General features: G+C 73.5%; 195 protein-coding genes (1 of these 195 running past the window's edge). 89 read left to right on the forward strand and 106 right to left on the reverse strand.

What is annotated here, in order from left to right:
• The 7 genes from ACFW47_RS22780 to ACFW47_RS22810 form a co-directional block, all read left to right on the forward strand.
• Positions 1 to 407 carry the 3' portion of an ABC transporter substrate-binding protein gene (locus ACFW47_RS22780; protein WP_386306852.1) on the forward strand. The gene continues 925 nt to the left of window position 1, outside the view, so the window shows 407 of its 1,332 coding nt (coding positions 926-1,332); its start codon lies beyond the left edge, outside the window; it ends in the stop codon at positions 405 to 407.
• A gap of 25 nt (positions 408 to 432) precedes the next feature.
• Positions 433 to 1,422 (forward strand): carbohydrate ABC transporter permease, encoded by a 990-nt coding sequence (locus ACFW47_RS22785; RefSeq protein WP_386277333.1) that lies wholly within the window; start codon positions 433 to 435, stop codon positions 1,420 to 1,422.
• A complete protein-coding gene (locus tag ACFW47_RS22790; protein WP_386277335.1) occupies positions 1,419 to 2,282 on the forward strand; it encodes a carbohydrate ABC transporter permease in 864 nt (287 codons plus the stop codon). Before ACFW47_RS22785 ends, ACFW47_RS22790 begins: the two co-directional genes overlap by 4 nt.
• Positions 2,279 to 3,310 carry a hydroxyacid dehydrogenase gene (locus tag ACFW47_RS22795; RefSeq protein ID WP_386277337.1) on the forward strand — a complete coding sequence of 344 codons (1,032 nt, stop codon included), beginning with the start codon at positions 2,279 to 2,281 and terminating at the stop codon, positions 3,308 to 3,310. Before ACFW47_RS22790 ends, ACFW47_RS22795 begins: the two co-directional genes overlap by 4 nt.
• The gene (locus tag ACFW47_RS22800) at positions 3,307 to 5,208 is read left to right on the forward strand and encodes a DUF2264 domain-containing protein (protein WP_386306854.1); all 1,902 of its coding nucleotides are present in this window, start codon (positions 3,307 to 3,309) and stop codon (positions 5,206 to 5,208) included. Before ACFW47_RS22795 ends, ACFW47_RS22800 begins: the two co-directional genes overlap by 4 nt.
• 138 nt (positions 5,209 to 5,346) lie before the next feature.
• On the forward strand, positions 5,347 to 5,574 hold the full coding sequence (locus ACFW47_RS22805) for a hypothetical protein (protein WP_386277341.1): 228 nt from the start codon (positions 5,347 to 5,349) through the stop codon (positions 5,572 to 5,574).
• Between the two features lie 136 nt (positions 5,575 to 5,710).
• Positions 5,711 to 7,990 (forward strand): catalase, encoded by a 2,280-nt coding sequence (locus ACFW47_RS22810; protein WP_386277343.1) that lies wholly within the window; start codon positions 5,711 to 5,713, stop codon positions 7,988 to 7,990.
• A 54-nt stretch (positions 7,991 to 8,044) separates the two neighbouring features.
• Here ACFW47_RS22810 and ACFW47_RS22815 read toward each other — a convergent pair whose 3' ends face one another.
• Together ACFW47_RS22815 and ACFW47_RS22820 are read right to left on the reverse strand one after the other, a co-directional pair.
• The gene (locus ACFW47_RS22815; RefSeq protein ID WP_386277345.1) at positions 8,045 to 8,926 is read right to left on the reverse strand and encodes a YegS/Rv2252/BmrU family lipid kinase; all 882 of its coding nucleotides are present in this window, start codon (positions 8,924 to 8,926) and stop codon (positions 8,045 to 8,047) included.
• 41 nt (positions 8,927 to 8,967) lie between these two features.
• Positions 8,968 to 10,605: an FAD-binding oxidoreductase gene (locus tag ACFW47_RS22820; protein ID WP_386306856.1), complete on the reverse strand. Its 1,638-nt coding sequence runs from the start codon at positions 10,603 to 10,605 to the stop codon at positions 8,968 to 8,970.
• A gap of 70 nt (positions 10,606 to 10,675) precedes the next feature.
• On the opposite strand from ACFW47_RS22820, the gene ACFW47_RS22825 reads away from it, so the two are divergent.
• Together ACFW47_RS22825 and ACFW47_RS22830 are read left to right on the forward strand one after the other, a co-directional pair.
• Positions 10,676 to 11,305, forward strand: a complete 630-nt coding sequence (locus tag ACFW47_RS22825) for a TetR/AcrR family transcriptional regulator (RefSeq protein ID WP_386277350.1) — start codon at positions 10,676 to 10,678, stop codon at positions 11,303 to 11,305.
• A complete protein-coding gene (locus ACFW47_RS22830; protein WP_386277352.1) occupies positions 11,302 to 12,888 on the forward strand; it encodes a glycerol-3-phosphate dehydrogenase/oxidase in 1,587 nt (528 codons plus the stop codon). The genes ACFW47_RS22825 and ACFW47_RS22830 overlap by 4 nt, the downstream gene beginning before the upstream one ends.
• A gap of 177 nt (positions 12,889 to 13,065) precedes the next feature.
• Here ACFW47_RS22830 and ACFW47_RS22835 read toward each other — a convergent pair whose 3' ends face one another.
• The gene (locus tag ACFW47_RS22835; RefSeq protein WP_386278569.1) at positions 13,066 to 13,344 is read right to left on the reverse strand and encodes a hypothetical protein; all 279 of its coding nucleotides are present in this window, start codon (positions 13,342 to 13,344) and stop codon (positions 13,066 to 13,068) included.
• A 162-nt stretch (positions 13,345 to 13,506) separates the two neighbouring features.
• Here ACFW47_RS22835 and ACFW47_RS22840 point away from each other — a divergent pair, with 162 nt between their 5' ends.
• Positions 13,507 to 13,872 carry an STAS domain-containing protein gene (locus ACFW47_RS22840; RefSeq protein ID WP_386277355.1) on the forward strand — a complete coding sequence of 122 codons (366 nt, stop codon included), beginning with the start codon at positions 13,507 to 13,509 and terminating at the stop codon, positions 13,870 to 13,872.
• 18 nt (positions 13,873 to 13,890) lie between these two features.
• Here ACFW47_RS22840 and ACFW47_RS22845 read toward each other — a convergent pair whose 3' ends face one another.
• Together ACFW47_RS22845 and ACFW47_RS22850 are read right to left on the reverse strand one after the other, a co-directional pair.
• Positions 13,891 to 14,319 carry an ATP-binding protein gene (locus tag ACFW47_RS22845; protein WP_386306858.1) on the reverse strand — a complete coding sequence of 143 codons (429 nt, stop codon included), beginning with the start codon at positions 14,317 to 14,319 and terminating at the stop codon, positions 13,891 to 13,893.
• A gap of 260 nt (positions 14,320 to 14,579) precedes the next feature.
• Entirely contained in the window at positions 14,580 to 15,950 is a 1,371-nt protein-coding gene (locus ACFW47_RS22850) for an endo-1,4-beta-xylanase (protein WP_386306859.1), read from the reverse strand.
• 237 nt (positions 15,951 to 16,187) lie between these two features.
• On the opposite strand from ACFW47_RS22850, the gene ACFW47_RS22855 reads away from it, so the two are divergent.
• Positions 16,188 to 18,743, forward strand: coding sequence for a SpoIIE family protein phosphatase (locus ACFW47_RS22855; protein WP_386306860.1), 2,556 nt, complete (start codon positions 16,188 to 16,190; stop codon positions 18,741 to 18,743).
• Positions 18,744 to 18,831: 88 nt separating this feature from the next.
• The gene (locus ACFW47_RS22860) at positions 18,832 to 21,582 is read left to right on the forward strand and encodes a SpoIIE family protein phosphatase (protein WP_386306861.1); all 2,751 of its coding nucleotides are present in this window, start codon (positions 18,832 to 18,834) and stop codon (positions 21,580 to 21,582) included.
• Positions 21,583 to 21,768: 186 nt separating this feature from the next.
• Here ACFW47_RS22860 and ACFW47_RS22865 read toward each other — a convergent pair whose 3' ends face one another.
• The gene (locus tag ACFW47_RS22865) at positions 21,769 to 21,942 is read right to left on the reverse strand and encodes a CsbD family protein (RefSeq protein WP_386277369.1); all 174 of its coding nucleotides are present in this window, start codon (positions 21,940 to 21,942) and stop codon (positions 21,769 to 21,771) included.
• Between the two features lie 155 nt (positions 21,943 to 22,097).
• Between ACFW47_RS22865 and ACFW47_RS22870 the strand changes: the two genes are divergently transcribed.
• Positions 22,098 to 22,244 carry a hypothetical protein gene (locus ACFW47_RS22870; protein WP_386277372.1) on the forward strand — a complete coding sequence of 49 codons (147 nt, stop codon included), beginning with the start codon at positions 22,098 to 22,100 and terminating at the stop codon, positions 22,242 to 22,244.
• 24 nt (positions 22,245 to 22,268) lie between these two features.
• On the opposite strand, the gene ACFW47_RS22875 is transcribed toward ACFW47_RS22870, so the two are convergent.
• Complete coding sequence (locus ACFW47_RS22875) at positions 22,269 to 23,795, reverse strand: MFS transporter (protein WP_386306862.1); 1,527 nt, start codon at positions 23,793 to 23,795, stop codon at positions 22,269 to 22,271.
• Positions 23,796 to 23,960: 165 nt separating this feature from the next.
• Here ACFW47_RS22875 and ACFW47_RS22880 point away from each other — a divergent pair, with 165 nt between their 5' ends.
• Positions 23,961 to 25,325, forward strand: a complete 1,365-nt coding sequence (locus ACFW47_RS22880; RefSeq protein ID WP_386277376.1) for an FAD-dependent oxidoreductase — start codon at positions 23,961 to 23,963, stop codon at positions 25,323 to 25,325.
• Positions 25,326 to 25,417: 92 nt separating this feature from the next.
• Here ACFW47_RS22880 and ACFW47_RS22885 read toward each other — a convergent pair whose 3' ends face one another.
• The 4 genes from ACFW47_RS22885 to ACFW47_RS22900 are packed head-to-tail and all read right to left on the reverse strand — an operon-like array spanning position 25,418 to position 27,591.
• Positions 25,418 to 25,792: a hypothetical protein gene (locus ACFW47_RS22885; RefSeq protein ID WP_386277378.1), complete on the reverse strand. Its 375-nt coding sequence runs from the start codon at positions 25,790 to 25,792 to the stop codon at positions 25,418 to 25,420.
• Positions 25,793 to 25,844: 52 nt separating this feature from the next.
• On the reverse strand, positions 25,845 to 26,369 hold the full coding sequence (locus ACFW47_RS22890; RefSeq protein ID WP_386277380.1) for a roadblock/LC7 domain-containing protein: 525 nt from the start codon (positions 26,367 to 26,369) through the stop codon (positions 25,845 to 25,847).
• A 38-nt stretch (positions 26,370 to 26,407) separates the two neighbouring features.
• The gene (locus ACFW47_RS22895; RefSeq protein WP_386306864.1) at positions 26,408 to 27,184 is read right to left on the reverse strand and encodes a hypothetical protein; all 777 of its coding nucleotides are present in this window, start codon (positions 27,182 to 27,184) and stop codon (positions 26,408 to 26,410) included.
• 14 nt (positions 27,185 to 27,198) lie between these two features.
• Positions 27,199 to 27,591 carry a hypothetical protein gene (locus ACFW47_RS22900; protein WP_386277384.1) on the reverse strand — a complete coding sequence of 131 codons (393 nt, stop codon included), beginning with the start codon at positions 27,589 to 27,591 and terminating at the stop codon, positions 27,199 to 27,201.
• A 348-nt stretch (positions 27,592 to 27,939) separates the two neighbouring features.
• Here ACFW47_RS22900 and ACFW47_RS22905 point away from each other — a divergent pair, with 348 nt between their 5' ends.
• Positions 27,940 to 29,016 carry a YihY/virulence factor BrkB family protein gene (locus ACFW47_RS22905; protein WP_386277386.1) on the forward strand — a complete coding sequence of 359 codons (1,077 nt, stop codon included), beginning with the start codon at positions 27,940 to 27,942 and terminating at the stop codon, positions 29,014 to 29,016.
• Positions 29,017 to 29,054: 38 nt separating this feature from the next.
• Positions 29,055 to 29,378: a hypothetical protein gene (locus tag ACFW47_RS22910; protein ID WP_386306865.1), complete on the forward strand. Its 324-nt coding sequence runs from the start codon at positions 29,055 to 29,057 to the stop codon at positions 29,376 to 29,378.
• A 21-nt stretch (positions 29,379 to 29,399) separates the two neighbouring features.
• On the opposite strand, the gene ACFW47_RS22915 is transcribed toward ACFW47_RS22910, so the two are convergent.
• Positions 29,400 to 30,194: an SDR family NAD(P)-dependent oxidoreductase gene (locus ACFW47_RS22915; RefSeq protein ID WP_386278571.1), complete on the reverse strand. Its 795-nt coding sequence runs from the start codon at positions 30,192 to 30,194 to the stop codon at positions 29,400 to 29,402.
• A 194-nt stretch (positions 30,195 to 30,388) separates the two neighbouring features.
• Here ACFW47_RS22915 and ACFW47_RS22920 point away from each other — a divergent pair, with 194 nt between their 5' ends.
• The 4 genes from ACFW47_RS22920 to ACFW47_RS22935 all read left to right on the forward strand — a co-directional run bounded on the left by ACFW47_RS22920 (position 30,389) and on the right by ACFW47_RS22935 (position 35,330).
• Positions 30,389 to 31,534 (forward strand): hypothetical protein, encoded by a 1,146-nt coding sequence (locus ACFW47_RS22920; RefSeq protein ID WP_386306867.1) that lies wholly within the window; start codon positions 30,389 to 30,391, stop codon positions 31,532 to 31,534.
• An 87-nt stretch (positions 31,535 to 31,621) separates the two neighbouring features.
• On the forward strand, positions 31,622 to 32,182 hold the full coding sequence (locus ACFW47_RS22925) for a (2Fe-2S)-binding protein (protein ID WP_386278573.1): 561 nt from the start codon (positions 31,622 to 31,624) through the stop codon (positions 32,180 to 32,182).
• Entirely contained in the window at positions 32,183 to 33,175 is a 993-nt protein-coding gene (locus tag ACFW47_RS22930) for an FAD binding domain-containing protein (protein WP_386306869.1), read from the forward strand.
• A gap of 25 nt (positions 33,176 to 33,200) precedes the next feature.
• Entirely contained in the window at positions 33,201 to 35,330 is a 2,130-nt protein-coding gene (locus tag ACFW47_RS22935) for a xanthine dehydrogenase family protein molybdopterin-binding subunit (protein ID WP_386306871.1), read from the forward strand.
• A 103-nt stretch (positions 35,331 to 35,433) separates the two neighbouring features.
• Here the strand turns inward: ACFW47_RS22935 and ACFW47_RS22940 are convergent, their stop codons facing one another.
• On the reverse strand, positions 35,434 to 36,975 hold the full coding sequence (locus ACFW47_RS22940; RefSeq protein WP_386277397.1) for a hypothetical protein: 1,542 nt from the start codon (positions 36,973 to 36,975) through the stop codon (positions 35,434 to 35,436).
• Positions 36,976 to 37,182: 207 nt separating this feature from the next.
• Between ACFW47_RS22940 and ACFW47_RS22945 the strand changes: the two genes are divergently transcribed.
• From ACFW47_RS22945 to tgmB, 3 genes are all read left to right on the forward strand, one after another.
• On the forward strand, positions 37,183 to 37,506 hold the full coding sequence (locus ACFW47_RS22945; RefSeq protein ID WP_386306873.1) for a DUF1232 domain-containing protein: 324 nt from the start codon (positions 37,183 to 37,185) through the stop codon (positions 37,504 to 37,506).
• A gap of 119 nt (positions 37,507 to 37,625) precedes the next feature.
• A complete protein-coding gene (tgmA, locus tag ACFW47_RS22950) occupies positions 37,626 to 37,817 on the forward strand; it encodes a putative ATP-grasp-modified RiPP (protein WP_386277401.1) in 192 nt (63 codons plus the stop codon).
• A 16-nt stretch (positions 37,818 to 37,833) separates the two neighbouring features.
• Positions 37,834 to 38,823, forward strand: coding sequence for an ATP-grasp ribosomal peptide maturase (gene tgmB / locus ACFW47_RS22955; RefSeq protein WP_386277403.1), 990 nt, complete (start codon positions 37,834 to 37,836; stop codon positions 38,821 to 38,823).
• Between the two features lie 22 nt (positions 38,824 to 38,845).
• Here tgmB and ACFW47_RS22960 read toward each other — a convergent pair whose 3' ends face one another.
• Both ACFW47_RS22960 and ACFW47_RS22965 read right to left on the reverse strand, forming a co-directional pair.
• Entirely contained in the window at positions 38,846 to 39,061 is a 216-nt protein-coding gene (locus ACFW47_RS22960; RefSeq protein ID WP_386277405.1) for a hypothetical protein, read from the reverse strand.
• A gap of 106 nt (positions 39,062 to 39,167) precedes the next feature.
• Positions 39,168 to 39,686, reverse strand: a complete 519-nt coding sequence (locus ACFW47_RS22965) for a hypothetical protein (protein WP_386306875.1) — start codon at positions 39,684 to 39,686, stop codon at positions 39,168 to 39,170.
• A gap of 204 nt (positions 39,687 to 39,890) precedes the next feature.
• Between ACFW47_RS22965 and ACFW47_RS22970 the strand changes: the two genes are divergently transcribed.
• Positions 39,891 to 40,859 (forward strand): GlxA family transcriptional regulator, encoded by a 969-nt coding sequence (locus tag ACFW47_RS22970; RefSeq protein WP_386306877.1) that lies wholly within the window; start codon positions 39,891 to 39,893, stop codon positions 40,857 to 40,859.
• A 68-nt stretch (positions 40,860 to 40,927) separates the two neighbouring features.
• Here ACFW47_RS22970 and ACFW47_RS22975 read toward each other — a convergent pair whose 3' ends face one another.
• The 4 genes from ACFW47_RS22975 to ACFW47_RS22990 form a co-directional block, all read right to left on the reverse strand.
• Positions 40,928 to 41,191, reverse strand: a complete 264-nt coding sequence (locus ACFW47_RS22975) for a DUF5133 domain-containing protein (RefSeq protein WP_386277411.1) — start codon at positions 41,189 to 41,191, stop codon at positions 40,928 to 40,930.
• A 186-nt stretch (positions 41,192 to 41,377) separates the two neighbouring features.
• A complete protein-coding gene (locus ACFW47_RS22980) occupies positions 41,378 to 43,147 on the reverse strand; it encodes an ABC transporter ATP-binding protein (RefSeq protein WP_386306878.1) in 1,770 nt (589 codons plus the stop codon).
• Between the two features lie 181 nt (positions 43,148 to 43,328).
• A complete protein-coding gene (locus ACFW47_RS22985) occupies positions 43,329 to 43,877 on the reverse strand; it encodes a hypothetical protein (protein WP_386277416.1) in 549 nt (182 codons plus the stop codon).
• 27 nt (positions 43,878 to 43,904) lie between these two features.
• On the reverse strand, positions 43,905 to 44,483 hold the full coding sequence (locus tag ACFW47_RS22990) for an ATP-binding protein (RefSeq protein WP_386277418.1): 579 nt from the start codon (positions 44,481 to 44,483) through the stop codon (positions 43,905 to 43,907).
• Between the two features lie 181 nt (positions 44,484 to 44,664).
• Here ACFW47_RS22990 and ACFW47_RS22995 point away from each other — a divergent pair, with 181 nt between their 5' ends.
• Together ACFW47_RS22995 and ACFW47_RS23000 are read left to right on the forward strand one after the other, a co-directional pair.
• Entirely contained in the window at positions 44,665 to 44,892 is a 228-nt protein-coding gene (locus ACFW47_RS22995; RefSeq protein WP_031015816.1) for a DUF397 domain-containing protein, read from the forward strand.
• 153 nt (positions 44,893 to 45,045) lie between these two features.
• A complete protein-coding gene (locus ACFW47_RS23000; protein WP_386277420.1) occupies positions 45,046 to 45,969 on the forward strand; it encodes a helix-turn-helix domain-containing protein in 924 nt (307 codons plus the stop codon).
• A gap of 82 nt (positions 45,970 to 46,051) precedes the next feature.
• On the opposite strand, the gene ACFW47_RS23005 is transcribed toward ACFW47_RS23000, so the two are convergent.
• The 9 genes from ACFW47_RS23005 to ACFW47_RS23045 all read right to left on the reverse strand — a co-directional run bounded on the left by ACFW47_RS23005 (position 46,052) and on the right by ACFW47_RS23045 (position 58,281).
• Positions 46,052 to 46,870 carry an SAM-dependent methyltransferase gene (locus ACFW47_RS23005; protein ID WP_386277421.1) on the reverse strand — a complete coding sequence of 273 codons (819 nt, stop codon included), beginning with the start codon at positions 46,868 to 46,870 and terminating at the stop codon, positions 46,052 to 46,054.
• Between the two features lie 147 nt (positions 46,871 to 47,017).
• Positions 47,018 to 48,298, reverse strand: a complete 1,281-nt coding sequence (locus ACFW47_RS23010; protein ID WP_386306879.1) for an ABC transporter substrate-binding protein — start codon at positions 48,296 to 48,298, stop codon at positions 47,018 to 47,020.
• On the reverse strand, positions 48,295 to 49,413 hold the full coding sequence (locus ACFW47_RS23015; protein ID WP_386307077.1) for a branched-chain amino acid ABC transporter permease: 1,119 nt from the start codon (positions 49,411 to 49,413) through the stop codon (positions 48,295 to 48,297). The genes ACFW47_RS23010 and ACFW47_RS23015 overlap by 4 nt, the downstream gene beginning before the upstream one ends.
• 79 nt (positions 49,414 to 49,492) lie before the next feature.
• Positions 49,493 to 50,392, reverse strand: coding sequence for a branched-chain amino acid ABC transporter permease (locus ACFW47_RS23020; RefSeq protein ID WP_386277425.1), 900 nt, complete (start codon positions 50,390 to 50,392; stop codon positions 49,493 to 49,495).
• Positions 50,389 to 51,189, reverse strand: a complete 801-nt coding sequence (locus ACFW47_RS23025; protein ID WP_386306880.1) for an ABC transporter ATP-binding protein — start codon at positions 51,187 to 51,189, stop codon at positions 50,389 to 50,391. Before ACFW47_RS23025 ends, ACFW47_RS23020 begins: the two co-directional genes overlap by 4 nt.
• Positions 51,186 to 52,004: an ABC transporter ATP-binding protein gene (locus tag ACFW47_RS23030; protein ID WP_386277429.1), complete on the reverse strand. Its 819-nt coding sequence runs from the start codon at positions 52,002 to 52,004 to the stop codon at positions 51,186 to 51,188. Before ACFW47_RS23030 ends, ACFW47_RS23025 begins: the two co-directional genes overlap by 4 nt.
• A gap of 966 nt (positions 52,005 to 52,970) precedes the next feature.
• A complete protein-coding gene (locus ACFW47_RS23035; RefSeq protein WP_386306881.1) occupies positions 52,971 to 54,254 on the reverse strand; it encodes a PucR family transcriptional regulator in 1,284 nt (427 codons plus the stop codon).
• A gap of 118 nt (positions 54,255 to 54,372) precedes the next feature.
• Positions 54,373 to 57,138, reverse strand: a complete 2,766-nt coding sequence (locus ACFW47_RS23040; RefSeq protein ID WP_386306883.1) for a LuxR C-terminal-related transcriptional regulator — start codon at positions 57,136 to 57,138, stop codon at positions 54,373 to 54,375.
• 219 nt (positions 57,139 to 57,357) lie between these two features.
• A complete protein-coding gene (locus ACFW47_RS23045; protein ID WP_386277435.1) occupies positions 57,358 to 58,281 on the reverse strand; it encodes an alpha/beta hydrolase in 924 nt (307 codons plus the stop codon).
• A 376-nt stretch (positions 58,282 to 58,657) separates the two neighbouring features.
• On the opposite strand from ACFW47_RS23045, the gene ACFW47_RS23050 reads away from it, so the two are divergent.
• Positions 58,658 to 59,542, forward strand: coding sequence for a Gfo/Idh/MocA family protein (locus ACFW47_RS23050; protein ID WP_386277437.1), 885 nt, complete (start codon positions 58,658 to 58,660; stop codon positions 59,540 to 59,542).
• A 7-nt stretch (positions 59,543 to 59,549) separates the two neighbouring features.
• Here ACFW47_RS23050 and ACFW47_RS23055 read toward each other — a convergent pair whose 3' ends face one another.
• A complete protein-coding gene (locus tag ACFW47_RS23055; RefSeq protein ID WP_386277439.1) occupies positions 59,550 to 59,936 on the reverse strand; it encodes a hypothetical protein in 387 nt (128 codons plus the stop codon).
• A gap of 50 nt (positions 59,937 to 59,986) precedes the next feature.
• A complete protein-coding gene (locus ACFW47_RS23060) occupies positions 59,987 to 60,913 on the reverse strand; it encodes a GNAT family N-acetyltransferase (protein ID WP_386306884.1) in 927 nt (308 codons plus the stop codon).
• Positions 60,914 to 61,317: 404 nt separating this feature from the next.
• On the opposite strand from ACFW47_RS23060, the gene ACFW47_RS23065 reads away from it, so the two are divergent.
• The 3 genes from ACFW47_RS23065 (at position 61,318) to ACFW47_RS23075 (ending at position 64,049) form a co-directional block, all read left to right on the forward strand.
• Complete coding sequence (locus ACFW47_RS23065; RefSeq protein WP_386306885.1) at positions 61,318 to 62,532, forward strand: glycoside hydrolase family 64 protein; 1,215 nt, start codon at positions 61,318 to 61,320, stop codon at positions 62,530 to 62,532.
• A 58-nt stretch (positions 62,533 to 62,590) separates the two neighbouring features.
• Positions 62,591 to 63,700, forward strand: coding sequence for a PP2C family protein-serine/threonine phosphatase (locus ACFW47_RS23070; protein ID WP_386306886.1), 1,110 nt, complete (start codon positions 62,591 to 62,593; stop codon positions 63,698 to 63,700).
• Between the two features lie 127 nt (positions 63,701 to 63,827).
• On the forward strand, positions 63,828 to 64,049 hold the full coding sequence (locus ACFW47_RS23075; protein ID WP_386277447.1) for a hypothetical protein: 222 nt from the start codon (positions 63,828 to 63,830) through the stop codon (positions 64,047 to 64,049).
• 90 nt (positions 64,050 to 64,139) lie between these two features.
• On the opposite strand, the gene ACFW47_RS23080 is transcribed toward ACFW47_RS23075, so the two are convergent.
• From ACFW47_RS23080 to ACFW47_RS23095, 4 genes are all read right to left on the reverse strand, one after another.
• Positions 64,140 to 64,643: a DUF5709 domain-containing protein gene (locus ACFW47_RS23080; protein WP_386277449.1), complete on the reverse strand. Its 504-nt coding sequence runs from the start codon at positions 64,641 to 64,643 to the stop codon at positions 64,140 to 64,142.
• Between the two features lie 97 nt (positions 64,644 to 64,740).
• The gene (locus tag ACFW47_RS23085) at positions 64,741 to 66,219 is read right to left on the reverse strand and encodes a hypothetical protein (RefSeq protein ID WP_386306888.1); all 1,479 of its coding nucleotides are present in this window, start codon (positions 66,217 to 66,219) and stop codon (positions 64,741 to 64,743) included.
• Between the two features lie 181 nt (positions 66,220 to 66,400).
• Entirely contained in the window at positions 66,401 to 68,755 is a 2,355-nt protein-coding gene (locus tag ACFW47_RS23090; RefSeq protein WP_386277453.1) for a glycoside hydrolase family 65 protein, read from the reverse strand.
• Positions 68,752 to 69,492: a beta-phosphoglucomutase family hydrolase gene (locus ACFW47_RS23095; RefSeq protein WP_386277455.1), complete on the reverse strand. Its 741-nt coding sequence runs from the start codon at positions 69,490 to 69,492 to the stop codon at positions 68,752 to 68,754. The genes ACFW47_RS23090 and ACFW47_RS23095 overlap by 4 nt, the downstream gene beginning before the upstream one ends.
• Before the next feature lie 54 nt (positions 69,493 to 69,546).
• Here ACFW47_RS23095 and ACFW47_RS23100 point away from each other — a divergent pair, with 54 nt between their 5' ends.
• Positions 69,547 to 70,221 (forward strand): nucleoside/nucleotide kinase family protein, encoded by a 675-nt coding sequence (locus ACFW47_RS23100; protein ID WP_386277457.1) that lies wholly within the window; start codon positions 69,547 to 69,549, stop codon positions 70,219 to 70,221.
• Here the strand turns inward: ACFW47_RS23100 and ACFW47_RS23105 are convergent.
• Together ACFW47_RS23105 and ACFW47_RS23110 are read right to left on the reverse strand one after the other, a co-directional pair.
• Positions 70,216 to 70,641, reverse strand: coding sequence for a DUF3662 domain-containing protein (locus tag ACFW47_RS23105; protein ID WP_386277459.1), 426 nt, complete (start codon positions 70,639 to 70,641; stop codon positions 70,216 to 70,218). The two genes, ACFW47_RS23100 and ACFW47_RS23105, sit on opposite strands and share 6 nt — an antisense overlap.
• Before the next feature lie 15 nt (positions 70,642 to 70,656).
• Complete coding sequence (locus tag ACFW47_RS23110; protein ID WP_386277461.1) at positions 70,657 to 70,821, reverse strand: hypothetical protein; 165 nt, start codon at positions 70,819 to 70,821, stop codon at positions 70,657 to 70,659.
• A gap of 146 nt (positions 70,822 to 70,967) precedes the next feature.
• On the opposite strand from ACFW47_RS23110, the gene ACFW47_RS23115 reads away from it, so the two are divergent.
• Positions 70,968 to 71,885 (forward strand): MurR/RpiR family transcriptional regulator, encoded by a 918-nt coding sequence (locus ACFW47_RS23115; protein ID WP_386277463.1) that lies wholly within the window; start codon positions 70,968 to 70,970, stop codon positions 71,883 to 71,885.
• A 327-nt stretch (positions 71,886 to 72,212) separates the two neighbouring features.
• Complete coding sequence (locus ACFW47_RS23120) at positions 72,213 to 72,593, forward strand: hypothetical protein (RefSeq protein ID WP_386277465.1); 381 nt, start codon at positions 72,213 to 72,215, stop codon at positions 72,591 to 72,593.
• A gap of 24 nt (positions 72,594 to 72,617) precedes the next feature.
• On the opposite strand, the gene ACFW47_RS23125 is transcribed toward ACFW47_RS23120, so the two are convergent.
• Entirely contained in the window at positions 72,618 to 73,106 is a 489-nt protein-coding gene (locus tag ACFW47_RS23125; RefSeq protein WP_386306889.1) for a flavin reductase family protein, read from the reverse strand.
• Between the two features lie 11 nt (positions 73,107 to 73,117).
• Entirely contained in the window at positions 73,118 to 73,957 is an 840-nt protein-coding gene (locus tag ACFW47_RS23130) for a hypothetical protein (RefSeq protein WP_386277469.1), read from the reverse strand.
• Positions 73,958 to 74,106: 149 nt separating this feature from the next.
• On the opposite strand from ACFW47_RS23130, the gene ACFW47_RS23135 reads away from it, so the two are divergent.
• Both ACFW47_RS23135 and ACFW47_RS23140 read left to right on the forward strand, forming a co-directional pair.
• On the forward strand, positions 74,107 to 74,859 hold the full coding sequence (locus tag ACFW47_RS23135) for a TetR family transcriptional regulator (RefSeq protein ID WP_386277471.1): 753 nt from the start codon (positions 74,107 to 74,109) through the stop codon (positions 74,857 to 74,859).
• A 172-nt stretch (positions 74,860 to 75,031) separates the two neighbouring features.
• Positions 75,032 to 75,445, forward strand: a complete 414-nt coding sequence (locus ACFW47_RS23140) for a Zn-ribbon domain-containing OB-fold protein (RefSeq protein ID WP_386277473.1) — start codon at positions 75,032 to 75,034, stop codon at positions 75,443 to 75,445.
• 19 nt (positions 75,446 to 75,464) lie between these two features.
• On the opposite strand, the gene ACFW47_RS23145 is transcribed toward ACFW47_RS23140, so the two are convergent.
• Together ACFW47_RS23145 and ACFW47_RS23150 are read right to left on the reverse strand one after the other, a co-directional pair.
• Entirely contained in the window at positions 75,465 to 75,851 is a 387-nt protein-coding gene (locus tag ACFW47_RS23145; protein ID WP_386277475.1) for a PPOX class F420-dependent oxidoreductase, read from the reverse strand.
• 50 nt (positions 75,852 to 75,901) lie between these two features.
• Positions 75,902 to 77,089, reverse strand: coding sequence for a MalY/PatB family protein (locus ACFW47_RS23150; RefSeq protein ID WP_386306892.1), 1,188 nt, complete (start codon positions 77,087 to 77,089; stop codon positions 75,902 to 75,904).
• Between the two features lie 180 nt (positions 77,090 to 77,269).
• On the opposite strand from ACFW47_RS23150, the gene ACFW47_RS23155 reads away from it, so the two are divergent.
• Entirely contained in the window at positions 77,270 to 78,619 is a 1,350-nt protein-coding gene (locus ACFW47_RS23155) for a S1 family peptidase (protein ID WP_386306894.1), read from the forward strand.
• Positions 78,620 to 78,695: 76 nt separating this feature from the next.
• Here ACFW47_RS23155 and ACFW47_RS23160 read toward each other — a convergent pair whose 3' ends face one another.
• From ACFW47_RS23160 to ACFW47_RS23170, 3 genes are all read right to left on the reverse strand, one after another.
• On the reverse strand, positions 78,696 to 78,875 hold the full coding sequence (locus tag ACFW47_RS23160; RefSeq protein ID WP_386277481.1) for a hypothetical protein: 180 nt from the start codon (positions 78,873 to 78,875) through the stop codon (positions 78,696 to 78,698).
• A gap of 172 nt (positions 78,876 to 79,047) precedes the next feature.
• The gene (locus tag ACFW47_RS23165) at positions 79,048 to 79,743 is read right to left on the reverse strand and encodes a L,D-transpeptidase family protein (RefSeq protein WP_386306895.1); all 696 of its coding nucleotides are present in this window, start codon (positions 79,741 to 79,743) and stop codon (positions 79,048 to 79,050) included.
• A gap of 163 nt (positions 79,744 to 79,906) precedes the next feature.
• The gene (locus ACFW47_RS23170) at positions 79,907 to 80,707 is read right to left on the reverse strand and encodes an SDR family NAD(P)-dependent oxidoreductase (RefSeq protein ID WP_386277486.1); all 801 of its coding nucleotides are present in this window, start codon (positions 80,705 to 80,707) and stop codon (positions 79,907 to 79,909) included.
• A 51-nt stretch (positions 80,708 to 80,758) separates the two neighbouring features.
• Between ACFW47_RS23170 and ACFW47_RS23175 the strand changes: the two genes are divergently transcribed.
• Positions 80,759 to 81,298 (forward strand): hypothetical protein, encoded by a 540-nt coding sequence (locus ACFW47_RS23175; protein WP_386277488.1) that lies wholly within the window; start codon positions 80,759 to 80,761, stop codon positions 81,296 to 81,298.
• Here the strand turns inward: ACFW47_RS23175 and ACFW47_RS23180 are convergent.
• From ACFW47_RS23180 to ACFW47_RS23190, 3 genes are all read right to left on the reverse strand, one after another.
• The gene (locus tag ACFW47_RS23180) at positions 81,282 to 82,208 is read right to left on the reverse strand and encodes an SDR family oxidoreductase (RefSeq protein ID WP_386277490.1); all 927 of its coding nucleotides are present in this window, start codon (positions 82,206 to 82,208) and stop codon (positions 81,282 to 81,284) included. The two genes, ACFW47_RS23175 and ACFW47_RS23180, sit on opposite strands and share 17 nt — an antisense overlap.
• Positions 82,209 to 82,324: 116 nt before the next feature.
• Positions 82,325 to 82,954 (reverse strand): MBL fold metallo-hydrolase, encoded by a 630-nt coding sequence (locus ACFW47_RS23185; protein ID WP_382714352.1) that lies wholly within the window; start codon positions 82,952 to 82,954, stop codon positions 82,325 to 82,327.
• A complete protein-coding gene (locus ACFW47_RS23190; RefSeq protein ID WP_386277492.1) occupies positions 82,954 to 84,042 on the reverse strand; it encodes an S-(hydroxymethyl)mycothiol dehydrogenase in 1,089 nt (362 codons plus the stop codon). The genes ACFW47_RS23185 and ACFW47_RS23190 overlap by 1 nt, the downstream gene beginning before the upstream one ends.
• Positions 84,043 to 84,142: 100 nt before the next feature.
• Between ACFW47_RS23190 and ACFW47_RS23195 the strand changes: the two genes are divergently transcribed.
• Positions 84,143 to 85,927, forward strand: coding sequence for an ABC transporter ATP-binding protein (locus ACFW47_RS23195; protein ID WP_386277494.1), 1,785 nt, complete (start codon positions 84,143 to 84,145; stop codon positions 85,925 to 85,927).
• Between the two features lie 72 nt (positions 85,928 to 85,999).
• Here the strand turns inward: ACFW47_RS23195 and ACFW47_RS23200 are convergent, their stop codons facing one another.
• Complete coding sequence (locus tag ACFW47_RS23200; RefSeq protein ID WP_073728692.1) at positions 86,000 to 86,284, reverse strand: hypothetical protein; 285 nt, start codon at positions 86,282 to 86,284, stop codon at positions 86,000 to 86,002.
• Positions 86,285 to 86,452: 168 nt separating this feature from the next.
• Here ACFW47_RS23200 and ACFW47_RS23205 point away from each other — a divergent pair, with 168 nt between their 5' ends.
• A complete protein-coding gene (locus ACFW47_RS23205; RefSeq protein WP_386277496.1) occupies positions 86,453 to 86,818 on the forward strand; it encodes a nuclear transport factor 2 family protein in 366 nt (121 codons plus the stop codon).
• Between the two features lie 22 nt (positions 86,819 to 86,840).
• On the opposite strand, the gene ACFW47_RS23210 is transcribed toward ACFW47_RS23205, so the two are convergent.
• Positions 86,841 to 87,503, reverse strand: a complete 663-nt coding sequence (locus ACFW47_RS23210; RefSeq protein ID WP_386277498.1) for a TetR/AcrR family transcriptional regulator — start codon at positions 87,501 to 87,503, stop codon at positions 86,841 to 86,843.
• Positions 87,504 to 87,687: 184 nt separating this feature from the next.
• On the opposite strand from ACFW47_RS23210, the gene ACFW47_RS23215 reads away from it, so the two are divergent.
• A complete protein-coding gene (locus ACFW47_RS23215; RefSeq protein ID WP_386306896.1) occupies positions 87,688 to 88,947 on the forward strand; it encodes a YncE family protein in 1,260 nt (419 codons plus the stop codon).
• 9 nt (positions 88,948 to 88,956) lie between these two features.
• Here ACFW47_RS23215 and ACFW47_RS23220 read toward each other — a convergent pair whose 3' ends face one another.
• The 6 genes from ACFW47_RS23220 to ACFW47_RS23245 all read right to left on the reverse strand — a co-directional run bounded on the left by ACFW47_RS23220 (position 88,957) and on the right by ACFW47_RS23245 (position 95,458).
• Positions 88,957 to 89,457: a metallophosphoesterase family protein gene (locus ACFW47_RS23220; protein WP_386277502.1), complete on the reverse strand. Its 501-nt coding sequence runs from the start codon at positions 89,455 to 89,457 to the stop codon at positions 88,957 to 88,959.
• A 9-nt stretch (positions 89,458 to 89,466) separates the two neighbouring features.
• Entirely contained in the window at positions 89,467 to 90,444 is a 978-nt protein-coding gene (gene rfbB / locus ACFW47_RS23225) for a dTDP-glucose 4,6-dehydratase (protein WP_386277504.1), read from the reverse strand.
• A gap of 177 nt (positions 90,445 to 90,621) precedes the next feature.
• Entirely contained in the window at positions 90,622 to 90,801 is a 180-nt protein-coding gene (locus tag ACFW47_RS23230; protein ID WP_386277506.1) for a hypothetical protein, read from the reverse strand.
• A gap of 91 nt (positions 90,802 to 90,892) precedes the next feature.
• Positions 90,893 to 91,312, reverse strand: a complete 420-nt coding sequence (locus tag ACFW47_RS23235; RefSeq protein WP_386306898.1) for a CBS domain-containing protein — start codon at positions 91,310 to 91,312, stop codon at positions 90,893 to 90,895.
• A 70-nt stretch (positions 91,313 to 91,382) separates the two neighbouring features.
• Positions 91,383 to 93,872: a SpoIIE family protein phosphatase gene (locus ACFW47_RS23240; protein ID WP_386306900.1), complete on the reverse strand. Its 2,490-nt coding sequence runs from the start codon at positions 93,870 to 93,872 to the stop codon at positions 91,383 to 91,385.
• Between the two features lie 245 nt (positions 93,873 to 94,117).
• Positions 94,118 to 95,458: a S1 family peptidase gene (locus ACFW47_RS23245; RefSeq protein ID WP_386306902.1), complete on the reverse strand. Its 1,341-nt coding sequence runs from the start codon at positions 95,456 to 95,458 to the stop codon at positions 94,118 to 94,120.
• Positions 95,459 to 96,040: 582 nt separating this feature from the next.
• On the opposite strand from ACFW47_RS23245, the gene ACFW47_RS23250 reads away from it, so the two are divergent.
• From ACFW47_RS23250 to ACFW47_RS23290, 9 genes are all read left to right on the forward strand, one after another.
• Positions 96,041 to 96,256: a type A2 lantipeptide gene (locus ACFW47_RS23250; RefSeq protein ID WP_386277513.1), complete on the forward strand. Its 216-nt coding sequence runs from the start codon at positions 96,041 to 96,043 to the stop codon at positions 96,254 to 96,256.
• A gap of 98 nt (positions 96,257 to 96,354) precedes the next feature.
• The gene (locus ACFW47_RS23255; RefSeq protein ID WP_386277515.1) at positions 96,355 to 97,161 is read left to right on the forward strand and encodes an HlyD family efflux transporter periplasmic adaptor subunit; all 807 of its coding nucleotides are present in this window, start codon (positions 96,355 to 96,357) and stop codon (positions 97,159 to 97,161) included.
• 68 nt (positions 97,162 to 97,229) lie between these two features.
• Positions 97,230 to 99,398 (forward strand): NHLP family bacteriocin export ABC transporter peptidase/permease/ATPase subunit, encoded by a 2,169-nt coding sequence (locus ACFW47_RS23260; protein WP_386278577.1) that lies wholly within the window; start codon positions 97,230 to 97,232, stop codon positions 99,396 to 99,398.
• Position 99,399: 1 nt separating this feature from the next.
• Positions 99,400 to 102,222 (forward strand): NHLP bacteriocin export ABC transporter permease/ATPase subunit, encoded by a 2,823-nt coding sequence (locus tag ACFW47_RS23265; RefSeq protein ID WP_386306903.1) that lies wholly within the window; start codon positions 99,400 to 99,402, stop codon positions 102,220 to 102,222.
• Positions 102,223 to 102,297: 75 nt separating this feature from the next.
• A complete protein-coding gene (locus ACFW47_RS23270) occupies positions 102,298 to 103,308 on the forward strand; it encodes a Ppx/GppA family phosphatase (RefSeq protein ID WP_386277519.1) in 1,011 nt (336 codons plus the stop codon).
• Positions 103,309 to 103,363: 55 nt separating this feature from the next.
• Positions 103,364 to 103,543 (forward strand): hypothetical protein, encoded by a 180-nt coding sequence (locus tag ACFW47_RS23275; protein ID WP_386306904.1) that lies wholly within the window; start codon positions 103,364 to 103,366, stop codon positions 103,541 to 103,543.
• Between the two features lie 60 nt (positions 103,544 to 103,603).
• Complete coding sequence (locus ACFW47_RS23280; protein WP_386277523.1) at positions 103,604 to 104,635, forward strand: iron-containing redox enzyme family protein; 1,032 nt, start codon at positions 103,604 to 103,606, stop codon at positions 104,633 to 104,635.
• 30 nt (positions 104,636 to 104,665) lie between these two features.
• Positions 104,666 to 105,310 (forward strand): HemK2/MTQ2 family protein methyltransferase, encoded by a 645-nt coding sequence (locus ACFW47_RS23285; protein WP_386277525.1) that lies wholly within the window; start codon positions 104,666 to 104,668, stop codon positions 105,308 to 105,310.
• Positions 105,291 to 105,542 (forward strand): CDGSH iron-sulfur domain-containing protein, encoded by a 252-nt coding sequence (locus ACFW47_RS23290; protein ID WP_386277527.1) that lies wholly within the window; start codon positions 105,291 to 105,293, stop codon positions 105,540 to 105,542. Before ACFW47_RS23285 ends, ACFW47_RS23290 begins: the two co-directional genes overlap by 20 nt.
• Before the next feature lie 155 nt (positions 105,543 to 105,697).
• On the opposite strand, the gene ACFW47_RS23295 is transcribed toward ACFW47_RS23290, so the two are convergent.
• Positions 105,698 to 106,132, reverse strand: a complete 435-nt coding sequence (locus ACFW47_RS23295) for a protease inhibitor (protein WP_386306906.1) — start codon at positions 106,130 to 106,132, stop codon at positions 105,698 to 105,700.
• Between the two features lie 361 nt (positions 106,133 to 106,493).
• Here ACFW47_RS23295 and ACFW47_RS23300 point away from each other — a divergent pair, with 361 nt between their 5' ends.
• A complete protein-coding gene (locus tag ACFW47_RS23300; RefSeq protein ID WP_386277531.1) occupies positions 106,494 to 107,663 on the forward strand; it encodes a lactate 2-monooxygenase in 1,170 nt (389 codons plus the stop codon).
• 464 nt (positions 107,664 to 108,127) lie between these two features.
• On the opposite strand, the gene ACFW47_RS23305 is transcribed toward ACFW47_RS23300, so the two are convergent.
• From ACFW47_RS23305 to ACFW47_RS23325, 5 genes are all read right to left on the reverse strand, one after another.
• Positions 108,128 to 109,732, reverse strand: a complete 1,605-nt coding sequence (locus tag ACFW47_RS23305; RefSeq protein ID WP_386306908.1) for an RICIN domain-containing protein — start codon at positions 109,730 to 109,732, stop codon at positions 108,128 to 108,130.
• A gap of 319 nt (positions 109,733 to 110,051) precedes the next feature.
• Entirely contained in the window at positions 110,052 to 110,429 is a 378-nt protein-coding gene (locus ACFW47_RS23310) for a toxin Doc (RefSeq protein WP_386306910.1), read from the reverse strand.
• A 3-nt stretch (positions 110,430 to 110,432) separates the two neighbouring features.
• Positions 110,433 to 110,681 carry a hypothetical protein gene (locus tag ACFW47_RS23315; RefSeq protein WP_030975726.1) on the reverse strand — a complete coding sequence of 83 codons (249 nt, stop codon included), beginning with the start codon at positions 110,679 to 110,681 and terminating at the stop codon, positions 110,433 to 110,435.
• Positions 110,682 to 110,779: 98 nt separating this feature from the next.
• Positions 110,780 to 113,023 (reverse strand): glycoside hydrolase family 9 protein, encoded by a 2,244-nt coding sequence (locus ACFW47_RS23320; protein WP_386306911.1) that lies wholly within the window; start codon positions 113,021 to 113,023, stop codon positions 110,780 to 110,782.
• 179 nt (positions 113,024 to 113,202) lie between these two features.
• Positions 113,203 to 116,289 carry a glycoside hydrolase family 2 TIM barrel-domain containing protein gene (locus ACFW47_RS23325; RefSeq protein WP_386306912.1) on the reverse strand — a complete coding sequence of 1,029 codons (3,087 nt, stop codon included), beginning with the start codon at positions 116,287 to 116,289 and terminating at the stop codon, positions 113,203 to 113,205.
• 276 nt (positions 116,290 to 116,565) lie between these two features.
• Here ACFW47_RS23325 and ACFW47_RS23330 point away from each other — a divergent pair, with 276 nt between their 5' ends.
• Positions 116,566 to 118,944: a SpoIIE family protein phosphatase gene (locus ACFW47_RS23330; protein WP_386277542.1), complete on the forward strand. Its 2,379-nt coding sequence runs from the start codon at positions 116,566 to 116,568 to the stop codon at positions 118,942 to 118,944.
• A gap of 148 nt (positions 118,945 to 119,092) precedes the next feature.
• A complete protein-coding gene (locus tag ACFW47_RS23335; protein ID WP_386277544.1) occupies positions 119,093 to 119,752 on the forward strand; it encodes a DUF4232 domain-containing protein in 660 nt (219 codons plus the stop codon).
• A 34-nt stretch (positions 119,753 to 119,786) separates the two neighbouring features.
• Here ACFW47_RS23335 and ACFW47_RS23340 read toward each other — a convergent pair whose 3' ends face one another.
• From ACFW47_RS23340 to ACFW47_RS23355, 4 genes are all read right to left on the reverse strand, one after another.
• Positions 119,787 to 120,755 carry an aldo/keto reductase gene (locus ACFW47_RS23340; RefSeq protein WP_386277546.1) on the reverse strand — a complete coding sequence of 323 codons (969 nt, stop codon included), beginning with the start codon at positions 120,753 to 120,755 and terminating at the stop codon, positions 119,787 to 119,789.
• A 78-nt stretch (positions 120,756 to 120,833) separates the two neighbouring features.
• Entirely contained in the window at positions 120,834 to 121,403 is a 570-nt protein-coding gene (locus tag ACFW47_RS23345) for a flavoprotein (protein WP_386278579.1), read from the reverse strand.
• A 67-nt stretch (positions 121,404 to 121,470) separates the two neighbouring features.
• The gene (locus ACFW47_RS23350; RefSeq protein ID WP_386277548.1) at positions 121,471 to 121,671 is read right to left on the reverse strand and encodes a ferredoxin; all 201 of its coding nucleotides are present in this window, start codon (positions 121,669 to 121,671) and stop codon (positions 121,471 to 121,473) included.
• Positions 121,672 to 121,685: 14 nt separating this feature from the next.
• Positions 121,686 to 122,906 carry a cytochrome P450 gene (locus ACFW47_RS23355; protein ID WP_386277550.1) on the reverse strand — a complete coding sequence of 407 codons (1,221 nt, stop codon included), beginning with the start codon at positions 122,904 to 122,906 and terminating at the stop codon, positions 121,686 to 121,688.
• A gap of 349 nt (positions 122,907 to 123,255) precedes the next feature.
• Here ACFW47_RS23355 and ACFW47_RS23360 point away from each other — a divergent pair, with 349 nt between their 5' ends.
• Positions 123,256 to 123,705 (forward strand): nitroreductase family deazaflavin-dependent oxidoreductase, encoded by a 450-nt coding sequence (locus tag ACFW47_RS23360; protein ID WP_386277552.1) that lies wholly within the window; start codon positions 123,256 to 123,258, stop codon positions 123,703 to 123,705.
• Positions 123,706 to 123,769: 64 nt separating this feature from the next.
• On the opposite strand, the gene ACFW47_RS23365 is transcribed toward ACFW47_RS23360, so the two are convergent.
• Complete coding sequence (locus tag ACFW47_RS23365) at positions 123,770 to 124,690, reverse strand: cation diffusion facilitator family transporter (protein ID WP_386278581.1); 921 nt, start codon at positions 124,688 to 124,690, stop codon at positions 123,770 to 123,772.
• Between the two features lie 206 nt (positions 124,691 to 124,896).
• On the opposite strand from ACFW47_RS23365, the gene ACFW47_RS23370 reads away from it, so the two are divergent.
• Positions 124,897 to 125,922, forward strand: coding sequence for a glutathione S-transferase family protein (locus ACFW47_RS23370; protein WP_386277554.1), 1,026 nt, complete (start codon positions 124,897 to 124,899; stop codon positions 125,920 to 125,922).
• Positions 125,923 to 125,961: 39 nt separating this feature from the next.
• Complete coding sequence (locus ACFW47_RS23375; protein ID WP_382714266.1) at positions 125,962 to 126,294, forward strand: DUF4235 domain-containing protein; 333 nt, start codon at positions 125,962 to 125,964, stop codon at positions 126,292 to 126,294.
• 48 nt (positions 126,295 to 126,342) lie between these two features.
• On the opposite strand, the gene ACFW47_RS23380 is transcribed toward ACFW47_RS23375, so the two are convergent.
• Positions 126,343 to 126,735 carry a VOC family protein gene (locus ACFW47_RS23380; protein WP_386277557.1) on the reverse strand — a complete coding sequence of 131 codons (393 nt, stop codon included), beginning with the start codon at positions 126,733 to 126,735 and terminating at the stop codon, positions 126,343 to 126,345.
• Between the two features lie 78 nt (positions 126,736 to 126,813).
• Positions 126,814 to 127,278 (reverse strand): pyridoxamine 5'-phosphate oxidase family protein, encoded by a 465-nt coding sequence (locus ACFW47_RS23385; RefSeq protein WP_386277559.1) that lies wholly within the window; start codon positions 127,276 to 127,278, stop codon positions 126,814 to 126,816.
• 238 nt (positions 127,279 to 127,516) lie between these two features.
• On the opposite strand from ACFW47_RS23385, the gene ACFW47_RS23390 reads away from it, so the two are divergent.
• Positions 127,517 to 128,548, forward strand: coding sequence for a 7-epi-alpha-eudesmol synthase (locus tag ACFW47_RS23390; protein WP_386277561.1), 1,032 nt, complete (start codon positions 127,517 to 127,519; stop codon positions 128,546 to 128,548).
• A gap of 73 nt (positions 128,549 to 128,621) precedes the next feature.
• On the opposite strand, the gene ACFW47_RS23395 is transcribed toward ACFW47_RS23390, so the two are convergent.
• From ACFW47_RS23395 to ACFW47_RS23415, 5 genes are read right to left on the reverse strand one after another with little or no spacing between them, the layout of a single operon-like run.
• Positions 128,622 to 129,869, reverse strand: a complete 1,248-nt coding sequence (locus ACFW47_RS23395; RefSeq protein ID WP_386277564.1) for a cytochrome P450 — start codon at positions 129,867 to 129,869, stop codon at positions 128,622 to 128,624.
• Entirely contained in the window at positions 129,866 to 130,477 is a 612-nt protein-coding gene (locus tag ACFW47_RS23400) for an ATP/GTP-binding protein (RefSeq protein ID WP_386277566.1), read from the reverse strand. The genes ACFW47_RS23395 and ACFW47_RS23400 overlap by 4 nt, the downstream gene beginning before the upstream one ends.
• Positions 130,458 to 130,829 (reverse strand): DUF742 domain-containing protein, encoded by a 372-nt coding sequence (locus ACFW47_RS23405; protein WP_073728636.1) that lies wholly within the window; start codon positions 130,827 to 130,829, stop codon positions 130,458 to 130,460. The genes ACFW47_RS23400 and ACFW47_RS23405 overlap by 20 nt, the downstream gene beginning before the upstream one ends.
• Positions 130,826 to 131,236, reverse strand: coding sequence for a roadblock/LC7 domain-containing protein (locus ACFW47_RS23410; protein ID WP_019327713.1), 411 nt, complete (start codon positions 131,234 to 131,236; stop codon positions 130,826 to 130,828). The genes ACFW47_RS23405 and ACFW47_RS23410 overlap by 4 nt, the downstream gene beginning before the upstream one ends.
• 5 nt (positions 131,237 to 131,241) lie before the next feature.
• A complete protein-coding gene (locus ACFW47_RS23415) occupies positions 131,242 to 133,029 on the reverse strand; it encodes an ATP-binding protein (protein WP_386277570.1) in 1,788 nt (595 codons plus the stop codon).
• A 445-nt stretch (positions 133,030 to 133,474) separates the two neighbouring features.
• Here ACFW47_RS23415 and ACFW47_RS23420 point away from each other — a divergent pair, with 445 nt between their 5' ends.
• Positions 133,475 to 134,416, forward strand: a complete 942-nt coding sequence (locus ACFW47_RS23420; protein WP_386277572.1) for an NADP-dependent oxidoreductase — start codon at positions 133,475 to 133,477, stop codon at positions 134,414 to 134,416.
• A 129-nt stretch (positions 134,417 to 134,545) separates the two neighbouring features.
• The gene (locus tag ACFW47_RS23425; protein ID WP_386277574.1) at positions 134,546 to 134,932 is read left to right on the forward strand and encodes an anti-sigma factor antagonist; all 387 of its coding nucleotides are present in this window, start codon (positions 134,546 to 134,548) and stop codon (positions 134,930 to 134,932) included.
• Here ACFW47_RS23425 and ACFW47_RS23430 read toward each other — a convergent pair.
• Positions 134,898 to 135,851, reverse strand: coding sequence for a ribose-phosphate diphosphokinase (locus ACFW47_RS23430; RefSeq protein WP_386306914.1), 954 nt, complete (start codon positions 135,849 to 135,851; stop codon positions 134,898 to 134,900). The genes ACFW47_RS23425 and ACFW47_RS23430 overlap by 35 nt on opposite strands.
• A gap of 191 nt (positions 135,852 to 136,042) precedes the next feature.
• Between ACFW47_RS23430 and otr(A) the strand changes: the two genes are divergently transcribed.
• The 4 genes from otr(A) (at position 136,043) to ACFW47_RS23450 (ending at position 140,695) form a co-directional block, all read left to right on the forward strand.
• Entirely contained in the window at positions 136,043 to 137,929 is a 1,887-nt protein-coding gene (otr(A), locus tag ACFW47_RS23435) for a tetracycline resistance ribosomal protection protein Otr(A) (protein ID WP_386277578.1), read from the forward strand.
• Between the two features lie 100 nt (positions 137,930 to 138,029).
• Entirely contained in the window at positions 138,030 to 138,692 is a 663-nt protein-coding gene (locus ACFW47_RS23440) for a DUF4230 domain-containing protein (RefSeq protein WP_386306915.1), read from the forward strand.
• 85 nt (positions 138,693 to 138,777) lie between these two features.
• Positions 138,778 to 139,320 (forward strand): VanZ family protein, encoded by a 543-nt coding sequence (locus ACFW47_RS23445; protein WP_386277582.1) that lies wholly within the window; start codon positions 138,778 to 138,780, stop codon positions 139,318 to 139,320.
• 133 nt (positions 139,321 to 139,453) lie between these two features.
• Positions 139,454 to 140,695, forward strand: a complete 1,242-nt coding sequence (locus ACFW47_RS23450; RefSeq protein ID WP_386277584.1) for a ricin-type beta-trefoil lectin domain protein — start codon at positions 139,454 to 139,456, stop codon at positions 140,693 to 140,695.
• 10 nt (positions 140,696 to 140,705) lie between these two features.
• Here ACFW47_RS23450 and ACFW47_RS23455 read toward each other — a convergent pair whose 3' ends face one another.
• Positions 140,706 to 140,942, reverse strand: coding sequence for a hypothetical protein (locus ACFW47_RS23455; protein ID WP_073728622.1), 237 nt, complete (start codon positions 140,940 to 140,942; stop codon positions 140,706 to 140,708).
• Between the two features lie 37 nt (positions 140,943 to 140,979).
• Positions 140,980 to 141,789 (reverse strand): SDR family oxidoreductase, encoded by an 810-nt coding sequence (locus ACFW47_RS23460; RefSeq protein WP_386277587.1) that lies wholly within the window; start codon positions 141,787 to 141,789, stop codon positions 140,980 to 140,982.
• A gap of 174 nt (positions 141,790 to 141,963) precedes the next feature.
• Between ACFW47_RS23460 and ACFW47_RS23465 the strand changes: the two genes are divergently transcribed.
• The 4 genes from ACFW47_RS23465 (at position 141,964) to ACFW47_RS23480 (ending at position 146,280) form a co-directional block, all read left to right on the forward strand.
• Positions 141,964 to 142,995: a PHP domain-containing protein gene (locus ACFW47_RS23465; protein ID WP_386307079.1), complete on the forward strand. Its 1,032-nt coding sequence runs from the start codon at positions 141,964 to 141,966 to the stop codon at positions 142,993 to 142,995.
• Positions 142,996 to 143,040: 45 nt separating this feature from the next.
• Entirely contained in the window at positions 143,041 to 143,697 is a 657-nt protein-coding gene (locus tag ACFW47_RS23470) for an HAD family hydrolase (protein ID WP_386277589.1), read from the forward strand.
• Positions 143,698 to 143,758: 61 nt separating this feature from the next.
• Positions 143,759 to 144,952: an aromatic acid exporter family protein gene (locus ACFW47_RS23475; protein ID WP_386277591.1), complete on the forward strand. Its 1,194-nt coding sequence runs from the start codon at positions 143,759 to 143,761 to the stop codon at positions 144,950 to 144,952.
• Positions 144,953 to 145,248: 296 nt separating this feature from the next.
• The gene (locus ACFW47_RS23480; RefSeq protein ID WP_386306917.1) at positions 145,249 to 146,280 is read left to right on the forward strand and encodes an SDR family oxidoreductase; all 1,032 of its coding nucleotides are present in this window, start codon (positions 145,249 to 145,251) and stop codon (positions 146,278 to 146,280) included.
• 42 nt (positions 146,281 to 146,322) lie between these two features.
• Here ACFW47_RS23480 and ACFW47_RS23485 read toward each other — a convergent pair whose 3' ends face one another.
• Positions 146,323 to 146,610 (reverse strand): hypothetical protein, encoded by a 288-nt coding sequence (locus tag ACFW47_RS23485; protein WP_386277595.1) that lies wholly within the window; start codon positions 146,608 to 146,610, stop codon positions 146,323 to 146,325.
• Between the two features lie 203 nt (positions 146,611 to 146,813).
• Here ACFW47_RS23485 and ACFW47_RS23490 point away from each other — a divergent pair, with 203 nt between their 5' ends.
• Both ACFW47_RS23490 and ACFW47_RS23495 read left to right on the forward strand, forming a co-directional pair.
• Complete coding sequence (locus ACFW47_RS23490) at positions 146,814 to 147,308, forward strand: FBP domain-containing protein (protein ID WP_386306919.1); 495 nt, start codon at positions 146,814 to 146,816, stop codon at positions 147,306 to 147,308.
• Positions 147,309 to 147,422: 114 nt separating this feature from the next.
• Entirely contained in the window at positions 147,423 to 148,679 is a 1,257-nt protein-coding gene (locus ACFW47_RS23495) for an aromatic acid exporter family protein (RefSeq protein WP_386277599.1), read from the forward strand.
• A 26-nt stretch (positions 148,680 to 148,705) separates the two neighbouring features.
• On the opposite strand, the gene ACFW47_RS23500 is transcribed toward ACFW47_RS23495, so the two are convergent.
• Both ACFW47_RS23500 and ACFW47_RS23505 read right to left on the reverse strand, forming a co-directional pair.
• Complete coding sequence (locus ACFW47_RS23500; RefSeq protein ID WP_386306921.1) at positions 148,706 to 149,431, reverse strand: DUF2470 domain-containing protein; 726 nt, start codon at positions 149,429 to 149,431, stop codon at positions 148,706 to 148,708.
• 103 nt (positions 149,432 to 149,534) lie between these two features.
• A complete protein-coding gene (locus ACFW47_RS23505; RefSeq protein ID WP_386306922.1) occupies positions 149,535 to 150,143 on the reverse strand; it encodes a TetR/AcrR family transcriptional regulator in 609 nt (202 codons plus the stop codon).
• Positions 150,144 to 150,264: 121 nt separating this feature from the next.
• Here ACFW47_RS23505 and ACFW47_RS23510 point away from each other — a divergent pair, with 121 nt between their 5' ends.
• Entirely contained in the window at positions 150,265 to 151,812 is a 1,548-nt protein-coding gene (locus tag ACFW47_RS23510) for a cytochrome P450 (protein ID WP_386277605.1), read from the forward strand.
• Here the strand turns inward: ACFW47_RS23510 and ACFW47_RS23515 are convergent.
• From ACFW47_RS23515 to ACFW47_RS23560, 10 genes are all read right to left on the reverse strand, one after another.
• The gene (locus ACFW47_RS23515; RefSeq protein ID WP_386306923.1) at positions 151,774 to 152,604 is read right to left on the reverse strand and encodes a pentapeptide repeat-containing protein; all 831 of its coding nucleotides are present in this window, start codon (positions 152,602 to 152,604) and stop codon (positions 151,774 to 151,776) included. The two genes, ACFW47_RS23510 and ACFW47_RS23515, sit on opposite strands and share 39 nt — an antisense overlap.
• 158 nt (positions 152,605 to 152,762) lie before the next feature.
• The gene (sigJ, locus tag ACFW47_RS23520; RefSeq protein WP_386306924.1) at positions 152,763 to 153,704 is read right to left on the reverse strand and encodes an RNA polymerase sigma factor SigJ; all 942 of its coding nucleotides are present in this window, start codon (positions 153,702 to 153,704) and stop codon (positions 152,763 to 152,765) included.
• Positions 153,705 to 153,707: 3 nt separating this feature from the next.
• Positions 153,708 to 154,451 (reverse strand): PIG-L deacetylase family protein, encoded by a 744-nt coding sequence (locus ACFW47_RS23525; RefSeq protein WP_386277611.1) that lies wholly within the window; start codon positions 154,449 to 154,451, stop codon positions 153,708 to 153,710.
• A 57-nt stretch (positions 154,452 to 154,508) separates the two neighbouring features.
• Complete coding sequence (locus ACFW47_RS23530) at positions 154,509 to 155,813, reverse strand: alpha/beta fold hydrolase (protein ID WP_386277613.1); 1,305 nt, start codon at positions 155,811 to 155,813, stop codon at positions 154,509 to 154,511.
• 141 nt (positions 155,814 to 155,954) lie between these two features.
• On the reverse strand, positions 155,955 to 156,980 hold the full coding sequence (locus ACFW47_RS23535) for a LacI family DNA-binding transcriptional regulator (RefSeq protein WP_386277615.1): 1,026 nt from the start codon (positions 156,978 to 156,980) through the stop codon (positions 155,955 to 155,957).
• Positions 156,981 to 157,116: 136 nt separating this feature from the next.
• Entirely contained in the window at positions 157,117 to 157,437 is a 321-nt protein-coding gene (locus ACFW47_RS23540) for an L-rhamnose mutarotase (RefSeq protein ID WP_386277617.1), read from the reverse strand.
• A 49-nt stretch (positions 157,438 to 157,486) separates the two neighbouring features.
• Entirely contained in the window at positions 157,487 to 158,569 is a 1,083-nt protein-coding gene (gene rhaS, locus ACFW47_RS23545) for a rhamnose ABC transporter substrate-binding protein (protein WP_386277619.1), read from the reverse strand.
• A gap of 23 nt (positions 158,570 to 158,592) precedes the next feature.
• Positions 158,593 to 159,606 carry an ABC transporter permease gene (locus ACFW47_RS23550; RefSeq protein ID WP_386306927.1) on the reverse strand — a complete coding sequence of 338 codons (1,014 nt, stop codon included), beginning with the start codon at positions 159,604 to 159,606 and terminating at the stop codon, positions 158,593 to 158,595.
• Positions 159,599 to 160,639: an ABC transporter permease gene (locus ACFW47_RS23555; protein ID WP_386306929.1), complete on the reverse strand. Its 1,041-nt coding sequence runs from the start codon at positions 160,637 to 160,639 to the stop codon at positions 159,599 to 159,601. Before ACFW47_RS23555 ends, ACFW47_RS23550 begins: the two co-directional genes overlap by 8 nt.
• The gene (locus ACFW47_RS23560; protein ID WP_386306930.1) at positions 160,636 to 162,153 is read right to left on the reverse strand and encodes a sugar ABC transporter ATP-binding protein; all 1,518 of its coding nucleotides are present in this window, start codon (positions 162,151 to 162,153) and stop codon (positions 160,636 to 160,638) included. Before ACFW47_RS23560 ends, ACFW47_RS23555 begins: the two co-directional genes overlap by 4 nt.
• Before the next feature lie 287 nt (positions 162,154 to 162,440).
• Between ACFW47_RS23560 and rhaI the strand changes: the two genes are divergently transcribed.
• The 8 genes from rhaI to ACFW47_RS23600 all read left to right on the forward strand — a co-directional run bounded on the left by rhaI (position 162,441) and on the right by ACFW47_RS23600 (position 172,429).
• Positions 162,441 to 163,601: an L-rhamnose isomerase gene (gene rhaI, locus ACFW47_RS23565; protein ID WP_386277627.1), complete on the forward strand. Its 1,161-nt coding sequence runs from the start codon at positions 162,441 to 162,443 to the stop codon at positions 163,599 to 163,601.
• A 111-nt stretch (positions 163,602 to 163,712) separates the two neighbouring features.
• Entirely contained in the window at positions 163,713 to 165,752 is a 2,040-nt protein-coding gene (locus ACFW47_RS23570) for a bifunctional aldolase/short-chain dehydrogenase (RefSeq protein WP_386306931.1), read from the forward strand.
• Positions 165,749 to 167,203 carry a rhamnulokinase family protein gene (locus ACFW47_RS23575; protein WP_386277631.1) on the forward strand — a complete coding sequence of 485 codons (1,455 nt, stop codon included), beginning with the start codon at positions 165,749 to 165,751 and terminating at the stop codon, positions 167,201 to 167,203. The genes ACFW47_RS23570 and ACFW47_RS23575 overlap by 4 nt, the downstream gene beginning before the upstream one ends.
• 112 nt (positions 167,204 to 167,315) lie before the next feature.
• On the forward strand, positions 167,316 to 168,071 hold the full coding sequence (locus tag ACFW47_RS23580) for a (Fe-S)-binding protein (RefSeq protein WP_386277633.1): 756 nt from the start codon (positions 167,316 to 167,318) through the stop codon (positions 168,069 to 168,071).
• Entirely contained in the window at positions 168,068 to 169,546 is a 1,479-nt protein-coding gene (locus ACFW47_RS23585; RefSeq protein WP_386306932.1) for a LutB/LldF family L-lactate oxidation iron-sulfur protein, read from the forward strand. Before ACFW47_RS23580 ends, ACFW47_RS23585 begins: the two co-directional genes overlap by 4 nt.
• Positions 169,543 to 170,175 carry a lactate utilization protein C gene (locus ACFW47_RS23590; protein WP_386277638.1) on the forward strand — a complete coding sequence of 211 codons (633 nt, stop codon included), beginning with the start codon at positions 169,543 to 169,545 and terminating at the stop codon, positions 170,173 to 170,175. Before ACFW47_RS23585 ends, ACFW47_RS23590 begins: the two co-directional genes overlap by 4 nt.
• Positions 170,176 to 170,329: 154 nt before the next feature.
• Positions 170,330 to 171,115 (forward strand): ABC transporter ATP-binding protein, encoded by a 786-nt coding sequence (locus ACFW47_RS23595; RefSeq protein ID WP_386277640.1) that lies wholly within the window; start codon positions 170,330 to 170,332, stop codon positions 171,113 to 171,115.
• Positions 171,116 to 171,118: 3 nt separating this feature from the next.
• Positions 171,119 to 172,429 (forward strand): FtsX-like permease family protein, encoded by a 1,311-nt coding sequence (locus ACFW47_RS23600; RefSeq protein WP_386306934.1) that lies wholly within the window; start codon positions 171,119 to 171,121, stop codon positions 172,427 to 172,429.
• Between the two features lie 59 nt (positions 172,430 to 172,488).
• On the opposite strand, the gene ACFW47_RS23605 is transcribed toward ACFW47_RS23600, so the two are convergent.
• Positions 172,489 to 172,848, reverse strand: coding sequence for a cupin domain-containing protein (locus ACFW47_RS23605; RefSeq protein WP_217249045.1), 360 nt, complete (start codon positions 172,846 to 172,848; stop codon positions 172,489 to 172,491).
• A gap of 124 nt (positions 172,849 to 172,972) precedes the next feature.
• On the opposite strand from ACFW47_RS23605, the gene ACFW47_RS23610 reads away from it, so the two are divergent.
• The 4 genes from ACFW47_RS23610 to ACFW47_RS23625 all read left to right on the forward strand — a co-directional run bounded on the left by ACFW47_RS23610 (position 172,973) and on the right by ACFW47_RS23625 (position 176,149).
• The gene (locus ACFW47_RS23610) at positions 172,973 to 173,449 is read left to right on the forward strand and encodes a GntR family transcriptional regulator (protein ID WP_386277645.1); all 477 of its coding nucleotides are present in this window, start codon (positions 172,973 to 172,975) and stop codon (positions 173,447 to 173,449) included.
• Complete coding sequence (locus ACFW47_RS23615) at positions 173,446 to 174,333, forward strand: ATP-binding cassette domain-containing protein (protein WP_386306935.1); 888 nt, start codon at positions 173,446 to 173,448, stop codon at positions 174,331 to 174,333. The genes ACFW47_RS23610 and ACFW47_RS23615 overlap by 4 nt, the downstream gene beginning before the upstream one ends.
• Entirely contained in the window at positions 174,330 to 175,286 is a 957-nt protein-coding gene (locus tag ACFW47_RS23620) for a transporter (protein WP_386306937.1), read from the forward strand. Before ACFW47_RS23615 ends, ACFW47_RS23620 begins: the two co-directional genes overlap by 4 nt.
• A 62-nt stretch (positions 175,287 to 175,348) precedes the next feature.
• A complete protein-coding gene (locus tag ACFW47_RS23625; RefSeq protein WP_383275932.1) occupies positions 175,349 to 176,149 on the forward strand; it encodes a class I SAM-dependent methyltransferase in 801 nt (266 codons plus the stop codon).
• A gap of 21 nt (positions 176,150 to 176,170) precedes the next feature.
• Here ACFW47_RS23625 and ACFW47_RS23630 read toward each other — a convergent pair whose 3' ends face one another.
• Positions 176,171 to 176,476, reverse strand: coding sequence for a hypothetical protein (locus tag ACFW47_RS23630; RefSeq protein WP_386306938.1), 306 nt, complete (start codon positions 176,474 to 176,476; stop codon positions 176,171 to 176,173).
• A gap of 196 nt (positions 176,477 to 176,672) precedes the next feature.
• Between ACFW47_RS23630 and ACFW47_RS23635 the strand changes: the two genes are divergently transcribed.
• Together ACFW47_RS23635 and ACFW47_RS23640 are read left to right on the forward strand one after the other, a co-directional pair.
• A complete protein-coding gene (locus tag ACFW47_RS23635; protein ID WP_386277654.1) occupies positions 176,673 to 178,334 on the forward strand; it encodes an alkaline phosphatase D family protein in 1,662 nt (553 codons plus the stop codon).
• 205 nt (positions 178,335 to 178,539) lie between these two features.
• Complete coding sequence (locus ACFW47_RS23640) at positions 178,540 to 179,913, forward strand: alpha-lytic protease prodomain-containing protein (RefSeq protein WP_386306939.1); 1,374 nt, start codon at positions 178,540 to 178,542, stop codon at positions 179,911 to 179,913.
• Positions 179,914 to 179,980: 67 nt separating this feature from the next.
• Here the strand turns inward: ACFW47_RS23640 and ACFW47_RS23645 are convergent, their stop codons facing one another.
• The 6 genes from ACFW47_RS23645 to ACFW47_RS23670 form a co-directional block, all read right to left on the reverse strand.
• The gene (locus ACFW47_RS23645) at positions 179,981 to 181,072 is read right to left on the reverse strand and encodes a serine hydrolase domain-containing protein (protein WP_386306940.1); all 1,092 of its coding nucleotides are present in this window, start codon (positions 181,070 to 181,072) and stop codon (positions 179,981 to 179,983) included.
• Entirely contained in the window at positions 181,069 to 181,989 is a 921-nt protein-coding gene (locus ACFW47_RS23650) for a DUF6895 family protein (protein ID WP_386277661.1), read from the reverse strand. Before ACFW47_RS23650 ends, ACFW47_RS23645 begins: the two co-directional genes overlap by 4 nt.
• Entirely contained in the window at positions 181,986 to 182,927 is a 942-nt protein-coding gene (locus tag ACFW47_RS23655; protein WP_386306941.1) for a DUF6895 family protein, read from the reverse strand. Before ACFW47_RS23655 ends, ACFW47_RS23650 begins: the two co-directional genes overlap by 4 nt.
• Positions 182,924 to 183,631 (reverse strand): hypothetical protein, encoded by a 708-nt coding sequence (locus ACFW47_RS23660; protein ID WP_386277665.1) that lies wholly within the window; start codon positions 183,629 to 183,631, stop codon positions 182,924 to 182,926. Before ACFW47_RS23660 ends, ACFW47_RS23655 begins: the two co-directional genes overlap by 4 nt.
• 21 nt (positions 183,632 to 183,652) lie before the next feature.
• Positions 183,653 to 183,838 carry a hypothetical protein gene (locus tag ACFW47_RS23665; RefSeq protein ID WP_272588904.1) on the reverse strand — a complete coding sequence of 62 codons (186 nt, stop codon included), beginning with the start codon at positions 183,836 to 183,838 and terminating at the stop codon, positions 183,653 to 183,655.
• A 131-nt stretch (positions 183,839 to 183,969) separates the two neighbouring features.
• Complete coding sequence (locus ACFW47_RS23670) at positions 183,970 to 185,436, reverse strand: aminotransferase class I/II-fold pyridoxal phosphate-dependent enzyme (protein ID WP_386277668.1); 1,467 nt, start codon at positions 185,434 to 185,436, stop codon at positions 183,970 to 183,972.
• Positions 185,437 to 185,610: 174 nt separating this feature from the next.
• Between ACFW47_RS23670 and ACFW47_RS23675 the strand changes: the two genes are divergently transcribed.
• Complete coding sequence (locus ACFW47_RS23675) at positions 185,611 to 186,801, forward strand: amidohydrolase (RefSeq protein WP_386277670.1); 1,191 nt, start codon at positions 185,611 to 185,613, stop codon at positions 186,799 to 186,801.
• Between the two features lie 484 nt (positions 186,802 to 187,285).
• On the opposite strand, the gene ACFW47_RS23680 is transcribed toward ACFW47_RS23675, so the two are convergent.
• The gene (locus tag ACFW47_RS23680; protein WP_386306942.1) at positions 187,286 to 187,921 is read right to left on the reverse strand and encodes a class I SAM-dependent methyltransferase; all 636 of its coding nucleotides are present in this window, start codon (positions 187,919 to 187,921) and stop codon (positions 187,286 to 187,288) included.
• Between the two features lie 131 nt (positions 187,922 to 188,052).
• The gene (locus tag ACFW47_RS23685) at positions 188,053 to 189,054 is read right to left on the reverse strand and encodes a mechanosensitive ion channel family protein (protein WP_386277674.1); all 1,002 of its coding nucleotides are present in this window, start codon (positions 189,052 to 189,054) and stop codon (positions 188,053 to 188,055) included.
• A 213-nt stretch (positions 189,055 to 189,267) separates the two neighbouring features.
• Here ACFW47_RS23685 and ACFW47_RS23690 point away from each other — a divergent pair, with 213 nt between their 5' ends.
• Positions 189,268 to 189,492, forward strand: a complete 225-nt coding sequence (locus ACFW47_RS23690; protein WP_386277676.1) for a hypothetical protein — start codon at positions 189,268 to 189,270, stop codon at positions 189,490 to 189,492.
• A 122-nt stretch (positions 189,493 to 189,614) separates the two neighbouring features.
• Positions 189,615 to 190,040: a TIGR03618 family F420-dependent PPOX class oxidoreductase gene (locus ACFW47_RS23695; protein ID WP_386306943.1), complete on the forward strand. Its 426-nt coding sequence runs from the start codon at positions 189,615 to 189,617 to the stop codon at positions 190,038 to 190,040.
• A gap of 15 nt (positions 190,041 to 190,055) precedes the next feature.
• Here ACFW47_RS23695 and ACFW47_RS23700 read toward each other — a convergent pair whose 3' ends face one another.
• The 5 genes from ACFW47_RS23700 to ACFW47_RS23720 all read right to left on the reverse strand — a co-directional run bounded on the left by ACFW47_RS23700 (position 190,056) and on the right by ACFW47_RS23720 (position 193,908).
• A complete protein-coding gene (locus tag ACFW47_RS23700; protein WP_386277680.1) occupies positions 190,056 to 192,149 on the reverse strand; it encodes an MMPL family transporter in 2,094 nt (697 codons plus the stop codon).
• A 155-nt stretch (positions 192,150 to 192,304) separates the two neighbouring features.
• Positions 192,305 to 192,811 carry a MarR family winged helix-turn-helix transcriptional regulator gene (locus ACFW47_RS23705; RefSeq protein WP_386306944.1) on the reverse strand — a complete coding sequence of 169 codons (507 nt, stop codon included), beginning with the start codon at positions 192,809 to 192,811 and terminating at the stop codon, positions 192,305 to 192,307.
• Positions 192,812 to 192,863: 52 nt separating this feature from the next.
• Complete coding sequence (locus ACFW47_RS23710) at positions 192,864 to 193,319, reverse strand: hypothetical protein (RefSeq protein ID WP_386277684.1); 456 nt, start codon at positions 193,317 to 193,319, stop codon at positions 192,864 to 192,866.
• Between the two features lie 20 nt (positions 193,320 to 193,339).
• Positions 193,340 to 193,672, reverse strand: coding sequence for a DUF3140 domain-containing protein (locus tag ACFW47_RS23715; RefSeq protein ID WP_386277686.1), 333 nt, complete (start codon positions 193,670 to 193,672; stop codon positions 193,340 to 193,342).
• A 5-nt stretch (positions 193,673 to 193,677) separates the two neighbouring features.
• Complete coding sequence (locus ACFW47_RS23720) at positions 193,678 to 193,908, reverse strand: DUF2945 domain-containing protein (protein ID WP_386277688.1); 231 nt, start codon at positions 193,906 to 193,908, stop codon at positions 193,678 to 193,680.
• 239 nt (positions 193,909 to 194,147) lie between these two features.
• On the opposite strand from ACFW47_RS23720, the gene ACFW47_RS23725 reads away from it, so the two are divergent.
• The gene (locus tag ACFW47_RS23725; RefSeq protein WP_386306946.1) at positions 194,148 to 194,948 is read left to right on the forward strand and encodes a thioesterase family protein; all 801 of its coding nucleotides are present in this window, start codon (positions 194,148 to 194,150) and stop codon (positions 194,946 to 194,948) included.
• Between the two features lie 61 nt (positions 194,949 to 195,009).
• Here the strand turns inward: ACFW47_RS23725 and ACFW47_RS23730 are convergent, their stop codons facing one another.
• Positions 195,010 to 196,011 (reverse strand): NADPH:quinone reductase, encoded by a 1,002-nt coding sequence (locus tag ACFW47_RS23730; protein WP_386306948.1) that lies wholly within the window; start codon positions 196,009 to 196,011, stop codon positions 195,010 to 195,012.
• Entirely contained in the window at positions 196,008 to 196,559 is a 552-nt protein-coding gene (locus tag ACFW47_RS23735; RefSeq protein ID WP_386306950.1) for a DUF2269 domain-containing protein, read from the reverse strand. The genes ACFW47_RS23730 and ACFW47_RS23735 overlap by 4 nt, the downstream gene beginning before the upstream one ends.
• 459 nt (positions 196,560 to 197,018) lie before the next feature.
• Between ACFW47_RS23735 and ACFW47_RS23740 the strand changes: the two genes are divergently transcribed.
• Positions 197,019 to 197,678 carry a hypothetical protein gene (locus tag ACFW47_RS23740; protein ID WP_386277696.1) on the forward strand — a complete coding sequence of 220 codons (660 nt, stop codon included), beginning with the start codon at positions 197,019 to 197,021 and terminating at the stop codon, positions 197,676 to 197,678.
• A gap of 66 nt (positions 197,679 to 197,744) precedes the next feature.
• Here the strand turns inward: ACFW47_RS23740 and ACFW47_RS23745 are convergent, their stop codons facing one another.
• Positions 197,745 to 198,194 (reverse strand): DUF523 domain-containing protein, encoded by a 450-nt coding sequence (locus ACFW47_RS23745; protein ID WP_386306952.1) that lies wholly within the window; start codon positions 198,192 to 198,194, stop codon positions 197,745 to 197,747.
• A 258-nt stretch (positions 198,195 to 198,452) separates the two neighbouring features.
• Between ACFW47_RS23745 and ACFW47_RS23750 the strand changes: the two genes are divergently transcribed.
• Positions 198,453 to 198,800, forward strand: coding sequence for a tetratricopeptide repeat protein (locus ACFW47_RS23750; protein WP_217248996.1), 348 nt, complete (start codon positions 198,453 to 198,455; stop codon positions 198,798 to 198,800).
• Positions 198,801 to 198,853: the final 53 nt, after the last annotated feature.

Here is a 198,853-nt window from a genome sequence, read left to right on the forward strand (position 1 = left end):
GCTCCACCTTCGCCGTCACCGAGGACAGCGAACACCCCGAGGCTGCCATGGAGTTCATCGAGTGGCAGGTCTCCCACCCCGACGCACTGCGGGCCCGGCTGTCCAGCGGCACCAGCAGCCAGTACCCGGCCGCCCCCGGCCTGGTCTCCGTGGGCCGCGACGCCTTCGACCGGTCCTACTACGGCGGTCAGGACATCTACACCCTGTTCGAGCGGGAGGCCGAGAAGATCGGCGAGCAGTGGCTGTGGGGGCCGCGGATGAGCGCCACCCAGAAGGTCATGCAGGACTCCTTCGCCCGCGTCAGCGGCGGCCAGGGGTCCCTCGTCGAGTCGTTGCGCGCCGCCCAGGAGGGCACCATGCCCGACCTCAAGGCCCTCGGCCTGTCCACCACCCAGCACAGCACCTGAGCCGACGAAAGGCAGGTGACACCCCATGACCACGACCACCCGCACCCGGGTGCCGGCCGGCGCCTCCCCCGCCAGTGCCCCGGCGCCCTCCGCGTCCGGGCTGCGCGCCCGCAGAGCGGCCAAGCGCCGTCAGCTGACCGCGGCCGGCGTCCTGATGACGCCGTTCTTCGCCCTGCTGGTCACCGTCTTCCTGATTCCCGTCGGCACGGCCGTCTACCTGAGCTTCTTCAGCGACGACCAGCCCGGCCTCGGCTTCGGCCCCGAACGCACGATCTTCGTGGGGCTGCGCTCCTACGCGGCCGTGCTCACCGACCCGACCTTCCTCGGCGGACTCGGCACGGTCGCCCTGTACTGCCTGATCTACATCCCGCTCATGGTCGTCGGCGCGCTCGCACTCGCCCTGCTGCTGGACTCCGGCGTGGTCCGGCTGCGGGCCTTCGCCCAGCTCGGCCTGTTCCTGCCGCACGCCGTGCCCGGCATCATCGCGGCGCTGATCTGGCTGTACCTGTACACGCCCGGCATCAGCCCGGTGATCGAGCTCTTCGCCAAGGGCGACATCACCGTCGACTTCCTCGGCGTGCACACCGTGATCCCGTCCATCGTGAACATCGCGCTGTGGAGCAACCTCGGCTACAACATGGTGGTCTTCTACGCAGCGTTGCAGGCCGTGCCGCGCGAGGTGATCGAGGCTTCCGTGGTGGACGGCGCGGGGCCGGTGCGCACCGCGCTCCAGGTGAAGACGCCGCTGGTGCGCGCCTCGATCGTGATGGTCTCGATCTTCACGCTCATCTGGGCGCTCCAGCTCTTCACCGAGCCGATGCTGCTCAGCCAGTCCTCCCCGATGATCAGCTCCCGGTTCTCGCCCAGCATGTACATCTACGACGCGGCCTTCACCCGCAACAACTACAGCCTCGCGGCGGCCGCCTCGGTGGTCCTGCTCGTCTGCACCATCGCCCTGTCCTACGGCGTCACCCGCTTCACCAGCCGCGCCGACCTCACGGAGGAGGCCCGATGAGCGCCACCGACAGCTCTCTGCTCCGCCCGAGACTGCTGGGCCGCGCGACGGTCAACGTGGTCGTGGGTGTCTCCGTCCTCTACACCCTGCTGCCGGTGCTGTGGCTGGTGCTCGCCTCCACCAAGACCCGGGACGCGCTCTTCAGCAGCGACCTGCTGTCCCTGAGCGACTTCTCCTTCCTGCAGAACATGCGGGACCTGTTCGCCATGGACGGCGGGCTGTACGGCCGCTGGTACGTCAACAGCCTGCTCTACGCGGTGGTGGGCGCGGCCGTCGGCGCGCTGGTGAGCGTGGCCTGCGGCTACGCCTTCGACAAGTACGGCTTCCGGCACAAGGAGAAACTGTTCGGCCTGGTTCTCGCGGCGGTCATGGTGCCGCAGACGGTGCTCGCGCTGCCGCTGTACCTGATGGCGTCGGAGGCCGGCCTGGTCAACACCTTCTGGGCGGTCTTCATCCCGGTGCTGTTCAACCCGTTCGGCGTCTACCTCGGCCGCATCTTCGCGCGGGGCTACGTGCCCGACGAGGTGCTGGAGGCGGCACGCGTGGACGGGGCGGGCGAGCTGACCACGTACGCCCGGGTGGCGCTCAGGATGCTCGGCCCCGGTCTGATCACCGTCTTCCTCTTCCAGCTGACCGCGATCTGGAACAACTTCTTCCTGCCCATGGTGATGCTGTCCGACCAGGACCTGTATCCCGTCAGTCTCGGCCTGTACCAGTGGAACAGCGCGGCGTCCGTGTCGCCGGAGTACTACCCCGTGGTGATCATGGGCTCACTGCTCGCCGTACTGCCTCTCATCCTCGCCTTCGTCCTGCTCCAGCGCTTCTGGCGGAGCGGGCTGACCGCCGGAGCCGTCAAGTGACCCTGCACTCTCCCGGCCCCGGTTTCCGGCCCCGTGCCGCCGTGGCCATGTCCCGGGACGCCGCCTCGGCGGTCCTCGACCCGCAGTCCCTCGCCGCCTTCCGCCGGGTCTGCGACCTCGCGCCGTTCCCGGTGCTGGACGACCTGTCCACGCCGCGGGCCGCCGCCGTGCTGGCCGACGTGGACCTGCTGGTCACCGGCTGGGGCTGTCCGCGGCTGGACGAGGACGTGCTGCGGGCCGCGCCGCGGCTGCGGGCCGTGGTGCACACGGCGGGCAGCGTCCGCGGACACGTCACCGACGCGTGCTGGGAGCGGGGGATCGAAGTCTCCTCGGCCGCCGCCGCCAACGCGCTGCCGGTGGCCGAGTACACGCTCTCCATGATCCTGCTCACCGGCAAGCGGGTGCTGGAGCGGGCCCGCGACTACCGGGTGTCCCGGGAGCGCGGCAACTGGCTGCGCACCCCGCGCGGCGTCGGCAACTACCGCCGTACGGTCGGCATCCTGTCGGCCTCGCTGATCGGCCGCCGCGTCGTGGAGCTGCTGCGCCCGCACGACGTGGACGTCCTCCTGCACGACCCGTACGTCGGCGCCGCGGACGCCGCCCGGCTCGGCGTCGAACTGGTGACACTGCCCGAGCTGTTCGCGCGCTGCGACACCGTCAGCGTCCACACGCCGCTGCTGCCCACCACCCGGGGCCTGGTCGGCCGCTCCCTGATCGACGCGATGCGGCCCGACGCGGTGCTGATCAACACCTCCCGGGGCGCGGTCGTCGACCAGGAAGCGCTCACCGACGCCGTCCTGGCGGGCCGTATCCGGGCGGTGCTGGACGTCACCGATCCCGAGGTGCTGCCCACCGGCCATCCGCTGTGGGAGTGCGACAACGCGCTGATCACCCCGCACCTCGCCGGCTCCGAGGGCAACGAGTGGCGCCGCCTGGCCGACCTCGCCCTCGCCGAGACGACCCGGTGGGCGTCGGGTTCCGGCTTCCTCCATCCCGTACGACGCGAAAGGCTGGCGTTCCTGGCATGAGCATCCCGTTCGAACTGCCCACCGAGGACCGTGCGCCGAGCCCGTACACCGGGTACACCCGGGCTCACTGGGAAGCCGTCGCGGACGGGCTGCTGTGGGCCGCGTGGCGCTGGAGCACCCCCGGCCGCGCCCTGCTGGACCTGCCGGGGCGGCCCTCGCGCTCGGGCGTGCGCTCCGACGGGCTGGAGGGTTTCGCCCGGACCTTCCTGGCGGCCGCCTTCCGGGTCGCCGGCGCCGACGGCGACGACCCGCACGGCTGGCTGGACCGCTGCGCGAGCGGCCTCGACTCGGGCACCCGCACGCCCGGCCGCGAGGACACCGAGTCCTGGCCGCTGATCCTCGACCACGACGTGCAGGGCCAGCCGATGGTCGAGTCCGCGTCGGTCGCGCTCGGGCTGCGGCTGACCGCGCCCTGGCTGTGGAAGAACCTCGACGCCGGGGTGCGGGACCGGGTGGAGGAGTGGCTGCGCGGGGCGCTGCGGCACGTGCCTGCGCCGAACAACTGGTACCTGTTCCCGTACACGGTGGCCGGGTTCCTGGAGTCGGTCGGCCGCGGGGACCGCGAGACGGCGGCGGCCCGGCAGCGGGCGCTGGAGCTGATGGAGGGCTGGTACCGGGGCGGAGGCTGGTACGCGGACGGCGACGGACGCGCCTTCGACCACTACAACGGCTGGGCGCTGCACCTGTACCCGGTGCTCGACGCCCATCTGGCCGGCGACACCGGGCCGGTCGCCGCCCGGTACGGGGCACGGCTGCGCACGCACCTCGACGGCTACGCGCTGATGTTCGGCGGCGACGGGGCACCGCTGCACTACGGCCGTTCGCTCGCCTACCGGTTCGCGGCCTCCGCGGCCGTGGGGCTGGGCGCGGTCACCGGGCACACGCCGCTGGCACCGGGCGCCTCGCGGCGGCTGGTGAGCGGCAATCTGCGGTACTTCCTGGAGCGCGGCGCGCTGACCGACGACGGGCTGCTGAGCCTCGGCTGGCACGGCCCCCACGAGGCCACCCTCCAGCCGTACTCGGGGCCGGCCTCCCCGTACTGGGCGTCGAAGGCGTTCGTGTCGCTCCTGGCCCCCGCCGACCACCCGCTGTGGACGGCCACCGAGGAGGCGGCCCCGGTGGAGGAGGCGGACCGCGTGCTCGCCCTGCCGGCACCCGGGCTGCTGCTCCAGGCGACGCGCGCCGACGGGATCGTACGGCTGCACAACCACGGCAGCGACCACGTCCGGCCGCACGAGGGCGAGGTGGCCGCCGAGGACGACCCGCACTACGGCCGGCATGCCTACTCGACCCGGACCGGCCCCACCGCCGTCGCGAACGTCGCGGACAACCACCTCTCGGTCCAGGTGAACGGCCGCGGCAGTGTGCGGCGCCGTGTCCACCCGCTCGGCGCGGGGCAGGGCGAGGGCTGGGGCTGGGCGGCGTCCTGGCACCGGCCGGTGTTCGCCGGCGGCCCCCCGATGGTGCCGGGGCTGCGGGTGGAGAGCGTGACCGTGGCCAAGGGGCCGTACGAGCTGAGGGTGCACCGGGTGACCGGGGCGCCGCCCGGCGCTCGCCTCACGCACACCGGGTGGGCCACCGGCCCCGAGGAGCCCCTGGTCTCGGCACTGCACGGACTGCACGGCTGGAATCCCGGCCCCGAGACCGTCCGCGCCCCGCAGGGCACCGCGTACACGCAGTGGGCCGAGCTGCCCCGGTTGTCCGGCGAGTCCGGCGGCGGCACCTCGCTGCACGTCTGCCTGGCCGCGCTCACCGGCGAACCGGGGCCCGGCCCGCTGGCGGACGCCGTCACGGAGGTCGTGCCCGGCGAGCGGGAGGTCGAGGTGGTCTGGGCGGACGGCGGCGGGCGCACCCGCGTCTCGTTCGAGCCGGTGCGGGTGACGCACACTCCTGCCTGACACCGACTCCGGACCCAGGTGCACACGGGCCCCGGCCGGCGCGGCCGGTCGGGGCCCTCCCTCGTGCGCGCGTCTGAAGTGGCGGACCGCACCGCGCCCGGTGACGCTGGTACGGACCGTCGAGAAGGAGCCCCACTGATGCGCAAGTCCCTGTGGGCCGTGGTCGCGGCCCTGACCGTGCCGGTGCTCTGCGCGGCTCCCGCCGCGGCCTCCGGTTCCCCCGACGCGCACCTCCCGGCGGACGTGACGGCGACCGAGTGCATCCAGGGCGGCGGGCTGATCGTCGTCTCGGTCGACCAGTCGGGGACGGGATCCTTCACGAAACGCTGTCAGGGCGGCGTGCACGACGGGGAGTCCGTCACCTGAGACGACCGCGTCCGTTCCCCCGCGCCCATGCCTTGAGTCCCGCTCGCTGGGTACGCGGTCACGGCCCACCACGGCAGTCGGTACCCGAACACGACCGGCCGCGTGCAGCGGCCCGCCCAGAACGGAGAAGAGGCTGATGAGCGAGGCCAACCCCCTCAAGCGGGTAGCCCACAAGGTCACCGAGAGCCTGCAGGGCGACGGTGGCGGACCGGCGGACGGCGTCCCCGGCAAACCCGGGTCCGAGTCGCCGCCCGTCGCCGAACCCACCGAGCCCCGGGAGCCGCTGCCCCCGAAGCCGGACCAGAGCGGCCCGGACACCGTCTCGCCCACCGGCCAGCCCACCGGCGCCGACCAGGCCCGCGTCGCGCAGTCCGGCGCCTACCTGACGAACGCTCAGGGCACTCGGCTGTACGACACCGACCACTCGCTGAAGGCGGGTCCGCGCGGCCCCGTGCTGCTGCAGGACCACCATCTGCGCGAGAAGGTCATGCACTTCGACCACGAGCGCATCCCGGAGCGCGTGGTGCACGCTCGCGGCGCCGGCGCGCACGGTGTCTTCCAGAGCTACGGCACGGCTGCCTCCGTGACGAAGGCCGGGTTCCTCGCGGCGGACGTGGAGACGCCGGTGTTCACGCGGTTCTCCACGGTGGTCGGCTCGCGGGGGTCGTCGGACACCGTGCGGGACACCCGCGGGTTCGCGACGAAGTTCTACACCAGTGAGGGCGTCTTCGACCTGGTCGGGAACAACATTCCGGTCTTCTTCATCCAGGACGCCGTGAAGTTCCCGGACGTGGTGCACGCCGCGAAGCCGCACCCGGACCGGGAGATCCCGCAGGCGCAGAGCGCGCACGACACCTTCTGGGACTTCGTCTCGCTGCACACCGAGGCGACCCACCACACCATCTTCTTCATGGGCGACCGCGGCATCCCGCGCTCCTACCGGATGATGGAGGGCTTCGGCGTCCACACCTTCCGGCTGGTCAACGCCGCGGGTGAGACGACGCTGGTGAAGTTCCACTGGAAGCCGAAGCTGGGCGTGCACTCCCTGGTGTGGGACGAGGCGCAGCTCATCAACGGCGTCGACCCGGACTTCCACCGCCGGGACCTGGCGGACGCGATCGAGGCGGGCGCGTACCCGCAGTGGGAGCTGGGCATCCAGACCTTCCCCGACAACCCGGAGCAGACCTTCGAGGGCATCGACCTGCTGGACCCGACCAACATCGTGCCCGAGGAGCTGGCACCGGTGCAGCCGGTGGGGCTGCTGACGCTGAACCGCAACCCGTCCAACTTCTTCGCCGAGACCGAGCAGGTCGCCTTCCACGTCGGCCACCTGGTCCCCGGCATCGACATCACCGACGACCCGCTGCTCGCGGGGCGGCTGTTCTCGTACCTGGACACGCAGATCACGCGTCTGGGCGGCCCCAACTTCCCGCAGCTGCCGATCAACCGGCCGCAGGCGCCGGTCAACGACATGCTGCGCGACGGCATGCACCAGACGGCGGTGCACCGCGGGGTGGCGCCCTACCGGCCCAACTCCCTGGACGGCGGCTGCCCGTTCACGGCCGGCGCCGCCGAGGGCGCGTACATCGAGGCGCCGGTGCGGGTCCCGGAGGCGACCAAGGTGCGCGAGGCGCCGGAGTCGTTCGCGGACCACTTCAGCCAGCCCCGGCGCTTCTGGCTGAGCATGAGCCCGGTGGAGCGCGAGCACATCATCGGCGCCTACACCTTCGAGCTGGGCAAGTGCTACGAGCAGGCCGTCCGGGAGCGGACGCTCCAGGTGCTGGCCAACATCGACCCGGAGCTGTGCGCGGGTGTCGCCGAGGGACTCGGCCTCCCCGCCCCGCAGCCGACCGTCCCGCTGGCCGACGTCGAGCCGAGCCCGGCGCTGTCGCAGGTCGGGCGGACCTGGCCCACCGACGGCCGGGTCGTCGGCATCGTCACGGGCGGGGGCGACCTGGAGGGCGTGAACGCCGTGCGGCAGGCGGTGCTGAACGCGGGGATGGTACCGCTGGTGGTGGCGCCGAACGGGGGCACCCTCGGCTCGGGCGACGCCGCGGTGACCGTCCAGCGCAGCTACGTCACCGCGCGCTCCGTCGAGTTCGACGCCGTACTGCTGGCGGGGGCGCCGGACATGGGCAGCGACGCGTACACCCCGCGCGACTACAAGTCCGGGCCGGCGCCCGCACGGCCGGCGACGACCGACCCGCGGGTGAGCCTGCTGGTGTCGGAGGCGTTCCGGCACGGCAAGGCGATCGGCGTCTGGGCGGGCGGCGAGGTCGCGCTGGAGGCGTCGGGGGTCCCGGTCGACGCGCCCGGTGTGATCGTCGCCGACTCCGGCACGGCGGCCCTGGAACAGGTCACCGAACTGCTGGGCTCGCACCGCGTCTGGGAACGGTTCACCACCCCCCGGGGCTGAGAGCCGCACCCGCCGGGCCGGTCACCGTCTGCGGTGGCCGGCCCGGCGGCGTGCTCAGCACAGGACGCGCAGCGCGCCGGGCAGCACCCTGGCCGTGACCGGGACGACGGCCTCGACCTCGCCGTCGGCGCCGTACGGTACGGCCCGGTCGGCCTCGATGCGTACCTCCTTCCCGCGCAGGACGCGGACCTGGGGGCGGCGGACGTGGGCGCCCGATGCGAGCTCGTTCATGAGGGCGAAGAACAGCAGCCGGGGCGCCTGGTGGATCATCACGACGTCCAGCAGGCCGTCGTCGACCCGGGCGGACGGCGCTATGCGCCGGTTGAAGCCGTAGAAGCCGGAGTTGGCGGCCACCGTGGTGTAGCCGGTGAAGACGTGTTCCTCGCCGTCGACGGTGACGCGGTAGCGGGTGGCACGCCAGCCCGTGACGGCGCGCAGGGCGCCCGCGTAGTAGGAGGCGGCACCGCGCAGCAGGCGCGTCTCGTTGGCGTGGCGGTTGGCGAGCGCGTCGACACCGGCGTAGACGCTGCCGAGCACGACGGTGCGGTCGTGGACGGCGGAGGTGACCTCGATGGTGTCGACGGGGCGCGGCTCGCCCCGCAGCAGCACCTCGGCGAGGGCGGCGGGCCCGGTGGGCAGGCCCAGGGCGCGCGCGAAGTCGTTGCCCCGGCCGGCCGGGACGAGTCCCAGCGTCGCCCCGGTGCCGCTGAGGGCGCCGCCGATCCCGCCCGCCATGCCGTCACCGCCGACGGCGAGCACCACCCGGCCGCGCTCCCCGGCCCGCCGGGCGATCTCCCGGGCGTGGCCGAGGCTGCGGCTGTACTCGGTCTCCAGCCCGGCGCCCGCCTCCCGCAGCAGCCGGGCCACCCCGAGCAGCGCGGCGGCCGAGGTGGCGCCGCCCGCGGTGGGGTTGACGACGGCGGTGAACTGTCGCATCGATGTGCCTCCGGGCTGGGGGGTGGTGCCGGACGGTTGTCTCACGGGTTGGGGTGTGCCGGGCGGCCTGGTCCGTCCCCGGGCAGCAGGACGCCGGGGCTGAGCACGCCGGCCGGGTCCAGGCTCCGCTTGACGGCGCTCAGGGCCGCCAAGCCGAGGGGCCCGGCCTCCCGGACGTACCAGTCACGGTGGTCGGTGCCCACGCCGTGGTGGTGGGTGATGGTGCCGCCCGCCGCGAGGATCGCCTCGTTGGCGGCGTGCTTGGCCCGCGTCCAGTGCGCCACGGCGTCCTCGCCCTGGGCGGAGACGACGGTGAAGTACAGCGAGGCGCCGTTCTCGTAGACGTGCGAGATGTGGCACATGACCAGCGGCGGGGTGCCTGCCTCGGTGAGGGTGCCGGTGAGCGCGTCGCGGACGGCGGTGTACAGGGCGGGGATCCGGGACCAGTAGGTCGCGGTCTCCAGGGTCTCGGCGAGCGCCCCGGCGTCGAGCAGCGAGTCGCGCAGGTACGGCGCCGAGTAGCGGCCGTGGGCCCAGCGCTGCCCCGGCTCGTCCCCGGCGAAGGTGCCGCCGCACTCGCGCAGGACCGCGGCGGCGCCCTCGCGGCGGTGCGCGGCGTCCTCCTCGGTGCCCTCGAAGCCGACGACGGCCAGGCAGCCGGCGTCCTGCCGGTCGAGGGACGCGCCGATGGCGTCGGGCTGGGCGAGGCCGATCAGGGTCTCGGTCTCGTCGGACAGCCGCAGCACCGTGGGACGGGGACCGTCCTGGGCGAGGCGGCGCAGCGCGGTGGCGCCCGCGTCGAAGGAGGCGAAGCGCCAGCCCTCGTAGCGGCGGACCTCCGGCAGGGGCCGTATGCGCACGGTGACCGAGGTGATGACGCCGAAGGCTCCCTCGGAGCCCAGGACCAGCTGGCGCAGGTCGGGTCCGGCGGCGGAGCGCGGGGCGCGGCCGGTGTCGAGGGTGCCCTCGGGGGTGGCGAGGGTGAGGCCGAGGACCATCTCGTCGAAGCGTCCGTAGCCGGCGGAGGCCTGTCCGCTGGAGCGGGTCGCGGCGAAGCCGCCGATGGTGGCCCACTCGTAGGACTGGGGGAAGTGGCCGAGGGTGTAGCCCCGTGCGGCGAGCAGAGCCTCGGCCTCGGGGGCGCGCAGGCCGGGTTGCAGGGTGGCGGTGCGGGAGACCTCGTCGAGGTCGAGCAGGCGGTCCATGTGCCGCAGGTCGAGGGCGACGAAGCCGGCGCGTCCGGACCGGCCCTCGGGTGCGAGGCCGCCGACGACGGAGGTGCCGCCGCCGAAGGGGACGAGGGCCAGGCCGTGCCGGGCGCAGACGTCGAGTACGGCGAGCACCTCGTCGTGACTGTCGGGGAGGACGACCGCGGCGGGGGTGTCGGTGGTGTCGCCGGTCCGCATCCGCAGCAGGTCGGGGGTGGACTTGCCGCGGGTGTGGCGGACGCGGGTCTCGGCGTCGGTGCGCACCCGGTCGGGGCGGTCGCCGACGGCGGTCTCCAGGGCGCGGCGGGCGGCTTCGTCCAGCGGCGACGCGGGTACACCGATCCCTTCCAGCGGGACGGGGGCGGTGTCGCGGGGCTTCACGCCGAGCAGTTCGCGCAGCACCCCGGTCACCGTGCCGGGCAGCGGCGTCGCCCTGGCCGGGTCGCCCCAGCCGTTCCACAGCATGTCCATTGCCTGTCGTCCTCACGGTCGGTTCGGGGGATGCGGTCTGCGCGGCCCCTGGGGCGTTACACTGTTACACATGACGCCCAACCGTCACAACGGCCCGGACCGCAGCCCGGACCGACCGAACGCCTCGGACAACGACACCGTGCTGGACGCCGTGCGCGACTGCGTGCTGGCCGTCGGGGTCCGCCGCACGACGATGACCGACGTGGCCCGCCGCGCCGGCGTCTCCCGGATGACGCTGTACCGGCGCTGGCCGGACGTGCGGACCCTGGTCGGCGACCTGATGACCCGCGAGTGGATCGCGGTGGCCACCGGCGCCATTCCCGAGCCCCGGCCGGGCCTGGACACCCGCCCGCGCATCGTCGAGGGGCTGGTCACCGGGGTGGAGGCGTTCCGCGCGCATCCGCTCTTCCGCAAGATCGTCGACGTCGATCCCGAGCTGCTGCTGCCCTACGTCCTCGACCGGCGCGGGGCGAGCCAGGAGGCACTGCTGGAGCTGCTGGCCGGCGGGCTGGCCGAGGGCCACGCCGACGGGTCGGTGCGCCCGGCCCACACCGGACGGCAGGCGCGGTCCGTCCTGCTGGTCGTCCAGTCGTTCGCCCTGTCGCTGCGCACCATGACCGACGAGGACGACGCCGAGCTGACCCCCGCGGCCTTCCTGGGGGAACTGCGCACCATCCTGGAGAGGACCCTCGCCCCATGAGCCCGACCAGCAGCAGCCCCGCCGCCGGGGCCTCCCTGTCCGCCGCGCGGCGCTCGCGCGAGCTCACCGAGGCGGTGGGCGGTGCCGTCGTGGACGTCCTGGTCGTCGGGCTCGGCGCGACGGGCGCCGGCGTCGCGCTGGACGCGGCGGCCCGGGGCCTGAGCGTGGTCGCCGTGGACGCCCACGACCTGGCCTTCGGCACCTCCCGCTGGAGCTCCAAGCTGATCCACGGCGGCCTGCGCTACCTCGCCTCCGCGCAGCTGGACGTGGCCCACGAGAGCGCGGTCGAGCGCGGGGTGCTCATGGAACGCACGGCGCCCCACCTGGTGCACGCCCAGCCGTTCGTGCTGCCGCTCACGCCGCTGGTCTCGCGGGGGCAGGCGGCGCTGGCGTGGGCCGGGTTCCGGGCCGGCGACACGCTGCGGCTGGCGGCGCGCACCGCGCGGGCCACGCTGCCCGCGCCGCGCCGGCTGTCCGCCGTGGAGACCCGCCACCTGGCCCCCGCCCTGCGCTCCGACCGGCTGCGCGGTGGGCTGCTGTCGTGGGACGGCCGGCTCACGGACGACGCCCGCCTGGTGGCCGCGCTCGCCCGGACCGCCGCCGCGCGCGGCGCCCGGGTGCTGACCCGGGTGCGGGCGCTGGAGCTGACCGCGTCCGGCGCCCGGATGCGCGACGAGACCACCGGGGAGGAGGGCGAGATCCGCGCCCGCGCGGTCATCAACGCCTCCGGGGTGTGGGCCGGTGACCTCGTGGACGGCATCCGGGTCCGCCCCTCCCGCGGCACCCACCTGGTCCTGCGCTCCGACCGGCTCGGCCCGCTGCCCGCCGGACTGCACGTGCCGGTTCCCGGGGAGACCAACCGCTTCGTCCTGGTGCTGCCCCAGGGCGACGGGCGGGTCTACGTCGGTCTGACCGACGAGCCCGTGGAGGGCGAGGTACCGGACGTTCCCGAGGTGCCCGAGACCGACGTGGGCTTCCTGCTGGACGTGCTCGGTTCCGTGCTGGACGCGCCGGTGCGCCGCGAGGACGTGGTGGGCGCATTCGCGGGCCTGCGCCCCCTGCTGGACACGGGGCCCGCCGACGGGTCCGGCGGCGGTCCCCGCACGGCGGACGTCTCCCGTCGGCACGCGGTGCTCACCTCGCCGGAGGGCGTGGTCACCGTGGTCGGCGGCAAGCTCACCACGTACCGGCGCATGGCCGAGGACGCCGTGGATGCCGCCGTCGCCGCCCGCCGGCTCGGCGCGGGCCCGTCCCCCACCGCCGCGCTGCCGCTGGTCGGCGCCGCCGCACCGCACGCCCTGGCCGCGCTGCGGGCACCGCGCCGTCTGGTCCGCCGCTACGGCACGGAGGCGCCGGCCGTCCACGCCCTCGCCGCCCGCGACCCCCGGCTCGGCGAGCGGATTCTGCCGGACCACCCCGTCACGGGCGCCGAACTCCTGTGGGCCCTGCGTCACGAGGGAGCCCTCGACGAGTCCGACCTCCTCGACCGCCGCACCCGCATCGGCCTGGTGCCCGAGGACCGGGCTGCGGCACTGGACGCCGTACGCGGTCTGCTGGACGAGGCCGTGGCCGGGCGGGTGTGACACCGGCCGGCACCGACGGGCTCGCACGACGCGCCGCTCCAGGCCCCCGCTCCGAGCGCCGGCGCCCCCCGGAGCGGGGAACCCGTGTTCCGGGGCAGGAGAAAGCCCCGCGCCCTGGAATCCGCCCTCGGGTGCGGGGCTTGCCGATGTCCGGATGTGCCGGACCGCCCCCTTCGGTCAGGAGCCCTGGCCCCCGTCCTGGACGGCCTTGCGGACCTTCGCCTCGATCTTGTGGCGGGACTGACCACCCTCCTTCACGTACTCGGTCATCGCGGTCTGCGCGTCCCGGTCGAGGTCGCGCCAGGCCCGTACGGCGGTCTCGTAGGTGTTCGACTGCCGCGGGGTCCACTGATGCTGTGTGGGAGGCCCGTACGAGTCCCGCAGCGTCTCGACCCGGTGGCGGGCCTGGTCCGCCGCACGACGCTTGTGCACGAGCTCCTCGAATGTATGAGCCACCACACCTCGACCGTAGTCAGAGGAGCCCCTTCGCGCGCGCCGAGCCCGGTCCGCCGGGCCCCGGGCGGCCCGCGGTGTGCACAAGTGGCCCACGACTGCCCCGAAGGGCCTTAACATCAAGCCACCGACGACGGGCCGGGCATATGCGGGAGATGAGGGAACGTGGCGGACATCGAGGGAGCGGCAGTACCCGAGCGGCTGCTGATCACCCGTACCACCACGGGCGACGGCGTCAGCGTCGTCACCCTCGCCGGGGAGGTCGACCTTGACGGCAGCAGTCAGCTCCGCGACGTGCTGCTGTCCTGCGTCCAGACGGCGCCGGGCACGGTGGTCGACTTCGCGGAGGTGGCCTTCCTCGACTCCAGCGGCATCAACGTGCTCATCGCCGCCCACCAGGCCGCCGAGTCCCGCGGCGTCTGGTTCCGGATCGCCGCGCCCCGGCACGCCGTCGAGCGCGTACTGCGGCTCGTGGGCGTCGACAGCCTCATCGCCTGCTTCCCGACGGTCGAACGGGCCCTGGCCGCCTGAGTCGCCGTCCGTGCGGCGTCAGCGCAGCGGCAGGCGGGCGTAGACCGTCTTGCCCGTCGCGTGCGGCTTGGTGATGACCTCGTCGCACAGGCGGGTCACGATCTCCAGCCCGTGCCGGCCGACCCGCAGGGGATCGCGGGGCAGGAACGTGGGGAACTCCTCCCCCGTGTCCGACACGGCGATCTCCACACCGTCGTCCACCAGGGTCAGCTCCAGTCGGCAGGGGCCGGGCGCGTGCCGGAGCGCGTTCGTCACCAGTTCGCTGGCGACCAGGCGGGCAGCGTCCAGGAAGCCGTCGGCCAGGTCCACGCCCCGCTCCCCGAGCCGGTCGACGAAGCCGTGCACGACGTCCCGGGAGGCCGGGATCATCGCGGATCCGCCCCTGAACTCCACCACCGAGGACACGGCCGAGGCGTCCGCGGCATCGGGTCTGTGCGCCGGAGTCATACAGAGCCTCACCGTCCGGTCCGGGGCCGGGTAGGGAAAGCGAGGGCCCCGGCTCCTCACGATACGCACCGGGACCGTCACCACAGTCTCTTTGCCCCAACTTCCGCCGGACGCGCCGTTTTTCGGACAGCCCTGGGCCGAGTGCGCCGGAAAGGACGCCGTCCCGGTCGGTCCCGGGCACCGGACGGCAGCCGTGGCGAGGCACACCGGGCCGCCGCCCCCGGAGGTGCCCTGGGCGGCGGCCCGGTGCGCCGGACGGGTCAGGAGGCGGTGCAGCCGCCCACCACGGGGGCGGCGTCGCTGCCGTTCTTCGTCACCGTGAAGCCGAAACTGGTCGACGCCCCGGCCGCCAGGGTGCCGTTCCAGCTCGGCCGCGCGGTCATGACGTCGCCGTTCCAGGACGGTGCGGCGTTCCAGGTGGCCTCGACCCGCTGCGGCGCGGGGAAGGTGACGGTCGCCGCCCAGGAGCCGATCGGCTCACTGCCCGCGGTGACGGTGACCTGGCCGTTGTAGCCGCTGCTCCAGTCCGCGGTCCGGGTGTAGGTGGCGGTGCAGGTCGCGGTTCCGTCGCCCGGGCCGCCGCCGTCGTCACCGCCGCCGGTGCCGCCGAGGGCGGTCAGTACGGCGTCGTACGCGGGCTTCGCCTCGTAGTTCCCGTCGAACAGCAGCGGGGTGCCGCCGCTGCGCCACGAGTACTTGTCGGTGACGCCCCACACGGTGATGCCGGTGCAGCGGTCCACGGAGAGGCAGGCCTCGACCACACGGGCGTAGCCGTCGGCCTGGGCGGCGCCGGAGCCCTCGATGTCCAGCTCGGTGATCTGCACGTCGACGCCGAGGTCGGCGAAGCGCTGGAGGTTGGCCCGGAGGTCGGCCGGGACCGGGGAATTGCTGTTGAAGTGGCCCTGGAAGCCGACGCAGTCGATGGGCACGCCGCGGGACTTGAAGTCCTTGACCATGTTGTAGACGGCCGTGCTCTTCGCGTTGACCCCGTCGGTGTTGTAGTCGTTGTAGCAGAGCTTCGCGGCGGGATCGGCGGCACGGGCGGTGCGGAACGCCTCCTCGATGTAGCCGTCACCCAGCTTGTCCTGGAAGGGCGAGCTGCGCCGGGCGCCGCTGCCGCCGTCCTGGAACGCCTCGTTGACGACGTCCCAGCTGTGGATCTGGCCCTTGTAGTGGCCCATGACGCGGTTGATGTGGTTGTTCATGGCGGCGCGCAGGTCTGCCGCGCCCAGGCCGCCCACCCAGGAGGGCAGTTGGGAGTGCCAGACGAGGGTGTGGCCGCGGACGTCCATGCCCTGTGCCCGGGCGTGGTCGACGACCCGGTCGGCGGCCGAGAAGGTGAAGGTGCCGCGGGTGGGCTCGGTGGCGTCCCACTTCATCTCGTTCTCGGGCGTCGCCGAGTTGAACTCGCGGTTCAGGGTGGAGACGTAGTCGGCCTCGCCGAGGTGGCTCGCCGCGACGGCGGTGCCGAAGTAGCGGCCCTGGGCCGCCGCCGCGGCGCCGAGCGTGTCGGCGGCGGCGGGCCCGGTGGGCGCAGCGGCTTCGGCGGAGTGGGCAGCGGCGGTCAGCGCGGCGGCGGCGACGAGCCCGGCGGTGGCCGCTCTGGACAGACGTAGCAGAGTCATGCGCATGTCATTCCGTTCCTCGTATCGGTGTGCGGGAGCCGTTCGGGGCCGTCCCGGGAGAACCGGAACTCCGAAAGTTTCGGAATGCTTTCCGAATGTCGCGGAGGAGGTTACGGACTCCCGTCCCCGCGGTCAACGCCCCGTCGCGGTCACTCGTGCGGCCCCATCGCGTGCGCGATGCCGGTGGAGTGGCGCATCCTTGCTGTGCCGCCCGCGTGACGGCGCACGGACGAGGTGGGGCCGATGAGTGCAGGCGCCGAGGACGCAGGCCGGATGCCGGTAAGGCCGACGGCGCTGTTCGTCGACGCCTGTGCGCAGGCGATCAGTGCGGCCGGCGGCTACGCGGGCGGGATCTACCTGCCCTCCCGCACACCCGGGCTGCTGCGGCTCGCCGTCCTCGCCGGGCTGCCCGGACCGCTGTTCCGTCCCTGGTGGCGGCTGCACGCCGACAGCGCGTTCCCGGTGGCCGACGCCTACCGGCTCGGCACCCGCGTGGTGCTGCCCAACGCGACCGAGACCATGCGCCGTTACCCGCAGTTCGCAGCCGGTCTGCCGTTCCCCTTCGGGTCCCTGTACGTGCCCGTCGCCGGTGCCGCGCGGACGTACGGCGTCCTGACCGTCCTGCGGCCCTCGGCCTCCGACACCGCCGAGGTGCTCGATGGCCTGAACCGGATGGAAGAGGCGGCGCGGGAACTCGGCGTGCTGCTGGACCGGTCGGCCCGGGAACAGGACGCGCCGCCCGTGCTCTGGGACGGCGAACCGCTGTGCCTGCGACCGCCACCGTCTGCACGGCACCCGCAGCACGCCGGAAGTTTCGCCTGGAACCCCGAATCCGGCGCCGTCACCGTGGACGAACCGCTGTGCGCACTGCTCGGCCTGGCCGAAGACACCCGGGACCCGGTCGTCACACTCGACGCGCTCACCGGCGCGCTGACGCCCGACGACGGGCACCGGATCGCCGCGGCGCTGCGGCAGACAGCCGCCGGCCTGCCGCCCCCGCTGCCTCTGTACGCGCGTGCCGCGGACGGCACACTGCGCCTGGTGGAACTGTGGAGACCACAGGCGGCTCCCCACGCCGGCGGCCCGGTGCGGGGCGTCGTACGCGAGCCGTCCTGCGGCAGCGTCGCGGACGCCGCGGCCGACCTGCTGCCGGACGGCGTGTTCTGTGTGGACCGGCTGGGCACCGTCGTCTACGCCAATCCGCGCGCCGCCCGGCTGCTGGGCCTGCCCCGGGCCCGGCTGCTGGGCCACTCCCTGTGGGAGGCCGTGCCCTGGCTCGACCAGGCCGCCTACGAGGACCATCTGCGCGGCGCCCTGCTCTCCCCGGACCCGGTCCACTTCCACGTCCGGCGCCCGCCCGACGACAGCCGCCGGGCCACCCCGCAGCCCTACGAGGGCGACTGGCTCGCGGTCTCCGTGCATCCCGGGCGGGACCTGCTGACCGGAACACTCCGCCCGGCCAACCGGGTGGCCGACGCGTCCGCCGGCCTCACGCCCGAGCACGGACCGGCGCAGGCGGCATCCGGGGCCCAGGACCCCGGACCCACCGCCGTCGCCACCACGCCGCCCGTGTACCGGCCCATCGTCCTGGCCGTGGCCCTGACCGAGGCGGTCACGGCACGCCAGGTGGCCGCGGTGGTCGTACGGGAACTGCTGCCCGCGTTCGGCGGCCGTCGGCTCGCCATCTACCTGCTCCAGGAGCGGCACCTCTACCTGGCGTGGGAGACGGGCTTCCCGCCCGGCTTCCTCGCCCCCTTCGAGGGGGTGGCGCTGGACGCCCGGCTGCCCGGGGTCGAGACGCTGACCAGCGGCCGCCCACTCTTCTTCGACTCGATGCAGGCCCTGGCCGCCGCCTACCCGGGCATCCCGCTGGACGCCACGGAGGGCGCCCGCGCCTTCCTCCCGCTGATCGCCTCCGGCCGCCCGGTCGGCTCCTGCATCCTGGGCTTCGACCGCGCCCGGAGCTTCGGCACCGAGGAGCGCTCCGTGCTCACCGCCCTCGCCGGGGTGATCGCCCAGGCGATGGAGAAGGCCAGGCGCTACGAGTCCGAGACCGCGCTCGCCCGCGGCCTGCAGCGGGCGCTGCTGCCCCGCCGGCTCCCGGCGCACCCGCTGCTGGAGACCGCCGGGCGCTACCTGCCCGGCACCCAGGGCATGGAGGTGGGCGGTGACTGGTACGACGTGGTCGCCTCGGGCGACGGCATGGCGCTGGTCATCGGCGACGTGCAGGGGCACGGCGTGCAGGCGGCGGCCACCATGGGACAACTGCGCAGCGCCGTGCGCGCCTTCGCCCTCGGGGACCGTGCGCCCGACGAGGTGCTCGGCGGCGTCAACCACCTGCTGACCGACCTGGACCCGGGCCTGTTCGCGAGCTGCTGCTACATCCGGCTGGACCCGGCCACCGGACGGGCCTGCGCGGCCCGCGCGGGCCACCCGCCCCCGCTGCTGCGCCACCCGGACGGACGCACCGAGCCCGTGGACCTGCCCGGCGGGATGGTGCTCGGGGTGGACCCCGGCGCGCCGTATCCGCTGACCGAGTTCCGGGTCGAGCCCGGCGCCGTCCTCGCCCTGTACACCGACGGGCTGGTGGAGCGGCCCGGCGCCGACATCGACGACGGCATCACCGCCCTCGGGCAGGCCCTGGCCAGGGAGGGCGCGCTTGCGGCGGGGGCGGACGGCCGCTCGCTCGCGGGCGTCGCCGACCGGCTCACCCGCACCGCGCGCCGCACCGAGGACCGCCCCGACGACATCGCCCTGCTGCTCGCCACCCGCCACTCGCGGCACCGGGGTCCCGGGTGAGCGCGGGCCCGGACCTGCCCGTGCCGGGCGGCTTCGCCGCCGGGAGCGCCCCTCGCCTCCTCGGGCCCGGCAGTGTAGACATGGGCACATGGTCCGACTGATGGGTCGATCGGGAGAGCGGTCACCCCGTCGTCCCAGCGGTTCGCTCGCCCGGGTCCGGCGAGACGCGGACCGGTCACGACGAGGGGCGGGCGCGGGGCGGCGAGGACGCGCGGCGGCGCTGCGCTCCGCGCTGTCCGGGCGCAGCGTCGCAGGCCAGGTCTTCGCCATGAACGTGTTCATCGTGCTGCTGCTCGTGGTGGCTGCGGCGGTGGCGCTGGTGCTCCAGGTGCGGCACGACAGCGAGGTGGAGGCCCGCAACCGGTCCGTCGCCGTGGCCGCGACGTTCGCCAACTCCCCCGGCATCCGCGAGGCCCTGCGCGGCCCCGACCCCACGGCCGTGCTCCAGCCCCGGGCCGAGGCGGCGCGCAGGGCCACGGGCGTGGACTTCATCGTCGTCATGAACACCGACGGCATCCGCTACACCCATCCCAAGCCCGACCGCATCGGCAAGGAGTTCGTGGGCACCATCGCCCCAGCGCTGAACGGGGAGACGGTGACCGAGCAGGTCGACGGGACCATCGGCCCGCTCGTGCAGGCCGTCGTGCCCGTCGAGGCGCCGGACGGCGAGGTGGTGGGCCTCGTGTCGGCCGGCATCACCACGGAGAACGTGGGCGGTGCCGCCGACCGGCAGCTGCCGCTGGTGCTGATCGTGGCGGGCGTCGGCCTGGCCCTGGCGACGGCGGGCACCGCGCTGGTCAGCCGGCGGCTGCTGCGGCAGACGCACGGCCTGGGGCCGCACGAGATGACCCGGATGTACGAACACCACGACGCGGTCCTGCACAGCGTCCGGGAGGGCGTGCTCATCGTCGGCCCCGACGGCCGGCTGCTGCTCGCCAACGACGAGGGGCAGCGCCTGCTCGACCTGCCCGCCGACGCCGAGGGACGGCAGGTCGGCGAACTCGGCCTCCCGGACGGCACCGCGGAGCTGCTGGCCTCCGGCCGCGTCGCCACCGACGAGGTGCACCTGGTCAGGGACCGGCTGCTGGCGGTCAACCAGCGCCCCACGGACATCCGCGGCGGCCCCGCCGGAAGCGTCACCACGCTCCGGGACTCGACGGAGCTGCGGGCGCTGTCCGGACGGGCCGAAACCGCCCGCGAACGCCTGGACATCCTGTACGCCGCCGGTGTGGGCATCGGCACCAGCCTGGACGTCACCCGCACCGCCGAGGAACTGGCGGAGCTGGCCGTGCCCCGGTTCGCGGACTACGTCAGCGTGGACCTGTACGACGCCGTGCTGGCCGGCGGTCAGCCGGGGAGCGCGACCCCGCTGAGCCGCGCCGCGCTCAGCGGCATCCGCGAGGAGGTCCCGCTCTACCCGGTGGGCCGGCAACTCCGCTTCGTGTCCTCCTCCCCGCAGGGCCGCTCCCTGGAGACGGGCCGCCCTGTGCTCGAACCGCGGCTGGACGAGGCCCCGGGCTGGCAGGCGCAGGACCTGGAGCGCTCCGCACAGGTGGTGGAGTACGGCGTCCACTCGCTGATCACCGTGCCGCTGCGGGCGGGCACGCTGGTGCTCGGGGTGGTCAGCTTCTGGCGTTCGGAGAAACCCGAGCCGTTCGACGAGGACGAGCTGACGCTCGCCGAGGAACTGGTCGCGCGGGCCGCGGTCTCCATCGACAACGCGCGCCGCTACACCCGCGAGCACAGCATGGCGGTCACCCTCCAGCGCAGTCTGCTGCCGCGCCGGATGCCCGAGCAGAACGCCCTGGAGATCGCCTACCGGTACCTGCCCGCGCAGGCCGGGGTCGGCGGCGACTGGTTCGACGTGCTGCCGCTGTCGGGGGCGCGGGTGGCCCTCGTGGTGGGTGACGTCGTCGGCCACGGACTGCACGCGGCGGCCACCATGGGGCGGCTGCGGACGGCGGTGCACAACTTCACGTCGCTCGACCTGCCGCCCGACGAACTGCTCGGCCTCCTCGACGAGCTGGTCGGCCGCATCGACCAGGACGAGGCGGCCGACGACACCGCCCCGGTCACCGGCGCCACCTGCCTCTACGCCATCTACGACCCCGTCTCCCGTGTCTGTGTGCTGGCCCGGGCGGGTCATCCGCCGCCGGCACTGATCCGGCCCGACGGCACCGTGGAGTTCCCGGAGGTGCCCGCCGGACCGCCGCTGGGCCTGGGCGGCCTGCCGTTCGAGACGACCGAGCTGCACCTGGCGGAGGGGAGCCGGCTGGTGCTCTACACCGACGGGCTCGTCGAGACCCGGGAACACGACATCGACGTCGGCCTGGAACATCTGCGCCGGGCGCTGGAGACGGCCGGTCAGTCGCCGGAGGAGACCTGCCGGACCGTCCTCGACGCCCGGCTCCCGGACCGGCCGGGCGACGACATCGCCCTGCTCGTCGCCCGCACCCACGCGCTCGGCCCCGACCGGGTCGCCGAATGGCAGGTCCCGAACGACCCGGCCGCGGTCGGTGAGATCCGCTCCCAGGTCACCCGGCGGCTGGCCGAGTGGGGGCTGGACGAGCTGGCGTTCACGACCGAGCTGATCCTCAGCGAACTGGTCACCAACGCGATCCGCTACGGCGGGGAGACCGTCCAGGTCCGGGTGGTGCGGGACCGGAGCCTGATCTGCGAGGTGTTCGACAGCAGCAGCACCTCGCCGCACCTGCGGTACGCCGCCATGACGGACGAGGGCGGGCGCGGTCTCTTCCTCGTCGCGCAGCTCGCCGAGCGCTGGGGCACGCGCTACACGCCGGCCGGCAAGATCATCTGGGCGGAGCAGCCGGTGCCCTGACGGGGCGCCGGCGCCCGCGTCCGCAACGGTTACACGGACGGTGGGTGCCCAGCGCGTCGACGGGAACGCCTGCCACATCGGCCGACGCTGCCGCCGGGCCGTTCCGCCGCCGCGCACGACGCGGGCCGCGGAACCGGTGGTGTGCCGGATTCCGCGGCCCGCGTACGTCCGTCGTGGGTTCCGGCGTCAGTGCCGGAACGCGTCCTTGCCCTTCTCCTTGGCCTGCCGGGCGTCGCCCTTGGACTGCTCGGCGCGGCCCTCCGCCGTCAAACGCTCGTTGCCGACGGCCCGGCCGGCCGCTTCCTTGGCCTTCCCCTTGGCCTGTTCCGTCTTGGCCTTGGACTTCTGGTTGCCGGCCACAGTGCCTCACCTCTCGGCGTTCGCTTGCGATGTGCTGTCCCTGCGGGTCGCCCGGCGCGGCCGGATCAAACCCGGCGGCGGCCCGCGGGGTGACCGGGCGACCGCGGGGTAGGCGGTCCGGCAGGAAAGACCCGTCGTCGACTCGGAGGAACGTCATGGCCGGAGTACTGGACCGGATCAAGCAGTTCGCGCGCAGCCCGCAGGGCCGCCGGGCGACGGAGCAGGTGCGCAGGGCCGCGGCGGATCCGCGTCGCCGTGCCCAGGCCCAGCAGATGCTGCGGAAGTTCGGCAAGCGGCGCTGAGCGGCCCTCCACCGGGGCGGCGCTTCAGCCCTGGCCCGCGTGGGTGTGACTGTGGGACCGCTCGGGCGGGCGGCGTCCGGCGCGGCCCGCGCGGTCCCGCCGCCAGTCGAGGACCGCTACGGTCAGCGCGCACAGCATGACGGCGACACCGGAGCCGACCGACAGAGCCACCGCGTCGTGGTAGTCGTCGTGGGTGGCGTTCAGCGTCAGGTGGAACAGTCCCGGCAGCGCGGCGGTGCCGACGGCGCCGCCCAGTCGCTGGCCCGTCTGCAGGGCACCCCCGGCGGCGCCCGCCATCCGCACCGGGACGTCCCGCAGCGTCATGGTGATGTTCGGGGAGATCACACAGCCGCTGCCCAGGCCGCCGACCAGCAGGGCCGGGGCCGCGAACCACACCGCCCGGTCGGAGGGCGCGAGCCACAGCACGACGGCGGTGGTGCCGAGTCCCGCCATGACGGCCACCAGTCCCCAGACCGTCAGCAGCCGCCCCAGCCGCTCGACCAGCCGGCCCGCCACGGCCGCAGCGGTGGCGGAACCCACGGCGAACGGGGTCACCGCCAGGCCGGACATGAGCGGCGAGTAGCCGAGGCCGTTCTGGAAGAAGAGCGCGAAGACCAGCCACACGCCGCTGAACCCGACGAAGTACAGGGCGGCCAGGCCCGCGCCGGTGGCGTAGCCGCGGGTCTCGGTGAGCAGGCCGGGATCGAGCAGCGGTTCCCCGTCGCGGTGGGCCACCCGCCGTTCCCAGCGCGCGAAGGCGGCCAGCAGGACCAGCCCCGCCGGGAACAGCCACCACACCCTGCCGATCCCGCCGCCCTCGGCGAGCACCAGCGGCAGCATCAGGGCCAGGATGCCGGCGCCCAGGAGCAGGACTCCCACGGGGTCCAGCCGACCCCGGCCGCCAGGGGCGACCCGGGGCAGGAGGCGGAGGCCGAGCACGAAGGCGAGGGCGCCGACCGGCACGTTGACGTAGAAGATCCAGCGCCAGCCCCCGGGGCCCGCCAGCGCCAGGATCAGTCCGCCGACGACCGGCCCCACCGCGCTGGAGACGCCGACGGTGGCGCCGAAGAGGCCGAAGGCGCGGCCGCGCTCCGCGCCGCGGAAAAGTTGCTGGATGAGTGCCGAGTTCTGCGGCGCGAGGCTGCCCGCGGCGACCCCCTGGGCGAGCCGCGCGACGACCAGGAGTTCGATGCCGGGCGCGGCCCCGGCCGCGGCGCTGAAGGCGACGAAGGCGGCCAGCGCGACGAGGAAGACGCGGCGCCTGCCGAACGTGTCGCCCACCCGGCCGGCGGTGACCAGTGTCAGGGCGAACGCGAGGGCGTAGCCGGACACGACCCACTGCACCGACGCCGCCGAGGCGTGCAGTTCCCGTTGCATGGACGGCAGGGCGACCGCGACGATCGTGACGTCCAGCAGGGTCATGAAACCGGCGACCAGCGTCACCCACAGGGCCCGCCACCGGTTCGGATCCGGGTCGTCGTCCGGACGGTGCACCGGGGGCTCCCCTCGTGAGGTGGACGCGATCGCCTGCCTCACGCCTGCGTCACCCATGACCGGGGGTTCAAACCCGGACCGGAGCCCGGGGCAAAGCCGGACCACGACTTCCCATAAGATCGCCTTATGGGCTCATAGACCGGACCCGCGTACCGACTTAGGCTTGCCTTAGCTTAGGCTTCCCCAAGAGTCGATCTGTCACCGCTCGAAGGGAACCTGAACATGCCCCGCCCTCTGCGGGTAGCCATCGTCGGATCCGGCCCGGCCGGGATCTACGCCGCCGACGCCCTGCTCAAGTCCGAGGTGGCCGCCGACCCCGGTGTGTCCATCGACATCTTCGAGCGCATGCCCGCCCCGTTCGGACTGATCCGGTACGGCGTCGCCCCCGACCACCCGCGGATCAAGGGCATCATCACGGCCCTGCACCAGGTGCTCGACAAGCCGCAGATCCGTCTCTTCGGCAACGTCGACTACCCGGCCGACATCAGCCTGGACGACCTGCGCGCCTTCTACGACGGCGTGATCTTCGCCACGGGCGCCACCGCCGACCGGGCACTGCCGATCCCCGGCATCGACCTCGACGGTTCCTACGGGGCCGCCGAGTTCGTCGCCTGGTACGACGGCCACCCCGACTTCCCGCGCACCTGGCCGCTGGAGGCGGAGAAGGTCGCCGTCCTCGGTGTCGGCAACGTGGCCCTCGACATCGCGCGCGTCCTCGCCAAGACGGCCGACGAGCTGCTGCCGACCGAGATCCCGCCGAACGTCTACGAGGGCCTGAAGGCCAACAAGGCGCTCGAGGTCCACGTCTTCGGCCGCCGCGGGCCGGCGCAGGCGAAGTTCAGCCCGATGGAGCTGCGCGAGCTGGACCACTCCCCCAACATCGAGGTCATCGTCGACCCCGAGGACATCGACTACGACGACGGCTCGATCGCCACCCGGCGCGGCAACAAGCAGGCCGACATGGTCGCCAAGACCCTGGAGAACTGGGCGATCCGCGACGTCGGCGACCGGCCGCACAAGCTGTTCCTGCACTTCTTCGAGTCGCCCTCGGAGATCCTGGGCGAGGACGGCAAGGTCGTCGGTCTGCGTACCGAGCGCACCGCGCTGGACGGCACCGGCAACGTCAAGGGCACCGGCGAGTTCAAGGACTGGGACGTCCAGGCCGTCTACCGGGCCGTGGGCTACCTCTCCGACCAGCTGCCCAAGCTCCCCTGGGACATCGACTCGGGCACGGTCCCGGACGAGGGCGGACGCGTCATCCAGGAGTCCGGCGAGCACCTCCGGTCGACGTACGTCACCGGCTGGATCCGGCGCGGCCCGGTCGGCCTGATCGGCCACACCAAGGGCGACGCCAACGAGACGGTCGCCAACCTGCTGGCGGACTACGCGGACGGCCGGCTGCAGACGCCCGCCTCGCCGGAGCCGGAGGCCGTGGACGCCTTCCTCGCCGAGCGGAACGTCCGCTTCACCACCTGGGACGGCTGGTACAAGCTCGACGCCGCGGAGAAGGCGCTGGGCGAGCCGCAGGGCCGCGAGCGCGTGAAGCTCGTCGAGCGTGAGGACATGCTCCGGGAGAGCGGCGCCTGAGCCGTCCGGGAGTGCGCGGGCGTGGGCCCGGGACGAGCGAGCGCTCCCGTCCCGGGCCCACGCGCGTCGGTCCGGGACGGGAGCACTCGGGCTCAGACCTCCAGTTCGCCCTCGATCCGGCGCAGCTGGTGGCGGGCCATCGCCAGGTTGGCGCGGCTCGCGTCGAGCACCAGGTAGAGGAACAGCCCGTTGCCGCCGCGGCCCTTGAGTAGGCGGATCAGGTGGTACTGGCTGTTCAGGGTGATCAGGATGTCCTCGATCTCCTCCTTCAGACCGAGCAGTTCCATGGTGCGGAGCTTGGCGCGCACGACGTCGGTGTTGCCGGCGGCGGCCACCTCCAGGTTGAACTCCTTGGTGCCGCCCAGGGTGCCGAGGGCCATGCCGCTGGTGTAGTCGACGAGGGCGGCGGCCGACGCGCCGTCGATGGCGCTGAGGCATTCCTTGAGCGAGGTCTCCAGGTTGGCCATGCGTGATTCCTTTCCGGACGTGATCGGTGCGTGATCGGGCGTGATCGGTTGATCAGTTCGGCCGGCGGTGGCCGCCGGCCTGCGGGCTGGGTCGGTGTGCGGGTCGCTGCGGGGTGCGTACCGGCAGGGTCCCGATGGGGCGGTCCGTCTCCGCGGCCGCCGGGGTGACGCGCTCGGCGGGCGCGGTGCGGGCGCTGTCCTGACCGATGCGGTCGGCGACCAGCTCCCCGATCCGCGCGCCGCTGCGCCGGCCCTCCAGGTGCAGCCGGCCCACGTTCACCCGGCCGTCGGCGAGCAGGGTGAGGACGGCGGCCGGACCGGCGGCGTAGGTGGCGACGTAGCCGTCCGCCCCGCGCAGCAGCAGTTCGCGGAAGCCGCCGCGTGCGGTGGCCTCGGCCATGCGGTGCGCGACGCCGAGGGCGGCGGCGGTGAGCGCGGCGAGGCCCTCGGGTTCGGTGTCCGGCGCGTCGTGGGCCAGGACGAGGCCGTCGACGGTGGCCGCGAGCGATCCGGTCAGCTGGGGCACGCGGCCCCGCAGACGGTGCAGTTCGTCCAGCACGTCGCTCTCGACGGCCATGAGCAGTCTCCTTTCGGCACGCTGACGGCGCGCGCGGATCACAGGGCCTCCAGGGCGTCTCGGAGCCGTCGCAGCAGGGCGGTGTCCGGGTCGTCCCACACGACCCCGCCCGGGTCGGCCGACGGGGAGGACGGTGCGGGTGCGGGCGGCGCGGGCGCGACGAGGCCGGCGGCGGCCAGGCGGCGCAGTTCGACGAGGGTGTGGTAGGTGCGGCAGGCGAGCGCCGAGGCGATCTCGGCGGCGGTGCGGACCCCGTCGACCTGCGTCAGGGCCCGGCTGCGCCGCACCGGCAGAGCCGCGGCGCGGGCGTCCGACACCCGGGTGAGGGGGGCGGTGTCGATGGCGGCGTCCGGCCAGATGCGGTCCAGCAGGGCGCGTCGGCGGCCGGTCTCGCGGACCACGGCGTCCACGGGCACGGACCGGACCGCGCCGAGCCAGTGCACGGCGCCGGGACGGAAGCGGTGGGCGCGCGTGTCGTGGGCGAGGACGAAGTAGGCGGCGTCGAAGAGCGCGCCCAGGTGGCAGACCTCCAGCGCCCCGGCGGCGAGCCGGCCGCTGTCCACGAGCCGGCGTCCGACCCGGTGCTGGGATCCGCCCCGGTCGACCGCGTCCCACCAGCCGTCCGGCGCGACGGCGCCACTGCGGGTGAGCAGCGCCCCGAGGTCCGGGGTGAAGGCGGACTCCACCTGCACGACGCGGCCCGCCGACAGGTAGACGATGCCCCGCTCGCCGGAGAGGGCACCGGTCGCGCCCTCGGCCGCGAGCGCCCGCAGCGCCGCCGACGTCGTCTCGTGCGCGGTCCACGCGGTCGTCACCCCGGTCACCCTCGTCACCCGAGCACCAGACGATCCGCCATCTCGGCCAGCCGGATGCGGGCCAGGGCGAGGTTTCCGTCGCCCCGGTCCAGCCACAGGTGGAGGAAGACGGTGCTGTCGAAGGGCGTGCTGACGAACCGGAGCAGGTGGTAGGAGTCGGCGGTGGTGGCGATGAGGTCCTCGACCGCCGGTTCCTTGTCCGGCCCGGCGCCGCCGGCGCCCAGGGAACCGTGCTCCGCGACGTGCCGGGCCAGCTCGGCCGTCTCCGCCGCGGTCGCCTCCCAGTCACCGCCCGGCGCGTCGCCGACGGCACCCAGAGCCAGTCCGCTGATCCAGTCCACCAGCGACGCGCCCCGCACACCGGGCAGCCGCATGGCTTCCACCAGACTCTCGTCGATTCCGGGCACGCCGGATCCCCTCCCCTGCACGGCCGTACCGCGAACGTGACGCCGAGACTACGGAAAGTGCACGCATCTGGTGAGCGCTTTGGCATTTTCCAGGGGAACGTGCGCGGGCTGCGGCATACTGCGGTATTTCGGCCGTGCGGCGGCCCGGTGGACGGGAGTGGTGCGGGCAGGCCCGCCCCGGTGCGGATGGTGGGCGGGCCTGTCCGCGAGGGCCATTGTGAGGACGGCACGCCGTGGCGGACCACGGGTGAACGGGGCCGGCCTCGGGTGCGGCCCGCGCGCCCGGCACGTTTCCCTCACACGGGTGGTCGAGTGCTTGGGTACGGCATGGCGGGCAACCCGGGGGCCATGGACCGACCTCACCTCCCCCGTCGCGGGGCGCATGCCAACGACGACACGGCGGACGCGGACCGCTCGCCGGACCGGACGGAGTCCGAGGACTACGGTCCGGACGCCGCCACCGAGCGTGCCGCGCCCGATTCCCCCACCGGACTGCCGAAACGCTCGTGGTCCGCGCTGCTGCGGCGCGTCGTGTCCGAGTTCAAGGACGACGAGCTGACCGACCGCGCCGCCGCCCTCACCTACTACGGGATCCTTTCGCTCTTCCCGGCCCTGCTGGTGCTGGTCTCCCTGCTCGGGATCGCCGGGCAGTCGGCCACCCAGGAGGTTCTGGACAACATCCAGAAGCTCGCGCCCGGCGCCGCGCGGGACGTCATCACCAACGCGGTGGAACAGCTGCAGGCCAAGGCCGGTCTGGGTTCGGTGCTGGCGGTGGTCGGCCTGGTCGGTGCGATCTGGTCGGCGTCCGGCTACGTGGCCGCGTTCATCCGCGCCGCGAACGCGGTGTACGACGTGCCCGAGGGGCGCCCCGTGTGGAAGGTGCTGCCGCTGCGGGTGGCGCTGACCGTGGTGCTGCTGGTGCTCGCCGTGATCAGCGCGCTCATCGTCGTCTTCACCGGCAGCCTGGCCCAGCAGGCGGGCACCGCGCTCGGTGTCGGCGACACCGCGATGACGGTGTGGACGTACGCCAAGTGGCCCGTGCTCGTCGTGCTCGTCACCTCGATGATCGCGATCCTGTACTGGGCGACCCCCAACGCGCGGGTCAGGGGCTTCAAGTGGATCACGCCGGGGAGCCTGCTGGCCCTGCTGATCTGGCTGGTGGCCTCCGTGGGCTTCGCCTTCTACGTGGCGAACTTCGGCTCGTACAACAAGACGTACGGCACCCTGGCGGGCGTCATCATCTTCCTGGTGTGGCTGTGGGTGACGAACCTGGCCATCCTCTTCGGCCTGGAGTTCGACGCCGAGCTGGCGAGGCAACGGGTGATCGACGGCGGCCATCCGCCGGACGAGGAGCCGTACGTCGAGCCGCGCGACACGCGGGCCTGGAACGAGGCCGACCGACGGCGCGCGGCGCCGGACGAGTGACGCCACATGGCCCGTCCCGGCAGGGGTACGCGGACGCCATGACTGACGGCAGGACACCAGAAGACCAGGACGCGGCCCGGGCCGCCGAGCGGGAGGAGAAGGAGCGCGCCGAGGCCCGCCCCTTCGACTACCGGTACCCGGAACGGCACGCCAACGTGCGCGCCACCCGGCACATCAGCCGCGAGGAGGCCGACGCGGACAGCGTCCCGGGCGTGCCCGGCGGCTACGGCACCACCGGCGGCGGACAGCCCGGCGGCCGGAGCACACCCGTGCCGGGCGGGGAGCAGCCCGACGAGTCCGGCGTCACGGAGACCGCCGGCGGACGCGAGCCCCGCCCGGACGAGGAGGACGGCGAGCGCTAGGGGGCCTCCCGCACGCCGCCCCTACGGCAGGATCGAATCGACGTATCCGCCGTCGACGCGGACGGCCGCCCCCGTGGTGGCGGAGGCCTGGGGAGAGCTCAGGTACACCACCAGGTTGGCGATCTCCTCGGGCTCGATCAGCCGCTGGAGCAGCGACTGCGGGCGGTGTTCACGCATGAAGGCCCGCTGGGCCTCGTCCCAGGGGAGGTCCCGGTCGACGAGCTGGTAGACGAAGTCCTCCACGCCTTCGGTGCGGGTCGGCCCCGCGATGACGGAGTTGACGGTGACGCCGCTGCCGGCCGCCTCCTTGGCGAAGCCGCGGCTCACCGCGAGGAGGGCCGTCTTCGAGACCCCGTAGTGGATCATCTCGGCCGGGATCACGACGGCCGAGTCACTCGCGATGTACAGCACCCGGCCCCAGCCCCGTTCCCTCATCCGGGGGAGATGGGCGCGCGTCAGCCTGACGCCCGCGAGGACGTTGATCTCGAAGTAGCGGCGCCACTCGGCGTCGCTGATCTCCAGCGCGGGCGCGGCGCCGAAGACGCCGAGGTTGTTCACGAGGATGTCCACGTCGGGCAGCGTCTCAAGGGCCAGCTCCGCGCCCTCCTCGGTGCCCAGATCGGCCACCACCGGCACGAACGCGCCGTCCGGCACCTCGGCCCGCAGTCGACCGAGGCCCTCCTCCAGGCGGCCGGCGTCGCGCCCGTTGACGCCCACCGTGGCACCGGCACCGGCCAGGCCGGCGGCGATCGCCGCGCCGATGCCCTGCGAGGAGCCCGTCACCAGTGCGGTCCGCCCGCCGAGGTCGAGGTTCATCAGATCGCTCCCTGTCATGCCGTACGGTCGGTCCTCGTGCTCCTGCCCACCCTCGCGCACGGCGCACCCGGGACCCCGCCGGCGCCGCCGCGCGCCGCGCCCCGCCCCGCCCGGTCGGCGGACCCCGAGTGCTCTCGGCTGACCTGCGGCGACGATACTTGCCTCTGTCCGTGCCCCTGCTTCCCGATGGACTCATGCCGACCTCTTCCGCCGCCCGCCCCTCGACTCCGCCCACGCTGTGGTCCGCCCGCGGCCGCCACGTCGGATCCGCGGCGGAGGACACCGTCCGGGACCACCTCCAGCGGCTGAAGGACGGCCATGCCGTCGACGACTTCCTGGAGCTGCCCGACGAGCCCCCGGAGCAGACCGGTGTCCGGGTCTTCGAGGCCCGCTGGAAGGCCCCGGGACCGGTCACCGTGCGGGCCAGACTGATCCTCGCGCCCCCTTCGGCGGGCGGTCAGGAGTGGACGCTGCTGGCGGAGGCCGAGGCGGCCTGGGACAACGCCTGGCCCTCCCCCACCACCGTGTTCTGGCCCGACGACCCGGACGTCACCTGGGACCGGGACATCGCCACGGGGCTGCGGCTGCGGGGCATCAACACCCTCCCGGAAGACGACAAGGCGGTACGCCGGCTGCTCAAGGAGGCCGGGCGCAGTCCGTGGAACATCCACGTCGTCGTGCACGAGGCGATGACCCCGGACCACCGGGGCCGGGTGCCGCTGGCGGACCGGCTGCCGCCCGGCCTGCGGCACCGCGTGGTCGAGCACCGCGCCGCGCCCCAGCAGCTGCGGGTGGTGAACTGGGCGCTGGAGGACTTCGGCGTCCAGGTGCCGCGCGGCGGTGCCGCGGTGCTGCCCGGCACCCCGGCCCCGGACGGCTACGAGGCCGGTGACTTCTCCGTGCGCACCGTGTTCCTGGACGGCTCCGAGCCGGCCGGCCTGATCGCCGCGGTGACGTCGTTCGACGCACTGGCGCGGCCGCTGACGGCCGACGCGGAGGACGCCCTCACCGCGCTGCGGGAGGACTGGCGGCTGCTGACCATGGCCGAGGAACTGGAGCGCGAGCGCAAGCTGGTGGCCATGTACGCCGAGGCCCTGGAGGCCATGACGCGGTCCCGGGACCTCTACAAGGAGGCGGCCGAGAGCGCGGCCGAGGCCCTGGCCGCCTACCGGGAGTCCGCCGGAGCCCTCCCGGCCGGGCCGTCGCCGTCCGAGGCGCCGGCGTCCCCGTTCCGAGGGCTGGCCCGCACGCTGGAACGGTTCCGGGGCACCGGCCGGGCACCGCGTCCCGCGCCCGGCCCGGACGGCGCGAAGGACGCCCCGGGCGACTCCGGTGGCTGACTGAGGGCACCCTCACGTGTCAGGCGGCGGGAGGTGGATACGCGGACCGCACAGCTGTACGGCCCGTCCCGGAAGGTCATCGACGCCATGGACAGCCAGCACGAGGGCACCGCCCCCGCCTCCCCGCCCCCGACGTCCCGGTCGGACACCACGCTCCGCGTCAACGGCAAACCGCACACCCTTACCGTGGACCACCGCCGCGTCCTGCTGGACCTGCTGCGGGAGGACCTCGGGCTGGCGGGTGCCAAGAAGGGCTGCGACCACGGTCAGTGCGGCGCCTGCACGGTCCTGGTGGACGGGCGGCGTGTCAACAGCTGCCTGCTGTTCGCCGTCGCCCTGGACGGCTGCGAGATCACCACGGTCGAGGGCCTCGCCGGGGACGGCGAGGCCCTGCACCCCGTGCAGCGGGCGTTCCTGGAACGCGACGCCTTCCAGTGCGGGTACTGCACGCCGGGGCAGATCTGCTCCGCGGTGGGCGTGCTCGCCGAGGCCGCGGCCGGGCACCCGTCCCACGTCACCGACCCGCGGGCCCCCTCCGGCGGACCCGTCCCGCTGGGCCGCGAGGAGATCCGCGAGCGGCTGAGCGGCAACATCTGCCGGTGCGGGGCCTACCCGCGCATCGCCGACGCGGTCGAGGACGTGATCTGAGTGCAGCCCTTCGCCTACGTACGGGCAGGCAGCGTCGAGGAGGCCACCGACGCGTTCGCCGCCCACCCCGGCGCCCGCTACCTCGGCGGCGGCACCAACCTCGTCGACCTGATGAAACTCGGCGTGGAGACGCCCGCCGCCCTCGTCGACGTCACCCGGCTGCCGCTGGACACGGTGGAGGAGCTGCCCGACGGTTCGCTGCGGGCCGGGGCCATGGTGCGCAACAGCGACCTCGCGGCCCATCCGGCCGTCCGCGACCGCTACCCCGCGCTGTCCCAGGCGCTGCTGGCGGGCGCCTCGGGACAGTTGCGCAACGCCGCCACCACGGGCGGCAACCTGCTGCAGCGCACCCGCTGTCCCTACTTCCAGGACCTGTCCAAGCCCTGCAACAAGCGGGAGCCCGGCACGGGTTGCGGCGCCCTTCAGGGCGTGCACCGGGACCACGCGGTGCTCGGCCACTCCGAGCAGTGCATCGCCACCCACCCCTCGGACATGGCGGTGGCGCTCGCCGCCCTCGGCGCCCGGGTGGAGCTGCACGGTCCCGAGGGCACCCGGAGCGTGCCCGCCGCCGACTTCCACCGCCTGCCCGGCATGCACCCCGAGCGGGACACGGAAATCCGCCCCGGCGAGCTGATCACCGGCGTGGTCCTGCCCGCCGCCACCGCCGGGCTGCCCTCGGCGTACCGCAAGGCCCGCGACCGGGCGTCGTACGCCTTCGCCCTGGCCTCGGTCGCCGTCGTGCTGCACATGGCGGACGGAGTGGTGGACCGCGCCGGGATCGCCTTCGGCGCGCTGGCGCACCGGCCCTGGCGTGCGCGGCGGGCCGAGGACGCGCTGGTGGGCGCGGCGCCCACCACGGCGGCCTTCGAGCACGCCGTCGACCTGGAACTGGCCGCCGCCGAACCGCTGCGGGACAACGCCTACAAGGTGCCGCTGGCCCGCCGGCTGGCCCTGGACGTACTGGGCCGGCTCGCGCCGCCCGCCACCACCTGAACCGGCGTCCACGAGGAGGACCCCCATGACCGGCACCGAAACCGTCCTGGGCGCTCCCGCCGAGCGCCGGGAGGGGCGGGAGAAGGTCACCGGCACCGCCCGCTACGCCGCCGAGTACGCCGTCCCCGGCCGGACACAGGCCTGGCCGGTGCCGGCCGCCGTGGCGCGGGGGCGGGTGACCGGCGTCGACACCGCGCCCGCACTCGCGCTGCCCGGCGTGCTCGCGGTGCTCACGCACGAGAACGCGCCCCGGCTCGCCGATCCGGAGGACCCCACCCTGGCCGTGCTGCAGGACCCGCACGTCCCGCACCGGGGCTGGTTCGTGGGTCTGGTGGTCGGCGAGACGCTGGAAGCGGCACGGGCCGGCGCCGCGGCCGTGCGGGTCACGTACGAGGCGGAGGAGCACGACGTGACGCTCACCTCCGGCCATCCGGAGGCGTACGTCCCCGACTCGGCCAACGGCGGGTTCCCGGCCGTCACCGAACACGGGGACGCCGGGGCCGCGTTCGCGTCGTCGGAGACCCGGCTGGACGTCGAGTACCGGATACCGCCGCTGCACAACCACCCGATGGAGCCGCACACCAGTACCGCGTGGTGGGAGGAAGGCCGGCTGACGGTGCACTCCTCCAGCCAGGGCACCACCGCCGTGCGCGCGGAACTGGCCCGGATGTTCGAGCTGCCCGGGGACCGGGTCACGGTCCTCGCCGAGCACGTGGGCGGCGGCTTCGGGTCCAAGGGCACGCCCCGCCCCGACGTGGTGCTGGCCGCGATGGCGGCGCGGGTGACCGGACGGCCGGTCACCGTGGCACTGCCGCGCCGCTACCTGCCGGCCGTCGTCGGACACCGCGCGCCGACCCTGCACCGGCTGCGGCTCGGCGCCGGCGCCGACGGCCGGCTCACCTCCCTGACGCACGAGGTGACGACGCACACCTCCCGGGTGAAGGAGTTCGTGGAGCAGGCGGCCGTCCCCGCCCGGGTCATGTACGCCGCGCCCGCCCTGCGCACCGCGCACCGCGTCGCGCGGCTGGACGTGCCCACACCGTCCTGGATGCGCGCCCCCGGCGAGTGCCCCGGCATGTACGCGCTCGAGTCCGCGATGGACGAACTGGCCACCGAGCTCGGCATCGACCCGGTGGAGCTGCGGATCCGCAACGAGCCGGAGACCGAGCCGGACAGCGGCAAGCCCTTCAGCAGCCGGAACCTGGTGGCGTGTCTGCGCGAGGGCGCCCGCCGCTTCGGCTGGCAAGGCCGTGATCCGCGCCCGGGTTCCCGAGCTGCCGGGACGCTGCTGATCGGCAGCGGGGTGGCGGCGGCCACGTACCCGGTGCTGGTGTCGCCGTGCACGGCCTCGGCGCGGGCGCTGCCGGACGGCGGCTTCCTGGTCCGGGTCAACGCCACCGACATCGGCACGGGCGCCCGTACGGTCTGCGCGCAGATCGCGGCCGACGCCCTCGGCGTGCCCCTGGACCGGGTGCGCATCGACGTCGCCGACAGCGGTATCGGGTTCGCGCCGATGGCCGGCGGCTCCTCCGGGACCGCCTCCTGGGGGTGGGCCGTGCACGAGGCGTGCGTCCGGCTGACCGGGCGGCTCGCCGGGCACTCGGGGCCGCTGCCCGACGAAGGGGTCACCGCCGACGCCGACACCTCCGGCACCGCGGACGCCGAGAGCCCGTACGCGCGGCACGCGTTCGGCGCGCACTTCGCCGAGGTCACCGTGGACACGGTCACCGGCGAGGTGCGGGTGACGCGGATGCTGGGGGTGTTCGCGGCGGGGCGCATCCTCAACGCCCGCACCGCCCGCTCCCAGTTCGTCGGCGGCATGACGATGGGGCTGGGCATGGCGCTGACCGAGGACAGCACGGTGGACCCGGCGTTCGGCGACTTCACCGAGTCCGACCTGGCCTCCTACCACGTGCCCGCGCACGCCGACGTGGCGGACGTGCAGGCGTACTGGGTCGACGAGGAGGACGCCCACCTCAATCCGATGGGCAGCAAGGGGATCGGTGAGATCGGCATCGTCGGCTCGGCGGCGGCCGTCGGCAACGCCGTCCACCATGCCACCGGCATCCGCTTCCGGGAACTCCCCCTCACTCCGCACCGGGTGCTCACCGCCCTGCTCGAACACGAGCACCCCGCGGGCACGCTGGGCGTGTGAGCGCACGGCCCGTGGTCCGCGCCGGGTGCCGGCGCGGACCACGGGTGGGTGCGGGGTGTGGTTGAGCGGTCGTGCCGCGGTGGGGGGGCCGGTGGCCGTCCGGTCAGTCCGCGAGCCGGCTCGCCCGGGGCATCGTTCCGGCCGGCCGGCGCCTGGCGGGCGCCTGCGAGGCCACCCGCGCGCACAGGGCGGTCAGCGCGACCAGTGACGCGAGTACGGCGGCCGCGACGGCGATCCAGGTGGGCGCCAGGGTGAGGTCCACGGACCGGGACACCCGCGACGAGGGAGTGGCGCTGCCGTAGAGCTTGGCCGCCGCCAGCGCCGCCGGTGCGACGACCGCCGCGGCGAGCAGCGGCACGGCGGGCCGCACGGTCAGCAGCAGCGCCAGCAGCAGGCAGAGCGCGGACAGGCCGAGGGCTACTCCGTAGGCGCGTGCCGAGGCGTCGTTCTGGTGGAGCGGGAAGTAGGCCACGCCGCAACCGGCGAGGACGGTGACGGTGAGCCACACGGGCCAGGCGGGGCCCCGGTCGGCCCGGCGGGCGGCACGGTAGCGCCGGGCGGCTTCCTCGCCGTGGTTCCGGTCCCGGCCGCGGTCGCCTTCGTGGTCGCGGGCGGGGCGTGCCTCCTCGTGGCCGCGTCCGCGGCGGGCGGTCCGGCGGCGTTCGCGGCCCCGGCGGTCCCCCGCCGCGAACACACCGGCCAGTCCGGCCGGGCGGGCGGGCGGTTCCTCGTCCTCGCGGTGACCGTCGCCGTCGCCGTCCAGGGCCGCACGCAGGTGCCGCGCGTCGGGCCGGTCCGGGCGTACCCGTCCGTCCTCGGCAAGGCGGCCGATGAGCTGCACCAGTTCCTCGACGGGACGGCCGGTGGCGGCGGCCCGAACGGCCTCCTGGCCGCAGTGCGGTTCCAGGGGCGTGCGGTGGAGCAGCTCCATCAGCCGGGTCACGTCCTCCACCGAGCGGCACTCCGCCGCGGCCCGGATCGCCTCGTCCGCGCTGTCCGAGTTGCGCGGGGGCCGCGTCAGCAGGCCGACCAGCCGGGTGACGTCCTCCACCGAGCGGTTCACGCCGACCGCGCGGAGCGCGTCGATCGTGGCCTGCGCGTACTGGGGGGATCCCTCCAGCATCGTGATGAGGTCGACGACCTCCTCCAGCGGCCGGTCGGCCACGGCGGCGCGCACCAGGTCGCCGACGGGGTCGCCGTACTCGCGCACCGCCTCGCCGCGCACCGCGTCGTCGTGGGCGGTGAAGTCCTGGTCGAACACTTCCCGGTCGAGTACGTCGGGGTCGAAGGCGTCCTGATCGAAGGGGGCATGCGGGGAGTGGGCCTGAGGGGAGGGCCGGTCGGCGGCCAGCTCCTCGGTGCGGTCGTCCCCGGGTTGCGCGGCGGCCTCCTCGCGCGCCGGGTCTCGGGGAGCGGGCTGCGGGACGGGCTCCTGGGGGGCGAAGTCGGGCTCCCGGTGGGCCGGTTCCCCGGGGGCGGGCGAGCGGGCGGCCGAGGGGCGGCCGGCCGGTGTCCCGGCCCCGGGACGCGTGCCCGGCGCGCGCACCGGGTGCGTGCCGGTGGCCGTGGTCGTCTCCCCGGTGGGCAGGTCCACGGCGGATATGGCGTACTCGGGCGAACGGGGTGAGGAAGATCCGGTGGTCATGATCTCTCCGTGTGGTGGGGGTTGCGGCCGCCCTGCGTCCCCGACATGCGACACGCGCTGTGTGCTGACCATTACTAAGCACGTCCACCGCGGCGTGCCACCGGAGTGGGCCACAGGGATGAGAGACCGGTCGCCGGGGACTTGCCGGCCTCCCGAACGGGCATCCGAAAGGCATGGCGCCTGCCGCACACCATGAGGAGGGGCGGGGTGGACACGACCACAGTGGTGATCATCGCGGCGGTGACGCTCGCGGTGGCGGTTCTCGCGACGGCGGTGGCCGTGCTGGTGCGGTTGGTGCGCACCCGCCGGGAGCTGGAACGGGCGGGGCTGCCCACCGGTCCGCGGTGGGTCTTCTGGGGCGCCGTCCTCTACTTGGTACTGCCGGCGGACCTGCTGCCCGACCCGGTCTACCTGGACGACGTCGGTGTGCTGCTCCTCGCGCTGCGCTCCGTGCGCGGCCCTCTCGGCGGCCGGCGGGGCGCCGCGGACCGGCGGCGGGACGCCGGTCCGCGCGGTGACTACGCAGCGTAAGGAAACCAATCACCCGTTCGATTCGTATAAGTCTCTGGAAGCCGAAGGAAGTCGGCGGACCAGGCGACGCCGTGACCGGGCCGTCGTCTGATCGGCGCAGCACCGACTAGGGAGAGACGATGCAACCGTTCGCGCTCAACTACGCACGGCCCGCGGTGGAGTTGGAAGCCACGGCTCCCTACGTCTACGACTCCGGGCTGCAGTTGAACGTGCTCCTGGACGGGCGGGTGGCCGCCGGTGACCACGCGCTGCTGAGAGAGCTCGGGACCACGACCTCCACCGCGGGGTCGAAGACCCACTTCGACGACTGAACACGGGCCGTCGCACATGACCGTTCTGATCCTGACCCGTGAAGAGGACGTCACCGCGGACATGGTGGTCGTCCACCTGAACGCGTCGGGAGTGCCGGTGGTCCGCCTGGACCCCGCCGATCTCACCGGTTCCGTCGCTCTCTCCGGCGAGTTCGTGCACGGCTCCTTCCGGGGTCATCTGTCCTCGGGGGGACGGCTGGTGAGCATCGGCGGGCTGCGGTCCGTCTGGGTGCGCAGGCCCGGAGGTGCGGCCGCGGGCGCCGCGGAGCCCTCCGCGTGGCTGACCGAGGAGTCCGGGCAGGCGCTGTACGGCTTGCTCCGTGACTGCGGGGCACGCTGGATGAACGATCCGGACGCCGCGCACCGGGCCCGGTACAAGCCCTGGCAGCTGCGCCTGGCCCAGCGGTGCGGGCTGCCGGTGCCGGCGACCCTGATCACGACGTTTCCGCGCGCCGCGCGCGAGTTCGCCGAGCGCTATCCGGACCTGGTGGTCAAGCCCGTCTCGGGCGCGCACCCGCAGGACCCGCCCCTGGCGGTGCCGACCAGCAGGGTTCCGCCCGAGGCCGACTTCTCCGCGGTCGCCCACGGCCCGACACTGCTGCAACGCCGGGTCGCCAAGCGCGCCGACATCCGGCTCACCGCCGTCGGCGGGGAGCTGCTGGCCGCGCGAAAGGCGTCCCTCGCGTGCCCGGAGCCGGAGGAGGTCGTCGACGTCCGCTTCACGACGTCCCGCGAGCCGTGGCGGCCCGCCGAGGTGCCGCCGCGCGTCGCCGAGACCGTCCTCGCCTATCTCCGTGCGGCGCGGCTCGCCTACGGCGCCTTCGACTTCGCCGAGGACGGCGACGGCACCTGGTGGTTCCTGGAGTGCAACCAGTCGGGGCAGTTCGGCTTCGTCGAGGTGGACACGGGTCAGCCGATCGCCCGCACCATCGCCGAGTGGCTGGCCCGCCCCGCCTCCGGGGAGCCGGTGGACGCGGACGGTCCGGGCACCGCGGCCGTCGGGTGAGGTACCGGCGCGCGGCGGCCCGTCAGTGCGGGCGGGGGCCGGGCAGCAGGGCGGTGCGCTGCCAGCCGGCGCCCGGGGACGGCTGCCGTTCGGCGCCGGGCAGGTGACCGGGCGTCCGCAACGGGCGCATGACCACCTCCAGCTCCCTGCTCACACGCTCGGCATCCCGTCGCACCTGCTCGGGGACGTCACCGCGTTCGGCGACGAGTCGGTCGTAGATGGGGGAATCCTGGAACACCCGTCAACGTGCCTTTCGTGTCGTCCGCCCCCGTACGGAGGCGCGACTGAGCAGTCTAGGCGTCCGTCCACCCGGTGGTGGGCACATGTCCGAAGGTGACGGCCGGTCAGGCGCCGGTCGTGGAACCCGGCCGGACGATCATGAGCACGGTCACGGTGGCCCACAGCAGGTTGAACAGACCGGTGAACATCGCCAGCCGGGCCGTCCTGGCGCGCTCGACGGGCCGCCGGCCGGTCAGGTCCTCCAGCAGTTCCTCCTGCCGCGGCAGGACGAGGGCGAGCAGGATGCCCGCCGCGGCCGCGGTCAGGACGATGGACGCGACGAGCCACGCGTCCCCCAGCACACCCATCGCCAAAGCGGTGGCGAGACCGAGGAGCGGTACCGCGACGCCGAGACCGGCGTAGACCCGGCAGATGCGGTGCAGCAGCCGGACGGTGCCCACCTCGGCGGCGCCGGTGGCGTCCCCGGCACCGGTCACGGTCTCTTCTCCGCCTCCGCCTCCGCCCACGGGCAGGGCCACCGCCACCCGGCGGACGGCCGGGGGGAACATGCTGGCCGCGACGGTGACGGGGCCGACGGCGAGGATGGCGGCCAGGACGTGGAGGGACAGCAGGAACTTGGTCATCGGTCGGGGCTCCGGGAGGCGGGAGGGTCGGTGCGGTGGGAGCCACGTTAGGAAGCCGGTGCGTGATCGCACAGAGGCTGGAACGACAGTCTTCAACGGGTTCTCGCCAACGCTCCCACCAGGTACCGTCCGCAGCACCGGTCGATGTCGCGGTACGGCGCACGCCCTTCTGTGCCCGGCGGAATCCCGCCTATCGTGGCGTCCATGCACTCCGTGGCGATCCTGGTCCTCGACGACGTGGTGCCGTTCGACATGGCGGCGCCCATGCAGGCCTTCGAGTGGACGCGACTGCCCGACGGGCGCGCCCCGTACCGGGTGCGGCTGTGCGCCGAGTCGCCCGAGGTGCGCACGCACGGGCTCGGCCTCCGCATCGACCAGGGCCTTCAGGCGTTGGAGTCGGCCGACACGATCATCGTGCCGGGCCGCTCCGATGAGTCCGGACCGCCCTCCGAACGCGTCCTGGCGGCGCTGCGGCGGGCGGCCGGTTCCGGTACGCGGATCGCCTCCGTGTGCGTGGGCGCCTTCGTCCTCGCCGAGGCAGGGCTGCTGGACGGTCTGCGGGCCACCACGCACTGGATCGCCGCGGCGGAACTGGCCCGCCGCCACCCGCGCGTCACGGTCGAACCGGACGTGCTCTACGTCGACAACGGACAGATCCTCACCTCGGCGGGCGCCGCCGCCGGTCTCGACATGTGCCTGCACATGATCCGCCGGGACCTGGGGTCGGCGGTCGCCGCGCACGCCGCCCGGATGTGCGTGGTTCCGCTGGAACGGGAGGGCGGACAGGCCCAGTTCATCGTGCACGAGTTCCCGCCCGTGCCGCGGGGTTCGGATCTGGAGCCACTGCTGGAATGGATCGAGGACAACCTGGCCGGGGAGGTCACCCTCGCGGCGATGGCGGCGCGCTCGGGCATGAGCGAGCGCACCTTCAGCCGCCGCTTCCGCGAACAGACCGGCACCACGCCCCTGCAGTGGCTGCTGCGAGCGCGGGTGCGACGCGCCCAGTACCTGCTGGAGAACGGTGACCACTCGATCGAACGGATCGCGCGGCAGGCCGGGTTCGGCTCCCCGACGGCCTTCCGGGAGCGGTTCCGGCGGGTGGTCGGGACGACACCCCATGCCTATCGCGCCGCGTTCCACGGGAAGTCCGCCGCCCCGGCACGGCGTGCGTAGGGCCCGTCTCGGGGATCAGGCCGGCGTACACGGCCTGATCCCCGAGACGGGCCCGGGTACGGCGTTTCTCACACGGCCAGCGACAGGCCGCTCTCCCCGTCCGGGTCCGCCGCACGGGCCGTGTCGGCCGCCCGCCCCCTGGCGAGCAGCAGCGCGTCGGCCTTGGCCACCGCGTCGTGGATACCGGTGGTGGCCATCATCACGCAGAGCGTGTAGCTGACGTCCGCCAGCTCGCGCGCCGCCGCCGGGCTCTGCCTCTCCGCCTGAGCGATCCGCAGTGACGCGTACCGCGTCAGCAACTCCCTGACGACCTTCGGGTCCGGTTCGAGCACGAAGCGCCCCTCTCTCGATTTGCGCTCCGTATGCCCGAACCCGGACGAAGCATTCACACCATGCCCGCCACCACACGCAAATGTCGAAATTCCATCGCTCACTGTCCGGCATTCGTCGAACTGAGGCAGATTCTCGACCGAAAGGGACCAGAACGGCTTCGTGTACGACCGGACGGCGGGTCGTGGTCAGGCGACCTGACCGCTGTGCAGCGCCGTGTACGCCCCTTGCCTGCCGAGCAGTTCCTCGTGGGTGCCGGTCTCCAGGATCCTGCCCTCGCCCATCACCACGATCCGGTCCGCGCCGCGGACGGTGGACAGCCGGTGCGCGACGACGAAAGTGGTCCGGCCGCGCAGCAGCCGGGCCAGCGCCTGCTGGACGAGGGCTTCGGAACGCGTGTCGAGCGCCGAGGTGGCCTCGTCCAGGATGAGCACCCTGGGGTCCCGGATCAGGGCGCGGGCGATGGCCAGTCGCTGACGCTGACCGCCGGACAGCCGCGCGCCGTGCTCCCCGACCAGGGTGTCGAGGCCCTGGGGCAGCCGGTCGACGAACTCCAGCGCGTTCGCGTCGCGCAGCGCCCCGCGCACCTCCTCCTCGTCGGCGTCGTCCATGCCGTAGGCGACGTTCTCCCGGATCGTGCCGTCGAAGAGGATCGACTCCTGCGGTACCACCGAGACGAACCGCCGGTAGGTGCGCAGGTCGAGGGTGTTCATGTCGGCGCCGTCCAGCAGCAGCCGGCCGGACGTGGGCCGCAGGAAGCCTATGACGAGGTTGAGCACCGTGGACTTGCCGGCCCCGGACGCGCCCACCAGCGCGATGGTCTCGCCCGGTTCCACCGTGAGCGTGAAGTCGCTCACCGCGGGCCGCCCGTCACCTTCGAACGCATGCCCGACGGACTCGAAGGTGACGCCTCCGCGCAGCGAGGTGAGCTCCGCCTTGCCCTCGTTGTCCTCGAGTTCGGGGGCCTGGAGCACCTCGCCGACCGAACGGACGGACTCCAGGCCCTTGGTGATGACCGGGGCCAGTCCCGCCAACGTTGTCGTGGAGTTGGTGAGGGTGGTGAGGAAGGCGCTGAGCATCACGACGTCACCGGCGGTGACGCCCCAGACGCCGTGGTACGAGATGAGCGCGGCGCCCGCGAGTACCAGCACGCCGACCGCGTTGAGCACGACCCAGGACAGCGAGCCGAAACGGCCGTTGACCAGGTCCAGGCGCATGCCGGAGGTCAGCAGGCGGTCCAGGGTGCCGTCCATACGGCGCAGCGCCTTGCGCTCCAGGCCGTGGGCGCGGGTGACCGGGATCAGCCGGGTCATCTCCGTGACCCGGGAGGAGAGGGCCTCGACCTCGTGGCGGAAGTGTTCGTTGTGGGTGCGCAGCCGGGCTCTCAGCCGCGCCACCAGGAGGGAGGCGGCGGGGACGACGACCAGGAAGACGGGCAGGAACTCCGGGGTGCGGACCGCGATGATGACGAGGCCGCCGGCGAGGACGGTGAACGCGCCGAGTCCCGTCTCGGCGGTCTGCTGGACCATCTGCTCGACCGTCTCGACGTCCCGGACGACCTTGGCCTGCAGCACGCCGGCGCTGACGCGCGAGTGGTAGCCGATGGAGAGCTGCTGCATGCGGGTGCACAGCGCGGAGCGCAGGGCGGTGCCCATGCGGCGCACGCTGCCGTACAGGAGACGGACGTACAGCAGGTGCAGCGGATAGTTGACGACCAGGATGAACATGATGATCCCGGTGCTGGTCCACAGGTCGCCGATCGGGCCGTGCTGGACGACGGTGTCGATGATCGACGCGGTGATGAGGGGCAGCAGCCAGACCGGGCTGTGTTTGACGGTGAAGACCACGACCGCGCCGGCCAGCCGGTGGCGGTCGGCGCGGAACAGGTAGACGAGCGTGCGTATCGGGTGTTCGCCCCGGTAGCGGTGGTCGAGCGGCATTTCGGGCGGCGACGCCATCGGCGAGGTCCTCCTGGTGACCGAGGGGGGCAAGCGCTTTCTTCCGCGCGCTTTCCTACCCCGTCGGCGAGCAGTAAGCCACCTTGTCCCGCGGGTCGGCACACCGGCACGCCGGTCGTCGTCGCGTCCGTCGCGCGCCGGAGGGAGACCCGCGCCTTCTCCCCCGCGGAGGGCGCGGGCCTCAGTCTCCGAGCGTGCGGGCGAGTTCGGTGGTGGCCCGCGTGATCTCGCTGTCGTCGTCGGCGAGCAGCCGCTCCAGCTCGTCCCGCCGGGCCCGGACGGCCTGCCGTGCCGCGCGCTCCCACGCCACCGGGTTCTCCCGGTGGTTGAGCAGCTTGGGATAGACGGTGGCGGTGGTCTCCCACTGCCGTGCGTCGGCGATGTTCTTCAGCAGCTGGATGATCTGGGGTCGGCAGTTCACCTGAGGCCGCTGGGCGAGCTCCCAGAGGAAGGGGACGGTCGCCGCGGTCGCCTGCTCGACGACGAAGCCGTACTGGCAGATGCGTTTCCGCAGATCGGCGAGGGCGGCCCGGGCGGTCTCCGGGTCACCCACGGCGACCTTGCGCAGCAGGCGCGGAATGGCCGCGGCCGAACCGCTGGAGTCCTGGATGTCGCTCCAGGGCACCCCGTCCAGCCCCGCGAGGGGGGCGGCGGCCCGGGGCAGGCCGGGCGGCCGCGTCTGACGGTCGGTGCTCCGGATGCTCGGCTCGGGTGTCGGAGCGCTGCGCATGGTGTGGGGCCCTCCGCGGCAGTCGGGTCAGGTGAGGTGACGGGTTGACAGGGTCGCCCAGACGGTCTTGCCCGCCGGCGGCCTCGGGGTCCAGCCCCAGTCGTCGGCGAGGGCGTCGACGATGCACAGGCCGCGTCCGTGCTCGCGCAGTGCGGAGCCGTCGGACGGGGTGCGCACGGGTTCGTTGTCGCCCGGGTCGGAGACGGTCAGCATCAGGTGACCGGGAGCCAGGGCGAGTCCCAGCCTGATCTCCGGCGCACCGGCCGGGGCGGACGGCATCGCGTGGGCCACGGCGTTGGACACGAGCTCCGTGATCACGAGGACGGCGTCGTCGGCGTGCCGGTCCAGGGACCAGCCGCTGAGCGTCTCCCGGGTGAAGACCCGGGCGCGGGCGAAGCCCTCAGCGCTGCACGCGATCCGCAGCACCGCGGCATCCGGGCGGCCGTCCCGCACGCGCGACTTGGCGTCCGGGGCGGCGAACGGCCACGGATCCCGGCCGGCGGCCGGCCGCGCCGTGTGCGGGAGCCCGCCGAACCGGCTCGCCGCGCCTGCCCCCGACACGGGTTCGCCGGACGGCCGGAGCCTTAAATGCGCAGGTGACGACACGGCATCTCCCTGATGCGACGTCAGAATCGAGCGTCCACCGGGGGGTTGACGCCACGGCTATTATCCACGCTGACAGCGCTCGCGTGCAATTGCACGGGAAATTGCGCGAAAAAAATCGGATGGGGGTCGCACGGGGGCCGAGGAGGCCCGGTCCGCTCCCCCGAACGGCAAGGAGACCGCGGTGCCACCAGTGCGCAACGGAGTGCAGGCCAGCTCGTTGGAAGCCTGCTGGAAGAAGAGTCGGCACAGCAACGCCGAGGGCAACTGCGTCGAGGTCGCCCTGGTGGACGGCGGCATCGCGATGCGCAACTCCCGCGATCCCGACGGCCCCGCGCTCGTCTACACCCCCGCCGAGGTCGCCGCCTTCCTGGCCGGGGCGAAGGAGGGCGAGTTCGACCACCTGCTGTGAGGCGGGGCCGCGATCACGGCGACGCGTGCCCCGGGGGCGGGTGCTTCCACCCAAGCGGAGGCCAACTACCCGATTTCCACGGGCGGATGCGGTAGGCATAGGCGGGATGAGATAGTGTGGTTTCTCAAGTCTGCCGGTCTGCTGGGAGTCAGGATGTCCGCCGCCGCGTCGCCTCGCATCTCCCGTCTCGAACCCTATCTGGACCGGGCCGAACCGGCTCCCACTCTGCTGAAGATGCTCGTCGGCGTGCAGCTGGCGGGCTTCCGTGAGGACGCCGGCCTCTCGCAGGAGCAGGCGGCACGCGAGCTGGGTTTCAGCGCGGCGAAGCTCTCGCGCATCGAGTCGGGCAAGGGCCGCAGGCCCCCGGCGGAGAAAGACGTCCGCGCGCTGCTGGACCGGTACGGCACCGACGCCTACGAGGCCTCGGTCCTGCTGAAACTGCTCCAGCGCGCCGGTGAGCCGGGCTGGTGGCAGCGGTACGACAAGCGCCTGATGCCCGAGTGGTTCGACCGTCTGGTCGGCCTCCAGGAGGCCGCGGCGACCATCCGGACCTTCGAGATCCAGTACGTCCCCGGTCTGCTCCAGACCGCGGCCTACACCCGGGCCGTGGTGGAGCGGGGCCTGCCCAACGCGCCCGCGGGCGAGGTCCGGCGCCGGGTGGAGCTGCGCATGCGCCGCGCGGAGCTGCTGCACCGCGCCGACGCGCCGCAGCTGTGGGCGATCGTCGACGAGTCCGTGCTGCTGCGGGTGCTGGGCAGCCGCGAGGTCATGCGCGAGCAGTTGGAGCACCTCGTCAAGATGGCGGCGGAGCCCCAGGTGACGCTGCAGATCGTGCCGCTGGACGTGACGAACGCTTCGGCGCCCGCGATCCCGGTCACCTATCTGCGCTTCGGCGGCACCGACCTGCCCGACGTGGTGTACCTGGAGCACATCCGGAGCGCCAACTTCCTTGAGGACCAGGACGAGACCGAGGAGTACCGGGTCGCGCTGGACCGGCTGGCCGACGAGGCGCTGACCCCGCGCGAGTCACTCGAGCTGCTGCGCTCGACGATCGCGCAGCGCTATCCCGGGAAGTAGCCGACACGGCAGTCGGAGGTGACGGCCGCGGCGGGCAGCAGGGCCGCACGCCCGCGCGCACGGCCCTCTCGCACGTCCGCCGCTAGCGGAGGCGGCCGAGTCCGCCGAACTCGATCCACTCGTCGGTGATCTGGCGGGGGGCCACGTCGGTGTCCGGACGCCAGGTGGAGACCTCCACCAGGCCCGGCTCCAGGATGTCCATGCCTTCGAAGAGCGCCTCGACGTCCTTCGGCTCGCGGACCCGGCCCCAGTGGCCCTGCGTCGCCTGGTCCATGAAGTCCGTGACGAACTTCCGCACTTCGGCGTCCTCGCTGACCAGCTGGCAGATCACCGCGTAGCTCCCGGGCACGAGCCGTTCGGTGACGCGGCGGACGACCGCCATCGGGCCGTCGGTGTCACTGTCCGGGATGCAGTGGAAGACCGAGTTGAACAGCACGGCGACCGGCTGCGAGAAGTCGATCAGGCGCTGGGTGTCCGGGTGGGAGAAGATCTCCTCGGTCGAGCGCATGTCGGCGTGGATGACGGCGGTCCGGTCGTTCTGGTCCAGCAGCGCGCGGCCGTGGACCAGCACCATCGGGTCGTTGTCGACGTAGACGACGCGGCACTCGGGGTCGACGCGCTGGGCGACCTGGTGCACGTTGTCCTGCGTGGGCAGGCCGGAACCGTGGTCCAGGAACTGGCGGATGCCGTAGTCCTCGGCGAGGGTCCTGACGACCCGCTGCAGGAAGCGCCGGTTGTTCAGGGCCAGCCGCCGCGTGCTGGGGACGACCTTGTCGAGTTCACCGACCGCCGCACGGTCGGCCGCGTAGTTGTCCTTGCCGCCCAGATAGTAGTCGTACATGCGTGCGGCCGTGGGCACGTTGGCGTCGATCTCCGTGGACAGCTGCTTGTCGGCTTGCATCGTTCCCCCAGCTCCGTACGGGCGCCAACTGGATTGGCATGACAGAGAGTACATCCTAAGGACCCGGTGGTCAGGGAAACCAGTGGGTGGACCGAGTGGCCGCCAAAGCCCGTTTTGGGCACGCGAGTTGGCGGCCACTCAATCCGGTCAGCCGCGGGCGGCCAGGTACGCGTCGACGCCGGGTGCCTTGTGGGCGTCCTCCACGCCGACCAGGCCGCCGACCGCCTTGGCGTCGGGCTTGAGCACGTAGGTGGACCGGCTGGCCGGCTCGGTCACGAAGGTGAAGTTCTGCGGGGTGCCGAGGCCGGTGTCTGCGTTCTTCTGCGAGCGGTGCGCCTTCACCACGGCCTCGCGGGTCAGGCTGCCGCCCTCACAGGCCTTCTTCAGGCCGGCGCCGATCAGCTGGGCGGCGTTGTACCCGGAGAGCACGCCGGAGTCGACCGGCTCGCCGGGGTACTTCTCGGTGTAGGAGGCGACCATTTTCTTGACGCCCGGCAGGTCGGAGCTGACCGCGGGTGCGGCGCTGACGACGTGGACCATGGCCTCCAGGGCCGGCGCCGCGGGGGTCTTCATCAGCTGCGGGGAGTATCCGGGGGCGCTGGAGACGATCGGCACCTTCAGGCCCCGGGCGGCGGCGACCCCGGCGAGGGAGGCGGTCTGCGCGGGGCCCGCGCTGATCAGGACGGCCTTCACGCCGGCGTTGCTCAGCGCGGAGACCTGCGCGGTCAGGTCGGTGTCCGTCGCCTTGATCTTCTGGCCGACCACCTTCATCCCGGCCTGCTCGGCGGCCCATTCGGAGCCTTCCAGCGCGTTGGTGCCGTAGTCGCCCTCGAAGTACACGTGGCCGATCGTGTCGCCCTTGGCGATCTTCTTGGTACGGGTCAGGAAGTCGACGGCCGCGATCATGTCGAGGTCGTAGGTGGTACCGAGGACCTGGACGGCGTCCTTGCCGAGCAGGGAGGCGGCCCAGGCCTGCGGGAAGGTCAGCATGCCGTCCCGCTCGATGTCGTCCAGCAGCGCCGCGACCACCGGTGAGCCGATGACCTGGGGCAGGGCCACCACGTCCGGGGAGATGTCGGCGTAGGCGGTCACCGCCTTCTGCACGTCGTAGCCGTGGTCCTTGACGACGATCTCGACCTTGCGTCCGCAGATGCCGCCCGCCGCGTTGGTCTCGTCGGCCCACATCTGCTGGGCCTGCACGATGGACTTGCCGAGGGTGGCGTAGGGGCCGGTGAGGTCGGTCAGCGCGCCCAGCCTGATGCCCTTCTCGCTGACTCCGGGACCGGCCTTGACGCCGTCGGCGGCGTCGTCGGTGCTCCCTCCCTCCGCCTTGGAGCTGCATGCGGTGCCCGCGAGCAGCACGGCGGCCAGTGCCGCGGCCAGGGCGGCGGTCCGGGTGGTGCGGGGCCTTGGGTGCGTGACGTTCACGGGGTGTGCTCCTTGGCTCGTGCGGTGGTTGCGGAGGTGGCTGAGGCCGGGGTGGTCGCGGCGTTTCCGGTGGTTTCCGAGGTGGCGGAGGAGGGACCGGACGGTCGGCGGCGCAGACGGGCACGGGTCCGCCGGGCCAGTCCGTGCAGGCCGTCGGGGGCGTAGAGCAGGATGACGACGATCGCGGCGCCGTACAGGTAGCGGGCGGCCTCGGTCGGGCCGATCGAGCCGTCGCCGGAGCCCGGCGTCGCCACCAGCGGCAACTGGTCGGCGTAGCGCGTCATCAGCAGCGGCAGGGCGGTGACGAAGACGGCTCCGGCGGTCGCTCCGGCCACGGAGCCGAGACCGCCGATGACGATCATGGCCAGGTAGTCGACGGAGAGGAGGAGCGAGAAGTAGTCGGGCACGACACGGCGGAAGGAGAGCGCGAGCAGGACGCCGGCGAGGCCCGCGTACATCGAGGAGACGACGAACGCCGCCGAGCGGTACCGCGCCACCGGCACGCCCATCACGGACGCCGCCGTCTCGCTGTCGCGCAGCGCGGACAGGGCGCGTCCCGGCCGCCCGCGCAGCACTCCGCGCGCGGTGAACCAGGTGAGGGCGAACAGGGCGAGGCCCAGGTACCAGAGTCGTTCCTCGGCACCGAACGGCACACCCAGGACAGTCAGTTCGGGGCCGGTCTCGGCGAAGCTGAAGCCGCCGATCTCCAGCGGCGGCACCGAGCGGCCGTTGAAGCCGCCGGTGACGGAGTCCGCGGTGAGCAGGACGTGGTGGCCGAGGAAGACCAGGGCGAGGGTGGCCACGCCGAGGTAGACGCCCTTGACCCGGCCGGCGACGGGGCTGAACAGGCCGCCCGCGGCCCCGGCGAGCAGCACGGCGAGGACGGCGGCGAGGACGGGCGGCAGTCCCGGTCCGGGCTCGCCCGCCAGCCATACGTAGCCGTAGGCGCCGACGGCGAGGAAGAAGGCGTGGCCGAGGGAGAGCTGGCCCGCGGTGCCGCTGAGCAGGCTGAGCCCGACGGCGCCGATGGCCGCGGCCATGGAGAACAGGCCGATGCGCAGCCAGAAGGCGTCGAGGTAGAAGGGCAGGGCGCACAGCAGGAGCGCGACGAGCAGGAGCCTGCCGGGATTGAGGAGGCGGCTGCCCCCCGGGGCGTGACGCGGCTTGCGGAGGCCGGACCCGGACTTGCGGGGATCAGACACGAGCCGCTCCCTTCGCCGCGAAGAGTCCGGCGGGTCGCACCAGGAGGACCAGCACCATGACGGCGTACGGGGCGACGTCCCCGAAGCCCTCACCGAGGACGTGCAGGTCGGACTGGTAGCCGGCGACGAAGGCCTCGGTCAGCCCGATCAGCATGCTGCCGACCAGGGCGCCGACCGGGGAGGCCATGCCGCCGAGGATGGCGGCCGGGAAGGCCTTGAGGGCGATCTGCCCGGTGGTGCGTTCCAGCCCCGGCGCCGGGAAGGCGACCAGGAAGACCGCGGCGAGCGCGGCGAGTCCGCCGGCCAGGCACCAGGCGGCGGTGCGTACGCGGGTCAGCCGTACGCCCATGAGGGCGGCGGCCTCGCGGTCCTCGGCCGCCGCGCGCAGCGACAGGCCCCAGGGTGTGAACCGGAACAGGGCGAAGGCGCCGCCGATGGCCGCGGCCGACACCAGGATCGCGGCGATGCGGCTGTCGGCGACGGTCACCGGGCCCAGGTCGGTCACCGCGTTGCCCCACGGGTCGCCGAGCGGCAGCAGGTCGCCGCCGATCCGCCGGGCCAGGTCGGTCACCAGGATGATGTCGATGCCGATGGTGACGATGGTCTGCACGTGGGCGGCGTGCGGGTCGGTGCCGCCGACCCGCTGCAGCACCAGCCGGTCCAGCGCGCCCGCCACGGCCGCCGTCACGACGACGGCGAGGGCCAGCGCCCCGGCGAAACCGAGGTCGTCGTGGAGGACGGCGACGAGGTAGCCGCCGAGCAGCAGGAGCGAGCCGTGAGTGAAGCTCAGGACGCCACAGGCCTTGAAGATGGTGACGAAGCCGAGGGCGATCAGGGCGTAGACGGAGCCCAGCGCCAGGCCGTTGAGCAGGGCGTCGAGGAAGCCGGTCATGCCGCGTCCTCCCCGGTGGCACCGGTACCGAGGTAGGCGCGCAGCACCTCGGGGTCGCGCCGGACCTCGTCGGGGGTGCCGTGGGCGATGGCCTTGCCGAAGTCGAGGACGGTGACCTCGTCGGCGAGCCGCATGACCAGACCCATGTCGTGCTCGACCAGCACGAGGGACAGGCCGAGTTCGGCACGGATCTCCCGGACGACCTCGGTCATCCGGACACGTTCGGCGGCGTTCATACCGGCCACCGGTTCGTCGAGCAGCAGTACACGGGGCTCCAGACAGAGGGCACGGGCGAGTTCGACCCGCTTGCGGTCGCCGTACGAGAGCAGGGCGACGGGTGAGTCGAAGTGGGCGCCGAGGCCGGTGAGTTCGGCGATCTCGCGGGCCTTGGCGAGGTGGGCGCGCTGTTCGCGCACGGCGCTGGGCAGGCGCAGGGCGCTGGCGGCGAAGCCGGCACGGGAGAGGGCGTGGCGGCCGAGCATCAGGTTGTCGGCGACGGTGCCCTGGGTGGTGACGATGTTCTGGAAGGTACGGGCCACCCCGAGGGCGGCGATCCTGTGCGGGGCGAGCCGGGTCAGCTCCGCGTCGCCGAGGCGAACGGTGCCGGCGCTGGGCCGGTACAGACCCGACAGGACGTTGAAGCAGGTGGACTTGCCCGCGCCGTTGGGACCGATGACGGCGTGCACCGTGCCGGGGGCGACGGTGAAGGAGACGTCGTCGAGGGCGACGAGACCGGCGAAGCGCACAGTCACGTCGCGGACCTCGAGCGCCGGGGGCGCGGCGGTGCGGGAGGTCACGCGGCCCCCTTGCCGTCGGTGTCCGCGGCGGCCCCGGTGGCCTCGGTGGTCTCTGTGTCCTCACCCAGGTAGAGGCGGCGTACGGCGTCCGTCCGGGCGAGTTCGGCGGCGGGGCCGGACAGCCGGACCTCACCGACCTCCAGGACGTGGGCGTGCTCGGCGAGGGACAGCGCCATGCCGGCGTTCTGTTCGACGAGGAGTACGGCGGTGCCCTGGGCGTTGATCTCGCGGACCACCTCGGCGATGCGGTCCACCATCAGCGGGGCGAGGCCGAGGGAGGGCTCGTCCAGCAGGAGCATGCGGGGCGCGGCCATCAGGGCGCGGCCGATGGCCAGCATCTGCTGCTCCCCGCCGGACAGCAGGCCGGCGGCCTGGCGGGTGCGCTCGGCGAGCCGCGGGAAGAGGGTGAAGACCCGCTCCCGGGCTTCGCGGACCTGGGCCGGGGCGCGCCGGTTGAGGCCGAGTCCCCCGGCCCGCAGGTTCTCGTCGACGCTGAGTCCGGCGAACACCCGCCTGCCCTCGGGCACCTGGACGACTCCGGCGCGTACGGCGGCGACCGGGTCCCGGCCGTCCAGGACCGTGTCACCGTAGCGGACGCGGCCGGCCGTGATCGCGCCGCGGTGCAGGCGCAGGGTGCCCGACACGGCCCGCAGCAGCGTCGTCTTGCCGGCGCCGTTCGCGCCGAGCAGTGCGACGACACCGCCGTGCGGGACGGTCAGGGACACGGAACGGAGGGCGGACAGGGCGCGCCCGTACGTCACGTCGAGACTCTCGACGTGCAGCGCGGGCTCGCCGTCCGGTGGTGCTGCGGGCATCACGGCTCCTTGGGACCGTGCCGGGGCCGGCACGGTGACGGGTGAAGGGGGAGCTCACGACAGCACGGGCCCGGGTGCCCGTACAGGGGTCACCGGCCGGGTCGCTGCGGCGTCCCAGTCCTGGGGTGGAGAGTCTGTGCGGCTGCCCAGGGCGGGGTGGCACTGGTGGTGGCGGGGGCGCCGGGCTCCCCAGGGTCCGGCGGCCTGCGCGAGGTGGCGTGGCGCGCTGCCGCCGGGGCGGGCGCATGGGCGAGGTGGGTGCCGCGTCGCTCCCGCCGGGCGCGTTGCGGCTCCGCGCCGACGACCTGTCGTGGGACCGGCGGCCATCCCGCCTCGGCCGACGCCGACAGCGGCCCGCCCGCGCCCGCGGCCCGGCGCGGTGGCCCGGGCCGCGGCGCGGTGCCGGGCCGGGCGTGCGGGTCAGGCGGTTCCGGGCCGGGTCGAACCGGGGGCGCGCCGGGCCAGGCCGAGCCGGGCCGGACCGGGTCAGGCCACCCCGGGCGGACGCCCCGGACCAGACCGGACAGAACCGCCCCTCACCGTGCCAGGCCGCACCACCCGCACCTCACCGCACCGAGTCAGGCCGACCCCGGCAGAACCGCCCCGGACCAGACCGGCAGACCAGGCCGGCCGGAACCGCACCGCGCCGTGCCAGACCGCACCACCCGCACCTGACCGCACCGGGCCAGCCGGCGGAAGCGCGCCGGGCCGGACCGAGCCGCGCCGAATCATGCCGGGCCGTGGTCAGACCGGAGCAGGCCGAACCGGGCCGGACCGGACCGGACCGGGGAGGGCGGAGTCCGGGCAGGACAGGGCCGTGGCCGAACCGGGCCGGACTGTGTCAGGCCGTGGCCGGACCCGGCCGTGCCGGGCCGCGCGGGCAGGCTCGGCAGGGCAGCGCAGGGCCGTGTCGCGCCGGGTCCTGGTCGGCAGTGTGTGGCGGTCCGCGCGGTGCTCGTGCCTTCCTCAGTCGCGCAGGACCCGCCGGGCGGTCAGCGCCAGACTGATCTCCACCACGTCGGCCGGGCGGGCCAGTGAGCGGCCGGTGAGTTGCTCGCAGCGGCGGAGGCGGTTGAGGACCGTGTTGCGGTGGCAGTAGAGGCGTTCGCCGGCCCGTTGTGCGGAGCCGTCGCAGTCGAGCCAGGTGGTGAGGGTGTCCAGCAGCACCTCGCGGTCGGCGGGTTCCAGCCGCAGCAGCGGACCGAGCACCCGCTCGGCGAGGGCGCCGCCGAGTTCGGGGCTGGAGGCGACGAGGGCGGCGGGGAGGTGGTCGGCCAGCCTCACCGTGCCGCCGGTCTGCGGGCATATCTCCAGGGCGGTGTCCGCGAACCTGCGGGCGTCTCCGACCGAGGCCAGCCCGTCGACGGCGCTGCCGATGCCGATCCGGACGCCGAGGACCGGGGCGCACGGCCCGCCCTCGGGCGCCGGCGGTTCCGGGAACCCTTCGTCGCCCGTGTCGGCCAGGACGATGCCGTAGTCGACGTCCGCCCCCGTGTGCCAGTGGACGCGGACGCCCGGGGGTACGGCGGCGCGGGCGGCGTCGGACCGGGCGGGGTGCGCGCCGGTGACGGCGACGACGACGTACCGGCCGTGTTCCGGCAGGCCCAGGGCCTGGGCGGCCTCGGGCAGGTCGGCGATGCGGCTGGTGCCGTCGAGCAGGCCCGCCGCCAGCACCCGGGCCCGGTTCTCACGGAGCCGGCCGATCCGCCACTCGGTCTGCCGGTAGGCGTCGGCGACGAGGGTGCAGTGCTCGTCGACGAAGTTCCAGACGTCGGCGGCCACGTGGACGAGGAGGCGCACGTCCTCGGGCGCGGTGCGGGAGGTCTCCTCGACCAGCCGCTGCCAGACCAGCGAGCCGCCGAGGCGGAAGGCGTGCAGCAGGGCGTCGAGCGGGAGGCCCTGCTCGGCGCGGGTGGCGCCGATCCGCCAGGTGCAGCGGTGGGCCGCGTCCCGGGAGCCGCGGGGGTCCAGCAGTGAGGCCACGCTGTGCCGCAGGGAGCGGTGGGCCTCCTGCCAGGTGGCCGTGGGGTCCTTGGTGAGGGCCGCGCGGTACGCCGGTTCCTGCTCCCGCAGCAGGGCGACCAGCCGGTCGGTCAGGTCGGGCAGGTCGTCGAGCAGGGCGCGGGCGGCCCGGTGCAGGACCCGCAGCGCGTCGGCGTCCATCAAGGACGCGACGCTCGGTGTCCGCGGGCGTGGAACGGGCGTCAGTCCGGTGCGGATCGCTGCTCGTGACCGTACGGCGTGCTGCATCGCGGTCCTCCCCCAGGCCAGGGCTTGCGGAGGTGCCCCGCGGCGGGCCGTCCGCCCGTGCCGGGCATGCCCCCTGACTCGTCCTGCCCCGAAGGATGGCATACCGTCCGGTCGGTCCCTAGGGTTGTGCACCGGTCTTTTCAGACCTTCCGGCCGCCTGCGCCTGCTCGGCGTGCTCCACCATGCGGGCCAGTTCCAGGCGGGACCGTACGCCGAGCGCGGCGAAGACCTTGCGGAGGTGGTAGTCGACGGTGCGGGTGCTCACCGCGAGGGTGAGCGCGACCTCCCGGTTGGTGGCGCCCTCGGCGACGTGCCGGGCGATGCGCAGTTGCTGCGGCGTCAGGCGGGTCAGCGGTCCGGCCTCCCGGGCCCGCGGCGCGGCCCCGAGCGCCCGCAGTTCCGCGCGGGCCTGTGCCGCCCAGACCCCCGCGCCGCACCGGTCGAAGCCGGCGAGCGCGGTGCCGAGACGGCCACGTGCCTCGCGGGGTCTGCGCCGCCGGCGCAGCCACTTGCCGTACAGCAGCGCGGTGCGGGCCCGCTCGAAGTCGCCGCCCGCCTCTTCGTGCCGGGCGAGGGCGCGCCGGTAGAGGTCGTCGGCGCGTTCCGGCGGGGCCAGCAGGGCGTGGCAGCGGGCCAGTTGTGCGGCGGCCTGCGGATCGGCGCCGAACGCCGCCCAGCCGGCGAAGTCCGTGAGCACCTCGTGGGTGTCCTCGGGACGTCCGGCGAGGGCCGCGGCCTCCACGAAGCACGGCACGGCGAGCCGCCACACCGCGAAGTGCCCGCGTCCGGGCCCGGGCAGGACCAGGAGCCCGAGCCGGTCGGCCGCGTCGTGGGGCCGACCCCGGCCCAGGTCGGCGCGGGCCGCTGCCCACTCCGCGAGGGTGGCCGCCTGGGCCAGCCCGTGGCGCCGGGCCGTGGCCAGCGCGGCCGTCACGTACCGGGCCACCGCCTCCGGCTCCTCCTCGATCGACGCCGCCAGCGCCAGTACGGCCTGGTGGTGGGCCGCGGTGTTGCGCTGGCCGACGCGCAGCGCGGTGCGCAGTCCCTCCTCCGCGTGGGCGCGGGCCTGGGGATGCCGGCCGGCGCGCAGTTCGGCGTAGGCGAGGTACTCCAGCGCCTGCGGCACCAGCGCGGCCGACCCGGACTGCCGGGCCGCGGCCAGCGCCCGCGCGCCCGCCCGGCGGGCGGCGTCCACGTTCCCGAGCAGCAGGGCGGCGGAGGCGGCCCGCAACAGCCGCTCGGGCCGGACGTCGGTCCGGGCCCGCTCCACCACCTGCCCGAGTGCCGGGGCGGCCCGGTCGAGCCGTCCTTCGAGCAGTGCCCGCATGCCGGCGCGGTGATCGCGCACGGGGTCGGGTGCCGGTACCCCCACCTGCGGCCCACCGGACCCGGCCCCGGCGCTCGGTACCGGGGCGTCGACCGGGACCGCCGGCGGGTCGGGCGCCAGTGCGGCCAGGCAGGACGGCAGGTCGCCCGCCGCCCAGGCCGCGTCGGCGGCGGCCAGCGCGGCGGAGGCGGCGTCGGCGGGGGCGGCGTCGGCCAGCAGGGCCGCGGCCAGCAGCAAGGACTGGTGGGCGTCGTCTACGGGGCCGTCCCGGAGTTCCGCCAGGCCCCGCACCAGCTCGGCCCGCCCTCGTACCGCGGCCGGGGCGGCGCAGCCGCGGGCCGCCGCGAGCAGGGGACGCGCGCGGGCGGGGCGGCCGGCGAGCAGGGCCTGTTCGGCGGCGGCCGTGTACCGCTCCGCCCGGACCGGCGGAGCGGCCGTCAGTTCGGCGGCGCGGGCGTACGCCGCGTCGCGCAGCTCGTGGGAGGCCGGCTCCGATCCGTCGGCGGCGGCCACCGCCAGCCGTTCCGCGAGCCGCGCCGCCGGCCCCGGACCGGACAGTGACCAGGAGCGGTGCAGCAGCGCCGGCAGCCGGTGGCCGCCGGTCTCCAGTACGTCGGCCAGCGCCCGGTGCGCGGCCCGGCGCCGCTCCGGCGCGGCGGTGGCGTGGACGGCCCGGCGCAGGAGCGGGCTGTGGAAGCGGAGCCGGTCGCCGGCCCCGGCGAGGGGTTCGGGAAGGGGGTCCGCGGTGGGGGCGGGTGCGGAGGCGGGGCGCAGGCGTCGCAGGGCGTCCAGGACCAGGCCGGTGTCGGCGTCCGGTCCGTCCGACGCCCGTACGGCCGCCGCCACCGTCAGCAGCAGGTCGCGGACGGCCGGGGACTGGCCGGACAGTGCCGGGCCGGCCACCGCCGCCAGTGTCCCGGCGTCGGCGAGCGGGTGGGGCAGCGGCCGGAGCCCGCGCAGTTCGGCGGGCGAGAGCCGGCGGACGAGCGCGAGGAGCAGGGCCGGGTTGCCCTCCGCCTCGGCCAGCAGTTGCTCGCGGACGGCCGGGGCGGTGGAGCCGTCGGTCACGTCGTCGAGCAGGGCGTCGGCGTGCGACGGCGCGAGCGGGTCGAGGCGGACGACGGGGAGGCGGGCGTACTCCGGGCCGACGGCACGGTGTCCGGCGACGGAGAGGAACAGCGCGACGCGTCCCGCGGTGTGCAGGCGCTCGGCCGCCTGGCCGAGGGCGGCTCGGGCCGGCGCGTCCCACAGGTCCGCGTCGTCGGCGCAGACGAGGAGCGGCGCCTCGCCGGCCGCCGCCCGCAGGGTGCCGAGCAGTTCCCCGGCGGTGGCGGGCGCGCCCCGGTCCGCACCGGGGCCGAGGTGCAGTACGGGGCCGGCCCGGAAGGAACGGGCGGCCCACTGGAGGAGGGTGGTCCGGCCGAGCCCGGGTTCGCCGGTCACGACGAGGTGGCCGCTGTGGGTGCGCACCCCGTCCAGCAGGGCCCGCACCGCCTCCCGCTGCGCGCTCCGGCCGTGGATCCGCACGGCCGTACGTACGGTCGTCAATCCGGTCATCCACGGGAGGTTACGCGTGCGTAACCTGACGCGGAAGCCATCGGTCCGCCGCGGCCCGCCGGGGTGTCGGCCGTGTCACCTGCGGTTGTGCGGCGTACGACCGTGACGGGCACTGTGCCGCTGCCCAGGCGTCACGGCCGCGGGCCGTGCGGCGGCACAGCGGGCCGGCGACGGCCGCGACGTGCGTGCGACCGCCGCCGGCCGGTGCCGGGAGGGACGTCAGGAGCCGTGCGGGCAGTTGCCCCGGTACTCCTCGATGGTCAGGCTCGGCCGGGGCAGCGGGCACAGGAACTGCTCGTAGCGGGTGTCGTTGTCGATGAACCGCTTGAGCCAGGAGATGCTGTACTTCGCGATCGTCGTGTTCGACGTGTTCGGCGAGAAGTGGCTCGCGTTGTTCAGCTCCAGGTAGGCACGGTCCGTTCGGGACGGCAGGCTGGAGTAGAACGGTTCGGAGTGCGAGGAGACGGGCGCGATCGTGTCGCCGTCGGCCCCCACGATCAGGGTCGGGGTGCTGACCTCCGGCCAGCTCTTGTCCAGGTTCCAGGGGGTGAGCGGGATCGCCGCCTGGAGCGAGGGACGGGACTTGGCGGCCTCCAGTGAGCCTCCGCCGCCCATGGAGTGGCCCATCACGCCGAGCCGGCTGCTGTCGATCCGTCCGCGGACGGAGCTGCGCTCGGTCAGGTAGTCCAGGGCGGCCAGCAACTGGCGGCCGCGGGAGTCGGGCTGGTCCAGCGTGGTGTTGGTGTCGATGGTGAAGACCACGAAGCCCTGGGAGGCCAGCCGCGGACCGAGCCAGGCGATGGACGACTGGTACGCGGTGAAGCCGGGCGAGATGACGACGGCGCCGAAGGTGCCGTCGCTGGTGCTGGTCGGGTAGTAGATGGTGCCGCCGCCGAAGCCGGTGACCCCGAACGAGGAGACGGTGGTGTCGGCCACGGAGTACGGGCCGCGCAGGGCCTCGATGCTGGACTCGGTGGGCGCCGGGCCGCGCTCGTACGGGTTGTCGGCGACGGCCTGGGCGCCGGGACCGGTGAGGGTGGTGAGCGCTACCGCTGCGGCCACGGCGGCCGTGACACCGGCGAGCCGCCGCCGGGTCCCGCGGAACGCCCGACGCGCGGCGTGGGTGTGGGGGTTCTGCTGCACGGGGAGTGGTCCTCTCTGTCGTGGCGAGGGGCCCGGCCGGTGGTCGCACACGACCCGGGACACGTGGGGTCGCGTCCCGGGACATCCACCGCCGGACGTCGCCGATGAGCTGGCGGTGCCACTGTCGGGGCGGGGGGCGGCCGGGGGGATCGGCACAATCACCGGTCTCCTGCGGCGGGTTCGGCTGCGGGAGCGGGGCGCGGAGCCGAGGACGGGAACGGATCTCCCGTTTCCGCCGTCTCCGGAGCATCCGTGGTCTTGCCCGGACACCCGGTCGGTGTGGCACGCTCGGCGTCGGCCGGGCGGTCGTGCGCCGGCCGGTGAGGAACGTCAGCCGTGCCCGGTGTCGGGTCCGGCACGGTGGAGAGGCGACGGCATGCGGATCGGACTGCTCGGCACCGGGCCCTGGGCGGACATGGCGCACGCCCCCGCGCTGGGTCTGCACGACGGCCTGGACTTCGTGGGGGTGTGGGGCCGCCGTCCCGAGGCCGCCGGGGAGTTGGCGCGGCGGCACGGCACCAGCGCCTACGACGACCTCGACGCCCTGCTCGCGGACGTGGACGCCGTCGCGGTCGCGCTGCCCCCGGCGGTGCAGGCCGACATGGCGGTGCGTGCGGCGCGCGCCGGCTGCCATCTGCTGCTCGACAAGCCGCTCGCGGCGACCGTGGCGCAAGGGCGTGCGGTGGTCGAGGCGGCCGGTGAGGCGGGCGTCGCCTCGGTGGTCTTCTTCACCGCCCGGTTCCAGTCCGAGACCGAGGCGTGGATCACCGAACAGGGCGCCGGGGGCGACTGGTTCACCGGGCGGGCGCAGTGGCTCGGCGCGGTGTTCGGCGGGGACAGCCCGTTCGCCGGCTCACCGTGGCGGCGGGAGAAGGGCGCCCTGTGGGACGTGGGACCGCACGCGCTGTCCGTGCTGCTGCCGGTCCTGGGTGACGTCCGGCGCGTGTCGGCCGCGGCTCCTGGGCCGGGGGACACCGTCCATCTGGTCCTCGACCACTCCGGCGGCGCGTCCAGCACGCTCACGCTCAGCCTGACGGCACCGCCGGCGGCGGCGGGCGCGGCGGTGGAACTGCGCGGCCGGACGGGGGTGACGCTGCTGCCCGAGGCAACGGAGGGGCCGGTGCCCGCGCTGCTGCGGGCGGTGGACGCGCTTCTCGCCTCCGCCGGTGGCGGGGGCCCGCACCCGTGCGACGCCTCGTTCGGCCTGCGGGTCACCGAGATCCTCGCCGAGGCGGAAGCCCTGCTGGACGGGCGTCGGTGAACCGGGGTCAGCCGCCCGTCCCCTCCTCCGCGAACGGTTCGTCGCTCCACCTGAACCAGGCCCGCTCCCCCCGGATGTGCAGCAGGAACTCGGCGACCGGGCCGTCGGGGGAGATGAGCCGCACCCCCCGCTCGATCTCGGCGTAGACCGCCTCCCATTCGTCCCAGTGCCCGGCGTCGTCCCGCTCCGCGAGCGCGAGTTCGCGCGCGAAGAGGTCCTCGACGCCGCCGAACGCGGGGCCCGCCCGGAACCGGCCCGAAAGCCAGGGGAAGTCGGCGTCGTCGATCAGGATCTCGCCGATGACCGCACCGTCGCCCCCGCCCTCCCCGCCCGCTCTCCCCTCCCCGGCGTCCGGAGCCCCGCGCACGTACCAGGTCTCGCCCTCGAACCCCACGTCCGTCCTTCCGCCGCCCGCCGTCGCCCGCCGGCGCCCAACCCTGTGGATCACTCTGCCGGCCGGCATGCCACCCGGTGGCGGCCGTCCGCCGGAGGACGGAAGTTGATCCGTTCCCGTACGACCGGGTATCCCGCCCTGACGAAACTGGCGGCCATCGGATGGTTCCCCCGGTCGGTCGCGGCGGAGACGAAGTCCGCGCCCCGTTCCACGAGGAAGCGGGTGCACTCGGCCAGCAGGTCGTACGCGTAGCCGTGTCCGCGGTGTTCGGGCAGGACACCGACGAAGCCGATGCAGGGACCGGAGGGATTGTGCGCGGGGATGTGGATGCCGGCCAGTTCACCTGTCGGGGTACGGGCGACCTGCCACCACTCCCGCGGCGACGGGCACCAGTGGAAGAAGTCGAGGTCCGACTGGGCGGCCCGGTCGAGTCCGCCCTCCTCGATGTCCGTCAAGGCGTGGGCGTCCAGGGTGACGGAGTGGATGCGGCGCAGCGCGCCGAAGAACACCGCGTCGTCCGGGTCGGGGCGGAAGTCCAGCCGCCCGGGCCGCCCGGGGAGGCCGCACTCCGGCGTCCACCGGTACAGGAAACGTTCGGCCAGGAGGCCGTACCCGGCTCCCCGGGCGGCGGCGAAGCGCGCCTCGGTGGCGGCGCGCAGGGCCGGGACCTCCCGCCAGTCGCCGGGCGGGTTCAGTTCGAGTTCGACCTGCCAGGGCGCGCTGCGCAGGAGTTCCGCTCCCGCCTGCTCCTCGCCCTCCAGCACGTCGAACCAGTTGACGTTGAGGGGTTCGGGGTCGTCGGGACCACCCCACCAGGCGCCGCGGGCGACGACGACCCCGTCGCGCAGCGCGACCCGCTTCCACTCGGGGCGGTGGCGGGTGAGCCGGTTGGCCCCACGGGTGTCCAGCGGGTCGGGCATGGTGCCGAAGAGACGGGCGTCGTTCGCGTCGAGCGCGCGGATGACCAGATCGGTCACGGATTCCTCCGGGATGCGTCATGCGTGGTGCGCTCCCGGTCAGCCGAGGCACGCCGGGACTACGGGGAGGGAGCGCGGATTCTCGGTGAACTGCACGGTTCTGCCCTCCTTCCGCCGGTCTCGGGCGTGGCTCCCGCACTGTAGAGGACACCCAGCGGGCGGCACCACCGGTTTTCGAGTACGGATTAAACGGGCCTTAAACGCCGCTTAAGCGTCACCCGTCCCGCGTGAGAAGTCCCTAGTCCCCGGGGGTGCAACAAGATTGGGGCGGCCGGAGGCGGTTGGCCGGGTCATGCGTTCTGCGTACCATCGGCGCACGGCGTGAGAGCGCTCTCACCATTTGGCGCCCTCAGGATTCCGCCCGCGCTTCTGTCATGTCCCGAACATTCTGGAGACCCCCCCACATGACTCCCCGTCACCAGCGCCCGCTCGGCCGCCGCAAGCTCCTCGCCGCCCTCGGCGGCGCGGCCGTCGCCGCCCCCGTCGCCGCCGCCGTCGCCCCGCACGCCCTCGCCGGCGTCGGCGCGGACGGCGACCCGGCCGCACCCCGGACCGAGGCCGCGGGCGCACTGCCGCTGACGCTCGTCAACCGCACCGGCTCGTTCGGCAACGCGGACGTGCACGTCTACATCGTCGGCAACCAGGACGGCACTCAGGTGCGCGTCACCCCCGACGGCACCGTCGCGCCCGTGGCGCTGTCGGACAACGGGGCCGACGGCTACACCGACTACGCGATCAGCCTCGCCGGCAGCGGAGAGACAACGCTGTCACTGCCGTACCTCTCCGGCCGGATCTACGTGTCGCTCGGCGCGAAACTGAAGTTCAAGGTCGTCTCCGACGGCGCCGGCCGACCGGCCCTGCAGTACCCGGCGGGCTGGGTGAAGTCCGACCCCAACTACGGGGTGCTGCACGACTGCGCCGAGTTCACCCACAACTCCTCCGGGATGTTCTGCAACACCACCATGGTCGACATGTTCAGCGTGCCGCTGAGCATCCGCCTGACCGGAGCCAAGGACCAGACGACCGGCACCGTGCGCCCCGGCGGGCGGGCGGCCGTCTTCGAGGCCGTGCGGTCGGTCGAGGAGTTCGCCCCGCTCGTCGTGGACGACACCCGCGTGATCGCGCCCGGTCACGGTCTGGACGCCGGACTGTTCCCCGAGGACTACCTGGCCCCGTACATCGACGAGGTCTGGAGCACCTACACCGGCAAGGACCTGCGGATCACCACCGACGCCGGTACCTTCACAGGCCGGGTGCGCGGTGGGCGGCTGGCCTTCGACGGGCCCGCACAGGTGTCGTTCGCCAAGCCGTCCACCCGGGACGTGCTCTTCTGCGACGGCGCCCTCGCCGCGCCCAACGACGGCACGACCGGCCCCGTCGCGGCGGTCCTGGGCGCCGGTTTCAACCGCTCCACACTGGTCTCCTCCCCCGACCAGCCCACGACCGACCCGGCGGCCTTCTACCGGACCGCGCTGACCAACCACTACTCCAGGGCCGTGCACGCGGCCACCGAGGACGGAAAGGCGTACGGCTTCGCCTTCGACGACGTCGCGGACTTCGCCTCGTACATCCAGGACACGGCGCCCACCGGGTTCCGGCTGACCCTCACCGCGTTCTAGGGCCACGGCCGCCCGGCCCGGCGTGCGGGAGGCGGGGCGGCGTAGGAGCGTGGTGGGTGTGCGAAGGGTGCCGGACCCGCCACCGCGCCGGGGCGAGGAGCGGCGGAGCTGGCTGAGCGGTGCTCCGCCGCCCCGCTGGGTGCGGGTGCTCCCGCCGGTCCTCGTCGGGGTGATCTGCGCGGCGACGCTGCTCAGCGACGACCGGCTGGACATCGGCTTCCTGCTGGGCGCCATTCCGCCGCTGGCCGTCCTGTCGTACGGCCCGCTGGTGACGGCGCTGCTGTGCGGGGCGGTGATCGCGCTGCTGACCGTCCCGGCCTTCCAGCTCGACCGGCCCGGCGACGCCGACCTGCTGACCGTCGTGTTCGTCTCGGTGCTGAGCGTCTTCGTGTCCTTCGTGCGCAGTCGCCGCGACGCCCAGCTGGACCTGGAGCGCACGGTCGCCGAGGCCGCGCAGCGGGCGGTCGCGCCGCCGCTGCCCGAGCGGGTCGGAGCGGTGCGCTGCGCGGGGCTGTACCGGGCGGCCCAGCGCGGCACCCTGGTCGGGGGCGACTTCTTCGACGTGCGGGACGGGCCCTTCGGCGTACGGGCCGTGATGGGCGACGTACAGGGCCACGGGCTGTCGGCGGTGTCCACGGTCGCCTCGCTGCTGGGGGCGTTCCGGGAAGCGGTGCTGGACCAGCCGGACCTGGCGTCGGTGGCGGGGCGGCTGGACCGCAGGCTGCTGGTGGACTCCGCGGGCGCGCGGCACGCCGAGCTGTTCGCGACGGCCGCGCTGCTGGAGTTCTCCGCCGACGCGCTGCGGGTGCGCGTCGTGGTGTGCGGCAATCCGCCGCCCTTCCTGCTGCGCGGTGCGCGCGCCACGGAGCTGGAGGTCTCCCCGTGGACGCCGCTGGGGCTCGGGCTGGCGGACGCCGGCGCGATCGACGCGTGCACGGTGGCGCTGCGCCCCGGGGACCGGCTCTTCCTCGCCTCCGACGGGGTGGTCGAGGCCAGGGACGACAGCGGTGCCTTCTACCCGCTGGCCGACCGGCTGACCGCGCTCCTCGCCGAGGAGGACGGGGATCCCGCCGCGCTCCCGGAGCGCGTCTGGGCCGACCTCGTGCGCTTCTGCCCGGATGTGGAGGACGACGTCACGATGCTCGTCCTGGTGCCCTCACCGTCGTGACGGGCCGCAGCGCGTCCGGTCCTCCGGATGCGCGGTCCGCTTCCGCATTGAATGGTGATATCGGGATATTCGGGACCGACAACAGCACGGCACCGAAGCAGCGAACCGGATCCGAGGAGCACTGATCATGTCGACGTCACAGCCCGACGCCTCCCGGCCGTCCGAAACCCGCGCGGGGGACGACCGCGCTACACCGGACGACCTGCTCCACGCCCGCACCGGCACCGACGTGTCCCCCGAGGACGTGGTGCTCGCGGCCGGCCGGGACATCACCCCGGCCAACCTCGAATGGGCCCGGCGCAAGCTGGCCGAGGAGGGCCCCGCCGCCCTGGACAAGCTGCTGCCCTGACCACCGGGCGGCCGGCTCCCGGCACCGTCCGGGCCGGGCCCGTGCGCGGCGCGCACCGGCCCGGCCCGGTCGACGGTGTGCCCCGCCGGATCAGGCGGATCGGCCGGGGCGGGCGTCCTCGCCCTCCGGCAGCTCCGTCTCGTCCTCCACGACGTGCACGGCGGCCTCCTCCGCGCCCGCGGCCCCGCCGTCGACACCGACGTCCTCGGCGACCGTCTCCTTGGTCGTGTCGGTGCGTACGCCCTCGTCCGGGGCGACCAGCCGCCCGGAGCGGTCGGAGCCCGCCTCCGGGTCGACCGGCTCGCCCTCGCCGCCGGGCTGGTCGCCCACGCCGTCCCCGTCGGGCCCGGACACGTCGGGCACCTCCTGGGAGAGCCGCTGGTCCAGGGTCTCGCCGTCGTGCTGCTCGGCGGCCGTGGTGCCGTGCTTGGTCACGCCGAGCGGCTTCTCCGGCGGGGAATAGCCCTCGTCCAGCGTGTCGTCGTAGGTCCGCTCGTCGACGGCGTCCTGGAGGTCGAGGGGCGCGGCGTCCTCCTGCTCCTCGTTGTTCCCGGTGGGCTGGTAGGCGTCGTCGGCCATCGGGTCCGTGCCCATCGCTGCCTCCCTCTCGCGCTGCGTCGGCATGGTGGTCTCGGTGTGCGGTTCGCGTTTCCCGATACGCGATCTCTAACCCGCTCCGGGAGGGTGGTCTTCACCCGCGCGGCGCGACCCGGACGGTCAGGTCGGTGATCCGGTACGGGGTCCAGTCGCGGGCGTAGCCGGGGGTGCCGCCTCCCGGGCCGGTGATGGCGGCGACCGGGAGCCGGCGGGCGGTGTCCACGATTTCGGCGGCGGTGGTGTTCTCGTTGTTCCCGCTGGTCGCGCCGGAGGAGCAGCCGGTGTAGTAGCCGATCGGGATGGACTCGTGCCCGGTGATCAGGCAGGGCGGGCGGACCCCGAGCCGGTGCAGCTCGTCCGCGACGCGGGCCCAGTCCTCGCGGCTCGCGACATTGCGGTCCACGGTGCCCTCCAGGACGGCGAACTGCACGGCCAGGTGACCGGCGACCGCGAGCGCGACCAGGGGCGCGGCCAGCGGCCGCCACCGTCCCTGCCCCGTCCTGACGAGGTGCCACAGCGCGTCGGCGACCGGGACCGCCAGCAGGGCGTAGGCGGGCTGGAGGAAGCGCGGCGCCGCGTAGCCGATCATGAAGAGGTAGGGCGCCGCGGCGGTCGCGGCGCACACGAACGGGATCAGGGTGCGGGCGGTGCGCCGGGCCCGGACCGCGACGGCGACGCCGAGGACCGCGACGAACGGCAGGACGATCCACCAGGCGGTGACCACCGGGTGGGGCATCGGGCCGGTGCAGGGACGGCACAGGCCCCGGCCGCCCAGGCTGCGCATCTGGTCGTCGACGGCGATGTTCCAGCCGAGGCCGCCCTGGATCTCGGAAGCCCTGGACAGGCGCTCACCGAGGCCGCCGTACCAGCCGTAGGCCTCGATCACCCACTCCACTCCCCCGGCGGCGAGGCCGCCCGCGAGGGCGAGCAGCAGCAGCCACCGCCGGCGTACGAGGACCAGGACGAGCAGGGGCACGGTCACCCACACCGCGTCGGTGGGCCGCATCCACGCCATGAGCGCCGCGCCGGCCACCACGCCCCACAGCGCCGCCCGCCCGGAGCTCCGCTGCCAGTACCGCACGAAGCAGCCCACGCAGATCAGGGCGCCGATCGCGACCCAGTAGTTGGGCATGGCCTGCGGGCCGTAGAACAGGCTCACCCACAGGGTGGCGAAGAACGCGCCTGCGGTGGCCAGGACGCGGGCCGGGAACAGTCCCTGCCAGGCGCGCAGGGCGAGATACAGGCCTACGCCGGACAGTACGGCGAGGTAGACGCGCAGCAGTTCGGTGGAGGCGGACCAGGAGGCGACGGGCGCCACCAGCAGGGAGACGCCCCGGGAGCGCGGTGCGCTGAAGAAGGCGGCCGGATGGTGGGTGGTGACCTGGCTGGTGTACACGATCTCGTCCCAGCCGAGGCCCATCCACGGGTGGACGAAGATCAGCTGGGCGAGCGTGAACACGGCGGCCACGGCCGCGATCAGGGCGTCGCCGCGCAGGCGTCGCGTGATGCCGGGCGGCGTGGCCGGCTCGCCGCGTCGGCCGCCGGCGAGCATGGCGTTCGCGCCGTCGGTCATCGTGCACCCCTTTGCCCCCGCTCGTCGCGGGGTTGTGCGTTCCTGTTCCTCACCTCCTGCCGCCACTGGCGGGAGCCCGGAAGTCGGATTACATGGTCAAACTAGTGCGCGTGCCACGGCCGCGCAGGGCGGAACTCGGCCAGTCGCGCGGTTTTCGCCGGTCCCCGGCCCCGCGCCGGGGTCAACGGGCGTTGGGGCGGCGGTGCGGGGGCTGTTCGGGTGTGGGGCGCCGTTTGGGCGCGGGGATGGCGCGGGTGACGGGGCCGTCACCGTTCACGGCCAGCGCCTCGCCGTGGTGTCGGATGGTCAGCGGCTCGCCTTCGAGCAGGGTGTACGTCGCCTTGTCGGCGCGGACCTCCACGCGCAGGCACCGGCCGCGGAACTGCAGCCGGAAGGCGAGGCGGCTGAACTTCTCGGGCAGGCGCGGCGTGAAGCTCAGGCTGTCACCGTCCCGGCGGGTGCCGCCGAACCCGGCGACCAGCGCCATCCACGTACCGGCGAGGGAGGCGATGTGGAGTCCGTCGCGGGTGTTGTGCTCCAGGTCCGCGAGGTCCATCAGCGCGGCCTCGGCGGCGTAGTCGTAGGCCAGGCGCAGGTGCCCGGTCTGGGCGGCGACGACGGCCTGGCAGCAGGCGGACAGGGAGGAGTCCCGTACGGTGAGCGGCTCGTAGTAGGCGAAGTTGCGGGCGATCTGGTCCTCGTCGCAGTGGGCGTCGAACCAGCTGCCGCAGGTGTACATCGCCAGTACGAGGTCGGACTGCTTGATCACCTGCTTGCGGTAGAGGTCGAAGTAGGGGAAGTGCAGCATCAGCGGGTACTGGTCGGCGGCGGTGCGGGCGAAGTCCCAGCGCTGGTGCCGGGTGAAGCCGCAGTGCTGCTCGTGGACGCCGATCTCCTCGTTGTAGGGGATGTTCACGGACTCGGCGGCGTCCCGCCAGGCGGCGCTCTCCTCGTCGTCGACGCCGAGCCGGGCCGCGTCGTCGGGGTGGCGTTCGCACACGTCGGCGGCGGCGAGGAGGTTCGAGCGCGCCATGAGGTTGGTGTAGGTGTTGTCGTCGGCGATGGCGCTGTACTCGTCGGGTCCGGTGACGCCGTCGATGTGGAAGACGCCGTGGTGGTCGTGGTGGCCCAGCGAGCGCCAGAGCCGGGCCGTCTCCACCAGGAGTTCGAGGGCGGTGTCACGTTCGAAGTCGGTGTCGCCGGTCGCCGCCGTGTAGCGCACCGCGGCGTGCGCGATGTCGGCGGCCACGTGGAAGGCCGCCGTGCCGGCCGGCCAGTACGCGGAGCCCTCCGAACCGTCGATGGTCCGCCAGGGGAACGCGGCGCCGCGCAGCCCCAGCTGGGTGGCGCGGTCCCGGGCGGCGGGCAGGGTGTCCCGGCGCCAGCGCAGCGCCTCGGCGACGGCCCTGGGCTCGGTGTAGGTCAGCACGGGCAGCACGAACATCTCCGTGTCCCAGAACGCGTGCCCGTCGTAGCCGGAGCCGGTCAGTCCCTTGGCCGGAATCGCCCGCTGTTCGGCGCGGGCTCCGGCCTGGAGGACGTGGAAGAGGGCGAAGCGGACGGCCTGCTGGATCTCCTCGTCGCCGTGCACCTCGACGTCCGCCCGTCCCCAGAAGTCGTCGAGGTAGGAGCGCTGTTCGGCCACCAGGCCGTCCCAGCCGCCGTGCGCTGCGGCGGCCAGCGCGGCCTCGACCTGGTCGCTCATCGCGGGCCGGGAGCGGGCGCCCGACCAGCCGTGGGCGACCGTCTTGCGCACCCGCAGCCGCTGGCCGGGTTCCAGCACGGAGGTGATGGTCAGGCGAGCCACGTCCTCGTTGCTCTCGCTGCTGGTGGTGATCTCCCCCGGGGTGTCGACCTCGTGGTCGGCGGCGACGGCGACCCTGAGGCCGCTGCGCCGTGTCCGGTGGACCAGGCGCAGCCGGGAGCCGACGGCCATGTCCTCCTCGGGCTCCAGCGGGGACCTGAGCGCCTTGGAGGCACGCGGATCCCCGTCGGGGTCGGGCAGGCTCTCGTTGGCGACGAGTTCGGACTGGATGACGACCCTGGTCCGGCTGTCGAGGGGCTCCACCTCGTAGGAGACGGCGGCGATGGCCCGCTGGGTGAGCGAGACCAGCCGGGTGGAGCGCACCCGGACGGTGGTGCCGGCCGGGGAGGTCCACTCGCAGGTCCGCTCCAGCACGCCGCGCCTGAGGTCCAGCGTCCGCTCGTGCTTGCCGAGCCGGCCGTAGCGCAGGTCGAAGGGTTCGTCGTCGACCAGCAGGCGCAGCAGCTTGCCGTTGGTGACGTTGATGACGGTCTGGCCGGACTCGGGATAGCCGTAGCCCGCCTCGGCGTAGGGCAGCGGGTGGAGTTCGTAGACGCCGTTGAGGTAGCTGCCGGGCAGGCCGTGCGGTTCGCCCTCGTCGAGGTTGCCGCGCCAGCCGATGTGCCCGTTGGACAGGGCGAAGACGGACTCGCTCTGGGCCAGCAGATCGAGGTTGAGGGCCGTCTCGCGCACGGACCAGGGTTCGACGCTGTATGTACGGTTGGTGATCACGCCTCGCCTCCCAGCTCGGCGAGGTCCTTGACGACGCGGTCGGCGCCGTGGGCGTAGAGGGCGTCGGTCTGGCCGACGCGGTCGACTCCGACGACGTAGCCGAAGTGCCCGGACCGTCCCGCGTCCATGCCGGCCAGGGCGTCCTCGAAGACGGCGGCCCGGGACGGCTCGACGCCCAGGTCGCGGGCGGCGGCGAGGAAGGTGTCGGGGCGCGGTTTGCCCGGGAGCTTCCGCTCGCGGGCCACCACGCCGTCGATGCGTACGTCGAACAGGCGCTCGGCGTCGATGGAGCGGAGCACGTCGCGGGTGTTGGCGCTGGAGGAGACGATCGCGGTGGCCAGGCCGGCGGCGCGGACCGCGTCGATGTAGCGCAGCGTGCCGTCGTAGGGTTCGACGCCGTCGGTGCGGATCTTCTCCAGGACCAGTGCGTTCTTGCGGTTGCCGACGCCGTTGACCGTCCGCGCCTCCGGTGGGTCGTCGGGGTCGCCCTCGGGCAGTTCGATGCCGCGGGAGGCAAGGAAGGTGCGTACGCCGTCGGCGCGGGGACGGCCGTCGACGTACTCGTCGTAGTCGGAGTCGGTGAAGGGCCTGAAGTCCGTGCCGTCGCGCTCGCGCAGGAAGGCGTCGAAGGTCTCCTTCCACGCGGCGGCGTGCACCACCGCCGTCCTGGTGACGACCCCGTCGAGGTCGAAGAGGCAGGCCCGGATGGAGTCGGGAAGTCCCAGCTGCGTCGTCATACCCGACACAGTTCCCCGCCGGGGCGGGTCCGATCAGGTGACACACTCTGCGGTGTGCCGCTGACTTTCGACGACCTCCTCGCCCGCGCCCGCTCCCTGCCCCGTGACGGACGGCGCGCGATCCTCGGTATCGCCGGCAGCCCCGGGGCCGGCAAGTCGACGCTCGCCGAACGCCTGGTACGGGAGTTGAACGGGACGGGCACGCCGTGGGTGGCGCACGTCCCGATGGACGGTTTCCACCTCGCCGACGCCGAGCTGGACCGGCTGGGCCGCCGGGGCCGCAAGGGCGCGCCGGACACCTTCGACGCGGCCGGGTACGCGGCGCTGCTGGGCCGGCTGCGCGAGGAGGCGGCGGACGGCGGGGAGCCGGGCGGCGACATCGTGTACGCGCCGGGTTTCGAGCGGGTGCTGGAGCAGCCGGTCGCCGGGGCCGTGCCGGTGCCGCCGTCGGCCCGGCTGGTCGTGACGGAGGGCAACTACCTGCTGCTGGGCACCGGCGCCTGGGCGCGGGTGCGTGCGCGGCTCGACGAGGTGTGGTTCTGCGAACTCGCGGAGGCCGAGCGGGTCCGTCGCCTGGTGGCCCGGCACGAGCGGTTCGGCAAGTCCCACGACGACGCGGTCGCCTGGGTGCTGGGCTGCGACGAGCGCAACGCCGAGCTGGTCGCCGCCACCCGGGACCGCGCCGACCTCGTGGTGCCCGAGGAGGCGATGCCGCTCACCCGGTCATGAACCCGCGCCCGGCCCGCCCGGGGGCTCCGCCTGCGGGAAGCCGTCGGCGCTCACGTGCGGCAGCACGCCGCTCGCCACGCGGTAGCGTCCGCCAGGCACGTCGTCCGACCTGGTGACGTGCACGGCCAGCGGGCCGGCCCACTCGTAGCCGCGCCGTTCGGCGTGCCGGGCCAGGCTGTCGGTGAGCACCTGGCCCACCCGGCCGCCGCGGCGCGTCAGTTCGTCGTGGACGGCGCCGGCCAGGGCGACGTCGTAGGCGTTGGGGACCATGACCCGCCCCGCGGGCGAGACCACGGCTTTGCTGTCGCATTCGGTGCGCAGGGCGTCGAGGAGTTCGACGGGGTCCTTGTCGAAGACTCGCGCCCACAGTGCTTCCATACGGTTCTCGAGTGTCTTCTCCAGCGCGCTGATCGCGCCCATGCGTATCACCCGCGGTCATCGCTCGTCGTAGTCGTCGGGGCGGACGTGGGCCTCCTCCAGCGCCTCACGCATGGTGCGGCCGGTGCCGCCCTGCTGTCGGGGGGTCTCCTCGTTCTCGCGCTGGTCGAGGACGTCGTCGGTGGTGTCGGTCTTCGGCCGGTTCTCTTCCGGGACGGTCATGACGGTGCCTCTCGTGCTCGCCGTGGTCGCTTGCGAGGCCACGGGTTCCCGGAGGGCGGGGGGCTATCCCCGCCGGGTGCGACCGCCCTGCCGGTGACGAGGGGTGGGCTATGTTGACCTCCGTGGGAGACAAAGGAGGCGCACCCGTGCCATCGCCGCAGCAGGCCCGCGCACAGGCATCGGCGATCACCTCGGGACGTACGGCCCAGGAGGCGGAGGTCTCCGCCACGTCCCGGCTCAGGACACTGTTCGACCGGCCGCGTCTCTCCCCGGGGCAGCGGCGCATCGCCCAGTACCTGATCGAGCACCTCACCGAGGCGGCGTTCCTGTCGATCACCGACCTCGCCGACCGGGTGGGCGTCAGCCAGCCGTCGGTGACGCGGTTCGCCTCGGCGGTGGGCTTCAGCGGCTACCCGGCACTGCGGGAGCGGCTCCAGTCGATCGCGCTGGGCAGCCGGGGCGGCACCCCGGCCGAGGAGAACCGGGGCAACGAGCTCCAGGCGGCCGTCGACGCCGAGATCGAGAACCTGGAGAACCTGCGGCGCGACTTCGCCGACGCCGACCGGGTGATCGACGTCGGCCGCAGGCTGGCCGCGTCCGCCCCGCTGACCGTCCTCGGCCTGCGCATCTCCGTCTCGCTCGCCGAGTACTTCGCCTACGCGGCCCGCCGGGTCCACCCGGACGTGCGCCTGGTGACCCGCGGTGGCAGCGTCGCGTACGACGCCCTGCTCCAGTCGCGGGAGGCGGGCGGCACCTGGGTGCTGGCCTTCTCCATGCCCCGGCACGCCCACGAGACGCTGAACGCCGTCCGGGTGGCGCGCGGGGCCGGGCTGAAGGTGGCGCTGATCACCGACCTGGCCCTCGGTCCCGTCGTCGACGAGGCCGACGTCACCTTCGCGACGGGCACGGGGTCACGGCTGGTCTTCGACTCCTACGCGGCACCCGGCGTGATGTGCGCGGCCCTGCTCCAGGCCATGACCGACGCCGATCCGGAACGGACGCAGGCGCGGCTCGAGGAGTACGAGCAGGTCGCCGACCAGCACCAGTTCTTCCTGCGGGACTGAGCCGGCCGCCTCTCGCGGGTACGGCCCTGGCGATTGGTCGGCGCAGACAGGGGTCATCCGGATCAAAGCAGGCATGAATGTTTTCATACGTCTTGCAAAGCGGATGGCATATATAAATACTGCTCACGGATCGCGACCCGGCCGCCCCGGAGCGCGTCCGCACCTGCGTGGACATCCCTGGCCGCCGACTCCTACCCGCTCCGGCGTGTCCGGGATGTTCCGTCGGGCATCGCCTGCGCGAGCGCCCGCGGCGGTCCCGGTCGTCCCCTGGACCGGGACCGCCCCCCACCCGTCGCCCACCCCGTCGACGCCGCCACACCGGAAGCGATGATCATGCCCCTGACGACCACGCGCACCCACCCGGACTGGCCCTGCCAGGTGAAGACCCCCGGCAGTTACGACTGGGAACGCTCGGCGGCCAGGTGGCTGCGCGAGCTGGTGCCGTCGCGCTACGCCGGCTATCCCGCGCTGATCCGCCACCCGGTGCTGCTCGCCCGCCACGCGCAGATCCAGGTCCAGCACGAGATCCGGGTGGCGCGCACCGCCCTGCAGACGGCACGGGCGGATCTGCCCCGGCTGGGACTGCACGAGTCGGTCATCGAGCACACCATCAAGCTGTACGCGGCGGAGGTGCTGCAGTTGCAGCACATCGCGCGCAGCGTGCGGGCGGTCACCGAGGCGCTGGTCGAGCGCGGCACCGGGCGCTGACCCGGCCGGCCCGTGGTGAGCGCCTCAGTCCACCGGGTGCCCCGGCGCGATGTCCGCGGCGTCGGAGATCCGCAGCAGTGGGCCGCCGGACTTCTCCCGCCCGCCCCATTCGACGGGATCGAGGACGAACCCGACGTGGTCACCCCCGGGGACACGCTCCACGACGCGGCCGACGAACCACGCCTCGGCGTCCTCCAGCACCACCGCCCCGCCGTGGCCGGTGCGCCAGCGGACCCGCTGGAACTTGTCCGTCTCGTCCCCGGTCCGCCCCCCGAAGAGCTCGGCCGTCTCGTGCTGGTCGCGGGCGAGGAGGTGGACGGCCAGGACGTCGGCGGACCGCGCCACCAGGAAGGTCCGGTTGACCTCCGAGAGCCACACGGCGTACCGGACCGGGTCCAGGGAGCACTGCGAGGAGAACCCGACCAGGCACCCTGCCCGCTCCCCGCCCGCCGCGGCCGTCACCACGCACATGTCCGGGTCGAGCCGGTCGACGAACACGTCCATGCCCGCCATGGTAGAGGCGTTCAGTCCGCGAGAAGGCGCCGGAGGGCCGCCCGCAGGGCGGTGACGAAGGAGTCCCGGCGTGCCGCGCCGAGGGCGTCCAGCGACAGGTAGGGGTTGAGGTCCTCCAGCTCGACCAGGAGCAGCTCGCCACTGGGGGCGCGGCAGGCGTCGACGCGCTGGATCCCGTGGTCGATGCCGTTCCACTCGATGAACCGCCGGGCGAACTCGAGGTCCCGCGCGGTGGCGTCGTACGGTTCCAGCCGCCAGCGCCGGCCGGGGTCCGGCGCGTACAGGGCGTACTGGAAGCCGTCGTCGACGAAGTAGAAGGAGACCTCGTACGCGAAGTCGACGCGCGGCTGGACGAGGACGTCCCCGGCGTCGTCGTCGCACAGCGCCTGCCGGAGGCGGTCCGCGGGCACGATCCGCAGGCCCGCCGAATCGGCGCCGAGCCGGGGCTTGACGACGTACTCCTCCGCCGCCGGCAGCAGGCCCAGGTCCTCCGGCCGGCCGACGGTGGGGATGACCGCCTCCCCCGCGGCGCTCATGTCGAGCAGGTACTGTTTGCCGGCCATGTCGGCCCGGCCGGTCAGCTGGTTGTAGACGCGGGTGGAGCGCTCGGCGGCACGCTCGCGGAAGGCGTCGTAGGCGGCCCGGTGCCCCAGCACGGGACCGCTGTTGCGGACGACGACGGCGTCGAAGGCGTCGAGCAGCGCGGCGGCCTCCTTCGGGTGGCACAGTGCCAGGTCGAACTCGTCGCGCAGGCGGGAGGCCAGGAAGATGTCCTCGTCGCAGTAGCGCCGCCCGCGCGCCTGGTAGGACAGGTCCGTGACGTACAGAAGACGGGGGCGGGCGGACGGCATGCGGAACACCTCGGGCTGATCGGGACTCCTCGGGGCTGATCGGTTGTGATCGTATGCGGTCAGCGGCGCGGCGCCCATGGGTGCACTCAGTTCCCTCCCTCGGCTGCACTGAGTGCCATGAAGGCCGGTGAACTGCTACGTTCCCCCTCATGAGCTCCAGCAGTGCGGCGCCCGGCCGCGGGGACGGCACCGGCGCGGCGGGTGCCACGGACGCGGCGGGCGGCCGTCCGCCGATGCGCGAGGCACTGGTCGCGGCGGCGTTCCGGCTGTTCCTGGAGCGGGGCTACGAACAGACGACCATCGACGACATCGTCGCGCTCGCGGGTGTCGGACGGCGGTCGTTCTTCCGCTACTTCCCGTCCAAGGAAGACGTGGTCTTTCCCGACCACGAGCGGTGCCTGGCGGACATGACGGCGTTCCTGGCCGCCTCGCCCGAGGACTCCGACCCGGTGGCGCGGGTCTGCGACGCGGCCCGGCTGGTGCTGCGCATGTACGCCGAGAACCCGGACTTCTCGGTACAGCGCTACCACCTCACCAAGAAGGTCCCGGGGCTGCGCGCCTACGAGTTGTCCGTGGTGTGGCGCTACGAGCGCGCCCTCGCCGAGTACCTGCGCGGCCGCCTCGGCGCACGGCCGGACGGGACCCTCCAGGCGGACGTGATCGCGGCCGCGGTGGTCGCGGCGCACAACAACGCCCTGCGGTCCTGGCTGCGTTCGGACGGGCGGGACGACGCGGGCGCCGCGGTCGACCACGCGCTCGGGTACGCGCAGTCCGCCTTCGGCAGCGTTCCCGCACTGCCGCCGGCCGCCGAGCGGGGGGACGTGGTCGTGGTCGTCACACGGCGCGGCGCACCTCTGTGGCAGGTCGTGCGGGAGGTCGAGGCGGCGTTCGCCGGCGACTGACCGCCGTCGGCGGCGGAACCGTTCCGTCCGTAATCGAGGGTACCGAGTGCCTTTACCTGTGGCACGGAGTGCCATAGCCTGAGGGTGTGCACGGTGGCACGGTCACCTCGCACACGCGTGCCCGGGCGACCGCGCACGCGGATTCCGGCTCGAGTGCAGGGAGTTGACCAGCGTGTACCACCACTCAGGAAACGTCGCTCAGCAGACGGCCGGCTCCGCGACGGGCGTGCTCGACCCCAAGGCCCCGGAGTCCGAGGCGATCCACTTCCAGCGCTGCACCTGGTGCGGCACCGCCATGTACCACCGGGTGCTCTGCCCGGTCTGTCGCGGAAGCGACCTGCGGACCGAACGCAGCGAGGGCACGGGGACGGTGCGGCACGCCACGGTGGTGCACCGCAACACCCCGGCCGCGCGCAACGTGTCCCTGATCGAGATGGCCGAGGGGTTCGTGCTGCGCGGCCGGGTCATGGGTCCGCTCATCGGCATCCACAGCGGCGACCGGGTCCGGCTGTCCACGGCCCAGGACCCCGTACGGGGCGAGCCGGTCTTCCAGCTGGTCGACGAGCCGTACCGGGCCTGGACCTGAGCGGCGGTGCCCCGGCCGCTCAGGGCGCGGACGTGATCCGGATGCCCACGGTGCCGTCGAGGCCGCGGCGCAGCCGGCTGCCCAGGAGGGTGAGCCTCCCGACGACGCCGTACTTGCGGGCGATCAGCCGGCGGTAGCGGCCGGTGGTGGCCGGGTCGCAGATCTCCGCCGTCGCCGGGACCTGGTCGCCGGTCGGCCGGCCGCGCAGGTCGCACGGGCCGACCAGGACGTCCGCGCGGTTGCGGACCCGCTTGACCTTCCAGGAGTCGGCGGCCGTCCAGACGCCGAGCGCGTCCCCGTCCCGCACGACCCACACCGGAGTGGCGACCGGGGTGCCGTTCTTCCGGAACGTGGTGACCAGCAGGTACTTGCCGGCGCCGAGCCGGGCCATCGAGACGTCGTCCATGCCGGGAGTCTAGGCGTGCGACCGTTCCCGGTGGGGCGGCCCGGCACGCCTCAGCCTCGGCCCAGGGCCGCCGCCATCCGCCGTACCGCCTCCGTGATCACCTCCGCCGACGTCGCCAGGTTGAACCGCAGGTGTCCCGCGCCGCCGGCGCCGAAGGGGAAGCCGGAGCTGAGGGCCACCCGGCCGCGCCGCAGGAAGACGTCCGCCGGGTCGTCGCCGAGGTCCAGGGGGCGGCAGTCGAGCCAGGCCAGGTAGGTCGCCTCGCCCGGGCGGTGGACCACGCCGGGCAGGTGCTCGGCGAGCAGGCGGGTGAGCAGCCGCCGGTTCTCCTCGATCCCGGCCAGCACGGCGTCCAGCCAGGCGGTGCCGTCGCGCAGGGCCGCCGTGTGGGCCAGGACGCCGACGTGGCTCGCTCCGTGGCCCACCTCCTCGGGCATCCGCGCCAGGTCGGCGGCGGCGCCGGCCCCGGCGAGGGCGAGCGCCGCCTTGAGCCCGGGCAGGTTCCAGCCCTTGGACGCGGACATCAGCGCGAGGCCCCGCTCGGCGCCGGGCACGCTCAGGTACGGCACGAAACGCGCGCCGGGGGCGGTGACGACCGGCGCGTGGATCTCGTCGGCGACGACCCGGACGCCGTACCGCTCGGCGAGCGCGGCGACGGCGGCCAGCTCGTCGGCGGTGTGCACCGTGCCGGTGGGGTTGTGCGGGCTGCACAGCAGGTAGGCGGCGCGCCCTCCTCCGGCGACGGCCCGCCGGAACTCCTCCTCCAGTACGCCGAGGTCGAGGCGCAGGCCGGCCCCGAGGGGCGCTTCGACGACGCGCCGGTCCGTGTGGGTCACGAACGCGTAGAACGGCGGGTACACGGGCGGGTTGACGATCACCGGGTCGCCGGGGCCGGTGACCAGCTTGAGCATCTCGACGACGCCCAGCATCACGTCGGGCACGATCGCGGCGCGTTCCACGGCGAGGTCGTCCCAGCCCCAGCGCTTGCCCGCGAAGGCGGCCAGCGCCTCGGCGTAGGCGGTGCCCGCGGGATAGCCGGTGTCGCCGAGTTCCATGGCGTCGGTGACGGCGCGCACGACGGGTGCGGCGAGCGGAACGTCCATCTCGGCCACCCACAGCGGCAGCACGTCCGCCGGGTGGGTGCGCCACTTCATGCTCGTACGGCGGCGCAGCTGGTCGAGCGTGAGGGCCTGGAGGGGGTTGGTCTCGCCGGGCTGGTGCTCCTCGATGCTGGTCATGGGCACAAGATAGGCGGCGGCGGTGCGCGCGGGAAACGGTACGGGCGGGGCGCCGGGGACCGCGCGGGGCCGCCCGCACGGTGAACGCGGACGTGCCCGCCCCCGTAAGGGAGGAGGGCGCTCGATGACGGGAGGGCCCCGCGGCGGTGACGCCGTGAGTCCGGGTTCGGGAGCGCACGCATGAGGCACGCACGACGACGCATCGTCCGGCGAGTCGCACGGCTGGCGGCCGTCGGCGGACTGCTGGTCGGGGGGACGATGGTCACCCGGGCCGTGGCGAGCGAGCCTCCCGACGCCGCCGTGCCGCACACCCTGGCTCGGTCCGCGTCGGGCACCGGGGCCGGCCTCGTGTCGCGGCTGGGCACCGAACGTACGGCGGGCCACTGGGTCGGCTCCGACGGACGGCCGGTCGTCGCGGTCACCGACGAGCGCGCCGCGCGGGAGGTGCGCCGGGCCGGCGCCGAGGCGAAGGTCGTGCGGCACAGCATGACCGAGCTGAAGTCCGCGACGTCGGCGCTGCGTTCGGCACCTCGGGTGGCCGGGACGGCGTGGGCACTCGACTACCGGGCCAACGAGGTGGTGGTGCGGGGGGACAGCACGGTCTCCCGGTCCGACTGGTCCCGGCTGACGGACGTCGCCGAGGGCATCGGCGGTTTCGTCCGCATGGAGCGCACCGAGGGAGCCTTCACCACGCGCCTGAACGGTGCCGAGCCGATCCTGTCCACGGCGGGTCGCTGCTCGGCGGGCTTCAACGTGACCGACGGGCGCGGCGACTTCATCCTCACCGCGGGTCACTGCGGGCCGACGGGGTCGGTGTGGTTCGGGGACGGCCGGGGCGACCGGCGGGTCGGCGAGACCGTGGCCGGGAGCTTTCCGGGGGACGACTTCTCCCTGGTGGAGTACGCGACCGGCGAGGCGGGCGACGGCGCCGACGTGGTGGCCGTCGGCGGGGGCAAGGGGGTGCGCATCACGGGCGTGGGTGAACCGGCCGTGGGTCAGCGGGTGTTCCGCAGCGGCAGCACCAGCGGGCTGCGTGACGGACGGGTGACCGCGCTCGGCGCGACGGTCAACTACCCGGAGGGCACCGTCACCGGGCTGATCGAGACCGACGTGTGCGCGGAACCGGGCGACAGCGGGGGGCCGATGTTCTCCGAGGGCATCGCGCTCGGCGTCACCTCGGGCGGCAACGGCGACTGCGACGAGGGGGGCACGACGTTCTTCCAGCCGCTGCCGGAGGCCATGGCGTCGCTCGGTGTCCGGCTGCTCGTCTCCGAGGAGGAGGGGGCGGCGCCGGGAGCGGCGCCCTCCGCGCCGGCCGGCACCGGCGGTGGTGCCGCTCCGGGCGCCACCGCGCCGGTGACGGGTGTCGACGGCTCGACACTTCTGTCCCGGCTCACCGACCGCGGGAACGTCGGTCCCGGCATGCTCGTCGTCGCGGGCAGCATGGTCGCTCTGGTGGCGACCCGCTGGATCCGCGCGGAGCAGGACCGCAAGGCGTATCGGCGGCACTACTCGGCGACGTGGGGGTGATCCCGGGTCGGTGCGAGAAGGGCACCCGCGCGGGGTGCCCGGGGCCACCGGGCGCGGAGGAGTCCCGGGGCGCCGGTCAGGCGGCGCGCTCCGGGTCCGCGGCGGCCCACTCCATGACGAGCCGCTGGTACTCCTCACGCTGCTCGACGCTCAGTGTCCCGCCCGACCGGAGCCACAGGGCCCGGATCTCCTCGTTGACCTCGGCAGCCGATCGCTCGGAGGAGGGTTCAACAGTGGTGGACATGCTGTGAAGCATACGGCGCCGGGCGTGAAGACGATGTGAGTAATCGCCAGCCAAACGGACAAAACGGACCGTGTTACTGGTCACGTCAATTTTCCCATCTGTCAAGACCAGCGGGCGAGTTCGTTGCCTGCGACTGTGTTCTGCCCCACATGTGCCGCCACCCGGCTCCCGGCGCCCCCGGGCGTCAGGTGCCCGGCTTGCGGCCGTACACGAAGACGCCGTCGCCCTTCTTCAGCAGCGACCAGTACTTCTTGGCGTCCGTCTTGGTCATGTTGACGCAGCCGTGCGAGCCCGGCGGGTTCCACATGCTGACGCCGGCCGAGTGGAAGGCCTGACCGCCGTCGAAGAACTGGCTGTAGGGCATCGGCACGTCGTAGAGGGTCGAGTGGTGGTCGATGTTGCGCCAGTAGACCTTCTTCAGTCCGGTGCGGGTCTCGTGGCCGTCGCGCCCGGTACGGACCGGGACCGGCCCGTACACCAGCTTCCCGCCGTCCTGGATCCAGCTCAGCTGGAGGGTGAGGTCCACACAGGCGATGCGGCCCTTGTTGACCGGACACTTGCCCGACTTGTTGGGGTTCTTCCCGACGGCCTTCTGCTTCTGCATCAGGTCCATGACGCCCCAGGTGACGGGGCCCGCGTAGCCGATGTTCGGCCTGATTCCGTGCTTGGTCTGGAAGGCGCGGACCGCCTTGCAGTCGGCGGTGGACTGCTTGCCGTCGGCCGGACGGCCGAGGAACTTCTCCACCTTCTTCTGGTACGGGCCCGTCTGCGTCGTGCAGCTCGCGGCCTGGGCCGGCGCGGCGCCCAGCGTGAGTGTGAGCGGTGCCACCAGCGCGGTGAGCCCGAGCGCGACGGCTCCTCGCCTGCGTATGTCCCCCATGGTCGGCCTTTCGCGTAGAAGCGATGGGAAGGGGCCGGAAGGTCGCCCTTCATGCGGTTCCCGACTGCTAGACCACCATTGAGAGGTTTCGGTTGCCCACCGCGCCGCGGCGTGGCCGAACAGTGACGAATACCACCGGGTGCCCGTCTCCCGGCGGGCGCCGTCAGTCCGTGTCTTCCCCCTCCCGCACCGCCTGCCGGAACCCGGTGTTGACCGCGGTCAGCCCGCCGTCGACGACCAGCGTCGTGCCGGTGACCCAGGAGGCGTCGCGGGAGGCGAGGAAGGCGACGGCCGCCGCGATGTCCTCGGGTTCGCCGACCCGCCCCAGCGGATACAGTCCCCGCACCGCCGCCAGGTCCTCGTCCCGCCCCTCCCACGCGGTGGTGCGCACGGTGCCCGGCGCCACCAGGTTGACGCGGACGCCGCGCGGCGCGGCGTGCCCGGCGAGAGTGCGGGTGAGGGAGGCGAGGCCGGCCTTGGCGGCGCTGTAGGCGTGGTTGCCGAAGTCCTGGACGCCGTTGACCGAGCCGACGCTCACGATCGCACCGCGCCCCGAGGCCGCGAGGTGGGGCAGCGCGGCCCGGCAGCAGCGGTAGGCACCGGTGAGGGTGACGTCGAGGTCGCGGGCCCAGACCTCGTCGGCCTCGTCCTCGAAGAGCGGGGCGTCCGGCGCACAGGCGTAAGCGTTGTTGACCAGGACGTCGAGGGTGCCGAAGGTGTCCACGGCGTGGGCGACGGCGGCCTCGACGGACGCCCGGTCGGTGACGTCGCAGCCGAAGGCCTCGACGCCGAGACCCTGTTCCGCCAGTCCCCGTGCCGTCCGCCGCGCGGCCGCGAGGTCGGCGTCGGTCAGCAGTACCCGCGCCCCCTCCGCGGCCAGCCGGCGGGCGGTGGCCGCGCCGATGCCGCGGGCCGCGCCCGTGACCAGTGCTCCGTGGTCGGTGAAACGCCCTGTGTCCGTCATGGGCACCGACCGTACTGCCGAAACGATCACCGCGGCAGGTAGCGTGCGCGCATGTCCGTGTTCTTGCAGCAACTCCCCGCTCTCATAGGCGTCGTGATCGGTGCCCTCGGTTCGTATCTCGCCGTGGTCCGCAGTGACCGGGACCGGTTCCGCCGGGAGACTGCGGCGCGCTGGGAGGAGCGCAGGCTCGCGGTGTACGCCGACTACGCGCGGGCCCTCAAGACCTCCGTCACGCTGACGTACCGGATCGCCGCCCACCTCGGCAACGACCCGCACCCCCACCCGTTGAGCCCCGAGGAGGCCGCGTCGGCCCAGGCCGAGGCCACGCTCGCCCGGGACCCGGCCGGGGAGGCGCTGCTCCTGCTGGGCGGCAAGGAGGTCGTGGAGAAGGCGCGGGTCTGGGTCGTGGCGGTACTGGACATGGAGCGCTTCCTGCGCGAGGAGAGGCGCGACCCGGATGCCTGGCTGGCCCTGCTGGACCGGCAGCGCGCCGGCCGCGAGGGCTACTACACGGCCGTGCGCGAGGACTTGGCCCTGCCGCCGGGTCACGCGGCCCGGTGGCCGCTGCCGCCCGTCAGCGGTAACCGGTGACGTCGGCCGGCTTGCCCGGGTCCTGGACCTCGACGAGGTAGCGCCAGGCGTCCGGGCGGCTGCCGTCGAGGTCCGTGAAGCCGTACTCCCGCGCCAGGCCTCCGCTGGACAGAGACCGTCCGTTGAGGCGCGACACGTGCGGGTCGGTGGCGAGGGCGGTGACGGCGCGGCCGACGTAGCGGGGAGTCTCGGAGATGGCGAAGTGCGGGACGCGGTCGAGGGCGTCGCGCCAGTTGTCCTCGCGTACGCCGAAATGGTCGAGCATGATCTCCGAGCGCAGCCAGCCCGGGGTCAGCGCGACGGCGGTGGCGCCGCGCGGGCCGACTTCGTGGCCGAGGGCGAAGGCCATGCGCAGGACGGACGTCTTGGCGAGGTCGTAGAAGAACGAGACGCGGTAGTGGTCGCGGTTGTAGTCGTCGGTGCCGTCGGTGACCTCCACGACCAGCCCACCGGGGCGGCGCAGCAGCAGCGGCAGGGCGTGGTGACTGGTGATGGCATGGGTCTCGACCGCGAGCCGCAGCAGCCTGAGCCCCTTGTCGAGGTCGTGCTCCCAGACGGGGCTGTCCCATGCGAAGAGGTGCTCGCCGCCCCAGATGTCGTTGACCAGGACGTCGAGGCGGTCCTGCTCGCGGGCGACGCGGTCGACGAGCACGGCGACCTGCGTGGGGTCGAGGTGGTCGGTCGGTACGGCGATGCCGTGGCCGCCGGCCTCGGTGACCAGGTCGGCGGTGTCCTCGATGGTCTCCGGGCGGTCGTACTCGGAGCGGCGGGCGCGGGTGCTGCGGCCGGTGACGTAGACGGTGGCGCCGGCCGCGCCCAGTTCGACGGCGATGCCGCGTCCGGCGCCGCGGGTCGCTCCGGCGACCAGCGCGACCCTGCCCGAAAGCGGCTTGTTCGGTGACTGTGCCATGTCCGGCTCCCGTTCCTCTCCCACGACTGCTGATCCGTGAACGAGGGTGCCTTGGAAGCCGGACATCTTCTGTCACCTTTTACGCGTGTCCCCCGCCGTTGGCGTCGCGCGCCGGGTCAGTGACCGCGTTTGATCCACTCCTCCAGGTGCGGTGCCTCGGCCCCGATGGTGGTCGGGTCGCCGTGGCCGGTGCGGACCTCCGTCTCGGGCGGGAGCACCAGGAGCCGGTCGCGGATCGAATCGATGATCGTCGGGAAGTGGGAGTAGGAGCGTCCGGTGGCGCCGGGGCCGCCCTGGAAGAGGGTGTCGCCGGTGAAGACGGTGCCGAGGCCCGGGTCGTAGAGGCAGACCGCGCCGGGCGCGTGCCCGGGGGTGTGCAGGACGGTCAGGTCGGCGCCGGCGGCCTCGATGACCTGGCCGTCGGTCAGCCAGGCGTCGGGGTCCCGGTCGGGGTGGGTCTGCTGCCACAGGGGCATGTCGTCACGGTGCAGCCAGATGGTGGCACCGGTGCGCTCGGCGAGGGCGGGCGCGGCGTTCACGTGGTCGTTGTGGGCGTGGGTGCACACGATGGCGGTGAGCCGGCGGTCGCCGACGGCCTCGGCGATGGCGTCGGCGTCGTGGGCGGCGTCGATGACGATCACCTCGTGGTCGTCGCCGACCAGCCAGACGTTGTTGTCGACGTCCCAGCTGCCGCCGTCGAGGCTGAACTGCCCGGAGGTGACGAGGCGTTCGATGCGGGCGGTCATCACAGCACCACCACCGAACGCAGCACGTCACCGGCGTGCATCCGCTCGAAGGCCTTCTCGACCTCGTCGAGCCGGATGGTCTCGGTGACGAACTTGTCCAGGTCCAGGCGGCCCTGGAGGTGGAGGTCGACGAGCATCGGGAAGTCGCGGGAGGGCAGGCAGTCGCCGTACCAGGAGGACTTCAGGGAGCCGCCGCGGCCGAAGACGTCGAGGAGCGGGAGTTCCAGCTTCATCTCGGGGGTCGGTACACCGACGAGGACGACGGTGCCGGCCAGGTCGCGGGCGTAGAAGGCCTGCCGGTAGGTCTCCGGGCGGCCGACGGCCTCGATGACGACGTCGGCGCCGAAGCCGCCGGTCAGCTCGCGGACCGCCTCGACGGGGTCGGTCTCGCGGGAGTTGACGGTGTGGGTGGCGCCCATGGAGCGGGCGGTCTCCAGCTTGCGGTCGTCGATGTCGACGGCGATGACCTTCGCGGCTCCGGCGAGGTGGGAGCCGGCGATGGCCGCGTCGCCGACGCCGCCGCAGCCGATGACGGCGACGGTGTCGCCGCGGCCGACGTTGCCGGTGTTGATGGCGGCGCCGATGCCGGCCATCACGCCGCAGCCCAGCAGGCCGGCCACCTGAGCGGAGACTCCGGGGTCGACCTTGGTGCACTGTCCGGCGGCGACCAGCGTCTTCTCGGCGAAGGCGCCGATGCCGAGGGCCGGGGAGAGTTCCTGGCCGGTCGAGGCCAGAGTCATCTTCTGCTCGGCGTTGTGGGTGTCGAAGCAGTACCAGGGCCGTCCGCGCAGACAGGCCCGGCACTTGCCGCACACCGCGCGCCAGTTGAGGACCACGAAGTCACCGGGGGCGACGTCGGTGACTCCGGCGCCGACCGACTCGACCACGCCCGCGGCCTCGTGGCCGAGCAGGAAGGGGTAGTCGTCGCTGATGCCGCCCTGCTTGTAGTGCAGGTCGGTGTGGCACACCCCGCAGGCCTGGATACTGACCACGGCCTCGCCCGGGCCGGGATCGGGCACGACGATCGTCTCGATCCGCACCGGTTCGTCCTTGCCCGGTGCGATCACGCCGCGTACTTCCTGCGCCATGGTCTGGACCCCTTCTTCGGCCGTTCAGCGTTCCCCCCGAGCCTACGCGCAACTGATCGCCAAGGAGCGCTCCGGCCGTGTTCGGGGCCCACGTAGCCTGATGCCTCCGCCCACCTGCCGAAGGAGTGCCGTGAGCACCGCTGGGACACAGACCGGTCAGCCCGCCTGGCGACAGCTCCTGACGTACGTACGGCCGCACCGCGGGGCCCTGCTCGCGGGCGCCGTCCTGTCCCTCGTCACCGGCGCCACGGGGCTGATGCTGCCGCTGGTGGCGCGGGAGCTGATCGACGACCTGTCGCACGACCGTGCCATCACCGGCGCGCTGCTGGCCATGTCGGGGCTCGTGGTCGCCAACGCGGCGCTGGGCGCGCTGGGCGGGTACGTGCTGCGGCGCACCGCCGAGTCCGTGGTGCTCGGTGCGCGGCGCACCCTGTCGTCGTATCTGCTGCGGCTGCGGATCACGGCCGTGGACCGCACCGAGCCCGGCGACCTGATGGCCCGGATCACCTCCGACACGACCCTGCTGCGCGAGGTGACCACCGACTCCCTCGTCGGCCTCGGCACCGGCGGGCTCACGCTGGTGGCGACCCTGGTGATGATGGGTCTGGTCGACCCGGTGCTCCTCGGGGTCACCCTCGCGGTGGTCGCGGGGGCGGGGACGGTGCTGGGCCTGATCGTGCCGCGCATCAACCGGGCGAGCCGGCAGGCGCAGGACGCGGTGGGGGTGATGGGCGCCGCGCTGGAGCGGATACTCGGCGCGCTGCGCACGGTGAAGGCGTCCGGGGCCGAGCCCCGGGAGGAGCGGGCGCTGCACGAGGCGGCCGAGGAGTCCTGGCGGCAGAGCGTGCGCGCCGCCAAGTGGTCCGCGGCGGCGGGCAACACGGCCGGGCTGGCGATGCAGACCGCGTTCATCACGGTGCTCGCGGTGGGCGGGGCCCGGGTGGCGACGGAGGCGATCGACATCGGCACGCTGGTCGCGTTCCTGCTCTTCGTCTTCTACCTGATGTCGCCGATACAGGCGGTGGTCTCCGCGATCACGCAGTACCAGACGGGCAAGGCGGCGCTCGCCCGCATCCGGGACGCGCTGAGCCTGCCCGCGGAGCCGCAGGCCCGTCCCGTGCCCCTGCCGTCGCCGAGCTCGGAGCCGGCGTCCGTCGCCTTCCGTGACGTCCGCTTCCGCTACGCCGACGATCTTCCCGACATCCACCACGGGGTGACCTTCGAGGTGCCGGCCCGGGGGATGACGGCCTTCGTCGGCCCGTCCGGAGCGGGCAAGACCACCGTCTTCTCCCTCGTCGAGCGGTTCTACGACCCGGTCGCCGGGGAGATCACGCTGGACGGCCGGAGCCTCGCGGACTGGGACCTGGCCGCGCTGCGGGCCGCGATCGGCTACGTGGAGCAGGACGCGCCGGTGCTGTCCGGTTCGCTGCGCGACAACCTGCTGCTGGGCAACCCGGAGGCGGACGACGCCGCCGTCGCCGCGGTGGTGAAGACGACCCGGCTCGATTCCCTGGTGGCGCGGCTGCCGGACGGCCTCGAGACGCTGGTCGGGCACCGGGGCACCAGGCTGTCGGGCGGCGAACGCCAGCGGGTGGCCATCGCCCGGGCGTTGCTGCGCCGTCCGCGGCTGCTGCTGCTCGACGAGGCCACCTCGCAGCTGGACGCGGTCAACGAGGCGGCGCTGCGGGACACGGTGGCCGACGTGGCCCGTACGACCACAGTCCTGGTCGTCGCGCACCGGCTGTCCACGGTGACGATGGCCGAGCGGATCGTGGTGATGGACGCGGGCCGCGTCCGCGCGGTGGGTACGCACCGCGAGCTGGTGACCGCCGATCCGCTGTACGCGGAGCTGGCGGCCACCCAGTTCCTGGCCGCCGGCGGCTGAGTCCGCCCGCACGCACCAGGCCGCCGGGGCCGCCCTGCGTCGGAGGCCCCGGCGGCCTGGTGCCGCGGTTCGTCAGCCGAGCGCGGGGACGGCCCCGAACAGCGGGGAGACGAGCCCGGTGACCTGCTGGAGCTGGTTGAGGTCGTTGAGCCGGTTCAACTGCTGGGAGGGCCGCGGCATCTGAGCCCGGTCCTCGGCGGGCATGTCGCTCACCGCGAGCGAGTCCAGCGTCTTGGTCACGCTGAGCTTGTCGGCGCCCAGCGCGCCGCCCTCGGCGGCGCTCGCCATCGGCGCGGCGAGGCCGGCGACACCGGCGGCGAGCCCGACGGCGGCGGCGATACGTCGTGTTGAAGTCATGCTCTGAGCAACGGTGCCGGGCCCGGACGGACACGGGCGGGCGGCGCCGCTCACCCGACGGGACCAGTGGCCCGGCCGCGTTGCCGTGGGCGCCCGGACGGAGGAGGCTCGGAGTAAGGGCCCGTGCGGCCCGCCCCCTCGGGCCGCGGTCTTCGAAAGGAGGTCGTCATGAGCGCTCAGGCCGACCCCGGCTTCGACGTCGAGGCACTGCGCCGGGGCATCGAAGGAGAGACGGCGGCGCCCCTGGTGTCGCTCTACGCGCCGGACGCGGAGGTCCGCATCGTCGACCGGTACGACCAGCCCAGCCGCCCCAAGGTCCTGCACGGCCGGGACGAGATCGCCGAGATGCTCGACGACGTGTACAGCCGCGACATGTCGCACCGGCTGACCCGGTGCGTCGTGCAGGGCGACCAGGTCGCCTTCACCGAGGAGTGCGTGTACCCGGACGGCGTGCGGGTGCTCGCCGAGTCGATGCTGTCGCTGCGGGGCGGCGCGATCGCCGAGCAGACCACCGTCCAGGCCTGGGACGAGTGACCGGAAGCGGACCGGTCGCCGGTCACGTCTGGCCGGCCCCCCAGCCGGGGGGCCGGAGCACGGCCAGGAGCTGGCGGACCAGTTCGTCGACGACCTCGTCCAGGGTCGCGTCCACCCAGCCCGCGCTGTAGTCGTGCAGCAGGCCGTTGACGCCGCCGATGAAGGCCGTGGCGGCGAGCCGGTAGTCGCGGGGCGCCGCCTCTCCGCGCGCGGCGGCGGACTCGGCCTCGGCGCGGATGAGGTCGACCCAGCGGGCGCGGCGGGCCAGCCGCTGCTCCTCCAGGCGGGGGCTGACCCCGATGATCTCGACGAAGGTGATGCGCACGCGACGGGGATCGGAGGTGACGTCGGCGGCGTAGGCGCGGAAGATCGCGCCGGCGCGTTCGGGCAGGGGCAGCCCACGCGCGTCGGCCGCCGCCGCGAGGACGGCTCGCTCGGCCCAGTCGTTGACCTGGAGGTGCAGGGCGGCGAGCACGTCCTCCAGGGTGCGGAACTCCTCGTAGAACTGGCGGGTGGACAGGCCCGCGGCCTCGCTGAGGGCGGCGACGGTCGTGGCGCGGTAGCCGGGGGTGTCACCGAAGAGCTGGAGCGCGGCGTCGAGGAAGCGCCGGCGGCGCTCGGCCTGGCGCTGTGCGGCGGACTTGCCGCCGTAGCGTCCCGTGGGCGCCCTGAGCCTGCCCGCCACCCGCACCCCCTGCCCGCCACCGTCACTTCCCCACCCGCGGCCAATTTTGTCGTGTACGCGGTCTTGTGGAGAAGGGCGCTCCTTCCTTACTTTGCAGTAAGTTCACTCTGAAAGCGGCTGTGTTCAGAATGCGCGCGCCAGCGCGCCAGCGCCCCCACCACGCCCACCGCCAGAGGAGAGCAGCATGCCTGCCCATCGCACCAGGCACCTCCGCGCCGCCGCCGTCGCCGCCGCACTCGCCCTCGTCGCCGCCGCTCCCACGACGGGCGCGGCGGCCGCCCCCGACGCCCCCGCCGGCCTGCGCGAGGTCATGTTCGTCGGCAACAACTGGGACGGCACCGCCGACGTCATCCGGTCCGCCGGCGACTTCGCGAGAATCGGCCGGATCAATGTCATCCCGGACAAGGCGGAGCGGATGGCGGAGATCAACGCCGACCCGATCAAGTGGATCTACTTCCAGGCCATCCGCAACAGCGTCGGCGAGGGCCACGACCAGTTCGTCGACGACATGTACTCGACGCCGGACGGCTCGTCGGTGGTGGTCTCCCGGCCGAGCTTCGCGGACGTCGTGTCCATCGACCTCGCCACCGGCGACATCGACTGGCGCTTCCCCGTCTCGGGTTACCGCTCCGACCACATGGCGGTCTCCCCCGACGGCACCCGGGTCGCGGTGTCGGCGTCCACCTCCAACACCGTGCACGTGCTGGACATCGAGTCGGGGGACGAGCTCGGCTCCTTCGGCACCGGCGCCAAGCCGCACGAGAACATTTTCACCCGCGACGGCGAGTACATCTGGAACATGTCCATCGGCGAGGTGAACACCGCGCTCGACGCCCCCTGGCTGGACTGGACCAAGGGCGACCGGCGCATCACCGTCGTGGACGCGACGACGTACGAGCAGGTCAAGGTGATCGACATGCGCGAGCGCCTCGACGCGATCGGTCTCGGCGACCACTCCGACGCCGTGCGACCCGCCGTCTTCTCGCCGGACGAGTCCAAGCTGTACTTCCAGGTGTCGTTCTTCAACGGTTTCTTCGAGTACGACATCGCCACCGACCGGATCACCCGCACCAAGACCCTGCCGAAGAACCCGGCCACCAGCGACGACCGCACCACCTGGGTCAACGACTCGCGGCACCACGGCATCTCCATGAGCCCGGACGGGAGCAAGCTGTGCGTCGCGGGCACGATGGACGACTACGCGACGGTCATGGACCGTGCGACGCTGCGGGAGGGGCCGCTGGTCACCGCCGCGAAGCCGTACTGGGCCACGGTCAGCGGCGACGGCACGCACTGCGTGGTCTCCGAGAGCGGCGCCGACCAGGTGACCGCCATCGACTTCGCGACCGGCGAGAAGTCGGTGTCGGTACCGGTGGGCGACCACCCCCAGCGGGTACGCGTCGGACATGTGGCGGCGGACTGGACGGGCCCGTCCGGCGGCTGAACCGGCCCGCTACCGCCGCGGCAGCCGGTGCAGCTCGACGTCCCCGAGCCGGCCGTCGGCGACCGCGGCCGTCATGTAGGTGCAGTACGGCTGGCGGCGCCGGTCGGTCGGCGAGCCGGGGTTGAGCAGCCGCAGGCCGGTGTCGGCGGTGGTGTCCCAGGGGATGTGGCTGTGTCCGAAGACCAGGACGTCGAGGTCCGGGAAGCGGGCGGCGCAGCGCCGCTCGCGCCCCTGGGCGGCGCCCGTCTCGTGGACGACGCCGAACCGCAGGCCGCCGAGGTCGGCACGGGCCACCTCGGGCAGCCGGGCGCGCAGGCCGGGCCCGTCGTTGTTGCCGTACACACCGACGAGCCGGTGGCTGCGGTGCTCCAGCAGGTCGAGTGTGGCCGTGTCGACCCAGTCCCCCGCGTGCACGACCACGTCGGCGCGCGGGATCTCCGCCAGCAGCGGTTCCGGCAGTTCCTTCGCCCGCTTCGGCAGGTGGGTGTCGGACATGAGCAGCAGTCGCACGGATCCAGCCTATGCGGCGGACCCCGTCCTCCGCTTGAGCGGCTCCCACCAGGCCCGGTGGCCCCGGTACCAGGCGACGGTGTCGGCCAGCCCGGTCGTGAAGTCCCGGCCGGGACGGTAGCCCAGCTCGTCGCGGGCCTTGCTCCAGTCGACCGAGTAGCGCAGGTCGTGGCCCTTGCGGTCGGCGACGTACTCGACCCGGTCCCGGCCTGCGCCGCAGGCGTCGAGCAGCAGGCCGGTGAGTTCGCGGTTGGTCAGTTCGGTGCCGCCGCCGATGTTGTAGACCTGGCCGGCCCGGCCCCGGGTGCGGACCAGGTCGACGCCGCGGCAGTGGTCGTCCACGTGGAGCCACTCGCGGACGTTGCGCCCGTCGCCGTACAGCGGGACCTTCCGGCCGTCCAGGAGGCGGGTGACGAACAGCGGCACGAGCTTCTCGGGGAACTGGTACGGGCCGTAGTTGTTGGAGCACCGGGTCACCCGCACGTCCAGCCCGTGGGTGCGGTGGTAGGAGAGGGCGAGCAGGTCGGCCGAGGCCTTGGAGGCGGCGTACGGGGAGCTGGGCCGCAGCGGGTGCTCCTCGGTCGCCGAACCGGACTCCACCGATCCGTAGACCTCGTCCGTGGAGACGTGCACGAAGGTTCCCACGCCGTGCCGCACGGCCGCGTCCAGCAGCGTCTGGGTGCCGACGACGTTGGTGAGCACGAAGTCGGCGGCGGCGTCGATCGACCGGTCCACGTGGGACTCGGCGGCGAAGTGCACCACTTGGCCGGTGTCGGCCATCAGCTTGTCGACCAGCGCGGCGTCGCGGATGTCGCCGTGCACGAAGTCCAGCCGGGGGTGGCCGAGTGCGAGGGCGTCGAGGGTGCCGGCGTAGGTGAGGCTGTCCAGGACCGTGATCCGCGGCGCGTCGGGCGCGTCCGAGGCGAGCAGCGTCCGGACGTATCGGGAGCCTATGAAGCCGGCTGCGCCGGTGACCAGGAGGTTCATGAACGGTTCGGTGCCTTGCTGCGGTCGGACGGGGCGGATGGACGGGCGGACGGTTCGGGGCGGGCGAGGCCTCCGCCGACGTTACCCGCGCGGCCCGTGCGGCCCGTGGCCGGCCCGGACGCGCACCGCGCCGGCACATGGCCGGCGCGCTGGGGTGTCCGTCGTCTCCGGGACGGTTCAGTCCTCGCCCCTGACGATGTTCGATTCCTGCCCCGTCCGCGGTGCGCGTGCGCTCGTGCCGTCCTCGACGGCCGGTATCCAGGTGCGCAACGCGCCCCGGCCGCGCAGGCGCTTGGCGGTGGACCAACCGGTCTCCTGGCGGCGGGCGACGGGTTTCTCACTGGTGTCCGTGGTCACGGAGCATCATCTTCCTTCTGCCTTCTGTGTCCGGCACCGTCGCCCGACGGGTCCCCAGGCGCGTTCCCGTGAAACACCGGGGGCACGGGGCCTACGGGTTGGGCCGGGCCACGCTGATGTCGCCCAGCGCCGATTCCGGGTCGCGCTCCATGGCCAGGTCGCCGAGGGAGACGATGCCGACGGGGCGGCCGTCGTCGACGACCGGCACCCGGCGCACCGCGTGTTCGCGCATCACCTCGACGGCGTGGTCCAGCTCCTCGTCGGACCGTACGGTCACCAGATCGTCGCTGCAGGCACCGGCCACGGTGGTCTGCTCCGGGTCGCCGCCGTCCACGACGGACCGGATCACCAGGTCACGGTCGGTGACCAGGCCGCGCAGTTCGTCGCCGTCCGTGACCAGGACGGCGCCGAGGTCCCGGTCGCGCATGAGGCGGGCCACCGCGGTCACGGAGGTCTGCGGCTCCACGGTCACCGGATGGCCGGTCATGATGTCGCGGACGTACTGGGTCATGACGTGTTCCCTCTTTCTGCTGCTCGATCGTGGTGTGGGCGCCGGGTACCCGGCCGGGCGGCGCCGGCACCTATCCCCGGCCGCGGCCCACCGGGATCTCGCTCCAGACCTGTTTGCCGCCGCTGACCGGCAGGGACCCCCAGGTCGCCGACATCGCCTCGACCAGGAGGATGCCGCGTCCGCCCGTGGCCTCCCAGCCGATGCTGGCCGGCCTGACGGGCGTACGGGGCGAGGAGTCGGCGACCGCCACGCGCAACCGGCCGTTGATCAGGGCGAGGTCGAGGCGGACCTGGCCGTCGGTGTGCACGAGGGCGTTGGTGACCAGTTCGGAGACGATCAGGAGGACGCCGTCGATGTCGTCGTCCGGCACGCTCCAGGAGCGCAGGGTGCGCCGGGTGAAGCGGCGGGCGTGGTGTACGGCCTCGGGCAGCCGCCACACCGACCAGCTCTCCCGCAGCGGCCGCACCGCCATGCCGTCGTAGCGCACCAGCAGCAGGGCGACGTCGTCGCTGCGGCGGGCGTCGCCGAGCAGGGCGTCGGCGACCAGCCCCAGGTGGGCGGGGTCACAGGCGGCCAGCGCGTGTGCGAAGCGGTCGATGCCCTCGTCGATGTCGGCGTCGGCGGACTCCACGAGGCCGTCCGTGGTGAGGGCGATCAGCGTGCCGGGGCGCAGGCGCAGCGGGCTCATCGGGAAGTCGGCCTGCCGGACCACGCCCAGCGGCGGGCCGCCCTCCGCCTCCGCGATCTCGGTGTTCCCGTCGGGGTGGCGCAGCACCGGCGGCGGATGCCCGGCCCGCACGCACCAGGCGGAACCGGCCTCCATGTCGAGGTCGACGTAGACACAGGTGGCGAAGAGGTCGGTCTCCATGTCCATGAGCAGCCGGTTGGCGTGCGAGACCACCACGTCCGGCGGGTGGCCCTCGGCGGCGTAGGCGCGCAGGGCGGTGCGCATCTGTCCCATCAGGGTGGCGGCGCCCGCGCTGTGCCCCTGGACGTCGCCGATGACGAGGGCGACGTGGTGGTCGGGCAACGGGATCACGTCGTACCAGTCGCCGCCCAGCTCCAGTCCGGCCGTGCTGGGCAGGTAGCGGGCCACGGCGACGGCGCCGGGCAGCTTCGGCAGGCGGCGCGGCAGCAGCTGGCGCTGGAGCATGCCGACGAGCTCGTGCTCGGCGTCGAAGGCGTGGGCGCGCATCAGGGCCTGACCGGCGAGGCCGGCGGAGGCGGTGAGCAGGGCGCGTTCGTCGGGGCCGAAGTCGTGCGGGGCGTCCCAGCCGATCAGGCAGGCGCCGGCCATGCGGCCGCCGGCGGGCAGTGGCAGCACGGCGAGGCCGCCGGGGCCGACGTCGGCGAGGGCGGGTTCCAGGTCGCCGGTGCCGGCGGGCCAGATCCGGGCGCGGCCCTCGCGCAGCGCGGCGGCGAGGGTGGGCATGGCCCGCACCGGGACGTCGGGCCACTCGGTGCGCCACTCCAGCCGCCACAGCTCGGGCCAGGACTCCGGCTCGGGCGGGTCGAGGACGGTGACGACGAGACGGTCGTTCTCCAGCTCGGCCAGCGCGATCCGGTCGGCGCGCAGGGGCCTGCGCAGGGCGGCGACCACGGCCTGGCTGACGTCGCGGACGGTGCCGGCGGTGGCCAGCGCGGCGGCGAGGCGCTGGACGCGGGCCACATCGGTCACGTCGGGTCGCAGGGTGGAGGCGTCGGCGACGGTGCCGACGAGGCGGGCGGGCCGGCCCTCGCCGCCGGGCAGCAGGCGCCCGCTGAGCCGCAGCCACTTCGGCGGGCCGGTGGGCTGGAGCACGCGGAACTCCAGCTCGCGGTCGCCGATGGACATGTGGTCGGCCTCCGTGACCGACATCAGCGAGGGCAGGTCCTCGGGCACGGTGAGGCCGAGCAGCGTCTCGACCTTGCCGTCGAACTCGCCGGGCGCCAGGCCGAACAGCCGCAGGATGTCGTCGCCGACCTCGACCCGGCCGGTGTCCATGGCCAGCGAGAAGGCACCCGGCCGCAGTTCCCCGCCCTCGGCGGCCACGGCCGGGGCCGGGGCCGGGCAGGTGACGGCCCCGGCGATCAGTTCCAGACAGGCCCGGTCCTCGGCACCGAAGCCCTCCGGGCGCTCGGTCAGGGCGAGGAGGCAGCCGCCGCCGTCGCCGCGCACGGGCAGGGTGGCGAGGGAGAAGCCGCTCGACGGCACGTGCCGGGACTCCGCCGACCCGGCGAACTCCTCGGGGCCGAGCCACACCGGCGTGCCCTCACGACGGGCGTCGGCCACCGGTGAGCCGCCCGAGGCGGGGTAGCCGTCGCGCACGCCGTACAGGGTGCGCGGCACGCCCACCGACTCCGTCAGGCAGAGCAGCTCGGCGTTCTCGCCGGGTGTGTAGAGGGCGGCGAAGGAAGCCCCTGCGAAGACCAGCGCCTGTTCGAGCACCCGGCGCAACCGCTCCGCCGGGTCCGGCACGGAGACGATCGCCTTCAGGGCACCCTCGGCACGCAGCGTCCTCGCTCCGCGTTCCACCGCGCCCTCACTGACCACGCCGCCATTACAGCGCTTGTGGGGCATCGGCGCAGCCCCTGCGGGGCGGGAAGAGTCGATCGGGGACGGGCGGGGGCCCGGCTGCGCGGGCGGCGTGATCACACGGCGGCGGTGGAAGGAAGGGGACGGCGACGCGGGCGGTGGGACATCGCGCTGATGCCGCTGCGGGCGTCTGCCGGAGGCGGAACGCGAGTGCGGGTGGTCTCACGTGCGGGGCCGGCCCTCCCGCCGGGGGCCGGCCCCGTCACCGGTGCCGTCGCGCGGTGCCCGGATCAGCCCGTGGGACCGGAGCCGTCGTCGCCGCCGGCACCCGTGCCGTCACCGGTGCCCCCGGCTCCGGCACCGTCCTGCCCGCCCCCGGCACCGTCGTCATCGGCACCAGCACCACTGCCGCCGTCACCGGCCCCGGCGTCACCGCCCCCGGCCGCTTCCCCGTCGGCCTGGTCACCCGCGCCGGCCTCGTCTCCCCCGGCCTGTCCGTCGCCGGCGGCGTCGCCGCCGCCCAGGGTGGCGCCCACGGCCTCCAGGGCGGTGGTGACCGGCTGGAAGAAGGTCTCGCCGCCGACCGTGCAGTCGCCGCTGCCGCCGGAGGTCAGGCCTATCGCCAGGCCGTCCTGGGTGAACAGGGAGCCGCCGCTGTCACCCGGTTCGGCGCACACGTTCGTCTGGATGAGGCCGGTGACCGTGCCCTCGGGATAGTTGACGGTGGCGTCCAGGCCGAGGACCTGTCCGTCGGCCAGTCCGGTCGTGCTGCCCATCCGGAAGACCTGCTGACCGACCGTCGCCTCGGCGGCCTGGCTGATCCCGATGGTCTGGTCCCCGAGATCGACCTCGCTCGGCGCCCGGGTCGCGGGGTCGTCGTACCGGACGAGCGCGAAGTCCCCCCGGCCGGGGAAGACCGCCTGGTCGACGGTGCCGATCGGCGCTCCGCCCTGCACGTCGGACCACTGGTCGTCCGCGACGCCGCAGTGGCCGGCCGTCAGGAAGGCGGGGGCGCCGTCGCCCGCGGTGACGTTGAAGCCGAGCGAGCAGCGCGCGCCGCCGCCGAAGACGGCGTCACCGCCCGACACGAAGGTCTTGAAGGTGCCGGCGGACCTCTTGACGGTCGCCATGCCCGCGCCGAGTTCCTCGACCGTGGACTCCAGCCGGTCCCATTCGGCGCCGGTGACGGTGCTGTCGGCGGTGACCAGGATCTTGTTGGTACGCGGGTCGATGGCCCACGAGGTGCCCGGGATGGTCGCCTCGGACTTCAGGGTCCGCGCGCCGGTCCGCAGCTCGCTCATGCTGTTGTCGACCTCGCGCACGTCCGCGCCGGCCTTCTTCGCCTGCACGATGACCTGGTTGTTGTCGCCCGGCACCACGTTGACGACGAGCTGCTGCTCGTCGGCGTCGTAGTAGGAGCCGGCGAAGGCGTCGCCGAGCAGACCGGCGAGCTGTGAGGCGAGATCCGGCGCGTCCGCCGCCTTGAGGGTCCTCGGCGCCGCCGCGTCGTCGGCTCCGTCGCCGTCCTGGGAGGCGTTGGCGTTGGGCAGCAGGACGGCGGCGGCGCCGAGTGCCACCACGGCGCCCGCCGCCATCGCGGCCCTGCGCTTCGGAATTCGCTTGTGACTCAACCTACTCGACCTCCTGGGACGGGGTCCGTGCCGCCGGTCCGGCGGCTGCCTGGGGGCGCCTGGACGGCACTTGGTACGCACGGGCGGTACGGGGCGTTCAGCCACGCCGTGCGATCACATCGGATCAGCACCCTCCGTATGCGGTCGGCGACGGTCTGTTCCGATCACGGAGCGGAATCCCTGCTTCAGCGAATCTGCACATCGAATGCCCAACCCGGTCACCCCCGTTGGCGGATCTGCACAACCCCGCACCGCCCCGCACGCCTTTGGGGCGGGAGTGCCGGATTCGCCCGCGCACGGGCAAGGGGTCGCACGGGCCGATGTCGCGCCGCGTGTGAAGAAGTCGCCGCGAAGGCGTGCCCATGCCTGCACGCTTGGGTGCCTGGGCGTCGCAAGTGCCCTGGTGAGAGGGGGTGATTGATTGGAAGGCCGGACCGGCCGCGTGCTTTGATCCATCGCACCGCGGGGGCCGCGGAGGGCTCCGGAAACGGGCTGCCCGGCGCCCGCGGTCGCGGCCGTCATCTGTCCCCAGAGGGGGCCGCTCCCCCCTTGTGAAATGGCTATACGAAGGGAAGTTCCATCATGAACTCCACCCCCCAGGTTGAGACCGTCGAGATCTCCGACGCCGACCTCGACAACGTCGCCGGCGGTCTGAACGTGAACGCCGTCGGCACCGTCACCGGCCTGGTGGACGGCATCGCCCCGGTCTCCGGCCTGGTCAACACCGCCGTCGGCACCGTCGAGGGCGTCACCGGCCTGAACACGGCCCCGGTCACCAACCTGGTCGCCGGTCTCTGATCGCGCCCTGGTACCGCTGAGTCCCGGAGCCCTCCAGGCTCCGGGACTTCTCGGCGGTTTCCCCGCGGCCTACCGCAAGACACTGGGATACGTCCGACGTGCAGTTCCGCCAACAGGCCCTCGCCAAACTCCAGTCGCCGGAGGAGCTCGACCTCCCGGTCCGTTTCGCCCGCCCGCAGGGCTGGCTGGTGCTCTCCGTGACCGTGGCAGCCATGGCCGCCGCGTCCGTGTGGGCGGTGAGCGGCTCGGTGGCCTCCACCGTCAGCGCCCCCGCCGTCCTCACCCACGGCCAGGGCAGCTACCTCCTCCAGAGCCCCGTCTCCGGCCAGGTCACCGCCGTACTCGCCCGCCAGGGTCAGCGGCTGCCCGCCGGCTCCCCCGTGCTGAAGGTGCGTACGAACGAGGGCGAGACCGTGGTCCGCACGATCGACGCGGGCCGGGTCAGCGCCCTCGCCGCCACCGTCGGACAGATCATCCGGACCGGCGCGAACGTCGCCGCCGTCGAGAAGGTCGCCCACGCCGACGCCCCGCTCTACGCCACCGTCTACGTCCCGGCCGAGAACGCCGCCGCCATCCCCGCGCACGCCTCCGTCGACCTGACCGTCCAGTCGGTGCCGGCGCAGCAGTACGGCGTCCTGCACGGCGAGGTGAAGTCGGTGGACCGCTCGGCCCAGTCGGCGCAGTCCATCGCCGCGTTCCTCGGCGACAGCCAGCTCGGCGAGCAGTTCACCAAGGAGGGCAGGCCGGTGGCCGTGACGGTCCGGCTGGACACCTCGAAGTCCACGAAGAGCGGCTACGAGTGGTCGTCCGCGGACGGGCCCCCGTTCGAGCTGACCTCCATGACCATGGCCACGGGGTCCATCCGGCTGGCCGATCAGCGTCCCGTCGATTGGCTGCTGCCGTGAGCACCGCACAGGAGACCACCGCCCGGGAGACCCGGAGCAGACGCCGCGCCGCCCCGCCGAAGCGCAGCGTGCCCAAGGCGCGGGCGAAGACGGTGCGCACGCCCACCGTGCTCCAGATGGAGGCCGTCGAGTGCGGCGCCGCCTCCCTCGCGATGGTGCTCGCCCACTACGGCCGGCACGTCCCGCTGGAGGAGCTGCGCATCGCCTGCGGCGTCTCCCGCGACGGCTCGCGCGCCAGCAACCTGCTCAAGGCGGCCCGGAGTTACGGCCTGACCGCCAAGGGCATGCAGATGGACCTGGCCGCGCTCTCGGAGGTGACGGCGCCGGCCATCCTGTTCTGGGAGTTCAACCACTACGTCGTCTACGACGGCGTGGGGCGCCGCTTCGGCCGCCGCGGGGTGTTCGTCAACGACCCCGGCAAGGGCCGCCGTTTCGTGTCCCTGGAGGATTTCGACGGGTCGTTCACCGGGGTCGTGCTGACCCTGGAGCCCGGCGAGGACTTCACCCGCGGCGGCCGCAAACCGGGCGTGCTGGGCGCGATGCCGGCCCGGCTGCGCGGCACCGCGGGCACGTTGCCGGCCGCCCTGCTGGCGAGCCTGCTGCTGGTGGCGGTCGGCGCGGCGGTGCCGGCGCTCAGCCGTACCTATATCGACATGTTCCTGATCGGCGGGCAGACCTCGCTGCTGGGCGTGCTGTTCGCGTCGATGGGCGCCTGCGTGCTGCTCACGGTCGTGCTGACCTGGCTCCAGCAGGCGAATCTGCTGCACGGCCGCATCATCTCCTCCACCCTCTCCAGCGCCCGCTTCCTGCGCCACCTGCTGCGGCTGCCGGTGACCTTCTTCTCCCAGCGCAGCCCGGCCGACCTGGTGCAGAGACTCCAGTCGAACGACGCGGTCGCCGAGACCCTGGCCCGCGACCTGGCAGCGGCGGGCGTGGACGCGATCGTCGTCGTCCTGTACGCCGTGCTGCTGTACACGTACGACCCCCAGCTCACCTTCGTGGGCATCGGCGTGGCGCTGCTCAACATCCTCGCGATGCGGATCGTCATCCGGCTGCGCGCGACCCGTACGGCCAAGCTGCGGGCGGACACGGCGCGGCTGACCAACACCGCGTACACCGGACTGCAGTTGATCGAGACGATGAAGGCGACCGGCGGTGAGGACGGCTACTTCCGCAAGTGGGCGGGGCAGCACGCCACCACTCTGGAGGAGCAGCAGCGGCTCGGGGTGCCGAGCGCCTGGCTGGGCGTGGTCGCGCCGACGCTGGCGACGCTCAACAGCGGGCTGATCCTGTGGATCGGCGGCATGCGGGCGGTCGAGGGGCACATCTCGGTCGGTCTGCTGGTCGCCTTCCAGGCGCTGGTGGTCCGCTTCACGGCTCCGCTGACCCGGCTGAACGGCGTCGCGGGCCGCATCCAGGACTTCGCGGCCGACGTGGCCCGGCTCAAGGACGTGGAGAACTTCCGCACCGACCCTCTCTACGACCGCCCGGGCGGCGCCGCCGACTCCACCCGCAGGCTGCACGGCCACGTCGAGCTGCAGAACGTCTCCTTCGGCTACAACCCGCTGGACAAGCCGCTGCTCACCGGCTTCGACCTGACCGTCGGGCCGGGGCAGCAGGTGGCGCTGGTCGGCGGGTCGGGCAGCGGCAAGTCCACGGTGTCCCGGCTGATCTCGGGACTGTACGCCCCGTGGGACGGAGTGATCCGCATCGACGGGCAGCGGCTCGAGGACATCCCGCGCGGGGCGCTCGCGTCCTCCGTCTCCTTCGTCGACCAGGACGTCTTCCTCTTCGAGGGCACCGTGCGCGACAACGTGGCCCTGTGGGACCCGTCGATCCCCGACGACGCCGTGGTGGACGCGCTGCGGGACGCCGCGCTGTACGACGTCGTGATGCGCAGGCCGGGCGGCATCCACAGCAGGGTGGAGCAGGACGGCCGGAACTTCTCCGGCGGGCAGCGCCAGCGGCTGGAGATCGCGCGGGCCCTGGTGCGCCGGCCGAGCATCCTCGTCCTCGACGAGGTGACCAGCGCGCTGGACGCGGAGACCGAGCTGGTGGTCATGGACAACCTGCGCCGGCGCGGCTGTGCCTGTGTGGTGATCGCGCACCGGCTGAGCACGGTGCGGGACAGCGACGAGATCGTCGTGCTCCAGCACGGCACGGTCGTGGAGCGCGGGCGGCACGAGGCGCTGGTCGCGCACGGCGGCGCGTACGCGGCGCTGGTCAGGGAGCGGTGAGATGACAGCCGTGCACGAAGGGCAGGGCGACCTCGTCCTCGGGGCGCTCGGCTCGCTGGGCACCCGGGTGGACTGCGCCGGGTTCGGCCGCCTCGACCTGGAAGGGCCGCAGGTGCTGTGGCTGGTGGCGTCCGGCGCGGTGGATCTGTTCGCGGTGGACGCCGGGGAGCAGGGCCACTGGCACCACCTGGGCCGGCTGGAGGCGGGCTCGGTGCTGCTCGGGCCGGTCACCGGGCCCCGGCACACGCTGGTCGCCCGCCCGTTGCGGGACTGCGTGGTGCACCGCATCGGGCTGCGCGAGCTGTACCAGCCGGCGAGCACCCAGACCTGGTCGTACGACGAGTACGGCAACCCGCAGTACGTGCCGCCCGCCACCAGCCCGCTGGAATTCGCCCTCGCCCTCGGTGTGGGCCGCGGCCTGACCGTCCTCTTCCAGGCGCCGATGGCCACCGAACGGGCGGCGGCGCCCACCGACGACGACGTCTTCTGGATGCAGGTCCCGCCGGGCAGCGTGCAGTACGGGGCGGTGTACGGCGACGAGGCGGCGGCCGACCTGCTCATGGACCCCGCGCTGTGGCAGAGCATGGTCGACCAGCAGTACCGGCTGCTGACCACGCTGGACCGCTGGATCGAGCAGCTGGAGCGCACCCACGAGACCCGTACGGCGGCCCGGATCAAGGCCGGTGAGGCGGTGCGCGCCCGGGCCGACCGGACGCTGCTGGCCTCCATCGGCAAGCGGTCGGGACAGCGGAGCACGGCCGCCGACGCCGACGCCACGTACGCGGCCTGCCGGCTGGTCGCCCGCGCCGCCGGAATCCCGCTCGCCGAGCCCGCGCGGAACGGCACGGAGAGCGACCGGATCGATCCGGTGGAGCGGATCGCCGTCGCCTCGCGCGTGCGCACCCGCACCGTGCGGCTGGACGGCCGCTGGTGGCGCGACGACGTCGGGTCCCTGGTCGGCCACCGGGCCCTGTCGGGCGCGCCGGTGGCGCTCCTGTGGCGGCGCGGCGGCTATGTGGCCGTCCATCCGGCGACCGGACGGGAGACGCCGGTCGAGAAGGCGAACGCGGAGGAGTTCGAGCCGCGGGCGGTGATGTTCTACCGGCCGCTGCCCGAACGGCGGCTCAGCCCGCTGCGCCTGCTGCGGTTCTGTCTGACGGGCACGCGCGGTGATCTGACCGGGCTGGTGCTCGCCGGACTGGTGACGGTGGCGCTGGGCGCGCTGGTGCCGGTCGCGACCGGCAAGGTGCTCGGCGAGTTCGTGCCCAAGGCGCAGACCGGGCTGATCGCGCAGGTGTGTCTCGCGGTGATGCTGAGCGGCGTCGTCGCGGCGGCCTTCATGCTGCTGCAGAACCTCACCATCCTGCGGTTGGAGGGCCGTGTCGAGGCGACGCTCCAGCCCGCCGTGTGGGACCGGCTGCTGCGGCTGCCGACGAGTTTCTTCACCGAGCGTTCCACCGGTGAGCTGGCCAGCGCCGCGATGGGCATCAGCGCGATCCGCAGACTGCTGGCGGGCGTCGGTCCGACGGTGGCCCAGTCGGTGACCGTCGGGGCGATGAACCTCGCGCTGCTGCTCTGGTTCAGCGTGCCCATGGCGCTCGCGGCGATCGGCGTGCTGGTGGTCGTCGCCGGCGTGTTCCTGGGGCTCGGGCTGTGGCAGGTGCGCTGGCAGCGGCGGCTGGTGAAACTCACCAACAAGCTGAACAACCAGGCGTTCCAGACCCTGCGCGGGCTGCCCAAGCTGCGGGTGGCGGCGGCCGAGAACTACGCGTACGCGGCGTGGGCGGAGCAGTTCGCGCGCAGCCGGGAGCTCCAGCAGCGGGCGGGCCGGATCAAGAACCTGAACTCGGTGCTCGGCGCGGTGTACCTGCCGCTGTGCACGCTGCTGATGTTCATGCTGCTGGCGGGTCCGGCGCGCGGCTCGATGTCGGCGGCCGACTTCCTCACCTTCAACGCGTCGGTGACCATGCTGCTGACCTCGGTCACCCAGCTGACCGGCGCGTTCGTGTCGGCGGTGGCCGCGCTGCCGCTGTTCGAGGAGATCCGGCCGGTCCTGGACGCCACGCCCGAGGTGCGCACGGCCAGCACCCGGCCGGGGCCGCTGTCGGGGGCGATCGAGGCGCGCCGGCTGTCGTTCCGGTACACCGACGACGGGCCGCTGGTCCTGGACGACGTCTCCTTCGACGTACGGCCGGGCGAGTTCGTGGCGGTCGTCGGCCCGAGCGGCTGCGGCAAGTCGACGCTGCTGCGGCTGCTGATCGGCTTCGACCGGCCGCTGTCGGGCAGCGTCCTGTACGACGGCCAGGACCTGGCCGCGCTCGACCAGTCGGCGGTGCGCCGGCAGTGCGGGGTGGTGCTCCAGCACGCCCAGCCCTTCACCGGTTCGATCCTGGACGTCATCTGCGGCACCGAGCCGTACACGCCTCAGGAGGCGATGGCGGCGGCCGAGATGGCGGGGCTCGCGGAGGACATCAAGCGGATGCCGATGGGGCTGCACACCATCGTCTCGGGCAGCGGGGCGGTCTCCGGCGGCCAGCGGCAGCGGCTGATGATCGCGCAGGCGCTGATCCGCCGGCCGCGCATCCTCTTCTTCGACGAGGCGACCAGCGCCCTGGACAACGAGACCCAGCGCCGGGTGATCGAGTCGACCAAGGCCCTCAACGCGACCCGGGTGGTGATCGCGCACCGCCTGTCCACGGTGCTGGACGCCGACCGCGTGATCGTGATGGAGGACGGCAAGGTCGCCCAGCAGGGCCCGCCCGCCGAGCTGCTCGCGGACACGGGCGGCCGGCTGCACGAGCTGGTGCGGCGGCAGCTGGCCTGACACGGACCGTGCGGTTTCCGGCCGTACCCGCCGGGGAGGCCCTTGGACCGGCCGGAAATGGGTACCTGCGCCTTCATGCGTATCAGCGTGGTGGATGTGGGATCGAACACGGTCCGGCTCATGGTGGCGGACGCGGAGGGCGGGGTGCCGCTGCCGGTCCACACCGCGAAGTGGCGGCTGCGGCTGTCGGAGCAGGTCAAGCCGGGTGCCCCGGTGCCCGAGGAGGCCGTGGAGCGGCTCGTCGAGGCCGTCGACGGCGCGAGCCGGACGGCGGCCCGGTGGGGCGCGGCCGGCCCGCTGGCCTTCGCGACGGCCGTGGTGCGGGCCGCGCCCAACCGGCGGGAGGTGCTGCGCACCGTCCGTGCCCGCACGGGCGTCGCCCTGTGCACCCTGCCGGGCGAGGTGGAGGCGGAGCTGACCTTCCTCGGGGCCCGGCGCTGGATGGGCTGGCGGTCCGGGCCGCTCGCGCTGCTCGACATAGGCGGCGGCTCGCTGGAGATCGCCTTCGGCCGCGGCCGGCTGCCGGACTTCGTCGCCTCGCTGCCGCTGGGCGCGGCCCGGCTGACCCACGAGTTCCTGGAGGGCGGCGAGGACGCGCCGCCGCCCGAGCAGGTCCGGGCGATGCGCCGCAAGGTCCGCCATCAGCTGCGGGACGTCGCCGCGCGGATCCGCTGGGAGGGTCCGCGCACCGCGGTGGCGACCTCCCGGACCTTCCAGCAGCTGGGCCGGCTGTGCGGGGCGCCGCCCGGCCGGCACGGTCCGTTCGTGGAGCGCCGGATGCTCTGCTCGGACCTGGGTGAGGCGGCCGACCGCCTCGCCGCCCTGACCGCCGACGAGCGGGCCCGGCTGCCGGGCATCTCCGCGCCGCGCGCGGCGCAGAGCCTGGCCGGGGCGGTGGTCGGGCACACCGCGATGAAGCTGACCGGCCTGGAGTCGGTCACGCTCTGCCCGTGGGCGATCCGCGAGGGCGTCCTGCTGCGCCACATCGAGGACGGCCCCGCCTGGTGGGCGGAGGTCACCCGCCACAGCGACGAGGTGACCGTCCCGGCCGCGGTGCCCCTGCGCATCGCGAGCACGTCGAGCTGAACCGAGTGAACGGGCCGGGCCGAAGGGGTCCGGTCGTACGAGGAGAGGAGCATCCGTGTCCCGGAACGGCGATTCCGACCACAACGAGCCCGAGACCGCCATCGACGAGGTCCTGCGCGAGATCGAGCAGGCCAGGCCGCGCGACGCCGAGTCCGACGAGGGCCCGCGCCGGGGTGAGGCGGGAGACGCCACCTCGCCCAACACCGGGGCCCAGGAGGACGCCGAGAGGGAGTGAGGCGCCGCCCGCCGCGCGCGGGCAGGGGTGCCGCGGCGCCGTCCGGGTACTCGCTGCGCCATGGAGTACGACCGCGAAGGACCACAGTCGCCGACGGCCCGGGGCCCGATCTCCGCGGCCGTCGGCACGTACTTGCTCGGGGCCGGCCCGCTGCCCGCCCCCGAGACCGTCGCCGCCGCGTCACCCTACGGCGACGACCTGCAACTCGCCCTGTACCAGTGCTACGAACTGCACTACCGGGGCTTCGCCGGTGTGTCCCCCGGCCTCGAATGGGACCCCGGCCTGCTGCGTGTCCGGGCAGCCCTGGAGGACCGCTTCCTGTCCGCGCTGCGGGCCGACACCCCGGTCCACGACAGCGTGGCGGAGGCGGTCGGGGCGCTCCTCGTCGAACCCGTCGACGGGAAGGGCGTCAGCCACTTCCTGCGGGACGAGGGCGAACTGTGGCAGCTGCGCGAGTACGCCGCCCAGCGGTCCCTGTACCACCTCAAGGAGGCCGACCCGCACGCCTGGGTGCTGCCGCGGCTGTGGGGCAGGGCGAAGGCGGCGATGGCGGCGGTGGAGTTCGACGAGTACGGCGGCGGCCGTGCCGAGCGGGTGCACGCCCGGCTGTTCGCCGACCTGATGAGGGACCTGGACCTGGACACGGCGTACGGGCGGTATCTCGACGCGGCCTCGGCCGAGTGCCTGGCCACGGTGAACATGATGTCGCTGTTCGGCCTGCACCGCTCCCTGCGCGGCGCGCTGGTCGGCCATTTCGCGGCGGTCGAGATCACCTCGTCGCCCGGTTCGCGGCGGCTCGCCGAGGCGATGCGCCGCACCGGGGCCGGTCCCGCCGCCGAGCACTTCTACGACGAGCACGTCGAGGCCGACGCGGTGCACGAGCAGATCGTCCGGCACGAGGTGATCGACGGCCTCCTGGAGCAGGAACCGGAGCTCGCGGCGGACGTCGTCTTCGGCATCGACGCCACCGGGTTCCTGGAGGACCGCTTCGGGGCCCGGCTGCTCGCCGACTGGCGAAGCGGCAGGTCGTCCTTGCGGACCCGGCTGCCCGACCGGTCCGCCGAGCCGTCCGGCGCGGCCCATATTCCGTGACGGGCGGGGTACCTGGGTTCCGTGGATTTCATGGTGCTTCCGGGCGTCTACGCCCCTCAGGAGGACACCGCCCTGCTGGCCGGGGCGCTGTCCGACGAGTCGCTCCCGCCGGGCGCGGCCGTACTCGACGTGGGGACCGGCACGGGCGCCCTGGCGCTGGCGGCGGCCCGGCGGGGCGGCCGGGTGACCGCGGTCGACGTGTCGTGGCGCGCGGTGTGCGCCGCCCGCCTGAACGCCGCGCGGGCCGGGCTGCGCGTCCGTGTCCGGCACGGCAACCTCTTCACGCCCGTGCGCGGCGAGACCTTCGATCTCGTGCTGGCCAATCCGCCGTACGTGCCGGCGCCGGGCGCCGGGCGCCCGCCGCGCGGTGCGGCGCGGGCCTGGGACGCGGGCCACGACGGCCGGCTGGTCCTGGACCGGATCTGCCGGGAGGTGCCCGGCCTGCTGCGCCCCGGCGGCGTGCTGCTGCTGGTGCAGTCCGCCCTCAGCGATCCGGAGCGGACCGTCGGCAATCTCCGCGAGGCCGGCCTGAAGGCGGCGGTGACCCGGCGGCGGCGGATCGCGTTCGGTCCGGTGGTGCGCGGCCGGGAACGCTGGCTTCGGCAGCGCGGGCTGCTGTCCCTGGCCGACGTCGAGGAGGAGCTGGTGGTCGTCCGTGCCGAACTCCCCGTCTGACTCTTCTCGTCCCTCGTCCGGCGATCCGGTCCGGGTCAAGGTCCAGCGCCGGGGGCCGATGCTGGTGGAGGGGCCGGTGGAAGTGGAGCTGGAGGACGGGACGACGGTGTCCTCCGACCGCTTCCGGGTCGCACTGTGCACCTGTCGCCGCAGCCGGCGCTTCCCCTGGTGCGACACCAGCCACCGCGCGAGGTCGTCCGGCCCCGGCGACGGGTCGTCGGCGAAGAGCTGACCCGCGCGCCCCACTGCCTCCCGGTCCCGGAGAACGGCGGACGGCCCCACTCCGTCCGCCGTCCCCGGTGCGGGACCGCGCTTCCCGTACGGCGGCTGCTCGCACTCCCCAGTAGCGAGCGGCCGGTCACGCCGCACGGCCGGGCGGCCCCGGTCCTAGAACGTGAAGACGCTGTCGCTGCCCGCGTTCTTCACGCACTCGTTGGCGAAGGTTCGTTCGTAGGAGACGTGCCTGCCCTGCCAGACGCCGTCGACCGTGACGACGACGGGGGCGTACTCGCGGGTGCAGAAGACGCCGGGGTCCGCTCTGAGGGCGTCGAAGTCGCCGCCCGCGCCGCGCAGTTCGGCGCAGGCGGCCTCGGCCGCGGGATGGGTGCCCGAGGCCTGGGGGGCACAGGTCAGGGTGACCGCGCGTACCGGTGCGGCGATGGCAGCGCTCTCTCCGTGGCCCACGGTCAGCACGAGGGCCGAGGGGGCGTAGAGCGACGCGGGGGCGGTGGCCGGGGAGGCGAGGGAGGCCCCTGCGAGGGGCCCGCAGACGGCGGTGGCCGTCAGGCCCAGAGTCGCTGCCCAGCGCGCGGTGTTCCGCATTGTGTGCATCCTTCCGCTCGAGATGAGGGTGGTCGCCGGCCCGGACCGGTGGGTGCCGGAACGGCGAGCGCGAGTCTGCCGAGTCCGGCACCGAAACTCATCTCGACCCCATGGATTTCGGTAACCTTGCGTATTGAATCAGTGGCGTGAAGTCACAGAATTCGAACGTTCCAAGTCCGTAAGAGGCCGGTTCTTGATCGGTACTTCAGTCATGAACTGGCCGGATGGCGTGATCCGTACGTTCACCAATAGGCCGGAAACACTCCCGGAACATGCCCGTCACCCCTGGCCCCGGGGCCCGACATACTCGTGGGTATGGTGCTGGCTCACGCGAGCTCGACGACGAGGGGCGGGACTTGGGATGGCGAAGCACTGGGCGGACTTCCAGTACGAGATCTACCTCAACGGCATGACCGGGGCCGTTCCCCGCCTGCCCACGGACCTGACCCGGCTGGAGGAGCTCACTGAACGACGCCTGGGCCCCGGTCCCGTCGGGTACGTCGCCGGCAGCGCGGGGGACGGCAGTACCGCGCGCGCCAACCGGGCCGCTCTCGACCGGCGCCGGATCGTCCCGCGCATGCTGCGGGACGTGCACGAACGGGACCTCTCGGTCGAGGTGCTGGGCCGTCCGCTGCCCGCCCCGCTGGCGCTCGCGCCGGTCGGCGTCCTGTCGATCATGCACCCGGACGCGGAACCGGCGGCCGCCCGGGCGGCCGCCGCGCAGGGCGTGCCGTACGTCCTCTCCTCCGCGTCCAGCACACCCATGGAGCAGGTCGCCGAGGCAATGGGCGACGGGGAGCGCTGGTTCCAGCTCTACTGGCCCAAGGACCGTGAGGTGGCCCGCAGTTTCCTGGAGCGGGCGAAGTCGGCCGGGTACAGCGCGCTCTTCGTCACCCTGGACACGCCCCTGCTCTCCTGGCGCCCGCGCGATCTCGACCAGGCGTACCTGCCGTTCCTGCACGGGGTGGGCACGGCGAACTACTTCTCCGACCCGGCGTTCCGGGCCGGTCTGGCCAAACCCGTGCACGAGGATCCGAACGCCGCGGTGATGCACTTCGTCGGCATGTTCTCCGACCCCGCCAAATCCTGGCCGGATCTGGCGTTCCTGCGGGAGAACTGGGACGGCCCGGTCGTGCTCAAGGGCATCCTGCACCCGGACGACGCCCGGCTGGCCGCCGACGCCGGGATGGACGGGGTGGTGGTCTCCAACCACGGCGGCCGCCAGGTGGCCGGCTCCGTAGCCGCCGCCGACGCCCTGCCGCGCGTGGTGGAAGCGGTCGGCGACCGGCTCACCGTACTGTTCGACAGTGGCGTGCGCACCGGCGACGACGTCTTCAAGGCGCTGGCGCTCGGCGCGCGGGCGGTGCTCCTGGGCCGCCCCTACGTCTACGGCCTGGGCCTGGACGGGCAGGCGGGCGTGGAGCACGTGATCCGCTGCCTGCTCGCCGAACTCGACCTCACCCTGGCCCTGTCGGGCCACGCCTCCCCCCTGACCCCGGGCCCCGGGGACCTCACCGAGGACCCCGCGTAGCCCGCCGGGGGACCGCGCGTCGAGCTAGGCCCGCCCCGCACCCGCCCACCTGGGAACCCGGCGCTGCCACCGGCAGCCACGCCCGCCGAGAACACCCTGCTCCCCGGCCACCGTCGCTCCGGAGCCGGGACCGGCGGGTCACGCCGGGTACCCCGGGCAGCCCTGCGGGAGAACTCCGCTGCCGGACCGGTGGCCGGGTGGGTGCCGGGCGGGCCACCGGTACACGGCCCGGCGGCCCGGTACCGGGTCACGCGGAAGACCGCGACCGCGCACCTCCCGCCGGCCCGGCTGGGATGCTGCCGACCACGCCCCCGGACCGGGCGCCCGTCCGGGGCGCGCGACCAGTGCGTCCCGGCGGCACGCGGACGTTGTGCACGCGAGCCGGCCCGCCGTCGGGCGACGGCCCGCGCCCGGCGGCACCGCGCGGCCGGAGCGGGTCACGGGCGCGCCCGCGCGGTGTCGGCTCAGCCGCCCGGCAGCTCCACCGCCCGCGCGGCCGGGGTGCCGGTGCGGACGGTGGGCAGGGAGCCCTCCGCCGGTGCCGGTTCGATCCGCCAGTGCTGGGTGTCGGAGTCGTCGTGCACCTTGACCACCACGTCGGTGTCCGGGGCGGTGGTGGTGGCGGCGAGGGCGAGCTGCCGCTGCCAGCGCGGCACCAGCTCACCCCGCCCGGTGAGGTCGTAGCGCACGTGACCGCCCCGCTCGGTGCCCTCGTCGGCGCAGGTACCGAGGATGACGACTCCGGCGTCCGCCTGCGAGTCCAGGCACAGCCCCGGGTCGGCGACGCTGCGCAGCAGCCCGTCGTCCTCGTGGGTCCACTGCTGGGTCCACGCCTCGGAGCACTCCGCCAGGCGGGCACCCGCGCCGGCCCTCGGCTCGCCCCGGACGTCGAGGCAGAGGTCCGCGGCGACGTTGCGCAGCCGCGTCCGGTCGGCCGCCGTGGGCGCTCCGGCCGCGCCGGGCGGTTTCGGCCGGCTGGTGGCGGAGGCCGTGCCCTCCTGCCCCACGGCGCTGGTGGAGGCGGCCGGATCGGCACCGCCGCCGTCGTAGGACCACACGCTCACCACGAGCACGACGGTCAGCACCCCCGCCGACGCGGCGCCGAACTGCCTGAGCACCGCCCGGCCGGAGCGCGGCCGGCCCGGTGGCCGGCGCACGGGGACGGGGATGCGGGACAGCAGGCCCGGGCGTCCGCCGCGGTGCCGGGCGTTCCCCTTGGCGAGGCTGCCCTGCGTCGCCCGTCCCGGGCGGGAGTCGAGATAGCGCCGGGCGCCCCAGCCGAGCACCGCTTCGGCGATCAGTGTGTCCAGTCCGCGCTCGAAGTGGCCGAGCTGTTCGGCCGCGTGCCGGCAGTGACGGCAGTCGGCCAGGTGCCTGCGGACGTCCGGGAGCAGGGCGCCGCCCCGGCGGATCGGTACGTCGAGGAGCCGGCCGTGGAAGCGGCAGTCCTGGGAGGGCGCGAGTTGCCGGTGGGCGTCCAGGCAGCCTTCGCGGAATTTCTCCCGCGCCTGTTCGAGAGTGACCGACGCGGTGTCGGTATCCATGCCCAGCAGACCGGCCGGGACACTTATGTTTTCGGCTTCGACCTCCGTGTGCCAGAGCAAACAGCGGGCCGGTCCGGGAAGTGACGCGAATGCCCGGGCGGCCAAGGTGCGGTTTTCCGGAGTCATGGACTTCGCCGCCCGCATGCCACGTCCGCCGGCGGGTTTGAGCAACTGCGGGAGAACGGCGGACATCCCCTCGTCCGCGGACCACTGCCGGACCGCGTCCCGCACTGCCACCAGCAGCCGCGGACGCAGGGCCGTGGCCTGCTCGCCCTGGGCCAGCCGGTCCAGGACCCGGTGCCAAGCGGCACCGGTGACCATCCCGGTGACCTGATCCGACGTGGCGAGGCAGATGGCCGCGTAGTCGTGGGCGGGCTGCCAGTGCCGCGCCATGAGGAGGGCCGCGGCCCGGAAGGCCTCGCTCTCCGGGCCGTCCCGCAAGCGCGCGGCCAGCAGTTCGTCGGACTCCCCGGCGCCACCGCCCGAAGGCGGGTGGGCGGGTCGAGGGGGGTGGGGGGTGGGCACTGAGGTCGTTCCTTCCCACGCGCGTGTGACTCAGAAGTTCCGGTCGCCGAAAAGGGATCACCAATTGGTGTATACCTTTTGGGCGCGGTGTGGGGAGCGTGAATTCGCCACGGCGAAATTCGGACTGGGTTCCTCAACGCGCGTGCGAGACCCGGCCTTTACCCCCCGCACGGGTGCTTCACTCTCGCACAAACCACTCATGGTCAACAAGGCGACCGGGCAACATCGGCCCGCTTTGAAAGAAGGTCAGATTCCGCTGCAACTCTTGCCGCCCGCACCGGCTTTCGCCTTTCTCCGCGCACTCCGGAGCGGACCGGGATCAGATCTGCCAGGAGCGCAGCCGGTCCGCCGCGCCGTAGACGTCGGTCTTGCCGGACAGCAGGTCGCGCGCGAGGTCGACGAGGGCACCGTAGGGCGGGTCGATGCCGACGTCGCTGGCGTACATGTATGCGACGGCCGTGGCGCAGGCGAAGCGGGCGTTGGCCGCGGGCAGCGGCTTGAGCACGGCGAGGGTGTGCAGCAGGGCGGCGGCCCGCCAGGCCGGATCGGAGTCGACCCCGAGGCGGGGCGGGTCGACGCGGTGCCGCGCGACGGCGGCGACCAGTGCGGAGAAGTCGTTGATCGTGGGCTGCTCCGGCAGCACTTCCTCGTGGCGCTGGAGCAGCCAGGGCACGTCGATGTGCAGGACCGCTGCCATGGGTCAGGCGGCCCGCCCCTCGCCCCTGACGGGCGGTGGTTCGTCGTCGGGGAAGGCGGCCGCGAACTCGTCGGCATGGGCCGAGAAGAAGCGGCGGAAGGCCTCCGCGCCCTCCTGGAGGGCCCGGTGCCGGGCTATGTCGGCGGCGGCGGCCTCCCGCACGAGCGCCTTCATCGACGTACCGCGTTCCTTGGCGATCTGCCGCAGGTCCTCGAGCTCGCGGTCGCTGAACTCCACGTTCAGAGCTGGCATGCCTCCCACGGTACCGCGCGGGTACTGACCGGTAAATAGCCGCAGGTCAGGACGGTGACGCGACGGTACCGCGGGAGGCGGGCGGGGCCTGTGTGCGGTCAGCCCTGGTCCGCCACGAAGGAGGCCATCCGGGCCAGTGCGGCGTTCCAGTTGATGGTGTGCTCGTTGGTCGACCAGGACTGGATGTCGTCGATGAAGCAGAACTGGGCGACACAGCCCTGGAGCTTGCTCTGTGCGTAGGGGTCCTGGATGTTCGAGTTCGGTCCGCCGGACAGGGTGCCGTCGGGCGGTGCGGGCAGCGTCGGGTCCAGCTGCTTGGCGTACCAGCGGCTGTGCTGGTTGTGCGCGTTGACCTCGCCGTAGCCGGTCACGTACGACATGTTCAGCGCGTTGCGGCCCAGGATGTAGTCCATGCTCTGGAGCGCGCCGTCACGGTACTTCGAGGCGCCGGTGATGTCGTAGGCGGTGGCGAGGACGACGGCGTTGTTGAGGATCTGGTGGCTGGAGCCCCAGTCGTAGACGTTGTCCTCGGGGGCGTAGGGCATGCCGTACGGGTGGGCCCTGAGCGTGGCCAGGTACGTGTCGGCGCCCTGGACGACGGAGCGGCGGACCTTGTCCCGGCCGGGGAGCCGGTTCGGGACGGTCGCCAGGTCCAGCCGGGCCGCCGCCGCGGTGCGGGCCCAGTCGAAGCCGAGCGGGCCGAAGATGTCGGCGGTGTGGACCGGGGAGTTCAGGACGTACTCCTTGAAGTCCCGCTCTCCCGTCGTCAGGTACAGCTCGGCAGCCGCCCAGTAGAACTCGTCCTCGACCTGGCTGTCGGGGTAGGCGCCGCCGCCGATGCCGTCGCTCTCGTCGGCGAGCACGTCCGGGTGGGCCAGCGCCGCCGCCCACGCCGTGCGCGCCGCGTCGAGCGCCTTCGCGGCGAACTCCCGGTCGTAGGGCCGGTAGAGACGGGCCGCCTGCGCGGCCGTCGCCGCCAGGTTGAGGGTCGCCGCGGTGGTCGGCGGGTGCAGTTCACGCTTCTGCGGGTCGTCGCTGGGCAGCAGCGGCAGCCCGGTCCACGCCTCGTCGTGGATCTTGTGGTGGGCCATGCCGGCCAGCGGCTGCCCCTCGGGCACCTGCATCTTCAGCAGGAAGTCCAGCTCCCAGCGGACCTCGTCGAGGATGTCCGGCACCTTGTTGGCGCTCTCGGGGATGCCGAGGGTGCCGTCACCGAGCTTCGACGGCTCGCCCGTGCGGGCGTGCAGCGAACGCTCGTAGGTGCTCAGCAGCTCCCACGTGGAGATGCCGCCGTTGACGACGTACTTGCCGTGGTCGCCGGCGTCGTACCAGCCGCCGGAGACGTCGAGCGTGTAGTCGCAGACGCCGGGCTGGCAGGGGACCTCGGTGTCGCCCTGGTTGGGCGCCACGCCCACGTGTCCGGCCGGGCGGCCGTAGCCCGGGCGCAGCTCGTCGCTGATCGGGGTGCCGCTGCGCTGTGTGTAGTAGTACTTCACGGCATCGGTGCGCAGCCGCTCGTAGGCGGCGGTGCCGATCTCGAAGGGCCGGCTGGTCTCTCCGTCGGCGACCAGGGTGTAGCCGTCGCCGCGCTTCTCGTAACGGCCGAAGTCGATCGAGTGGACGTTCTGCCCGGAGGAGGCGTCCACACCGCGCGGCTCGCTCCAGCCGTGGGCGACGACCCGTCCGCGGTCGTTCTTCAGCTGCCAGCGCAGGCGCGTGGTCTCGTCGGTGACGACGGTGGCGTTCTTCGGGCCGAAGGGGAGGTAGCCGACCTGGTTGACGCGGACCCGCGGCCCGGTGTCCGGCACGTACGGCTCGGGCGCCACCCCGCCCAGCAGCGACACGTCGTCCACGCAGAACCGCCAGGCGTCGGGGGTGCCGCCGAGCTGGAAGCCGACCTGGCCCTGGGTGGTGTCGACGGGCGAGGTGAAGGTGTACGAGTAGGTGTTGCCGGAGACACTGAGCTGCGGGCTGACCTCGTGGTAGGTGTCGTACGGGGACACCGACAGGCCCACGATCGCCCGGACCACGTGGTCGGCGGGCGTGCCGGTCGCGGTGAAGGAGAAGCGGTACGACTCCCCCGCGACCAGGGTGATGTCGTTCTGGCCGACGGCCGCGTCCCAGCGGTTGGCCGTGCCGCCGGGGGCGTCGGCGCACAGCCGGCCGTCGGTGACGGCCGCGGTGACGTTGCTGCTCGCCCACCAGGACTCGGTGCCGTTGTCGAAGGTGCCGTTCTTGACCTGCTCGGTCTCCTCGGCGCCGGCCGGTGCGGCGGGCAGCGCGGTGACGGCCGCCGCCAGCAGGGCGGTCAGGGAGACGAGCGCGGTTCTGCGTCTTTTCACGTCTGGGCTCCTCGGGGGAGGTACGAGTGGCGCTCACGTGGGAGGGAAGCGTCCGTCGGATGGGACCCACCCGAATGGGAGCGCTCCCAAACTCCGGTCGCAGACATGCTTGTGGCAGACATGACACGCCGTCAACGGTCCGGACGGGACTGGTTCCCGTCCGGACCGCTCCCGACGGCTCAGGCGGCGGGCGCCACCAGGCGGCTGATGCGGACCGCTCCCCTGGGCTCGCCGGGGTGGCGGCTGGTCAGGGTGAGGCGGACGCCGGAGCCGCGTACCGCGTCGAAGGTGATGACGGTCGGCTCGTCGGACGCGGTGGCCCAGTCGATCCGCACGCCCCGGGCCGCGCGCCAGGAACGGCCGTCCCGGACGGCGACCTCGACGGTCGCGGGCAGGGTGTGGGCGGCGTCCACGGTGAACGAGACCTCGACCCTCTCGTAGGTGCGCCGGCGGCCGTGGTCGACCGACACCCAGTCCTCGGCGCGGGCCCCGTCGAAGGCGGGCAGCAGGGCGGTGGCCGCCTTGTGGAAGCCATTGGACCAGCCGGTGGCCGGGTCGCCGTCCAGCATCGCGGCGGGGAGCGTGCCGGGGCGGCCGGAGTAGCTCGCGTCGGCGTGCGGGTGCTCCACGGGCGCCGGGTGGTCCGCCCGGAAGGCGGGGGCCGGTGTGGTCGCCGGGTCTTGGGAGTGCCTGGCGCGCACGCTCGCCGTGCCAGTGCGCAGCCCTTCCGCGCGGGCGGTCACCCGGAGTGCGCCCGCCCGGGTGCCGGAGCGCACGATGGCGAGGGCCTTGCCGTGGAAGGCGGTGCGGGTGCTGGCCTGGTAGCGCTCGGCGCTCTCCTGGCGGCCGTTGTCCAGCCCGGCGAGCGAGCCGCCGGCGACGTCGAAGGAGATCAGGTGCTCGGCGCCGGGCACCACCACGCCGCGCCGGTCGACCACCTCGGCGGTGACGAAGACCAGGGAGCGGCCGTCCGCGGCGACGCTCTCGCGGTCCGGGGTGAGGCGTACGGCGTGCGGGGCGCCGGCGGTGCGCAGGACGTCGGTGGCGACCCTGCGCCCGTCCCGCCGGGCGACGGCCTTCAGCTCCCCCGGTTCGAAGGGCACCCGCCAGGTCAGGTGAAGCTTGCCCGCGCTGCCGTTGGGACTGGTGTAACTGCCGGGGCAGGGGCCGTCGGTGAAGGTCTTGTCGTCGCCGGTGGCCTCGGTGGTCTCCAGGTAGGTGCGGCCGTCGACGGTCCTCTTGGTGTCGAAGGCGCGGGTGCCGAGGGACCTGCCGTTCAGGAACAGTTCGACGGTGTCGACGTTGGCGTACGCCCAGACCTCGACGGTGTCGCCCTCGCGGTGGTTCCAGGTCGTCGGCAGCAGGTGGACCATCGGCTCGTCCGTCCACTGACTGCGGAACAGGTGGTACATGTCCTTCGGGAAGCCGGCGGTGTCGACCGCGCCGAAGAAGGACGCCTTGACCGGGAAGACGTCGTAGGGCGTCGGCTCTCCGAGGTAGTCGATGCCGGACCACAGGAACTGGCCGGCGAACCACTTCCGGTCCCGGTCCTTCTTGTGCCCGTACTCGCCGCTCATGGTCCACGAGGCGAGGTTGTTGTCGTAGGAGGAGGTGGCGCGCTTGCCCGGGGTGTGATTCTCGCCGGTGTTCAGGTGCTCCGGTTCCTGGTAGGTGCCCCGGGTGGAGGTCTCGGACGACGACTCGGACTCGAAGAGAAACAGGTGCGGGTAGGCCGCGTGCAGGTCGTCCGCCGACTTGGCGGTGTTGTAGTTGAGGCCGAGTCCGTCGAGCTTGGCCAGCATCAGGTCGGCGGCGGAGCCCTTGGCGGGCATCCGTCGGTACTTGTCGGAGCCGATGACGAGCGGGCGGGTGTCGTCGGCGGCGCGGATGGCGTCGATGACCCGGTCGGCCATGGCGAGTCCCGCGGTGGAGGTGGAGTCGGGGACCTCGTTGCCGATGGACCACATCACGACGGCGGGCGAGTTGCGGGCCGCCAGGACCATCTCGGTGGCGTCCTTCTCGCACCACTCGTCGAAGAACCGGCCGTAGTCGTAGCGGTTCTTGCCGGTGCGCCAGCAGTCGAAGGCCTCCACCAGCATGATGATGCCCATCTCCTCGCAGACCTCGATCATCTCGGGCGCGGGCGGGTTGTGCGAGGTGCGGAAGGCGTTGACGCCCATCGACTTCATGATGGTCATCTGGCGGCGGATCGCGTCGACGCTGACGGCGGCGCCGAGCGCGCCGAGGTCGTGGTGCAGGTCGACGCCCTTGATCTTGGTGTAGGCGCCGTTGAGGTGGAAGCCCTCGTCGGGGTCGACGTGGAAGGTGCGGATGCCGAACGGGGTGCGGTAGGTGTCGACGGTGCGGCCGCCGACGCGCAGTTCGGTGTGCAGGGTGTAGCGGTGCGGGTCCGCGAAGTCCCACCGGCGGGGGCGGGAGACGGTGAGTTCGTGGACCTCGCTCGCCTCGCCGGTGACGTCGGCCGTGGAGGCCGCGCGGGCGACCGTGCGCCCGTCGGCGTCCTCGACCGTCGACCGGACCTCGACCTCGCGGGCGGTGCCGGAGGCGTTCACGACGTTCGTCTCCACCCGGACGACGGCGCGCTCCTCGCTCACCCGCGGCGTGGTGACGTACGTCCCCCAGCGCCGTACGTGCACCGGTTCGGTGACCACGAGGCGGGCCTCGCGGTAGATGCCGCTGCCGGAGTACCAGCGGCTGGACGGCAGCCGGTTGCGGACCCGGAGCGCGAGGACGTTCTCGGTGCGGCCGTCGGTGTGCACCAGGTCGGTGAGGTCGAGGGCGAAGCCCGTGTAGCCGTAGGGGTGGCGGCCCGCCTCCCGGCCGTTGCAGTGGACGACGGCGTCCATGTAGACGCCGTCGAACTCGACCGAGATCCGCTGGCCGGCGAGGGCGGGCGGCAGGGTGAAGGCGAGGCGGTACCAGCCGAGTCCGCCCGGCAGGAAGCCGGTGCCGCTGGTGGTGCCGTGCTCGGTGGTGGGCGTCTGCTCGATGCTCCAGTCGTGCGGCACGGCGACCTCGCGCCACGCCGAGTCGTCGTACGCCGGGTCGGCGGCGCCGGCGGGGTCCTCGGCGCCGCCGTCGTGGTCGACCAGCAGGAAGCGCCAGCCGTCGCGCAGGGGAACGGCGGCGCGTCCCGCACCGCCTCCCGTCGCGTCCGCGGCCCACGCCGCGGGGGCGCCCAGCAGGGCCCCGGCCGCCGGCGCGGCGGCGGAGGCGATCAGGACCGATCTGCGTGTGACCGTCATGACGGATCTCCCTCATCAGGCCCGACAGGGCTCAGAAGTACTCACAACTGATCGTGAACAAACAGATTCTGACGTCCCGCCACACACGCCCGTCAAGGGCACGGAAAGCACTTTCTATCCAGGGCGACACGGCCCGCTCCGTGGCCCCGGGCCGCGGACGGCGGGTCCCCGGCTGTGCGAGAGCGTTGGTTCCGGTCCGCACGGGCCCCGGACGCACTACGCTTGGCCCCAGGTGACGCGCTGTTCACTGTGGGTGTGCGCAATGGAGTGGCGACGATGAGTCCGGTCAACCCGTCCGACGATGCCGCCGCGGCCCGCGCGGTCGTCGACGACTCCGGCACCCTGCGGGAGTGGAACGAGGGCGCGCGGCTGCTCCTGGGCCACTCGGCCGCCGACGTCGTGGGGCGCCCCGCGGCCCGGCTGCTGGCGGACGGCGCGGAAGGCGCGGCGCCCGGCCCCGGTGACGAAAGGTGGAGCGGCACCCTGGCGCTTCGGCACCGCGACGGGCGGGCGGTGTCGGTGTGGGTGCTCGCCCACCGCAGACCGCCCGAGGACGGCGGCCCGGGCACGTGGCTCGCCGTGGCCCCGCTGTACCAAGGGCCCGAGCACCCCGACGACCCGCTGGTCAGGGCGGCCCTCACCCAGTCGCCCTGCGCCACGATGATCTTCGACGACCGTCTCCGTCTGCGCGGCGTCAACGACGCCATGGCGCGGCTGCTCGGGCTGCCGGCCGACCGGCTGCGCGGACTGCGGCCCACCGACATCGGCAGCCGGCCGCACCACGCGGAGCTGGAACGGCACATGCGCCAGGTGCTCGCCACCGGTCGCGGGCACGACATGCACACCCATCTCAAGGCCACCGGGGAGAGCCGGGCCCACGCCTGGCACGCCCGCGTCGCGCCCCTGACCGACACCGACGGCCGGGTGCGCGGCATCTGCGTGAGCGCACACGACTTCACCGAGCAGCACCTGGCGCGGGAGCGGCTGCAGCTGGTCAACGAGGCCAGTGTGCGCATCGGCACCACGCTCGACGTGACCCGCACCGCGCAGGAGCTGGCGGACGTGTGCGTGCCCACGCTCGCCGACTTCGTGAGCGTCGACCTGCTGGACCCGCAGGAGCACGCGGACGAGCCCCCCGTCGTGCCCACCCCACCCGTGGGCCTGCGCCGCTCGGCCCACCAGTCGGTCAACCCGGGCTGCCCGGAGGCCGTCGCCGAGCCCGGCCGGCTGGACTTCTACCCGGCCGGATCGCCCCAGGCCGAGTGTCTGGTCGCCGGGCGCGCGATCGTGGCCGCGGTGCCCTCCGGCGACCTGGAGCGGTGGCGTCAGTGGGATCCCGTACGGGTCGGGCGGGTGGAGGAGTACGGCATCCACTCCACGATGTCCGTGCCGCTGCAGGCCCGCGGCACCACCCTGGGCGTCGCGGTGTTCACGCGGCACCAGCGGCCGTACCCCTTCACCGACGACGACCGGCTGCTGGCGGAGGAGGTCACCGCCCGCGCCGCCGTCTGCATCGACAACGCCCGCCGCTACTCCCGCGAGCGCGAGACCACGCTGACCCTGCAGCGCAGCCTGCTCCCCCGCTGGCTGCCGCCCACCGCCGCCGTGGAGGCCGCCTCCCGCTACCTTCCGGCGGCGCGCTCCGGGGTCGGCGGCGACTGGTTCGACGTGATCCCGCTGTCCGGGATGCGGGTCGCCATGGTCGTCGGGGACGTCGTCGGGCACGGCATCCAGGCCTCGGCCACCATGGGCCGGCTGCGCACCGCCGTGCGCACCCTCGCCGACATCGACCTGACGCCCGACGAACTCCTCACCCACCTCGACGACCTGGTCGTCCGGCTCTCCGAGGAATCCGGCGACAACGGCGCCGGCGAGGTCGGCGCCACCTGCCTGTACGCGGTCTACGACCCGGTGTCGCGGCGCTGCTCCCTGGCCCGCGCCGGGCATCCACCGCCCGTCCTGGTCCCGCCGGACGGCCCGCCCCGGCAGATCGAGCTGCCCTCGGGCCCGCCGCTGGGGGTCGGCGGGCTGCCGTTCGAGTCGGCCGAGCTGGAGCTGCGCGAGGGCAGCGTGCTGGCGCTGTGCACCGACGGGCTGATCGAGAGCCGGGACCGGGACGCCGACACCGGTCAGGCGCTGCTGCGCGAGGCCCTCGCCGGACCCGGCGAGTCGCTGGACGCGACCTGCGACCGGGTCCTGCGCGCCCTGCTGCCGTCGGGCGGCGCCGCCGACGACGCGGCGCTGCTGCTGGCCCGCACCCGGGGGCTGCCCGCCGGCCAGGTCGCCACCTGGGACATCCCGGCCGACCCGTCACTGGTCGCCCCCGTACGCAAGCAGGTCGTCGAACGGCTGTCCTCCTGGGCCCTGCTGGAGGCGTCCTTCACCGCCGAGCTGGTGGTGAGCGAACTGGTCACCAACGCCATCCGGTACGGCTCCCCGCCCATCCGGCTGCGGCTGATCCACGACACGGCCACACTGATCTGCGAGGTGTCCGACACCAGCCACACAGCGCCCCACCTGCGCCGGGCCAAGACCTGGGACGAGGGCGGGCGCGGGCTGCTGCTGGTCGCCCAGCTCACCCAGCGCTGGGGCAGCCGGCACACGACCGAGGGCAAGACCATCTGGGCGGAGCTGGGCCTGCTCGCCGAGGAGTGAACCCGCCGGGTGCGCGCCCGGCAGTGCTCCCGGGGAATCCGCGCCCCTCGTTTCCCGGCCGGTGCCACGGGACACTCGAACTCACGGGGCACACCGTGCGCCCGCGCGGCGGCCCCGCTCGAGAGACCGACGGGAGTGTGGAGAAGCGATGGCCAACACGTCACGGCCCCCCGTACGCCGCACCGCCCTGCTGGCGAGCGCGGTCGCGCTCCTCGGCCTGGTGGGCGCCTGCGGAACCGAGAGCGGTACGCCGAGTGCCCCGCAGCCCACCAAGGCGCCCCGCACGACGGGTCCGGGCACCGGCACGGCATCCGGCACCGCCACCGCTCCGGCGGCGACCGCGGCACCCGGCGACACCGCCGGCTCCGCCTCCGCCTCCGCCCGCACCGACGGCCGCTGTCACACCTCCGAACTGCGCGCCGCGGTAGGCCGCGTGGACCCGGGAGCCGGTCAGCGGAACTTCCCGATCGTGCTGACCAACACCTCCGAGAGCACCTGCACCCTGTACGGCTATCCGGGCGCCGCCTTCGTCGACGCCTCCGGCAAGCAGCTGGGCCCGGACCCGGAACGCGCACCCGCCTCCCCGGAGACGGTCACGCTGGCGCCGGGGAAGAGCGCATGGGCGGGCCTGTCGTTCTCCAGCCCGCAGATCAGCGGTGCCCGCACCGCCACACCGGCGGCGCTTCTGGTGACGCCGCCGGACGAGCACGACCCGGTCAGGGTGAAGTGGACGGCCGGTGAGGTCCCGGTGGGCGGCGACGAGTCGTCCGTGAAGGTCACCGCCCTCGAACCCGGCACGGGCCCCTGAGGCGTGAGGGGACAGACCCACAAACCGGCCGGGATCAGTGCCCGGCGATCGGGTGCGGCGCGTACGGCCGCTCCAGCTCCTCGATCTCCTTCTCGGTGAGCGCCAGTTCCACCGCCGCCACGGCGTCCTCGAGGTGTCCCGGCTTCGACGCCCCGACGATCGGCGCGGTCACCGTGGACCGGTGCAGCAGCCAGGCGAGGGCCACCTGGGCGCGCGGCACGCCGCGGTCGCCGGCGATGCGGGTGACCGCCTCGACGACGGCGCGGTCGCCCTCCTGGTAGAGCGTGCTGCCGAAGTTGTCGGTGGCACTGCGCTCGGTGGCGGTGTCCCAGTCGCGGGTGAGCCGGCCGCGGGCGAGCGGGCTCCAGGGCAGCACACCGACGCCCTGGTCGGCGCAGAGCGGCAGCATCTCGCGCTCCTCCTCGCGGTAGAGGAGGTTGTAGTGGTTCTGCATGGAGACGAACTTGGTCCAGCCGTGGCGCTCGGCGGTGTACTGCATCTTGGAGAACTGCCAGGCGTACATCGAACTCGCGCCGAGGTAACGGACCTTGCCGGCCTTGACCAGGTCGTGCAGCGTCTCCATCGTCTCCTCGACGGGCGTGTGCGGGTCGAAGCGGTGGATCTGGTAGAGGTCGACGTAGTCGGTGCCGAGGCGCGCGAGGCTGTGGTCGATCTCCGCCATGATGGCCTTGCGGGACAGTCCGGCGCCGTTGGGGCCGGGCCGCATCCGGCCGTTGACCTTGGTCGCCAGCACGATGTCGTCCCGGCGGGCGAAGTCGCGCAGCGCCTTGCCGACGATCTCCTCGCTGGTGCCGTCGGAGTAGACGTTGGCCGTGTCGAAGAAGGTGATGCCCGCCTCCAGCGCCTGCCGGATGAGCGGGCGCGAGGCCTCCTCGTCGAGGGTCCACTCGTGCGTGCCCCGGTCGGGAACGCCGTACGTCATGCAGCCCAGGCAGATCCGCGACACGTCCAGGCCCGTCGAACCGAGCTTCACGTACTGCATCGTTGCTGCTCCTGTCTTCGGGATCATCAGTACCAGGGGCGAGCGTACGTCTTCGTGCGGGCTCGAAGCGGGGGCGGGTCAGACCCGTTCGAGCAGGTCCAGCGCCCGCTCCCAGGCGAATTCGGACCGGCCGCCGTCCTCGCCCTCCCCCGTGTACGGGTCGCCGAAGCGCACGCCCGTCCCGCGCAGCCGGGTCAGGCTCTCCCGGTACGCGGGGTGGGAGGCCAGCGCGTCGGCGACGCACGGCAGGACGGCGACGGGGACGCCGAGGCCGCACGCCTCGCACAGGGTGGCCAGGGCGAGGTTGTCGGCGAGCCCGGCGGCCCATTTGTTGACCGTGTTGAAGGTGGCGGGCGCGACCACCACGGCGTCCGGTGCCGGGAAGGGGCGCGGCTCGCCGGGACGGCGCCAGGCCGACCGGATGGGCCGACCGGTCTGCGCCTCGACGGCGGCGGTGTCGAAGAAGCCGTTCAGGGCGACCGGCGTCGCGAAGACGCCGACCTCCCAGTCGCGCTGGTGCGCGGCGGTGATCAGCTCACCGACCCCGGAGGCCACTCCGGCGGCGCAGACGACGAGGTACAGGAAGGGCTTCTGGGGCTCTCCTGGCCCCTCGCCTCCCCTGTTCGTCGCCGGCTCGTCGACTTCCACGGTGTTCCGGGTCCGCTCGCTCACCCGAAGACCCTACTGAACGGGCGGGGAGGGGCGAGGCCCGGTCTCAGCCCACCCGCTCCGACACGGTGATCGCGCCGACCGGGCACGCCCGGGCCGCCTCCCGTACCAGGGCGCTGCCGCCGCCGTCCTCCGCCGCGGGCCGCACCGTGCTGTACCCGTCGTCGTCCTGGGCGAACACCTCCGGGGCGGTCAGGGCACACTGGCCCGCGCCGATGCAGGTGTCCTTGTCGATGGTGATGTCCATGTCCGCGAGCCCTCCTACCAGGCCACGGGGAGTTCGAGCATCCCCTGGATCGTGTCGCCGGGTTTGAAGGGGATCTCCTCCGGTGGGGCGGCCAGGCGCAGTGTGGGCAGCCGGTCGAAGAGGGTGCGCAGGGCGATCTCCAGTTCGGCGCGGGCGAGGTTCTGGCCGAGGCACTGGTGGATGCCGAAGCCGAAGGCCACGTGGTGCCGGGCCGGACGCTTCCAGTCGAGGGCGTCCGGGTCGGGGTAGACGGTCTCGTCGCGGTTGATGACCGAGGTGGAGAAGACGACCCCGTCCCCGGCCCGGATGGTGGTGCCGTCCACGTCGATGTCCTCCGTGGCCAGACGCAGCAGCCCGTCCGCGATCGACAGCACGCGCATCAGTTCCTCGACCGCGCCGGGAAGAAGTGCCGGGTCCGCGCGCAGCTCGGCCAGGCGCCCGGGATGCCCGAGGAGGGTGTAGGTGCCCAGCGAGATCATGTTGGCGGTCGTCTCGTGGCCGGCGACCAGCAGGATGACCGCGAAGGCGATGAGCTGCTCGCGGTCGAACTTCCCTTCGGCCATCTGTGTGCGGACCAGGTCGTCCAGCAGGCCCTCACCGGGCGAGTACCGCTTGTGGTCGATCAGCTCGCCCAGGTAGGCCTCCAGTCGGTCGCGGGCGTCCTGGACGTCGGCGGGCCCGGGGCCGCGCAGCAGGCGGCGGGACTGCTCCTCGAAGAAGTCGTGGTCGGCGTAGGGGACTCCGAGCAGCGCGCAGATCACCATCGAGGGCACGGGCAGGGCGAAGGCCGACACGAGTTCGGCGGGCGGTCCCTGCGCGATCATCGCGTCGAGCCGTTCGTCGACGATCCGCTGGATGCGCGGGCGCAGGGCGGTGGCGCGCTTGAGGGTGAACTCGGGCAGCACCATCTTGCGCTGGGTGCGGTGCTCCGGGTCGTCGACGCCCAGGAGGGCGGTCCGGCGCGGGCGTACGGCGGCGAGGCGGGCAGAGGTGGCGGGGAAGCCGTCGCGGGTGCGGTCGGTGGACAGCCGCGGGTCGGCCAGCAGCCGGCGGGCGGCGGTGTGTCCGGTCACCAGCCAGGCCGGGCGGCCGTCGAAGAGGGTGATCCGGGCCAGCGGCCGGGTGGCGCGCAGCGGGTCGTAGGCGGCGGGCGGGTGATAGGGGCAGGTCCGGTCCTGGGGGAAGGAGACGGGTCGCGTCGCGTTCCCGGCCGTCGTCGTGTCGGTGTCCGTCATGGAAGACCTCGCAGACGAAGTGTGCGTCGTGCCGATCTTCATTAGATGCCCCGGGCACCTATGTGACGACGTCAAGTTCGGCCAGACCGGTGGTGGCGACGGACTGGCCGGACATCGCCGTAGTGCCGCGGCACGGTGAACACCTGTGCCCCCGCGGGGCCGTCCGCGTACGGCGGACGTGGCGGGAAAGGGCCGCCCGCCCGCCGTCGCGGTGCGCCGGATTCCGTCACGGCGACGGCGCGCCGGGGCGTGGGACCGGGCGCGGCGGCGGGTATGGATGGATCGGGCACCGGCCGGTGTTGAACCACGGTGCCGGTCAGCCGTACGACGTGACGATGGGACGGATGCCATGCCTCTGGACGGCGAGTACGAACCCAGCCCGACGCAGTGGGTGCGCGAACAGGTCGAGCTCTACGAGAGCTCGGGCGGTACGAAGGGCACGACCCTGCTGGACACGGGCATGCCCGTGATCGTGCTGACCACCCGGGGAGCGCGCAGTGGCAAGATCCGCAAGACGCCGCTGATGCGCGTCGAGCACGAGGGCCGGTACGCGGTGGTCGCGTCCCTGGGCGGGGCGCCCAAGCACCCCGTGTGGTACCACAACGTCAAGGCCGACCCCCGTGTGGAGCTCCAGGACGGGCCGGTGAAACAGGACATGACGGCCCGTGAGGTCACGGGCGCGGAGAAGGCCGCGTGGTGGGAACGCGCCGTCGCGGCGTATCCCCCGTACGCGGACTACCAGAAGAAGACGGACCGGGAGATCCCGGTCTTCGTGCTGGAACCGGCCGACGGGAGCTGACCTGGGCGGACGCGTGTTTTCCGGTTCGGTGCGCATGAACCGGCGCCGGCCGGGCACACGTGGGTCAGGCCCCGCCGCGTTCCCCCGTCGCGGCGGGGCTTTCCGCTGCCTCACGCGCCCGCCGGTCGGTGACGTCGAGGAAGATCTGCTCCGCCTCGGGAACGGTGTGGGCGATCGACCGCTTGATGCGCACGGCGACCTCCTCCACCCGCTCGCTGTCCAGGCCCGGCATCAGATCGACGCGGGCGGCCACCAGGGTGGAGTCGAGTCCCGTCTTCATGGTGAACAGCGCCTCGACGCTGTCGATCTCCGGCTGTGCCCGCAGCAGCGAGCGGATCCGGCCGCTGGCCTCCGGGTCGGCGGCCTCGCCGATCAGCTGGTCGCGTGCCTCGCGGCCCAGCCGGTAGGCCACGTACACGAGCAGCGCGCCGATGGCGAGCGAGGCGCAGGCCTCCCACACGACCTGGCCGGTGACCATGTGCAGGATCATGCCGGTCATGGCGAGGGTCACCCCGAGTACCGCCGTGCCGTCCTCGGCGACGACCGTGCGCAGCGCCGGGTCGCGCAGACCGGCGGCGACCCCGCCCTGGCGCCGCACCTGGTACAGGGCGCGCAGCAGGGAGGCGCCCTCGGCGAGCAGGGCGACCGCGAGCACGATCAGACCGGCCACGTAGCCGCTGAGCTCCTCCTGCCCTCCGGTGCGCAGGGCCTCCACCCCCTGGTAGAAGGAGAAGCAGCCGCCCATGACGAAGATGCCGACGGCGGCGAGCAGCGACCAGAAGAACCGTTCCTTCCCGTATCCGAAGGGGTGCCGCCGGTCGGCGGGCCGGCGGCTGCGGCGCAGCGCGGCGAGGAGGAAGACCTCGTTCGTGCTGTCCGCGACCGAGTGCGCCGCCTCCGACAGCAGGGCGGGTGATCCCGCGAGGAAGCCCCCCACCGCCTTGGCCGCGGCGATCACCAGGTTGGCGGCCAGGGCCACCAGCACGGTGACGCGCGTCCTGCGGTCGGTCTTCTGCTCCGGCGTCCGTTTCGAGGTCGTCCCACTCACTGTCCCACTCACGAGGGGCAGACTGCCCCCGCCCGCGTGGCTCACACCCGCCTTGCGGGTGGCCCGCCGGGGCCCACCAGTGCCGACGGCCGAAAACGGGGAACGCGTCCACCAGAGCACACGGACGACCGGAGGGCAGGGGCATGAGCGGTGACGGCGGGACGCCCGGCAACAGCGGCTACGGCAGGAAGGCGTTCAAGCGGTCCAGGAGCCACTTCGCGGACCGGATCACCGCGGACGGACGGGACGGCTGGCCGGTGGCGCCGGGCCGCTACCGGCTGGTGGTGAGCCGGGCCTGTCCGTGGGCGAGCCGGGCGCTGGTCTCGCGGCGGCTCCTCGGCCTGGAGGACGCCCTGTCCCTCGCGGTCGCCGACCCGGTCCAGGACGACCGCAGCTGGCGGTTCACGCTGGACCCGGACGGCCGCGACCCGGTCCTCGGCATCCGCTACCTCAGCGAGGCCTACGACCGGCGGGAGACCGGCTACCCGGGCGGGGTGAGCGTGCCGGCGATCGTGGACGTGCCCAGTGGGAAGCTCGTCACCAACGACTTCCAGCAGATCACCCTGGACCTGGCCACCGAGTGGACGTCCCTGCACCGGCCGGGCGCGCCCGACCTGTATCCCGAGGCGCTGCGCGACGAGATCGACGAGATCATGGCGGGCGTGTACGAGGACGTCAACAACGGGGTCTACCGGGCCGGCTTCGCCACCGGCCAGGAGGAGTACGAGGAGGCGTGTGCGGGCGTGTTCCGGCGCCTGGAGCAGCTGGTGCCGCGTCTGGAACGGCAGCGCTACCTGGTCGGTGACACGATCACCGAGGCCGACATCCGGCTGTTCACCACGCTGGTCCGCTTCGACGCCGTGTACCACGGCCACTTCAAGTGCAACCGCTGGAAGCTGGCCGAGAACGCGGTGCTGTGGGGGTACGTCCGCGACCTGTTCCAGACGCCGGGTTTCGGCGACACCGTCGACTTCGACCACATCAAGCGTCACTACTACCAGGTGCACACCGGCATCAACCCGACCGCCATCGTGCCCCTCGGCCCGGATCTCTCCGGCTGGCTCACGCCCCATCACCGGCAGGAACTGGGCGGCCGGCCGTTCGGCGACGGGACGCCGCCGGAGCCGGTCCGCGCCGAGGAGGCGGTTCCCGTGCGGGGCAGGCCCTGACCGCAGCAGCAGCACGACCGACCGGGCCGCAGGCCACCGATGTCACTGACCGAACGCGAGGAGATCCACGTGGGCAGGAAGAAGAAGAAGTCGATGCCGCTCGCCTACAAGCCCGTCGGCTTCGTGCTGGGCTGGGCGGGCGGTGCGCTGGCCGGCATGGCCTTCCAGAAGACCTGGAAGGTGCTCCGGCACGAGGACGACGCGCCCGACGCGCTGGACCCGGACCGCGGCTGGGGGGAGATCCTGCTGGCCGCCGCGATCCAGGGGGCCATCTTCGCGGCGGTGCGCAGTGCCGTGGACCGCACGGGCGCCAAGGCCATCGAGCGCTCGACCGGCGTCTGGCCGGTCGGCGACAAGGGCGGCCGGGACTGACCTGAACGGGGGCCGGCCCCCGGCCGACGGCGCCCGGCAGGGCAGCGGCTAGCCCTGCTTGGGCGCCGTCGACGCGGTACGACGCAAGGTGAACGAGTGGCCCGAGGGGTCGGAGTAGCCGCGCTCCTCGTGCACGCCGAGCGCGTCCTTCGCCTCCACCGGGCGCCCGCCCAGTTCGACGACACCGCGTTCCGCCTCGTCCAGATCGTCCACCCAGAAGTCCAGGTGGGCCTGGAGGGAGTTCTCGGGACGGGGCCAGCTCGGCGGGGTGGCGTTGACGTCACGCCGGAAGGCCATGCGGAAGCCGTCGGCCGACCTGATCTCGATCCGGTTGGCGGTCGCCTCGGTCTCTTCCGCGCCCAGCAGCTCCTTGTAGAACGCGGCGAGTTTCTCGGGCTCGGCGCAGTCGAGCACCACGACGCCCGCGTTGACCAGTGCCATGTCTCCTCCGAAGGATTCCGGGCGCGGAGCGGTCGTGCCCCGCGTCCCGTACCTTGCGGATATCCCGGTCCGGCCGGATCAGTCGGCCGGCAGCCACCGGCCCTCGCGCATCAGGTCGCGTCCCTCCAACTCGTCGGCCTCGCGCCAGGCCTGGACGCGCTGCGGGCGGACGCGGAAGTACAGGTACGGCGTAGTAAGCGAGCGCGGGTCGAAGCCGGTCTTGGCGGCGAACAACTCGGCGTCCTGCTCGGGCAGTTCCCCGGGGGTCACGGTCTCGACGGTGCCTTCGACCATCACCACGTCACGGGTCGGCCCGATGCCGACCCGGGCCCGTCCGCTCACGGCCAGGTTACGGCCGGTGGGGCTGGCGGCGGGAGTCGAGAAGAGCAGGCAGGAGCCGTTCCAGAGGAAGGACAGGGGGACGAGGTACGGCATGCCCGAGGCACCGTCGGCCGTGGCCACCCAGGCGTCCACGTCGTGGTCCAGACGGTGCAGGGTGTCGTGCCGGCGCTGCTCGGCACTGCGGGCCGGTGGCTTGGTCATCTGCGGGGCCTCCTGATGCGGCGTCGTGATCGGCCGACCCCGATCGTGCCACGGCTCCCGGGCAGTAACGAAGATCACGACCGGGCGTCGTGTAGATCATTTGGGGCCCGGGCAGCCTCGTACCGCTTGTCGGTTCAACTTTCGATCCGGGAAGCCCAGTTCGAGTGTGCGGGTGGTCCGGTGGCCGTCCGCTCGCAGGGCGGGGGGACTCTGCGTTCCGTCTCCCGAAAGGAAGCACATGCCTCAGGACGTCCGGTTCGACCTCCCCTTCGACACCCCGGTCAGCCCGCACCTGGCCCCGGCCCGCGCCCGTCATCTGCGCTGGGTGCGCGAGCGGGGGCTGGTGCGGAGCCGGGCCGGTTTCGAGGAGTACGAGTCCTGGGACCTCGCCGGGGCCGCGGCCCGCACCTACCCGCACGCGTCGGCCGACGACATGGTCGTCCTGATGAACTGGTTCTCCCTGGCCTTCCTCTTCGACGACCAGTTCGACGCCGGCCGCCCCGACCGCGCGGAGCGCATAGCGGAGGTGGCGCGGGAGCTGATCGCCACGCCGCTGCGTCCGGCGGGCACCGCGCCACGCGTGGAATGCCCCATCACCCTGGCCTGGGCGGAGGTCTGGGAGCACCTTTCTCATGGCATGTCCTTGACATGGGAGTCACGGTTCGCCGCGTCCTGGGGCCGGTTCCTGGTGGCGCACTGCGAGGAGGTCGACCTGGCGGCCGGCGGACGGGCCGGCACGCTCGGCCTCGCCGACTACACCGCCTTCCGGCGCCGTACGGTCGGCATCCACCACAGCATCGACGCGGGCGAGCGCAGCCGCGGCTTCGAGGTTCCCGCCGCGGCGATGGCGCACCCGCTGATGGAACGGCTGCGGGACCTGGCCGCGGACACCATCGGGTTCATGAACGACATCCACTCCTTCGAGCGGGAGCGCCGCCGCGGGGACGGCCACAACCTGATCGCCGTCCTGCACCGGGAGCGGGACTGCTCCTGGCGGGAGGCGGCCGACGAGGCGTACCGCATGACGACCGCCCGCCTCGCCGAGTACGTGGCCCTGGAGGCCCGCGTGCCGGGGATGTGCGACGAGCTGGGTCTGGACGCCGGGGAACGGGCCCGGGTGGCGATGGGCGTGGAGGCCATCCAGCACTGGATCAACGGCAACTACGAGTGGGCGCTGACCTCCGGCCGGTACGCGGCGGCCAAGGAGGGGCCGGTGGCCACGGCCGAACTGGCCGGACGGGGCTCGGTGGACGACCTGCTGACGGTGTGAGACGGGCGCGCCGCCCGGCCGGAACCCCCCGGCCGGGCGGTGGTGTCCCACGGCGGCCCGGCCGGAGGAGCGGTCAGACGGCGAACTCGACCGGCAGGCTGTCCAGCCGCGACTCCCAGGTGGAGGCGGTGGAGGTGAGCTCGGCCGGAGGCACGGCCAGGCGCAGTCCGGGAAGGCGGTGGAGCAGGACGCCGACGGCCGTCTCGATGATGGCCTGGCCGATGTTCTGCCCCGGGCACTCGTGGGGGCCCGCGCTGAAGGCGAGGTGCGAGGCGTTGCCCCGGACCGAGACGGCGGTGTCGGGACGTATCCCTGGGTCGTGGTTGCCGGCCGCGAGGCCCAGTATCAGCAGGTCGCCCTCCTTGACCGGGCAGCCGCCGAGTTCCAGGTCCGCGGTGGCGAACCGGCCGGGCAGCACGGCGAGCGGCGGGGAGTTCCACATCACCTCCTCCACCACCGAGGACATCTCCAGCTCTCCGCTCACCAGGCCGGACAGCCAGGTGGTGTCGCTGAGGACGAGCTGGAGCGCCCGCGCCAGCAGGTTGCTGGTGGTCGTGTGGGCGGTGATCAGTACGAGGCGCAGGTGGTTGACTATCTCGTCCTCGTCCAGACCGGCGTGGTGCTCGATGAGCCCCGAGGCGAAGTCGGACCCCGGTTCGGCGCGCTTGCGCTCGGCGAGCTCGCCGAGGATGCCCATGATGCGCTCGTTGTGCGTGAGGGCGTCAGCTCCGCCCTTGATCACCTGGTTGCTGGACTCGGCGAGGCTGCGGCCCTCCCGCTCGGCGAGCCCGAAGACGCGGGTGAGGACCAGCATCGGCAGGTACTCGGCGAAGTCGGCCACCAGGTCGGCCCGGCCCGCGTCGGCGAACGCGTCGATCTGCTTGTGGGCGAAGTGCGTGGCGTGACGGCGGATGCCGCGGCCGGCGACGGCGTGGAGGTTGTCGGTGACGGCCGCGCGCAGCCTGCGGTGCGGTTCGCCGTCCTGGGAGACGCAGTCGGGGCGCCAGCCGACCATCTGCATCAGCGGTGAGGTGGCCTCGACGCGGCCGTCCCGGAGATCCCGCCAGATGCGTGAGTCGCGGCTGAACTGGAGGGGGTTGTCCAGCACCCGCCGGTTCTCCCGGTAGCCGAGCACCAGCCAGGCGGGGACGTCGCCCTCCAGCAGCACCGGTGCGACGGAGCCGTACTCCCCGCGCAGACGCGCGTAGATCTCGTGCGGGGCGGTCGCCGCCTCGGGGCCGTAGAGCCGGGTGACGCCCGCGCCGTGGGCGACGGGGCAGCCGCCGCCGGTGGCGCCGGGCGCGGTCTGGTCGTCGGTCATCGGGGCTCCAGGGCTGCGGCCGAGCGGTCCATCAGGTGCCGGACCAGGGTGACAAGCACGTCGCGGCTGGCGGTGCGGTCGCGGGCGTCGAAGGCCACGACAGGGGTGTGCGGGGGGATGTCGAGGGCGTCGCGGATCTCGTCGACCGGATGGTGGCGGGAATCGGGGAAGACGTTGAGGGCGATGACGAAGGGGACCTTCTGCCGCTCCATCTCCTCGATCGCCCGGAAACTGGAGGCCAGCCGCCGGGTGTCCACCAGGACCACCGCCCCGAGCGCGCCCTTGAACAGGCCGTTCCACAGGAACCAGAACCGTTCCTGGCCCGGGGTGCCGAACAGGTAGAGCATCAGCGTGTCGTTAAGGCCGATCTTGCCGAAGTCCAGGCTGACGGTGGTCCGCGTCTTGTCGGCGACGCCGATGAGGCGGTCGACGTCGGCGCTGGCCTGGGTGAGGGTCTCCTCCGTCGTCAGCGGCTTGATGTCGCTGACGGAGCGGACCATGGTGGTCTTGCCCGTGCCGAAGCCGCCGGCGATCATCACCTTCACCGAGCGGGTTTCCCCCTCCCCCGGCGTCGGTGACCCCGGTCGGTCAAAGCCTTTCAAGTCCACTGAGTACCTCCTCAAGGAGCGCGAGGTCGGGCCCGCGGCCGGCGTCGTGCGCCGGGATGGGATCACGGGCTTCGACGCGGCCCGCCTGGAGCAGGTCGGACAGCAGCACCGCGAGAATGTTGAACGGCAGGTGGAGGTGGGCGCCGAGTTCGGCCACCGACAGCGGTTCCCGGCAGCGCCGGAGAATCTCCTCGTGCTCGTGCTGCATGCCCGGCAAGGGGGCGGCCCGGGAGACGACGAGGGTCGCCACGTCGAGGGTCGACGCCGAACCGCCCGGCCCGCTGCGCCCGCCGGTGAGGACGTAGTAGCGCTCGAGACCGGACGGATCGGCCGGTCGGCGGGGAGCACTCATCCAGAGTGCTCCTCCTGGCGCGGAGTGGTGCCGAGGAGTTCACCCATCCGGCGGGCCAGGTCGCGCATCTGATGGCCGAGCAGGCCCTGGTCGAGGCCTTCGCGGGCGAGGACGCCGAGATACGTCTCCAGACCCGCGCGGACCACGAAGAGGTGCCCGCCGTCCACCTCGATCATCGCGAGGCGCAGCTGGCCCGCGTGCTGCGGGAACTGCTCGGCGACCGGCTGGGCCAGCGCCTGCAGTCCGGCCACCACGGCGGCGAAACGGTCCACGTCGTCGGGGTCTTCGGCGCCGTAGGACGTGATGGCCTTGCCGTCGCTGGAGGCCACGAGGGCGAAGCGGATCTCCTGGATGGACTCCACAAGGTCGCGGAGCGCCCAGCTCACGTCGGTTCCCTGGTGCGTCATGGGGACTAGTCGCTCTCTTCAGTGCGGTGCTCGGTGGACGCGCCACCGGTGGTCGTGTCACGGGCGTCGGCGGCCCCGGTCGGCGGTGCGGCGCCGGTCGGCGGTCCGGTCCCGGTCGCCGCCCCGGCGTCGCGCCCGGCGGTGGCGAAGGCGGCGAGGCCGGTGAAGGAGGCGTCCGGCGGGACGGCGGACCGCGCGGACACGTCGGACGCGGCGGGGGGAGCCGACACGGCGGGCCGCTCGGGCGGGGCGCCGTACGCGGCGGATCCGGGAGCCTCGGACCGCGGGGGCGTCCGGGTCCCGGCGGAGGGCGGCTCGCCGCGCCTGCTCCGGCGCCGGGGCAGGCCGCCTGGGGTGGTTTCCACGGTGTCGCCTCCTGCGGGAGCAGGGACGCCGGCCGGTCCGGGGGCCGGGGGCGCGGCGGCGGGGGGTGAAGGGACGGCCGTGGCGGCCGCCGGCAGCGGGCTGAAGTACTTGTGGGGTACAACGACAACGACAGACGTACCCAGCCACGGCGAGTCGGCGAAGGTCACCCGGATGCCGTAGCGGCGGGCGAGGGCGCCGACGACCCGCAGGCCGATGTTGGCGTCCTCCGAGATGCCGCCGAGTCCCGGGCCGGGCGAGGTGCCCGCGAGGGCGTGTTCGGCCTCGCGCTTCTTCTCCTCGCTCAGACCCTTGCCGGAGTCCTGGATCTCGATGCCGACGCCGTTCGGCACCTCCTTGCCGGAGACGACCACCGGCTCGGTGGGCGGCGAGTAGCGCGCGGCGTTGTCCAGCAGGTGCGCGAAGATCAGCGTGAGGTGGTCCACCAGACCGCCGTCGACACCGAGTTCGGGCAGATGGTGCAGCTGGACACGGTGGAAGTCCTTGATCCGGCCGATGCCGCCGCGGGCCACGCTCAGCAGCCGCTGGGGCTCCTGCCACTGCCGGCCGGGCCGGTCGGAGCCGCCGAGCACGCCGATGCTGGCGGCGAGGCAGTCCGCGGGGCCGATGGCCTGGTCGAGTTCCATCAGGCCCCGGGCGACGGCCGGCAGCCGCCCGTGCTCGCCCTGCAGCTCATGCAGGCGGCCGCGGAGCTTGCTGGTCAGGACGTGGATGCGGTTGCCGACGCCGATGACCGCCTGCTCGGCGGAGGTGGAGCGGTCGAACTCCGCCTCCACCCCGATCAGCGCGGTCCTGAGGACCTTGCGCAGCTCGGCCTGGAGGTCGGCGCCGACCTTGGCGCACTGCTCGACGGTGGGCAGGATGTCGTCGATGGCGTCGCCGGCCCGCAGTCTGCGCATCGCGCCGGGCAGTTGCTCGTCGGCGAGCCGGGCGACCGCGGCGAGCTGGTGGTCCGTCCGCTCCCGCCAGGCCTCGGTCTGCTCGGCGAGGCGGGTCTCGTACGCGGTGGTCCGCTCGGCCAGCCGCTCCTCGGCGGCGCGGGCGTGTTCCGCCAGTCGCGCCTCGTACGCCTGCGCCTGCTCGGTGAGCCGCGCCTCCAGGGCCGTGCGTTCCACGGCGGTCTTCCGCTCCAGGCCGGCCACGTGCTGCTGCCACTGCTGGGAGTGCTCGGCCTGCGCCGCGCGGTGAGCCTCCTCGGCCCTGCGCAGTCGCGCCCGGGTACGCAGGAGCAGGCGTACGCACAGGGTGCCGGCCGCCGTCGCCGCCGTACCGGCGACGGCGGCGGTTATTCGCTCCGAGCTCATGAACGTGGCGGCTACCGTCCCGCCTCCCAGGCCCAGTGGCATCAGCCACCAGCTGTACCAGGCGACAGGGGCCCGCGCCGCCGGTGGCGGAGTGGCGAGTTCCATCTGCATCCTTCGAACAAGAACGATCGAACACGGGGGGGGTGTGCAAGGGGGACCGCACTCATGAGTACGCACCGCGAGCCGACCCGTCGCGATCGCGTCAACTCGCAGCGCCGGAAGGGAGCTTATCGGTTGTGAAGCTGAAAAGATCAATTCCACGGCCCGGCGGAAGTGAGGATTCCGTCACGCTCCGCCAGGGGTCGCCAGGTCGGCGAATCCCATCGTCCCGCAGGCCAGTTGGGCACCGGAACCAGGGCGGTCGACCGGTTGGCCGCGAGCAGCCCCGGGGCGGCGCGGCGGGGGCGCGGCGGCTGCCGGAGTGTGCAGTCGCCGACGACCGGGTGACGCCCGCTCGCCTCCGGGTGCCCTCCGCTTCGGGGAATGACAGGATCTCGTCGGAGGTTGCAGTCCGTGCCGTTGGAGCCCCTCTCCCCTTGCGAGGTTCTTGATGAACACCATGCGCGCCGTCAGCCAGGACGTCCTCGGCGGTCCGGAGGTCCTGAAGGAGGTGCGGCGTGACCGCCCCGAGCCCCGTCCGAACGAGGTGCTGGTGCGGGTGCGGGCCGCCGGGGTCAACCCGACCGACTGGAAGCACCGGGCGAACGGCGGCTTCCTCGGCGAGCCCCCGTTCGTCCTGGGCTGGGACGTCTCAGGCGTGGTGGAGGCGGTCGGGATCGGGGTCGCCGCCTTCCGGCCGGGTGACGAGGTCTTCGGGATGCTGTCCTACCCCTTCGGACACGGCTCCCACGCGGAGTACGTCACCGCTCCCGCGCGCACCTTCACGCACAAGCCGGCCGGGATCGACCACGTGCAGGCCGGTGCCCTGCCGCTGGTCTCGCTGACGGCGTGGCAGGCCCTGGTGGAGCGGGCCGACGTGCGGCCGGGACAGCGGGTGCTGGTCCACGCGGCGGCCGGAGGCGTGGGCCATGTGGCCGTACAGATCGCCAAGGCCCGCGGCGCCCACGTGATCGGCACCGCCAGCGCCGCCAAGCACGAGTTCCTGCGCTCCCTGGGCGTGGACGAGCCGCTGGACTACCGGGAGACGGACTTCGCCGAGGCCGTGAAGGACGTCGACGTGGTCCTGGACACCATCGGCGGCGACACGTCCCTGCGGTCGCTGCGCGTGCTGCGCCCGGGCGGAGTGGTGGTGTCGATCCTGCCGGTCGGGTCGGACGAGTTCTACGAGGAGGCCGAGCGGCTGGGTGTGCGCGCGGTGCGGATGCTGGTCGACGCCGACCGGGCCGACATGCGGGAGATCGCCGGCCTGGTGGAGTCGGGGAAGCTGCGGGCGACGGTCCAGCGGACGTTCCCGCTCGCCGACGCGGCCGAGGCGCACGCGCTGGGCGAGACGGGCCGCACGACGGGCAAGCTCGTGCTCGTCATGGACTGACCGACTGCTGGCCCCGGTGTGAGATTTCGATGACATATGTCAATCGAACATGCTCAGATTCGCTCGATCGGGGTAACTTCCCAAGCGGAACAGACGGTTGTGACCCGTAAGGCTGGAGGCGAGGTCGTCGTGCGGCAGGAACCCGCGTCGCCCACCCGGCACCTGCGTGTGCGCCACGAGCGGGGGCACACGGTGCTGGAGTTCCGGGGGGAGATCGACATCGCGTCGGCCTCGGAGATGGCCCCCCTCCTGGACCGGGAGACGGACCGCCCCGGTGCCCGGGTGGTGCTCGACCTCGGCGGCATCGAGTTCTTCGACTGCTCCGGGCTGCGGCTGCTGTACCGGGCCCGGCACCGGGTGCTCGACGGGGGCGGGGAGGTGCACCTGGTGTGCGCCCACCCGCTGACCCTGCGCATGCTGCGGATCACCGGCCTGGCGGGGGTGCTGCCGCCGCGGCCGACCCTGGAGGAGGTGTTCGGCGTCAGCCGGCCTGCGGGGCGTCGAACAGGGCACTGACCGACTCCCCGTTGTGGATGCGGCGCACGGCCTCGGCCAGCGCCGGGGCGATGGACAGCACGCGCAGCTTGTCCGTGTGACCGTCCACCGGCACCGGGACGGTGTTGGTGCACACGATCTCCAGCACGTCCGGCTGCTCGCTGAGCCGCCCCAGCGCACCGGCCGCGAACAGCCCGTGCGTGCAGGCGAGGCGGACGGTGCGCGGCCCCGCCTCCCGCAGCCGGTCGAGCAGCTCCAGCACCGTGCTGCCCTTCGCGATCTCGTCGTCGAGCACGATGACGTCCCGCCCGGCGACGTCCCCGATCACGGCGCTGATGCTCACCCGGTCGTCGGCGAACCGCTGCTTGGCACCGGCCGCGACCTGGGCGCCGAGCATCCGGGCGAACGCCGCGGCCTCCTTGGCGTTGCCCAGGTCCGGCGAGACGACCGTCGTACGGGAGAGGTCGTACCGCCGGAAGTGCGCGGCCAGCTCCCGCAGGGCGTGCAGGTGGTCGACCGGGACCGTGAAGAATCCGTGGACCTGCGGCGCGTGCAGGGTCATGGCGAGCACCCGGCTCGCGCCCGCCGCCACCAGCAGGTCCGCGACCAGACGCCCGCCGAGCGAGATGCGCGGCGCGTCCTTCTTGTCGGAGCGGGCGTAGGAGTAGTGCGGCATGACGACGGTGATGCGGCTGGCCGACGCCCCGCGGGCCGCGTCGCACATCATCAGCAGCTCGACCAGGTGCTCCTGGACCGGCTTGACCAGCGGCTGGATCAGGAAGACGTCCCGCTCCCGGCAGTTGGCCCGCAGCTGCACCTCCAGGCAGTCGTTGGCGAACCGGCTGACCCGGGTGGGGCTGAGGGGCACGCCCAGGTGCGCGCAGACCTCCTCGGCCAGCTCGGGGTGGGCGCTACCGCTGAACACGGCGATGTCTCGCACGGACCGCTCCTCGCGTGATCCTGTCCGGCCGGGGGCCTCAGCTTACGGAAATCCGGTTGCGGAGAACCCGGGGCATGACGCCATGATGGCGCCGTCCGTGTTCCCCCAGGTCAGGATCCCTCGCATGCGCCGACTCCTCGGAAACCCCCAGTGCCCCTTCCGGCCCACGGTTCTCGAGGACTCCACCCCGCATGCAGACCCCGCACGCCCCGCGCACCCTGAACATCGGCATCCTGGCCCACGTCGACGCCGGTAAGACCAGCCTCACCGAACGGCTGCTGTTCGACCACGGCGCCGTCGACCGGCTCGGCAGCGTCGACACCGGCGACACCCGTACGGACGACGGCGCGATCGAACGGCGCCGCGGCATCACCATCCGCTCCGCCGTCGCCTCCTTCACCGTCGGCGACACCCAGGTCAACCTGATCGACACCCCCGGGCACTCCGACTTCGTCGCCGAGGTCGAGCGCGCCCTGGAGGTCCTCGACGGCGCGGTGCTGCTCCTGTCCGCCGTGGAGGGCGTACAGGCGCGGACCCGGGTGCTGATGCGCACCCTGCGCCGGCTCCGGCTGCCCACCCTGGTCTTCGTCAACAAGATCGACCGGGCCGGCGCACGCACCGACGGCCTGCTCATCGACGTCCGGCGCCTGCTGACCCCGCATGTGGCGCCGCTGACGGAGGTGACGGACGCCGGCACCACGCGGGCGCGGGTCGCGCGGCGCCCCCTGGACGAGCGGACCGCCGAGGCGCTGGCCGAGGTCGACCCGGGCATCCTGGCCGCACTCGTGGACGGTCCCGCGCCAACCGCCGGGGACCTGGCCGCCGCACTGGCCGCCCGCACCGCCGACGGGTCCTTCCACCCGCTCCACCACGGCTCCGCGCTCGGCGGTCAGGGCGTCGCCGAACTGGTCGAGGACCTGGTCCGGCTGGTCCCGGCCGCCCAGCCCGCGACGGAGGACACCACGACACCCCGTGGCACGGTGTTCGCCGTGCGCCCCGGTCCCGGCGGCGAACGGACGGCGTATCTGCGGCTGTACGACGGTGAGGTGCGCCCGCGGCAGCGGCTGACGTTCCTGCGGCGCGAGTCGGACGGCCGGACCACCGAGGTCCCCGGCCGGGTCACGCGCCTGGACGTGGTCGGCGGGGCCGGCACGCTCACCGCCGGGAACATCGCGGCCCTCGGCGTCCCCGGCGGACTGCGCGTCGGCGACCGGCTCGGCGGCCTCACCGACCGCGCCCCGCAGTTCGCCCCGCCGACCCTGCAGACCCTGGTCCGGGCCCGGCACCCCGGGCAGGCGGCGCCACTGCGCTCGGCCCTGCTCGCGCTGGCCGACCAGGACCCGCTGCTGCACGCCCGCCCCGAGGCGTCCGGCGCCACCGCGCTCCTGCTGTACGGCGAGGTCCAGATGGAGGTGCTCGCGGCGACGCTGGCCGAGGACTTCGGCATCGAGGCCGAGTTCGCGCCGGGCCGCGTCCGGTTCCTGGAGCGCCCGGTGGGCACGGGTGAGGCGGTGGAGGAGATGCCGTGGCTCGACCACACCCGCTACTGGGCGACGATCGGGCTGCGGGTCGAGCCCGGGCCGCGCGGCTCGGGCGGGGTGTTCGCCTACGAGACGGAACTGGGCGCGCTCCCCCGCGCCTTCCACCAGGCCATCGAGGAGACGGTCCACACCACCCTGCTGACCGGGTTGTCCGGTGCCGCGGTCACGGACTACCGGGTCACCCTGACCCGGTCCGGTTTCAGCTCCCCGGTCAGCACCGCCGCCCACTTCCGCGGGCTCACCCCGATCGTGCTGCGCCGTGCCCTGCGGCGGGCGGGGACGCGGCTGTACGAGCCGTACCACTCCTTCGAGGCGGAGGTGCCGGGGGACGCGCTGGCGCCGGTGACGGCCCAGCTCGCCGCGCTGGGCGCGGACTTCACCGGCACGACCGGCGGCGACCCGGCCTGGCTGATCACCGGCGAGCTGCCGGCGCGGCGGGTGCGGGAGGCGGAGCTGCGGCTGCCGGGGCTGACCCGCGGGGAGGCGGTCTGGTCGTCCCGCCCGTCCGCGGACCGTCCGCTGAAGCCGCCCCACTGAGCCGCCGAACGCTCCCCGCCTGCCCCCCGCTGAGCGCCAACCGCCTGGCCTGGCAAGGGAGATGGGGGGCATGCGGACAGCAGGAAGGAGGGCCGTCTCCATGACGACACCCGACAGGAAGCTCCCCGGGCGGATGCCCGGCTGGGCGAAGGTGCTGACCGCGTTCCTGCTGGTCCTCGTGGTGCTGTTCGCGGGATTCCGGCTGAGCCTCGTACCGGGGTTCAAGGACGTGTTCGGCAGCGAGACCCACGACCGCTCGGGCCCCGCGCTGCTGGAGTCCGTCCAGGACATCAGCCGTTACGAGGCGGCCTCCGGCAACTTCCAGGTCGTCGTGGACCTGGAGAAGGACGCGAAGTTCCTGCCCGACGCCATCCGGGGCACCCGCACCCTGTACGTCGGCGCGGGCACGGTCGACGCCTACGTCGACCTCGGGAAGGTCGGCGAGGACGACGTGACGGTCGACGGCGACCGCACCTCGGCCACGCTCCGGCTGCCGCACGCCGCACTCGGCGAGCCGGCCCTCGACCCCGAACGCTCCTACGCCGTGTCCAAGCAGCGTGGGCTCCTCGACCGCCTCGGCGACCTGTTCTCGGACAACCCGAACGGTGAGCGGGCCGTGCAGCGGCTCGCGGCCCGGCACATCGCCGACGCCGCGAAGGACAGCGAGCTGAAGGCGCGCGCGGAGAGCAACACCACGGCGATGCTCAAGGGCCTGCTGCACTCACTCGGCTTCGAGAAGGTGCGGGTGACCTACGGGTCATGACGGGCGGGAGCCTCTTCCCGCATCCTCCCCGTGTCCGCGGGTAACCGCTCCACCACGCGGGGAAGCCGACGACTGGAGGACCGAAATGGCTCGTGCCGCCTCAGGGCCGCGTTCGTTGCTGCGTCCCCGCGCCGCCAAGACCGAGGACGACGCCGACCGGCGCGAACGGCGTCCGCTCGCCCTTCCGTTGCGCCTGCTGGCGACGGCGTGCGCGTTCGTCTTCATGGTGGCGTTCGCGGTGGTGCTGGCGCGGTTGACGCTGCACCCCTCCCCCGCCTCGGAGGCGCTGACCCACACCAACATGCGTCCCGGCAGCTCGCTGCGGGCCTATCTGGACCAGCCGGCGCTGCGGGACGCCGTGAAGCAGATCGGCGGCAACCTGCTGCTGGGCGTTCCCTTCGGCGTGCTGGTGCCGCTGGTCGCCCCGCGCACCAGGGGGCTGCTGAGGGTGCTGCTGCTGACGGCCGTGGTGATGCTGCTGGTGGAGTTCGCCCAGGGCGCCCTGGTCACCGGGCGGGCCTTCGACATCGACGACGTCATCCTCAACACCACGGGCGCGCTGGCGGGTTACCTGCTCCTGGGCCGGCGGATGAGCCGTGCGGTGCACGCGCGCCGGCCCCGCGGCTGAGCGAGGGAAGGTGGTCCGTACCAAGGTATTGACCACCCCCTTACCTCACCCCTTAAATCAAGAGGCGTCACCCTTACCCCCCACCTCGGTCGGCGCTCCCGTCCCCGGGACGCCGTACGGAAGGGAGAGCGCCGTGGCCCGTCCACGCCTGCTCCGCAGATGCCTCCTCGCCGCCGCCCTCTCCGCCGGGCTGGCCGCGTCCCTCGTCACCGGGCCGGCCCAGGCGGAACCCGATGCCGGCGGTGCCCCCACGGCCGCCGCCGTGACCTTCTCGGACACCTTCGACGGGCCGGCCGGAGCGGCCGTCGACTCCTCGAAGTGGCAGATCGAGACCGGTGACAACGTCAACAACCACGAGCGGCAGTACTACACCTCCGGCAACAAGAACGCGGCGCTGGACGGCCGGGGGCACCTGGTCATCACGGCGCGCAAGGAGAACCCGGCGAACTACCAGTGCTGGTACGGCACCTGTCAGTACACCTCCGCCCGGCTCAACACCTCGGGCAGGTTCACCGCGCAGTACGGACACGTCGAGGCCCGGATGAAGGTGCCGCGCGGGCAGGGCATGTGGCCCGCTTTCTGGATGCTCGGCACCCCGGTGAACTGGCCGGACTCCGGCGAGATCGACATCATGGAGAACGTCGGCTTCGAGCCCTCCACCGTGCACGGCACGATCCACGGCCCCGGCTACTCGGGCGCTGGCGGCATCGGCGCCGGCTACACCCTGCCGGGCGGCCAGGCCTTCGCGGACGACTTCCACACCTTCGCCGTCGACTGGGCGCCCGACTCGATCACCTGGTCGGTGGACGGCAACGTCTACCAGCGCCGCACCCCCGCCGACCTGGGCGGGAAGCAGTGGGTGTTCAACAAGCCGTACTTCCTGATCCTCAACCTCGCGGTCGGCGGCTACTGGCCCGGCGACCCGGACGCCTCCACGGTCTTCCCGCAGACGCTGGTGGTAGACCACGTCTCGGTGACGACGAGCGACTCGGGGACGGACGGCGCCATCCGCGGCCTGGCCGGCAAGTGCGTGGACGTCGCCGCGGCGAACTCCGCCAACGGCACCCCCGTACAGCTCTACGACTGCAACGGCACCGCGGCCCAGCGGTGGACGGTGGGCTCCGACGGCACGATCCGGGCACTGGGCAAGTGCCTCGACGTCAGCGGCGGCGGCACGGCGGACGGCACGGCCGTCCAGTTGTGGGACTGCAACGGCAGCGGGGCCCAGCAGTGGGTCGTCACCGCGGCGCGCGACATCGTCAATCCGCAGGCCGATAAGTGCCTGGACGCCACCGGGAACAGCTCGGCCAACGGCACCCGTCTGCAGATCTGGACCTGCACGGGCGGCGCCAACCAGAAGTGGACGGTCGGCTGAGAGGCCGGCCCTAGTGCAGCGTCCAGGTGAACTTGTCGCCGCCCACCCAGCGGACCACGTCCGGGTCGTCCAGGTCGTGGACCGTGATGCCGAAGGCCGCGGCGGCCTCCAGCACGTCGGTGACGTCCCTGGCCTCACCGACCACCTGGCCGTCGATCTCCACGATCCGGAACGGCGGCGTTCCCGGCTGTACGCGAAGCACGAGGATCCGCGGACTGCCGATGTGCGGGCTCCTGATTTCGGTCATGCATCGAGGGTAGGCCGCAACCCGCGGTGGCGCGGGCTCACGGACGTCGCCAGTCGTCGCCGCTCAGATGGGACCCGGCCATCGGGCCCATCCGGAGCATGCCGCCGTCCACGCTCCAGGACGCGCCCGTGACGTACGAGGCGTCGGGGCCGGCGAGGAAGGCGATCACCGCGGCCACCTCGCGGGCGTCGCCGGGCCGGCCCAGGGGCACACCGGGGCGGCGCTCGGTGTGCGGGTCGGTGTCCTCCTGACCGGTCATGGGCGTGGCGATCTCACCGGGGGCGACCGCGTTGACGGTGATGCCGTGCTCGGCCAGCTCGATCGCCATGACCTGGGTGAGCAGGCCGAGTCCGCCCTTGGCCGCGCAGTACGGGGCCGCGCCCACCCGGGGCTGGTGCTCGTGGACGGAGGTCACGTTGACGATCCGGCCGCCCCCGCCCTGCTCGATCATGCGCCGGGCCGCCTTCTGGCCACACAGGAAGGGACCGGCGAGGTCCACGTCCAAGACGTGCCGCAGCTCGTCCAGGCCGAGGTCGAGGAAGGGCGTGGCGGTGCCCGTGCCGGCGTTGTTGACCAGGACGTCGACGCGGCCGAGCCGGTCGCACAGCCCGTCGACGGTCTCGGCCGCCCCGGGCAACCGGGTCAGATCCACCCGTGCCGTCTCCGCCCGGCGGCCCAGGGCCCGGACCTCTTCGGCGGTCCGTTCGGCGCCCTCCTCGTCGGTGTGCCAGGTGATGCCGACGTCCATCCCCGCCTCGGCCAGCCGTACGGCGGTGGCGCGGCCGATGCCGGAGTCGGATCCGGTGATGACGGCCACCTTGGCGGCGGACGGGCTGGGGCTGGGCATGACGGCCTCCTCGTGGGCGCTCCTCGGCTTCTCGTCCCGGCACCGCGGCCCCGCGGGGCCCGCGGTGCGCGGGGCGTCGCAGTACCCGGGGCGCGGCACGGACAAACCGCCCGGCCCGTGGTGCGGTACCCGGGGCGCTGGGGAACCCTGGACGTGCCGGAAGAGGAGGTGGCGATGGAGCCCGTCGAGGCGCTGGAGCGCATCGCGTTCCTTCTGGAGCGGTCCCAGGCACCGACGTACCGCGTCCGCGCCTTCCGCACCGCGGCCCGGGTGCTCGCCGAGCTGCCCGCGGCCGAGCTGCGCGAACGGGCCGGGTCGCTGGAGTCGCTGAAGGGCGTCGGGCCCAAGACGGCGCAGGTGGCGCGCGAGGCGCTGGCCGGGCAGGTGCCCGGATACCTGGAGAAGCTGGAGGGCGAGGCGGACGCGCCGCTCGCCGAGGGCGGCGAGCGGCTGCGGGAGCTGCTGCTCGGCGACTGTCATCTGCACTCCGACTGGTCCGACGGCGGCAGCCCGATCGAGGAGATGGGGCGGGCCGCGGCGGCGCTCGGGCACGAGTGGGCGGCACTGACCGATCACTCGCCGCGGCTGACGGTGGCGCGCGGTCTGTCGCCCGAGCGGCTGCGCGAGCAGCTGGACGTGGTGGCGGAGCTCAACGAGACCTGGGCGCCGTTCAGGCTGCTGACCGGCATCGAGTGCGACATCCTCGACGACGGCTCGCTGGACCAGGAGCCGGAGCTGCTGGAACGCCTCGACGTCGTCGTGGTCTCGGTCCACTCCAAGCTGCGGATGGACGCCCGCGCGATGACCCGCCGCATGGTGCGGGCCGTGCGCGATCCGCACGCGGACGTCCTGGGGCACTGCACCGGGCGGCTGCTGACCGGGCGGGGGCGGCCGGAATCGGAGTTCGACGCGGACGAGGTGTTCGCCGCCTGCGCCCGGTCCGGCACGGCCGTGGAGATCAACAGCCGGCCCGAGCGGCTCGACCCGCCGCGCCGGCTGCTGCGCCGGGCCGTGGACGCGGGGGTGCTGTTCTCCGTCGACACCGACGCCCACGCGCCCGGCCAGCTGGACTGGCAGATCCACGGGTGCGCGCGGGCCGAGGAGTGCGGGGTGCCACCGGAGCGGGTGGTCACCACGTGGCCGCTCGACGACCTGCTCGCCTGGACCCGCGAGGGCCGTGTCCCGTCCGGAGTGGCGGACCGCTGACGTGGTACCCGGCGGCCGAGCCACGGACCAGGAAGGGAACGGTGCATGGAACGGGCAGCCGTGTTCGACGTCGACGGGACCCTCGTCGACACCAATCACCTGCATGTGACGACCTGGTGGGAGGCGCTGCGGCAGGCGGGCCACCGGGTACCGATGCACGCGGTCCACCGGGCCGTGGGGCTCGCCTCGACGGACCTGATCGGACATCTGCTGGGCGAGGACCGGGACACGGACCAGGACGCCCGGCTCAGCGCCGCCCACAAGGCGTTGTACGGGCAGTACTTCGACCGCCTGCCGGCCCTGCCGGACGCCGGGGAGCTGCTGCGCCGCCTGGCCCACGACGGCTGGAAGGTGGTCCTCGCCACCTCGGCGGGCGGCGCGGAGCTGGGCGCCCTGCGGCGGGCGATCGACGCGGACGACGCCATCGACGCCACCGCGAGCGCGGACGACGTGGCGGCCGGCAAGCCGGCCCCTGAGCCGGTGGAGCACGCCCTGGAGCTGGCCGGGGTACCGGCCGAGCGGGCCGTGTTCGTCGGCGACACCGTCTGGGACATGCGCGCGGGCAGCAGGGCCGGGGTGCGCTGCGTGGGCCTGCTGTGCGGCGGACTGCCCCGTGCCGACCTGGAGGAGGCGGGTGCGGACGCGGTCTACGCCGACCCCGCCGACCTGCTGGCCTCGCTGAAGGAGAGCCCGTTCGCATGAGCCACCGAGTCGTACCCCGCCCCGGGACGCGTCGTCCGGTCGAGCGGATGTCCGGCGCCGCATGACCGCTGTGAAACGTACCGTCCGCGAGACGTTCCGGGGGCGGCGGCCACTGGCAGCGGTGTGGTGGGAGGCCTGTGCCGTCGGGCGGGCGGCCCGGGCCGCCTGGCAGGGGCCCGGCCGGGAACGCGACCTGGTCGTGCAGTCCCTCAAGGCCGCCGGCGCCGCGCTGATCGCCTGGACCGTGTCGGGCGTCTGGCTGGGCGATCCGATGGCGCTGATGGCGCCCTGGGTGGCGCTGGTGCTCGTGCAGGCCACCGTCTACAGCTCGGTGCGGCAGGCCGGGCAGCAGTTCACGGCGATCTGCGCCGGAGCCCTGGTGGCGTCGGGGGCGCAGGCCCTCACGGACGACAACACGGGGGCGCTGGCACTGTCCCTGCCGGTGCTGATGCTGATCGCGAACTGGTCCCGCTTCGGCGGACAGGGCATCTACACGGCCACCACCGCGGTGTTCGTGCTGGCCTCCGGCACGGCCGTCTCGGCGTCGGCGGTCGGGCACCGGGTGGGCCAGGCGGCGCTCGGCGCGGTGATCGGTGTCGCGGTCAACGCGTTCGTCCTGCCGCCGATCCACCTGCGCGACGTACCGGAGAACCTGGCGGGGCTGGCCCGGGAGGCGGGCGACGTACTGCGCACCGTGGCGGACGACCTGCGGGAGTCCGAGTGGGACGCGCAGACCGCGGCCGGCTGGTCGGACGGCGCCGCGCGACTGCAGCGGCGGCTGCGGGCGCTGGAGTCGGCCAGATCCTGGAGCCGGGAGAGCCTGCGCATGACCTCCGGCCCGCTGCGCGCCCTGCGCCGTGCGCCCACCACCGCCCTTCCGCCCGAGGAGGAGGACCAGCGCTGGAGCCGGGTCACCGGGAACATCACGGCACTGACCCGGACGCTGGCCGTGGCCGCCGACGAGAACCGGACGCCGGCCCCGCCCGACGGCCCGGCACTGGACCTGTACGCGCGTCTGCTCGGCCTGATCGGCGACTCCTGCCACGCGGAGGCCGACCGCCTGCTGGGCCAGGCCGCCGACCCGCGCCCCCGGGAGGCGACGGAGGAGACGATGGACGAGCTGCACCGGCGGCTGCAGGAGGGCCTGCAGGAACACGCCGGGCGAGGGGCGGAACGGGCCGCGGTGCTGGGCACACTGCTCCTGCAGGCCGAGAACCTGTGGGCCGAGATCGTCCCCGAACCGCAGTCACGGTGATGCACATCACCTCAAAACGGGACAGACGGCGGAACACCCGCAGGCCCCGCCCCGTTGAAGAAGGCGTGGGTACGGATGGGACAGTGTCCCCGGGCCTCACCTATCGCCCACAGGGACGATCGTTCGGCTGAAGCCCTGTGGAGCCTTTCGCCGAGAGGCGACCGCCATCCGTACCCGCCTCGAACCGCCCCGACCGTGATTCCCCCGTCGCGGTCGGGGCTTCTTCCTGCGTGCCCGGCCCACGAGGCGGGTACCCGGTGACGTCCGCAGGGGCGAGTCGCCGAGAGGAGCGCGACGTGAGCAGCGCAACGGGCACGAGGATCGTGGTCACGGGGGCCACCGGCAACGTGGGCACCAGCGTCGTACGGATGCTGTCGGAGGATCCGGAGGTGGCCTCGGTGCTGGGCCTGGCCCGGCGGATTCCCGAGTGGTCGCCCCCGAAGACGGAGTGGGCGGCGGTGGACCTGGCCTCGGACCGGGCGGACCTGACCGGGCACTTCGCCGGCGCCGACGCCGTGGTGCATCTGGCCTGGGCCTTCCAGCCGACGCACGACCCGGCGACGACCTGGCGCACCAACGTGCTCGGCTCCATCCGGGTCTTCGAGGCGGCGGCCGCGGCCGGGGTCCAGGCGCTGGTGCACGCCTCTTCGGTCGGCGCCTACTCACCGGGGCCGAAGGACCGCGCGGTGGACGAGTCGTGGCCGACGCACGGCTGGCCCGACGCCGCGTACTGCCGCGAGAAGGCCTATCTGGAACGGGCCCTGGACACCTTCGAACGCGACCACCCGGGGATCCGGGTGGTGCGGATGCGGCCGGCCTTCCTCTTCAAGCGGGAGTCGGCCAGCGAACAGCGCCGGATCTTCGGCGGCAAGTTCCTGCCCGGTCCGCTGGCACGGCCGGAGCTTCTGCCCTTCCTGCCGGACATCCCCGGCCTGCGGGTGCAGGCCCTGCACACCGACGACGCGGCGAACGCCTACCGGCTCGCGGTGCGCTCCGAAGACGCCCGGGGTCCCTTCAACCTCGCGGCCGAGCCTCCGGTCGACGCGGAGCTGCTGGGCGAGATGACCGGCGTACGTCCGGTGCGGCTGCCCCGCGCCGCGGCCCGCTCCGCGATCGCGGCGGCGTGGGGGCTGCATCTGCTGCCCGCCTCACCGCACCTGTTCGACGCGGTGCTGCGGCTGCCGCTGCTGGACTGCACGCGGGCGCGGGCGGAGCTGGGCTGGCATCCGGTGCACACGGCCACGGAGGTGCTGGAGGAGTTCCTGCGAGGCTTCCAGGAGGGCGCGGGAGCGGCCACGGAGCCGTTGCGGGGGCGCAAGGTCGGCTGACGCCGCTCCTCCTCCCCCCGGGACCGGTGGCCCGTCGGGTCCTCAGCCGGAGGACTCGTCGGGCACCGGGTGTTCCGGGTGCACGGCGCCCGAGTGCGGGGCGCCCTGACGGCCCGTCCCCGCCTCGTCCGTGTCGGGGACGTCGGTGCCGTCGCCCGTCGCGTCGTCGGTGTCCTCGTCTCCCTCGGGGCGCTGACCCTGCTCCATCTGCTCCCGGGTGGGCGCGGCGGCCTCCCACGGATCGTCGCCGGTCCCGGCCTGCTGGTCCGGCATGTCCCGCGGGACGGGATCGCCGTTCTCCCCCGGTCCTTCGAGGCGGTGGTCGGCCACTGCGCACTCCCTTCCTGCGGTCCTTCGGGCGCCGGCCGTTCCGGCCGCCCGAACGCCGACGGGTACCACCGCCCCGGTCCGTGAAACGCGGCGCACGGCGCCCGCTCCTAAATCACTGGCACCCCCCGCTCGGGGCTACCTACGCTAGGCGGAAACCTAGGCCCTCTAGGTTTCTACTACTCCGGAAGAGCACGGGAAGATCCATGAAACCCCTCACCGAGCGGGACATCCGCGACTCCTTCATCAACTGCTCCAAGGGCGAGGCCAAGCGCCTGACGGTCCCCCGCGATCTCGACGAGCGCCCCTGGGACCACCTCGACTTCCTGGGCTGGCGTGATCCGGGAGCGCCCGACCGCAGCTACCTGGTCGGCGAACACGACGGGCGCCTCACCGGCGTCGCCCTGCGCTTCCAGCCGGGCCGGACCGGCTTCTTCCAGCGCAGCCTGTGCGGACTGTGCCTGACGACCCATCCGCGGGGCGGGGTGTCGCTGATGACGGCGCGCAAGGCGGGCCCGGCGGGACGGGAGGGCAACTCGGTCGGCCTGTACATGTGCACCGATCTCGCCTGCTCCCTGTATCTGCGGGGCCGGAAGGCACCCGAGGGCGGTACCCGCTTCGAGGAGAGCCTGACCCTGGAGGAACAGGTGGCCCGGACCATGGGCAACCTGTCCGCCTTCCTCGCCAAGGTGATCGCCTGACGATCACGGACGCGCGGCGGCGCCCGGCGCGTGAGACCCCCGTTCGCCCCCTTTGTCCGGTTACCGTCCTGTCCGGATACGTTCGAGGCGCCCGGGGAAGGGAACAGCCCGAGGATGCGCGATGTACGCAAGAGTGCCGCGGCGGCTCTGCGGCGGGTGAAGTGGCTCAGGGACCCCATGGTCGTGCAGGCGCTGCGCTCGGCCGCCGCCGCGTCGATCGCCTATGTGATCGCGGTCCGCCTGACCCCCGACAAGTCGGCGGCGCCGCTCACCGCGCCCCTCACCGCGCTGCTGGTCGTCCAGGTCACCCTGTACGCCACGCTCAAGATGAGCTTCCGCCGGGTGAACGCCGTGGTGGCCGGCGTCCTGGTCGCCATTCTCTTCAGCCAGCTGGTCGGACTGAGCTGGTGGAGTCTGGCCCTGTTGATCGTGGCGGCGCTGGGCGTCGGCCACCTGGTGCGGGCGCACGAGTTCGTGGCCGAGGTGGCGATCAGCGCGATGCTGGTGCTGGGTGTGACCTCGCACGGGAGCCTGGCGTGGGCGCGGGTGGTGGAGACGCTGGTCGGGGCGATCGTCGGCCTGGCCTTCAACCTGGTGCTCGCGCCACCGGTGTGGGTGGAGCAGGCGGGCGAGTCGATCGAGGGACTGGCCCGAAGGGTGCGGCAGCTGATGCTGCGGATGGGCGAGGAGGCCGCGGGCAGCACGGCGTACCACGAGGCGGCGGCCAGGCTGCACGAGGCCCGCCGTCTCGACCACGAGATCGGCGAGGTGGACGAGGACCTGCGGCAGGCCGAGGACAGCCTGCGGCTCAACCCCCGCGTACGCGAGGGGCTGCTCCACCGGGTGGTGCTGCGTTCCGGCCTGGACACGCTGGAGATCTGCACGGTCGTGATGCGGGTCCTGGCCCGCACCTTCACCGACCTCGCGAAGGAGCGGGAACCCGAGCCGCTGTTCCCGCCCGAGACGGGGGCCACCATCGAGCAGCTCCTGTCCGAGATCGCCGACGCTGTGGTCAGCTTCGCGGTGCTGGTCACCACCAGCGTCAGCGATGACGCCGAGTCCGCCGAGGAGCGGCTCTCCGCCGAGCTGCGGCAGGCCGCGGTCACCCGGGACAGACTGGCCGGACTGCTCCTGGAGGAGGTCCGGCGCGACCCGCGGCAGTGGCAGTTGCAGGGCGCGGTGCTGACCGAGGTCAACCGCATCATCGACGAGATGGACACCGAGCACCGTTCGCGCCGGCTCCTGGAGGAGCTGGACCGGCACACGCGCGAGCAGCGCGAACGCATGCCGCGGCTGACCGAGCTGCGCGACCGGGCGCGGTCCCGGCTCCGGCAGCGGAAGCGCGGCGCCGCCGGGCGGCGTCCTTCTTGAAGAGCGCGGCCGACGGCCGGCCCGCCTCAGCCGTCGCCGTCGGCGCGCTGCCGCTGCAGGGGCCGGGGGCAGGAGGCGGTGCTCGCCTGGGACAGCAGTACGTGCATCCGCTCGGTGAGCTGGGCCACGTCGTCGGCGGGCGCGTGGAAGGGCAGCCGTACGTCGCCGTGGGCGCGGACGCGTTCGATGCGCAGTGTCAGGCCGTGCCGGTCGACGGCGAGGGGCCGCACCCGCACCGCGCCGTGCAGGCTGTCCACGTCGACGAGCCGGGTCAGTCGCTCCACCGCGTCACCGTGGCAGTCGGCGAGATGGGTCAGCAGCCGGGCCTCGGCCAGGGCCAGCGGGTCGGGCGCGGCGGCGGCGAACTCGTCGAGGTCGACGACCACGGCACCGGACGGCTGCCGAAGCACCACGCGCGTGGGCGTGAACGCCAAGTGGCCGTCCGCCAGAGCGAACCAGCCGGCCAGCCAGAGCCGCGCCCTGATCCGGCCCCGGACCGGGACGGGCGCCACGTCGGCGAACTCCAGTACGGCGGACGGCTCCCCGCGGGGCGCGCAGATCGCCGCCGCGAGCAGTGCGCTGTCCTCGGGCACGTGCAGCGTCACCCGGCCGTCGTCGGCGACACCGTGCGCGCCGACGAACTCCTCGCGTCCGCCCTCCGCGGTCACCGCGCAGGACCAGGCGGCGGCGAGCACGGAGCGGGCCCGTTCCGCAGCGGCAGGCGCGGCCGTCCAGGTGTGGCTGTCACCCATCCCCAACCTCCGTCGTCAATTGAGTCATCGCTCATTAGGTAAGGCTCACCTAACCTATCGGAGATCGGGGCGTGCGCCAACCAGGACGCGTGGAAGGGGGCGTTCACGGCGTGATGGCGCCCAGCAGGGCACGCGCGCACAGGTCACGCACCTGCTCCCGGGCCGGCCCCGGGTCCCGCAGCCACTCCAGGCAGACCGCGGTGGTGAACGCCAGCCAGCCCCGCACCGCCAGCCGCACGTCGGCCCGTTGCCCGAAGGCCGGCCCGAACTCCGGGTCGGCGGCCAGGGCGGCGAGGATCTGCCGCTCCTGCGCGGCCAGCGCCTTCCGGTAGACCCTGCGCACCGCTTGGTCCCCCGCCGCGTCGGCACGGTGGAAGGCCCGGTAGCCGTGCGCGTGGGCCCGGACGTACTCCAGGTAGGCGTCGAGTCCCGCCGCGAGCTGCTCCCGCACCGGCACACCGGGCACGGCGGCCGTCATCCGCAGCATCCGCTCGCTCTCGCGCTCGACGACCGCCGCGAAGAAGTCCCGCTTGTTCGGGAAGTAGTGGTACAGCAGCCCGCGGGAGACCCCGGCGATCTCGGCGACCCGCTCGATCCACACGTCGTCGTAGGGGCTCTCCGAGAAAAGCCGCGCGCCCACCGAGAGCAACTGCTCCCGGCGCTCCCCGGTACTGAGCCTGCGGCGGATGCGCTCGCCCTGGTTCGCGGCCATGCCCGCACCTTACTTGACGCCGGTTCAACAACGGGTCGAGACTGAGGCGCGTTATTGAATCCATGTACAACACGCTTGCCCGGCACGTGCAACACGCCGCTGCGACAAGGGAGATCGCGTCATGGCTCGGACGACGGAACGACTGGCACCGGACGGGCTGCCGAAGGGCTTCCGGAGCGCCGAACTGGGCTGGCCCGAACTGCACCGCATACCGCGCCCGCCGTACCGGCTCCCGCTGCTGGGGGACGTGGTCGGGGCGAGCCGGAGCACGCCGATGCAGGACTCGCTGCGGTACGCCCGGCGGCTGGGGCCGATATTCCGGCGGCGCGCCTTCGGCAAGGAGTTCGTGTTCGTGTGGGGCGCCTCCCTCGCCGCCGACCTGGCGGACGAGACACGCTTCGCCAAGCACGTGGGCCTGGGCGTGGCCAACCTGCGGCCGGTCGCGGGGGACGGGTTGTTCACGGCGTTCAACCACGAGTCCAACTGGCAGCTCGCGCACGACGTGCTGGCCCCCGGGTTCAGCCGGGAGGCCATGGCGGGCTACCACGTGATGATGCTGGACGTGGCCGCGCGGCTCACCGGCCACTGGGACCGGGCCCTGGCAGAGGGCCGGCCGGTGGACGTGCCGGGGGACATGACCAAACTGACGCTGGAGACGATCGCGCGCACCGGGTTCGGGCACGACTTCGGTTCCTTCGAGCGCTCCCGCCCGCATCCCTTCGTGAGCGCGATGGTCGGCACGCTCGGCTACGCGCAGCGTCTGAACACGGTGCCCGCGCCGCTGGCCCCGTGGCTGCTGCGCGCCGCGAGCCGCCGCAACAGCGCCGACATCGCGTACCTCAACCGCACGGTCGACGACCTGATAGGCGCCCGCCGGACCGCCGGCGGGAGCGGCACGGGCGACCTGCTCGACCGGATGCTGGAGACGGCCCACCCGGAGACGGGTGAGCGGCTGTCGGCACAGAACGTCCGCCGCCAGGTCATCACCTTCCTGGTGGCCGGACACGAGACCACATCGGGCGCGCTCTCCTTCGCGCTGCACTACCTCGCCCGGCACCCCGAGGTCGCGGCCCGGGCCCGCGCCGAGGTCGACCGGGTCTGGGGAGACACCGAGGCGCCCGGTTACGAGCAGGTGGCCAAGCTGCGCTACGTCCGCCGGGTGCTGGACGAGGCGCTGCGGCTGTGGCCGACCGCGCCCGCCTTCGCCCGGGAGGCCCGCCGGGACACGGTGCTGGACGGTACCCATCCGATGCGGCGCGGGGCCTGGGCGCTGGTACTGACCGGCATGCTGCACCGCGACCCCCGGGTGTGGGGGCCGGACGCCGAACGGTTCGATCCCGACCGCTTCGACGCCAAGGCCGTACGGGCGCGTGCCCCGCACACCTACAAGCCGTTCGGCACGGGCGCGCGGGCCTGCATCGGGCGGCAGTTCGCGCTGCACGAGGCGACGCTGGTCCTCGGTCTGCTGCTGCGCCGCTACGGGCTGCGGCCGGAGCCGGACTACCGGCTGCGGGTGACCGAGCGGCTGACGCTGATGCCGGAGGGGCTGCGGCTCCGCCTGGAGCGGCGGTCCGCGCCCGGCCGGCCCGCGGCGGCACCGGAGGGCCCGTCCGTTCCCGAGGACGCCGCCTCAGCTTCCCGCTGTCCAGTGCGCGGGGTGGGTGACTGAGCCCGGCAGCCTGGTGCCGGCGTTGCCCCGGGCCGCGGTGAGCTGCGGCTGGGTCAGGAAGAAGGCGCCCGTGAGGTCGGCGCCCGTCAGGTCCGCGTCGCGCAGGTCCGCACCGATCAGATCGGCGCCCCGCAGGTCCGCGCCGCTGAGGTCGGCGGCGATGAGGTAGGCGCCGCGCAGGTCGGCGCCGCTGAGGTCGGCGCCCTTGAGACGGGCGCCCATCAGGTCGGCGCCCCGGCGGTTCTTCTTCCGGCCGCGGGTGCCGGCCCGCGCCAGTTCGCTGGTGCGCAGCAGGAGGACGTTGACCCGCTGCCGGTGCGCGGCCACGTCCAGGGCGGCCAGCTCCTCGGGCGTCCCCTCGGCGAGCCGCTCGGTGTCGGCCAGGACCCGGCGCAGGTCGGCGTGGACCGGGCGGGCGGCGGACAGGGTCAGCGCCTCGGTCAGGTACCAGAGCAGCTCGTGCAGCTGCCGGACGACCGGGAACACGTCGAACATGCGGCGGCTGCGCTCCGGCGGTCCGCCGCGCCAGTCCCGGCCGCCGAAGGTGACCTGCGAGACGCGCTGCCCGGCGCCGAAGCAGTCGTAGACGGTGCAGCCGGTGAAGCCGCTCTGCCGCAGCCGTGCGTGGATGCCGCAGCGGTGGTCCGCCCGGAGGTTGGCGCAGGGCTGGCCGGCGTCCTTGTCGACTGCGAAGTCCGCCGACCGGGAGAAGGGCAGGGCCACGCAGCACAGACCGAAGCACCGCTCGCAGTCGCCGCGCAGTTCCGCCTGGTCAGCCGTGTGTTCTCGCATGCCGTCGAGCATACGGACCACTGGAGAGGGCGCGTGCGGGGGTGCCCCTTGCCCGCCGCGGGCGGGTGCCGGTGCGGTGTGGCCGGCCGCGCCCACGCGGCGGAGCCGCACATCGACGCAGCCCCGCGCCCCCTTTGCCCCGGTCCGGTCCGGCTCGGTCAGGTTTGCAGGCCGGACACGTCCAGGCCGGCCAGGCGGTCGGGGTCTGCCAGGATGTACATGCCCGTGATGAGACCGTCGGCGACGGTGACGCAGGTGACCGACCGCGGGCGTCCCTCGACCACGGCGACGGTGCCGACCGTGCCGTTGACCAGGGCGAGGCGTGCGAACCCGGCGAGATGCCGGAAGTGGAACGCCCCGGTGGCGACCGTCCGGGCCCCGCGCAGCACCTTCGACGCCGCGACACCGGTGGCAAGTGCTCCGGCGTCGGCCCGCAGCACCACGTCCGGGTGGAGGACGGACAGCAGCGCCTCGAAGTCCCCGGCGCGGCTCGCGGCCAGGAACGCCTCGACCGCCCGGCGCTGCCTGCCGAGGTCGGGGTCGGCCGCCGGGGTGGCGTCCCGGACCCGGCGCCGGGCCCGGCTGGCCAGTTGCCGGGTGGCGGCCGGGCTGCGCTCCAGGATCGGCGCGATGTCGCTGAAGGGCACGGCGAACATGTCGTGCAGCACGAACGCCAGCCGTTCGGCGGGTTCCAGGGCCTCCAGCACGACCAGCAGGGCCACCCCGACCGAGTCGGTGTGCAGGGCGGCCTCCTCCGGGTCGCCCTGCGGCAGCGCCCGCAGCACGGGATCCGGGACGAAGGTGTCGAAGCCCTCCGTCATCGGCTCCTCGCGCCGCGTGGTGCGTGAGCGCAGCAGGTCCAGGCAGACCCGGCCGGTCACCGTGGTCAGCCACGCGCCGAGGTTCTCGATGCCGTCGCCGCCGGCGCGGTCGAGCCGCAGCCAGGCCTCCTGGACGGCATCCTCCGCCTCGCTCAGTGAGCCGAGCATGCGGTAGGCCACCGCCTTCAGCTGCCCGCGGTGCTCCTCGAACCGCTCCGCGAGCCGCCGGTCCCCCTGCTCCTGCGCCAGGTGTTCCCCCAGCACGCTCTCCCCCTCCATGTGCTACCGACCGAAGACTTCGAAGGTCACCGCGGGCTTCCCGCCGAACCGCTCCCCCGCGGTCTCGGCGAACCCGACGAGGAAGCCGCGCACGTACGTCTCCGGGTCCTCGTCGGTCAGCGCCTCGATGTAGGTGCGGTGTTCCAGCAGGGAACGGACCGCGCGTTCCAGCCCCGGGGTGGCGTCCACGGCGTGCGTGGGCGAGGAGGAGCCGGCGACCGCGACCCAGCGCACCCCGTCCCACGGTTCGAGCCCCCGCTCGGTCAGCTCCGGGAAGATCCACCGGTTGCCCGCGTCGCCCGCCGCGTCGAGGGTGGCCCGCCCGACGGCCACGTGGTCCGGGGTGTTCCAGGCGACGCCGCCCCAGGTGTCGCGGTGGTTGAGGGTGATGACCAGCTCGGGCCGGTGCCGGCGGATCGCCGCGGCGATGTCGCGCCGCAGCGCGGTGCCGTACTCGATCACGCCGTCCCGGTGGTCGAGGAACTCCACCTCGCTCACCCCGACGACGGCCGCGCTCGCCCGCTGCTCTCGCTCCCGCAGCGGGCCGCACTCGGCGGGCGCCAGGGTGTCGATGCCCGCCTCGCCCCGGGTCGCGAGGACGTAGGCGACCTCCCGGCCCTCGTCGGTCCAGGCCGCGATCGCCGCCGAGCAGCCGTACTCCAGGTCGTCCGGGTGGGCGACGACGGCCAGGGCGCGCCGCCAGTCGCCGGGCATGGGCTCCAGTTGCGTGATCGTCGGCTCCGTCATGCCCGCACACTAACCCGTGCCGCCGGCACCCCACCCGCAATTCGAACGCGTTGCCGTTCAGGTCTCGTCGCGGGCGAGGGCGAGCAGCCGGTCCAGGACGCGCGGGCCGCCGGCCCGGACTCCGTCGTGCTCGAACTCGTCGGTGACCCAGGTGCGCAGGCCGCGGATCGCGCGGGCGGTGGTCAGCGCGTGGGCGGTGTCGACGTACATGTCGTCGTGGTAGACGGCCGCGGCGGCCGGCACCTCGTTGGCGGCGAGGCGGGCGGGGTCGTAGAGCGGACTCCAGTCGGTGCGGGCGGCGAGCATTTCGGCGGTCTCGCGCAGCGGGCGCAGCGCCGGGTCGCAGTCGAACATCCAGGGGTGGACCGACTCGCCGGTGAACAGCAGCGGTTCGTCGCCCGCGAGGGCCTTGGCGGCGTCGAACCGCGGGAACTCGGCGCGGACGCGCTCGGCCGACCAGTTGGTGGGGCGCGCGTCCTGGCCGTAGATGGCCTCGTGGACGAGGGCGTACAGCGGGTGACCCGCGTACGAGAGCAGGGCCTGCGCCTGCTCCTGGAACGCGTCGGACAGCTCGTGTCCGCGCGGGGTGCGGACGAACGCGTCCTCCAGGAGGAAGTGCAGGCGGTGGCTGCCCTCACTGCCGCCGAGCATGATGCCGAGGGACTGGAAGGCCTCGACGGTGAGCCGGTAGCCGCTCGGCAGGACGACGTCGTGGGTGAGCAGGTGGTCGGCGATGCGGCGGGCGCGCTCGACGTCCTGGGGGTAGCGGGCGTAGTGCGCGGCCACCTTGCGCTCGATGCGGGGATAGGCCGCCCGGTAGACGTCGTCGGCGTGGGCGTCCAGGGAGGGCAGCCCGCCGGTGATCAGGGCCGTGCTCAGGCCCTGAGGGGCCAGCGACAGGTAGGCGACGGTGCAGAAGCCGCCGAAGCTCTGGCCGAGGACGGTCCAGGGGGCGCCGCCGGTGACCTGCGGGCGGATGGTCTCGCAGTCGCGGACGATGGCGTCGGCGCGGAAGTGGGTGAGGTAGTCGGCCTGCTCGGCGGGGCCGCCGCGCAGCGGAAGCGTCTGGCGGTTGGCGGGCGTGGAGGCACCGGTGCCGCGCTGGTCGAGGAGGAGGACGCGGTACTCCTTCAGTGCGCGGCCGAGCCAGGAGGGACGGCCGATGAAACGGTTCGCCCCGAAGCCGGGACCGCCCTGGAGGTACACCAGCCACGGCAGGTCGGCCCGGTGCGCCTTGTCGCTCGCCACGGCCTCGCGGGCGTACAGCTCGATCGTCTCCCCGCCGGGGTCGGCGTGGTCGAGGGGCACGGTGAACCGGCGGTCGGTGAGGACGACGCCGGGCTGGCGGTAGCTGACGCTCAACGGGGGCTCCCGGGACGGACGGATCGCACGGTCGGACCGTACGAACGGATCTTTCGGCCGTGTCCCAGTTCAGCACACGTCCTTGCGGGTTCCGACCCCCGGGACCGGCATTCGTGCTGAACGGACGGTCAGTGGCGACGGTCAGCGGGCGGCGAGACTGGAGCGCCGCACCACCAGTTCCGGCTGGAGCACCACGCGGCGGTGTGCGTGGGTGCGGTCCGTGCCCTCCAACTCCGTCTCCTCAAGGAGCAGTTCGGCGGCCATGGCGCCCATGGTCACGGCGGGCTGGCGCACGGAGGTGAGCGGGACGGCCGCGGCGGCGGCGAACTCGATGTCGTCGTAGCCGACGATCGCGAGGTCGTCGGGGACGCCTACGCCCGCGGCGTACAGGGCCTGGAGGACGCCGAGGGCGAGCAGGTCGTTGGCGCAGAAGACGGCGGTGGGGCGGTCGGCGAGGCCGAGCAGGCGGGCGCCGGCGTCCCGGCCGGCCGCGACGTCGAGGCGTTCGGTGGGCAGCTCGCGCAGGGCGTCCGGGCCGAGGCCGGCCTCGGCGAGGGCGGCCAGGGCGCCGGTGCGCCGGTCGCGCACCTGGTTGAGGCCGGGCGGTCCGCTGACGTACGCGACGGAGCGGTGTCCGGCGTCCACCAGGTGACGCACCGCGAGCGCGCCGCCCGCGACGTCGTCCACGGAGACGGAGCACTCGGTGGTGCCCTCGGCGACCCGGTCGACCAGCACGAAGGGGATGTTGTGGCGCCGGAAGCCCCCGATGTTGCGGCCGGTGGCGTCGGCCGGGGTGAGCAGGACGCCCCGCACCCGCTGCTCGGCGAAGAGCGAGAGGTACTCGGCCTCCTCCGCGGGGTTCTGGGCGCTGTTGCAGACCATCACGCCGAGCCCGGCGTCGCGGGCGGCCCGCTCGGCGCCGCGCGCGACGTCGACGAAGAACGGGTTGCCCATGTCGAGGACGAGCAGCCCCATGATCCGGCTGCGGCCCGCCCGCAGCTGGCGGGCGGACTCGCTGCGGACGTAGCCGAGCCGGTCGATCGCGGACAGCACGCGCGCGCGGGTTTCGGCCGCGACGGTGTCGGGGCGGTTGATGACGTTGGAGACCGTGCCCACGGAAACTCCGGCGGCGCGGGCGACGTCCTTGATACCCACGGAATGGGCCATCGAGCAGGGACCTCCAGGGTCGGGCCGGGGGGAAACGCACCCAGGGACGCGGGCGGCCGGATGGCCTTCACATTACCCGCGCCGTCCTGGGAAGACCTCCACCGTCCGGACGGGCGGCTCCTGGCCGGGCCGGGCGTCAGGCGAGGTGGAAGACCTCGGTGAGCGGCTTCATCGCCTCGTCGGGGCGGGCCCCGTCGAGGGACTCGAAGAGCGGACCCATCTCGGCCTGCCAGCGGGCGTTGACCTCGGTGGCCTCCATGCCGGCCCGGGCGGCGGCGAAGTCCTCGGTCTCCAGGTAGCCGACGAGCAGGCCGTCGTCCCGCAGGAAGAGCGAGTAGTTGTGCCAGCCGGTGGCCGTCAGTGCCTCGCGCATCTCGGGCCACACGGCGGCGTGGCGTTCGCGGTACTCCGCGATCCGGTCCTGTCGGACCTTGAGCAGGAAACAGACACGCTGCATGAAGTACCGCCCTCGGGTCGGAACGTGCGGGTCGGGAGAAACGCGGGTGTCAGAAGTCGTACTGGTCGATGTTCCCGGCGTTGAACACGGTCGGCTTGCCGAGGTTGATCACGCCGTCCGCGCCGATGGCGTACTCGCCCATCGCACCGGCCTCGAAGGTCTCCCCCTCCTTGCCGGTGATCTGCCCGGAGGCCAGGGCGACGGCGGTGCGCGCGGCGAGTTCGCCGAGCTTGGCCGGGTCCCAGAGCTCGAACGCCTCGACGGTGCCGTTCTTGACGTACTTGCGCATGTCGTTGGGGGTGCCGAGGCCGGTCAGCTTGACCTTGCCCTTGTACTTGGAGCCGGACAGGTACTGGGCGGCGGCCTTGATGCCGACGGTGGTCGGGGAGATGATCCCCTTCAGGTCCGGGTACTCCTGGAGCAGACCCTGGGTCTGCTGGAAGGACTTCTGGGCGTCGTCGTCGCCGTAGGCGACCTCGACCAGCTCGATGTCCTTGTACTTCGGGTCTTCGAGCTCGTCCTTCATGATCTCGATCCAGGCGTTCTGGTTCGTCGCGGTCTGCGCGGCGGAGAGGATCGCGATCTCGCCCTTGTTGCCGATCTGCTCGGCGAGCAGCTGCACCTGGGTGCGGCCGAGGTCCTCGGCGGACGCCTGGGAGACGAAGGCGTTGCGGCACTCCGGGTTGGTGTCGGAGTCGTAGGTGACGACCTTGATGCCGGTCTTCATGGCCTGTTTGAGGGCGGTGCACAGGGCGCCCGGGTCCTGTGCGGAGACGGCCATGGCGTCGACCTGCTGCTGGGTGAGGGTGTTGACGTAGGAGACCTGGCCGGCGGTGTCGGTGCCGCTGGAGGGGCCGACCTCCTTGTAACTGGAGCCCAGTTCCTCCAGGGCCTTCTCGCCGCCCTTGTCGGCGACGGTGAAGTACGGGTTGTTGACCTGCTTGGGCAGGAAGCCGACGGTCAGGCCCTTCTTCGTGGGGGCGTCCGGGTCGGCCTTGCCGGCGGTGGCGGCGGAGGCGTCCTCGTTCCTGACGTCCTCCTTGGTGGTGCCGCCGCAGGCGGTGGCGGCCAGGGCGAGGGAGGTGACGGCGGCGAGGGCGGCGCAGGTGCGGGTCAGGGACTGCTTGCGCATGGTTGGCTTCCTTACGGGGGGGGCTACGGGGTGGGCGCGGGTGCCTTCTGCGGGGGCGGCGCCGCCGCCCTGCGTCCGGCCCGCGCGACGGAGATCTGCCGTGCGACCCGGGGGCCGAGCACGGAGAGCACGAGCAGGACGCCGGTGACGACGATCTGCGACTGGGCGGAGACGTCCTGCAGGCTCATCACGTTCTGCAGCGCCCCGAGCAGGAACACCCCGGCGACGGCGCCGCCGAGTGTCCCCTTGCCGCCGTCGAAGTCGACCCCGCCCAGCAGCACGGCGGCGACGACGGAGAGTTCGAGGCCGGTGGCGTTGTCGTAGCGGGCGCTGGCGTAGTGCAGGGCCCAGAAGACGCCGGTGAGGGCGGACATCAGGCCGGTGAGGGTGAACAGGATCAGCTTCTGCCGCCTGACCCGGATACCGGCGAAGCGGGCCGCCTCCTCGCTGGCGCCGATGGCGAACAGCGACCGACCGAACGGCGTGGCGTGCAGGGCCACCACGGCGATGGCGAGCAGCACGAGGAAGGGGAGGAAGGCGTACGGGACGAAGGTGCCGTCGATGCGTCCGGCCGCGAAGTCCAGGTACGGGGAGGGGAAGTCGGTCACCGCGTCCGAGCCGAGCACGATCTGCGCCATGCCGCGGTAGGCCGCCAGGGTGCCGATGGTGACGGCGAGGGAGGGCAGGCCGAGCCGGGTGACCAGCAGCCCGTTGACCAGGCCGCACACGACGCCGAGCAGCAGGCAGACCGGGATGATCGCCTCGATGGCCATGCCCTGGTTCCACAGGGCGCCCATCACCGCGCCGGACAGGCCCGCGGTGGAGGCGACCGAGAGGTCGATCTCGCCGGAGACGACGAGCAGGGTCATCGGCAGGGCGATGAGCGCGATGGGCAGGGTGTTGCCGATGAGGAAGGACAGGTTGAGGGCGTTGCCGAAGCCGTCGACGAAGCCGAAGGAGAGCAGCAGGACGACGAGGAGGAAGGCGCCGACGACTGTGTCCCAGCGGACGGCGCGCAGCAGGGAGCGGTCAGCCATGGCGGGCGTTCCTCTTCTTCAGGGCGTCGGCCACGCGGAGCGCGACGATCCGGTCGACGGCGATCGCGAGGATGAGCAGGATGCCGTTGATGGCGAGCACCCACACGGAGCTGACGCCGAGGGCGGGCAGCACGCTGTTGACCGAGGTGAGCAGGAGCGCGCCGAGGGCGGCGCCGTAGACGCTGCCGGAGCCGCCGGTGAAGACGACGCCGCCGACCACGACGGCGCTGACGACGGTCAGTTCGTAGCCGGTGCCGGTGCTGGAGTCGACGTTGCCGAACCGGGCCAGGTAGAGGGCCCCGGCGAGTCCTGCGAGGGCGCCGCAGAAGGTGTAGGCGGTCAGGACGCGCTTGCGGACCGGGATGCCGGCGAGCCGGGCGGCCTCCGGGTTGGAGCCGAGCGCGTACAGCTCGCGTCCGCTGCCGAAGTGCCGCAGGTAGTACGCGGTGACGACGAGCACCGCGAGGGCGATCAGCGCCAGCCACGGCACGGCGGAGATCCCGCCCGAGCCGAAGTCGACGAAGCCGCCGGGCAGGTCGGCCGCGGTGATCTGCCGGGAGCCGACCCAGATGGAGTCGATGCCGCGGATGATGTAGAGGGTGCCGAGGGTGACGACCAGGGCGGGCACCTGGCCGAGGCTGACCAGCAGCCCGTTGAGCAGGCCGAAGCCGACGCCCATGAGCACCGCGAGGAGCACGGCGACGGCGGAGTTGCCGCCGCCCTGGAGGTAGGTGCCGGCGGCGAAGGCGCTGATGCCGAGAGTGGAGCCGACGGACAGGTCGACGTTGCGGGTGATGACGACCAGGGACTGGCCGGTGGCGACCAGGACCAGGATGGTCGCGTTCAGCAGCAGGTCCTTGACGCCCTGCTCGGACAGGAACTCGCTGTTGCCGGCCTGGGTGACGGCGATCATCACGAGGAAGACGAGGAGGATGGCGAGTTCGCGCACCCTGAAGACGCGGTCGACGAGCCGGGTGGCGCCGGCTTGGGGTGCCTCGGTGCGAGGTGCCTGGTCCGGTGCGGTGACCGTCATGCGGCGGCCCTCCCCGTGGCCGCGGCCATCACGGTCTCCTCGGTGGCGTCGGAGCGGGCGATCTCCGCGGTCAGCCGGCCCTCGTGCATCACCAGGACGCGGTCGGCCATGCCGAGGACCTCGGGCAGGTCGGAGGAGATCATCAGGACGGCCACACCGTCGGCGGCGAGTTCGCTCAGCAGCCGGTGCACCTCGGCCTTGGTGCCGACGTCGATGCCGCGGGTCGGCTCGTCGACGATCAGCACCTTGGGGCCGGTGGCCAGCCACTTGGCGAGGACGACCTTCTGCTGGTTGCCTCCGGAGAGCGTGGCGACGGCGTCGGCGATGCGGGCGTACTTGACCTGGAGCCTGACCGCCCAGTCGAGGGAGCGGCTGCGCTCGGCGCGCCGGTCCATCAGCCCGGCCCGCACGGTCGTACGGAGCCCGGTGAGGCCGATGTTGCGCTCGATGGACATGTCCATCACCAGCCCCTGGGCGCGCCGGTCCTCCGGGACCAGGGCGAGGCCCGCGGCCATCGCGGTGGACGGGGCGCCGTTGACCAGGTGCTTGCCGTCGACGGTGACCTCGCCCGCGTCCCAGCGGTCCACGCCGAACACGGCGCGGGCGACCTCGGTGCGCCCGGCGCCGACCAGTCCGGCGAGGCCGACGATCTCGCCGCGCCGCACCTCGAAGGAGACGTCGGTGAAGACGCCCTCCCGGGTCAGGCGGCGCACGCTGAGGGCGACTTCGCCGGGGCTGACCTCCTGCTTGGGGTAGAGCTCGTCGAGGTCGCGGCCGACCATGCGGCGGACCAGGTCGTCCTCGGTCATGCCGGCCAGCGGTTCGCCGGCGATCCGGGCACCGTCGCGCAGGGTGGTGACGCGCGCGCAGATCTGGAAGATCTCCTCCAGCCGGTGCGAGATGAAGAGCACGGCGGCGCCCTGCTCGCGCAGGGTGCGCACGACGCCGAAGAGCCGGGCGACCTCGCTGCCGGTGAGCGCGGCGGTCGGTTCGTCCATGACCAGGACACGGGCGTCGAAGGAGAGCGCCTTGGCGATCTCCACGATCTGCTGGTCCGCGATGGACAGGCCGCGCGCGGGGCGGTCGGGGTCGAGTTCGACGCCGAGGCGCCGCATGAGCCCGGCGGTGGCGTCGCGGGTCGCCCGGTGGTCGATGCGGCCGAGGGCGCGCCGAGGCTGCCGGCCCATGAAGATGTTCTCGGCGATCGACAGGTCGGGAAAGAGGGTCGGCTCCTGGTAGATCACGGCGATGCCGGCGTCGCGGGCGTCGCCGGGGCCGTGGAAGACGACCGGCTCGCCGTCGAGCAGCACCTGGCCGGCGTCCGGCCGGTGCACTCCGGCGAGCGCCTTGATGAGGGTCGACTTGCCCGCGCCGTTCTCACCGGCGAGGGCGTGCACCTCGCCGGGGAACAGTTCCAGGGAGACGTCCCGAAGGGCGCGGACCGCGCCGAAGGACTTGGAGACGTCCCTGAGCGCCAGAACCGGGGCCTTACCCGTGTCGGACGGGTGGGTCATGAGGGCTCCTCGACGACGCCGGGCGGGACGGCCCTCACGGCGCCGTGAAAGGTTTCAACTGGGTTGCCGGGACGTTAGGCAGGCCGGGCATGTCACGTCAATGGGTCCGGGTCGAAAAACTTTCGATAGCCGAAGGTCACGGGCGAGTCAAGGAAAGCGGGAGGGAGCAGAAGGGTTGACACCCCCTCGGGTGGCTCATAGCTTCACGTTCTGAATCGTTTCACACATGGTCGTGCGCGGAGCCGGTCCCCGGACCGGCCGCGCCCCGATGTCACAGGAGCGCCGAAGTGACCGAGCCAGCAGCGGTGAAGGCCGCGCTCAGGACCCAGGCAGTCGAGACGCCGTCGTGGGCGTACGGGAACTCCGGCACCCGGTTCAAGGTGTTCGCCCAAGCGGGCGTGCCGCGCGACCCGTTCGAGAAACTGGACGACGCGGCGAAGGTGCACGAGTTCACCGGCGTGGCCCCGACCGTCGCCCTGCACATTCCGTGGGACAAGGTCGAGGACTACGCGGCGCTGGCCGAGCACGCCAAGGCGCGGGGCCTGCGGATCGGCGCGATCAACTCCAACACCTTCCAGGACGACGACTACAGGCTCGGCAGCATCTGCCACCCCGACGCGGCGGTGCGCAAGAAGGCCGTCGGTCACCTGCTGGAGTGCGTCGACATCATGGACGCCACCGGGTCCCGGGACTTGAAGCTCTGGTTCGCCGACGGCACGAACTATCCCGGGCAGGACGACGTGCGCTCCCGGCAGGACCGGCTGGCCGAGGGGCTGGCCGAGGTGTACGAGCGGCTGGGCGAGGGGCAGCGGATGCTGCTGGAGTACAAGCTCTTCGAGCCGGCGTTCTACACGACGGACGTACCGGACTGGGGCACGGCCTACGCGCACTGCCTCCGGCTGGGTGAGAAGGCGCAGGTCGTCGTCGACACCGGGCACCACGCGCCGGGCACGAACATCGAGTTCATCGTGGCGACGCTGCTGCGGGAGGGGAAGCTCGGCGGGTTCGACTTCAACTCGCGCTTCTACGCGGACGACGACCTGATGGTGGGGGCGGCCGATCCGTTCCAGCTGTTCCGCATCATGTACGAGGTGGTGCGCGGGGGCGGGTTCACCTCCGACGTGGCGTTCATGCTGGATCAGTGCCACAACATCGAGGCGAAGATTCCGGCGATCATCCGGTCGGTGATGAATGTGCAGGAGGCCACGGCGAAGGCGTTGCTGGTCGACGCGGACGCGCTGTCCGCCGCGCAGGCTTCGGGCGATGTGCTCGGCGCCAACGCGGTGGTGATGGACGCGTACGACACGGACGTGCGGCCGCTTCTTCGTGAGGTGCGTCAGGAGATGGGGCTCGCCCCGGATCCCATGGCCGCGTATCGCGAGTGCGGGTGGGCGGAGGAGGTCGTTGCCGAGCGGGTGGGTGGGCAGCAGGCGGGGTGGGGGGCGTGAGCGTCTGCCGGGTTTCTGTTGTTCGGCGGCTGCGGGCCGGTTGTGGCTGGTCGCGCAGTTCCCCGCGCCCCTGAGGGCACTTCACCACCCCTCGACCGGAAAGGCACCGTCATGACATCTCACCCTGAAGCCTCCGCACTCCTCGCCCGCTCCCGCCGGCTCGGTTCCGACCCCCGCAACACCAACTACGCCGGCGGGAACGCCTCCGCCAAGGGCACCGCCACCGATCCCGTCACCGGGGGTGATGTGGAGCTGATGTGGGTCAAGGGGTCCGGCGGTGATCTCGGGACGCTCAGCGAGGCGGGGCTCGCCGTGCTGCGGCTGGACCGGATGCGGGCGCTCAAGGGCGTCTACCCGGGCGTCGAGCGCGAGGACGAGATGGTCGCCGCCTTCGACTACTGCCTGCACGGCAAGGGCGGCGCCGCACCCTCCATCGACACGGCGATGCACGGGCTGGTGGAGGCCGCGCACGTGGACCACCTCCACCCCGACTCCGGGATCGCGCTGGCCTGCGCGGCGGACGGCGAGAAACTGACCGCCGAGTGCTTCGGCGACACCGTGGTGTGGGTGCCGTGGCGGCGGCCCGGTTTCCAGCTCGGGCTGGACATCGCGGCCGTGCGGGAGGCCAACCCGCGGGCGATCGGGTGTGTGCTCGGCGGGCACGGCATCACCGCCTGGGGCGACACCTCCGAGGAGTGCGAGCGCAACTCGCTGCACATCATCCGCACCGCCGAGGCCTTCCTCGCCGAGCGCGGGAAGGCCGAGCCCTTCGGCGCGGTGGTCGACGGGTACGAGGCGCTGCCCGAGGCCGAGCGGCGGGAGCGGGCGGCGGCGCTGGCGCCGTACGTGCGCGGGATCGCCTCCCGGGACCGGCCGCAGGTGGGGCACTTCACCGACTCGGACGTGGTGCTGGACTTCCTCGCCCGCGCCGAGCACCCGCGGCTCGCCGCGCTCGGCACCTCCTGCCCCGACCACTTCCTGCGCACCAAGGTCCGGCCGCTGGTGCTCGACCTGCCGCCGACCGCGCCGCTGGACGAGACCGTCGCCCGGCTCAAGGAGCTGCACGCCGCCTACCGCGAGGAGTACGCCGCCTACTACCGGCGGCACGCCGAGCCGGACTCCCCCGCGATGCGCGGCGCCGATCCGGCGATCGTGCTGGTGCCGGGGGTCGGCATGTTCAGCTTCGGCAAGGACAAGCAGACCGCCCGGGTGGCCGGCGAGTTCTACGTCAACGCCGTCAACGTGATGCGCGGGGCGGAGGCGGTGTCGACGTACGCGCCGATCGATGAGTCGGAGAAGTTCCACATCGAGTACTGGGCGTTGGAGGAGGCCAAGCTTCAGCGGATGCCGAAGCCCAGGCCGCTGGCGACCCGGGTGGCGCTGGTGACCGGCGCGGGCAGCGGGATCGGGAAGGCGATCGCGCGGCGGCTCGTCGACGAGGGCGCCTGCGTGGTGGTCGCCGATCTGAACGGGGAGAACGCCGCCGCGGTCGCCGAGGAGCTGGGCGGGCCGGACAAGGCGGTCGCCGTGACCGTGGACGTGACGGACGAGGAGCGGATCGCCGAGACCTTCCGGGCGGCCGTACTCGCCTTCGGCGGGGTCGACCTGGTGGTCAACAACGCGGGCGTCTCCATCTCCAAGCCGCTGCTGGAGACCTCCGCCGAGGACTGGGACCTCCAGCACGACATCATGGCCCGCGGCTCGTTCCTGGTCTCGCGCGAGGCGGCCCGGGTGATGACGGCGCAGGAGATGGGCGGCGACATCGTCTACATCGCCTCGAAGAACGCCGTCTTCGCGGGCCCCAACAACATCGCCTACTCCGCGACCAAGGCCGACCAGGCACACCAGGTGCGCCTCCTCGCCGCCGAGCTGGGTGAGCACGGCATCCGTGTGAACGGGGTCAACCCGGACGGTGTGGTGCGTGGTTCGGGGATCTTCGCGGGCGGCTGGGGCGCCCAGCGGGCGGCCGTGTACGGGGTGCCGGAGGAGAAGCTGGGCGAGTTCTACGCGCAGCGGACGCTGCTGAAGCGAGAGGTGCTGCCCGAGCACGTCGCCAACGCCGTGTTCGCGCTGACCGGCGGCGAACTGACCCACACCACCGGCCTGCACGTCCCGGTCGACGCCGGCGTCGCCGCCGCGTTCCTGCGATGAGCCCTGCCGTGAACGTCAAGTCGTACGCCGCGGTCGACCTCGGTGCGTCCAGCGGGCGCGTCATGGTCGGCCGCGTCGACCCCGACCGACTGGAGCTGGCCGAGGCGCACCGCTTCCCCAACCGGCCGGTCCGTACACCGGAAGGGCTGCGCTGGGACGTCCTGGCCCTGTACGCCGGTGTGCTGGACGGGCTGCGGGCGGCCGGACCGGTGGACTCGGTGGGCGTGGACAGCTGGGCCGTCGACCACGGTCTGCTGGACGCCGACGGGGCGCTGCTCGGCAACCCCGTGCACTACCGCGACGCCCGCACCGAGGGCGTCGCGGAGAAGGTGTGGTGCACGCTGCCCGCCGCGGAGCTGTACGCGGCGACCGGGCTGCAGTACGCGCCCTTCAACACCCTGTACCAGCTGGTCGCCGCGCGCGGCACCGCCCAGTTCGCGCAGGCCCGGCGGCTGCTGCTGATCCCGGACCTGCTGACGTACTGGCTGACCGGCGAGCAGGGCACGGAGCTGACCAACGCCTCCACCACCCAGCTGATCGACCCCGGCACCCGGGACTGGGCGCGGGACGTCGCCGACCGGCTCGGGATCGACCTGGCCCTCTTCGCGCCGCTGCGGCGACCGGGCGACCCGGCGGGTGTGCTGACGCCACGGGTGCTGGAGGAGACGGGGCTGGACGGGCCCGTGCCGGTGACGGCGGTCGGTTCGCACGACACCGCGTCCGCGGTGGCCGCCGTGCCGGCCTCGGGCGAGCGGTTCGCGTACATCTGCACCGGCACCTGGTCGCTGGCCGGCCTGGAGCTGACCGCTCCGGTGCTGACGGAGGAGAGCCGCGCCGCCAACTTCACCAACGAACTGGGGCTCGACGGCACGGTCCGGTACCTGCGCAACATCATGGGCCTGTGGCTGCTCCAGGAGTGTGTACGGGCCTGGGGCGAGCCGGATCTGGGTGAGCTGCTGCTCGCGGCGGCGCGGGTGCCGGCGCTGCGGTCGGTGGTGGACGCGGGTGACGCTGCGTTCCTGGCGCCGGGGCGGATGCCGGAGCGGATCGCCGAGGCGTGCCGTGCCTCGGGGCAGCCGGTGCCCGAGGAGCCCGCCGAGGTGACCCGGTGCATCCTCGACTCGCTGGCGCTGGCCCACCGCGGGGCCGTCGAGGACGCCCAGCGGCTCGCGGGACACCCGGTGGACGTCGTGCACGTCGTCGGCGGCGGCACCCGCAACGCGCTGCTGTGCCAGCTGACCGCCGACGCCTGCGGGCTGCCCGTGGTGGCGGGGCCGACGGAGGCCGCCGCGCTCGGCAACGTCCTGGTGCAGGCTCGCGCCCACGGGCTGGTCGGCGACCTCGCCGACATGCGCCGGCTGCTGGTGCGCACCCAGTCGCTGACCCGGTACGAGCCCCGGGGCGGCACGGCGCGCTGGCGGGCGGCCGAGGCCCGGCTCGCCGACCGGTGAACGGGGTCTCCCCCGGCCACGCCACGCCGACTACCCTGCGATTCATCCGATGATCAACAAGTTCCGTCGATCACGTTCCACCGGTCACGTCCATCGATCACGAGGAGCCGCGATGCGTGTCGCCCTGTTCCTGACCTGCGTCAACGACACGCTCTATCCGGACACCGGCCGCGCCGTCGTCAGGCTGTTGACCAGACTGGGTGTCGAGGTCGACTTCCCGACGGGCCAGACCTGCTGCGGCCAGGCGCACTACAACACCGGTTACCGGCACGAGGCGGAGCCGCTGGCCCGGCACTTCGCCGAGGTCTTCGAGGAGTACGACGCGGTGGTGACGCCGTCGGGCTCGTGCGGGGCGATGGTGCGGGAGCTGTACCCGCGCATGGGTGAGCGGGCGCGCGCGGAGGGGCGCGGGGGCGGCCTCGCGGCGACTCTGGCGCCGGTGGTGCCGAAGACGTACGAGCTGACGGAGTTCCTGGTGGACGTGCTGGGGGTGACGGACGTGGGGGCGTACTACCCGCACACGGTGACGTACCACCCGACCTGCCACGGGCTGCGCGGCCTCGGTCTCGGCGACCGGCCCCGGCGGCTGCTGGAGGCGGTGAGGGGGCTGGAGCTGGTCGAGTTGCCCGGCGCGGAGGAGTGCTGCGGCTTCGGCGGCACCTTCGCCGTGAAGAACGCGGACGTGTCGGCGGCGATGGGCGCGGACAAGGTGCGCAACGCCGAGTCGACGGGCGCGGAGGTACTGTGCGCGGCCGACAACTCCTGCCTGATGCACATCGGCGGCACCATGACGCGGCTGCGCACGGGCATGCGGCCGGTGCACATCGCGGAGATCCTGGCGAGCACCGAGGAGGCGGTGGCCGTATGAGCGGCACGTATCTGGGGATGCCGGCCTTCCCGGAGGCCGCGCGTACGGCGGTGCGCAATCCGACGCTGCGGGGCAACCTGCGCCACGCCACCCGCACCATCCGGGACAAGCGGGCCCGCGCGGTCGCGGAGCTGGACGACTGGACGGAGCTGCGGGAGGCCGGCCGGCGCATCAAGGACCACACCCTGCGCCACCTCGACCGGTACCTGGTGCAGGTGGAGGAGGCGGTCACGGCGGCCGGCGGGACCGTGCACTGGGCCGCCGACGCGGACGAGGCCAACGCGATCGTCGCCCGGCTGGTCGAGGAGACCGGCGAGCGGGAGGTCGTCAAGGTCAAGTCGATGGCGACGCAGGAGATCGGTCTCAACGAGGCACTGGAGGCGGCCGGCATCCACGCCTACGAGACGGATCTCGCCGAGCTGATCGTGCAGTTGGGCAAGGACCGCCCCTCGCACATCCTGGTCCCGGCGATCCACCGCAACCGCGGGGAGATCCGGGACATCTTCCGCTCCGAGATGAGCGAGTGGGGACGCCCGGCACCGGAGGGCCTGACGGACACGCCCGCCGAACTCGCGGAGGCGGCACGGCTTCACCTGCGGGAGAAGTTCCTGCGGGCCAAGGTGGGCATCTCCGGCGCGAACTTCGTCGTCGCCGAGACCGGCACGCTCGTCGTCGTGGAGTCCGAGGGCAACGGGCGGATGTGTCTGACCCTGCCCGAGACGCTGATCTCGGTCGTCGGCATCGAGAAGATCGTGCCGAGGTGGCAGGACCTGGAGGTCTTCCTCCAGACCCTCCCCCGCTCCTCCACCGCCGAGCGCATGAACCCGTACACGTCCATGTGGACGGGGACCACCGACGAGGACGGCCCGCGCACCTTCCACCTGGTCCTGCTGGACAACGGCCGCACCGACACCCTCGCCGACGAGGTCGGCCGGCAGGCGCTGCGATGCATCCGCTGCTCGGCCTGCCTGAACGTCTGCCCGGTGTACGAGCGGGCGGGCGGCCACGCCTACGGCTCGGTGTACCCGGGTCCGATCGGCGCGATCCTCAGCCCGCAACTGCGCGGCACGGGCAGCGACATCGACGCGTCCCTGCCGTACGCGTCGTCGCTGTGCGGCGCCTGCTACGAGGTGTGCCCGGTGGCCATCGACATCCCCGAGGTCCTGGTGCACCTGCGGGAGCGGGTGGTGCAGGGCGGTCCGGCCGTCCGGCGGGGCAACCGGGTCGTCCTGAAACCGGCCAAGGGGCACGCGGCCGAGCGGGCGGCGATGCGGGCGGCGCAGTGGGCGTTCACGCACCCGGGCGCGCTGCGCGCCGGCCAGCGGCTGGCGTCGCGGACCCGGCGGCTGCACCCGCGGACGCTTCCCGGACCCGGCCGGGCGTGGAGCGGCACGCGCGATCTCCCTCAGGTGCCCGCGGAGCCGTTCCGCGACTGGTGGCAGCGCACGCGCGGTGGGAAGGACGGGGCGAAGTGAGCAGCAGGGAACGCATCCTGGGCCGGGTACGGCGCGCCCTCGCGGACGTGCCGGCCGACGAGGCTCCGATCGCGCGGGACTATCTGCGCGAGCACGGGCGGCGGAGCACCGCCGAGACGGTGGAGCTGCTCGCCGAGAACCTGGCGGACTACCGGGCGGTCGTGCACCGCAGCACGGACGAGCGGTTGCCCGAGCTGCTGACGCGGCTCCTGACCGCACACGGCTCGCGGAGCGTGGTGGTCCCGCCCGGGCTGCCCCCGCACTGGCTCCGGGCGGTCGACGCGACCCGCGTCCACGACAGCGCGGCGAGCACCCCGCAGGACCTGGACCGCGTCGACAGCGTGGTCACCGGTTGCGCGGTCGCCGTCGCCGAGACCGGCACCATCGTCCTGGACGGCTCCCCCGACCAGGGCCGCCGCCGCATCACCCTCGTCCCCGACCACCACGTCTGCGTCGTACGGGTGCCGGACCAGGTGGTGTCGTCGGTGCCTCACGCCCTCGGGCGCCTCGACCCCGCGCGCCCGTTGACCTGGATCTCCGGTCCGTCGGCCACCAGTGACATCGAGCTGGACCGGGTCGAGGGGGTGCACGGTCCGCGCACGCTGGAGGTGGTGCTGGTGGAGGGATGAACGGGCGGGCGGTGACCGGCCGGGCGGGTGCCGGGACCGGGTGTCACTGAGTACACCCCGATACGGGCTCTGCGCCCCGTGTGCCCCGGCGCCCCGCTCCGTAGCGTCCTCGGTGAGGCAGCGCACAGGGCGTGCCGCACGGAGGATGATGACGATGTTTCGCACCGGCGCACGAGGCGGCCACGGACCGGGGCCCGCCCCGGAGGCGCTCCGGCTGGTCAAGGTGGCCCGGACCTACGGCAGCGCCGAGAACGCGGTGACCGCGCTGGACGGGGTGACGCTGAGCCTGGGCCGCGGCACGTTCACCGCGGTGATGGGGCCGTCGGGTTCGGGCAAGTCCACGTTGCTGCAGTGCGCGGCGGGTCTCGACCGGCCGGACAGCGGCATCGTGTGTGTGGACGGCACGGAGCTGACCGGCGGCAGTGAGGCGGAGCTGACCAGGTTCCGGCGCGGCCGGGTCGGGTTCGTGTTCCAGCAGTACAACCTGCTGGAGACGCTCACGGTCGCGCAGAACACGGTGCTGCCGCTGAAGCTGGCCGGGCGCCGCGTCGACCGGAAGCGGGCGCGGGAGGTCCTGGCCGCGGTCGGTCTCGGGGACCGGCTCGGGCACCGGCCCGACCAGCTTTCCGGCGGGCAGCGGCAGCGGGTGGCGATCGCCCGCGCACTGGTGGCCGAGCCCCGGGTGATCTTCGCGGACGAGCCGACGGGCGCGCTGGACACGCGCAGCGCGCGGCAGGTGATGCTGCTGCTGCGGGAGGCGGTGCGGGTGCACGGCCGGACCGTGGTGATGGTGACGCACGACCCGGTCGCCGCCTCGTACGCCGACTCGGTCGTCTTCCTCGCCGACGGACGGCTCGCGGGGCGGATGGACGCCCCGACGCCGGACGCGGTCGCGGAGCGGCTGGCGCACCTGGGCGACGACGTGCCTGCGGGGGTGTGAGCGGTGTTCGTACTGGCGCTTCGGTCGGTCCGGCGACGCCCCGGACGGTTCCTCGCGACGCTGCTGTCCGCCTTCCTCGGCGCGGCAGTCATCATGATGTTCAACTCGATGCACGACACGGCCGGGCAGGGCGGAGTGGACCCGGTCAGCTCGGAGACGCTGGGCACGGCGGCGGGGGTCGTCGGCGGGTACGGGACGCTGCTGGTGTTCTTCGCGGTGGCCTCGACGCTGACGGTCAACGTGCGGCAGCGCGCCGCCGAGCTGGAGCTGCTGCGCTGCTCGGGGGCGACCCCGGCGCAGATCAAGCGGATGGTGGTGGGTGAGGCGGTGGCCGTGGCCCTGGCGGGCTCGGCGCTGGCCGTCGGCCCGGCCACGCTCGGCGGGCGGGCGCTGCTGGAGATGTTCCAGGACAGCGGCCAGGTGGCTGGAGCCGTCGCGTACTCCTTCGGGCCGGTCGCGCTGGTGAGCGGCGTGACCATCACGCTGCTCGCGTCGGCGGGCGCCGCGTTCCTGGCGGTGCGGCGGGTGACGCGGCGCGGTCGGGAGCGGGCCGGCGCCAAGCGGTTCCTGGCGTACGCCGCGCTGGCCACCGGTGCCGTCGGCGCCGGTGCCACCTTCCTGTTCTCCGCGACGGACGAGGCGCTGATGGCGCCGCCGGCCTACGGGGCGATCCTGCTGTCGGTGGGCTTCGCGCTGCTGTCGCCGCGGCTGCTGAAGGGCGTGCTCGACCGGTTGCCGCTGAGGGGCGCGAGCGGCTGGCTGGCCGTGCGCAACCTGCGGGAACGGGCGGATCACCTCGCCGGGATCCTGGTGTCGCTGATCCTGTTCACGGCGGTGTCGACGGCGACGGTCACCATGCAGGCGGTGGAGAGCGACGCGGTGAAGGCCTCCGGGCTGGTCAAGTCGGTCGACGCCAAGAACCTGGAGACACTCAACCTCACGGTGGTCGGCATCATCGCGGTGTTCGTCTGCGTGATGCTGGTCAACTCGCTGTACGCGGCTACGACGTACCGCTCCCGGGAGTTCGGGCAGCAGCGGCTGGCGGGGGCGACCCCGGGGCAGGTGCTGGGCGTGGTCGGCGTCGAGGGCCTGGTCCTGACGCTGACGGGGGTGTTCTTCGGCACGGTGGCCGCGCTGGCCGGGGTCGTGCCGTTCACGGTCGTGCGGACCGACGCGGTGCTGCCGGAGCAGTTCCCCGGCGTCTGGCTGACGATGGTGTCGGTGTCGGCGGCGGTGACGCTCGGGACGAGCCTCGGGACGGCCCGGCGGGTGCTGCGCACGCCGGCGGTCGGGGCGGTGGCCCTGGCCGCGTGAGCGACGCGTGTGGAGGGGGTGGCCGTCTCGGCGGTCACCCCCTCTTCGCGTACCCGCTCCTAGTCGGCCTTGGCGTACTCCTTCGCCATGCCGCCCGCGAAGTCGTACACGACGCACTGCGCGTCGCCCACGACCCAGGCGTCGTGACCGGGCGAGCAGACGAACACGTCGCCGGGGCCCACCTCGCTCTCGGCGCCGTCGTCCATGCGGACGTGCATCCGGCCCTCCGCCACGTAGCAGTTGTGGTGGATCATGCAGCTGTCGGTGCCCGCGATGGGCGCCACGGACTCCGACCAGCGCCAGCCCGGTTCGAAGGTGGCGACGGCGAAGTCGAGTCCTTCCATGTGCACGGCCTCTATGTGTCCGCGGGGGAAATCGCGCCGCTCGTCCGGCTTGTCGAGCGTCTTGGCCTCCAGCATGACGCTCCTCCTTTCCCAGTCCCCACCACCCCATCGTCCGCCTGTCAACTCGGCACCGCCATCCGGGGGCAGTTGACATCCGCGAACCAACTGATCATGCTTCTACTAATGAATTAATGAAAGCATGGAAGGTGACGTGGTCGAGTACCGGATCGATCGACGCGGCGGCATACCCGCCTACGTGCAGATCGTGCGGCAGACCGAGCAGGCGCTCCGGATGGGCGTGCTGCGGGTCGGGGACAAGCTCCCGACGGCCAAGGAGGTCGTCGCCGCCACCGCCATCAACCCCAACACCGTGTTCCGGGCCTATCGCGACCTGGAGCAGGCCGGTCTGGTGCGGTCGCGGCGCGGCCTCGGCACCTTCGTGACCCGGTCGCTGGCGCGGCCCGGCGCGGAGGACGACTCGCCGCTGCGCACGGACCTCGCCGAGTGGATCGCACGGGCCCGGCAGGCCGGGCTGGAGCGGGACGACGTGCTCGCCCTGGTCACGGCGGCGCTGGACGCGTACGAGCCGGACGGGCCCGGGCGACACGGGGACGAGCCGCGCGAGCGGCACGAGCAGGACCCGGGCGACCGGGGACGGAGACAGGAGGACGCATGACCGGGCCGGACGAGCCCGCCGCACTGCACGCCACGGACCTCGGGTTCCGCTACCGGGCACGCGGCGACTGGGCCCTGCGGGACTGCGGGTTCACGGTGCCCCGCGGCCGGATCACCGCGCTGGTGGGCCGCAACGGCGCGGGCAAGAGCACCCTGCTGCACCTGGCCGGCGGCCTGCTGCGGCCCACGCACGGAGAGATCCGGGCCCTGGGCACCGCCCCGGACTCCGCCGCGGCCCGCACCCGGGTCGCCCTGCTCACCCAGGACAAGCCGCTCTACCCGCGCTTCACGGTGGCCGACACCCTGCGCATGGGCGGCAAGCTGAACGCCGCCTGGGACCGGACGGTCGCCGAGCGGGTCGTGGGCGAGGGCGGAATCCCCCTCACGGCCCGCGTGGGCGAGCTGTCACCGGGCCGGCGCACCCGGGTGGCGCTCGCCCTGGCCCTCGGCAAGCGGCCGGAGCTGCTGCTCCTGGACGAACCGCTCGCCGACCTCGACCCGGTGGTGCGCGAGGAGATCATGGCGACCCTGATGGCCGAGGCGGCCGAGCGAGAGGTGAGCATCGTGCTGTCCTCCCACGTCCTGCCCGACCTGGAGCAGACCTGCGACCGGGTACTGCTGCTGCGGGCCGGCCGGGTCGCACTGGACGAGGACACCGACGCGCTCCGCGAGGGCCACGCCCTGGTCACCGGACACGCCGACGAGGCTCCCGGACTGCGGCGCCACGAAGTGGTGCGGCAGCGCACGCACGGACGGCAGCTGACCGCGCTGATACGCCCCCGGGGCCCGCTCGGCGGCCACTGGCACGTCGAACGGCCCGGCCTGGAGGAGATCCTCCTCGGCCACCTGCGCTCCGGCACCGAGGGCACGGAGGAGGCGGCGTGAAGGGCACGCTCTGGCTGGCCTGGCGCCAGCAGCGGGCGCTGGTCGGCTGCGGCGCCGCCGTCCTGGTCGGCGTCGCCGCACTCGCCGCGTACTTCCGCTCGGGCATGCTGGACGACCTGCACAGCGGACTGTTCGACCACTGCGAGCCCGGCCCGCTGTTCTGCAGCCGGCCCGGGGACGGGCTGCCGCTGTTCCTGGACATCGAACCGCTCAAGCTGCTCGGCGCGCTCAACATCGCCCTGCCCACGCTGATCGGCATGTTCTGGGGCGCACCGCTGCTGGGACGCGACCGGGAACTGGGCACCCACCGGATGGTGCTGGCGCAGGGCGTGAGCCGGGCCCAGTGGTTCGCCTCCCGCCTCGCTCTCGCCTCGGCGGGCACCGTGGCGCTCTCCGGGTCGCTGGCCCTGCTGTTCCGCTGGTGGTGGGAGCCGGCCGCCAACCACGGCTACGGCGTCTTCTGGTACGAGGCGACCGCACTCACCGGTTCCGGTCCCGCCGCCGTCGCCGCCGCGCTGTGCGGCCTGGCCGTGGGCACCCTCGCCGGGCTGCTGACCCGCCGGGTGCTGTCCGCGATGGCGTGGACGCTGCTGCTCACGGCCGCGGTGACGGCGCTGGTGCAGTGGACCCACCGGGCCCGGCTCCTGGTCCCGCCGCACACCTACGTCAGCGACGGGTGGCGGCCCAAGCCGCCGATGGGCGAGAAGTGGTCCACCGGGCACTACGGCCTGATCACGGCGTCCGGCCGCCGGGAGGACGTTCTGAACTGCCCCCACCCGTCCGGGCGCGAGCTGAAGGAGTGCATGACGCAGCACGGCTACGTCGCACGCTTCTACGAGGCGAACCCCGCCGGCGACTACTGGGCGTTCCAGTGGACCGACACGGCCCTCCTCGGCGGCCTCGCGCTCGCACTCGCCCTCGTCACGGTCCTGTTGCTGCGCCGCCGGATCTGACACCCTCTGCGGCACCTCCCGCACCGTCCCCCCTCAGCCCCTCACACGGAGGTCGAACCGTCATGCCCAAGGACGCCAAGTCCCCGAAGAAACTGCGCAGCAACCGCGCCGCGCTCACCCACAAGGTCGGCTACGCGCTGCGCCACCCCGAGCGCGTCGGCCCGTACGTGCGCCGCGCCGGCCGGGACGCGTGGCTGCGGCTCAAGCACCCGGACCACGTCGGCTACTACCGGGCGGTGATGGCCTCCGACGCCCGCCGCAGCCCCGAGGCGGCGGTCGGCAGCCGGACCCACGACCGCTGGCTGGCGCTGGGACAGATGCAGTTCGACTACCTGATCGAGCACGGACTGCGCCCGGAGCACCGCATGCTGGACATCGGCTGCGGCAACCTGCGCGGCGGCCGGCACTTCATCGACCACCTCGACACCGGGCACTACTACGGCATCGACATCTCGCCGGACATACTGATCGCCGCGAAGCAGACGCTGACCGAGCACGGCCTCCAGGCCAAGCTGCCCCACCTGACCATCACCGGGGACCTGAAGCTGGAGTTCCTGCCGGACGACCACTTCGACGTCGTGCACGCGCACAGCGTCTTCTCGCACTCGCCGCTGAGCGTCATCGACGAGTGCCTCGCTCACGTCGGCCGCGTCCTGACCGACACGGGCTTCTTCGACTTCACCTTCGACCGCACCGAGGGCACGGAACACCAGGTGCTGCGCGAGGACTTCTACTACCGCACCGACACGCTGCTCACGCTGGCGGCCCAGCACAACCTGCACGCGCGGTTCATGGAGGACTGGGAGAAGCGGCCGCACGGACAGTCCAAGATCCGGGTCAGCCGCTCGCCGCTGCCGTCCTGACCTCCGGCCCGCGCCCCGGCCTCAGGGGCGCGGGTTCACCCGTCGCCAGCCCGGCCGGTCGCCCGCTCCCCGGCGGCCGGCCGCCGCCGCGCAGCGCGGGCAGACCCGGCGGACGGCATCGGCCGCGCCGCCGGACTCGGGCAGGACGTCCCCCCAGCCGACGGCCGGGAACCGGGCCAGCCGCGAGCGGTGCAGGGACAGCCCGCACACAGTCTGGTTCATGCCCTGCTCCCACGCGTGCACCTCGCCGGCCGGCAGCCAGCGGCTGTCCTCCTCGTCCCACCAGCGGCCGGAGGCCGCCACCTCGTAACGCCTGGTCCTGGCCATCGGCTCCGCCCACCGCCTTCCTCTCCGTGCCCTTCCGCCCGCATCCGGGTGCCCCCGGGGCACGGCGTCCACACGCGCGTACGTCCTCCTGTGTGATCACTCCGCAAGCCCTGCCGGTTTCAGGCGTTTTGTCTGCTTAGCATGCGGGGTCCGCGCATCCCGGGCAGGACGCCCGCCCCGTACGAGAGGACACCAGATGGCGCCCACGGGCCGTCACCGCCGACTGGCCGAGCACGCCTTCTCCCCGCACGACGCCGTGATGGGCGCCGCCGCGCGGCACCTGGCCCGCCGGCGCTTCCTCACCGTCACCGCGGCCGCCGCCGCGCTCGCCTTCTCCACCAACACCCCGGCCCGCGGCGCGGTGGCCGCCCCCGAGCGCGCCGCGCGGATCACCAAGGACCCGTTCACGCTCGGCGTCGCCTCCGGTGATCCGCTGCCGGACTCGGTGCTGCTGTGGACCCGGCTCGCGCCCGAGCCGTTCCTGGAGGACGGCGGCATGGGCACGGAGCGGGTCACGGTCGAGTGGGAGGTGGCCCTCGACGAGTACTTCGCGGCCGTCCTGTTCCGGGGCACCGCCGAAGCGCACGCCGAGTACAACCACAGCGTGCACGTCGATGTGCAGGGCCTGACGCCGGGCACCGTGTACTACTACCGCTTCCGGGCCGGTGCCTGGATCAGCCCCGCGGGCCGTACCCGCACCGCGCCGCCGGCGGGCAGCGCCGCCGCCACGCTGAGGCTGGGGGCCGTCGCCTGCCAGGCGTACATGGACGGCTACTACACCGTGCTGCGGCACCTGGCCCAGGACGACGTCGACGTGGTCTTCCACCTCGGCGACTACCTGTACGAATACGCCGTGAACCCGTCGGGCGGCGAGCGCCGCTACACCGACCTCGTGCTGCCCGACGTCTTCAACCGCGAGACCATGACTCTCGCGGACTACCGGCTGCGCTACTCCCTGTACAAGAGCGACGAGGACCTCAAGGCCGCCCACGCCGCGCACCCCTTCGTGGTCGCCTGGGACGACCACGAGACCGAGAACAACTACGCCGACGACATCCCCGAGAACGGCATCCCTCCGGAGGAGTTCCTGCTGCGGCGGGCGGCCGCCTACCGCGCGTACTGGGAGAACCAGCCGCTGCGCGCCGCACAGCTGCCCCAGGGCCCGGACGCCCAGCTCTACCGCAGGCTGCACTGGGGCACGCTCGCCCAGTTCGACATCCTCGACACCCGGCAGTACCGCTCCGACCAGGCCTACGACGACCGGCCGCACGCCCCCGGGCCGGAGTCGGACGATCCGGCGCGCACCATCACCGGCGCGGCGCAGGAGCAGTGGCTGCTGGAAGGCTGGCGGAACTCGACGGCGCTGTGGAACGTGATGCCCCAGCAGGTCTGCTTCTCCCAGCGCAAGTTCGACGTGACCGCCGACGCCGCGCTCTCCATGGACGCCTGGGACGGCTACCGCGCCTCGCGCGACCGGGTCGTGGCCGGAGCGAAGGCCGCCGGGATCGAGAACTGGCTGATCCTCACCGGTGACGTGCACGTGGGCTACGCCCTCGACGTCAAGGAGGACTTCGACGACCCGGCGTCGGCCACCGTCGGCACGGAGGTCACCTGCACCTCGGTCGCCAGCGGCCGGGACGGCGTGGAGCAGCCCGCCAACTGGGACCTGTACATGCGGGCCAACCCGCACATGAAGTTCTACAACGGCAAGCGCGGGTACGTCCGCGCCGAAATCGGCCGCCAGGCCACCCGCCTCGACTTCCGGACGGTCTCCGCCATCAGCACGCCCGGCGCCCCCGTCACCACCGCCGCGTCCTTCGTCACCGAGGCGGGCAATCCGGGGCTGACCCCCGCCTGACGCCCTGCCCGGTTCCGGTCCGGCCAGCGCGCCCGCGTACTGCACTTGGCACCCGACGCGTCCCCCATCGCGCGAAAGACGCCCGGTCCGGACATGGCCGCGGACCCCACCGGCAAGGACTGTGACTTCGCCGGACCCGCACCACGACCCGTGGTCACCCACCGACACCCGCTGTCTCGCACAGCCCTCGAAGGAGGCACATCGCATGGTCGGCAGACATGCCGCGCGCAGCCGCCGCGCCGCCCTCACCGCGCTCGGCGCCCTGGTCCTGACCGCAGTCCCCGCCGCGGCGTCGGCCGCCCCGCCGCCCGCTCCGGGGCCGGTGTCCGCAGCCCGGACGCCCGGCGCGGGAAAACCCCCGGCACAGGTGCTGAGCGCCATGCAAAGGGACCTGGGGCTGACGCCGGCCCAGGCGTCGGCCAGGCTGGTCAACGAGGCGGAGGCGGGCACCCGCGCGGGCATGCTGCGCAACATGCTGGGCGACCGCTTCGCCGGGGCCTGGGTGAGCGGCGCGACCTCCGCCGAACTGACCGTCGCCACCACCGACGCCGCGGACACGGCCGCCATCGAGGCCCAGGGCGCCGAGGCGGCGGTCGTCGACAAGGGGCTGGCGGAGCTCCGCTCGGTCAAGGAGAAGCTGGACGCCGCCGCCGCGCGGGCCGGGTCGCACGAGACACCGGTCTGGTTCGTCGACGTCCGGACCAACCGGGTCGTGGTACAGGCCACCAGCGAGTCGGCCGCCGCGGACTTCGTCGGGGCCGCCGGGGTCGAGGACCAGGACGTCGGCGTGCGGGTCTCGGCAGACCGCCCCCGGGTGTTCAAGGACCTCGTCGGAGGCGACGCCTACTACATCGACGGCCAGGCCCGCTGCTCCATCGGCTTCTCCGTCACCAAGGACCAGCAGCAGGGCTTCGCCACGGCCGGCCACTGCGGCGAGCCGGGCGCGACGACCACCGGAGCCGACGAGACCGACCAGGGCACCTTCCAGGCGTCCACCTTCCCGGGCAAGGACATGGCCTGGGTGGGCGTCAACGCCGACTGGACCGCCACCCCGGACATCAACGGCGAGGGCGGCCAGAAGGTGCAGATCGACGGCTCGGTGGAGGCGCTCGTCGGCGCGTCCGTCTGCCGGTCCGGTTCCACCACGGGATGGCACTGCGGCACGGTCCAGCAGCACGACACGAGCGTCAGCTACCCGCAGGGCACCGTCGACGGCCTGACCCAGACCACGGTGTGCGCCGAACCCGGCGACTCCGGCGGCCCCTTCGTCGCGGGCACCCAGGCGCAGGGCACCACGTCCGGCGGCTCCGGTGACTGCACGAACGGCGGGACCACCTTCTACCAGCCGATCAATCCGCTGCTCAGCGACTTCGGCCTCACTCTCAGGACCACCTCCGCCGAGGCGGGAACGCCCGCACCGCAGGACAACGCGGCGGCGGACGCGTGGGCCGCGGGCCGGGTCTACGACGTCGGGGCCACGGTGTCCCACGCGGGGCAGCGCTACCGGTGCCTGCAGAACCACCAGGCGCAGGGCGTCTGGTCGCCCGAGGCGACGCCGGCCCTGTGGCAGCGCGTCTGACGGAGGGTGAGCCGGCGTACGGCTCGGGCGCGGGGCCGCCGTGCGAGGCGGCGGCCCCGCGCCCTCGTCATGGTCCGGCGAGGAGCGCGTAGGCGGTGGCGATGAACGGGTCCCGGGCGCGGAAGCGGCGGGTGCAGACCGCGGCCAGGGCCGTGCCGGTGTCCGGGCGGAATCCGAGGAACGCCTGCTGGCCGAGGGTGGCGCCGCTGTGGAAGTACATCGGTCCGCCGTCGGTGGGGTGCCGGAACCACGCCACCGTGTGCACGTGCCGGTGGCCCAGCCCGCGACGGAGCACCGGCACGCGTACCGCCCGCAGCGCGCCGGCCGCCGGTGAGCGGGCCGGGTCGAGGTGGGCCTCGAGGAAGGTGAGGAGGTCGTGCGGGGTGGACCGGACGGCGCCCGCCGCCTGGAAGCCGCCCGCGTCGAAGGCCGGGACCGGGGTCCGGCCGTCCCTGCGGTGGCCGGTGGCGTCGGTCTTCTCGTCCCCCGCGCACAGGGCGGTGCCGCTCAGGCCGAGAGGGCGCAGGACCTGCCCGGTGAGCAGCTCCTCCCAGGTTCTGCCGGTGGTGGCGGCGAGTGCGTGTCCGAGGACGGAGACGCCGTAGTTGGAGTAGTGCCAGCGGGTCCCGGGGCGGTGGCGCGGGCCGTGGCGCAGGAAGGCGCCGGTCAGCCGTTCGGCCGGGTAGCGGGCGTAGGGGTTGGTGCGCCAGGCGGGCAGGGCGCGGGGGACGAAGTCGGCGGGCAGGGCCGGGAGTCCCGAGGTGTGGGTGATGAGGTGGGCGAGGGTCACGGGGTGCGGGCCGGCCGGGCGGCCGGGGTCCAGGCAGGCGGCGGCCGGTTCGGCGCCGGTGAGCACGCCGCGCCGGATCAGCAGGGTCAGCAGCAGTCCGGTGAGGGTCTTGGAGGCCGAGCCGATCTCGTAGCGCAGGTCCTCCCGCTCGACGGCGGGCGGCGTGGCCGTGCCGCCGCTGTGGAGGGTGCGCCGGCCCTGCCGGGAGACGGCGAAGACGGCGTCGGGCGCGTCGGAGGCGTCGACGGCCTCGGCCAGCCGGTCGCGCAGGGCCCCCTCGTCGGACGGCCCGGGGGACGCGGCCGCGGGCGGGACGTGCTCGTCCTCGTCGTGGGGGTCGCCCGGCCAGGGCGCGGGGCGGGCCGTCATGAGGAGCTGTGCGCCAGCTCGCTGAGGGCGCGGGAGGTGGCCAGCACGGACGCGTAGGCGGCGACCAGCGTCGGGTGGTAGACGATGTCGAACACCGTGTCGGGGTCTCCCTCGGGCATCGTCCGTACGGCGGGCATGGCGCCGTCGGGCTGCTGAGCTGCGGCGAAGGCCCGCCACGCGGGTTCGTCCAGGGTCGGCCGGGGCAGGCAGGCGTCCACGACGAGGAGTTCGCCGAGCAGGTCCCAGCGCTCCAGGTCAAGCCAGTCGTCGATCCAGACCGGCAGCCAGGTGGCGAGGTATTCGGCGATGGGCTCCGGCAGGCCGTCGGACCGCTCGCCCCAGTCGGTGAGGTGGAAGACGGTGTGGGTGATGTCGTAGGCGGTGTGGCCCTCGACCGTCCACGGTTCGGGTGTGCCGGCCAGCCAGGTGGTGCCCACCAGGTCGGCCTCGGGCGGCCGGGCCGGCAGGCCGAAGCGGCGCTGGAAGGCGGACAGGCCCAGGCGCCGGGTCGGGGTCACGGGGAACCGCGTCCAGCTGTCCAGGCGGTGGTTGAGCACGGTGGCCCGCTCGATCTCGGGCTGGCTGTAGCCCAGCTCCTTGAACGGCAGGTACACCTCGAAGGGCACGGGTGAGAACGGTTCGACGCGCTGTCCGCGCACCAGCATGCGGCCGCCGTCCAGCGTGTCCCGCCAGACGTGGTCGAGCAGTTGGCGGGCCAGTTGGGCCTGCCGGGAGCCGGCGACGCCCTCGCGGAAGAGCACCTTGCAGATCAGGGCGAGTTCGCCGATCGGCTTGAAGCGCTCCAGGAAGCCGATCTCGGGGTCCACGTCCGGCTCCAGCCGGAAGCCGTCGCGGTGGGCCCAGAGCCACTCCAGGGCGCCCGCTCCGACGCGGTGGATCAGTCGGGTGTCCGTCATCCGGGCACTCCTTGTCCGGCGTGGTCCGCGTCGCGCACCGGTGCCGTGGTGAGGGCCGCGGCGAACACCGCCATCAGGGTGGAGTGGTAGCAGTCGGTGAAGGCGTAGGGGCCCTCCTGCCCCGGTGGGGCGGCGTCCTGGAGGGCGCCCTCCTCGGGGACGGCGCCGCAGGCGTGCTGTGCCGCCGCGACGCGGTGCCAGGCGTCCTCCAGGACGGCCGGCTCCGGCGGGCTCGGGAGGCTCGCCGCCACCGCCAGCAGCTCGCAGCTCAGGTCGTACATGCGGGCGTCGAGGCAGGTGTCCAGCCAGGGCGGCAGCCAGTGCCGCAGGTAGTCCGTCAGGTCCGGTGGCACGCCTTGCGGGGTGCGGCCCCACTCGGTGAGGTGGAAGACGACGTGGGTCAGCGCATATCCGGCCGCGCGTTCGAAGGTCCACGGCTCGGGCAGGCCGCCCAGCCAGGTGCGGTCCAGCGCCTGCGGCACCCCGCCGTGCGGACGCAGACCGCTGCGCCGCTCGGCCTCGATGACGCCGAGCCGCCGGGTGGGGTACTGCTCGGTCAGCCGCCAGCCGCGGGTGCGGGCCACCACGGCGGCGGACGCCTCGTAGCCGGGGTGGCGGTAGCCGGCCGAGGCGAAGGCCGCGTAGACCTCCAACGGGTAGGTGGCGAAGGGCTCCAGCGACTGCATCAGCGGGAACATCTCGCCCTCGCGGGTCTGTTGCCAGGCGAAGTCCAGCAGCTCGGCCACCGGTGCGTGCAGCGGGTCCGAGGCCGGGGTGCGGGCGGACACCGACGCGCACACCTGGGCCAGTTCGCCCAGCGGCTTCCAGGTGTGGTTGACCTGGCCGTCCGCCGCGAGCGCGTCCTCGCCGAGCGAGAAGCGGTCGCGGTGGGTCCACACCCAGTCCAGGGCGGCCTCCTCGACCCGCCGGGCGCTCACAGGAGCACTCCGGCCGGCATCAGCCGCGCCGCCTCCAGCTGGAGGGCCACCCGGGGGTCGCCGCCGCCCATGAGCCGTACGAAGTCGAGGCCGGCCTCCAGGCCGAGGGTGGCGGGCACCCCGTCCAGGAGGGTGAGCCAGCGTCCGGCTCCGGCCGCCTGCTGCCAGTCGCGGCGGCGTACCGCCCGTACGAAGCCGCGGGCGACGTCCACCGGGCGGCGGCGGGCGGCGCGCATGACCGCGTTGTCCTCGCCGGGCAGCGCGAGCGGGGCCAGGACGGCGAGCTGGTGGGTCAGGTACTGCCAGCCGGCGCCGTCGAGCCAGCGGGCATCGGGTTCCGCGCCCGCCTCGGCGGCGAGCGGGTCGTTCGGGGGTTGTCCCAGCCGGCGCAGGGCCCGGGTCATCGCCCAGTGGCTCCACGCGACGGCCGGGGCCGCGTCGCCGCGGGGCGGATGGGCCGCCACGGCGTCCTGGAACACGGCGAGTTGGCCGGGGTCGGGCTCAAGTCCCAACAGGGTGGTGGGCAGCAGCAGGTCGGCGCCCAGGACACGCACCGCCGCGCGTGCGACGCCGTCACCCGATCCGCCTGCCGCGAGGGTGCCCCCCGCTCGCACGTGGTCTCCGCTCCGAAGAGCGGAGACCACGTCGGAAGCGAGGTCCAGCACCGTTCCCTGGAGAAGGGCTGACGTGCTCGACTGCTCCATCTCACTGCTCCCGTCGGTCCGTCAACCCTTCTTGGGGCGCGGGGTCGGCGGCGAAAGCAGCAGGGTGGTGCCTCCGGACTGCAGGGCGAGTGCGGCGCACTCGCGGCTGTCGCGGAAGACTCCGTCGGGCTCGGTCGGGTCGAGTACTGCTTCGATGTCGATGTTCTCGGTGCGGACTTCCTCGAGCACCTTGTCCTTGGAAGGCATTTCACCATCTCCCTCTGGTAGCCAAAGGCCTTCACACCACAGGTGTCCGGTAAGCCACAAAGCATGCCTCTCTTCTCAAAAAACCCATTCCGTCACTTCTTCAACAAATCGGGCATGCTGCGTCCATCCGCTCAGTGCGGGGCGCGGACCACCCGCAGCGTCCGCACCGACGGATCCGCCGCGTCCGGGATCAGGACGCCGTGGTCCGCGCCGCTGCGCAGGTAGTCCAGGACCTCGCCGGTGATGACCTCGCCGGGGGCGACGACGGGCACACCCGGCGGGTAGGGGCTGATCATCTCCGCGGAGATGCGCCCGGCGGCCCGTTCGGCGGGCACGTGCTCCACCGGGGCGAAGAACGCCGCGCGCGGCAGCATCGCCTGTTCCAGTTCCAGCGCGGAGGGCTCGGGCAGCCGCACCGGCGGCCTGCGCTGCATGGAGTCCGCCCCGTCGGCGAGCGCGCGCAGGGCGTCCAGCAGCACCTCCTCCGTCCGGTCGTCGTCGGCGTGGGTGATCGAGGCGCTGATGCGGCAGGTGTCGGAGCCGCCGAGGTCGACGTGGCAGTGGTCCCGCACCCATTCGGTCGCCTGCATGCCGCTGACGCCCAGCTCCCGCACGTCGATCACGATCTTGAGCGGGTCGTAGGCGGCGGCGAGCCCGGCGTCGACGACCTCCTGCCCCATGGGGCGCAGCCCCGGCATGGCGGCGACCGCGGCGCGGACGCGTTCCGCCCGGCCGAGCGCGGCACCGAGCAGTTCACGGCCCTGCTCGACCATCTGCCGGCGCCAGCCGTCGAGCGTGGCGAACACCAGGGTCGAGGCGCTCGTGGTGCCCAGCAGGTCCTCGCGCTGTTTGAGCACCTCGGGCGAGACCCGGTCGTACTGGAGGTGGAAGACGGAGCTCTGCTCGATGGCGCCGCCCATCTTGTGGACGCTGGTCACCACCAGATCGGCCCCGGTGTCCATGCCCCAGGCGGGCAGGCCGGAGTGGAACGGCAGGTGGGCGCCCCAGGCCTCGTCCACGATGAGGGGGACGTCGAACTCGTGGCACACCCGGGCCACGCCCGCGATGTCGGCGCACGTCCCCCAGTCCGTGGGCGTGATGAGCAACATGCCCTTGGCGTCCGGGTGTTCCTCCAGTTTGCGGCGTACGTCGTCCGGCTCGGGCGGGTGGGCGAGATGCCGCTCGGTGTCGAACTTCGGGTGCACCCAGACGGGTTCGACGCCGTTGACGACGACGGCCGCGACCACCGCTTTGTGCGCGTTGCGCGAGACCAGCAGCTTCTCGCCGGGGCCGGCCACGGCCAGCATCGCGGTCTTGACCGACAGGGAGCTGCCGCAGGTGGAGAAGAAGGCCTGGTCGGCGCCGACCGCGTCGGCCATCAGTTCCTGGGCGCGACTCACCACGCCCTGGGACTGGCGGCGGTCGTCCAGCCCGTTGAGGGAGAGGACGTCGGAGCGGAAGACGTCCATGCCGACGATCTCCGCGACCCTCGGGTCGACGCCGCGGCCCTGTTTGTGTCCCGGCGGCCCGTAGGCGATGTCCCCCCGGCGGCGGAAGTCCTGCAGCGCTTCCAGTACGGGCACCCGCGAGTGATCCATCGTTCCTCCCACGTCGGTTCGGGGCGCGCCGTCCGGTTCCGCAGGCTCGCGGCCGCGCGGCGCATGGAACGTATTGCACCCGCCCCGACGCGGAAACCAGGCTGGTGTCGCGGCGGCCGGGCGGTGGAACCCGGGAACGGCACGCATTCGGAGCATCCGACCCGAGGAGGCCGCGTGACCCGCACGCTCGACGACGTCCACGAGGACATCCGCCAGGAGGTGGCCGGCCGGGCGGGGGCCCTGTGGGACGTCGCGCTGCGGCTGCACGCCGACCCCGAGTACGCCTTCGCCGAGCACCGGGCGGCGGCCCTGCTCTCGGGCGAGCTGGAACGTGCCGGTTTCGCGGTGGAGCGGGGCGTCGCGGGGATGCCGACCGCGTTCGCGGCGCGCTCGGGCCAGGGCCGCCCCGCGGTGGCGCTGCCGCTGGAGTACGACGCCCTGCCGGGCCTCGGCCACGCCTGCGGCCACAATCTCATCGCGGCGGCGGGCCTGGGAGCGGCGCTCGCTCTCCACGCGGTACTGGGCGGCCGCGCCGGATGCGTCATGGCCGTGGGCACGCCCGCCGAGGAGGGCGGGGGCGGGAAGGTCCTCGAAGTGGACGCCGGGGTGTTCGACGAGGTGGACGCGGCGCTGATGTTCCACCCGGGGGTGTACGACTGGCGGCGGGCGCCGCTGACCGCGCAGGTGCAGTACCGGGTGGCCTTCCACGGGCGGGCCGCGCACCCGACGGGCAACCCGACCGAGGGCATCGACGCGCTGGCGGCCCTGGTGGAGTTGTTCAACGTGCTGGGCGCGGTCGGCCGGCGGCTGCCGGAGGCCTCGCACGTGCAGGGCATCGTCACGCACGGGGGAACGGCCACCAACATCGTGCCCGAGTACGCCCAGGGGCTGTTCGGGTTGCGGGCGGCCACCTCACGGGCGCTGGACGAGCTGATCGGTCAGCTGAGCGAGTGCGCCGAGGGGGTGGCCCGGGCCACCGGCACGCGGGCCGAGGTGGAGCGCGCCACGGTCCGCTACGACCACTTCCGGGACAGCGGGGTGCTGTCCGACCGCTTCGCGGCGCATCTGTCCGGGGCGGGGATCACGCTGACGCCGCCCGTGCCGGGCGTGCACCTGGGGTCCTCGGACATCGGCAACGTGAGTGTGCGGGTGCCGGCCGTTCACCCGTTCGTGGCGATCATGGGCGAGGACGGTTCCGACCACACCCCCGAGTTCGCCGAGGCCGCCGCCTCGGAGCGGGCCCGCGGGGTGGCCGTCGCCGCGGCCGCCGCGCTGGCCTGCACCGCGGCGGACGTCCTGCTCCGCCCCGAACTGCGCGCCGAGGCCTGGGCGGCCCACCGCGCGGCGGAGGCGGCGGAGCGCTGATCCGGCGTCCCGACGCCGTGTCGGACAGCCTCGGGGGCGGCCTGGTCGCGCGACCGGGCGACGCGCGCGCGGACGCCGTTGCGTACAGCATCCCTGGGACGCCGTCGGGCACCGGGCGGGCGGCAGGGACCGACAACGGAACCCGAAGCAAGGCTCACACCCGGCCGGGTCCGCGCGCCCGGAACACGCACTCGCAGGGCAGTCCCGCCCGCACGCGACACCACGAAGCCGCTTTCGGCTCCGTCCCGCTGGGCCGCCGCGGGCGGCCTCGCCCACGCACCACGCGCGGACCTCCCCGCCCGCGGGAAGCAGGTCGTCCGAGCAGACCACACGGACCGGAACGGAACCCGAACCGGTCTCACACCCAGCCGCCGGTCAGCACGCTCACGCAGCGACCCCGCCCCATCCCGTGGCGCGCTGCGTCTTGAGGCCGTCTCGGGCACCGGGCGGGTCACGGGAACGCGGGCCGGGGCGCGCGCGGGGCTCACGCTCGGCGCAGGCGCCAGACGTGGTCCTCTCGGAAGCCCTCGACACCCTCGGGGGACGCGCTCGGTCGGCGGACGGTCTCCTCGGTCTCTACGGTCCACTCGTCGGCCGGCAGGGCCAGTTCGGCGAGGACTCCCTCCAGGGTGGGGAAGACGGCGTCGAACGGCGGCTCGGTCTGCCAGGAGGGCCAGCCGGCGTGCAGGACGAGCAGCAGGGTGCCGCCGTGTGCCACGGCCCGCGCGGCGGCGCGCAGGACCGTCCGCTGGTCGAGTTCGACCGGGGACTGCAGGTAGTGGGCGCTCACCAGGTCGAAGGACCCCTCGGGGAACGACTTGCCCAGCTCGTGGCGTTCCCAGGCGACGCGGTCGCCGACCCCGGCGTCCGCGGCGTGTCCGGCGGCGCGTTCGAGCGCGGTGCCGGAGATGTCCACGCCGGTGACCCGCCAGCCGCGTGAGGCCAGCCACACGGCGTCCGCGCCCTCGCCGCAGCCCAGGTCCAGCGCCGTGCCGGGGGTGAGGTCGCTCGCCTCGCGGACCAGCAGTTCGTTGGGGCGGCCGCTCCAGACGCGGTCGCTGTCGCGGTAGCGGGCTTCCCAGAACTCCGCGGCGGGAGCCGTCGCGGGTGTGTCGGCCATGATGCCTCCTGGGGCGTACGGGCCGTCTGCCCGGCCGGGCGCGAGACGGTCACGCGCCCTGCGTGCAGGCTGCACCCGCGGGAGCCGGAACGACAAAGGTCTTTGCTGTTCCGGCAAGCCGCGCCCCGGCATCAGCGCGCCAGGGCGTCGGCCCCGGGCTCCCCGGCGTCCGTGCGCACCCACACCGTCCGCTGCGGGAAGGGGATGTCGATGCCCGCCTCGTCCAGGGCGTCCTTCACCCGGCGGCGCAGCTCGCGGGTGACGCCCCACTGCTGGAGCGGCACGGTCTTGACCGCGAGCCGCACGAGGACACCGTCGGCGTCCAGGGACTGCACGCCCCACACCACCGGGTCCTCGAGCAGCACGTCCGCGTAGTCCGGGTCCTCGCGCAGGGCGCGGCCGGTGTCCTCCAGGACGCGGTGGACCGTGTCGAGGTCGGCGTCGTAGGCCACGGCGACGTCCAGGACGGCACGCGCCCATTCCTGGCTGTCGTTGCGGACCCGCAGGATCTCGCCGTTGCGGATGTGCCACAGCCCGCCGTTGAGGTCGCGGACGTGCGTCAGCCGCAGACCGACGTGCTCCACCTCGCCGACGGCCTCCCCGAGGTCGACCGAGTCGCCGACGCCGTACTGGTCCTCGATCATGATGAGCAGGCCGGACAGGTAGTCCGCGACCAGGCTCTGCGCGCCGAAGCCGATCGCGAGGCCCACCACCCCGGCACTGGCCAGCAGCGGTCCCAGCGCGATGCCGACCTGGTCGAGCACCATGGCCACGCCCACCATGAAGAGCACGATGGTCACCGCGCTGCTGAGGACGGAGCCGATGGTGCGTGCGCGCTGTTCGCGGCGCTGCCGTGCCCGGGAGCGGTCGCGGTGCAGTACGGCGGCCCCACGGCCCGTACGCCGGGGCCGGCTGGTCTCGGGCTCGCCGGACGGCGGTTCCAGCACGCGCTGGACGACCCGGGTGATGGCCCGTTTGGCCACCGCGCGCAGCACCAGCAGGACCACGACGATGAGCGCGATGCGCAGCGGGATCCCGATCAGTGCGGCGGTGTGGTCGCCGATCCAGTCCGACCACGAGGCCGCCGACTGCGCGTCCGTGCTCGGTCCGGTGGGTGGTGCGGTGTGCGACATCGGCTGGGGTGCTCCGTCCTCGGGGGTCGTGTTCGCCGTCGGGCGCGCCTACCCACGGGGCGCTCGAACATGAGGCCCGGCCACTCATCACCCTTCCCCCACTTGCCCTTTATGTCCGACCGTTGCACCATCCTCACTCGCCGACGGCCCATCACCGGCGCCGGCCCGGGCACCCGGAACGGAGTCATCCACAGCGGAGGGGGGACCTGCGGCGTGGTTACCGTTGCCGTCCTGCTGCTGCCCGGACTGGGGCTGCTGTTGTTCACCATGACGTACCTGGAGGACCGGCTCTTCGGCGATCCGGAGCCACCCCGGCACGCCCGGCGCCGGCATCTGCGGCTGCTCCCGGGCGGCAGGGACGAGGCCGCCGAAGCCTCATCGGCCCGGCGCCGGGAAGAGGCGGCGGAAGGCCGTACACCGGGCCGGCACGCCGCCTGACGTCCGCCGTCCGGCGCGGCGGGGTCCGCGAAGGCGCCGCGCACGCGCGTCGTAGGGTGGGGAAGTGCCCGAGGTGGACGCAGCGCGTGACAGCGGTCGCGCGACTCGGGCGAGGAGAGCGGATGGACACCGGGGAACTGCCCGACGAGGACACCGAGTTCGTGGCCTTCTGGCAGGAGCGCCGGGTGTGCTTCCTGTCGACACCGCGCGCCGACGGCACTGCACATCTGGTCCCGGTCGGGGTGACGTACGACCACGCCACCCGCACCGCGCGGGTCATCACGAGCCGGGGCACCGCGAAGGTGCGCAACGTCGAGCGGGCGGGGGCCCCCGTCGTGGCCGTGAGCCAGGCCGACGGCAGGCGCTGGTCCACGCTCGAGGGCGTGGCGACCGTACGGTACGACGCCGAGGCGGTCCGCGACGCCGAGACCCGGTACGCGGACCGCTACCGCCGGCCCCGGGCGAACCCGGACCGGGTCGTCGTCGAGATCGCCGTACGGCGCTTCCTCGGCACCGTGCGCCCTCTCGCGAGGACCCCGGAGGCGTAATCCCCGCCGGGTTCCTCACTCGCTCCGGACCGGTGGACGACGGCCGAGGCTGCTGGGCCACCACGCGACGGCGCCGATGTCCCGGGCGAGCGCCGGCACCAGCAGCGAGCGCACCACGAGCGTGTCCAGGAGCACGCCGAAGGCCACGATGAAGGCGATCTGCACCAGGAACGCCAGCGGGATCACCCCGAGGGCCGCGAAGGTGGCGGCGAGCACGACACCGGCCGAGGTGATGACACCCCCGGTGGCGGTCAGCCCGCGCAGGATGCCCTCCCGCACGCCGTGCTCCAGCGACTCCTGCCGGACCCGGGACATGAGGAAGATGTTGTAGTCCACGCCCAGGGCGACCAGGAACACGAACCCGTACAGCGGGACGGAGGCGTCGGTGCCGCTGAAGCCGAACACGTGGGTGAAGACGAGCGCCGAGACGCCCAGGGTCGCCACGAAGTTCAGGGCCACCGTCGCCACCAGCAGCACCGGCATCAGCAGGGACCTCAGCAGGACGATCAGGATGACCAGGATGATGGCGAGGACGACGGGCACGATCAGCGTGCGGTCGTGCTCGGCGGTGCGCTGGGTGTCGTACTGCTGGGCGGTGTAGCCGCCGACCAGCGCGTCCGCGCCGGGCACGTCGTGGACGGCCGTCCTGAGCCGGGCCACCGTCTTCTTGGCCGCGTCGCTGTCGGCCGGAGCCTGCAGCGTCGCGTCGATCCGCACCCGCCCGTCGACCGCCTTGGGCTCGCCGCCTCCGGGACGGCCGGAGGCGGTCACCGCGTCGGCGGACGCCACGCCCTCGGTGTCGCGGGCCGCCGCGAGGACCGGGTCGAGCCGGTCGGCGTCGGCGATGATCACGGCCGGGTTGCCGGAGCCGCCCGGGAAGTGCCGGGCCAGGGTCTGCTGGGCGGCGACCGAGGGGGCGTCGTTGACGAAGATCTCGTCCAGCGGCACCCCCTTGGCGGTCAGGGTCGGCGCGAAGGCGGCGCAGGCGACCAGCGCGGCCAGGGAGATCGCCCAGATGCGGCGCGGGGTGCGGTCGACCCGCTCGGCGACGCGGTGCCACAGGCGGTGGCCGGCCTCCGGGTCGCCGGCCCGGACGGGCTTGGCCGGCCAGTAGGCGGCCCGGCCGAGCAGGACCAGGACGGCGGGCAGGAAGGTGAGCGTGCTCAGGACCGCGCAGACGATGCCGATGGCGCCGACCGGCCCGAGCGCGCGGTTGTTGGTCAGGTCGCTGAGGAGCAGGGCCAGCAGCCCGAGGGCGACGGTGGCCGCGCTGGCCACGACGGCTCCCCAGGAGGCACGCAGCGCCGCACGGACGGCGGCGAACCGGTCGGGGTGGCGGGGCAGTTCCTCGCGGAAGCGGGCGGTGAGCAGCAGCGCGTAGTCGGTCGCGGCGCCGATGACCAGGATGGAGAGGATGCCCTGCACCTGCCCGTCGACGCGGACGACGTCGCGGTCGGCGAGGGCGTAGACGACGGCGCAGGCCAGGCCCAGCGCGAACACGGCACTGATGATGATCACCAGGGGCAGCAGAACGCTGCGGTAGACGAGCAGCAGGATCACGAGCACCGTGACCAGTGCGACGCCGAGCAGCAGCCCGTCGATGCCCGAGAAGGCGTCGGAGAGGTCGGCCTGTGAGGCGGCCGGTCCGGCGAGCTGCGCGCGGGTGCCGGGCACCTGCCCGGCGGCCTCCTCGATGCGCTCCAGGACGTCGGGCAGGCGGTCACCGAGGCCGGGTTCGACCTGGACGACGGCCTGCAGGGCCTCGCCGTCGCGCGAGGGCACGGCCGGGGAGGCGGGACCGACGATGCCGGGCTCGCCCTCCAGGCCCGCGACCGAACGGGTGGCCGCGTCCCGGTGTCCCGCGGCGGCGCCCCCGTCGTCCGCCGTCCACACGACGATCACCGGGAGGGTCTCGTCCTGCTGGAAGGCCTGCTGTGCGTCGATGACCTGCGTCGACTCGGCGCTGCGGGGCAGGAAGGCGGCCTGGTCGTTGGTGGCGACCTCGCCGAGCTTCCCGGCGTACGGGCCGAGCGTGCCGCCGATGCCGAGCCAGACCAGGAGCAGGACGAGGGGGACGAGCCAGCGGGCCCGTCGGGAGGGGTTGGCCATCGGTTTCAGGTCTCCAGGTCTCAGGTCTCAGCGGCGCGGAACCGTCTCGATCATAAACAGTCTCAATGATTGAGCTAATTGCGGGACGCAGTCCGTGTCGTGCCATGCCTACTACTGCCCGGGCCCGTCCTCCGGATGCGCCACGCGCCGGGAAATCAGCGGTCCTCCGACCGCACCAGGCCCAGTTCCTCGTTCATCGCCGCCAGGAAGCGGAGCACGACCGCCAGTTCGGCGTCGTCGAAGCGCGCGCGGGCGGTGGCCGCCGCGTCGGCCAGCGGACGGAAGTACGTGCGTGCCGCGGCGCGTGCGTCGGGCACGTAGTGCAGGTGGACGACCCTGCGGTCGGCGCTCTCCCGGACCCGGCGGACGTGCCCCGCGCGCTCCAGCCGGTCCACGCACGCCGTCACCGCGCCGGAGGTGAGGCCCAGATGCTCGCGCAGCCGCCCCGGCGTCATGGGCTCGCGTGCGTCGAGGATCGCCGCGAGCGCCTGGACGTCGGTGGCGTGCAGGCCGTGGGTGCCGGCGAAGCTCTGCACGAGGCGGTTGATCTCGCCGTTCATCCGCCGCAACTGCACGGCCAGGGCCTGGAGGTCGCCCGCCTCGGGCCCGGTGCCGGTCCCCCGCTCGTTCGCGTGCTGTCCGCGCTGGTTCGCTGTCGCCACGCGATCAGCGTATAGAAGGGGCGGGGGACCGCCGTGCGCAGCGCCCCGGACGTCAGGTGAACGGGCCGTTCGGCGGGCGGGTGCCGGGGCTGTCGGGACGCGCCGTGTGGTCCGGGTGGCCGCGGGTGCGGCGGTCCTCCTTCATCTCCGCCTCGTACAGGTGGTCGCGGCCCTCGGCGAGCCGGTCCACGGCCTCGCGTTCCAGGGCCTTGAACGCCTCGTAGTACGTCCGGTCGTACGCCTCGACGATCTGGAACGTCCAGTGGCCGGGGATGACGTTGCGTCCGAGGATCTCCTCCTCCACCCGCTGTGCCCATTCGGGGTGGCCCGCCTCGCGCAGCAGCCGCACCGCGCGGTCCAGTTCCAGGTCGGCCGTGCCGGTGAGCTGGTGGAAGGAGAACAGGTGGCCCCGGGCGCGCTCGGTCGTCTCCAGCGCCTTGGACAGGGAGCCGAGGGCCGCCACCGTGCCGTCGCTGACGCCCTCGGGACGCCGGTGCGGGTCTTCCATGCCGGGTGTTCTCCTTCCGGTCAGGCCAGCGGGTCGTGGCCCCAGTTCATGAGCGAGTACCGCCAGCGGGTGTCCTCGACGTCGCCCGAGGGGCGCTGGGCCAGGTGGCGGCGGATGTAGCCGACGACCTTGCGCATGTGCCGGTGGTCGTCGTCCGAGAGGTCGCTCTTCCTGGTCCGCAGGATGTCCACGATGCGGCGGCCGGAGGCGTGCCCGGTGGACTCTCCACCGTCCTTGTGCTGACCGGCGTCCCGCGACCGGTCGGAGGCCAGCCATTTCTCCAGGTCGGCCGGTGTCATGTTCACCAGCTCGCGGAACTCGTCCCAGGTCTTCTTCCGCTCCTCGGCGTCCACGGCGCCTACTTCTTCTTCTTGAGCGCGGACGGCTTGTGCACGGCCGACCTGCCCGACTTGTCGCTGCGGACCTGGTACTGCGGGTCGTCGGAGGAGGCGTCGACGGTGCGGCCCGCGGCCTCGGTCCGCTCAGTGATCTCCTTCTCCACCTCGCCCTCGGTCTCGGTGCCGTGGGTGCTCCAGGCGACCTTGTCGCCCTTCTCGAGGCCGTCGCCGCCGTCGCGGTTCTTCGCCATCCCGGTGCTCCTTCGCTCGCGCGTCGCTCGGGGTGAGGGAGGCCGGGACGTGGGGGCAGGGCGGTGCCCGGCTGCGCGATCGCGTGCCTCCTCGCTCCTCCACCCCAGCCTGGACCCCGCGCGCGGGTCACACCACTCGGACGGGGCGCCGGAACCGTCGTTCACGCCCGAACTATCCTGGCCCCGGTGCCGCCGTCCACCGCCCCGCCCGTCACCGCCGCCGTTCCAGGAGCAGCCCGTTGAACACCAGCACAGCCACCCCGGACAGCTACTACGAGCGCATCGACGAGCACCGCTACAAGCCCACCGAGCACGCGGGCGGCGCGTGGAGCGCGGACGAGCAGCACTTCAGCCCGCTCGGGGGACTGATCGTCCACGCCGTCGACCGCCATCTGGCCGGACGTGCCGGTGCGGCCATGTCGCTCAGCCGGATCAGCTTCGACATCCTCGGCCGGCCGGCGCTGGACGAGTGCGAGATACGGGTGGAGACCGTCCGGCCCGGCCGGACCATCGAGCTGGTCGAGGCGACCGTGTTCATCTCGGGCCGCTCGGTGACGCGTGCCAGGGCCTGGCTGCTCGCCGACGTGGACACAGAAGCGGTCGCCGCGGGTGCCGCGGACCCGCTCACCCCGCCCCGGAACCTGGCGCCCTGGCCCATGGCCGCCCAGTGGCCCGGCGGCTACATCGCCTCCCTGGACGTACGTCCGCTCGCCCCGCCCCGGCCGGGCCGCACCACCGCCTGGGTCTCCACCGGCCTCGAACTGGTCGCCGGCGAGACGGCGAGCCCGCTGGCGTCCTATGTGGCGCTGGTCGACACGGCCAACGGGATCGCGGTGCGGCAGTCGCCCGCGGAGTGGATGTTCCCGAACGTCGACCTGACCCTGCACCTGCACCGCGCGCCGCGCGGTCGCTGGACGGGCCTCGACACCACCGTGGTCTTCGGCCCCACCGGCCAGGGCATCACCAGCACGGTGCTGCACGACCTCGACGGCCCCGTGGGCCACGCCCAGCAGATGCTCACCGTCCGTCCGCAGCCATGAGCGAGGGGCGCGTCCCGGGCCCCCTCCGTGGTGCGCCCCGGCAGCCGGGCGGAAGAGACGGTCAAGAGGGGATGAGGACCAGCCGGCCGCGCACCTCGCCGGCCTCCAGTCCGCGGTGGGCGTCCGCCGTCATCGACAGCGGCAGTCGGCCGGCGACGCGTGGGCGCCAGGGGGTGTCGCGCAGGAGGCGGACGACGCCGTCCGCCGCGTCGGCGAGGTCGGCGGCCGTGGCGTTGCTGATGGCGAAGCCCACGATGCTCGCGTCCCTGGTGTAGAGCCGCCCCACCGGCAGTTCGGCGGCCCCGCCGCCCAGTCCGGCCATCGCGACCAGGCGCCCGCCGTGCGCCAGTGCCTCCACGGAGTCGGCGAGCAGGGCGTGCCCGGAGGTGTCCAGGTGCACGTCGTAGCCGTCGGGAGCGGCCCGGCGCACCCGCTCGCCGAGGCCGGGCGCGCGGTGGTCGAGTACTTCGGCGGCGCCCAGGGCCCGTACCGCCTCGGCGTCCTCGGCCCGCGCGGTGGCGACCACGCGGGCCCCGGCGCGGACCGCCAGTGCCACGGCGGCTCCACCGACGTTCCCGGCGCCGCCGCCGACGTACACCGTCTCCCCCGCCCCGAGCCGGGCGTGCCGGAACAGCGCCAGCCAGGCCGACGCGGCCGGGTGCGCGGCCGCCACGAGATCCTCGCCGGCGATGTCCGGCGGGGCGGCGTAGAGCCGGTCGGCGGCGACCGTCGCGTACTGGGCGCAGGAGCCCTGCCGGCCCGCGTGCCCGAGGCTGTTGCACCAGACCCGCTGCCCGGGGGCGAAGCCCGCGGCGCCGGGGCCCGCCAGCGCGACCTCGCCCACCAGGTCCCGGCCCACGACGAAGGGGAAGGGCAGCGGCGTGGCGTACGCGCCGGAGCGTACGAAGGTGTCCACGGGGTTGACGGCGACGGCTTCGACCCGCACGAGCACGTCCGTGGGTCCGACCGCCGGCACCGGCAGCTCCCCGTGACGGATGTGGTCGGCCGGGCCGACGGATTCGATGTACGCCGCGCGCATGACGTCGGGGACTTCGTCGGTCATGGCCTCATGCTACGAACGGGCGGCGGTACCGCGGCCTGCCGGCCGGCGGGTGTGGCCGCCGCGCGCAGCCTGCGGCCGCGGCGGGTGAGGCCCCAGGGCTTGAGGAGCGAGATCACCGTCATGAAGACGTAGGCGGACAGCGAGACGACCGGTCCGAACAGCACGTCGCCCGCGTCGGGGAGCGTGCCGCCCGCGGCGACCTCGGTCACGGCCGCGTTCACCCCGGGGCGCAGTGCGAGGACGGTGGCGGTCGTCGTGGCCAGCGTGAGCCAGAACTTCGTGAACACCCACCGGTGCCGGGCCAGCCCCCAGGGGGTCCCCAGGGCCAGCACCACTCCGCTAACGAGGGTGAGGAACGCGAGCGGCAGCAGGAGCCAGTCGGCGAAGAGCTTCATGGCGCGGACACCGGCTTCCACGGCGACCGGGGACGCGGTGGTGGCGGCGGTGAGTCCGAGCGCCAGCAGTCCGAGCGAGAGCCCGAGCCAGCCGGCGGAGGCGACGACGTGGACGACGAGGGAGGCCCGGCGTGCGGGACGGCTGAGTTTCACACCGCCCACGGTGCCGGGCGACGGCCGCCCGGGCGTCCCGCGACGGGAGTAACCGCGTGTACCGACGCGGGCGTAGGACACCGGGAGGGGCGTACGTCCGGGGTCGTGCCCCGCCGTTCCGGCCGGCGAGGTGACCGCGGCGAAAAGGAGAAGCGTCCCACGCATTAACTGGACATTGCGGAATGCGAAATGCGGCGCTTTTCTGGCCGACCTCGTACGAAAAAGTCGCGGAGCACTACGGAAAACGTCTGGAGATCACTATTCTTGAACCGCTTCGCCGAGGTGGCGCAGCCGCTGCCGACGCGTCCGGGGAGGGACGCCGACGCAGTCGTCGGGGGGCGGAAGAATCCGGGAATTCACGTAGGCGTGCACGGGCTGCGATTCCCGCACGCACGACGCGGGCCCTTCCCTCGCCACCCCGGTCCCATGTGACGAAAGCCGAGGAATTCCGTGAGACGCATGACCTCCGTCCTTCTGTCCCTCAGCGCCCTGCTGGCGGTCTCCGCCGTGTCCGCTCCGGCGGCCGGAGCGGCTCCGTCGGCCGACCGGCCGGGCGGCGTGCCCGCCGGCTGGGAGGCGGTGGACGCCACCGAGCTGGCGCGCCTGAGCGAGGAGGCGGACGCGCGGCGGGCGCCGCTCGCCGCCGGGGACGCGGCCGCGGCCGCGGAGCCCGAGCTGCTGGCCGTGCAGTCGGTCGCCAACGGACGGTTCGCCGCCACCGAGGTGAACTACCCCGCCCCGAACACCGGCGTCCTGCGGGCACGTTCGGCAGAGTTCGGCGGCTCCTGGGAGAGCTTCGCCTTCGAGTGGGACGAGACCACCCAGACGTACGCGCTGAAGTCCCTGGCGAACAACCGGTACGTGGCGGTGGAGAAGAACTACACGGGCAGCGCGCAGAACGTGCTGCGCGCCCGCTCCACGAGCGTGGGCGGCTGGGAGCGGTTCACCCTGTACTACAGCGAGAGCCTGGACCGCTGGGCGCTTCAGTCCACGCTGAACGGTCTCTTCGTGACCATGGAGAACGGCTACACCGGCTCGCTCCAGTACGCCCTGCGTGCCCGCTCCGCCGACATCACCGGCTCCTGGGAGGAGTTCGTCCTCCACCCCCTCGGTGCCTGAGAGGCACCGACGGAGCGGGCCGCCGGCGCTCGCGCCCGTACCCGGGCGCCGGCCCTCCGGCCGGCGTCAGAGCGCGGGCGCACGCCGTACGGTGATGCCGTTCCGTTCGAGCAGCGCGGCCGTCACCCCGTCACCCGGCACCAGTTCCCCGGTGAACGAACCGTCGTACACGCCGGCCCGGCCGCACGAGGAGCTGCGGGGCATCAACAGGGCCTGCGTGCAGCCGTTGCGCCGCGCCGTCTCGAGTGCGCGGCGCGCTCCGTCGACGAACTGGGCCGTCACGTCGTCCCCCGTGTCCTCCACGACGCGCGCGGTGCCGTCCAGGACGTCGTGCCCGTCGCCGCCGACCAGTTCGGCGGGCCGCCGGGGCGTGGCGAGCCCGCCCGCGACCTCCGGGCAGAAGGACACGACCGTTCGGCCGGCCACCGCCTCCTCGACCTCCGGCGACGCCTTGTGGCGTCCGTCGAACCGGCAGGGCACCCCGCGCAGACACGCGCTGACCAGGATCGTTTCCATGCCCTCACTCCAGGACCCGCGCAACCCGGCGCGGCCGTGGGGCGAGCAGGCCGCTCAGGTCTCGTGGCGCGCCTTCATCACCGCCTTGTTCAGCACCCGCAGTCCGAGCCCGATCGCCGGCAGCGCGCCAGCGTTGCAGCTTGGGACCGAGAGCACGGTGCAACGGGGTGTCGTCGGCACCCTCCGGCAAGCCCGCCCCCGCGTTGCTGGAATGTCCAACCACCGATGTCGGTTGCGGTACACCGAAGGAGGTCACGAGTGGACACGACGTACTACGACCACGGAACGCCGGCGGAGCGCTGGGAGCGCGCGGGCATGTTCTTCGACGCCAAGGACTACGCCGCCGCGGCGCGGGTCCTCGGCGGGCTGGTCGAGGAGGTGCCCGAGCAGAACGGACCGCGGCTGCTGCTGGCACGCGCCTACTACCACTCGGCCCAGCTGCGGCGCGCGGAGGCCGAGCTGAGGATCCTCGTCGAGCGGGACCCCGTCGAGCAGTACGCCCGGCTGATGCTGGGACGCACGCTCGAACGGCAGGGGCGGCAGGAGGAGGCCGACACGCACCTGCGGATCGCCGCCGCCCTGTCGGGCGACTTCGCGGGGCTCTGAGCGACCACGCCGCGGTGAACCGGGCGAGCGGTGGGTACGGCGCCGTACCCACC

Source organism: Streptomyces sp. NPDC058796, assembly GCF_042745235.1.
In the GTDB taxonomy this organism is placed as follows: domain Bacteria; phylum Actinomycetota; class Actinomycetes; order Streptomycetales; family Streptomycetaceae; genus Streptomyces.

Excerpts from the sequence above, each read along its gene's own strand:
- ACFW47_RS22785 (WP_386277333.1), top strand. The coding sequence starts at position 433 with ATGACCACGACCACCCGCACCCGGGTGCCGGCCGGCGCCTCCCCCGCC.
- ACFW47_RS22790 (WP_386277335.1), top strand. The coding sequence starts at position 1,419 with ATGAGCGCCACCGACAGCTCTCTGCTCCGCCCGAGACTGCTGGGCCGC.
- ACFW47_RS22800 (WP_386306854.1), top strand. The coding sequence starts at position 3,307 with ATGAGCATCCCGTTCGAACTGCCCACCGAGGACCGTGCGCCGAGCCCG.
- ACFW47_RS22805 (WP_386277341.1), top strand. The coding sequence starts at position 5,347 with ATGCGCAAGTCCCTGTGGGCCGTGGTCGCGGCCCTGACCGTGCCGGTG.
- ACFW47_RS22810 (WP_386277343.1), top strand. The coding sequence starts at position 5,711 with ATGAGCGAGGCCAACCCCCTCAAGCGGGTAGCCCACAAGGTCACCGAG.
- ACFW47_RS22815 (WP_386277345.1), bottom strand. The coding sequence starts at position 8,926 with ATGCGACAGTTCACCGCCGTCGTCAACCCCACCGCGGGCGGCGCCACC.
- ACFW47_RS22820 (WP_386306856.1), bottom strand. The coding sequence starts at position 10,605 with ATGGACATGCTGTGGAACGGCTGGGGCGACCCGGCCAGGGCGACGCCG.
- ACFW47_RS22825 (WP_386277350.1), top strand. The coding sequence starts at position 10,676 with ATGACGCCCAACCGTCACAACGGCCCGGACCGCAGCCCGGACCGACCG.
- ACFW47_RS22830 (WP_386277352.1), top strand. The coding sequence starts at position 11,302 with ATGAGCCCGACCAGCAGCAGCCCCGCCGCCGGGGCCTCCCTGTCCGCC.
- ACFW47_RS22845 (WP_386306858.1), bottom strand. The coding sequence starts at position 14,319 with ATGACTCCGGCGCACAGACCCGATGCCGCGGACGCCTCGGCCGTGTCC.
- ACFW47_RS22850 (WP_386306859.1), bottom strand. The coding sequence starts at position 15,950 with ATGCGCATGACTCTGCTACGTCTGTCCAGAGCGGCCACCGCCGGGCTC.
- ACFW47_RS22855 (WP_386306860.1), top strand. The coding sequence starts at position 16,188 with ATGAGTGCAGGCGCCGAGGACGCAGGCCGGATGCCGGTAAGGCCGACG.
- ACFW47_RS22860 (WP_386306861.1), top strand. The coding sequence starts at position 18,832 with ATGGTCCGACTGATGGGTCGATCGGGAGAGCGGTCACCCCGTCGTCCC.
- ACFW47_RS22870 (WP_386277372.1), top strand. The coding sequence starts at position 22,098 with ATGGCCGGAGTACTGGACCGGATCAAGCAGTTCGCGCGCAGCCCGCAG.
- ACFW47_RS22875 (WP_386306862.1), bottom strand. The coding sequence starts at position 23,795 with ATGGGTGACGCAGGCGTGAGGCAGGCGATCGCGTCCACCTCACGAGGG.
- ACFW47_RS22880 (WP_386277376.1), top strand. The coding sequence starts at position 23,961 with ATGCCCCGCCCTCTGCGGGTAGCCATCGTCGGATCCGGCCCGGCCGGG.
- ACFW47_RS22885 (WP_386277378.1), bottom strand. The coding sequence starts at position 25,792 with ATGGCCAACCTGGAGACCTCGCTCAAGGAATGCCTCAGCGCCATCGAC.
- ACFW47_RS22890 (WP_386277380.1), bottom strand. The coding sequence starts at position 26,369 with ATGGCCGTCGAGAGCGACGTGCTGGACGAACTGCACCGTCTGCGGGGC.
- ACFW47_RS22905 (WP_386277386.1), top strand. The coding sequence starts at position 27,940 with ATGGACCGACCTCACCTCCCCCGTCGCGGGGCGCATGCCAACGACGAC.
- ACFW47_RS22910 (WP_386306865.1), top strand. The coding sequence starts at position 29,055 with ATGACTGACGGCAGGACACCAGAAGACCAGGACGCGGCCCGGGCCGCC.
- ACFW47_RS22915 (WP_386278571.1), bottom strand. The coding sequence starts at position 30,194 with ATGAACCTCGACCTCGGCGGGCGGACCGCACTGGTGACGGGCTCCTCG.
- ACFW47_RS22920 (WP_386306867.1), top strand. The coding sequence starts at position 30,389 with ATGCCGACCTCTTCCGCCGCCCGCCCCTCGACTCCGCCCACGCTGTGG.
- ACFW47_RS22925 (WP_386278573.1), top strand. The coding sequence starts at position 31,622 with ATGGACAGCCAGCACGAGGGCACCGCCCCCGCCTCCCCGCCCCCGACG.
- ACFW47_RS22935 (WP_386306871.1), top strand. The coding sequence starts at position 33,201 with ATGACCGGCACCGAAACCGTCCTGGGCGCTCCCGCCGAGCGCCGGGAG.
- ACFW47_RS22940 (WP_386277397.1), bottom strand. The coding sequence starts at position 36,975 with ATGACCACCGGATCTTCCTCACCCCGTTCGCCCGAGTACGCCATATCC.
- tgmA (WP_386277401.1), top strand. The coding sequence starts at position 37,626 with ATGCAACCGTTCGCGCTCAACTACGCACGGCCCGCGGTGGAGTTGGAA.
- tgmB (WP_386277403.1), top strand. The coding sequence starts at position 37,834 with ATGACCGTTCTGATCCTGACCCGTGAAGAGGACGTCACCGCGGACATG.
- ACFW47_RS22965 (WP_386306875.1), bottom strand. The coding sequence starts at position 39,686 with ATGACCAAGTTCCTGCTGTCCCTCCACGTCCTGGCCGCCATCCTCGCC.
- ACFW47_RS22970 (WP_386306877.1), top strand. The coding sequence starts at position 39,891 with ATGCACTCCGTGGCGATCCTGGTCCTCGACGACGTGGTGCCGTTCGAC.
- ACFW47_RS22980 (WP_386306878.1), bottom strand. The coding sequence starts at position 43,147 with ATGGCGTCGCCGCCCGAAATGCCGCTCGACCACCGCTACCGGGGCGAA.
- ACFW47_RS22985 (WP_386277416.1), bottom strand. The coding sequence starts at position 43,877 with ATGCGCAGCGCTCCGACACCCGAGCCGAGCATCCGGAGCACCGACCGT.
- ACFW47_RS23000 (WP_386277420.1), top strand. The coding sequence starts at position 45,046 with ATGTCCGCCGCCGCGTCGCCTCGCATCTCCCGTCTCGAACCCTATCTG.
- ACFW47_RS23005 (WP_386277421.1), bottom strand. The coding sequence starts at position 46,870 with ATGCAAGCCGACAAGCAGCTGTCCACGGAGATCGACGCCAACGTGCCC.
- ACFW47_RS23020 (WP_386277425.1), bottom strand. The coding sequence starts at position 50,392 with ATGACCGGCTTCCTCGACGCCCTGCTCAACGGCCTGGCGCTGGGCTCC.
- ACFW47_RS23030 (WP_386277429.1), bottom strand. The coding sequence starts at position 52,004 with ATGCCCGCAGCACCACCGGACGGCGAGCCCGCGCTGCACGTCGAGAGT.
- ACFW47_RS23035 (WP_386306881.1), bottom strand. The coding sequence starts at position 54,254 with ATGCAGCACGCCGTACGGTCACGAGCAGCGATCCGCACCGGACTGACG.
- ACFW47_RS23040 (WP_386306883.1), bottom strand. The coding sequence starts at position 57,138 with ATGACCGGATTGACGACCGTACGTACGGCCGTGCGGATCCACGGCCGG.
- ACFW47_RS23050 (WP_386277437.1), top strand. The coding sequence starts at position 58,658 with ATGCGGATCGGACTGCTCGGCACCGGGCCCTGGGCGGACATGGCGCAC.
- ACFW47_RS23065 (WP_386306885.1), top strand. The coding sequence starts at position 61,318 with ATGACTCCCCGTCACCAGCGCCCGCTCGGCCGCCGCAAGCTCCTCGCC.
- ACFW47_RS23075 (WP_386277447.1), top strand. The coding sequence starts at position 63,828 with ATGTCGACGTCACAGCCCGACGCCTCCCGGCCGTCCGAAACCCGCGCG.
- ACFW47_RS23080 (WP_386277449.1), bottom strand. The coding sequence starts at position 64,643 with ATGGGCACGGACCCGATGGCCGACGACGCCTACCAGCCCACCGGGAAC.
- ACFW47_RS23085 (WP_386306888.1), bottom strand. The coding sequence starts at position 66,219 with ATGACCGACGGCGCGAACGCCATGCTCGCCGGCGGCCGACGCGGCGAG.
- ACFW47_RS23095 (WP_386277455.1), bottom strand. The coding sequence starts at position 69,492 with ATGACGACGCAGCTGGGACTTCCCGACTCCATCCGGGCCTGCCTCTTC.
- ACFW47_RS23105 (WP_386277459.1), bottom strand. The coding sequence starts at position 70,641 with ATGGGCGCGATCAGCGCGCTGGAGAAGACACTCGAGAACCGTATGGAA.
- ACFW47_RS23110 (WP_386277461.1), bottom strand. The coding sequence starts at position 70,821 with ATGACCGTCCCGGAAGAGAACCGGCCGAAGACCGACACCACCGACGAC.
- ACFW47_RS23120 (WP_386277465.1), top strand. The coding sequence starts at position 72,213 with ATGATCATGCCCCTGACGACCACGCGCACCCACCCGGACTGGCCCTGC.
- ACFW47_RS23125 (WP_386306889.1), bottom strand. The coding sequence starts at position 73,106 with ATGGCGGGCATGGACGTGTTCGTCGACCGGCTCGACCCGGACATGTGC.
- ACFW47_RS23130 (WP_386277469.1), bottom strand. The coding sequence starts at position 73,957 with ATGCCGTCCGCCCGCCCCCGTCTTCTGTACGTCACGGACCTGTCCTAC.
- ACFW47_RS23135 (WP_386277471.1), top strand. The coding sequence starts at position 74,107 with ATGAGCTCCAGCAGTGCGGCGCCCGGCCGCGGGGACGGCACCGGCGCG.
- ACFW47_RS23145 (WP_386277475.1), bottom strand. The coding sequence starts at position 75,851 with ATGGACGACGTCTCGATGGCCCGGCTCGGCGCCGGCAAGTACCTGCTG.
- ACFW47_RS23150 (WP_386306892.1), bottom strand. The coding sequence starts at position 77,089 with ATGACCAGCATCGAGGAGCACCAGCCCGGCGAGACCAACCCCCTCCAG.
- ACFW47_RS23155 (WP_386306894.1), top strand. The coding sequence starts at position 77,270 with ATGAGGCACGCACGACGACGCATCGTCCGGCGAGTCGCACGGCTGGCG.
- ACFW47_RS23160 (WP_386277481.1), bottom strand. The coding sequence starts at position 78,875 with ATGCTTCACAGCATGTCCACCACTGTTGAACCCTCCTCCGAGCGATCG.
- ACFW47_RS23165 (WP_386306895.1), bottom strand. The coding sequence starts at position 79,743 with ATGGGGGACATACGCAGGCGAGGAGCCGTCGCGCTCGGGCTCACCGCG.
- ACFW47_RS23170 (WP_386277486.1), bottom strand. The coding sequence starts at position 80,707 with ATGACGGACACAGGGCGTTTCACCGACCACGGAGCACTGGTCACGGGC.
- ACFW47_RS23175 (WP_386277488.1), top strand. The coding sequence starts at position 80,759 with ATGTCCGTGTTCTTGCAGCAACTCCCCGCTCTCATAGGCGTCGTGATC.
- ACFW47_RS23180 (WP_386277490.1), bottom strand. The coding sequence starts at position 82,208 with ATGGCACAGTCACCGAACAAGCCGCTTTCGGGCAGGGTCGCGCTGGTC.
- ACFW47_RS23185 (WP_382714352.1), bottom strand. The coding sequence starts at position 82,954 with ATGACCGCCCGCATCGAACGCCTCGTCACCTCCGGGCAGTTCAGCCTC.
- ACFW47_RS23190 (WP_386277492.1), bottom strand. The coding sequence starts at position 84,042 with ATGGCGCAGGAAGTACGCGGCGTGATCGCACCGGGCAAGGACGAACCG.
- ACFW47_RS23195 (WP_386277494.1), top strand. The coding sequence starts at position 84,143 with ATGCCTCCGCCCACCTGCCGAAGGAGTGCCGTGAGCACCGCTGGGACA.
- ACFW47_RS23200 (WP_073728692.1), bottom strand. The coding sequence starts at position 86,284 with ATGACTTCAACACGACGTATCGCCGCCGCCGTCGGGCTCGCCGCCGGT.
- ACFW47_RS23205 (WP_386277496.1), top strand. The coding sequence starts at position 86,453 with ATGAGCGCTCAGGCCGACCCCGGCTTCGACGTCGAGGCACTGCGCCGG.
- ACFW47_RS23215 (WP_386306896.1), top strand. The coding sequence starts at position 87,688 with ATGCCTGCCCATCGCACCAGGCACCTCCGCGCCGCCGCCGTCGCCGCC.
- rfbB (WP_386277504.1), bottom strand. The coding sequence starts at position 90,444 with ATGAACCTCCTGGTCACCGGCGCAGCCGGCTTCATAGGCTCCCGATAC.
- ACFW47_RS23235 (WP_386306898.1), bottom strand. The coding sequence starts at position 91,312 with ATGACCCAGTACGTCCGCGACATCATGACCGGCCATCCGGTGACCGTG.
- ACFW47_RS23240 (WP_386306900.1), bottom strand. The coding sequence starts at position 93,872 with ATGCCCCACAAGCGCTGTAATGGCGGCGTGGTCAGTGAGGGCGCGGTG.
- ACFW47_RS23250 (WP_386277513.1), top strand. The coding sequence starts at position 96,041 with ATGAACTCCACCCCCCAGGTTGAGACCGTCGAGATCTCCGACGCCGAC.
- ACFW47_RS23265 (WP_386306903.1), top strand. The coding sequence starts at position 99,400 with ATGACAGCCGTGCACGAAGGGCAGGGCGACCTCGTCCTCGGGGCGCTC.
- ACFW47_RS23270 (WP_386277519.1), top strand. The coding sequence starts at position 102,298 with ATGCGTATCAGCGTGGTGGATGTGGGATCGAACACGGTCCGGCTCATG.
- ACFW47_RS23280 (WP_386277523.1), top strand. The coding sequence starts at position 103,604 with ATGGAGTACGACCGCGAAGGACCACAGTCGCCGACGGCCCGGGGCCCG.
- ACFW47_RS23285 (WP_386277525.1), top strand. The coding sequence starts at position 104,666 with ATGGTGCTTCCGGGCGTCTACGCCCCTCAGGAGGACACCGCCCTGCTG.
- ACFW47_RS23295 (WP_386306906.1), bottom strand. The coding sequence starts at position 106,132 with ATGCGGAACACCGCGCGCTGGGCAGCGACTCTGGGCCTGACGGCCACC.
- ACFW47_RS23300 (WP_386277531.1), top strand. The coding sequence starts at position 106,494 with ATGGCGAAGCACTGGGCGGACTTCCAGTACGAGATCTACCTCAACGGC.
- ACFW47_RS23310 (WP_386306910.1), bottom strand. The coding sequence starts at position 110,429 with ATGGCAGCGGTCCTGCACATCGACGTGCCCTGGCTGCTCCAGCGCCAC.
- ACFW47_RS23315 (WP_030975726.1), bottom strand. The coding sequence starts at position 110,681 with ATGCCAGCTCTGAACGTGGAGTTCAGCGACCGCGAGCTCGAGGACCTG.
- ACFW47_RS23325 (WP_386306912.1), bottom strand. The coding sequence starts at position 116,289 with ATGACGGTCACACGCAGATCGGTCCTGATCGCCTCCGCCGCCGCGCCG.
- ACFW47_RS23330 (WP_386277542.1), top strand. The coding sequence starts at position 116,566 with ATGAGTCCGGTCAACCCGTCCGACGATGCCGCCGCGGCCCGCGCGGTC.
- ACFW47_RS23335 (WP_386277544.1), top strand. The coding sequence starts at position 119,093 with ATGGCCAACACGTCACGGCCCCCCGTACGCCGCACCGCCCTGCTGGCG.
- ACFW47_RS23340 (WP_386277546.1), bottom strand. The coding sequence starts at position 120,755 with ATGCAGTACGTGAAGCTCGGTTCGACGGGCCTGGACGTGTCGCGGATC.
- ACFW47_RS23350 (WP_386277548.1), bottom strand. The coding sequence starts at position 121,671 with ATGGACATCACCATCGACAAGGACACCTGCATCGGCGCGGGCCAGTGT.
- ACFW47_RS23355 (WP_386277550.1), bottom strand. The coding sequence starts at position 122,906 with ATGACGGACACCGACACGACGACGGCCGGGAACGCGACGCGACCCGTC.
- ACFW47_RS23360 (WP_386277552.1), top strand. The coding sequence starts at position 123,256 with ATGCCTCTGGACGGCGAGTACGAACCCAGCCCGACGCAGTGGGTGCGC.
- ACFW47_RS23370 (WP_386277554.1), top strand. The coding sequence starts at position 124,897 with ATGAGCGGTGACGGCGGGACGCCCGGCAACAGCGGCTACGGCAGGAAG.
- ACFW47_RS23375 (WP_382714266.1), top strand. The coding sequence starts at position 125,962 with ATGTCACTGACCGAACGCGAGGAGATCCACGTGGGCAGGAAGAAGAAG.
- ACFW47_RS23380 (WP_386277557.1), bottom strand. The coding sequence starts at position 126,735 with ATGGCACTGGTCAACGCGGGCGTCGTGGTGCTCGACTGCGCCGAGCCC.
- ACFW47_RS23385 (WP_386277559.1), bottom strand. The coding sequence starts at position 127,278 with ATGACCAAGCCACCGGCCCGCAGTGCCGAGCAGCGCCGGCACGACACC.
- ACFW47_RS23390 (WP_386277561.1), top strand. The coding sequence starts at position 127,517 with ATGCCTCAGGACGTCCGGTTCGACCTCCCCTTCGACACCCCGGTCAGC.
- ACFW47_RS23395 (WP_386277564.1), bottom strand. The coding sequence starts at position 129,869 with ATGACCGACGACCAGACCGCGCCCGGCGCCACCGGCGGCGGCTGCCCC.
- ACFW47_RS23405 (WP_073728636.1), bottom strand. The coding sequence starts at position 130,829 with ATGAGTGCTCCCCGCCGACCGGCCGATCCGTCCGGTCTCGAGCGCTAC.
- ACFW47_RS23410 (WP_019327713.1), bottom strand. The coding sequence starts at position 131,236 with ATGACGCACCAGGGAACCGACGTGAGCTGGGCGCTCCGCGACCTTGTG.
- ACFW47_RS23415 (WP_386277570.1), bottom strand. The coding sequence starts at position 133,029 with ATGGAACTCGCCACTCCGCCACCGGCGGCGCGGGCCCCTGTCGCCTGG.
- ACFW47_RS23420 (WP_386277572.1), top strand. The coding sequence starts at position 133,475 with ATGAACACCATGCGCGCCGTCAGCCAGGACGTCCTCGGCGGTCCGGAG.
- ACFW47_RS23440 (WP_386306915.1), top strand. The coding sequence starts at position 138,030 with ATGACGACACCCGACAGGAAGCTCCCCGGGCGGATGCCCGGCTGGGCG.
- ACFW47_RS23445 (WP_386277582.1), top strand. The coding sequence starts at position 138,778 with ATGGCTCGTGCCGCCTCAGGGCCGCGTTCGTTGCTGCGTCCCCGCGCC.
- ACFW47_RS23455 (WP_073728622.1), bottom strand. The coding sequence starts at position 140,942 with ATGACCGAAATCAGGAGCCCGCACATCGGCAGTCCGCGGATCCTCGTG.
- ACFW47_RS23460 (WP_386277587.1), bottom strand. The coding sequence starts at position 141,789 with ATGCCCAGCCCCAGCCCGTCCGCCGCCAAGGTGGCCGTCATCACCGGA.
- ACFW47_RS23465 (WP_386307079.1), top strand. The coding sequence starts at position 141,964 with ATGGAGCCCGTCGAGGCGCTGGAGCGCATCGCGTTCCTTCTGGAGCGG.
- ACFW47_RS23470 (WP_386277589.1), top strand. The coding sequence starts at position 143,041 with ATGGAACGGGCAGCCGTGTTCGACGTCGACGGGACCCTCGTCGACACC.
- ACFW47_RS23475 (WP_386277591.1), top strand. The coding sequence starts at position 143,759 with ATGACCGCTGTGAAACGTACCGTCCGCGAGACGTTCCGGGGGCGGCGG.
- ACFW47_RS23490 (WP_386306919.1), top strand. The coding sequence starts at position 146,814 with ATGAAACCCCTCACCGAGCGGGACATCCGCGACTCCTTCATCAACTGC.
- ACFW47_RS23495 (WP_386277599.1), top strand. The coding sequence starts at position 147,423 with ATGCGCGATGTACGCAAGAGTGCCGCGGCGGCTCTGCGGCGGGTGAAG.
- ACFW47_RS23500 (WP_386306921.1), bottom strand. The coding sequence starts at position 149,431 with ATGGGTGACAGCCACACCTGGACGGCCGCGCCTGCCGCTGCGGAACGG.
- ACFW47_RS23505 (WP_386306922.1), bottom strand. The coding sequence starts at position 150,143 with ATGGCCGCGAACCAGGGCGAGCGCATCCGCCGCAGGCTCAGTACCGGG.
- ACFW47_RS23510 (WP_386277605.1), top strand. The coding sequence starts at position 150,265 with ATGGCTCGGACGACGGAACGACTGGCACCGGACGGGCTGCCGAAGGGC.
- ACFW47_RS23515 (WP_386306923.1), bottom strand. The coding sequence starts at position 152,604 with ATGCGAGAACACACGGCTGACCAGGCGGAACTGCGCGGCGACTGCGAG.
- sigJ (WP_386306924.1), bottom strand. The coding sequence starts at position 153,704 with ATGGAGGGGGAGAGCGTGCTGGGGGAACACCTGGCGCAGGAGCAGGGG.
- ACFW47_RS23525 (WP_386277611.1), bottom strand. The coding sequence starts at position 154,451 with ATGACGGAGCCGACGATCACGCAACTGGAGCCCATGCCCGGCGACTGG.
- ACFW47_RS23535 (WP_386277615.1), bottom strand. The coding sequence starts at position 156,980 with ATGGCCCATTCCGTGGGTATCAAGGACGTCGCCCGCGCCGCCGGAGTT.
- ACFW47_RS23540 (WP_386277617.1), bottom strand. The coding sequence starts at position 157,437 with ATGCAGCGTGTCTGTTTCCTGCTCAAGGTCCGACAGGACCGGATCGCG.
- rhaS (WP_386277619.1), bottom strand. The coding sequence starts at position 158,569 with ATGCGCAAGCAGTCCCTGACCCGCACCTGCGCCGCCCTCGCCGCCGTC.
- ACFW47_RS23550 (WP_386306927.1), bottom strand. The coding sequence starts at position 159,606 with ATGGCTGACCGCTCCCTGCTGCGCGCCGTCCGCTGGGACACAGTCGTC.
- ACFW47_RS23555 (WP_386306929.1), bottom strand. The coding sequence starts at position 160,639 with ATGACGGTCACCGCACCGGACCAGGCACCTCGCACCGAGGCACCCCAA.
- ACFW47_RS23560 (WP_386306930.1), bottom strand. The coding sequence starts at position 162,153 with ATGACCCACCCGTCCGACACGGGTAAGGCCCCGGTTCTGGCGCTCAGG.
- ACFW47_RS23570 (WP_386306931.1), top strand. The coding sequence starts at position 163,713 with ATGACATCTCACCCTGAAGCCTCCGCACTCCTCGCCCGCTCCCGCCGG.
- ACFW47_RS23575 (WP_386277631.1), top strand. The coding sequence starts at position 165,749 with ATGAGCCCTGCCGTGAACGTCAAGTCGTACGCCGCGGTCGACCTCGGT.
- ACFW47_RS23580 (WP_386277633.1), top strand. The coding sequence starts at position 167,316 with ATGCGTGTCGCCCTGTTCCTGACCTGCGTCAACGACACGCTCTATCCG.
- ACFW47_RS23585 (WP_386306932.1), top strand. The coding sequence starts at position 168,068 with ATGAGCGGCACGTATCTGGGGATGCCGGCCTTCCCGGAGGCCGCGCGT.
- ACFW47_RS23595 (WP_386277640.1), top strand. The coding sequence starts at position 170,330 with ATGTTTCGCACCGGCGCACGAGGCGGCCACGGACCGGGGCCCGCCCCG.
- ACFW47_RS23605 (WP_217249045.1), bottom strand. The coding sequence starts at position 172,848 with ATGCTGGAGGCCAAGACGCTCGACAAGCCGGACGAGCGGCGCGATTTC.
- ACFW47_RS23610 (WP_386277645.1), top strand. The coding sequence starts at position 172,973 with ATGGAAGGTGACGTGGTCGAGTACCGGATCGATCGACGCGGCGGCATA.
- ACFW47_RS23615 (WP_386306935.1), top strand. The coding sequence starts at position 173,446 with ATGACCGGGCCGGACGAGCCCGCCGCACTGCACGCCACGGACCTCGGG.
- ACFW47_RS23625 (WP_383275932.1), top strand. The coding sequence starts at position 175,349 with ATGCCCAAGGACGCCAAGTCCCCGAAGAAACTGCGCAGCAACCGCGCC.
- ACFW47_RS23630 (WP_386306938.1), bottom strand. The coding sequence starts at position 176,476 with ATGGCCAGGACCAGGCGTTACGAGGTGGCGGCCTCCGGCCGCTGGTGG.
- ACFW47_RS23635 (WP_386277654.1), top strand. The coding sequence starts at position 176,673 with ATGGCGCCCACGGGCCGTCACCGCCGACTGGCCGAGCACGCCTTCTCC.
- ACFW47_RS23640 (WP_386306939.1), top strand. The coding sequence starts at position 178,540 with ATGGTCGGCAGACATGCCGCGCGCAGCCGCCGCGCCGCCCTCACCGCG.
- ACFW47_RS23645 (WP_386306940.1), bottom strand. The coding sequence starts at position 181,072 with ATGACGGCCCGCCCCGCGCCCTGGCCGGGCGACCCCCACGACGAGGAC.
- ACFW47_RS23650 (WP_386277661.1), bottom strand. The coding sequence starts at position 181,989 with ATGACGGACACCCGACTGATCCACCGCGTCGGAGCGGGCGCCCTGGAG.
- ACFW47_RS23660 (WP_386277665.1), bottom strand. The coding sequence starts at position 183,631 with ATGGAGCAGTCGAGCACGTCAGCCCTTCTCCAGGGAACGGTGCTGGAC.
- ACFW47_RS23665 (WP_272588904.1), bottom strand. The coding sequence starts at position 183,838 with ATGCCTTCCAAGGACAAGGTGCTCGAGGAAGTCCGCACCGAGAACATC.
- ACFW47_RS23670 (WP_386277668.1), bottom strand. The coding sequence starts at position 185,436 with ATGGATCACTCGCGGGTGCCCGTACTGGAAGCGCTGCAGGACTTCCGC.
- ACFW47_RS23680 (WP_386306942.1), bottom strand. The coding sequence starts at position 187,921 with ATGGCCGACACACCCGCGACGGCTCCCGCCGCGGAGTTCTGGGAAGCC.
- ACFW47_RS23685 (WP_386277674.1), bottom strand. The coding sequence starts at position 189,054 with ATGTCGCACACCGCACCACCCACCGGACCGAGCACGGACGCGCAGTCG.
- ACFW47_RS23695 (WP_386306943.1), top strand. The coding sequence starts at position 189,615 with ATGGACACCGGGGAACTGCCCGACGAGGACACCGAGTTCGTGGCCTTC.
- ACFW47_RS23700 (WP_386277680.1), bottom strand. The coding sequence starts at position 192,149 with ATGGCCAACCCCTCCCGACGGGCCCGCTGGCTCGTCCCCCTCGTCCTG.
- ACFW47_RS23710 (WP_386277684.1), bottom strand. The coding sequence starts at position 193,319 with ATGGAAGACCCGCACCGGCGTCCCGAGGGCGTCAGCGACGGCACGGTG.
- ACFW47_RS23720 (WP_386277688.1), bottom strand. The coding sequence starts at position 193,908 with ATGGCGAAGAACCGCGACGGCGGCGACGGCCTCGAGAAGGGCGACAAG.
- ACFW47_RS23730 (WP_386306948.1), bottom strand. The coding sequence starts at position 196,011 with ATGACCGACGAAGTCCCCGACGTCATGCGCGCGGCGTACATCGAATCC.
- ACFW47_RS23740 (WP_386277696.1), top strand. The coding sequence starts at position 197,019 with ATGACCTCCGTCCTTCTGTCCCTCAGCGCCCTGCTGGCGGTCTCCGCC.
- ACFW47_RS23745 (WP_386306952.1), bottom strand. The coding sequence starts at position 198,194 with ATGGAAACGATCCTGGTCAGCGCGTGTCTGCGCGGGGTGCCCTGCCGG.